The organism is Pedobacter sp. AC464 (genome assembly GCF_979253075.1).
Window position 1 is genome coordinate 346,029 of the sequence record NZ_CEEDBV010000002.1, and the last position, 230,686, is coordinate 576,714.

General features: G+C 40.9%; 208 protein-coding genes, 1 tRNA gene, 1 pseudogene and 1 riboswitch (2 of these 211 only partly in view). Of the genes and pseudogenes, 71 read left to right on the forward strand and 139 right to left on the reverse strand.

Annotated features, from left to right (window positions below; translation table 11 throughout):
* The 26 genes from AC0IWT_RS12150 to AC0IWT_RS12275 form a co-directional block, all read right to left on the reverse strand.
* On the reverse strand, positions 1–325 hold the start of the coding sequence (locus AC0IWT_RS12150; RefSeq protein ID WP_471797402.1) for a DNA adenine methylase. It extends 500 nt beyond the left edge of the window; 325 of the gene's 825 nt are visible here — the first part of the coding sequence; its start codon is at positions 323–325; its stop codon lies beyond the left edge, outside the window.
* 5 nt (positions 326–330) lie between these two features.
* Positions 331–531 (reverse strand): hypothetical protein, encoded by a 201-nt coding sequence (locus AC0IWT_RS12155; protein ID WP_056095008.1) that lies wholly within the window; start codon positions 529–531, stop codon positions 331–333.
* Positions 532–554: 23 nt separating this feature from the next.
* Complete coding sequence (locus tag AC0IWT_RS12160) at positions 555–1,418, reverse strand: hypothetical protein (RefSeq protein ID WP_471797403.1); 864 nt, start codon at positions 1,416–1,418, stop codon at positions 555–557.
* 20 nt (positions 1,419–1,438) lie between these two features.
* Positions 1,439–1,756, reverse strand: coding sequence for a hypothetical protein (locus AC0IWT_RS12165; RefSeq protein ID WP_471797404.1), 318 nt, complete (start codon positions 1,754–1,756; stop codon positions 1,439–1,441).
* 463 nt (positions 1,757–2,219) lie between these two features.
* Positions 2,220–3,020, reverse strand: a complete 801-nt coding sequence (locus AC0IWT_RS12170; RefSeq protein WP_471797405.1) for a DUF4099 domain-containing protein — start codon at positions 3,018–3,020, stop codon at positions 2,220–2,222.
* 9 nt (positions 3,021–3,029) lie between these two features.
* Positions 3,030–4,268, reverse strand: coding sequence for an ArdC family protein (locus tag AC0IWT_RS12175; protein ID WP_471797406.1), 1,239 nt, complete (start codon positions 4,266–4,268; stop codon positions 3,030–3,032).
* Complete coding sequence (locus AC0IWT_RS12180; protein WP_471797407.1) at positions 4,237–4,773, reverse strand: M23 family metallopeptidase; 537 nt, start codon at positions 4,771–4,773, stop codon at positions 4,237–4,239. The genes AC0IWT_RS12175 and AC0IWT_RS12180 overlap by 32 nt, the downstream gene beginning before the upstream one ends.
* A gap of 70 nt (positions 4,774–4,843) precedes the next feature.
* Positions 4,844–5,266, reverse strand: coding sequence for a hypothetical protein (locus tag AC0IWT_RS12185; protein WP_471797408.1), 423 nt, complete (start codon positions 5,264–5,266; stop codon positions 4,844–4,846).
* 37 nt (positions 5,267–5,303) lie between these two features.
* Positions 5,304–7,346, reverse strand: coding sequence for a type IV secretion system DNA-binding domain-containing protein (locus AC0IWT_RS12190; protein WP_471797409.1), 2,043 nt, complete (start codon positions 7,344–7,346; stop codon positions 5,304–5,306).
* Between the two features lie 9 nt (positions 7,347–7,355).
* Positions 7,356–8,195 carry a DUF4138 domain-containing protein gene (locus AC0IWT_RS12195; RefSeq protein WP_056095036.1) on the reverse strand — a complete coding sequence of 280 codons (840 nt, stop codon included), beginning with the start codon at positions 8,193–8,195 and terminating at the stop codon, positions 7,356–7,358.
* A gap of 6 nt (positions 8,196–8,201) precedes the next feature.
* A complete protein-coding gene (gene traM, locus AC0IWT_RS12200; RefSeq protein ID WP_471797410.1) occupies positions 8,202–9,428 on the reverse strand; it encodes a conjugative transposon protein TraM in 1,227 nt (408 codons plus the stop codon).
* Positions 9,429–9,437: 9 nt separating this feature from the next.
* Positions 9,438–9,824, reverse strand: a complete 387-nt coding sequence (locus tag AC0IWT_RS12205; RefSeq protein WP_056095041.1) for a hypothetical protein — start codon at positions 9,822–9,824, stop codon at positions 9,438–9,440.
* Complete coding sequence (traK, locus tag AC0IWT_RS12210) at positions 9,821–10,444, reverse strand: conjugative transposon protein TraK (RefSeq protein WP_471797411.1); 624 nt, start codon at positions 10,442–10,444, stop codon at positions 9,821–9,823. The genes AC0IWT_RS12205 and traK overlap by 4 nt, the downstream gene beginning before the upstream one ends.
* 4 nt (positions 10,445–10,448) lie before the next feature.
* A complete protein-coding gene (locus AC0IWT_RS12215; protein ID WP_056095048.1) occupies positions 10,449–11,576 on the reverse strand; it encodes a TraJ family protein in 1,128 nt (375 codons plus the stop codon).
* Positions 11,577–11,579: 3 nt separating this feature from the next.
* On the reverse strand, positions 11,580–12,353 hold the full coding sequence (locus AC0IWT_RS12220) for a hypothetical protein (protein ID WP_471797412.1): 774 nt from the start codon (positions 12,351–12,353) through the stop codon (positions 11,580–11,582).
* Positions 12,350–13,015, reverse strand: coding sequence for a hypothetical protein (locus AC0IWT_RS12225; protein ID WP_471797413.1), 666 nt, complete (start codon positions 13,013–13,015; stop codon positions 12,350–12,352). Before AC0IWT_RS12225 ends, AC0IWT_RS12220 begins: the two co-directional genes overlap by 4 nt.
* 4 nt (positions 13,016–13,019) lie before the next feature.
* A complete protein-coding gene (locus AC0IWT_RS12230; RefSeq protein ID WP_471797414.1) occupies positions 13,020–13,676 on the reverse strand; it encodes a hypothetical protein in 657 nt (218 codons plus the stop codon).
* Positions 13,673–14,335, reverse strand: coding sequence for a hypothetical protein (locus AC0IWT_RS12235; RefSeq protein ID WP_471797415.1), 663 nt, complete (start codon positions 14,333–14,335; stop codon positions 13,673–13,675). The genes AC0IWT_RS12230 and AC0IWT_RS12235 overlap by 4 nt, the downstream gene beginning before the upstream one ends.
* Positions 14,336–14,346: 11 nt before the next feature.
* Positions 14,347–16,785: a TraG family conjugative transposon ATPase gene (locus AC0IWT_RS12240; RefSeq protein ID WP_471797416.1), complete on the reverse strand. Its 2,439-nt coding sequence runs from the start codon at positions 16,783–16,785 to the stop codon at positions 14,347–14,349.
* A gap of 278 nt (positions 16,786–17,063) precedes the next feature.
* Complete coding sequence (locus tag AC0IWT_RS12245; RefSeq protein ID WP_056095071.1) at positions 17,064–17,375, reverse strand: DUF4134 domain-containing protein; 312 nt, start codon at positions 17,373–17,375, stop codon at positions 17,064–17,066.
* A 33-nt stretch (positions 17,376–17,408) separates the two neighbouring features.
* Entirely contained in the window at positions 17,409–17,720 is a 312-nt protein-coding gene (locus AC0IWT_RS12250; protein ID WP_265857018.1) for a DUF4134 family protein, read from the reverse strand.
* Positions 17,721–17,725: 5 nt separating this feature from the next.
* A complete protein-coding gene (locus tag AC0IWT_RS12255) occupies positions 17,726–18,058 on the reverse strand; it encodes a hypothetical protein (protein WP_471797417.1) in 333 nt (110 codons plus the stop codon).
* The gene (locus tag AC0IWT_RS12260; RefSeq protein ID WP_131538522.1) at positions 18,045–18,425 is read right to left on the reverse strand and encodes a hypothetical protein; all 381 of its coding nucleotides are present in this window, start codon (positions 18,423–18,425) and stop codon (positions 18,045–18,047) included. The genes AC0IWT_RS12255 and AC0IWT_RS12260 overlap by 14 nt, the downstream gene beginning before the upstream one ends.
* Positions 18,422–19,063 carry a ParA family protein gene (locus AC0IWT_RS12265; protein WP_471797418.1) on the reverse strand — a complete coding sequence of 214 codons (642 nt, stop codon included), beginning with the start codon at positions 19,061–19,063 and terminating at the stop codon, positions 18,422–18,424. Before AC0IWT_RS12265 ends, AC0IWT_RS12260 begins: the two co-directional genes overlap by 4 nt.
* 6 nt (positions 19,064–19,069) lie before the next feature.
* Entirely contained in the window at positions 19,070–20,260 is a 1,191-nt protein-coding gene (locus AC0IWT_RS12270; RefSeq protein ID WP_471797419.1) for a relaxase/mobilization nuclease domain-containing protein, read from the reverse strand.
* 3 nt (positions 20,261–20,263) lie between these two features.
* Positions 20,264–20,671, reverse strand: a complete 408-nt coding sequence (locus AC0IWT_RS12275; protein WP_056095082.1) for a plasmid mobilization protein — start codon at positions 20,669–20,671, stop codon at positions 20,264–20,266.
* A 258-nt stretch (positions 20,672–20,929) separates the two neighbouring features.
* Here AC0IWT_RS12275 and AC0IWT_RS12280 point away from each other — a divergent pair, with 258 nt between their 5' ends.
* On the forward strand, positions 20,930–21,136 hold the full coding sequence (locus tag AC0IWT_RS12280; RefSeq protein ID WP_131538525.1) for a DUF6965 family protein: 207 nt from the start codon (positions 20,930–20,932) through the stop codon (positions 21,134–21,136).
* Positions 21,137–21,399: 263 nt separating this feature from the next.
* On the opposite strand, the gene AC0IWT_RS12285 is transcribed toward AC0IWT_RS12280, so the two are convergent.
* Both AC0IWT_RS12285 and AC0IWT_RS12290 read right to left on the reverse strand, forming a co-directional pair.
* On the reverse strand, positions 21,400–22,371 hold the full coding sequence (locus AC0IWT_RS12285) for a toprim domain-containing protein (RefSeq protein ID WP_471793755.1): 972 nt from the start codon (positions 22,369–22,371) through the stop codon (positions 21,400–21,402).
* Positions 22,372–22,943: 572 nt separating this feature from the next.
* Positions 22,944–23,786, reverse strand: a complete 843-nt coding sequence (locus AC0IWT_RS12290) for an RteC domain-containing protein (protein ID WP_471797420.1) — start codon at positions 23,784–23,786, stop codon at positions 22,944–22,946.
* Positions 23,787–24,079: 293 nt separating this feature from the next.
* Between AC0IWT_RS12290 and AC0IWT_RS12295 the strand changes: the two genes are divergently transcribed.
* The 6 genes from AC0IWT_RS12295 to AC0IWT_RS12320 all read left to right on the forward strand — a co-directional run bounded on the left by AC0IWT_RS12295 (position 24,080) and on the right by AC0IWT_RS12320 (position 27,508).
* Entirely contained in the window at positions 24,080–24,658 is a 579-nt protein-coding gene (locus tag AC0IWT_RS12295) for a hypothetical protein (protein WP_471797421.1), read from the forward strand.
* Positions 24,643–25,218: a hypothetical protein gene (locus AC0IWT_RS12300; protein ID WP_471797422.1), complete on the forward strand. Its 576-nt coding sequence runs from the start codon at positions 24,643–24,645 to the stop codon at positions 25,216–25,218. Before AC0IWT_RS12295 ends, AC0IWT_RS12300 begins: the two co-directional genes overlap by 16 nt.
* A 110-nt stretch (positions 25,219–25,328) precedes the next feature.
* Entirely contained in the window at positions 25,329–25,784 is a 456-nt protein-coding gene (locus AC0IWT_RS12305; protein WP_471793758.1) for a cyclic nucleotide-binding domain-containing protein, read from the forward strand.
* A 45-nt stretch (positions 25,785–25,829) separates the two neighbouring features.
* Entirely contained in the window at positions 25,830–26,396 is a 567-nt protein-coding gene (locus AC0IWT_RS12310) for a Crp/Fnr family transcriptional regulator (protein ID WP_471793759.1), read from the forward strand.
* A gap of 157 nt (positions 26,397–26,553) precedes the next feature.
* Positions 26,554–27,030 (forward strand): MauE/DoxX family redox-associated membrane protein, encoded by a 477-nt coding sequence (locus AC0IWT_RS12315; RefSeq protein ID WP_471793760.1) that lies wholly within the window; start codon positions 26,554–26,556, stop codon positions 27,028–27,030.
* A 103-nt stretch (positions 27,031–27,133) separates the two neighbouring features.
* Entirely contained in the window at positions 27,134–27,508 is a 375-nt protein-coding gene (locus AC0IWT_RS12320) for a hypothetical protein (protein WP_471793761.1), read from the forward strand.
* 61 nt (positions 27,509–27,569) lie between these two features.
* On the opposite strand, the gene AC0IWT_RS12325 is transcribed toward AC0IWT_RS12320, so the two are convergent.
* The 3 genes from AC0IWT_RS12325 to AC0IWT_RS12335 all read right to left on the reverse strand — a co-directional run bounded on the left by AC0IWT_RS12325 (position 27,570) and on the right by AC0IWT_RS12335 (position 32,944).
* Positions 27,570–28,892 carry a RagB/SusD family nutrient uptake outer membrane protein gene (locus AC0IWT_RS12325; protein WP_471797423.1) on the reverse strand — a complete coding sequence of 441 codons (1,323 nt, stop codon included), beginning with the start codon at positions 28,890–28,892 and terminating at the stop codon, positions 27,570–27,572.
* Between the two features lie 73 nt (positions 28,893–28,965).
* Positions 28,966–32,193 carry a SusC/RagA family TonB-linked outer membrane protein gene (locus tag AC0IWT_RS12330; protein ID WP_471793763.1) on the reverse strand — a complete coding sequence of 1,076 codons (3,228 nt, stop codon included), beginning with the start codon at positions 32,191–32,193 and terminating at the stop codon, positions 28,966–28,968.
* Position 32,194: 1 nt separating this feature from the next.
* Positions 32,195–32,944 carry a TlpA family protein disulfide reductase gene (locus AC0IWT_RS12335; protein WP_471793764.1) on the reverse strand — a complete coding sequence of 250 codons (750 nt, stop codon included), beginning with the start codon at positions 32,942–32,944 and terminating at the stop codon, positions 32,195–32,197.
* Positions 32,945–33,584: 640 nt separating this feature from the next.
* On the opposite strand from AC0IWT_RS12335, the gene AC0IWT_RS12340 reads away from it, so the two are divergent.
* The 3 genes from AC0IWT_RS12340 (at position 33,585) to AC0IWT_RS12350 (ending at position 36,101) form a co-directional block, all read left to right on the forward strand.
* Positions 33,585–33,959 carry a helix-turn-helix domain-containing protein gene (locus AC0IWT_RS12340; RefSeq protein ID WP_316796387.1) on the forward strand — a complete coding sequence of 125 codons (375 nt, stop codon included), beginning with the start codon at positions 33,585–33,587 and terminating at the stop codon, positions 33,957–33,959.
* Positions 33,960–34,018: 59 nt separating this feature from the next.
* On the forward strand, positions 34,019–34,750 hold the full coding sequence (locus tag AC0IWT_RS12345; protein ID WP_316796386.1) for a LytR/AlgR family response regulator transcription factor: 732 nt from the start codon (positions 34,019–34,021) through the stop codon (positions 34,748–34,750).
* Between the two features lie 262 nt (positions 34,751–35,012).
* A complete protein-coding gene (locus tag AC0IWT_RS12350) occupies positions 35,013–36,101 on the forward strand; it encodes a sensor histidine kinase (protein ID WP_316796385.1) in 1,089 nt (362 codons plus the stop codon).
* 20 nt (positions 36,102–36,121) lie between these two features.
* Here AC0IWT_RS12350 and xth read toward each other — a convergent pair whose 3' ends face one another.
* The 8 genes from xth to AC0IWT_RS12390 form a co-directional block, all read right to left on the reverse strand.
* The gene (gene xth / locus AC0IWT_RS12355; protein WP_471797424.1) at positions 36,122–36,892 is read right to left on the reverse strand and encodes an exodeoxyribonuclease III; all 771 of its coding nucleotides are present in this window, start codon (positions 36,890–36,892) and stop codon (positions 36,122–36,124) included.
* Positions 36,889–37,662: a DNA-formamidopyrimidine glycosylase family protein gene (locus AC0IWT_RS12360; protein ID WP_471797425.1), complete on the reverse strand. Its 774-nt coding sequence runs from the start codon at positions 37,660–37,662 to the stop codon at positions 36,889–36,891. Before AC0IWT_RS12360 ends, xth begins: the two co-directional genes overlap by 4 nt.
* Positions 37,663–37,666: 4 nt before the next feature.
* Positions 37,667–38,023, reverse strand: a complete 357-nt coding sequence (locus tag AC0IWT_RS12365; RefSeq protein ID WP_471797426.1) for a DUF3606 domain-containing protein — start codon at positions 38,021–38,023, stop codon at positions 37,667–37,669.
* Complete coding sequence (locus tag AC0IWT_RS12370) at positions 37,974–38,282, reverse strand: hypothetical protein (protein ID WP_056095133.1); 309 nt, start codon at positions 38,280–38,282, stop codon at positions 37,974–37,976. Before AC0IWT_RS12370 ends, AC0IWT_RS12365 begins: the two co-directional genes overlap by 50 nt.
* A complete protein-coding gene (locus AC0IWT_RS12375) occupies positions 38,269–38,460 on the reverse strand; it encodes a DUF3606 domain-containing protein (RefSeq protein ID WP_056095135.1) in 192 nt (63 codons plus the stop codon). Before AC0IWT_RS12375 ends, AC0IWT_RS12370 begins: the two co-directional genes overlap by 14 nt.
* 98 nt (positions 38,461–38,558) lie before the next feature.
* The gene (locus tag AC0IWT_RS12380; RefSeq protein WP_471797427.1) at positions 38,559–39,380 is read right to left on the reverse strand and encodes an SOS response-associated peptidase; all 822 of its coding nucleotides are present in this window, start codon (positions 39,378–39,380) and stop codon (positions 38,559–38,561) included.
* Between the two features lie 2 nt (positions 39,381–39,382).
* Positions 39,383–39,619 carry a hypothetical protein gene (locus AC0IWT_RS12385; protein ID WP_147273668.1) on the reverse strand — a complete coding sequence of 79 codons (237 nt, stop codon included), beginning with the start codon at positions 39,617–39,619 and terminating at the stop codon, positions 39,383–39,385.
* A gap of 37 nt (positions 39,620–39,656) precedes the next feature.
* Complete coding sequence (locus AC0IWT_RS12390; protein ID WP_471797428.1) at positions 39,657–40,289, reverse strand: hypothetical protein; 633 nt, start codon at positions 40,287–40,289, stop codon at positions 39,657–39,659.
* A gap of 251 nt (positions 40,290–40,540) precedes the next feature.
* Between AC0IWT_RS12390 and AC0IWT_RS12395 the strand changes: the two genes are divergently transcribed.
* The 8 genes from AC0IWT_RS12395 (at position 40,541) to AC0IWT_RS12430 (ending at position 53,582) form a co-directional block, all read left to right on the forward strand.
* Positions 40,541–41,278, forward strand: coding sequence for an ImuA family protein (locus AC0IWT_RS12395; RefSeq protein WP_471797429.1), 738 nt, complete (start codon positions 40,541–40,543; stop codon positions 41,276–41,278).
* A 5-nt stretch (positions 41,279–41,283) separates the two neighbouring features.
* Entirely contained in the window at positions 41,284–42,792 is a 1,509-nt protein-coding gene (locus tag AC0IWT_RS12400) for a Y-family DNA polymerase (RefSeq protein ID WP_471797430.1), read from the forward strand.
* Between the two features lie 12 nt (positions 42,793–42,804).
* Positions 42,805–46,035 carry an error-prone DNA polymerase gene (locus AC0IWT_RS12405; protein WP_471797431.1) on the forward strand — a complete coding sequence of 1,077 codons (3,231 nt, stop codon included), beginning with the start codon at positions 42,805–42,807 and terminating at the stop codon, positions 46,033–46,035.
* A gap of 358 nt (positions 46,036–46,393) precedes the next feature.
* A complete protein-coding gene (locus tag AC0IWT_RS12410) occupies positions 46,394–47,275 on the forward strand; it encodes a DUF4007 family protein (RefSeq protein ID WP_471797432.1) in 882 nt (293 codons plus the stop codon).
* Positions 47,268–50,483 (forward strand): AAA family ATPase, encoded by a 3,216-nt coding sequence (locus AC0IWT_RS12415; RefSeq protein WP_471797433.1) that lies wholly within the window; start codon positions 47,268–47,270, stop codon positions 50,481–50,483. Before AC0IWT_RS12410 ends, AC0IWT_RS12415 begins: the two co-directional genes overlap by 8 nt.
* Positions 50,470–51,582, forward strand: a complete 1,113-nt coding sequence (locus AC0IWT_RS12420; protein WP_471797434.1) for a phosphoadenosine phosphosulfate reductase domain-containing protein — start codon at positions 50,470–50,472, stop codon at positions 51,580–51,582. The genes AC0IWT_RS12415 and AC0IWT_RS12420 overlap by 14 nt, the downstream gene beginning before the upstream one ends.
* 3 nt (positions 51,583–51,585) lie before the next feature.
* Entirely contained in the window at positions 51,586–52,680 is a 1,095-nt protein-coding gene (locus AC0IWT_RS12425) for a DUF262 domain-containing protein (protein WP_471797435.1), read from the forward strand.
* Positions 52,677–53,582 (forward strand): protein kinase family protein, encoded by a 906-nt coding sequence (locus AC0IWT_RS12430; protein ID WP_471797436.1) that lies wholly within the window; start codon positions 52,677–52,679, stop codon positions 53,580–53,582. Before AC0IWT_RS12425 ends, AC0IWT_RS12430 begins: the two co-directional genes overlap by 4 nt.
* Before the next feature lie 8 nt (positions 53,583–53,590).
* Here AC0IWT_RS12430 and AC0IWT_RS12435 read toward each other — a convergent pair whose 3' ends face one another.
* The 3 genes from AC0IWT_RS12435 to AC0IWT_RS12445 are packed head-to-tail and all read right to left on the reverse strand — an operon-like array spanning position 53,591 to position 57,007.
* Positions 53,591–56,008 carry a hypothetical protein gene (locus tag AC0IWT_RS12435; protein WP_471797437.1) on the reverse strand — a complete coding sequence of 806 codons (2,418 nt, stop codon included), beginning with the start codon at positions 56,006–56,008 and terminating at the stop codon, positions 53,591–53,593.
* Between the two features lie 56 nt (positions 56,009–56,064).
* Entirely contained in the window at positions 56,065–56,592 is a 528-nt protein-coding gene (locus AC0IWT_RS12440) for a DNA-deoxyinosine glycosylase (protein WP_471797438.1), read from the reverse strand.
* A 7-nt stretch (positions 56,593–56,599) separates the two neighbouring features.
* Positions 56,600–57,007, reverse strand: coding sequence for a DUF6530 family protein (locus AC0IWT_RS12445; RefSeq protein ID WP_471797439.1), 408 nt, complete (start codon positions 57,005–57,007; stop codon positions 56,600–56,602).
* Between the two features lie 300 nt (positions 57,008–57,307).
* Between AC0IWT_RS12445 and AC0IWT_RS12450 the strand changes: the two genes are divergently transcribed.
* The gene (locus tag AC0IWT_RS12450) at positions 57,308–59,074 is read left to right on the forward strand and encodes a hypothetical protein (RefSeq protein ID WP_471797440.1); all 1,767 of its coding nucleotides are present in this window, start codon (positions 57,308–57,310) and stop codon (positions 59,072–59,074) included.
* A 509-nt stretch (positions 59,075–59,583) separates the two neighbouring features.
* On the opposite strand, the gene AC0IWT_RS12455 is transcribed toward AC0IWT_RS12450, so the two are convergent.
* Positions 59,584–59,994 (reverse strand): response regulator, encoded by a 411-nt coding sequence (locus AC0IWT_RS12455; RefSeq protein WP_471797441.1) that lies wholly within the window; start codon positions 59,992–59,994, stop codon positions 59,584–59,586.
* Between the two features lie 1,036 nt (positions 59,995–61,030).
* Between AC0IWT_RS12455 and AC0IWT_RS12460 the strand changes: the two genes are divergently transcribed.
* From AC0IWT_RS12460 to AC0IWT_RS12470, 3 genes are read left to right on the forward strand one after another with little or no spacing between them, the layout of a single operon-like run.
* The gene (locus AC0IWT_RS12460; RefSeq protein ID WP_471797442.1) at positions 61,031–62,233 is read left to right on the forward strand and encodes a di-heme oxidoredictase family protein; all 1,203 of its coding nucleotides are present in this window, start codon (positions 61,031–61,033) and stop codon (positions 62,231–62,233) included.
* A gap of 2 nt (positions 62,234–62,235) precedes the next feature.
* Complete coding sequence (locus AC0IWT_RS12465) at positions 62,236–62,682, forward strand: QcrA and Rieske domain-containing protein (RefSeq protein ID WP_471797443.1); 447 nt, start codon at positions 62,236–62,238, stop codon at positions 62,680–62,682.
* The gene (locus tag AC0IWT_RS12470; protein WP_131538558.1) at positions 62,679–63,905 is read left to right on the forward strand and encodes a hypothetical protein; all 1,227 of its coding nucleotides are present in this window, start codon (positions 62,679–62,681) and stop codon (positions 63,903–63,905) included. The genes AC0IWT_RS12465 and AC0IWT_RS12470 overlap by 4 nt, the downstream gene beginning before the upstream one ends.
* Before the next feature lie 624 nt (positions 63,906–64,529).
* Here the strand turns inward: AC0IWT_RS12470 and AC0IWT_RS12475 are convergent.
* A complete protein-coding gene (locus tag AC0IWT_RS12475; protein WP_471797444.1) occupies positions 64,530–66,545 on the reverse strand; it encodes a heavy metal translocating P-type ATPase in 2,016 nt (671 codons plus the stop codon).
* 663 nt (positions 66,546–67,208) lie between these two features.
* On the opposite strand from AC0IWT_RS12475, the gene AC0IWT_RS12480 reads away from it, so the two are divergent.
* Complete coding sequence (locus AC0IWT_RS12480; RefSeq protein ID WP_131538560.1) at positions 67,209–67,595, forward strand: hypothetical protein; 387 nt, start codon at positions 67,209–67,211, stop codon at positions 67,593–67,595.
* A 25-nt stretch (positions 67,596–67,620) separates the two neighbouring features.
* A complete protein-coding gene (locus AC0IWT_RS12485; protein WP_131538561.1) occupies positions 67,621–67,815 on the forward strand; it encodes a hypothetical protein in 195 nt (64 codons plus the stop codon).
* A gap of 185 nt (positions 67,816–68,000) precedes the next feature.
* Here the strand turns inward: AC0IWT_RS12485 and AC0IWT_RS12490 are convergent, their stop codons facing one another.
* The 27 genes and pseudogenes from AC0IWT_RS12490 to AC0IWT_RS12620 form a co-directional block, all read right to left on the reverse strand.
* On the reverse strand, positions 68,001–68,549 hold the full coding sequence (locus AC0IWT_RS12490; protein WP_471798500.1) for a bestrophin family protein: 549 nt from the start codon (positions 68,547–68,549) through the stop codon (positions 68,001–68,003).
* A complete protein-coding gene (locus tag AC0IWT_RS12495; protein WP_471797445.1) occupies positions 68,467–68,994 on the reverse strand; it encodes a hypothetical protein in 528 nt (175 codons plus the stop codon). The genes AC0IWT_RS12490 and AC0IWT_RS12495 overlap by 83 nt, the downstream gene beginning before the upstream one ends.
* A 66-nt stretch (positions 68,995–69,060) precedes the next feature.
* Positions 69,061–70,533 (reverse strand): ArnT family glycosyltransferase, encoded by a 1,473-nt coding sequence (locus AC0IWT_RS12500; RefSeq protein ID WP_039474376.1) that lies wholly within the window; start codon positions 70,531–70,533, stop codon positions 69,061–69,063.
* Between the two features lie 115 nt (positions 70,534–70,648).
* Positions 70,649–71,041 carry a hypothetical protein gene (locus tag AC0IWT_RS12505; RefSeq protein WP_131538562.1) on the reverse strand — a complete coding sequence of 131 codons (393 nt, stop codon included), beginning with the start codon at positions 71,039–71,041 and terminating at the stop codon, positions 70,649–70,651.
* Between the two features lie 468 nt (positions 71,042–71,509).
* Positions 71,510–72,154, reverse strand: coding sequence for a phosphatase PAP2 family protein (locus AC0IWT_RS12510; RefSeq protein WP_471797446.1), 645 nt, complete (start codon positions 72,152–72,154; stop codon positions 71,510–71,512).
* A 159-nt stretch (positions 72,155–72,313) separates the two neighbouring features.
* Positions 72,314–72,772: an MgtC/SapB family protein gene (locus AC0IWT_RS12515; RefSeq protein ID WP_231491317.1), complete on the reverse strand. Its 459-nt coding sequence runs from the start codon at positions 72,770–72,772 to the stop codon at positions 72,314–72,316.
* 9 nt (positions 72,773–72,781) lie between these two features.
* On the reverse strand, positions 72,782–73,474 hold the full coding sequence (locus AC0IWT_RS12520; protein WP_131538564.1) for an HD domain-containing protein: 693 nt from the start codon (positions 73,472–73,474) through the stop codon (positions 72,782–72,784).
* 7 nt (positions 73,475–73,481) lie between these two features.
* Positions 73,482–75,434 carry an LTA synthase family protein gene (locus tag AC0IWT_RS12525; protein ID WP_131538565.1) on the reverse strand — a complete coding sequence of 651 codons (1,953 nt, stop codon included), beginning with the start codon at positions 75,432–75,434 and terminating at the stop codon, positions 73,482–73,484.
* A 324-nt stretch (positions 75,435–75,758) separates the two neighbouring features.
* On the reverse strand, positions 75,759–75,935 hold the full coding sequence (locus tag AC0IWT_RS12530; RefSeq protein ID WP_165585840.1) for a DUF2188 domain-containing protein: 177 nt from the start codon (positions 75,933–75,935) through the stop codon (positions 75,759–75,761).
* Positions 75,936–75,959: 24 nt separating this feature from the next.
* Positions 75,960–76,646 carry a DUF1345 domain-containing protein gene (locus AC0IWT_RS12535; RefSeq protein ID WP_052266086.1) on the reverse strand — a complete coding sequence of 229 codons (687 nt, stop codon included), beginning with the start codon at positions 76,644–76,646 and terminating at the stop codon, positions 75,960–75,962.
* Positions 76,647–76,655: 9 nt separating this feature from the next.
* The gene (locus AC0IWT_RS12540; RefSeq protein ID WP_471797447.1) at positions 76,656–77,399 is read right to left on the reverse strand and encodes a ZIP family metal transporter; all 744 of its coding nucleotides are present in this window, start codon (positions 77,397–77,399) and stop codon (positions 76,656–76,658) included.
* Positions 77,389–78,042 carry a phosphatase PAP2 family protein gene (locus tag AC0IWT_RS12545; protein WP_039474392.1) on the reverse strand — a complete coding sequence of 218 codons (654 nt, stop codon included), beginning with the start codon at positions 78,040–78,042 and terminating at the stop codon, positions 77,389–77,391. The genes AC0IWT_RS12540 and AC0IWT_RS12545 overlap by 11 nt, the downstream gene beginning before the upstream one ends.
* Positions 78,043–78,073: 31 nt before the next feature.
* Positions 78,074–79,396 (reverse strand): NRAMP family divalent metal transporter, encoded by a 1,323-nt coding sequence (locus AC0IWT_RS12550; RefSeq protein WP_039474395.1) that lies wholly within the window; start codon positions 79,394–79,396, stop codon positions 78,074–78,076.
* A 3-nt stretch (positions 79,397–79,399) separates the two neighbouring features.
* The gene (locus AC0IWT_RS12555; RefSeq protein ID WP_052266072.1) at positions 79,400–81,592 is read right to left on the reverse strand and encodes a heavy metal translocating P-type ATPase; all 2,193 of its coding nucleotides are present in this window, start codon (positions 81,590–81,592) and stop codon (positions 79,400–79,402) included.
* A gap of 150 nt (positions 81,593–81,742) precedes the next feature.
* Positions 81,743–82,975, reverse strand: coding sequence for an efflux RND transporter periplasmic adaptor subunit (locus tag AC0IWT_RS12560; RefSeq protein ID WP_471797448.1), 1,233 nt, complete (start codon positions 82,973–82,975; stop codon positions 81,743–81,745).
* A 10-nt stretch (positions 82,976–82,985) separates the two neighbouring features.
* The gene (locus tag AC0IWT_RS12565; RefSeq protein WP_471797449.1) at positions 82,986–87,368 is read right to left on the reverse strand and encodes a CusA/CzcA family heavy metal efflux RND transporter; all 4,383 of its coding nucleotides are present in this window, start codon (positions 87,366–87,368) and stop codon (positions 82,986–82,988) included.
* Between the two features lie 104 nt (positions 87,369–87,472).
* Complete coding sequence (locus AC0IWT_RS12570) at positions 87,473–87,793, reverse strand: DUF6660 family protein (protein ID WP_471797450.1); 321 nt, start codon at positions 87,791–87,793, stop codon at positions 87,473–87,475.
* Positions 87,794–88,583: 790 nt separating this feature from the next.
* A pseudogene (locus AC0IWT_RS12575) lies at positions 88,584–89,542 on the reverse strand (DJ-1/PfpI family protein).
* Entirely contained in the window at positions 89,514–91,856 is a 2,343-nt protein-coding gene (locus tag AC0IWT_RS12580) for a TonB-dependent receptor (protein ID WP_471797451.1), read from the reverse strand. Before AC0IWT_RS12580 ends, AC0IWT_RS12575 begins: the two are co-directional and overlap by 29 nt.
* Positions 91,857–92,015: 159 nt before the next feature.
* On the reverse strand, positions 92,016–92,432 hold the full coding sequence (locus AC0IWT_RS12585) for a hypothetical protein (protein WP_471797452.1): 417 nt from the start codon (positions 92,430–92,432) through the stop codon (positions 92,016–92,018).
* 143 nt (positions 92,433–92,575) lie between these two features.
* On the reverse strand, positions 92,576–92,782 hold the full coding sequence (locus tag AC0IWT_RS12590) for a hypothetical protein (protein WP_471797453.1): 207 nt from the start codon (positions 92,780–92,782) through the stop codon (positions 92,576–92,578).
* A 315-nt stretch (positions 92,783–93,097) separates the two neighbouring features.
* A complete protein-coding gene (locus tag AC0IWT_RS12595; RefSeq protein WP_471797454.1) occupies positions 93,098–96,322 on the reverse strand; it encodes a TonB-dependent receptor in 3,225 nt (1,074 codons plus the stop codon).
* A gap of 78 nt (positions 96,323–96,400) precedes the next feature.
* Positions 96,401–97,423, reverse strand: a complete 1,023-nt coding sequence (locus AC0IWT_RS12600; RefSeq protein ID WP_471797455.1) for a FecR family protein — start codon at positions 97,421–97,423, stop codon at positions 96,401–96,403.
* 79 nt (positions 97,424–97,502) lie between these two features.
* On the reverse strand, positions 97,503–98,087 hold the full coding sequence (locus AC0IWT_RS12605; protein ID WP_471797456.1) for an RNA polymerase sigma-70 factor: 585 nt from the start codon (positions 98,085–98,087) through the stop codon (positions 97,503–97,505).
* A gap of 93 nt (positions 98,088–98,180) precedes the next feature.
* Positions 98,181–98,903: a metallophosphoesterase family protein gene (locus AC0IWT_RS12610; protein WP_471797457.1), complete on the reverse strand. Its 723-nt coding sequence runs from the start codon at positions 98,901–98,903 to the stop codon at positions 98,181–98,183.
* Positions 98,904–99,214: 311 nt separating this feature from the next.
* A complete protein-coding gene (locus tag AC0IWT_RS12615; protein ID WP_471797458.1) occupies positions 99,215–100,231 on the reverse strand; it encodes an arsenic resistance protein in 1,017 nt (338 codons plus the stop codon).
* 35 nt (positions 100,232–100,266) lie between these two features.
* Complete coding sequence (locus AC0IWT_RS12620; protein WP_471797459.1) at positions 100,267–102,117, reverse strand: cytochrome c/FTR1 family iron permease; 1,851 nt, start codon at positions 102,115–102,117, stop codon at positions 100,267–100,269.
* 145 nt (positions 102,118–102,262) lie between these two features.
* Here AC0IWT_RS12620 and AC0IWT_RS12625 point away from each other — a divergent pair, with 145 nt between their 5' ends.
* Positions 102,263–103,138 (forward strand): LysR family transcriptional regulator, encoded by an 876-nt coding sequence (locus tag AC0IWT_RS12625; RefSeq protein ID WP_471797460.1) that lies wholly within the window; start codon positions 102,263–102,265, stop codon positions 103,136–103,138.
* 321 nt (positions 103,139–103,459) lie between these two features.
* Here the strand turns inward: AC0IWT_RS12625 and AC0IWT_RS12630 are convergent, their stop codons facing one another.
* From AC0IWT_RS12630 to AC0IWT_RS12695, 14 genes are all read right to left on the reverse strand, one after another.
* Entirely contained in the window at positions 103,460–104,197 is a 738-nt protein-coding gene (locus AC0IWT_RS12630) for a metallophosphoesterase family protein (RefSeq protein ID WP_471797461.1), read from the reverse strand.
* A gap of 27 nt (positions 104,198–104,224) precedes the next feature.
* Positions 104,225–105,304 carry an ACR3 family arsenite efflux transporter gene (arsB, locus tag AC0IWT_RS12635; protein WP_471797462.1) on the reverse strand — a complete coding sequence of 360 codons (1,080 nt, stop codon included), beginning with the start codon at positions 105,302–105,304 and terminating at the stop codon, positions 104,225–104,227.
* Positions 105,305–105,307: 3 nt separating this feature from the next.
* Positions 105,308–105,727 carry an arsenate reductase ArsC gene (locus AC0IWT_RS12640; RefSeq protein WP_471797463.1) on the reverse strand — a complete coding sequence of 140 codons (420 nt, stop codon included), beginning with the start codon at positions 105,725–105,727 and terminating at the stop codon, positions 105,308–105,310.
* A 4-nt stretch (positions 105,728–105,731) separates the two neighbouring features.
* A complete protein-coding gene (locus AC0IWT_RS12645) occupies positions 105,732–106,223 on the reverse strand; it encodes a GNAT family N-acetyltransferase (protein WP_471797464.1) in 492 nt (163 codons plus the stop codon).
* A gap of 7 nt (positions 106,224–106,230) precedes the next feature.
* Positions 106,231–106,785: a DUF6428 family protein gene (locus tag AC0IWT_RS12650; protein WP_471797465.1), complete on the reverse strand. Its 555-nt coding sequence runs from the start codon at positions 106,783–106,785 to the stop codon at positions 106,231–106,233.
* 53 nt (positions 106,786–106,838) lie between these two features.
* Positions 106,839–107,168 (reverse strand): ArsR/SmtB family transcription factor, encoded by a 330-nt coding sequence (locus AC0IWT_RS12655; protein WP_039474421.1) that lies wholly within the window; start codon positions 107,166–107,168, stop codon positions 106,839–106,841.
* Between the two features lie 195 nt (positions 107,169–107,363).
* On the reverse strand, positions 107,364–109,901 hold the full coding sequence (locus tag AC0IWT_RS12660; RefSeq protein WP_471797466.1) for a heavy metal translocating P-type ATPase: 2,538 nt from the start codon (positions 109,899–109,901) through the stop codon (positions 107,364–107,366).
* A 12-nt stretch (positions 109,902–109,913) separates the two neighbouring features.
* The gene (locus tag AC0IWT_RS12665; protein WP_471797467.1) at positions 109,914–112,697 is read right to left on the reverse strand and encodes a multicopper oxidase domain-containing protein; all 2,784 of its coding nucleotides are present in this window, start codon (positions 112,695–112,697) and stop codon (positions 109,914–109,916) included.
* A gap of 12 nt (positions 112,698–112,709) precedes the next feature.
* Entirely contained in the window at positions 112,710–113,186 is a 477-nt protein-coding gene (locus AC0IWT_RS12670) for a heme-binding domain-containing protein (protein WP_056095245.1), read from the reverse strand.
* Positions 113,187–113,193: 7 nt separating this feature from the next.
* Positions 113,194–113,766 (reverse strand): DUF3347 domain-containing protein, encoded by a 573-nt coding sequence (locus AC0IWT_RS12675; protein WP_056095249.1) that lies wholly within the window; start codon positions 113,764–113,766, stop codon positions 113,194–113,196.
* 117 nt (positions 113,767–113,883) lie between these two features.
* Positions 113,884–114,372, reverse strand: coding sequence for a DUF3347 domain-containing protein (locus AC0IWT_RS12680; RefSeq protein WP_471797468.1), 489 nt, complete (start codon positions 114,370–114,372; stop codon positions 113,884–113,886).
* Between the two features lie 108 nt (positions 114,373–114,480).
* A complete protein-coding gene (locus AC0IWT_RS12685; RefSeq protein WP_056095255.1) occupies positions 114,481–114,918 on the reverse strand; it encodes a hypothetical protein in 438 nt (145 codons plus the stop codon).
* A 285-nt stretch (positions 114,919–115,203) separates the two neighbouring features.
* Positions 115,204–116,418 carry an efflux RND transporter periplasmic adaptor subunit gene (locus AC0IWT_RS12690; RefSeq protein ID WP_471797469.1) on the reverse strand — a complete coding sequence of 405 codons (1,215 nt, stop codon included), beginning with the start codon at positions 116,416–116,418 and terminating at the stop codon, positions 115,204–115,206.
* Positions 116,411–117,343, reverse strand: a complete 933-nt coding sequence (locus tag AC0IWT_RS12695) for an efflux RND transporter periplasmic adaptor subunit (protein WP_159435276.1) — start codon at positions 117,341–117,343, stop codon at positions 116,411–116,413. Before AC0IWT_RS12695 ends, AC0IWT_RS12690 begins: the two co-directional genes overlap by 8 nt.
* A 553-nt stretch (positions 117,344–117,896) precedes the next feature.
* Between AC0IWT_RS12695 and AC0IWT_RS12700 the strand changes: the two genes are divergently transcribed.
* The 12 genes from AC0IWT_RS12700 (at position 117,897) to AC0IWT_RS12755 (ending at position 127,229) form a co-directional block, all read left to right on the forward strand.
* Positions 117,897–118,538, forward strand: a complete 642-nt coding sequence (locus tag AC0IWT_RS12700; protein WP_090985886.1) for a Crp/Fnr family transcriptional regulator — start codon at positions 117,897–117,899, stop codon at positions 118,536–118,538.
* A gap of 124 nt (positions 118,539–118,662) precedes the next feature.
* Positions 118,663–119,460: a sulfite exporter TauE/SafE family protein gene (locus tag AC0IWT_RS12705; protein WP_056095265.1), complete on the forward strand. Its 798-nt coding sequence runs from the start codon at positions 118,663–118,665 to the stop codon at positions 119,458–119,460.
* An 85-nt stretch (positions 119,461–119,545) separates the two neighbouring features.
* Complete coding sequence (locus tag AC0IWT_RS12710; RefSeq protein ID WP_440790363.1) at positions 119,546–120,964, forward strand: MBL fold metallo-hydrolase; 1,419 nt, start codon at positions 119,546–119,548, stop codon at positions 120,962–120,964.
* Between the two features lie 100 nt (positions 120,965–121,064).
* Complete coding sequence (locus AC0IWT_RS12715; RefSeq protein WP_471797470.1) at positions 121,065–121,592, forward strand: class I SAM-dependent methyltransferase; 528 nt, start codon at positions 121,065–121,067, stop codon at positions 121,590–121,592.
* Between the two features lie 16 nt (positions 121,593–121,608).
* Positions 121,609–121,947, forward strand: coding sequence for a rhodanese-like domain-containing protein (locus AC0IWT_RS12720; protein ID WP_197413310.1), 339 nt, complete (start codon positions 121,609–121,611; stop codon positions 121,945–121,947).
* 162 nt (positions 121,948–122,109) lie between these two features.
* The gene (locus AC0IWT_RS12725; protein ID WP_056095272.1) at positions 122,110–122,667 is read left to right on the forward strand and encodes a YeeE/YedE family protein; all 558 of its coding nucleotides are present in this window, start codon (positions 122,110–122,112) and stop codon (positions 122,665–122,667) included.
* A gap of 11 nt (positions 122,668–122,678) precedes the next feature.
* Entirely contained in the window at positions 122,679–123,092 is a 414-nt protein-coding gene (locus AC0IWT_RS12730) for a DUF6691 family protein (protein WP_090985890.1), read from the forward strand.
* A gap of 110 nt (positions 123,093–123,202) precedes the next feature.
* The gene (locus AC0IWT_RS12735; RefSeq protein WP_187593152.1) at positions 123,203–123,484 is read left to right on the forward strand and encodes a DUF983 domain-containing protein; all 282 of its coding nucleotides are present in this window, start codon (positions 123,203–123,205) and stop codon (positions 123,482–123,484) included.
* 122 nt (positions 123,485–123,606) lie between these two features.
* Positions 123,607–124,947 carry an MBL fold metallo-hydrolase gene (locus tag AC0IWT_RS12740; RefSeq protein WP_056095282.1) on the forward strand — a complete coding sequence of 447 codons (1,341 nt, stop codon included), beginning with the start codon at positions 123,607–123,609 and terminating at the stop codon, positions 124,945–124,947.
* 12 nt (positions 124,948–124,959) lie between these two features.
* Positions 124,960–126,039, forward strand: a complete 1,080-nt coding sequence (locus tag AC0IWT_RS12745; protein ID WP_199562757.1) for a c-type cytochrome — start codon at positions 124,960–124,962, stop codon at positions 126,037–126,039.
* Positions 126,040–126,079: 40 nt separating this feature from the next.
* Positions 126,080–126,499: a DsrE family protein gene (locus AC0IWT_RS12750; RefSeq protein WP_471797471.1), complete on the forward strand. Its 420-nt coding sequence runs from the start codon at positions 126,080–126,082 to the stop codon at positions 126,497–126,499.
* A 340-nt stretch (positions 126,500–126,839) separates the two neighbouring features.
* Entirely contained in the window at positions 126,840–127,229 is a 390-nt protein-coding gene (locus AC0IWT_RS12755; RefSeq protein WP_056095288.1) for a YidH family protein, read from the forward strand.
* A 73-nt stretch (positions 127,230–127,302) separates the two neighbouring features.
* On the opposite strand, the gene AC0IWT_RS12760 is transcribed toward AC0IWT_RS12755, so the two are convergent.
* The 8 genes from AC0IWT_RS12760 to AC0IWT_RS12795 all read right to left on the reverse strand — a co-directional run bounded on the left by AC0IWT_RS12760 (position 127,303) and on the right by AC0IWT_RS12795 (position 136,418).
* Positions 127,303–127,659: a response regulator gene (locus tag AC0IWT_RS12760; protein WP_056095291.1), complete on the reverse strand. Its 357-nt coding sequence runs from the start codon at positions 127,657–127,659 to the stop codon at positions 127,303–127,305.
* 88 nt (positions 127,660–127,747) lie between these two features.
* Positions 127,748–127,930, reverse strand: a complete 183-nt coding sequence (locus AC0IWT_RS12765) for a hypothetical protein (RefSeq protein ID WP_056095295.1) — start codon at positions 127,928–127,930, stop codon at positions 127,748–127,750.
* A gap of 30 nt (positions 127,931–127,960) precedes the next feature.
* Positions 127,961–128,527 (reverse strand): hypothetical protein, encoded by a 567-nt coding sequence (locus AC0IWT_RS12770; RefSeq protein ID WP_056095298.1) that lies wholly within the window; start codon positions 128,525–128,527, stop codon positions 127,961–127,963.
* The gene (locus AC0IWT_RS12775) at positions 128,524–128,754 is read right to left on the reverse strand and encodes a hypothetical protein (protein WP_056095301.1); all 231 of its coding nucleotides are present in this window, start codon (positions 128,752–128,754) and stop codon (positions 128,524–128,526) included. Before AC0IWT_RS12775 ends, AC0IWT_RS12770 begins: the two co-directional genes overlap by 4 nt.
* A 68-nt stretch (positions 128,755–128,822) precedes the next feature.
* Entirely contained in the window at positions 128,823–129,902 is a 1,080-nt protein-coding gene (locus AC0IWT_RS12780) for an efflux RND transporter periplasmic adaptor subunit (RefSeq protein WP_056095304.1), read from the reverse strand.
* Positions 129,903–129,914: 12 nt separating this feature from the next.
* Positions 129,915–133,136, reverse strand: a complete 3,222-nt coding sequence (locus tag AC0IWT_RS12785) for an efflux RND transporter permease subunit (RefSeq protein ID WP_056095306.1) — start codon at positions 133,134–133,136, stop codon at positions 129,915–129,917.
* A 7-nt stretch (positions 133,137–133,143) separates the two neighbouring features.
* Positions 133,144–134,535, reverse strand: a complete 1,392-nt coding sequence (locus AC0IWT_RS12790; protein ID WP_056095310.1) for a TolC family protein — start codon at positions 134,533–134,535, stop codon at positions 133,144–133,146.
* Between the two features lie 1,544 nt (positions 134,536–136,079).
* Entirely contained in the window at positions 136,080–136,418 is a 339-nt protein-coding gene (locus AC0IWT_RS12795) for a four-helix bundle copper-binding protein (RefSeq protein WP_008245450.1), read from the reverse strand.
* Positions 136,419–136,645: 227 nt separating this feature from the next.
* A riboswitch (Fluoride riboswitch) is annotated at positions 136,646–136,714 on the forward strand.
* Between the two features lie 42 nt (positions 136,715–136,756).
* On the opposite strand from AC0IWT_RS12795, the gene AC0IWT_RS12800 reads away from it, so the two are divergent.
* From AC0IWT_RS12800 to AC0IWT_RS12815, 4 genes are read left to right on the forward strand one after another with little or no spacing between them, the layout of a single operon-like run.
* A complete protein-coding gene (locus AC0IWT_RS12800; RefSeq protein WP_124910972.1) occupies positions 136,757–137,311 on the forward strand; it encodes a phosphatase PAP2 family protein in 555 nt (184 codons plus the stop codon).
* A gap of 4 nt (positions 137,312–137,315) precedes the next feature.
* Positions 137,316–137,729 (forward strand): EamA family transporter, encoded by a 414-nt coding sequence (locus AC0IWT_RS12805; protein WP_008245453.1) that lies wholly within the window; start codon positions 137,316–137,318, stop codon positions 137,727–137,729.
* Between the two features lie 58 nt (positions 137,730–137,787).
* Positions 137,788–139,068: a phosphopyruvate hydratase gene (gene eno, locus AC0IWT_RS12810; RefSeq protein WP_008245454.1), complete on the forward strand. Its 1,281-nt coding sequence runs from the start codon at positions 137,788–137,790 to the stop codon at positions 139,066–139,068.
* Between the two features lie 18 nt (positions 139,069–139,086).
* Entirely contained in the window at positions 139,087–140,379 is a 1,293-nt protein-coding gene (locus AC0IWT_RS12815) for a voltage-gated chloride channel family protein (RefSeq protein WP_008245455.1), read from the forward strand.
* Positions 140,380–140,539: 160 nt separating this feature from the next.
* On the opposite strand, the gene AC0IWT_RS12820 is transcribed toward AC0IWT_RS12815, so the two are convergent.
* Genes AC0IWT_RS12820 through AC0IWT_RS12830 form a run of 3 tightly spaced genes read right to left on the reverse strand, consistent with a single transcriptional unit; the run spans position 140,540 to position 142,368 of the window.
* The gene (locus tag AC0IWT_RS12820; RefSeq protein ID WP_008245456.1) at positions 140,540–140,929 is read right to left on the reverse strand and encodes a YidH family protein; all 390 of its coding nucleotides are present in this window, start codon (positions 140,927–140,929) and stop codon (positions 140,540–140,542) included.
* 40 nt (positions 140,930–140,969) lie between these two features.
* The gene (locus AC0IWT_RS12825) at positions 140,970–141,476 is read right to left on the reverse strand and encodes a hypothetical protein (protein ID WP_056095394.1); all 507 of its coding nucleotides are present in this window, start codon (positions 141,474–141,476) and stop codon (positions 140,970–140,972) included.
* Positions 141,469–142,368, reverse strand: coding sequence for a LysR family transcriptional regulator (locus AC0IWT_RS12830; RefSeq protein WP_056095397.1), 900 nt, complete (start codon positions 142,366–142,368; stop codon positions 141,469–141,471). The genes AC0IWT_RS12825 and AC0IWT_RS12830 overlap by 8 nt, the downstream gene beginning before the upstream one ends.
* Positions 142,369–142,512: 144 nt before the next feature.
* Between AC0IWT_RS12830 and AC0IWT_RS12835 the strand changes: the two genes are divergently transcribed.
* From AC0IWT_RS12835 to AC0IWT_RS12855, 5 genes are all read left to right on the forward strand, one after another.
* Complete coding sequence (locus tag AC0IWT_RS12835; RefSeq protein WP_187593149.1) at positions 142,513–143,598, forward strand: c-type cytochrome; 1,086 nt, start codon at positions 142,513–142,515, stop codon at positions 143,596–143,598.
* 19 nt (positions 143,599–143,617) lie between these two features.
* Positions 143,618–144,073, forward strand: a complete 456-nt coding sequence (locus AC0IWT_RS12840; RefSeq protein WP_008245470.1) for a DsrE family protein — start codon at positions 143,618–143,620, stop codon at positions 144,071–144,073.
* A gap of 19 nt (positions 144,074–144,092) precedes the next feature.
* Complete coding sequence (locus AC0IWT_RS12845) at positions 144,093–145,013, forward strand: molybdate ABC transporter substrate-binding protein (RefSeq protein WP_056870676.1); 921 nt, start codon at positions 144,093–144,095, stop codon at positions 145,011–145,013.
* An 11-nt stretch (positions 145,014–145,024) separates the two neighbouring features.
* A complete protein-coding gene (locus AC0IWT_RS12850) occupies positions 145,025–145,774 on the forward strand; it encodes a substrate-binding domain-containing protein (RefSeq protein WP_008245473.1) in 750 nt (249 codons plus the stop codon).
* Between the two features lie 117 nt (positions 145,775–145,891).
* Positions 145,892–146,878 carry a YeiH family protein gene (locus AC0IWT_RS12855; protein WP_008245480.1) on the forward strand — a complete coding sequence of 329 codons (987 nt, stop codon included), beginning with the start codon at positions 145,892–145,894 and terminating at the stop codon, positions 146,876–146,878.
* 6 nt (positions 146,879–146,884) lie between these two features.
* Here AC0IWT_RS12855 and AC0IWT_RS12860 read toward each other — a convergent pair whose 3' ends face one another.
* The 4 genes from AC0IWT_RS12860 to AC0IWT_RS12875 form a co-directional block, all read right to left on the reverse strand.
* Complete coding sequence (locus tag AC0IWT_RS12860; protein ID WP_056095402.1) at positions 146,885–148,276, reverse strand: beta-propeller fold lactonase family protein; 1,392 nt, start codon at positions 148,274–148,276, stop codon at positions 146,885–146,887.
* 3 nt (positions 148,277–148,279) lie between these two features.
* Complete coding sequence (locus AC0IWT_RS12865) at positions 148,280–148,876, reverse strand: DUF305 domain-containing protein (RefSeq protein WP_082489588.1); 597 nt, start codon at positions 148,874–148,876, stop codon at positions 148,280–148,282.
* A 92-nt stretch (positions 148,877–148,968) separates the two neighbouring features.
* Entirely contained in the window at positions 148,969–150,165 is a 1,197-nt protein-coding gene (locus AC0IWT_RS12870; protein WP_008245487.1) for a sulfite oxidase, read from the reverse strand.
* 739 nt (positions 150,166–150,904) lie between these two features.
* A tRNA-Ala gene (locus AC0IWT_RS12875) sits at positions 150,905–150,978 on the reverse strand.
* Between the two features lie 139 nt (positions 150,979–151,117).
* On the opposite strand from AC0IWT_RS12875, the gene AC0IWT_RS12880 reads away from it, so the two are divergent.
* A complete protein-coding gene (locus tag AC0IWT_RS12880) occupies positions 151,118–151,288 on the forward strand; it encodes a hypothetical protein (RefSeq protein WP_471797472.1) in 171 nt (56 codons plus the stop codon).
* Here AC0IWT_RS12880 and AC0IWT_RS12885 read toward each other — a convergent pair.
* Together AC0IWT_RS12885 and AC0IWT_RS12890 are read right to left on the reverse strand one after the other, a co-directional pair.
* Positions 151,266–151,913: a CatA-like O-acetyltransferase gene (locus AC0IWT_RS12885; RefSeq protein WP_471797473.1), complete on the reverse strand. Its 648-nt coding sequence runs from the start codon at positions 151,911–151,913 to the stop codon at positions 151,266–151,268. The genes AC0IWT_RS12880 and AC0IWT_RS12885 overlap by 23 nt on opposite strands.
* Complete coding sequence (locus AC0IWT_RS12890) at positions 151,913–152,605, reverse strand: HAD family hydrolase (RefSeq protein WP_471797474.1); 693 nt, start codon at positions 152,603–152,605, stop codon at positions 151,913–151,915. The genes AC0IWT_RS12885 and AC0IWT_RS12890 overlap by 1 nt, the downstream gene beginning before the upstream one ends.
* A gap of 76 nt (positions 152,606–152,681) precedes the next feature.
* Here AC0IWT_RS12890 and AC0IWT_RS12895 point away from each other — a divergent pair, with 76 nt between their 5' ends.
* Both AC0IWT_RS12895 and AC0IWT_RS12900 read left to right on the forward strand, forming a co-directional pair.
* Positions 152,682–152,939 carry a cyclic nucleotide-binding domain-containing protein gene (locus AC0IWT_RS12895; RefSeq protein WP_471797475.1) on the forward strand — a complete coding sequence of 86 codons (258 nt, stop codon included), beginning with the start codon at positions 152,682–152,684 and terminating at the stop codon, positions 152,937–152,939.
* A gap of 188 nt (positions 152,940–153,127) precedes the next feature.
* Positions 153,128–153,301, forward strand: coding sequence for a helix-turn-helix domain-containing protein (locus tag AC0IWT_RS12900; protein ID WP_471797476.1), 174 nt, complete (start codon positions 153,128–153,130; stop codon positions 153,299–153,301).
* Between the two features lie 66 nt (positions 153,302–153,367).
* Here AC0IWT_RS12900 and AC0IWT_RS12905 read toward each other — a convergent pair whose 3' ends face one another.
* Entirely contained in the window at positions 153,368–154,969 is a 1,602-nt protein-coding gene (locus tag AC0IWT_RS12905; RefSeq protein ID WP_471797477.1) for a RagB/SusD family nutrient uptake outer membrane protein, read from the reverse strand.
* Between the two features lie 10 nt (positions 154,970–154,979).
* Positions 154,980–158,027: a SusC/RagA family TonB-linked outer membrane protein gene (locus AC0IWT_RS12910; RefSeq protein ID WP_471797478.1), complete on the reverse strand. Its 3,048-nt coding sequence runs from the start codon at positions 158,025–158,027 to the stop codon at positions 154,980–154,982.
* A gap of 508 nt (positions 158,028–158,535) precedes the next feature.
* On the opposite strand from AC0IWT_RS12910, the gene AC0IWT_RS12915 reads away from it, so the two are divergent.
* Entirely contained in the window at positions 158,536–159,162 is a 627-nt protein-coding gene (locus AC0IWT_RS12915) for a carbonic anhydrase (protein WP_471797479.1), read from the forward strand.
* A gap of 167 nt (positions 159,163–159,329) precedes the next feature.
* On the opposite strand, the gene AC0IWT_RS12920 is transcribed toward AC0IWT_RS12915, so the two are convergent.
* Complete coding sequence (locus AC0IWT_RS12920) at positions 159,330–160,094, reverse strand: SDR family NAD(P)-dependent oxidoreductase (RefSeq protein ID WP_056869831.1); 765 nt, start codon at positions 160,092–160,094, stop codon at positions 159,330–159,332.
* A gap of 56 nt (positions 160,095–160,150) precedes the next feature.
* Positions 160,151–160,990: a 5-dehydro-4-deoxy-D-glucuronate isomerase gene (gene kduI, locus AC0IWT_RS12925; protein ID WP_471797480.1), complete on the reverse strand. Its 840-nt coding sequence runs from the start codon at positions 160,988–160,990 to the stop codon at positions 160,151–160,153.
* A 442-nt stretch (positions 160,991–161,432) separates the two neighbouring features.
* On the opposite strand from kduI, the gene AC0IWT_RS12930 reads away from it, so the two are divergent.
* The 3 genes from AC0IWT_RS12930 to AC0IWT_RS12940 are packed head-to-tail and all read left to right on the forward strand — an operon-like array spanning position 161,433 to position 164,579.
* Positions 161,433–162,719, forward strand: coding sequence for a paraquat-inducible protein A (locus tag AC0IWT_RS12930; protein WP_471797481.1), 1,287 nt, complete (start codon positions 161,433–161,435; stop codon positions 162,717–162,719).
* Between the two features lie 40 nt (positions 162,720–162,759).
* On the forward strand, positions 162,760–164,082 hold the full coding sequence (locus tag AC0IWT_RS12935) for a paraquat-inducible protein A (protein ID WP_471797482.1): 1,323 nt from the start codon (positions 162,760–162,762) through the stop codon (positions 164,080–164,082).
* A gap of 47 nt (positions 164,083–164,129) precedes the next feature.
* Positions 164,130–164,579, forward strand: a complete 450-nt coding sequence (locus AC0IWT_RS12940) for a hypothetical protein (RefSeq protein WP_471797483.1) — start codon at positions 164,130–164,132, stop codon at positions 164,577–164,579.
* 86 nt (positions 164,580–164,665) lie between these two features.
* Here AC0IWT_RS12940 and AC0IWT_RS12945 read toward each other — a convergent pair whose 3' ends face one another.
* Complete coding sequence (locus AC0IWT_RS12945; protein ID WP_471797484.1) at positions 164,666–165,067, reverse strand: hypothetical protein; 402 nt, start codon at positions 165,065–165,067, stop codon at positions 164,666–164,668.
* Between the two features lie 265 nt (positions 165,068–165,332).
* Between AC0IWT_RS12945 and AC0IWT_RS12950 the strand changes: the two genes are divergently transcribed.
* A complete protein-coding gene (locus AC0IWT_RS12950) occupies positions 165,333–166,577 on the forward strand; it encodes a peptidoglycan DD-metalloendopeptidase family protein (protein ID WP_471797485.1) in 1,245 nt (414 codons plus the stop codon).
* A 2-nt stretch (positions 166,578–166,579) separates the two neighbouring features.
* Complete coding sequence (locus AC0IWT_RS12955) at positions 166,580–167,002, forward strand: secondary thiamine-phosphate synthase enzyme YjbQ (protein ID WP_471797486.1); 423 nt, start codon at positions 166,580–166,582, stop codon at positions 167,000–167,002.
* 25 nt (positions 167,003–167,027) lie between these two features.
* Here AC0IWT_RS12955 and AC0IWT_RS12960 read toward each other — a convergent pair whose 3' ends face one another.
* From AC0IWT_RS12960 to surE, 17 genes are all read right to left on the reverse strand, one after another.
* On the reverse strand, positions 167,028–167,996 hold the full coding sequence (locus AC0IWT_RS12960; protein WP_056869823.1) for a YihY/virulence factor BrkB family protein: 969 nt from the start codon (positions 167,994–167,996) through the stop codon (positions 167,028–167,030).
* A 251-nt stretch (positions 167,997–168,247) separates the two neighbouring features.
* A complete protein-coding gene (locus AC0IWT_RS12965) occupies positions 168,248–169,567 on the reverse strand; it encodes a DUF3887 domain-containing protein (protein ID WP_471797487.1) in 1,320 nt (439 codons plus the stop codon).
* 411 nt (positions 169,568–169,978) lie between these two features.
* Positions 169,979–170,362 carry a LiaF transmembrane domain-containing protein gene (locus AC0IWT_RS12970; protein ID WP_471797488.1) on the reverse strand — a complete coding sequence of 128 codons (384 nt, stop codon included), beginning with the start codon at positions 170,360–170,362 and terminating at the stop codon, positions 169,979–169,981.
* Between the two features lie 306 nt (positions 170,363–170,668).
* On the reverse strand, positions 170,669–171,358 hold the full coding sequence (gene rpiA / locus AC0IWT_RS12975) for a ribose-5-phosphate isomerase RpiA (protein ID WP_471797489.1): 690 nt from the start codon (positions 171,356–171,358) through the stop codon (positions 170,669–170,671).
* A 269-nt stretch (positions 171,359–171,627) separates the two neighbouring features.
* The gene (locus AC0IWT_RS12980) at positions 171,628–173,616 is read right to left on the reverse strand and encodes a c-type cytochrome (RefSeq protein WP_056869819.1); all 1,989 of its coding nucleotides are present in this window, start codon (positions 173,614–173,616) and stop codon (positions 171,628–171,630) included.
* 11 nt (positions 173,617–173,627) lie between these two features.
* Positions 173,628–175,049 carry a 3-keto-disaccharide hydrolase gene (locus AC0IWT_RS12985; protein ID WP_471797490.1) on the reverse strand — a complete coding sequence of 474 codons (1,422 nt, stop codon included), beginning with the start codon at positions 175,047–175,049 and terminating at the stop codon, positions 173,628–173,630.
* A gap of 120 nt (positions 175,050–175,169) precedes the next feature.
* Positions 175,170–177,455, reverse strand: coding sequence for a GH92 family glycosyl hydrolase (locus AC0IWT_RS12990; RefSeq protein ID WP_471797491.1), 2,286 nt, complete (start codon positions 177,453–177,455; stop codon positions 175,170–175,172).
* A gap of 136 nt (positions 177,456–177,591) precedes the next feature.
* On the reverse strand, positions 177,592–179,832 hold the full coding sequence (locus AC0IWT_RS12995) for a GH92 family glycosyl hydrolase (protein ID WP_471797492.1): 2,241 nt from the start codon (positions 179,830–179,832) through the stop codon (positions 177,592–177,594).
* A gap of 102 nt (positions 179,833–179,934) precedes the next feature.
* Positions 179,935–180,858: an ROK family protein gene (locus tag AC0IWT_RS13000; RefSeq protein WP_471797493.1), complete on the reverse strand. Its 924-nt coding sequence runs from the start codon at positions 180,856–180,858 to the stop codon at positions 179,935–179,937.
* Between the two features lie 66 nt (positions 180,859–180,924).
* Positions 180,925–183,192: a GH92 family glycosyl hydrolase gene (locus AC0IWT_RS13005; RefSeq protein ID WP_471797494.1), complete on the reverse strand. Its 2,268-nt coding sequence runs from the start codon at positions 183,190–183,192 to the stop codon at positions 180,925–180,927.
* Between the two features lie 17 nt (positions 183,193–183,209).
* On the reverse strand, positions 183,210–185,657 hold the full coding sequence (locus tag AC0IWT_RS13010) for a glutaminase family protein (protein ID WP_471797495.1): 2,448 nt from the start codon (positions 185,655–185,657) through the stop codon (positions 183,210–183,212).
* Positions 185,658–185,850: 193 nt separating this feature from the next.
* Entirely contained in the window at positions 185,851–187,491 is a 1,641-nt protein-coding gene (locus AC0IWT_RS13015; RefSeq protein ID WP_056869813.1) for a RagB/SusD family nutrient uptake outer membrane protein, read from the reverse strand.
* A gap of 12 nt (positions 187,492–187,503) precedes the next feature.
* Positions 187,504–190,548 (reverse strand): SusC/RagA family TonB-linked outer membrane protein, encoded by a 3,045-nt coding sequence (locus AC0IWT_RS13020; RefSeq protein ID WP_471797496.1) that lies wholly within the window; start codon positions 190,546–190,548, stop codon positions 187,504–187,506.
* A gap of 369 nt (positions 190,549–190,917) precedes the next feature.
* Positions 190,918–191,922: a LacI family DNA-binding transcriptional regulator gene (locus AC0IWT_RS13025; RefSeq protein ID WP_056869811.1), complete on the reverse strand. Its 1,005-nt coding sequence runs from the start codon at positions 191,920–191,922 to the stop codon at positions 190,918–190,920.
* A gap of 105 nt (positions 191,923–192,027) precedes the next feature.
* The gene (gene lpxB / locus AC0IWT_RS13030) at positions 192,028–193,134 is read right to left on the reverse strand and encodes a lipid-A-disaccharide synthase (RefSeq protein ID WP_471797497.1); all 1,107 of its coding nucleotides are present in this window, start codon (positions 193,132–193,134) and stop codon (positions 192,028–192,030) included.
* Between the two features lie 84 nt (positions 193,135–193,218).
* On the reverse strand, positions 193,219–193,491 hold the full coding sequence (locus tag AC0IWT_RS13035; protein WP_056869809.1) for a hypothetical protein: 273 nt from the start codon (positions 193,489–193,491) through the stop codon (positions 193,219–193,221).
* Positions 193,492–193,498: 7 nt separating this feature from the next.
* Positions 193,499–194,338: a 5'/3'-nucleotidase SurE gene (gene surE, locus AC0IWT_RS13040; RefSeq protein ID WP_056869808.1), complete on the reverse strand. Its 840-nt coding sequence runs from the start codon at positions 194,336–194,338 to the stop codon at positions 193,499–193,501.
* Between the two features lie 209 nt (positions 194,339–194,547).
* Here surE and AC0IWT_RS13045 point away from each other — a divergent pair, with 209 nt between their 5' ends.
* Positions 194,548–197,478 carry a M16 family metallopeptidase gene (locus AC0IWT_RS13045; RefSeq protein ID WP_471797498.1) on the forward strand — a complete coding sequence of 977 codons (2,931 nt, stop codon included), beginning with the start codon at positions 194,548–194,550 and terminating at the stop codon, positions 197,476–197,478.
* Positions 197,479–197,716: 238 nt separating this feature from the next.
* Here the strand turns inward: AC0IWT_RS13045 and AC0IWT_RS13050 are convergent, their stop codons facing one another.
* On the reverse strand, positions 197,717–198,772 hold the full coding sequence (locus AC0IWT_RS13050; RefSeq protein WP_471797499.1) for a glycoside hydrolase family 130 protein: 1,056 nt from the start codon (positions 198,770–198,772) through the stop codon (positions 197,717–197,719).
* A 356-nt stretch (positions 198,773–199,128) separates the two neighbouring features.
* Positions 199,129–199,314, reverse strand: a complete 186-nt coding sequence (locus AC0IWT_RS13055; protein ID WP_056869806.1) for a CsbD family protein — start codon at positions 199,312–199,314, stop codon at positions 199,129–199,131.
* Positions 199,315–199,515: 201 nt separating this feature from the next.
* Here AC0IWT_RS13055 and AC0IWT_RS13060 point away from each other — a divergent pair, with 201 nt between their 5' ends.
* Positions 199,516–202,611 (forward strand): SusC/RagA family TonB-linked outer membrane protein, encoded by a 3,096-nt coding sequence (locus tag AC0IWT_RS13060; RefSeq protein ID WP_471797500.1) that lies wholly within the window; start codon positions 199,516–199,518, stop codon positions 202,609–202,611.
* A gap of 16 nt (positions 202,612–202,627) precedes the next feature.
* Positions 202,628–203,992, forward strand: a complete 1,365-nt coding sequence (locus AC0IWT_RS13065) for a RagB/SusD family nutrient uptake outer membrane protein (RefSeq protein ID WP_471797501.1) — start codon at positions 202,628–202,630, stop codon at positions 203,990–203,992.
* Positions 203,993–204,057: 65 nt separating this feature from the next.
* On the opposite strand, the gene acs is transcribed toward AC0IWT_RS13065, so the two are convergent.
* Positions 204,058–205,953, reverse strand: a complete 1,896-nt coding sequence (gene acs, locus AC0IWT_RS13070; protein WP_471797502.1) for an acetate--CoA ligase — start codon at positions 205,951–205,953, stop codon at positions 204,058–204,060.
* A 134-nt stretch (positions 205,954–206,087) separates the two neighbouring features.
* Between acs and AC0IWT_RS13075 the strand changes: the two genes are divergently transcribed.
* The 6 genes from AC0IWT_RS13075 (at position 206,088) to rimO (ending at position 210,057) form a co-directional block, all read left to right on the forward strand.
* Positions 206,088–206,573, forward strand: a complete 486-nt coding sequence (locus AC0IWT_RS13075) for a hypothetical protein (RefSeq protein ID WP_471797503.1) — start codon at positions 206,088–206,090, stop codon at positions 206,571–206,573.
* A gap of 93 nt (positions 206,574–206,666) precedes the next feature.
* Positions 206,667–206,900 carry a 50S ribosomal protein L28 gene (gene rpmB / locus AC0IWT_RS13080; RefSeq protein ID WP_025145121.1) on the forward strand — a complete coding sequence of 78 codons (234 nt, stop codon included), beginning with the start codon at positions 206,667–206,669 and terminating at the stop codon, positions 206,898–206,900.
* A 44-nt stretch (positions 206,901–206,944) separates the two neighbouring features.
* The gene (gene rpmG / locus AC0IWT_RS13085; protein WP_010599807.1) at positions 206,945–207,127 is read left to right on the forward strand and encodes a 50S ribosomal protein L33; all 183 of its coding nucleotides are present in this window, start codon (positions 206,945–206,947) and stop codon (positions 207,125–207,127) included.
* Positions 207,128–207,208: 81 nt separating this feature from the next.
* On the forward strand, positions 207,209–207,364 hold the full coding sequence (locus tag AC0IWT_RS13090; protein ID WP_082491331.1) for a DUF4295 domain-containing protein: 156 nt from the start codon (positions 207,209–207,211) through the stop codon (positions 207,362–207,364).
* Between the two features lie 84 nt (positions 207,365–207,448).
* Positions 207,449–208,411 (forward strand): signal recognition particle-docking protein FtsY, encoded by a 963-nt coding sequence (gene ftsY / locus AC0IWT_RS13095; protein ID WP_056869801.1) that lies wholly within the window; start codon positions 207,449–207,451, stop codon positions 208,409–208,411.
* A gap of 314 nt (positions 208,412–208,725) precedes the next feature.
* Entirely contained in the window at positions 208,726–210,057 is a 1,332-nt protein-coding gene (rimO, locus tag AC0IWT_RS13100; protein ID WP_471797504.1) for a 30S ribosomal protein S12 methylthiotransferase RimO, read from the forward strand.
* Between the two features lie 48 nt (positions 210,058–210,105).
* On the opposite strand, the gene AC0IWT_RS13105 is transcribed toward rimO, so the two are convergent.
* The 4 genes from AC0IWT_RS13105 to AC0IWT_RS13120 all read right to left on the reverse strand — a co-directional run bounded on the left by AC0IWT_RS13105 (position 210,106) and on the right by AC0IWT_RS13120 (position 214,469).
* On the reverse strand, positions 210,106–210,444 hold the full coding sequence (locus AC0IWT_RS13105; protein ID WP_056869799.1) for a hypothetical protein: 339 nt from the start codon (positions 210,442–210,444) through the stop codon (positions 210,106–210,108).
* Positions 210,445–210,615: 171 nt separating this feature from the next.
* Positions 210,616–211,614 (reverse strand): NAD(P)H-dependent glycerol-3-phosphate dehydrogenase, encoded by a 999-nt coding sequence (locus AC0IWT_RS13110; protein ID WP_471797505.1) that lies wholly within the window; start codon positions 211,612–211,614, stop codon positions 210,616–210,618.
* A gap of 122 nt (positions 211,615–211,736) precedes the next feature.
* Positions 211,737–213,080 (reverse strand): efflux RND transporter periplasmic adaptor subunit, encoded by a 1,344-nt coding sequence (locus tag AC0IWT_RS13115; RefSeq protein ID WP_471797506.1) that lies wholly within the window; start codon positions 213,078–213,080, stop codon positions 211,737–211,739.
* Positions 213,081–213,110: 30 nt separating this feature from the next.
* Complete coding sequence (locus tag AC0IWT_RS13120) at positions 213,111–214,469, reverse strand: TolC family protein (RefSeq protein WP_056870242.1); 1,359 nt, start codon at positions 214,467–214,469, stop codon at positions 213,111–213,113.
* A gap of 71 nt (positions 214,470–214,540) precedes the next feature.
* On the opposite strand from AC0IWT_RS13120, the gene AC0IWT_RS13125 reads away from it, so the two are divergent.
* Both AC0IWT_RS13125 and AC0IWT_RS13130 read left to right on the forward strand, forming a co-directional pair.
* Positions 214,541–215,167, forward strand: a complete 627-nt coding sequence (locus AC0IWT_RS13125) for a polysaccharide deacetylase family protein (RefSeq protein WP_471797507.1) — start codon at positions 214,541–214,543, stop codon at positions 215,165–215,167.
* A 238-nt stretch (positions 215,168–215,405) separates the two neighbouring features.
* Positions 215,406–217,685 (forward strand): aconitate hydratase, encoded by a 2,280-nt coding sequence (locus tag AC0IWT_RS13130; protein ID WP_471797508.1) that lies wholly within the window; start codon positions 215,406–215,408, stop codon positions 217,683–217,685.
* 119 nt (positions 217,686–217,804) lie between these two features.
* On the opposite strand, the gene AC0IWT_RS13135 is transcribed toward AC0IWT_RS13130, so the two are convergent.
* Genes AC0IWT_RS13135 through AC0IWT_RS13145 form a run of 3 tightly spaced genes read right to left on the reverse strand, consistent with a single transcriptional unit; the run spans position 217,805 to position 221,464 of the window.
* Positions 217,805–218,206 (reverse strand): hypothetical protein, encoded by a 402-nt coding sequence (locus AC0IWT_RS13135; RefSeq protein ID WP_471797509.1) that lies wholly within the window; start codon positions 218,204–218,206, stop codon positions 217,805–217,807.
* 45 nt (positions 218,207–218,251) lie between these two features.
* On the reverse strand, positions 218,252–219,589 hold the full coding sequence (locus AC0IWT_RS13140) for a GH1 family beta-glucosidase (RefSeq protein WP_471797510.1): 1,338 nt from the start codon (positions 219,587–219,589) through the stop codon (positions 218,252–218,254).
* A 60-nt stretch (positions 219,590–219,649) separates the two neighbouring features.
* Positions 219,650–221,464, reverse strand: coding sequence for a MutS-related protein (locus AC0IWT_RS13145; protein ID WP_471797511.1), 1,815 nt, complete (start codon positions 221,462–221,464; stop codon positions 219,650–219,652).
* A gap of 109 nt (positions 221,465–221,573) precedes the next feature.
* Between AC0IWT_RS13145 and rlmH the strand changes: the two genes are divergently transcribed.
* Together rlmH and AC0IWT_RS13155 are read left to right on the forward strand one after the other, a co-directional pair.
* A complete protein-coding gene (gene rlmH / locus AC0IWT_RS13150; RefSeq protein WP_471797512.1) occupies positions 221,574–222,047 on the forward strand; it encodes a 23S rRNA (pseudouridine(1915)-N(3))-methyltransferase RlmH in 474 nt (157 codons plus the stop codon).
* Between the two features lie 56 nt (positions 222,048–222,103).
* A complete protein-coding gene (locus tag AC0IWT_RS13155) occupies positions 222,104–222,229 on the forward strand; it encodes a hypothetical protein (RefSeq protein WP_255352773.1) in 126 nt (41 codons plus the stop codon).
* A gap of 67 nt (positions 222,230–222,296) precedes the next feature.
* Here AC0IWT_RS13155 and AC0IWT_RS13160 read toward each other — a convergent pair whose 3' ends face one another.
* Together AC0IWT_RS13160 and AC0IWT_RS13165 are read right to left on the reverse strand one after the other, a co-directional pair.
* The gene (locus tag AC0IWT_RS13160; RefSeq protein ID WP_056869791.1) at positions 222,297–222,848 is read right to left on the reverse strand and encodes a DUF5606 family protein; all 552 of its coding nucleotides are present in this window, start codon (positions 222,846–222,848) and stop codon (positions 222,297–222,299) included.
* 145 nt (positions 222,849–222,993) lie between these two features.
* A complete protein-coding gene (locus AC0IWT_RS13165) occupies positions 222,994–223,452 on the reverse strand; it encodes a peptidylprolyl isomerase (protein ID WP_471797513.1) in 459 nt (152 codons plus the stop codon).
* A gap of 162 nt (positions 223,453–223,614) precedes the next feature.
* Here AC0IWT_RS13165 and AC0IWT_RS13170 point away from each other — a divergent pair, with 162 nt between their 5' ends.
* Both AC0IWT_RS13170 and AC0IWT_RS13175 read left to right on the forward strand, forming a co-directional pair.
* Positions 223,615–224,856, forward strand: a complete 1,242-nt coding sequence (locus AC0IWT_RS13170; protein ID WP_471797514.1) for an asparagine synthetase B — start codon at positions 223,615–223,617, stop codon at positions 224,854–224,856.
* A gap of 274 nt (positions 224,857–225,130) precedes the next feature.
* Complete coding sequence (locus tag AC0IWT_RS13175) at positions 225,131–225,823, forward strand: porin family protein (RefSeq protein WP_056869790.1); 693 nt, start codon at positions 225,131–225,133, stop codon at positions 225,821–225,823.
* Positions 225,824–225,878: 55 nt separating this feature from the next.
* Here AC0IWT_RS13175 and AC0IWT_RS13180 read toward each other — a convergent pair whose 3' ends face one another.
* From AC0IWT_RS13180 to lpxK, 3 genes are read right to left on the reverse strand one after another with little or no spacing between them, the layout of a single operon-like run.
* Entirely contained in the window at positions 225,879–227,903 is a 2,025-nt protein-coding gene (locus AC0IWT_RS13180) for a putative porin (RefSeq protein ID WP_471797515.1), read from the reverse strand.
* Between the two features lies 1 nt (position 227,904).
* Positions 227,905–228,720, reverse strand: a complete 816-nt coding sequence (locus AC0IWT_RS13185) for a purine-nucleoside phosphorylase (protein ID WP_471797516.1) — start codon at positions 228,718–228,720, stop codon at positions 227,905–227,907.
* Positions 228,692–229,753 (reverse strand): tetraacyldisaccharide 4'-kinase, encoded by a 1,062-nt coding sequence (gene lpxK / locus AC0IWT_RS13190; protein WP_471797517.1) that lies wholly within the window; start codon positions 229,751–229,753, stop codon positions 228,692–228,694. The genes AC0IWT_RS13185 and lpxK overlap by 29 nt, the downstream gene beginning before the upstream one ends.
* A gap of 276 nt (positions 229,754–230,029) precedes the next feature.
* On the opposite strand from lpxK, the gene AC0IWT_RS13195 reads away from it, so the two are divergent.
* Positions 230,030–230,686 carry the 5' portion of a sterol desaturase family protein gene (locus tag AC0IWT_RS13195; RefSeq protein ID WP_471797518.1) on the forward strand. The gene runs 483 nt beyond the window's last position, so only the first 657 of its 1,140 coding nucleotides appear in the window; it begins with the start codon at positions 230,030–230,032; its stop codon lies off the right edge, out of view.

Here is a 230,686-nt window from a genome sequence, read left to right on the forward strand (position 1 = left end):
CCCTTTTTATCTCCGAAAACATATCCGGATTGTTATAGATCACCGAAGCCTTTCTGTGCAGATCCCTGGAATGAAGAGAGATCCTGATCTCCTTTTCAAGTGAAGTAAAATCCTCCTTCGCTACCCTATAAAAATTCATCAGTTCTTTATTGGTATCATTAATTACCTCAACCTTTGATTGTTCTTTAGCAAAGAATACCGCCGCGCCACCAATAAAAGGCTCACAATAAAGCACATGTGGCGGAATTACCGAAACAATGCGTTTGGCTAATTTTTGTTTACCCCCATAATAGCTTATGGGGGTTCTTAATTTTAGTTTGGTCATAAATTCTAATACAAGTCGTCAATGCTTAAATCAACTTTTTCACCCTCAATCATTACCGACACCCTGCACTTGATATCGGGCGTGGCCATACTTTCTACCTGAAAGCGCTTGCCGTTTAAGTTATATAGCAGGTGATCTTCCTTAAGATCAAGGGTAACCCATCCGCTTGCGCGGATGCGGTCTATCTTAGCTAAAAGCTTTCTCATTTTTTCTTTGCTGTTACAAAAGATTATCTTCCTATTTCCTCGCTTTGGGAGGTATCACCATCCCGCTGGTTTTCCCATGGAAACCGCTCTTCTGTATTGCTGGCATCGATTTCGCTTTTTTGGGAAGTTCTTTGCTCAGCCGAGGCCGTGCTTTCTTTTTGCTCTTCTTTTTTAGGAAAGATTTCATCCTGGCGGATAATGGCCATGTTCTTATCATAAACATCAAGTCCCTTAAACTGGGGATTCGCGGTTACCATTACAGCAACGGCTTTCTTACCCACCATCATCTCGGCCGGTGCCAGATGGCCACTTCTCAGCATTTTCATCATACCATCCTTTCCAAGTTCAGTAAGACCCTTGAACGGATATTTGTCTATGGCATCAGATAGCTCAAACTTGAATTCGGGGTAGAATTTTTTCAGGGGATGATTCCCGTAGGCATCCTGAACATCAAGGTTGAGCTTAAACCAAACCTTTTTCTTTTCCGAACCCTCACTGTTTTCCAATTTGGTGTAAACATCCCGTTCAAGTGAGTTCCCAGAGAGTAGTTTATAGGCCTGTAGCGCCGTAATCCGGTTGTCCCTTTCCAGATCAAAGATTTGTCTGATAGGCAAGGCACTTCCGGCCTTATTCAGAGTTACCTCATAATCGTTCAGAAAATACATATCGCTCTGCTTGGAGCGGTTGAAATTCAGCATGAACCTGACCTGATCGGAACCAATTGCAGGATTCTTTTTGGCGTTGGCAGATGTGTAGCTTTGCGTAACTCCGAGGGTAAAAGCAGGGAGTTCCCTGGAAATTGCTGATTCAAGAACATCGTTAAGTTTTGTTCCAAAGCCCAGATAATCCAGGCTCTTTTTTAGATAATCCAAATTTTGTTCATTCATAAGAATATATTATTAATTAATCAAAATAGGCTAAGCTGTCGCTCAGGCTGGGGAGGGCTATAGCCATTTTCCCGGGCGAGGTGTTCGCCAAGGGAGATTGCCAGTTCCTCGATGGAGGCATATCCGCAATCCTTTAAAAAAGCAGAAAAGAGAAAATGTGACCGGTAGCCGGTACCGGATATAATATTGGAATCTGAGCGAAACTCCAGGTGTACAACGGTTGGCTCTTTTTCATCATTTCTTTTGCTGGGCCAGTTGTACACATAATTGACATTGACATCGAATCCAAATACCTGGATATCGAGACTTATATCCTGTTTGAAAATTTCTGGAATCATGGGAATGGATTTTACCGGATTTGCAAAGGCCTTAGATTAGTCCTAAATCCGGTGATCTTACAAAACCTATTAAGTGAAAAGAGTGATTCCGCACATGAAAATTCGCATGACTTAAAAGTGAAAATCACATGATGGGATAAAACCAGAAAAGTTGCGTCAAATCCTTTCAGCCATAGCGAAATCTTACAGGTTAATACGATTGCAGGCAGATCATCTCCGAATACAGTCACGAATTTCGCATTGGGAAATACCAAGCTGATGCGTATTATACCTTCCGGAAGAGCAAGAAAACCAAACGTTGCCAGCGCGGCATCCCGAAATTTGACTGAGGTAGCATCCGACAGAACTTTTAGACAATCCCTTTTTTCATAAAAAAGATAAACGCTACGGATACATATCTCTGGCAGCCCGTAAGGAATCAGGTATGCGAAACCATCGCACATAACCCATTCTCTGTCCATATTTATCTAGATATGCCATGACTATAGCCGCGGCTATACTCGTTTTTGAACTCATCGAGTTCTCTCTGCTGCAACATCTCGTCTGAAATTGCGCCATCGTTTTTTTTCAATTCCAGGAATGCTGATTCAAAGCCTAGTGAAAAGGGAGTCTGATGAATACTTGAATCCATTATGGGAGCGAGATCTTTTAATAAAAAACCCGCGGCTTTACCGTCTTTCAAAAAAGTTAAGATAAGTGCTGTACGGCTGGCTACGATCCCCTTGGGCTCACTGGCCCTATGTTGAATCATCGTCCCATCGATTAGCTGCACAATGCGTCCTAGGGCAAAATCCTTACTTTTCTTTACATCTAGTTTCTCTCCGTTGATCTGAAATGGAACCTCTACCCCTTTTGGATCATAGGAAATGAACTCCCTGGTTTCACTATCATATTCAAATACGATAGTCCTATTTGTGCCATCAGGAAAATTAATGGGTTTTGCAATATTCTTAACCTCTCCTGCGACCAGCGCATCAGCTTCAACATCCAATAAATCCGGAGACAGTTTCGGCTCCTTGTAAATAGGATGCAATTTTATCTCGTGGAGACTATCTTCATCCAGGTTTAAGGATAGCTTAGCATCCAGGCTATCAATAGCAAAAGCCTCGCTGACCAGATTCTTTAGGTTCACTAAAGAAGTTCTCCTGCCCGAAAGAAGTGCAGCAATGTCTGTCTCGTCCAATAAGTACCTGGTCCCGTCGTATAGCCCTAGCCTGGATAGCTCTGCAACGGGCAGGGCCTCCTCGATAATTATATTTTTCATAAATTCGTTTTATCTGTTTAAATCAAGATGTGATTGGTTCACAGCTTCGCCAATCTGGTTAGTGTGCTTATCATTTTGAAACTCAGCACCCATTTCGCGTTTGAGATATAAAAGCGCTGCGTAGAGTTTATCTTCCCGGCCCAATGTAAATGCATTGCCGTTCAGGCTTTCATGCATCTTCAGCCTTCCCTGTTTTAAATGGCCTAGAACCTCATAGACCGATCCGTTATATGGAATCTTATCTCCCGTGGTGAGATACCCAGAAGCTTTTCCGGGAGCAGGCTGCATCGCATTCAGGGAAACCTTTTCATTGGTAATCTCCTGCTTTCTTTCTATATCCAGGATATAGCCAAGAATACGCTCGGCATCCATGGAAGCAGAAAAGATCTCAAAAGGATTGTTCTCCAGAATCGATATCCAGCTTTCCACATAGGCATAATGCTGTCCCGGGTCATGGCCTATACCAAGTTCCTGTCCAATAAGCATCGAAGCGATTTCTGCCCTGAGCTCCTCCCTGGCATAGCTCGCATCCCCAAAGCCTTTACCCATTTCTCGGTTCAACCGGTCTGGATGCCCCGTCCAGTGTCCCAGTTCGTGGAGCAGTGTAGCATAATATTTGTGGCTTTCAGAAAACCAGTCCTTGTAGGGAAGCGTAATAGCATCCCTTTTTGGGTCATAAAAGGCATTTGCGGAATATTGGTGAAAAATTACTGCGCCTGAGGAGGCAACGAGATTCTCTGCCCGCTCAACCGGTGCCCACTTGGTGCCTGGCTTTTCTCTTTCCAGTTTGGGCATGCCCTCGATCTGCGCGGCATTAAACACGTAAGCATTGCGAACAATGGCATGGGGAAGTTCCCTTGTTTCCTTTATGGGCTTTCCGAGCTCATCATGCATAACCTTTCCTGAAGCGTCGCGCCTGGTTCGCTCATCACTTGTTTTAACGAACTGGATGAGCATGGATTTCTCTCCCTTTCTCACCTGCATTCCGCTTTCCTCTGCCTGCCTGTAGGTCATCCATCTTGGATCTTCCCTACCTGCCATCAAAAGTGATAGGGCATTGATTCCCTTATATCTATTGCCGCTCTGAAAATTGTAAGGCATTAGAAGAGGCATGCCCGCTGAATCCCATGGAATCTGCCAGGGTGCGGTTCCGGCGCGGAGTGCCTCAATTACTTTCTCGGCAACCTGAACGTGCAGGGGTTTATGAACATCTTTTTTATCCATCTTGCTCTTCCTCCGTATCCGCAAAACCAATTCCGTAAACCCAGGCCTCGTCCTGATTCAGTTCCACTTCCTCTACCATGGCGAGTAGTTCCAGTTTTTGCCTTAGGGTCAAATAGGCTGAATTTTCCATAAAATTTATTTGATTAATTTTGGCTACTTCATAGTAGCGAAGAATAAAGTCTACCGGATCAATGTATACTCCACTGATGCGCAAACTAAAATGCAGGTGTTCGCCAGTCACCCTACCGGTAGATCCCGTAACCGCTATAACTTCCCCAGAACGGACTTCTTCGCCCTTTTGAACCAGAATAACGGAGAGGTGGCCATATATGCTTTCAAGGCCTGAATGATCAATCCTTATAAATTTTCCCAGAATTGGATTAAAGCCTACACCGGATACCTTTCCGGCAAAAAAAGAAAATACAGGCTCATTCCTCGCGTGAAGATCAATGCCACGATGGAAATCCGCAAAATGGGTAATAGGATGTATCCTTTTACCAAAAGCGCTATTTACCTTTATTGAATTCAAAGGCAAGGAGATTTGGGAGTAGCAGGATAGAGAAGAGCAAACAAAAATGAGAAGTACGCCTGCCAAAAGCCTAACGCTCAAAAGAAACCGCTTCGCTGACATTTATATTGTGATTTCGTGAAATATAGTCCTCCAGGGAAATCATGCTCCTTTTCATCACCTCTGGATTTTCGATAGCAATCTTCATCGCAGCAGAAATGTGACCATAATCTGAATACTCCTGTTTCATATTAATATCGAGCAGGTCTTTAAAAGTATCGGCATCCATATCCTTTACCCCTGTCATAATATCCTGATAAAGCTCCCTTTTATCCTTTAGCACAAGGAGGGCATCTGAGGAATACCTGCCAAGTGGACCACCACCAAAGCCGACGCTAATGTTATCTTTTTGAAGATCCGCTATTGCAATTACACCTATCTGACCCTGTCTGGAAACAGGATCTGTTGTCAGCTGAGGATGTACCACCACAAGCCGGCCGGTTAATTCTTCCATAAAAATTGATTTTAAGATTGAAAAAAAAATAGTTTGTTTATCTCTTCATTCCGCCTGCCATGGAGGCTTTGGGACTTTCCCCATTTTTTGGGACGGTAGCCTCGGTTCTGAATTTTTTAACCAATACCTGTATTTCATCATTTATGCGCATGAAGTTTTTACGGAGAATCTCATCCTTTTTTCCTGCGAAATCATAATACAACGGCATATCAGGGTAAGCCTTTTCCTCTGTAGCTATTGCCTCCATATCAAGGTTCACCCTGCAGTTGATCGCCGAGGTATCAAATTTTCCGGTATATTCTTCTACCGCATCCGCTGCAAGCATACCAACGAGCTCTCCGGCTTTCAATGATGCGATCTTACCTGCAGGAATCAGCGATTCTAGTTTTTCCGAGAGCGACACCGATGTCTTGGTTCTATCAATGGACAAGCTCTCTGACTGTTGCTTAACTTTCCCAAAAAGCCGCTCCAGCCATTCCAGCGTTTCCTTGTTCCTTACCGAGCCAGAAAGTACATTCCCTACTACCGAGGTAATGGTGGTTGCGGTATCCTTTCCATATTGCTGCTGAAACTGTGGAAGCTCCTGGAGTCCCATGAGAACCGCTACCTTATTTGATCTGGCAGTGGCAATTAGATTTTCAATGCGGTGCACAAATAAGGTTGGCAGCTCATCGATAATCAAGGCCGAGGGCCGGTTTCCTTTAGAGTTGATAAGCCTGGTCAGCCTGTTGAGCACCACAGAATAGCAGGCGGAATTGATATTCTGTGTATTGGGGTCATTGGCAAGGACTAATATAGAGGGCTCCGCCCGGGATGAAATCTTTAAGTTGAAATCATCCGCGGAAAAAACCCAGAACGTCTCTTTAGTAGCTAAGCGGGAGATGAATACCTTTAGCGTTCCTATCTGCCCCTCTAGCTGGTTGAATGCTTTAGCCTGCCATGCAGTGGCAAATGGAGAAAGTAAGCTCCCAAGCTCAGGATTGGAAAATAGCACCGAAAAAATCTGCTCATAACTGCAGTTCAAAAATGAAAGTACGTGCGGAAAAGTAGAATACTTCCCTCCCTGGTACTGAGAAAAGAAATAAATGCAGGAAGAAAGAAAATTTACCGCACTCTGGGTAAAGAACTGATCGCTACCACCGGATTTATCCCCTTTTTTCAAGGCTTCAACCAGGGCTTCCGCTGTTTCGCCAGCATCGGCGAGCGTTACTATGTAATCTGGTCTTAATACATTTATCCTCCTGCTTCGCTCTACCTGGGTTAAGTTGATGACATGAAAATCAAAGCCTGAGAGCCTGCCCTGCTTTTTACCCAGCAGATAATGGTAATAGGCGATCTGACCCAGGTCGGGAAACTTAAAGTCATAACAGCAGATACAGAATTCCTTAAAGATAAGCTGCCGGATAAAGGGCATAACAATGCCAAAACTCTTGCCCGAGCCCGGGGTTCCGATCAAAAGCGTTCCGCGAAAGATGTTCTCTATGTTAATGAAGCCCGAATGTACTTTCTTGCGGTAATAAAAAAGTGAGGGGATGGTAACTGCAAATGGTCCGTTCACAGGCTTTCTTGCCTGCATAAAGGATTCTTCTTCGGTATTCCACTTATCCTTACCTAAGGAAGAGCTGATAATCTTGGAAACATTATCCATCGCTAGGTGCACCAGGATCGTACCTATCAACAATAAAGAGATATACCCGATATCCTGCCAGCTGGTCAGATAAAAAACCGCAGTCCCCTTTTCACCAAAAAAAAAGATACTGGCCGCCATTAAGACTAATCCCAACACGAGCGGATAAATGATCGCTGTTTTAGCATCAAGATCTTTTTCTTTTTTGCTCAGTGTCCCGATTGAAACCAGCGAGATAAGCAACAACGAGAAAAACCGGCTGTAGAGCGGGTGTTGGTAAATAATAATCCGTGACATGCGCACCAGAAACCTGGCGAGCCCAATTTTCTCTGCACCAGAATCAGTTAACAGCTTAGTTGCATAGACAAACATGAGCACATCTAGCAAAAGGGCTAGATAAATGGCAAACTGAAGGAAGCGGTGCAGGCTCTGTTGTTCCTTGCTTTCTTCCATAATGAAACATTAAAAGGTGTCGGCGTTTAGGATATCGGAGTAACTTAATGAAGCGCGAAGATTTCTTCCGGAAATCTGCTTTTCCGATAATTCAATACTGAATTCCTTGTCACCGGGAAAGGTGGTTTTTTTAATGAAATAAATATTACGATAGGATTTCGAAAATCTTTCAAAGGGATAAAGCTGAAAAACCGGCTTTAATTCTATGGACTGGACATTGGTAGATTTATTGATCTTTCTGTCTGCTATCTTAAACCTGAGCTCGTCGACATCAAAGGTGAGATTTGTCGAGTTATGGAAGCTCAGGTCAAGAAGGATGCAATCGCCAAGGGTATAAACCCGGTTTACCACCAGTGATATCCCGAAAGCTGATTCTTTTTTAATTCGGGAATCCCCTCTGCGCTTTAGCAGGGAAAGCGCATTGCTCTTCATTTCGTTCTGTGATAATCCTATCCCCGAAATATCAATGGATCTCATATAGGTTGGCAGGATATCGATTTGTGTGGAAACCAGCTCGGGACTAGCAGGCGATAAAAAGGAGAGTCTGTATTGTGCAATAAAGGTTTCTCCGACAATGGTAACCAGGCCAGCATCGCCGCTGGAGAAAAGAGCGGCAACAGAGTCTGGAATCGCCTTGATCCTGAGAATGTTCTTTTCCGGAAGGTCACCAATCAGCGAACTGCTGGATAGGTCTACATAGGAAATTTTCTCTGGCGAGATGAAGTGGATTGAAACTGAACCCGATATTCCGATTACCGGAATATCGGCAACGGTAACTGAGTGTGGCACTTGCGCGTAAAGGGCCAGTGAGCTCAGGAAAATTTGAGCTAGGAACAATATTTTTTTCATGAAATTCTAATAAGATTGTTGTTTTCTTTTAAGCTCATTGGGATCAATGAGATAAACCTGGGTATTGTATCTGACCTTGACCTTATTGGACCGGATCAACTTGTTTACCGCTGTTGTTGTAGACTGGAACATCTTGGAAAGCACCCCCATAACGAGTTGATTGTTGTTTTCCGCCATCTGCTGTATGGTAATCCCTTGCGTGCTTGAACTGCTCATGTCCCTGGTAAATTCGCGAAAGGCGGAAGATGGAACATAAATACCGGCCATTCCGTCGTTGTCATAAACCTGAAGATTTACCGGCAGAATTTCCCCGCCATGGAATACCGATGAGATCACCAAGGAAACCCTTTGGGCAGAGAAGCTTGAAATAGTTGCATAGAGGTAGGTGCCTTTAGGGATCATAAACTTGCCGGCCATGATATCATCAGTCAGCCTTATACGCAGGCGCGATCCGGAAAAGCCGGTAACATCCTGATCAATGATCGCAGAAATAGGGCGTTCGACATCTCCGGAAACTATGGTATTGAAGCCAGTCGAAACTCCATGCGATCTTTTGACCGGAATGATCTTCTTGCTTTTGGCTTCTGCTTCGGCCAGTTTCAGAACCCGTTCTTTTTCCATATTCTCCTTTACTGCGGGATCATTAGCTTTCCCCATACTGTCCACAAGAGCCATCTGTGCCCGAAAAAGTTGCATGGGATCGGATGGGTTTTTAGAGTTATCAACCTCCTTATTCACCCTGTTCTCCTCCATTTTTATCTTGGACAATGCCGAGGCGAGTGCGATGTCCTGCTCGGTTCTGGAAGGATTCCGCGACTTTACAAAGCTCTGTCCTGCCGCAGAATATGTATGGTTTACATTTTCCGGTCTGCCTGGCAGACCATATTTTGCCTTCATTACCTGGTCAATGGAATCTAGCATATGCTTTTCCCTCAAATTGTAGGATGAGCTTATCTCTGCCAGCTGTTGGTTTTCTTCACCAATACTACCAACAGCAGTGTATCCATCGGCCTGCTTGAATTTATTTCTAAAGGCATCCAGCTTTCCCGAAAGCTCCTGGTTCCTCACCTGCTCGGAAACATTTGCCACGTTGGTCTGTAGCGAATCTCTTCCCAGGACTATTTTACCTTCTTTTCCAAAACTGCTTTTATAGACATAAAAGAAGAGAAAAAGAAAAGGCAGACAGATTATGGGAAGAGCGTACCTGGGCTTTTTTAAATCTATTTTTTTCATATAATTTAATTAATTCTTCGTGTGGCCGGCACGCTCAAGCTCGGCTACCATACTGACCATGAGCAGGCTGTCCTGGCTATTTAGCGTTTCCTTGGCCAATAAAACTTTCAGCGCTTCCCTAATTTCCAGAGTTCTTTTAAGCTTACTTACAGTTGTTCCTATTTCGCTAAGCCCACTCTCAACTTTTAGCAGTGCTTTTTTTTCTAAAGGGGCTTTTTTTGAATCCATTCTCAGCAGCGTAAAGCACAAGAGAAAGGAACTGCCTAGTAGCAGCACCATAGATGAGAAGATAACCTTCGGATATTTTTTGAAAAAACCTGATATGGAGGCCAGGAGGCGTTCGATCAGATCAGAGAACTCATTTCTGAGTTCTGAAAACACAGTTGTCTTTTTCATTGGAATGCATTTTTATCTATAGTTGAAATATCCCTGTTCTCTAATGTCTTCCATCTGGTAATTAAGACCGCGTGGGGATTATTGTCAGATCTTGTTTCAAGATCGACCAGGCTTCCCTCCGTGATAAGCGAGCGGGTGACGCTTGAACTTCTCCTGTCTATTTTCTGTGTACCATAATACCGGAAATACATTCTTTTTTCATCTAAAAAAATAGAATCGGTTCGGAGCGTGAGTACAGCAGAGGAGGAGAGAATAGAGGTGAAAAAACCTTTTTCCTTCAGATTATTATACTGAAGGGCACCACTTTCATCAATAAGGTACATGGCCTGTTTCATCTGATATTCTATGAACTTATCATCTGGTACCAGCGAAAAGAAAAGAGAATGGAATTTTGCAATATGTGCGCGATATTCTGCTGCTCTGTTTAGCTGCACATTGGTCTGTTTCGCCAGGATTGGTGTTCCCGAGGGGTCAAGAATATAAATACTTTTACGAGAATCCCTAACATATCCATAGGCAAAAAAAGAAACAACAGCGACTACCGATAGACAGAGCAAAAAACTTCCCAGCGAAAGGAATGTGGCTAGACGGATTTTGGATTCGATACTTTTTATCATCATCTCTCTATCCTCCCATTATCTGTCCAGCAACCCTGGTCATGCTTGATGCACCTCTTCCCATAGAACTTGCGGCAGAAGATACACCCGATGTGGATACTATCCATGTTGAAATGCTCGGCACGGTAAGCATGGTTAGTGCACCGATGATAAAGGTTACGATTACCATTCCAAAGGAGAGAACTCCATTGCTGGCAAACCAGCCGAGCTTTTCAAGGCTTGCCCCGCCAGTCCCAACAAGCTCCTGATAACGGGTAATTTCCGCCTCAAGTGCATAATGCTGGAAAAGGGACGCTACATACATCACCAGATATGCAATCCCTGAATAAAGGTTTACCGAGATGAACCTGGCGACCCATGTCGAAAAGGAATCCCTGAAAGCTGGCAGAATAGAGACGGCTACTGAAAAGGGGCCTAAAATAATCAGTATCGTGGAAAAGATGATCTGAATGATAAAAATAATGTAGGTGCAGACCCTGAGTATCCATATAGCGAGTGTTTCCAAAAGAGAGGTAGCCAAAAGTTGCAGACCAACCTCCAGCCGGTTTCTCATTTCCACTATCGGGTTCCAGACTTCGGAAAACCCTTCCTTTACCGAAGACTTAACAGATTCCCATGCATTTTCATACCAGGTATCCGCTTCTGTTTTTGCTGTCTGCGTCTCGGCCTGAATTTTATAGAGCTGATCAGAAACCTCTACCATGAGCTTCGCCCGCTGTAGCCTGAGATCATTGATCTCTGCCTGGCTGCCATCAAACATTGCTGAGGTCTTCTGTTCTACAACATCGGTTGGATACGCAAGGACCCGGGTAAAGATGCTCCACCATAGAATCACCATGGTCAGACCGAAAGGACGGAGCAGCGGCATAATTTCAAGCTGTTTATCCCCGGAGATCATTTCATAGCTTTTGATAGCAAAAAAGATGAGCATAAAAATTGCCGCCAGTGCCTGCGCATCTGCAATAAAGGCATCATAATGAGTCCAGATCGTACTTTTCATCTCATGCAGAAAATGCATCATTCCCTCTTCATACACGCCGTTGCCCTGAAGAAAATTAAAAGTGTCCTTGAACGAATCGGGCACTGCCTGCACAAAAAAACCGGCTGTGCCGGTTATAACATTTAAAATATCCATTGCTTACAGTTTTGATTTTTTAAGAATATCATTGGCAATCTGGATATCGCTCTTTGGGGATGCTGGTCTTTGAACTTCACCGGCCCGTAACTTCTGGACAGATGAGCGGATAGAGAGATAGGTTTTTGCCCTTGATTTCTTGGTTTCCCAGCTTGCCGAGAGTTTTCTGAATTCAGATAGCATCCTGTGGTAGGCCATTATCCTTGATCCCCGGTCTAAGGTAGTCGACCTCGCGATTTCCAGCCTTTCAAGAAGTGCACGGCTTTCCTCCCTGTACCAGTCAAACAGCCCCATAGAGATTATGTATTTCTGTTCTGCAAGCGAAAGGCCTGCAAGCATATCGGCATCTGCCTGATTTAATAATCCTTCAAACTCGTTGCGATAGTACATTAGCCAAAGGGGATCGGCAAAAGAAAGTGTCGAAGAATAATTGGAGGCCTCGCTCAGCGCCGTATTGCGAATGGTATCCGCATGCAGTTTGTAGAGATTATCGGTGTTCTGCATGGCTGCTGCCAACATCAGCCGTTGCGTTTGTGGACCGAGCGGGCCAAGGGGTCTTAGATCCGTTTTGGGATAATTGGGGTGAAGCGCCCAGGTAATCCAGTAATCTGGATTAAGCCCCAAAAAACCTTGTTTGGGCGTAAACTTATCCGCATCCCATTGCTTGAAGACCATTCGTTCCTGCTGGTAGGTAATGTGTTTGTCGGTAATTTTCTTCTGTGCCCAGAGGAGCGTTGAGAGCAAACAGAGGAAAAGAAGCAAAAAAGGTTTTTTCATCGTTTTAAAAGTTTTGATTTGAATAAAATATCACTCCCGAGACGCAGATCCTGATTGATAAAGCCCTGATAGGGATTAAGCGAACGGAAGACTCCATTCATTTTTGCCCAGTACATGGATTTTTTCATGCTGAATACCAGGGCACGGATGACGCGGAGCTCCAGGGCAATTTTCTTAAGCAGCGCATCGCGCTTTTCGAAATCCATGAGGACGTTTTCGCCTTCCTTCAATACAAAAGCAGAGACTTCTGAAAATAGGTTTACCCCCCTATCTTTTACCTGGCGGGAAACCTCTTCTGCAAAAAGCAGCAGATGGGGATCTGATTTGGCGATATCAATCATCCCGGCACTTTCCGATGAAATCTCGGCAACCAGTGAGCCGATCTGTCTGACCGCGATTGCTGTTTTGAGCCCCTGATCAACTTCTCTTAAGGAAGACAGGATTAATGACTGAACCATAACGACCGCGCCCAGATTGAGATTAATATCCGAAAGGCGGTTGTTGATCGTATTTAAATAACTGTTATACGTATTTTCAGCTGCCAGTCGTACTGCTCCATTTTCATTTACGATATTAAAATGCCCGCGGTCAAAAACTAGCCTTTGAGCTTTACAACAATAATGACCAATCAGCATTAAAAAAATTAAAATAAGCAATTTCATAACATCAGTTTTTTAGGATATCTTTTTTTCGCAGGATTTCATCTACCAATTTTTTATCGGTATTGATAAATTCTGAGAAAGGGTTTAGCTGATTGAAGACCTTTTTTCTTGAAGAATATTGAAGGGTTACCGCCAGTCCTCTGGATGCCCCGGCTATCAGGTGGAGTTCAGTGAGCACATGAAAAAAAAGCATTTTGCGGTCGCTCTGCTTCATCTGGTCGATGTCTTGCATAGAAAGAGCAAGTCCGTACAAGAAATTCAGCAGTGCATGTGCCCGATCCCCCATATCCAGCTCTGCCTGTATGGCCAGAACGGAAAGTACAGGATCGTCCTTGCATAAATCAAAAATCATCCCCTGGCTTCTTCTAATATCAGCGATCAATGGATAGGCTTCGATTCCGATCTGCGCCGCATCAATAGCAAGTCCCAAAGTCTTGAACCGGGACTGGATATCCCTGTATTTATTCTTTAATCTTACCATTAGGGTTTTGTTTGCCTCCTCATTTGCAGTGGATCCCGCCTGCCTATCCCTTGCATCAGACTGTTTTCCGTGTTCTGTTTTGCTATTACCCACAAGCTGGTGCAAAAGCCCGACATTCAACTGCGCATGAGCAGCTATTGATATGAAAATCATAGCCGTGATAAATGCTGCGCTTTTCATTGCTTGAGCATCTTGGCATTCCTGATAATATCGTCCGCTATGCGTTTATCAATATTGATATATCCGGCATAAGGGTTTAGGGAATTTAAGATTCCGCGCTGCTTTGCCCAGTACATCGTACGGTACATGCCGTAGGCCACTCCCCGGAGGATGGTAAGTTCTGTGACGATCCTATTGAGAAGCTTTGCCCGTTCACCGGAATCCATCAGCGCCTCCCTCCCGTCTTTTAATACAAAAGAGCTAACCTCGGTAGCAAGGTTGATCGAACGGGTTTTGAACTCCCTAGCACCTCCTTCGGCGAACAGCAGTAATACAGGGTCACTAGAGGCTATATTAATCGCCTTATTCACATCAATGACAATATCCTGAGAAATCTCATAAATATCCTTAACAGAAAGCAGAGACCTCATTACCCCTGAAACCTCAGATAAACCTCTGTAAATAGTGGATTGAAGGTCATTTACAATTCCAAGCTGACCAGTTACCGCGAGCTGTGCCCTTTGCACCAGAGTAAGGTTGTCGCTGGTTCGGGACAGACCGCTGTTCATCACCCCTGCATGGGCGGCCGTGGCCGCAGCGGTTGTTGGGTCAACGTATATTTGTGCGGAGGCCGATTGCACGAAGATTCCAAATAAAAAATAGATGAATATTTTTCGCATAAAAATAGAATTTAACTTGTGATGGATGAATTGACTTTCTTGACAAATTCGGGAAGAGAGATTGCGCTCACTTTCATATCGGCAACGAAATGTTCCAGTCCCAGAGGATAAGAGCCGTAACGCTTGACATAAGATTCAACAGCAGTCTTTTCGGGTTTTTCGGTTGTGAAGGTTAAATACTGAAAAAGCGACACTTCAACGCCATAGACCTCCCCTATACTTCCGCGCTTAATGTAAACCTCCTTGAATTTCCCGCGGCCGGCCTTATTTTCAAGCGCATTGATGGTAAATATCTTTCGCTGCTCTACCTCACTGAGCGCCAGGAGTTTTGCTACCTCTGCATAATTCCCCCTAAACTTGGATTGATCGAGCAGGCAGATGGTGTCGGAACTGGCCAGAATGGAATCCTTTATTACAGCATTTCCGATAATATCGCCCAGTTCCTGCGTCACCACAATTGGCTCTCCCCAGAATTTCCTCATCGTTTTATAGAGGTAAAGAATGTAGTTAGCCATTAGCGGAGAGGCGATTGCCTTCCACGCTTCTTCCAAAATCATCGCTTTTCGCTGGCCTGTACGGTGCCTCATTTTCTGCAGTACCAAATCCATAATCACCAGCGTCACGATTGGAAAAAGAACCCTATTTTCCTTGATTGAATCAATTTCGTAGACAATAAAACGCTCTGTAAAATCTGAAAGATCAGCGCTTTCGTTGAGCAGCCTACCGTACTCTCCGCCAAGACAGAATTTTTTAAGTACATAACGGTACTCATCAAGATCGAAACTGATCTTCTCATTTTCCTTGATCTCCGAAATCTTAACGATCGAATAATGGTAGAAAGAATCAAAACACAGCGCATAATCAGCCTCTCCTAAAAAGAAGTCTGAATAGTAGGCCGAGAGTACATTTGAGAAAACCGTATCCTCAATCTGCGATACGCTTCCCTCTGCACCCTTTAAAAGAAGTCCGATAAGTGTTTTGAGGAAATCCTTCTTTTCGATGTTATATTCTGCTTCAGAAATAAGAAAGGGATTCATCGTGATCGGATTCTCCTCGGTATAGGTGTAATACTTTCCTCCAAAATAATTGCATAGCCCGGAATAGGAATGTCCTACATCAACGATCACGATGTCGTAATTATAAAGCATATACTGTTCAAGCAGGCTGTTCATAAAAAAGGATTTACCAGTACCAGAGCTGCCCAGAACAAATTTTGAACGGTTGGTAATCCTGCCAGATTCCATAGGAAGATCTGCTGGATCTATGCCTACAGGGATTCCTCTCCTATCGGTAAAGCGCATGAGAAACTTGGAGGGCTCATCCCGCATCAGCCGTTCCTTGTAGAACAGGCAAAGGGCCGCATCCGAAGTGGTGAGGAACCAGTCGTATTTTTTCAGTTCCACTGCATTTCCAGGCAAGGCACTCCTAAAGAGTTCCATCTGGTTATAGGCATTCTTGGAGGGGATAATCCCCTGCTGAAATAGGGAAGCTTCAATAAAGTTACAGCTGGTATCCAGAAGTGGAAGTTCGCAGCAGACCAATAAAGAATAGTGCGCATTGACGAGCAACTGGTTTTCCCTTGCCACATCTATGAGCAACTTATCAATATCCTCCACACACATCTGATTGGCTGGATCAGGAACTCCGGAATGCCGCTTGCGTTTCAGCTGCAGTTTGTTCAGGGTAATGCCCTGGGAAGGAATTTCAATTAATTGGTTATAAACAAGACTTTCAATACCCGGAACTGATGACAGGAAAGAAAGGTTGTCCATCGGAAATTCCTGTAGTCCTTTCCCGTCGTTCGCCATTAAATATGGCCCAATGGATTCAGGCATGTCAATGGAATCGATATTGACCAGGCTCATGCAGCGGATCACCTTTTTCCCAATACCTATTTCAGTATCCCCGGCCCTTAAGTTATGGAGCGAAAAATGGTCTGAGGAGAAATCCATGGCAAGCATCTGCGAAATATAGCGTTCTATCTCACCCTGGGGCAGTACTTTTGGTGATACCGATGCTCCTTTCAATAGTTCACAGACCTTGGCAATATTGGATACAAAATCCAAAAGGGCTTTCCTGTCATAAACGTACATTGTCCTTCGTTTGACCTGACGGGTTATAACCAGATAACTAGAGTGCTCAATATATTCCCTCCCTGAAAAATGCTCATCGTATTTTTGCTGAAGGGGTTCACTTTGCACTTTCGCCTGATAAGTTCTTTTAGAGAACACATCCTGTTTCTGAATGATATACCCTTCACTCAATATCTTGATCACATTGAGAAGCAGAAGATGAAAGGCCTGGTAGCCTGCCGGATCAGCGGAATAAATAAGCACCGGATTTTCGATAGAAAGAATTACTGAAAAATCGCCTGACTCACCATAAAGAACGGAAAGTCCGCCTATCTCTTCTATTCCGGCATATGGCAGTTTAAATTCCTGTTTTCCCATAACCTCGCCTTAAATAAATACGATGAATGAATATCTCCCTGGATCTGGTCTTATCATGAAGACCGGATGCCTGCTTGGAATATGTGTAGAGGAGCCCACCGGCTATTGAAAGAATGGTTAAGAGGCCACCGATATACATATTGAGGAGCGCACCGGCTAGGCCTCCGGTGACCAGCCCAAGACCTAAGGAAGAAATGCCATAAGCAATATACTTCCCCTTGAAACCCCGATAAACGAGGGGCTTTTGAAGCCCCTTGTAAACTGGATACATCCTCATGCTATACGCCAAAGAAAGCCTTGATCACTACCGATACCAGAACCAGAAAAAGGCAGGAACCTCCCCAGCCCATAATTTCTTTGTTGATGTCCTGATCTCCGGAATTCCATTTGATGTAGACACGTACCCCGCCGATAATACCTACCACGGCACCAATCGCAAGGGTGAGTGTAGAAACCGGATCTACATAAGAGGTCAGCGAGGAAGTCGCCGCATTAATTCCTGTTGTTCCTCCCCCAGTCTGGGCGGAAACTGCCTGCACTAAACCCAATAGCGCGGCCAATGACAAAAGTCTTTTGCTTTTTCTTGTCATAAAAAAATTGATTTAAATTGAATAAAATTGTATTTACAGTCCGAAAAGACCGCGGAGGAATACACCGATGAGAGATAAAAAGAGGCATGAGAAGAACCATCCCATAACCTGCGCGTCGATGTGGTGCTTGCCCATCTGCCAATTGGCATAAACCCTAAGCCCACCTAGGATTCCTGCGATTGCGCCAATAACCAATACCAGATCCGAGAGCGAAAAATACCAGCCTTTCACCTCTGCAGAGGCGGAATAAAACTCTGAGATTCCTGGTTGAGCATTAGCGGAAAAAGTAAAGAGCAAAAAAAAAGCAACTGACGCTGCCCTTAAAAAGAATAAAGAAAACCTCATGGAGTTTAGTAAGGTATTGCCCGCGTATGTTCGATGAGGTTGTCCTTCGCAAGGGAAAAAAGCTGTTTTAGTCCAATGCCTCCACTTGAGCTAATTGGACCTGTTGGCAAATAAGGGGCTGGTTTTTCCTTTTTTTCTGAATCCGTAGCAACAGCCTCCTCTGCTTTCTCTTCCAGGGTAATCAGCTCAGGGGTAAATGTTTGTGCAAAGAAAAGCTCGTCTACCGCAGTTTCATCTACAGTGCCTCTTTGAGATAGAAAAAGATCAAAAAATAAGTTCAGTAAATAATAAACCAGATATACAATAAAGATTATGGTCAAGAAATTAGTCCAGCTCATGGGTCATTTTTTTTAGGGTTTGTGAAATATATTCATTTAGCCAGGGGTGGCTTTTTAAAAACTGGTGGAGGGAAAAAACAATGACCCGCGTCATATCGATATTGGATGCGGCCTTTAATTGCCTCAGCTTGCTCATTGTACGATTATCAATCCGGATAAGGATTTTCTCCTGCCCATCCATATTAAAGTCCCGCAGGGATGAGAGAAAACTAGCTAGACGCTTGGCGTTCACGGCCGTTTCTTTGGATTCAGTTTTTTTTACACCAATCTTTTCAGCGCCATGACTGGCCTGGGATTTTTCCGGCAATCCCTTTTCTTCTTGGATCCTTGATTTCAATTGATCGGCAAGGGATTTGATTTCGCTCATGTCGATATACCTTTCTTCATAAAGCTGCCATAGATAAAGTCCATTGCCGGCATAAAAACTGGAATTAAAGAGGCCGGGATATGGATGGTTCCTACCCGCTGAAAATCGATGCGGTCAGAAATACCGGGAGAAATCTTTCCAAATCTGGATAGTACCTTGTCTACCTCTTCCCTGGTTTCATACTTTACGGTTGTTTTAATCCTATTTGGCACATACACCATGGGTGATAAATTATTGATCTCCCGACATACAAGCGAAAAGAGCACTGTACTGTCTACAGAAAATTCATCATAATTAAACGGGCAGATAATGAGTTCCGCGGAGCTGATAATGGGAATCAATAGGTCATCGTCCATTTTACCCGGAAGATCAATGAGCACAAACTCATCCTTATTTTGGTTAAGCAGTTCCAGCAGAGCCGGGAAGTACTTAAGATCAGAGGGAATAACCTCGTAGAGGGGATCGTTCTCCAGAATCTTTGCCTTTTCAAACTTGCCTGAAATCGAAGCCTGGTAGTCCATATCTAGAACGGTAACCTTCTTTTTTTTAAGCATTGAGAGGAAATAGGCCAGTAACAGGCAGAGTGTACTTTTACCGGCTCCCCCTTTCTGATTTCCAATTAATATAACCATAAGCATAAAAATTTAACGTGTATTGGTTCTTGCTTTTTTTTGCCTGCGCCTATTCCGTCCGAGGATCTGCTCATCATCAATATCATCAGAGATATCTATATCCAAAGAGAATTCGCCAATGGATATACAATCATGCATTTCAACCTCGTCAGCAGGAAATATTGACTCTGATGGATTTTCAAGGAGCATCTCTTCCTTTGGAGAAAACTGATTTTCATAAATACCCTCCGAAATGGGTATTAACGTTTTTACGTCTTCGGTTTGGCGTAAAGTCTCCATAAACTTAGTTAGAGACATAATATCGCCACCTTTAAAAACTTCCTTGGTGGAATGGTCTAAAATGGTATAGCCATATGGCGGCTTGTCACCTTTAAAATGAAATACAAACTTAAGGCCGAATGAAGAAGATAGTTTTTCGCTTAACTCAGAGGTATAGCCTATTACTTTTCCCTTCTCGCCACCTGGAAGATCTTCCCTGATCGCTTGGATTCTGGAATCGGTAATTGGCCTATATTTTTCAAAAACCTGTTTTAACTGTTCCTTTCTTTTCTGGTCAGGTGAAAACCGGGCAATTTTTTGTTCTATTTTATCTAAGCTTACACTGCCCACTTTTTCACCATATTTTGAGAGATCAAGCGTATCCTCCAGAACTTTTAATGCATATCCCTGTCTTTCAAGCAACATCATAAACTGCGCCTTATTGGAGAAGCTGTATTGAAGTGCCCTCGTCAAAGCTTTTTCAGCAGCATGTTTCTCATCTTTACCGATAAGTTTATTCAGTACCTTATAAGCCCTGATCTTCTCAAAGCTGTCCGAAATCTTTTTCCCTTCCAGGTCTATTCTTGAAGAGACCATGTGGATGTGATTATTCTGCGTGTCCTTGTGGAAAATGAGAAGATACGGCTGATTTCCATAACCCATGCCCTCTAGCCAGCCTTCGGCCAGTGTAACTAGTTCCCCCTTGTCCAAGCTTCTGCCCTTTGAAGATATCATTGCATGAAATTGCGGATATACAACCCTGCGGTTTCTGCTCGCTAGGGAAGAAAGGTAGTTTATATAATCTCCAGGCCTGATCTCAGATAGCCCTTGCAGCGCCCCAAAACCGGATACCTTTACCAGTTCTCCCTTATTTTTTTCAACTTTATTGGTATTATACCTAATTGCCCTAAAAGTCTTTGATTTCCAAAGAATTTTTACAATCATAAATTAAGCCTTTAATAACCTGAGTAATTCCCTGGTTGCTCTCTCCATTCCTCTAAATATTGAAATGTAATCAGTAAAAATCGTGTTGAACTGAAGTACAATTTCAGCAGAGAGCATTCCTCGCTTATTTAAAAAGTTCGCATGCCGGGCAAGCTGGTTAATGTTGTTTCCTGACCTACCGATCTCTGCACCGATCTGGTTCAGGTGTTTTAAAACTTCAACTGCATTGATTTTATTTGAAACCGCAGAGGAGATTAAAAGCCTTTGCCGCAAGAAATCACTTTCTTTCAATCCAAGGGAAAGCCAAAGGTTTCGGAGTAAAGCATATTCTTCCTCGGTAAATCTGGCCTTAATGAACCTGGTTCTTTTACCATCTAATTTTAAAGGCCTCCCATTCTTTTTCTTGGTCATATTCAACAATTAAGGGACATCCTCCGAAGAAGAAAAAACTAGTTGCGACGTTTTTTCCATCCCGCTACGCCCCCAAGGCGAAAAAAAGCGGGCAAGTTATAGGGTTTTTGAGCAACAAAAACACAACTTGCAGGCTAAAAAACCAAAATACACCTACAATAACGAAAGAATAAAAACCAAAAAATTTAAGCGTGGTTTATTAGGATTTTGTTAAAAAGTATTCCGGCAAAACAGAAAGCCTAAAGCTATCTTTGCCAGATGGAGCTGCAGGAATTAGAAGAGTTTTTCAAGAATTGCCAGAGACCGGAGATGCCGGTGTTTTTAAATGAGGCAACAAAAGTAACTGACTTTGATTTATTTCTAGAGAGCCATTTCGGGCCACTTAGAGCTAATCCGGAAAGTAAAATCAATAAGCCACTATTAGTAAGGCTAAAAATGATGAAACTTATCATTGAGTCTAACTAGCTAAATATATATCCACATATTTCTATATAAGAATATATCCACATATACCGATAGAGGCATATTGATATTTAAGCATACAATGATGTAAAGCCGGAAGAGGATTACGTAAAAAGTCAATGTAAACCCTGAACCGGACGAAATAACAATTGTAAAGAATACTTAGTATTAACAGCTCCCAACTGTAAAGACTTTTCCGGACGAGACATATACAGATATAATTATATCTATATAGCTCAATATTTACATAGTTATATATTCATATATCAACGTGTTATACCAAAACCATTCTCTACACTAAAAGGCATAGGCTTAACAATAGATTCTTCAATTTTCCTTAGATCAGCCACAAGCTTTTCATTATAATCCTTAAACCCTGCATATTTGAAAGAACAGTCTATACTTCCATGTACATCTCGGATAAATTCCTGCGCAGCAGATTTTCCTGCTTTATCATGGTCAAAATAAAGTTCAATAGAACCAAACTGGTTTGACCTACCCTTGGCAGCCTGTAGAAAGGAAAGGGAATTCAACACCAATATGGATGCAGGATCCTGCGGATGTTCGACTTTCCAGCTCAGAAAATCAAAGTAACCTTCAAAGACACCTAGCCTGTCAACAGCCCCCTGCAAAAAACTCATTCCCTTGTGCCCCAGGCAACCCTTAAAATATTTGTTGCGTACCTCCCAGCCACCATTCTCATTTGGCCATGCAGAAGCAAAGTAATTCCTGCGCTTATTGCTGCTGTCCATGACCGAATAATAAAGTTCATATAAATAACCACCTGCAACGCTGTGCACTCCCCTGCCTTTAAGATATGAGCTGATGACATCGTTGCCGATTGATTCATTTACGACTTCTACTTCATATCTTGGAACTTTGAAGGATAATGGCCTTCGGGAATTATCAACAGGCACATCCGCGGTTTTCTCAAGGTTTATTTTTGCATACTCTACGATTTTTTTAAGAACCTCAGGAAAGCTTGAGGGATACCAATATGCAAGGCCAAAATCGATTATGCTTCCGCTTTTTATTCCCGACACTCCTGCACCGCCATGGTCAAACCAGACCCCCAGATTATCATTTACACAAAGTGAGGCCGTATATTCTTCACGCAACATACTTAGAAAAAAATACTCTCCCCCCGATACTTTCTGGGGACTGAACCCCAAGTTCTTCAAAAGATCGAGGAGCGACACTTTCTCCTTGATCTCATTAACGTTTAAAAAAGCTGACATACCGATTTAGTTTTAGAATTTTCAGAAACAAAAAAGGGGCTTATCGCCCCTTTAAGATAGAACCCAAAAAGAAGGGCCTCTATATATTGTAACTCGGAACTACTCGCGTCGATTTCTACAAACCGGACATATCGTCTGCCAATGCGCTTTCACCTTTTTGACGTCATCTCAAAGCTTCGCAAAATTCCCTTCAATTTAAAGGGTAATGTTTCATTCCTGAATGTCAAAGACCAACTCTTTTGTTGGCTCAAAATTCAGGAAGTATGTTGCGAGCATTTGACACTTTTCAAAAAGTGGGTACGATTTTTTAATTCTTATACTTAGCTTGATTGCAGTGGTTTTCGGAATAGAAATGTTGTAGCTCACCGATATTACCGTAAAACCCTCACATAGAAGCGTAAATTCTTGACAAAACTTTAGAATTTGCTAAAATCTCTACAAATCCTGGCAATAAGATTTTGACACTTTTTCAAACTTGTGCTATACTTTCACTACCAAACATTTTTAAAAATTTCTTTCCAGACACATAGCTTTACATTGAATTTGTTAGAAAAAATCCCAGAAGAATCATCTTATCTGAAGCGTTGTTTACTGATAATATGATTGTTAATTGCACTTCTCATACCATCTAGATAAACTGTATACCCTTTGCTCTTCCTTCTGGATATATCGATGAATTTTCGGTAGGCCACACCCAGGTCTATATTCAAGCTTCGCTCAAGAATATCCACGACCTGGGAAATGTCAGCTTTTCCATTATTTAAAGAACCCATAAAGTATATGCCATAGGCGAGCTCAACCAGATTAACTTTGTCATCGGTCCATTTCAGCTCCGAATTTTTCGCAAGAAGGTGATAAAGGGAGGAATCGGGATTGTTATAAATCAAACGAATCCTGGTCAGCAAAAATTCGCGTAGCTGCTCGTATGCACGGAACTTTGCAAAGGTATAATCTACATTGGTATCAAATTCGTCGTATTTCAACGCCGGAAAAATCCCCTGCTTGTTTTTTCTGAGAAAATATTCCTGGTCCAGGGCAGTTTGATTGTTAAGGTAATATTGGTAAAGGAATTTATTTTGCTCAAAGTATCTCCTCAGGAAATCTATTTCCAGAACATAATAACTCCTAATTGCCTCGTCCGTATCAATCGGAATATTTGATAGAATATTGAATTGCTCCACAATCAAAATTTTACAGCAATAGAATTTCGGTTTGGTTTCTTTAAAGAATAGTATCTCTTCCATTTCAGAAGAGAAACCCAATTGGTTTACCAACGTGTTCAAACGAGTTATATCCTTTTCGATAATGTCTAGTGAGGATGAAAATCTGGTCAGATCACTGATGGGTTCTTGTTTTACAGCATGCAGTTTTGCGGTCATTTCTAAATAAAGCTGTTCAGAAGTTTGGATTAACATAGAGAAGGATTTAGGTAAAAAGTTGGTTGACTGAACCTGCGATAATCCTACAGGAACTTTCGCAAGTTGTGCCAATTCGCACTCTAAATCAAGTTGACTATCAGTTGCATAATTGATCAACCCCCCTTGAATACATTATTTGCAGATAAATTCTAAAGACAATATTCGTCAAATTTTACTTTTGAGAATATGTTTGTCAGCCTAATCAAACTACTGGTGTAACCACCAAAGGCCTCGGTGTAAAAATCTTTTTGACAGGTAAATTCAGTCATAAATTGTGCTAAAAATCAGCTATGAATTACCAATTTATTTTTTTTGAGGAACATCTCACAAGCCTGCAAACGAAAAAAACTTTTGCAAAAAATTTTGCAATGGAATCAAAAAAAAATCTGGAACGAGAGCATTCCCGACTGACCAGAGCCTTCAGGGATATGGCCGTTGAACTAAATAATCATGAAAAGTCAAAAGCATATTTCAATTTTCACCAACAGAACTTAACCCTTTTAATGGATAAGACTAGCACAGAAAAAAAGCTTAGGGAAAAAGATCCGGACCACAAGATTATAATAAGTACTCTGGAAGCATTGCTGGATATAATGGAAGAATTACTAATCTGGATGAAACAAATCTTTCCGAAGATCTTCGACTATAAAGGCAGGATCCCTATAAAAATGATTGAGTCCGAAATTTCCGAAATCGAGAATGATTTGGATTTAATCGTTGGAGAATTTGAAAAGAAGAAATTTGATCCTAAACTGATGCAGGTCACAAGATCGGTTTTGGATATAAGTCAGATAGTCAGTTTTAAAGATCTTAATTTTGGAAAGAATCCTGCGATAAAATCCATCAAGGTCTTATGTTGCTTGATTTGATTGATGAGTTTAGCATTATAAAAATTTTCATCGGGCTTGGAATAAATCATCCTGACTTATTTTTTTATGCCAAACGGTATATTTCAAAAGAGATTGAGCATAAGACAACTTTAGGGGAAAAAATTTCTGCAGTCTGTTCCTATCGGAAAGAGATAAGAGTGTTATACAGAGAAACCCAAATGCTCCAGTTTACAAGGAAACCCGATATTCAGCGCACTATAAAAAAATTCCTTCGAGAAGAACTCCTTTTACTCCGGGCTATGGAATTTGTGAATCATGAAGTTGAGGAAGCGGGAATTATGAACGCCAACTATAAAGTTTCCTTTTCCGTTAAACAGCTGGCCTTTTTCGTCCATCTTCAGATGGAGACCGGAATAATAATATGGCAAAGGGCAAAATTCGCGCACCAATATATTGCAAGGCACTTTAGCACGGTGGAACGAGATGCAATATCTGAAAAAAGTGCCAGAAACGCCCACTATAATCATGCTAGTGAAGATATTAAGAAAGTGATCGCAAAGCTCAGTGAAATGCTCGCATTAGCTCAGGAAAGATATTGAAATTGTGAGAATACTGCGAATCTTGCAATTTGATGAGGGGTTGCAAGACCATAAAATTTCTGCAACTTGACAAAGTTTTCAAATAGCCGTTCTTTATCCCTCAAAAGATTATGGACGTAGAAAACTATTCACAGAAACTAAATACATTTCACTCACTCTCGCCTGGACTCAAAGCATACATCTCAACCATAGCCAAAGGAACCGCATACAAGGGTGGCCAGACGGTATTCTTGACTAGAGAAGATTATAATTTTTATCCCCTGATTGAAAGCGGGTCATTACGGCTAATGGCAATCGATAAGGATAATGATGAAGAAATTGTTATCCGAACCTATAATGCTGAGGAATTCCTGTATCATTTCCCAAACGTTATGCCAAGATCAAGATTTGAACTTTACGTAGAGTTTTTAGAGGATTCGTATTTGGTAGCGTTTAGCGAAAAGCATTATTCGAACCTTATGAAATTATTCCCTGATGCGTACCTCTTGAACCTATCATATACAGCATGGCATTTAAACATTCAGTTGGAACTTCTTCTCGGCAATAATAAAATTCCTGATAGGTAATAATGTATATGACGAACCTTAAAGTTTACCCTAAATCATATTCAAATGAAACGACTCATCGAAAAACTACAAAGTCTTCAAAATGCAAGCGAAACTCTTGTAAGCCAACTGGCCGAAATTTCTGTTCAGAAAACTTTCAATAAGGGCTTACTTATTAGCACACCAGATCATTCATACCCTGAACTTTATTTTATCGAAGAGGGTCTTGCAAGAGGGTATTTTATTTTCGAGGGGCAGGAAAATACATCATGGATATTACAGCGTGGGTTTATTTTTCCGACCACTTCATTTTTTTCTTTCAGCCATACAAATGAGTACGTCAATTTTTTAAAGGACAGTTCGGGCTATTCAATAAGTCTATCCCAATGGAGTGAACTTGCCCAAGCAAATCCCAAATTTCTAATAATTCTTCTGGAAATCTACGAGGAACATTACCGTGAAATAATGCAAAGAGAACAAATGCTGAGGATCAGGCATGCGGAAACAAGATTTCTTTATTTTCAAGACCGGTATCCAGAATTAATTAATCTTCCCATTCATCAGATTCTGGCGTCCTTACTCGCAATTGAATCAAAATATCTTTTCAAAATAAAAAGGAAATATCGCAGATGACATTTAAGCAATCGCATTATTAGACAAATAGATGTGCCATTATTTCAGATACCAAGGGGTGCAAAAAGAGTAAAAATTGCCGAATTCGGGTAGTAATTATTATTCCTGTTGTTTCGAACTTTAATCTACACTCAGATGGGTTTTTATTAACAAAAACATGGAAAATATTTATTCACACAAACGGACGCATATAAGCTTTAAAAGCTTGGTATCAAATCTAAATACAATTGGAATATTCCTGCTAACATTGCTATGGTCTTATGCAGTTTTTGCAAAGCTCGCTGATCTAAAACTTTACCAGCTCCAGATGAAGGAGCAACCCTTTCCTTATTCAGTACAGCAACTACTGACATATCTTGTCCCAATTCTTGAGCTAACTGCTGCTACACTGCTGATTCTTAATAAACACAAATGGGGGCTTTGGCTGTCTTTAGCACTGATAATGGGATTTACAATATATATCACATTGATACTGACCCATATTTTTCCCAACGCTCCGTGCAGCTGCGGTGGCTTCATCTCTAAGATGAGTTGGGAAAGCCATCTTTACTTCAACATGCTTTTGTTTTTTATAAATATAGGTTGTCTTATCAGAATCATCAGACAAGAAAGGAGGTTAAACGGCAGAGAGTGAAAATAAATTATCAAGAAATTAACTCAATTAACCAGGGCATAGTGCCCAAAACTTAAACTAACTTTTTCGCTTGTTTTTTGATAGTAAAAAGCATCCTTAAATTATGTATACAACAGTAAAAAAATTAAGCAAAGGCCTAATGGCCGCCGCTTTAGGATTAGTATTGGTTTTCGGTGGATCTGCATTTAAAGCAGAAAACAAAAGAGTACAGTATAAATTCCGGTATAACAACCCGAGTGACTACAGTCAAGGGGCAGTTCAAACCGAAAGTAACTGGATTCATGACGAAAGTGCACCAGAGTGTGACGGGGTATTGGAACAGCCCTGTACAATTCTTGTTGATCAGAATTTTGTCAACACAGGAAGCACTCCAACATTAAAAACTTCACTGAATATTACGGCAAGTGCCACCAGTTCTGGATTTGTGACTGGTAGCAGCGATAATACCATGGTAATTGAAAATCGCACAGCCCAATAGTAATTGAGGAATTACCAATTTTAAAATGGCCACTATCCGTAAAGATAGTGGCCATTTCTTTTTAATTCTGAGGCATGCCCGAGGATTCAATCACGTCCGTTGGCAAGGGGAGTGCATAATATTTTGACTCAGGAAGTAACGTATAGGTTTTACCATCTACTATACGTTTGAGGATAATTCCCTCACCCTCTTTATTGTATCTTTTGATATCCGCAAAACGTAATCCACGGAGCAAAAGTTCCTTTCTTCGCTCATCCCTTATTTTCTTTAAAGCATCGTTTTTATCGACAGCTGAAAATGGTACAAAAGCAACGGTACTCTTCCAACGTGTTTTCATCAGGGTATTGAGATCTTCCATGGCACCAGTGATATCTCCTACTGCAGCTTTACTTTCGGCGCTTGTAAGGTAAAGCTCGTCTGTTGCAAAACCCGAGAAACAGACGGTTGCACTTGCCGCATAGCTACCTTTGAACTGCTGATAGGGTGCTGCAATTTTGAAAAAAGCTGTTTTCCTTAAATCATTGGTATTGTAGCTTGAATATAATACTGAATCGACTCTTGATCTGGTCAGATTCGTTATGCCAAAACTTGTATAGAGTTCTGCATACCATATCGTTTCCTTATTAAACTTTTTTACCGGCACGTTACTAGTCAGCGCGAGCAGATCGGAATCCCCGTTAAAGTTCATCAATTTGTTATTAAACTTTAGGGCATCTGTAGCATACTTTAATGCTAGATCGTACTTGCGCATATAAAGGTAACATCTTGAAAGGAGCGCTGCGGCGGCGCCTTTGGATGGCCGCAAAGGGTGCTGAGGGTAGTCCGGCAATAAATCCATTGACTGCAGTGCGTCATTGATAACCTGTTGATAACTTTCCTTTACGGTAGCCCTTTTTGATGGCACATTAAAATCAGAAGTTGTTCTAAGTGCAATACCTAGTTCACTTGCTGAGCTTGCCTCATCATATGCTAAGCCATACTGACTGGTGAGCATCAGAAAATAATATGACCTAAAAAACAGCGCACTTCCCTTTGCATTATCCCAGAGCTGTGCATTAGGACCGATTCTGTCAATGTTGTTCAATAACTCCAGGGACAAGTTGCAATTGTATACCGCAAGGTATCCTGTCTGCCAGTCGTTGCCAAACCTGTAAGGTGTAGGTCTCCAGGTATAGGCTTCCTGCCCTGTGACGCCAATGGCGTTGTATCCAGCAAGGGGTAAAAAGATGTCATCACTTGATGCATCGCCGAAAGATGGGCATGTGCGTAGATTCATCAGGTTAGCATCATCAAGCAACCCCTGCACATCGCTTAATGTTGAGGGAACGACCAATCGAGAATCAGATTTGATCTCAAGATATTTCTTGCACCCAGAGAGGAGCATGCCTAGGCAAATGATCATCATCACTGCCATATGACCTAAAGTTTTCCTTTTCATGTTGTTAAATTATTTTGTGTTAAAATGTACCCCTGATTCCAAAATTTATTTGTCTGGATGGTGGAATCACAGCAAAGTAATCAGGGTCGTAACCAGATTTATTTTCTTTCCATAATATCCCAACGTTCTGAACGCCGGAGAAAACCTCAAGACTCCGGAATGGAAATTTCCATTGAGATGTATTGAAAGAATATCCGAGCCTGATGTAATCCAGTCGGATATGATTTCCGGAAATTATATTTACTTCTGATGCAGAATAGAAAGCATCTCTCAAAGTAGATGCCGGATAAGTGAAAGAGGGAACAGTTGTAAACTCTTCATCTCCAGGCTTCTGCCACCTACTGGTAAAATCTGAGTGGCCGGCTCCATAGGCAATGAGATTAGAATATACAATTGAAGGCTTTCTAACCTTATAACCAAGCTTAAAATTCATGTTAAAGGACAGGCTCAATCCTTTGAAAGAGAATGTATTGATCAATGATCCAAAATAGACCGGACTTGATGGCCCCATATAAACCATGTTATTTCCACTACTTGAAGCCTCGGTAATTATTGCACTATAGTTTGTACTCAACTGCCCGTTAAGATATCCCTGTGGATTGCCATTCGCATCAAGCCCACCCCACTTATAGGCGGCAACAGAATACAGCGGATATCCCTCAAGAGGACTTATCACATTATTACCAGAGAGTAATGCGTATATACTTGAGGAGGCATTTCTGTAATACTTTCTGGTCTTACTCAAATTATAGCTGAAATAAAGATCTGTTCCCCAGCTAAACTTGGTCCCTTTAAAGTTTTTGCTATGCAGATCCAAATCAAAACCCTTTCCATTCATGTCCGCTACATTCATGACGATAACATCCCTGCCTCCCCATGCCGTATAATCAAAGCTTGCTGAACCGTATAGATCGGTTCCGTTTTTAATATACCAGGAAAAGGATCCGGTTAAAGCCTGTTTCCTAAGTTCAAAGTCCAGCTTTACGTTTAGCTGGGAAAGTTGTTCCCATTTCAGGTCGGGGTTATTGATCACATTAATCCTGGTAATAGGAAAGCCTGTAATAGTATTAGTGGCGTAACCTCCGATTGGCAGGGCCGTCTTGGTCAAATCTACGTTGCCACTATAGCCGAATGTTCCTGTCAGTTTCAAGGCCGGCAACCCTTCCAGATTATAAAAGGGTTCTTGCGAGATATTCCATCCCAGGCCAGCGGACCAGAGCGGTTTCCATTTATCATTTGTATTTGCCCCGAAAATATTTGAACCATCTCGTCTTATACTTCCTGAGAAAACATATTTCCCTTTATAGCTATAAGCAAGGTTTGCATAAAGGCTGATAAACCGATATTCAGTCCTTGTCAATGTATTTGCCCCTCCTATCTGACTAGAATTACCAGTTAAATATTCTGGATAATATCCAATTGGGTCTACCAGCGTAGTATAAAGTGGGTCTTCCAGGTAACCCATTCGCCGTGTCGCATTTCCGGAGGTACTTGAGGTGCGCAGTTCAGCACCAGCTATTGCAGTTATACTGTGTACACCATAAATCCTATTATAATTGAGCTGTGTTCTTCCAGTCTGGGAGTTCACGTTAGATTCCTCTGAAGATAGAATCCCACCTAAGGGAACTGGACGGGTAATAATTCCAGTTACCGCATTATACCGGGTAAATGTATTTACCAGGTCCCTGGCAGCAAAACTGTTAACATCGGACAAATGGTCCTGGGTGATTCTCTGGCGCTGGTTTTGGTAGCTAACCGTAAAATTCAGGGCATCAGAAATTTTATATTTCAAGCTTAGGTTTGCGAAAATCTCCTGTGAACTTCTTTTAAAATAGTCGTGTTTATAATCATCAAGTGGATAGTATTTCCAGTCTAGAAGCCTACCTTTCGCTAAAGTATCTGTATACGCCGAACGGTATAAGGTTGCTAAACTCGTTTGGGAACTGAGGTCCAGATAAGTCGGGTAACGTCCCCCTATGGTTAATGAATTATAGCCTGGTCTCCCAGTTTTACTATTGAGGTTTGTAAAATAAATATTTGAACTTAAATCAAGATCTTTCAGCAGTTTGAAATCATTCGACAAGTGAAGGTTAATCTTATCGCTGGTATTGTAGGTCTCTCCTTTTATCCGGTCATATGCTGCTGAAAGGACGTACGTGTTCCTTTCGCTTCCACCTCTAAAACTAAGGTTATATTGCTGGGTGATCGCATGGGTATAGAAATTATCCAGATAGGATTGCTGCGAACTGTTTTTTTGTAGGCTTTGAATCTGGTCGGCGGCATTTGCTTGAGTGATTTGTCCGTTTCGCTGAGCCAGGAACACCTCAACAGCAGGAGTAAGGGCCAGCCATGGAGTTGTAGTGATGCGATCGTTAAAATACCCTAAATCGAAAAGCTGTTTTTCTACAGCAATATAATCATTGTTGTTCATCTCCCGGAGAGATTTGAGATTGGGGATTGACTGGATGATCACCGTGGGATTAATGGAAACCTGCATGGGTTGATTTGGCTTTCCCTTTTTCGTAGTTAAAACAATCACCCCGTTTCCAGCCCTTGAGCCCCATATCGAGGCAGCAGCCGCATCTTTCAAAATTGAAATATTCTCTATGTCGTTGGGATTTATGTTTACAATGTCCCCTTCGTAAATAAAACCATCAAGAATAATTAATGGATCCAGAGGCCCATCAATGGTTCCAAGGCCTCGGATGGTAATGTTGGTACTATTTTGTGGATTGCCGTTATTTTTTCCGGTTTGCAAAAGCAGCCCACTGCTCTGTCCAATGATCCTATCTAGTATATTTGTCCCTGTGCGGGCATTTATTTGCTTTTCATTAATCACTGAAATAGTTCCATTGATTTCATTGGGTTTGGATGTCTGGTAACCAGTCTGAATTACTACTTCGTCCAATTGCTGGATTTCCTCAGTCATTTTTATAGTCATAAAGCCATTTGTTTGCTCATAAATTCTTGTGATACTTTTATAGCCAGTTGAGGTGAATCGAAGGGTATCCCCCAAGTTCAAGTTCTTGATCGAAAAAGTTCCGTCAGCGTTTGCGAGCACAGCGCCTCTTTTTGTCCTAATTGTGACCGTAATGCTTTTACCATCGAGATCGGTGACCTTGCCATGAATTTCTTTAGTTGCTTGTGCCATGGCGGTAAAGGCAGATAGGATAATTAACAATGCTGCCATTGTAAATAGGAAAAAATTCCATCTTGTATGTTCTCTGTCATTATAATTAAATTTCATTTTAATCTTTTTTAGATTGTAGATTTAATGTTAGTCCGGCAATTAAACGTTCAATATTTGGGGCCGTTACCTGATCAGCCCTAGTGATAGCTTTGACCCTTCCATCTGCTCCTATCCAGATATAGTGAGGCATACTTTTTATAGGGAAGATCTCTCTTATTAAGCTATCGCTTTTCACGATCGGCAAAACAAAATTTTTTATGCTAACCCTTTCCTGGATCAAAAAATCCTTCAAGATGTTTTCATCATCTTTAGGGTAAGCATTCATTAAAAAAATCTGAAGGTGTTTGGCATACCTTTTCTGGAATTCGTCCATCTTCGGAAATTCCTTGATGCATGCAGAACAATATGTTGCCCAAAAATCTAAAATGACTGCCTTACCCCTTAACTGAGAGAATTCAATTGCATCAACTTTATAGTTAGAAATTTTAGTGATTGTAATGTCAGGGATCTTATCACCTATCATTGGAGCTTTAGAGATATTCTTTTTCTGGGCAGATAGTGTGAATGGACATAGTAATATTGCGCATACAACACGTAGAATTACCTTTCTTTTAATGAATGCTAAGTTTAATTCCCTCAGCGACAGGGCGGCTAGTGATTTGACCAAATCTGCATGTGATTGAGTGAGCACTATGGTTTCGGAAACTTGGCGATTACCCCTTCTGCTGAACAAAAGATTCGGCAAAACATTTTTCCATAAAAAAATGCATGGCAAAGCCCTAGCGATAAAATTTATCGTTTTTTTCATTGTTGTTAGTTTGGTTAGTTGATCAGGAAATTAAATGAGGATTTCTCAATTATTAGAAAACTAAGGCAGGTCCATTATTAAAAGAACCTATTTTCATCATTAACCATTAAGGTGACCTGCCTTAGCCTGGCATCTTATTCGGGAGAACAGATAACCAGGCTAATTAGGATGATGAATGTCCATCCGAGAGTATAAAAAACAGAGATTTGAGGGCCTAAAAAGTAGGCAAGGAAATAGCACGTGTTGCTGAAATTTAAAGAAATGATGATTTCGAATGCTTTCATGGCTAATCTATGTTAACCGAAAGTTAAACGGAAAAGGGCCGCCTTTACGCTTTATTTGAAGTGAAGGTGTAGGACCACCACCGCCTTTCAGCGGCCGAACTCAAATAAAGCAGGCGACCCAAATCCGTATGCTACACAAAGATAGCATAGGAATTGAGTTTTACCTACCTCTCGTGTTCGAACGTCCTACTTTTCACCACAAGTTCTTTCAGTAATTACTCAATCCAAATTAATGGAAGTTATGTTCTATTGTTTTTCTATATCGTTAATTTTGTTAAAGCTAAGATACAAAAGATTAACCAAATCCACAAGTGGAGTTGACTTAAATCATCAAAATCAGTCACTTGCGGATGTAAATGATATCACCTGAAGATGAGTTAATTTTTATTGAAATCTCGCAGTTAGATTTCCTGTTGATTGAAAGAGTCAGGACTTTAAGAATTGCTAATGGGATGACTCAGCTTCAGCTAACTCAGAAAATGAAATTAGCTGATGGATTTATTTCAAAGGTAGAAACATTTACAGAACGTGCTAAATATAGCATTAGACATATAAACTTGTTAGCGAGCGCTCTCAATTGCACAATACAAGATATCCTCCCCTTAGAGCAGCCAAAGTATGACATGGTCATATTGACTTTAAGGAGGACAAATAAAATTAACAAAGATGGTTCCCTGTCACAAAAGAAAACTACGGATGTGATCAAAATCGAACCGAAAGAGAAAAGTTAATTTTTGGATATGCAGAGTAGTTGAGGGATCATATTTGCGATCACCCTAAACTTTGACATATGGAACAACTTCGTTGCGTCGTTATAGACGATGAAAAACATTCAATCTCAATTCTTTCAGACTACATTGAGACCAACCCAAACCTAGAACTGGTTAAGACCTATCTTGACCCATTAACTGCACTTTCTCAAATCAGTATAAAGGATAAAATAGATTTCATCTTCCTTGATATAGACATGCCCGAAATCACTGGGATTGAGTTGGCGAAAAAGTTGGTAAACAGAGCTCGCTTTATCGTTTTTACAACTGCTTTCACAAAATATGCTATTGAAGCATTCGAGGTAGACGCTTCCCGATATTTGGTAAAACCAATTTCAAAGCCAAAATTCATAAAGACTGTTTGGGATATTTTAGATGGGGAAACCAAAAAGATTGAAAAAGCTAAGCAAGCAGCCAAAAAATATTTTTTCGTCAGTATCGGCGATAGAGGTCAGCGACTGCGAATCAAAATATCTAAGATCTTATTTTTTGAAAGCGAAAAAAACTACATTAAAATCGTAACGGAGGAGACCAAGTACGTGGTATACCTGACCATGAAAGAGGTAGAAAAAGATTTTTGGGGAACACTTTTCTACAGGGTTCATCGATCTTTTTTTGTGAATGCGGAAAAAGTTGAAAAAGTTATTGGAAATACCCTGCGGTTGGGTTCATATGTAGTACCAATGGGAAACAACTATAAGGAAAGCATAAACGAATTTTTAGAAAGAAAAACATTAAGATCCGGCCGGTAGTCTTAAATTTTTTTCAGTTTTTAAAAGGGCATTAACGTGGACTAACTAGGGTCTCATTGGAAATAATGATAATACTTGAATTAGTTGGATCCGTTGACATCTTTTGCATCTTTTGCTGCGATTTAAAAACAAATACTGTTTTTTTAATCAATTTTTTAGGGGTCTGTTTCATCTTTTTTATTTTGAAACTAGGCCCATTTTAAAGCGTAAAAGAAGTTTTTACACCGCGATAAATTGAGGTTACACTAAAAGCAATTATAGCATGACAAAGAAAATTTTTGAATGGGGAAAAACCCAGAAACTGCACCTAATTGGCTGGACTTCATTTATTATTTTAGAAATAGGGTTAGTTGGTTTATCAATTGGTTTTTTTGGTAAGCCCCTCAATTATTTTCTTCACTATACCTTGAACATTATCCTGTTCTACACAAATGCTCACTTGGTGTTAATGGGAAGTTTCAAAAAGAATAATCCTTGGGCAAGAGTATTTTTTTTGATGATCATTCAGATTGGCCTTTATGTCATTGTGAGATCAATACTTAACTATATCCTGGCTGATACGCCAAAAGCCTTTGACCTGGTCACAGTGGTAAATAATTATAAAAGCTTTTTTCAGTCACTTTGGCGTGGCCTTTTCTTCATCGGTCTATCCTGCTTTTACTATCTGTTTTTAGAATATAAAGATGAGCGGGTTCGGCGCGAGCAATCTGAGAAACAAGAATATTTAAACGAACTTAAAACAAAGGAAATCCAGAACGAACTGAATATTGCCAAATATGAATATCTGCGTGCCCAGATCAACCCGCACCTCTTGTTCAATACTCTGAGTTTTTTATATGATAGCATCCGAAAGTTTAACGAAGATGCCGGCGAAGCAGTCCTCAACCTTGCGGAACTTATGCGATTTAGTTTAGACACAAGGGAATCGAGCGAAAACTTTCCAAAGTTAGAGGAAGAGCTTAACCAGATCTATAATTTAATTTCACTGAATAAAATCAGAAAAGACAAGGAACAGTATATCGATCTTTTCTTTCCTGAGGAAGTAAAGAATTTTCACTTTATCCCACTGGTAGTAATTACATTGTTGGAGAATATGCTCAAACATGGAAATTTACAAAAACCAACACAGCCGGGACGGTTAGAGATAAAACTGGGTGAAAAAGAACTTTCGATACATACTACCAATTTAATCAACACAAAAATTCACAATTCCGGATTTAATAAAGGGATGGAAAATATTGAAAAGCGACTTAGCCTTGCATACGGTGATAGATTTTCATTATCATACGGGAAAAGAGATGAAAACTATTTTGATGTCACAATGATTTTAAAAATCGATCCAGCTGTTTAACCTTTTGGATAGAATATATTTTACGGGTTTATTTCAATCCAGACCGGGCAATGATCACTTGTTCCCTGCCAACCGCGAACATGTTTGTCAACACCGCCACCAGTCAGCTTCTCCGACAAAACCGGAGACAGCAGAAAATGATCCAGTCGCAAACCGGCATCTCTTGCGAATGCATTTCGAAGATAATCATAAAAAGTATAGATAATTTCATCAGGATATAGGGTTCTTATTGCATCGGTCCAGCCCAGTGCCAAAAGCTTCTTATATGCTTTTTTAAATTCGGGGAAGAACAGTGCATTATTCCTGAACCTCTCGGGGTTATAGAGGTCGAGATTGGTTGGGATGACATTGTAATCACCAATGAGAACTGTCGGAAGGTTAAGCGAAAGCAGTTTTTTAGAATGAGCCGTCAGCCTCTTGAACCATTTTAGTTTATAGTCAAATTTAGGTCCCGGCGCAGGATTACCGTTGGGAAGGTAAATGCATCCTATAATAACACCATTAATGAAAGCTTCAATGTATCTGCTATGGTCATCATCCGGGTCACCGGGCAGGCCACGCCTTGTTTCTTTGATTTCTGTCCTGGATAGGATTGCCACTCCATTCCAGCTTTTCTGTCCCTGCCATATGGAATGGTAACCAGCATCCATCAATTTTTTAGCAGGAAAATCCTTGTCCTGGCATTTGATTTCCTGTAAACATACAACGTCCGGCGACCGCTCTTTTAACCATTTGAGCAGAATTTCGATTCTGCCATTGACACCATTAATGTTGTAAGTGCTTAGAATCATTCAAAAAGTTCTTGCGATTTGGTATAATAAGCTTTTCGCCCACCGATTTTTTCAGACAAGATCTCCTCACCCTTTGATGTCTTTTTTATTTCGGCACCATGTACCGACATAAAATCACGAAGCTCACCGTTTAGCTCATCACCATTTGCGTCTGCAATTTTCGATATCGCTTCGGTCAATACAGATTGTATGCTTTTGTATAGTTTTTTTGCTGCTTTGTCCGGAATGGCTTTGGCAACTGAAAAAGGAGAAATGCCGGCATGATAGAGTATTTCATCCGAATAGAAATTACCAATTCCACGAATCAAATGCTGATCCATTAACAAAGTTTTTATCGATGTTCTCTTTTTAGCTAGTAAATCAAAAAAATAATCCTCTTCCATCTCAAGCGCGTCTGGAACATCGGTATATTCAGGATTTAAGGTGGGTGTTGCCTGCTTTTGAAGATCGATCAATGCAAATGCATCACCCCCTTCAAAATGAAACCCTAGAATCTGGAAGCGTGGCGGCTCATCCTGATCTATGGAGATCAGTTCGCCCCTGAGCATTAAATGAAGACCGAGAACCTGTGAACCTGAGAAAATAAGTTGAAGCGTTTTTCCGGAACGCTGAACATCCAAAAGTTCTCTTCCTTCCAAAGCTCTTTTTATTTCCTTGGCCGAGACATTAATTTTTTTGGATTCCGTAATTTCCAGCGTTTCCAAAATCTGCCCTTTGAACTTTCGGGTTAGTATCTGAGCAAATACGGTTAAATCTGGTAATTCTGCCATGGCGCTACGCGGATAGATATTTCTTGATTTCGCGAATGGAATTTCCCTGCAATAGCGCTGCGGATTTTAGCTCACCCGTACTAATCTGAAACTGTTCAGCCCAATAGCGGAGTTCCCTAGGATCATCTACATTTAGCTCTCCGTCATTTGTCCCAAACTCCTGTGGTTCCAGGGAATCAAGATCGCTTTCAGTTTCATGTCTGTCGAGGCAATCATCAGAAGTGGCGAATTTTTCTAAATTACTGTCGCTATCGACTCCATTTCCAAACTTTGGCTGACTGTTTTGCTGATTATCCATAACTATATTTAGATTACTGTTTTTTTCTAACCGGGTAAAACTGATCATAAAAGGACTGAACATGATCAGGCGTTGTACTGCTTAGAATTTTTTGAACATAATCCACTACAGGATCCCCGGTGGTACTGTTGCGGAGATGAGCCTTGAGTTTTTCATCCCAGTTGTTTACAGCTTCAGCAACAGAATTCCCTCTTCCAAGTATCGATTCATGGATATCCTGAGGGAGCACACAGAGAAAACCCGGAGATTCACTAAAAATCACTGCTCCAAGTTTTCCGGCAAGCCCATCAAGTGAGACATCTACCGACTTACGCCTTGGCATTTGACTTAATATATTCGGCAATTTTCGCCCTGGAAGAACTTCCCGACGCTTTAGCCAGTTCCTTATATTGAGCAGAAGTTACTCCAGCCTGTTTTGCTGCATAAGCAACTTCGCTTGCATCGTTCAGATCAACTTTTGAATCTTCTCTGCCATCCTGTTTCTGTTTGTTATCGCTCATGATATTAATTTTTATGATATAACCGATCTCAACTGAAAATGGTTTTAAAATCTAAACGACCACCACTAAAAAGTGCTTTATGGAAGCATCCAACCGTGTTAAATCGCGTACTCGATAGCGGGTAGGTCTTCATAAATAAAGGGCGTTGATGGTTCAAGTGTCGACAAAAACTCTTTCGCAATCGTGCATGCATCCATTTGTTTGGCAGGAAACTGACTGGATGCAATCTCGGTGATTCGCTCATCGCTTAAATCTCCGAACATCCATTCATAGGCAAGTTCATCATTTAAAATGGTAGGCATACGTTTTTTGGAATTATGGACCTGTTCCATAAGCGGATTGGCCGGCGCGGTAGTGACAGCGACTGTCTCAACAATTTCCCCGGTTTCCTGATCGGTCCACTCCTGATAAATTGCCGCCATGTAGAAGTATTCCTCGTCCTTAACAGAAATGTAGTAAGGATACTTAACGGCAGTTTTTAAGGGCTCTCCTGTTTTCTTGTTCTTCGGAAATACATGGCGCCACTCATAAAATCCCGTTGAAAGCACGAGGCATCTGCGCTCGCGGGCTGCCTTTGCATAAATTGAAGGACCACCTTTTTCATTTGAAAAAAGATTTTCAGCTTTTGCATTGAGTGTTGTATATCCGATATGCCATTTACCGGCAGCATCTTTATACCCATTGCGAAAATTCTTTGCAGCCTCGCGATTTTTGAGGTAAGGAGGCAAAAAACCCCATTCCATCTGCACGATATCAAAGTTTGTCTGCTCTGCATCTCTTTTTAATACCGCCACGGGTGAATAGGCAAAGCCATTATGAATAGCCCTGTCCAGAAACTGATAATTTTTTACTGCCTTTTCAAGTTGAAGGAGTGATATAAACTCTGCCCTTGAAACGCGTTGACCATTGTAGTAACACATAATTATTTATTTTTCAAATGTTCAGCAATCTTTTTACCAAAAAATTCGGCCTCTATCTGTCTTCCCTGCGGAACAGATGTCCAGAATGGCCTGTAACCATTCGCTTCGGTTACGTTTAGTGGTGGTCTTCCATCCGAGAACTCGATCCTATATATTTCACTGCCTCCGATCAGATGCGAGGTAACGATCATCTTAATATCGGGCAGGACAATCTCAAAAGCCTCTTCTATTTTCATCATCTTAAAAATACAAAATCGTTAACCAAATAAAAAATGGTTAGTTGATGCCTATAATTACAAAATACGGATCACCAGATTTCTTAACCATCAGGTCCAGGTGCTCCTCGAAATCAACGAGGTTTAAGACCTCATCTTTTAAGAACGTAGTGAAGACCTCCATATCTATTTCCTTTGCGAGAATCACCTCAAGGGTTTCACTACTCTTCCACTGGGTAGACTCAATTTCGGGATAGGCCCCTCTTAAAAGTGACGGATATCCCTGTCTGGAAAAAGCCTCTGAGAGCTTGGATGCGATATCCCAGATATGAGGCGCTAGTTCTTCATCAAGTGTGTCCCATTGAAGACCAAGATTTTCATCACGCCACATGCTTCCAAGGTATTTACCATCCAACCTCACCCCGTAGCATTCGCCTGAAGTTTCTACAACAGCCTCTTTTATCCCGCTGTCGGTGGGGATTTCAAAAATATATCTTTCCATATTCAGTCCGATTTCCAATGGTTTTAACTGCTTAGTCAACTTAAAATGTTTTTTTGAGAAAATCAGATAAGCTGCAGTTAAGGAAAATCCGAGAATACCGCCAATTATCAGTTCACTGCGGTGTGCTTTTGCCCAGCTAACCAAATTTTCTTCTATATCACTGAATAAGCTGTTTACTTCTTTTCTGTTCATTTCATAACAACATTTTTTGAGCATTTAGGTTTTGAAAATCAGGAAGATGAAAAAAATTTACCGCCAATAAAAACCCAGCAATCAATAAAACCAAACCGTTGTTTTGATAATAACATTTCATGTACCTAAAAATTAACTTTCCACCAAAACGGTAATGTTTTCCATAATTCATTTTTTACTAACATTTTTAGCTTTATGTTTGTTGTATAATTTTATAATACTAAATATAATAGTATTTAATTCAATAAGTCATGAATGCCAAAAAAGAGTTACTTCAGAAATTGCAACAGGATATCCTGTTATGGCAGGGGCTTAAACCCCAATGCACAGGCAATGCCGAACGCATCGGACTGGGAGAGATTGAAAATTCATTTCCCGGTGGTGTTTTTCCTAAAAAGGCAATTCATGAATTTATCACAATTCAGCCGGAGCATTCGGCGGCCAGTGACGGCTTTATCGCCGGGCTACTTTCCGTCCTTATGGAAAATGGTGCGGCCTGTGTGTGGGTAAGCACGACCCGGAATCTCTTCCCCGCTTCTTTGAGCTTATTTAACGTAGAGCCTGAGCGCATTATTTTTATGGATGTTCAGAGCGAAAAGGATGTGCTATGGATTACAGAGGAGGCCATCAAATGTGAGGGGCTTGCGGCGGTTGTGGCAGAACTGAACAATGTGAGTCTTATAGAATCCCGCAGGCTGCAGCTGGCGGTTGAGACCAGTGGTGTTACGGGATTTATCCTGCGCAAGGACGGAAATAAAAAGGCGAGCACCGTGGCAACAGCAAGATGGAAAGTCAGCCCGCTTCCTTCAGTTACGCAGGACGGCTTGCCCGGGATCGGATTCCCGCGCTGGCAGGTTGAGCTGCTAAAAGTCCGTAATGGAAATCCAGGAAGCTTTATACTGGAATGGGCAGGCGAAAAATTTGAAGAAATTAAGAAAACCGGTAATCAACCGATTTGGTCTGATCTGGAGGGCAGACAAATTGGATAGCTATTATGCAAAGGCGTTTTGTTTCGATATGGTTCCGCCAATTACTGGCTGACTGGCAGCTTATCCGCCGTCCTGAACTAGCCGAGGTGCCTTTTGTTTTCGCTGCGCCCGACCATGGGAGGATGATGATAACTGCTGTAAATCCATTGGCATTGACCTTTGGCGTCGAGGTCGGCATGCGTGCAGCGGATGCGAAGGCCGTATGTCCGGGTCTCGAGGTTCTGGACGATAAACCAGGCCGTGCAAAAAACCTTCTAAGAGGACTGGGCGAATGGTGTGTGCGCTATTCGCCCATTGTTTCCATTGACGAATTTAGGATGGACGGACTGTTACTTGACGTTTCAGGCTGTCCGCATCTTTGGGGTGGAGAGCGGGAATACCTGAAAGAGATTGTCAGCAGGTTGAAAAGCAAGGGCTATACCGTACGCTTAGCGATTGCCGATACACCCGGCGCTGCATGGGCGGTGTCCCGGTTTGGTAAAGTTATGCCATTGATTCCTTCCGGCGAACATGTAGACGCTCTGCTCAGTCTGTCTCCTGAGGCGTTAAGACTGGAAGATACAATTCTTGCGAAACTTCGCAAATTGGGGTTCTACCAGATAAAAAGCTTTATAGGGATGCCCAGATCGGTACTCCGCAGGCGATTTGGTGAAGATTTTTTATTGCGGCTGGCTCAGGCTATTGGAACTGAAGCAGAAGCGCTTATTCCATTAAAGGTTCCCGTAGCATTTAGCGAAAGGCTAGCCTGCATGGAACCGATCAAAACCAAAACTGCAATTGAGATAGCGATTCAAAAGATGCTTGCGAATCTGTGTAACAGGATGCAATCTGAAGGTAAGGGATTGCGAACAGGAATATTGACAGGGTACCGTATCGATGGAAAAATTGTGCAGGTTTCCATCGGAACCAGTGGCGCTTCGCATAGTGTGAGTCATCTATTCAAACTTTTTCAGTTAAAGATCGATCAGATCCGACCAGCCCTGGGAATTGAACTATTTGTTCTTGATGCGCCAAAGGTGGAGGATGTCGATGTGCCCCAGGAAGAAATGTGGTCATCCAAGCCCGGCCTGAATGATACCAGTGTCATCAGGTTTTTGGACCGTGTTGCCGGAAAGGTTGGTGCACAGGCGATCCATCGCTTTTTGCCTGCAACCAGATATTGGCCGGAACGTGCAATATCAAAGGCAGCTTCGGTAACCGAAAAAGCCTCAACTCCATGGCGAACAGATAAGCCCCGGCCGACCGAAATGCTTAAGGTTCCAGCCCCTATTGAGGTAATGGCGCTTATTCCGGATCATCCGCCAAAGTTTTTTATTTATAAAGGCGTCCGCCACCTGGTTTCAAAGGCAGACGGTCCCGAGCGGATTGAGCGCGAATGGTGGATGGATAAGGGAGAGCATAGGGATTATTATCAGGTGGAAGATGAAGAAGGATGCCGCTACTGGCTTTTCCGTTCCGGACACTATGGTGGGGAACAACAATACAAGTGGTTTATTCATGGATTTTTTGCTTAAAGGAGATGGGTTATGGCTTACAGTGAATTACAGATTACCTCAAACTTCAGCTTTTTGCGTGGCGCTTCGCATGCGCACGAACTGGTTGAACAGGCCGAAATCTTCGGTTATAAAAAAATAGCCATAACCGACAGGAATACCCTTGCCGGAATTGTACGTGCGCATGCTGCCTGCCGTGAGAAAAACATAAAACTAATTCCCGCCTGCAGGCTGGATCTGCTGGATGGACCGAGCCTGCTCGCCTATCCGACGGATAGGGAAGCTTATGGGCGCTTATCTGCACTATTGACATTGGGTAATATGAGGGCAGAAAAGGGCAGCTGCCATATTTCCCGTGCCGATGTTTACGCCCATAGCAAAGGGATTCTTTTTGCCCTTGTAATGCCGGGCGCTTTGAACCGCCGCTTTGAATATGAGGCTAGCTTTATCGCCTCAGTTGCAGAATATCGCGACGCTCTAGGTGGTCAGCTTTACCTTGCGGCGACAAGATCTTATCTGGGAAACGATGATAAGCTGATATTTAGAACTTCACAGCTTTCCAAATTTTACGAAATACCGGTAGTCGCAACAGGCGACATCCACTATCACAATCCTTCACGAAGAGAACTTCAGGATGTACTGACCTGTGTTAGGGAGAAATGTACCATTCAGGAAGCAGGATTCCGATTGCATCAAAATGCTGAGCGGTACATGAAAGAGGTGGCAGAGATGGGCAGACTTTTCAGAAAATATCCAAGCGCAATCCACAATTCGATGGTCATTTCCGAAGCTTGCAATTTTTCTCTGGACGAGCTAAGATATGTCTACCCAGAAGAAATCAACCCAAGCGGACGCACCCCAATGGAAGAGCTCGAATTTTTGACGTGGAAAGGCGCTAATGAATTTTATGGCGAAGAGATCCCGGAAAAGGTTGTCAACATGATCCATCATGAAATGGCTTTTGTAAGGCAGATGGATTATGCGAATTATTTCCTTTTTGTTGAGGATATTGTTCGTGAGGCCAGATCCCGTGGGATTCTCTGCCAGGGACGGGGCTCTGCAGCCAACTCTGCAATTTGCTTCGTGCTTGGTATTACCTCTGTCAATCCGATGAAGTTTGATTTGCTATTTGAGCGTTTCATCTCACCGGCCAGAAACGAACCGCCGGATATTGATGTCGACTTCGAGCATGAAAGACGAGAGGAAATCATTCAGTATATCTATACCAAGTATGGACGTGACCGTGCAGCTATAGTTGCGACGGTTACCCAGCAACACCAGAAGGGAGCCATCCGGGATGTAGGAAAGGCTATGGGGCTATCTGTTGATACAATCAACCGACTGTCAACCTCGATCTGGGAATTTACCGATGAATGGTTCGAAGGAAAACGGGTGACTGAGCAGGGACTGAATCCCGATGACCCGCACTTAAAAAAGACGCTGGAGCTTACTTCTCAGATGATGGGCTTTCCCCGCCAGCTTGGGCAGCACACTGGTGGATTTGTGGTCACGCAAGGGAAGCTCACCGACTTATGCCCAATTCTGAACGCTAGAATGGCTGACAGAACCAATATCGAATGGAACAAGGATGATATTGACGCGCTCGGTTTTTTGAAAGTCGATGTGCTTGCTCTTGGGATGCTGACCTGTATCCGCAAGGCTTTTGATCTATGCAGAGATTATTATGGGGTCCAGTATACCCTGGCAAACATACCACAGGATGACCCGGAGGTGTATGACATGATCTGCCTGGCCGACACCCTTGGCGTATTCCAGATCGAAAGCCGGGCACAGATGTCCATGCTTCCAAGGCTTAAGCCAAGAGAATTTTATGATCTGGTGATAGAGGTCGCAATCGTGCGCCCAGGACCTATCCAGGGAGATATGGTTCATCCTTATTTACGCAGACGCAGCGGCGAAGAACCTGTTGTCTATCCTTCACCAGAACTAGAAAAAATTCTTGGACGCACGTTAGGCGTTCCGCTGTTTCAGGAACAGGCGATGAAAATTGCTATAGTAGCGGCAGGCTTTACCCCTGCTGAAGCTGATGGCCTTCGTCGCAGCATGGCAACATTCAAGTTTAAAGGAATGGTGAACCAGTATGAGCAAAAACTCATCGACGGAATGATGAATAAGGGGTATACAGAGGAATTTGCAAAAAGGATATTCAGGCAGCTGGAAGGATTTGGGAGTTATGGATTTCCCGAAAGCCATGCTGCCAGTTTTGCCCTGCTCGTTTATGTATCCTGTTGGCTCAAACATTATTATCCAGACGTATTCGCAGCAGCGTTGCTCAATAGTATGCCGATGGGCTTTTACCAGCCGGCGCAGATTGTAATAGATGCACAGAAACACACTGTCGAGGTTCGAGAAGTTGACGTCAACCATTCCTTTTGGGACAATAAGCTCGAGGAAAAATCAGGAAAATACTTTGCGCTCCGGTTGGGGTTCAGGCAGATCAATGGTATCAGATCGGACGATATGGATATATTGGTCAATGGTCGCGGAAGTGGCTATCAAAGTATTACCGCAATCAGGGATGCAGGAATATCGATTGCCACCCTGGAGCGGCTGGCCGATGCAGATGCATTTCGTTCGATGGGAATGGATAGGCGAAAAGCACTTTGGGAAGTTTCTGCCTTAAAAGATATGCCGGAGGAATTGTTCAAGGGGCAACCTTCTGAAAGCGTATTGGAAACGCAGGTTGAACTTCCGCTAATGGGCAAGGGAGAGCATGTCGTTCAGGATTACGCAACTACGGGACTTTCTCTGAAAGCACATCCGGTAAGTTTTGTTCGCTCGCAGCTCGATATGCTCAACATCAGAACTTGCCATCACATCAACAATGATTCGACTGACGGTCAACTTATAAAGGCAGCCGGGCTGGTATTGGTACGACAGCGTCCCGGAACAGCGGGCGGTGTATGCTTCATTACTATTGAAGACGAAAGCGGATATTGTAATTTAGTAGTATTTGAAAAATTGTTTGAAACTTACCGCAAGGAAATCCTGCATTCAAGACTGCTGATGGTCGAAGGCCGTCTGCAGCGCGAGGGACAAGTCGTACATGTAATCGTGAGCAGATGTTTTGATTTTACAAAAATGCTCGGCAAGCTGGTACAGCGGGAGGTAGAAGAACTTCCATTATTAACCTTAGCTCATGGCGATGAAAAGGCCACACCAAACACTTCCCAAAATATAAGACCCAAAGTTCGTGAGGAAACTCAAGCGAAAGCATTCCATGGCGGCAGGAACTTCAAATAGGCTTTATTCAACGATTACAAACCGTGTAAATGGTTGGGAAACTGAGGCTTGCCACAGGAGTACCGTATAAATTTTTCAAACCCGGTCTATCGAGCCAAGAAGGCTACCTGGCACATAATCAGGAAACATAACGCCCAAGATACAGGTTTTGAAACTTGCATATAACATCGAAACTTACCTAATTTAGCTTAGTGGTATGTCGTGGACAACATATTCCGAAGTGTGTTTATTGGGCTTCAAAAGATGCCCCATTCTGTTGATAATATCATGCTCAATTATCACTTCAATGACAATAAAAATGAAGAACTTTCTTATATTAACGAGTATCTTTGTACCCTTATGTTTAAAAATCTAACAAATGAAAATAGGCTTTAGTGGACACGAAACTTTCGTTTGCAGACAGTTTTGGCTAAAAAAGGGTTTTGATTATATTAAAAATGGGAATTCATTTTCACGAGAGGAGGCTGTCGTAGAATTGGGTGTAGGAAGAAATATGGTTTCAGCAATAAGATTTTGGCTCAAAGGATTTGATATTTTAGACAAAGAACATGAGGGTCTAACTGAGCTTGGAAGTTATTTATTTAAAGATGGAATAGGCAAAGACCCTTTTCTTGAAGATACTGCTTCTCTATGGTTGCTTCATTATTCAATCATAAAAAATGAAAAGGTATTTATATTCAATTCTTTCTTTAACGAATTTTCAAAAGAAAAAGTTGAATTTACCAAAGATCACCTTATCTCTTTTTTAAAACGTAAAACGGAGGAAAGTGATTTACGGCTATTCAGTGCTAAAACTTATGAGTCCGATGCAAATGTTTTTATTCGCACCTATCTAAGATCTATCGACGGGAAGGCTGACATAGAAGATGAAACATCAAACCTCCTTACAGAACTAAATCTGATAACACCGTTTACATTTAGGGATGTGGATAATAAGTTAGTTCAGTGGTATAGATTAAACCAAACAAATAGAGAAGAAGTCCCTTTGCACATAATATTATTTGCAATTATAGATAGGTATGAAAACAGTAATTCTATTGCTTTTAATGAATTATTTGAAGGTTTGAATGCGCCAGGTGTAATATTTTCTATTACAGAGTCTGGTTTGGAGAATAAATTAAAAGAGGCTGTTGAACACTGGCCAACAAATTTAATATATAATAGCACCGCAGGAAATAGGGTATTGCAAATAAGAAAGCCCTTAGATAAGTGGTCAGTTTTAAATGAGTATTATGGTTAAGCAGTTTTCACCATCAACAAATATATTGGATAATAATATTGACTTCACTCAATATATTATCACCTCAAATGTACAGGCAATTTTTGACGAAATAACTTTGAGTTATGCAGGCGGATTCCGGTCTTTTACCCTCGTTGGTGCTTACGGCACAGGTAAATCTACATTTCTGTCAGCTCTTGAAAGTCATTTGCACGGGCAAAAACTATTCTTCGATTTAAGGAAGTGGGCGACATCAGCTGACTTTATTTCGGTTAAAGTAGTTGGCTCATACGATTCAATTCTTGAAAAGATTGCTGAAGCTTTAGATATCCAAGCAAATAATCCTAGTCAGTTGCTAAGCGGCCTAGAGCGCTATGTGAAAACTCGTAACCGTGAAGGAAAGGGTGTCCTGCTTATAATTGATGAATTTGGTAAGTTTCTGGAATATGCCGCCGCGCACAATTCAGAGAAAGAATTATATCTTTTGCAACAACTGGCAGAATATGCAAACACCAAGAGCAATGAATTTTTGATTATAACTACTTTACATCAAGACTTCTCAGCTTATGCAGGAAAGTTAAGTAAAGCTCAAAAAAATGAATGGGTCAAAGTAAAAGGACGCTTTAACGAAATTGTATTTAACGAACCAGTAGAACAACTGCTTTTTTTAGCGGGTAAAAGATTAAATGGATCAATCCCTAAAGGTAAGAAAAAGCAATTCCAAAGTATATATGAAGTAATTAATGAATCGAATGCTTTTCCTTTACGGGATTTTTTCAGTGAAACATTTGCAGAACAATTATACCCGCTTGATATATTGTCAGCAGCTACCTTGGCTTTGTCTTTACAGGAATATGGACAAAATGAACGTTCTCTCTTTACATTTTTGGATAGTGATATTCAGAAAGGGATTAATGGCTTCGACCATCAGAAATATAGTTTCTACTCATTGTCGCATGTCTATGACTATTTAAATCACAGCTTACACTCTGTTATAAAATCTAAGCTTAATCCAGATTATTCGAAATGGGCAGCGATCCGCATAGCTTTAGAGCGGGTAGAGGGAGAATTCACCTTTAAAAAACATAACTTATATTTTAGGATAATCAAAACAATAGGGCTGTTGAATATTTTTTCAAGTTCAGGGGCAAAATTAGATGAAGCATTTCTGAAAACATATGTTTCCAATGCGGATGGGGAGAACGTTGAGGATGCTATTCAAAAATTAAGCGAAAAACAGATTGTTCGATATAATCCATATGCTCACCGTTATAACTTTACTGAGGGAACTAGTGTAGATATAGACGAGGCTATTCAAAAAGCGGCGGCAGATGTCACCAAAAATGCGGATTTAATAGGTTATCTCACCAAGTATTTTTCATTATCGACCGTCTCTGCTAAGAGAGCATATTTTGAGTTTGGAACCCCTAGGATATTTGAATACAGAATTACACAGGAATTGTATAATAAGTATCCGGAAGATGAGATTGATGGCTTTATTAATCTGATATTTAACGATAGCTTGTCTAATGAAGATGTTCAAGCTGAATCTGAAAAGACTGATGCGGCAATTCTCTATGGCAATTTCAAAAATTCAGCAGACATAAAACACCTTGTTGAGGACATACAAAAAGCGGAAATTGTTACATCAAAATATCCTAAAGACCGCGTTGTACAACAAGAAATGGGGCAGATAATAGATTTGCAAAAGAGTTTGCTTACACATTTGGTTTTGGGGAGTTTTTTCAATGAAGATATAGTACAATGGTTCTTTAGGGGAGAGAAAATTACAGTAAATAATAGTCGGGCTTTTAATGCTGAGCTTTCAAATATTTGCCAATCTGTCTATTGGAAAACACCAGTGCTGAAAAGCGAGCTGATTAACAAATCAAAACTTTCTCCAGCAGTTGGTACAGCAAGAAAAGAACTGTTAAAGGTAGTCGTTGAGAATCCTGAAAAGGAATATTTGGGGATTGAGGGTTTTCCGCCAGAAAAAAGTATTTACTTGTCTCTATTAAAGGAAACAAGCATCCATACTTTTAAGGATGGAGAATGGCAATTCGAAGAGAATATAACGGGCAGTTTCAAAAATCTTTTCGATGAATGCAATAGATTTATAGAAGGTTCCAAGGGGGCTGAAAGAGCTATTGATGAATTATATGCTATGTTAAGTAAGCAGCCATTTAAAATGAAAAAAGGTTTTCTTGATTTTTGGATTCCAATATATGTCTTTATTAGAAACGAAAGTTTTGCCTTGTACGGAAAGAATGGTTTTGTCCCAGATATAGATTTTAATGTCTTGGAGCTGCTAATAAAAAACCCAAAAGATTATCATATTAAAGCTTTTGATTCCGATGGTATAAGAGTCCAGTTATTTAATAAATATAGAGAGTTTCTCAGTTTGGAAGAACTAAAACAGACTTCCAACGATAGTTTTATAAAAACTGTTGTTCCATTCATTAAGTTTTATAAAGATCTAAAGGAATATAGTAAACACACAAAAAAAATATCTAAGAAAGCCATAAAGATTAGATCTGCATTGGCTAATTCTGTAGATCCAGAAAAGCTGTTTTTTGAGCAATTTCCTGAAGCATTAGGTTATGATATTGTTCAGTTGAATAAGGAACCTGAACTGCTTAAAGGATTTATCGACGACCTTCAAGGATCAGTTAGGGAGTTGAGAGGTGCTTATGATGGCTTACTGAACAGATTTGAATCAATAATTAATTCATTGTGGGGGGACACCCTTGATTTTAATAGTTATAAATCACAGCTTCGGGCTAGATATAACAGTTCATTAAAACATAATCTATTGTTGCCTTCTCAAAAGACTTTTTATGATAGGCTACTTTCACCGTTGGACGATCGTAACGCATGGTTGTCATCGGTTTCACAATCAGTCATTGGTAAAACCTTAGATAGGATTAACGATGATGAAGAGCATATACTTTATGATAAATTTTTGAATGCAATTCATGAATTGGACAACTTAAACGATATCTATCTTCAAAATGTGGATTTGGACACTGAAGATGTATTTAAGTTAGAGATTACGCAGCCTCAAAACGGGCTAAGAAATAAGATAATCAGGTTGCCAAAACAAAGGACCGAAAGCATTCTAGCTTTTGAAAAAAAACTTGAGGAAATATTTTCTAAAGAACAAGGTTTAACTAAAATCGCTATATTGGCTAATCTTCTAAAAAAAGAATTGGATAATGATGAAAAATAGTGTTGTGAAGCATGTTTTAGGAATTTCGGGGGGCAAAGACAGTGCTGCCCTTGCTATTTATATGCGAAGCCTATATCCTCAAATGGATATTGAGTTTTACACTTGTGATACTGGCAAGGAACTGGAAGAAACCTACCAGCTTATTTCTAACTTGGAAACGTATCTTGGAGTTAAAATTAATACCTTGTATGCCAATACTGCTGACCACGATAACCCATTTGATTTTTATCACCAGCTATTTGGCGGTTATTTGCCATCATCGAATGCTCGTTGGTGTACTAGAAAGTTAAAAATAGAACCGTTCGAAAATTACATAGGAGATACTCCAACCATATCTTATGTCGGTATTAGGGGAGATGAGGATAGAGAAGGCTATATTTCAACAAAGTCAACTGTTCAATCGATATTTCCCTTTCGTAGAAATATGTGGAGCGAGGAAGTTGTTGGGATGGTGCTGAAAAATGAAAACAATGATAGGCTGAACTCCCTATATAAGGACCTACTTACAGCTTCTCTATATAATCGTGCAAAAGATGTTATAGAAACTCCTGTTTCTTCTTCATTCAATCAAAATCAAAAGATGAATGCCTTGATGGGGTTAGGCATTAAAGAATTTAATCATGCGGTGTTCCACTCTTTACAAGGCACAAATTTACCTATTGGCTCGTTAGACTCATTTCCCCTAATTGAAAATGAAGATATCCTAATAAGAGAGGATATATTTAAAATATTACGTGAAAGTGGCGTTGGAGTTCCTGGTTATTATGAGGAAATTCCTTATGAAGTGAATGGGCAGATTGGGAAATATAACCGCAGTCGTTCAGGTTGTTTTTTCTGTTTTTTTCAACGCAAAATCGAATGGGTTTGGTTATACGAACAAAATCCAGCGAAATTCTTTTTGGCAATGGAATATGAAAAAGATGGTTATACTTGGATGCAAAATGAACGTTTGGAAGAACTGATTAATCCAGAACGTATAAAACAAATTAAACAAGAATTTTTAACCAAACAACAAAACGCTGCTCAAAATTTCCGCTCGAACAAACTCATTGATATACTTGATGCAGAAGAAGAAGGATGTGCAGCATGTTTTATATAAATCATGAAATATACCGTAACCAAATGGACCATCCAGAATTTATTGGATGCCTACAATACAGGTAAACTTATACTTAATCCTCCGTATCAAAGAAATTTTATATGGTCGATTACTGACCAGCAAAATCTTGTCGACTCTATAATCAAAAATAATCCTATCCCTAATTTTTTCATACTAAATAAAAAAGATGGTAGTATGGAAATGGTCGATGGACAACAAAGAAGCAGGACAATTCTTTCTTTTATTAAAGGGCAATTTGCTGATAGTAAGAATTTAATTTATTCAAAAGCGACACATCGTACTTTTTTGGCGTATGAATTTCCAGTAACAATTATTACAGATATTGGAAAAGAATCAATTGAAAAATTTTATGCCCTTGTAAACAAAACAGGTATCCATCTTAACAAACCAGAAGTAAGAAAAGCCGAATTCTACAACACCAATCTACTTAAAATGGTAGAGGATATAACATCATCTGCAGATTTTAAGAAATTAAAAATTTTTACTTCCGGATCTCTTAAAAGAATGAATGATATAGAATTTATATCTGAACTCATTGTCTTAATTAAGCTAGGAAATGTAGACAAGAAAAATCATTTGGATGAATATTTCAAGAAAGATTTAACAGTGCAAGAGTGCATTGATACCAAGCTAAGTTTTACAACAATTCTAGCAAAAATAGTTGAGATTAATAAGACATTTGAATTGAGTAAAACAAGGTTTAAACAAAAAAACGATTTCTATACCTTATTTAACTTTATTCTGAACAATGATTCTATTGATAATCTGACATTAAAATATCTTTATCAAATCCTAGTTCTTATATCCAGCGATATCAAACCAACACAAGAGAAGTGTGAACCTTTAAAAGAGTATGCCAGGAATTGTGTCACTCAGTCAAATTCAAAAAATGCCAGAGAAAAGAGGCTCGGCTTCTTTAATGAACTTCTTTTAAATACAAGTAAAACTCCAAATAAGACTCAAAAGCAAATTTTATCATTTTACGGACTGAGTAAAGTTCCGTTGGTAAAAATCGGTATATATTATCAAATTGACAATAAAGCCCTTATCAAAATTAAACCCTTAAATTTTGTATGACAGTCGATCATAATTCTGGTATTATAAATTTATCCAAAATTGAGGAGGAAAATTACATCCAAATTGATAACGAGGATTTTTTACTGAAACAGCTTACAAAAAAGGGTGCTAGTTCTAACTTGTTTATTTTACATGACCCAAATGATGAAACAGAGGATCGGGTTATAAAAATTTGTAAATCTTGGCATTCGGACTATAGATCACGTAATGACACTAGGCTGAGAAGATTTAACAGAGAAATAAGAGCTTTTAACATTGCTAAAAGGGCAAGATGCCGGAATGTTATAAACTTTTATAGGTCGGGTAAATTACCTATTGATGGTAAGTTATATCCATTTATTATTATGGAGAAGGGGAATGGTGATTTAGCAAACCATCTTGAGCAGAATAATTTTGATTTTACTATGAACCAAAAGCTCCTCATATGTGTTGAAATTTTACAAGGTGTGCAACAACTTCATGATTTGAGGATCTATCATAGAGATATTAAGCATGATAATATCTTAAAGGTAGATCAGCAATTTAAAATTGGTGATTTAGGCTTAGTAGATTTTCAAGATGTTGACGCAGATTTAGACTGGATTAATGAAAAAATTGGACCTTATGGCTGGTTATCTCCAGAAGCCATAAATAAAGTATTTACTAAAGATAAAAATATAGGGAATGTATTTGATTGTGAAATCAACTCGACATCTGATATTTTTCAAATGGGAAAATTATTTTGGTATGTATTTCAAGGAAATCTACCGCTAGGACAAATAACATACGCTGATGCAAAATTTGCAGATCAAGAAATATTTAACATAATCTTTTTGATGTTGAAACATAATCAAGCGGAAAGGCCTAATATTGCCCAGATTAATGCTATGCTAGACCCCATTAAAATGAGGCTTGTAGTTTAGTTTTTTTACTATTCATTGAGCGATTGTAAAAGATCGTTCATTCCAAAGTTCAAAAGAAACTCAGAATAGTAATTGTCAAAAATATCTCTAATGTATTCATCAATAGTTACATCTTCATCAATACCATTTTTTTCAAGTTGTAATTTATAATTACGCTTCTTCGTAATCATGTAAATAAAAAGGCTATGAAAGTAAACCGCGCTTAAGTATCGCTTTTCTGACGCCTCAATTTGGCTTTCTGTTTTCAGCTTTGAACGGGTATCTAAGAAAACTTTACTATCCATATTGATATAGATTTTTTCAAGCATATTTCCTTCACCTACTGGATACATAACGGTAAGGTGGGACATCTCGATACCAGCGGTTTGCAAACCCTCCCATTGGTCTTTTTTAATCTTGACCAACTCAGGCAGGCCAATATTTTCAAATTCTTGTTCGTCCTCACTTGGCATTTTGATTTTTGGAGCTTCTTTATCTTTAATTTTTATCCACAGCATTTCCTCAAAGGTCTCACCAGGGCTTGATAAAGAAATCTTTATTTCTAGCTCATCGTTTACATTTAATTCTTTAGTAGGGTTAATTATAATTTTGATATTCCCATCAATTGGACTGCTCTTTGTGACATTCAAGAAAGCGCCAACTTCTAGTGAAGTTCCTTTGTCATCACCACCATTCTTCTCGTTTCTTTTGATGTTTAATAATGAGATTTCCAATTCACCAGGCTCTTCTATGCGATCAAAATATTCATTCTCTACATCTGTTTCGAATCTTATTGCTTTCTCGCCATCCTTTGGTAAGGAAATAGCTGGAGTTTTGCCCCCTCGCAATTTAAAAAAACTAGGAAAACGTTTCGGATTAAATGGTAACTTTTCCTTTATATTATTAGTATCTTTTTTATTGTTTGTTTTTGGGTCAATCCTATTATTCTTATCTTCTAGCTTCAAAGTGCTTTGAAGGAATTTGAAAAGATCAGAGTCTTTATTCAAATTTTTAGCAAACGATTTTAATAACTCACTTGTGTTTTCTCCATCTAGGCCTATGAGGTCTTTTCTTCTTCTATTTATCTCATCAAGCCTACTGTTCCTTAACTTTCTACCTAAGTATTCACGAAGATCTTTGGAATTGCTTCCCCCTTTTAAGCGATCACGACTTGCCATAAACAGTTCTTTTTTAAAACTGTATTTCATTTTTGTACAATCCACATGAACCAGTAGATAGTCTTTTAATAGGTTGAATTTTAATTGTTGAGTGATAAACTCAGTTGTATAATGGCCATGTGTTTGTCCATTGATAGAAAACATAACACTCATATTATTTTTAAAGAATGAACGTCTTATGTTTTCTCGGGTTTTTTTAAGGTCATTTTCTCCCACTTTCGGCTTGAACACATAGCATGTGACCTTTATTTCACCAAACATCTCATCTATATATATTTCGGAAAAAGATTCGTCAATATAGTTGTTATCAAGCTCAAGCCTTCTTTTTAGACCAAAAAGGTCTAGTTGAAGTACATTGTTATTGGGATATCTAATCGGGTTGTCAATGGTGTAAATTGGCAAAAGTGGTTCAAATAAAAATTCGTTCAAGCTTTGATTTAAATCTTGGGCAAAACCTGAATAACCTGTTGGAAATTGATAGGAGTACATTTTTATTATCGAACCAGTCTTGAATTTCCTATTCAATAGGTTCAAATCAAGTTCGCCTTTTAGGTCAAATGATGGAATTTGGCCGTCTATTGATAAATACTCATACCACGTGTTTTTATTTAACTCCGCGTCCTTCTCACTAAATGGGTGTTCTCTAATAAGAGTAAATCCAAAATCTCCAGAATTATCAAATTTCTTGGAAGCGATTAACTGGTATCTTAATTTACCACAGAACACTATGGCTCCAGATCCTCCCATATTGTATTTGCCCTGTACAAACATGACCTTATTCTTATTTCCTTTTACTAAAGAAAGAAATGTGGCAAGAAAGTCTTTTGGATGCTGACCCTCTCCATCATCGTATATAATTACAGAAGTATTTCTAGTTGGGCCATCTGCTATGACTTGTATGTTTTCCGCCTGCTTTTTCCTTTGAGTGGTTAAATCCCAATTTTTATGCTCTGGAAAGAAAAGTTGAACGGCTTCATTCATTGTTTTTGGCGCATTGGCTGACGCTGGGTCAATACCTAGTTCCAAGCACTTTTTTGTTAGAATCGCATCAATAGAGTTTGTCAATTTTTCAACCAACGCGGCAATTGGATTTGATTGTTGGTTTTCAATTATTCCATAATTGCTGGGATTATTATCGATAGGTGCCCAGTTTTCCTGCCTAAAATAATAGTTTTCCTTGATAACGAGCTTCTCGACATCATCTTCCGTTTGACATTCAAAGAGCTTATGGAATAGTTCTTTATACGCGAGAGTGCTTTGATTTGACATTTTATTTATTTAGATATTGTAAATTATTAATTAATAATTGTTTATCCTAACAAAGCTTATGATAGTTGTTTTTTAAAGCAAGTCATCCATTCATCCAGAATTTCAAATGTGTTATTTGGATTCAGAGAGCTTGTTGAATTCAGAGTAATAATTGGGACTTGTAGAAATTTGTGTTGTTTGGATTTTTTCAGAAATTTAAAAGCTAGACCACCGTTACAAATTATTGTGTTTATAGCAAATTTATCAACGAAAGATAGGATATCGTTAAATTCCTCATCCTTTATTTTCTTGTCGTTGCTCCCAACCCTAGTGCAACTTGAAACAATATCCCAAATTGCAATTGAATTTGATGTGATCAGTGAATATCTGTTTTCTCTTGAAATTGACGAATCAAAGACTTTATAATGAGGGTAGTCCGGGACTAGAATTCTGTAAACAAAGTCCCAAAAGTGGTTTTTAGTACTTGCGTAATACATGCTTTCCTCTAAGGATGTAACACTTGGCATTGTGCCCAATATCAATATTTTGGGTTTTAAAGCGACTATAGGCTCAAAGCAAAATATTCTTTGTGTTTTTTTATTCATAAGTGTATTATAAGGTCAAAAACTTATCTAAGATTTGCTTTAGTTCGAGCAATCTTGGCTTTAGCTTTCTCTCATGTAATTTATAATAATCTAAGATTTCCGATACCCGATTTGTGTCGATTATCTCTTCTCTCAAAGATGATTGTGAATAATTTGAGTTAATGTCTGTCATTAATGATGCTAAAAATAGAATACTTAGATCAAGGTTTCTATGTATGGGAAGTTCTTCACTTTGCCTACTCCACTTTCCGCCAACAATTCGAAAAACCTTTAAGGATATTTCGTCTTCATCGTACTGTGCTTGCCCTATTGACAATGCTCTAGCATCTGTCCTATTCGCGTACAGTGCATCTATTTTATCATAGTCGTTTACTGCTATAATTGGCCTATGGCTTAAATGTTTGGGAACGTTCATGCTTTCAATTATTTTGCTTTGAAGCTACTTTATTAATTTTAAATTAATTTAGTTTTGGAGAAAATTAATGCAAAGTCCTTCATCAAACAATAGCCTTTTTTGTTGCAAATTGATTTGCTTAGGTCTTAGCGAGATGCTACTACCAGATTGATTGCCGTCTAATAGCTTTGGTTCTCCAAAATGATTCAGTCAAAGCATTATATCTTGCTAAAGTGGGACTAAAAATGTTTCTTTGGTTAAACAGGCGCTAAGACCGTACTTGGTTCAATTGTTTTATAATAATCATTTAATCCAAATAACATGCCCTCAAGCCTTAATATGTCGCTGTTAATCACAGCATCTCATATCTTTCCTGGAGAAGAAATCAATCCGCGCAACCTTTTGAATCCTTATGGCAAAAAAATGGTACTGAAAATGGTAGCTTTTGTAAATTCCATGATCCAACAAAAAGTCGAAGAGATACCTCGACAGATGGCCATGTGGTTTGGTGTACCAAATGAAATGGGCGATCGGGCAATGAAGGAGATATTTTATGGCTATCGACAACAAATAGCAGATAAAACTAAATTGCATATGGTTAATGCCTACGCTAATCTTCGCCTTAACCTACTTGCATTGGAACTTGAGGAACTTGCTGCGGGTGTAGAGATTGACCAGAACCAGGCGCACTGGGATTTTTTTAAAGCATATTTGAGAATAAATGCGGATTACACCCTGATGCAGGAAAACATTACTGCAACCCTTCCAGAAAATATCACAGGCCTCGAAAAGGCAAATTGGATGGCCACGGCTACAATAATCAGTTACTTTGATTTTGCGTATACCGATAAGGTAGATATGCTCTGTCAGCTGATTAAGGCTTATTATTGCTTTCAGTTTATGGAAGGCTATAACCCTGTATTGTATAATTTATATCTAGATTCGAAAAACGTAACCTCTTTTGTAGGTTATGCAGGGCATATCATGGGACTAGCGAGCTTATGTTTCACCGATGTGGTTGCCTTCGATGGCAGAACGCGGCAGGATCAGGATTTTTTAAATCTTTTCAGTCATTTTGCACCTATTGGCGCATCAGAAGAAAATATTGTTGGAAATGATTTTTTGGAGATCCGGAATAAACCACTTTACCAGGTCGATAACAATGAGTATTTATTTTTAAACCGGGCTATGATCATCAACAAGATTTATAGTTCAGTTTATTGGGACTGTAAAGCGATTCTGGCAACCCACCCAGAACTTAACATCTCTCAGGGCAAGTTCAGAAAAGAATATACTTCCGATTTTTCGGAAGGTTTTTTGGTTTATCAACTGATGAAAAAAGCTTATGGCAATAAAAGTTATAAGCGGTTTTCCGGCACAGAGATGAAAGAATTTATGGGTGATACTGAACCTGACTATTACCTCCGAAACGGAAATAAGGTATTTATTTTTGAAGTCAAAGACAGTTTTATTGCCGGTGTATCTAAACAATCTTTCAATGTAAAGACGATTGCCGATGATATCCGATCGAAATACCATTCTGATGGTCATCATGAGAAGGCTGTCAAGCAGCTCATTACCCGTTTAAGATTTAGTTTGAAAAAAGAATATCCGTTTGACACTAATTATAATGTGCGAAACTTAAAGCTTTTCCCAGTACTTATCGTCTATGATATGAATCTTTCCGTTCCAGGTATTGAATCTTTGCTGCAAGGCTGGTTCGAGGAAGAAAAGACGCTTTTAATTGAAGAAATGACTCACACAGGCATTACTGGTTTCACCATACATAACCTTGTCATTCTGACCGTTGATGATCTTATCCTGCTATCGGAATATATTAGCTCTAATAGAATTTCACTTGAAGACTTGATTTTAGCGTACCAGAAAAAGAGACGACAGTTGCTTAAAATTACTGATGGAATGAGCTTTGAAGAGCTCAGATCAAATGTGTTACAGAGCTATTTGAATTTTCACAACTACATCAGGGATACTCTTGATGCCATACCACCACATAGGAAGTTAATGCCTGCAGAAATCCAGGAAATCCTGAAGAGTTATCGATTGTTTGAGCCTGAAAATATAGCCTAAGTTACACTGAGTGAAATGATGAAGCGGATTGTCGTCCATCGATCTACATTTTTTTACCTTTTAGTCTAAATTGATTTCAACAGGCGTCGACCAATTTTGACGTCATTCTATATTGGATTTCGATCTCAGTTGTTTATTCTGTAAATTAATTGCGTTATCAAGTTGCCAATTTATAAATTGGAAACCTAATTTTTTATTGATTTCTGCTATCCTCTTCGAGAAAACACTCCCGCAAACTATCTAGCATTATTTTTTAAATTCTTCTTTTCTCAGATACTGTCCTTCGACCTTATTTTTCAATATTTTTTTAAAATTAACTATCAGTTCACAAAGCTCAAAAAAGGTCGAACTTCCATGGATTTACTCTAGGGAAAGGGCGGAATTTTCAGTCCAAATTTTGTGCAATAGTTTAGATGATTTGAAATCAACCTACAATCTAAGGGCAATGTAATAGTTTATTTCTGTAATGTATGTGTTTACCCTCTGCCTAAAGGAAATCGGGCCAGGTATTACAAATTCAGTTTCCCGAAGGTCGTCGCTCCAGTTTGGTGAACCGCCAAGAGGGCGTATTTGATATTCTTGTAGTCGATAATTTTATGTAAAAAGCATACAGCGCCAGCCTTCTTTGCCTCCTCTATGTAAAAGTTTTCTATCTCTGAAGTTATTACAATCACTTTCGCGTGGGGCCATTTCTTCAAAATTTCTTTTGTCAACTCAAGACCATTCAATTTGGGCATGCGCAGGTCCGTTAAAAACAAATCAGGCAAAGTCGAGCAATTTTCTGAGAAAGTAAGAAGCTCTCTGCCATCACTAAAAGCGCCAATGACATCAAAGCCACTTTCGACCAACATTTCTACCATTGGTTCCCGAAACCAGCGCTCATCTTCCGCATAGGCGAGAGTTATTTTATTTGCACTCATAACATTATTTTCCTACCACTATATTTCCTCGGAAAGCTTTTCTCAATATACAAAAATAAAATTATAGAGTTGAAAAGAAAGCTTTTATTGGCTCAAGAATATATTTTGGCTAGCGCAAAGCTTCTCTCAGAATATTTTCGTCAAAAGTATTGGTGTTCTCTGCAGTTAGGGAAATACAATTATCGCCTGCGGTCTCTGCGTCTAACCTTTTTACTAAAATCAGGATAAATTATTACCACTTCTGATAAAAATAGCTATTCCAATACCCCCACCTGCCGAGAAAATATTGATGTTACATGCCAATCTTCAACCAGAAGTCTTTAGTTAAGGAAACTTTTAAGAAGCCTGCTTCTAAAGTTTGTAAGTCTCACCTTTTTGATAAGGTTTCAAAGTCGACCAATTAAAAAGTGAGCTAACATTGGTGATGAGGATTTTGATTCCATATAATGGAATGCTATCTTAGCCTTGAGAGCGTTAATTTAGATATCGGGGATATGGACACCGTTCAGTCCCCGTGTCTATTTCTAAACTCATTGCACATCTTGCCTTAGTGAACGCTAGTTTCATTTAGTTCAATTACTATTTTTCTGAAAAATGATAATCCCCACGGTATGGCGGCTATCGTGAATTGTTCACAAGAAAATGACTGGAACTTTTTTCCGTTTTGCACCAGTTACCTTTCTCCCAGATTAAATAAAAAGCCCTCGTTTTCGCTTTCAATTACAAATACTATTTTATCTTTTAGAAATGCCTTTCTCGTATAGCGCTTTCACCCAACACGGTCAGATGGAAATCGGTTTCTAATTTCCAAAACGAAACGATTCGAAGCATTCTGCACCAGGCGTAAAAGTACTGCGAAGATATAATGTTCTTTAATCTGGTTCGGTTGAAATGATCATCGCCTAAACACTTAAGCGTGAGACAGTGACAGAACGAAACAAAAAAAAACGGCAGCCCTAAAATATATTTTAGATAAACCTAAATTTATTTTTAGTCTTTTCTGTTTTTATTATTAGATTTACAAAAATCAGATAACATGCAGAAAAGATTACCCATTGTCCTGCTTTCACTTATGAGCCTGGTTGCTATAATGGTGTCCTGTGAGAAGATAATCTCTTCTTCTCCAAAAGAGGATGAAATTCTTGATGGCCCGGTAGAAGGACTCAGCTATGACCAGCTCAGACGTTTCGCTTTGGGAGATGCGGCCTTTAACAATGAGATATTTACTCCTGCGAATGGCCTTGGTCCTGGCTTTGTTGCAACCAGCTGTGGAAGCTGCCATGCGGGTGACGGCAAAGGCCATCCTTTTACTACGTTGGTCCGTTTCGGGCAGACCGATGAAACAGGCAATAATTTTTTGGACCAGGGAGGCCCACAACTGCAGAACAGGGCTATTCCCGGATACAAACCTGAGCAAATCCCAGCAGGGGCCACCTTTTCAAAATTTACACCGCCTGCCAATACCGGCCTTGGCTTTCTCGAACTGGTAGCTGATGCAGATATACTAGCTATGGCTGACCCCCAGGATCTGGATAATGACGGCATTTCTGGTATCCCGAATTACGCAGTGCTTCCCTCATATGTTCAGGCCCTCAACAATGCTATTGCACTGAAGGGAAAATATATCCATCGTTTTGGGAAAAAGGCGGCAGCATATAACCTGCTCCACCAGACCGTGAATGCCTACAACCAGGATATCGGGATCACTTCAAGCTTTGATCCTGTGGATGCCTATACGCGGATGGTGATTGATCCTGAAATTTCCATGCTTACAGTGAATAACGTGGTGTTTTATCTACAGACTCTAAAAGCGCCCATACAGCGCGATGCGGGGAATGCGGAAGTTGAAACCGGCAGGAAACTGTTCGAAAAGATCAACTGTTCAGGCTGTCACAAGCCTACCCTAAAAACAGGTTTTTCCCCAGTGACTGCTCTATCTAACAAAGAATTTCACCCCTATACCGACCTGTTGCTTCACGATATGGGACCTGGGCTGGACGATGGTTATACGGAAGGATCAGCTAAGACCTCCGAATGGAGAACCCCGCCCCTATGGGGACTGGGACTTTCGATGAATTCACAGGGGGGATCTTATCATCTGCTGCATGACGGAAGGGCAAAAAGTATCGAAGAGGCGGTAACCCTTCATGGAGGAGAGGCATCTGCAAGCCGCAACAGGTTCAACCAGCTGTCTGGGGCAGAAAAAAATGCCATGCTGAGATTTTTAGAATCACTATAGAAATGAAAAGAAAAGATTTTATAAAAGGCTGTGGAATGGCCTGCCTTGGAGGCCTTGGGATCACCACGTTGACCAGTGGATGCAGCAGCCTGGTACCGGCGACGGGCGAGATTGCAGGGGATAACCTGGTTGTAGAAATGAAGGACTTTGAGCTCAGACAGGGAAAAAATGTCCAGTTCAAAAGATACATTGTAGTCAGCAATGACCTGCTCCGATATCCCATCTGTATCTACCGGCATGATGAACTGAATTATTCTGCACTGTGGATGCAGTGCACCCACCAGGGAACCGAGCTCCAGGCTTTCGGAGACAGGCTTCAATGTCCGGCCCATGGAAGTGAATTTGACAATAAGGGCAGAATGACCAATGGTCCGGCAGAAGCAAACTTAAGAACCTTCCCCATCACCATAGAAAAAACCAGGATCAAAATTTCACTGAAGGCAGTATGAAAAAACTCTTTACGCTAATTATATCTATTGGTATCGGTCAGATGGCTTTTGCCCAGATCGACCCGAAACTTTTAAGGGCCAAACCCGGTGATACCGCAAAAAACTCGCTCAATATGGATGCAGTTTATGAACGGCCTTTTATTGCCGTGGGAAAACTTCCGGTGTCGGTGGGCGGATACATGGAAGCCAACTGGCAGTATCAGGGTACAGACGGGATCTCTGAAGGACAGCAGTTCCAGTTCAGAAGGATGACGCTATTTGTAGCCTCAACCATTTCCAAGCGCATCAAGTTCCTTTCCGAGATCGAATTTGAACCTGCTGAAAAAGAAATAGCGGTTGAATTTGCTGCGCTGGATCTGGAACTGCACCCCTTGCTTAATTTAAGGGGTGGAATGATATTGAATCCCATTGGTGCATTCAACCAGAACCATGACGGTCCAAAATGGGAATTCACCGACCGTCCGATCGCCATGACACAGATGCTGCCTGCAACCTGGAGCAGTGCAGGATTCGGGATTTATGGCAAGAACTATAGTGGTGACTGGATGCTGGGCTACGAGTTATATGCCACAAGCAGCTTTGACGATTCCATTATTGCAAACCCTGAAAACAGAACCTCCCTGGCTGCTTCAAAAAGAAATCCGGAAAGGTTTGAAGAAATTGCAAGCGGGCAGCCACTTCTAACTGGAAAAGTTGCGGTACGCAGGAACAATATAGGCGAACTCGGCGTATCCTATATGGGAGGGGTTTACAATAAATGGCAGTCGGACGGAATCGTGATCGATGATAAACGCAGGCTAAATGTTTTTGCCATAGACTTTAATACCACACTGCCAAAGCTTAAGACCTTTATCACAGCTGAGTGGGCATGGATCAGGGTAGATGTTCCCGACACCTATTCCCAGCAGTTCGGGAGCCGTCAGATGGGCGGATATATCGATATTGTTCAACCTGTGATCAAAAAAACGATCCTGGGCTGGCAGCATTCTGTTGTAAGTTTAGCCTGCAGGGTAGAGTATGTGGACTGGAATGTGGGGAAGTTCAGGGAGACCGGTGGGAATATTGGTGATGAGCTTTTCAGCGTAATGCCCGGCATCAGTTTCAGGCCGAGGCAACAGACTGTACTGAGGTTTTCCTACCGAAAACAGTGGCAGAAGGATATTCTTGGAAACCCGGCTGCCAGAACCGGAGCATTCCAGTTAGGTGTATCAACCTATTTTTAATTCTGTCATCTATTTTAGCCGGAATCTAAAGAGGATTTCCCGATGTATATCTGAGAGGCCACAGCAGGCAGCATTTATCAACAAACCCCAGGGAATGGACGGTTTGTGTCCCAAAAACACAATTTCGTGGATGAGTAGCAAAATTGAAAAACCATCCTGCGCCAATAGCGGGTGCAGCCGCTGCCGTGTACCTAGAGACAGGCTAACAAACCGACTGCGAACTTTTCTTATCTTCCTAGGAATTTTTAACCTAAACGAATAAATGGATGCCAATGAGGATGCAATAAAGTAATTTGAGTATTGGGAATGCTCCAATTAGAGCTATATTTCTTGACCCTGCCCACCATTTGTTAGAAGGTCCCAAAGAAACCTATCTACGGATTCCATTTCTGGAGGCGACTGACCTGGCAATTTGTTTCCTTTGATCCGCACTTTGGGAAACTTTTAGATCGACGCAAATTTTTTGGACTGTAAAATCAGTGGCGTACTGTTTGGTATGCATTGGCAGTACTCTCAATCAGGCGCCAAAATAATGTTATCGATGCTCTGTTTGGATTCACAATAGGACTCTGCATGATAATAAGTGCCGCATGAGCTGCTCTACATCGTATGCGTTACAGGTTTTTACTGCCCAATCTCTTTACGCTGTATTCTTACTGCATTGAGAATAGCTAAGAAAGCTACACCCACATCTGCAATTACAGCCTCCCAGAGATTCGCAACACCGAAGGCCCCAAGAGAGAGCACGGCGATCTTCACTGCCATTGCCAAAATAATGTTCTGCCAGACGATGTTACGGGTCAGCTTGCCTATCTTCAAAGCTAAAACAATCTTTGTTATTTGGTCATTTTGTATTACGATATCAGCCGTTTCAATGGCTGCATCACTTCCAAGCCCACCCATGGCAATACCCGCATCGGCCAGGGCTATTACAGGGGCATCATTTACCCCGTCGCCCACAAAAGCAATATGGCGTCCCTCCTTTATCAAAGCCTCCACCTTTTCTACTTTTCCTTCAGGCAAAAGATCGCCAAAAGCATAGTCAATATTAAGTCTGTTTGCAACCTGATCTACTACAGCTTGTTTGTCGCCGGACAACATAACAGTCCTTATATTTAAGGCCTGCATCTGCTTAACACCTTCTCCCGCATCTTCTTTTATTTCATCTGCTATAGTAATATAACCGGCATATTTTTCATCCACCGCGATCACAACAATGGTATCTAAGATCTCCTCAACATCCTTTGGAAAATCCACCTTATATTTTTTCAGTAGCTTAAGGTTCCCTGCGAGCACATGCTTTTCATCTACTACTCCTTTAAGTCCGTGTCCGGATATTTCTTCAATTGAAGTTGCGGTGCCCTCGCTTGCGTCCTTTCCTGCATATTCAATAATTGCCTGTCCAACGGGATGGGTTGAATTCTTTTCCAGAATTGCTGCCAGTCTGATTAAATCTTTTTCGGGAAGCCCTGAGGGCACTATTTTTTGAACTTTGAAAACCCCTTTGGTCAATGTTCCCGTCTTATCCATTACTATGGTATCTATCTTGGTCATTACGTCCAAAAAGTTACCTCCCTTGAATAGAATCCCATTTTTCGATGCCAGGCCAATCCCGCCAAAATATCCTAAAGGAATAGATACGACAAGTGCGCATGGGCAGCTGATCACCAGAAATACCAGCGCGCGATAAAGCCAGTCATTAAAGACATAATTTTCCACTACCAGATACGGAACCAGCGCTAGCGCTAAGGCCAAAAAGAAAACTATGGGCGTATATATCTTTGCAAATTTTGAAATAAAAAGCTGCGTCTGCGACTTTCTTGAGGATGCATCCTGTACCATTTCCAGAATCCTGCTAAGCTTACTGTCCCTGAACAGTGCAGTTACCTTGATCTCTGAGACGGTGTTTATATTGATCATTCCTGCCAGCACAGTTTCACCTTTATATTTACTGTCAGGACGACTCTCTCCAGTTAATGCAGCGGTATTAAAGGATCCTTTTTCTGAGAGTAGCTCGCCGTCCAATCCAACTTTTTCACCAGCTTTCACCTGTATGGTATCTCCGAGCTCTACATCAGCAGAGCCAGCGAGCTCAGCTTTCCCATCTCTGATTACGGTAACCTTATCGGGCCTTATGTCCAGCAAGGCTTTTATGCTTGCTTTCGCACGGTCCACTGCTGCATCCTGGAACCATTCACCAATTGAGTAAAAGACCATTACAGCAACACCTTCGGAATATTCCCCTATAAAGAATGCGCCTAACGTTGCCACACTCATCAGCACAAACTCATTGAAGATATCCCCCCTTATCGCTTTTCTAAAAGCTAAAACAAGTACTCCCCATCCAGCGAGAAGATAGGCGATACTGTTGACGGCTAATGAAACCCATCTAGAAAGTTTAATATTAAATCCATAGTCCATCACCAGAACGCATATTAATATCGCCAGGCCCGATAGCAGTCCAAGATGCTGTTGCCATTGTGGCTTATCACCGGCACCCGTTTTGCGATCATGATCCGCAACGCTATCTTTGTTAATATGAAGCTCTCCGGCTTCCGCCTTATAAGCTGGAGCAGTTTGCCGAATATTATTTTTCGGTGCTTCTGCCTTAATATCATCGTTTTCGCAACAGTCCTTCATAATATGATTTTTTATTGTACTTTTTCAGTGATAAACCTCTCCATGTATCATGCCAAATATTACTCTGATAACAAGGTGCTGTGCATTGTCTATCTTCAGTTTCAACCTATCCGATTCGCAGCCTTGGTGCTGAGAAGCGTACGGCAAAGGTATTGTCAAACAGCGTCTTTGGCCTACAATGGCTTACTTCATTCCAGGAATTGAAAATGTAAGTCTGTGGCGATCTATTTTATCGGAGTTTTTTATTTTACTTCTATCTTTTACCCTGCCCGGAATAACTTTAGTGTAACCAGACAAAAATCAAAATAACTTTCGAACATAGGTTTCAAAATACTGATAAAAGAAACATTCACACAAAAATAAAATAAAAGGCCGGAGAATAATAATCAATATTAACAGAAAGTCTTTACAGCTATACCGATATTATCAAACTTGACGCTCACCATACATAAATAGCTGCCGGCGCTCCTATATAAGTCATGATAAAAGGTGAGTAACAATGCCTCACAGATTGGAAGACACACTTTTTCGTTGCACTATTTTGGTTATAGATTAAGTACCAAGGGTCAGCAGCAGTCTTCCCATTCGCACGAAAATACATCAACATTTTTTAAACTAATTCGCTTCACTGTTGTTTTTATAATAACAAAACATCAGTTTATAATGAAAAATGTGGAAACTGTTATTCCGGCTGCCCTATACCTTCATACTATACGATTTTGCTACAGGGATTATATTAATTTGGCTATAGCCCTGGAAACCGGGCTTTCGGCCTCTGATGTACTACTGGCAAACACAATTCAAAAATTAAAAAGCTGGAAAGGGTTTTCTTTATTCGATGATGACGGTCATCCAACAAACAAAGTCTTCGTGGCTGGCCGATGGAGGTTAGAATTACCAATAAATAAAGGTATACGTAAGCTCAACGCAATAAACTTATCAACAAAAAGCCATCACTTTCCTACCATCCAGTTAGATAGGGTGATGAAAGCATTTGCTGACACTTTTTTTCTCAAAAACACCTCTAAAATCAAGCGCTCTGGTAAATAATTTTTAATCACTAAAATTTAAAGTCATGAACACAGAAAATTCAAAAAAAGAGAGTCAAAAGCATCCGGAACACCATGAACATCAGGAGCATCACCCCCACAAAGAGCATCATGAAGGGCCTGAGCATGCGGATGAAATGGAACATCACAAAGAGAAAGAACACCATTCTGAGGCTGAACACCATAACGATGATGAACATAAGAACACAAAAAAAAGTTAATTATGGCAGTTTGGAAAGGAATGTGCGAGCCGATATTCCTTTCCACTTATTAACTATCAAAGTAATAGGTTTGTAAAGATCAACCTCATCTATTATCAGTATCCCTGTCTGAATAGGGGCCTTGGCAGTTTTGTATCCAATAAAATATACCATCTAATATCTGTAGAAAATTCCTGATATTGCCATTACATAATAAAGTATGTGTTATCAGCTTTTGGCTGCGCCATCGGTGGGTGTTCTATCATCTCCATCAGATTCCGCTCTATGGTCATGCAGATTGCTGTCATCGGCGTATCGGTGGGAACATTTTCGAATGGATCCTGCATAATGATTGCTGTTTTTTCGATCATAATAAAGAGAATCGGAACAAGAAATATCAACATTATTTCTACAACTGGTGTTTCATCTTCCAGTCCAAAAGGCATAATAGTCATTAGGACATAGATCAGAAAATGAATGAGTACACTATATGAGCGTGGAAAGATCGTGTTTTTAATTCGTTCGCATTTTCCCATTGAATCGCACAGGCGGGCAATGGTGGAATCGATTTGTACAACTTTGTTGGGATCCATCTGACCACGTTCACTGGCCGAGGCCAGCGCTGAGCTGTGGCGGATGAGTAATAAATTTGCTTGGTTTTCACTGTTGAGATTATGCTTGATAAAATAATTCTTCACTTTTGTAGAAGGAGCAGTCTTCCTCAGCGACTCTGAGAGCGCAAAACACCAAATCACCTGAACGAGTCGCAAATGATTCAAGTAAATCAGCTCTATCCTTGTGTTTTGGAAGGAATAGGGTCAATTGCCTTATCAGTGTCCTGCTATCGTTCACTATTGCGCCCCAAACCACTCTTGCTTCCCACCAGCGTTCATAAGACTGCGAGGTCCTGAAAGCAAGCAAGAGCGAAAGGGTCGTACCCACAAAGGCAGAAAGCGCCAAAGGGATTTTAATTTGTTCGAAGAAACCATAATGATCGAGCGTTCCAGCAACTATGGCATATATTCCAATTGTTATGATATCCCATTTTATTAACCTAATGAAGTATAGCACTGATATTTTTTTATTTATAAGCATGTTCTTATTTTGTCTATTTAGCATGAAATGCACGTTGTGCAGTGATTGATATTTTGTTATTATCCAAATAAATATATAGTTTCCGCTTTCACTTTGCAAATTCATTTTATGGTTGTTTCGTTTTGCAAAAAGAATTTTAATTGGTGTTTGGCATTTGATCTAGCCGACTCTTCAAGGGATATAATTCTGGCAGAAATAGACCAGAAATTTTCTTACCGGTCTTCCGTTTCTGAAAATTACAATTGGCCGGAGCTGCCTGACACTTGTAAAATGGCCATTTATTGCAGGTGGATCTCCAGCTTTCCTTGCCAGGTTTTTAAACGATGGCTCTGAATCCAGAAATATTGCGTTTTTACCTTTTAGCTTGGAAAGATCCGTTCCAATGTAGCTGAAATGTAGTGCGTGCTCGCCGATCACGTTTTGCCCATATATAAATTCCCGGCTTAAGAGATTGAGTTCAGCTGATGTTTTATAACTGTCAGCAGAAAAGATGAAGTCGGCTTTATATTGTGTTTTAAGGATTTGTGATTTCCTATGGAGTTCTTCCCATCCTACCCATGTATCATCTGAACGAACCGGTACGGGATAGAATACTATCTCCACGAAAAGCCCTGCATGGATAATCAGTGAAATGATAAGCTGAATCTTTATCCAACGGTCCGGGATTATCCCACCTACCAGAATAATGCCTGTGATATAAGCCGGCATCATCCAGTTAATCTTTACCCAGTAAAAAGGCGAGAGCGAGAGAAAAATCATGAAAATGGGCAGAAAGAAAGCGAGCAAAAAGATCTGCCCTGCAGAAAGCTTGAATCTACCTTTTTCTTTCAGGCTGAACATCAGATAAGTAGCGCGAAACAAAAAGGCAAAAGCGACAGGGATAAGCAGCGCGAGTTGATGGCCAAAGAGACCAAAGATAAACCTTGGGCTAAACTGAAGTTCAGAAACAGAATTCATGCGTTTTGTACCCTGAAAAGCGAAAGATGCAAAGTTGTTATTCCAGTTCCATATAATCACCGGTGAAGAAACCATTATCATCAGCAACACTGATAGCCAGGGCCATATGGTCAGAAGTTGTTTCCTGTTTGAGGAGGAAAACAATAAGAAAATGAACATTCCTGCAGGAAGGAAGACGGCTGTATATTTGCTATCAAAAGCGAGTCCCATAAGTATACCGGCATAAATCCAGTCTATTTTTCTTTTTCTGAACACTGCATCATGGATTTTGCAAAGGGCAAGTGCCCAGAAGAAAAGCAGCGGGGTATCCGGGGTGGAAATCAAGGAAAGGATGCTTACCATTAAGGTGGATAAAAATAGCACAATTACTTTTTTTGACTGACCTGAAGGATAGAACCGAAGTGACAGATTGAAAACGGCAATGGAGGTAAGAACGGTGAGTACCGAATCCCCGAGCTTAATGGCAGTTGGATTTTTGCCAAAAATTTCTGTAAAAATCCTGATTAACCAGGAAATGGCCGGAGGGTGGTCAAAATAGGAAAGACTGGGGTGGCTGGCATAAAAAAAGTAATACGCATCCTGCGGCATTGGTCCCATTGAAAACACAGCAATAACACGAATGACCAGGATAGCACATAGCATATAAAAAACAGCTGGAGATAGGCCGGCAGTTAGGTTTTTTCGCATGACATGTAAAAAAGATTTAGACGGCAGGCAACATTAGGCCTGCTGTTCGGGTAAACAGTTATGTAAAAAGTAATATTGGCCAGTAACGCCGCGGCAAGGGGTTTGAAAGTTCTCCTTAAGACATGCTTTGCAAGTCAGAGAGGCTGGCCAAAGTATTATAAACGGATTTCGGTGGTCCTCGAAAACAGGGAGATTTAAGAAAATAAGGACGTATTGAGGAATTTTGGAGAACCGGTTTCGCCTGCAACAGGTGGGAGGTCAGAAAAAAATACGGATGGTTGAGTGTTCTGAAAGTGTCGAAACTAAATTTATCTTTTTCCTGATTAACTTCCTGATGGCTTGAAGATAAAATGATGGCATGCAGGACAGTTTCAAACTCCCCGGCACCGTGTTTAGCATGCTGATTATACTGTGAAATTTTATTGTGTGGATTCTCGAGCACGAGGCACTGATCCAGCAGGAAACTGAATGCAAGTAAAAGAACGGTGTAGACCAGGCGGAAGTTCATAATGAATTTATTTACATTGCTTTCAACCGCGATCGATTTGAACCTGGAACTGACTTACTTTCAATACGACCCTTATGCCCATGTCCTTTAGGGGATATCAAGGCCATGAACCATAAAAGTATTGTAAAGAGTGTCACTGCCGCTATAATCAACACCCTGAGTAGCATTTTTCTTCGGCCAGAGACATGGGGAGGGACTGCTTGGGTATATGGGTTCTTTTTATTTTTTCTCATGAATTCCTTAATCTATTTTTACTGGAAATCTCCTGTGCTTATCACCTTTTTTTGGTAACTTTATAGCCTAACAAGTACTATAAGAAGATGTCCTACTTTTAATTTATTTTGTTTATTGCTTGATGTTTTCAGCATCCTGTGCATTATTGCGATTCTACGTTTGACTTTACGCGCAGCGGTGCAACCTATTTTGAAATTGCAGCGGTAACGAAATTATATTCTAACCGCACTGTTTTTAAAAGTAACTGAACATACCGGCTCCAATTGCTCCGTGACTGTAGCTAGGCATTACTACTGAACGCCCGATTTCCTTTCGTGTAAAGATTTTTTTAATCTTTGGATATAGCCAGTAAGATGCCCGCGTGGAAAGAAAACCTATCCCTGCTCCTGCTACAACATCACTGAGCCAGTGCTTATTATTATACATCCGGTAATATGCGGTTGCCACTGCGGCAGCATAGCCTGAAATGGGGTAAATAACTGATCTTTCCTTATATTCCTGACTGAGCAGTTCTGCCGATGCGAATGCCTCTGCGGTATGCCCTGAAGGAAATGCGTTGCTGGATCCGTCCGGCCTGGTCACCTGGGTGATCCTTTTAAGGGATTGGCAGGTGGCGGTAAGTATGATATTGCTCAGCAGATAGACCCCGGCCTGGTCAATGGTTTTATTTCTTCCTTGTATGCCAGCCGTGCTCAGGCCTAGCGCCAATACCCCGGGGGCGAACTGCAGATAGTCATCTATCCTAAACTTATTGTGCGGATGCTCAAGTGCAAACTCCTGCCTGGCGGCAATATCAAGGTCTGTGAGTTCGTGGCTTCCCAGCTTTACAAATCCGTAAACTATACTTGCTGAGGCTGCAGCTCCCACTATTGGTGACATCCGAATCTTAAAGTCGCCGTGTTCTGTTTTGCCGTCCGCAAGGGTCTGTTTTTTCATCAGCAACGTATCCCCTGGTTTTTGTGAAAAGGATGCAAAGGGATGCAGGAATGTGAACAGCAACCAAAATAATATTCTAAAAAAACTCATCTTATATATATTTTAATCATCAGCGGTATGCGAGTCATTCTCATGTTTAAATTTCTTTTTCCATTTTACGTACCATTTCTGGTGATGAAGACTCAGCAGGAAATAGATTCCCAGGGCAGCAGCTACTGCGATGAGGAACATGTTAAGTCCTACGGCCACACCGATTCCCGCGGTACACCACAGGGTAGCTGCGGTAGTGAGGCCTTGTGAAGTGTTGGTTTGATCATTCTTGTAAATGATTCCTGCACCCAAAAAACCAATGCCCACCAGAACGTTGGCAATGATTCTAGAGGCTGCCGCTGTGTCCCCCATATGCTCGCCAATGGCGGTGAAGAGTGCGGCGCCGAGACACACCGCGGCATAAGTACGTATTCCGGCACTCCTGCCATGTTTTTCACGGTCAAGACCGATGATGCATCCAAGAATGAAAGCTACAAGAAGCCTTAGGATTATATCCCATTCGTTTTCCATTTCCATTTTTTAGTGTTGTTTTTTCTTTATCCGCGCTTTGACCGTTTCAATATTTGCTTGTTTTCCTGTTGCCAGTAAAGACCTGCAGTATGGAGTAAAAAAACGATGTGCAGTTAAGAAGTTGAGTGTTTTATTATCCCATTCTGTCAAATCCATTCCGCTTCTTTTATTGACCTCTCTTGCCACCTTCTCATCAGTTATCAGGAATTCCTCGTTTCCAAGGTTATAGGTGTCCGCATCACAGATGATCTCCTGGATCGTATTCCTGGGATCATGAGGTATTGTAGTTGCCCGAATGCAAGCCGCTATATCGAAAATAACATCTAGTTCAATTCCTCTATCGAGCATAAACTCTTGCATTAAAATCACGCTTCTCTCTTCATGACCAGCGGGGCTGCCCAAAAGCTGCCCGGTGTCGTGAAACCAAGCTGCGGCGAAGAGTACAAACTCACGGAGCTTGTCCAGGCGGTAGTTCGAAGCAATTTCGCGTGTTCGGCTAACTACAAGCTTTGTGTGTTCGAGGTCATGGTATACCAGATCGGTATGCCAGTGCTGTTGAAAGAGTTGACTAACGTAAGCCTCGGTCTCCTCCAAAAGCAGATCAAATACATTTTTCCTTCTTAACTTGAAAAAATAGTTTCCTATTAAGAGCGCCAGTAGCCCTAAAAACAAACCAATTAGCAATAAAAAATAGTTGTTCATATGATTGTTATTGTTTTAATCCACCATTTTTAAAAAGATGATAGGCGCTCTGGTATAGCGAGATGGCTTCCAGACTTATCTTTTTTGGCGTCTTTACGGGCGTTTGTACGTTTGTAGTGAAATCGTACCTATAACTCTGGGGGGCTTTTCGTGGGCTGAGTACCACAAGCGTGTCATTGCGGAGATAGCCAAGTTTTTGATAGGTCCCCAGCATGATCCTTGGGCGATAGGCTACTGAGCGTACATCCATTCCGTAGTTATTGCCCTGGAAATCCCATTTGAGCAATCCAAACAAGGTTGGGTAGAGGTCGATCTGAGAACAGAGGGTTGAAATTGTCAAAGGGACCTGTCCTTTAAGATTATAGATCATAGCGGGAATATGGTACCGGGAGATATCGATTTCATTTTTCCCTGCACTTTCAGCGCAGTGATCAGCAATGAATATAAATATCGTATTGTCGAACCAAGGTTTTTTCCGGGCTTTTTCTAAAAATTCACCGATGGCAAAGTCAGTGTACTTCACGGCCCCCTCCCTCCCCGTTCCCGGGGCGATATCAATTTTTCCTCCGGGATAGGTAAAAGGACGATGGTTGGATGTGGTCATCACAAAATCGTAGAACGGCTTTTTTGTCTGGAAACGTTTGTCCGCATCACGGATCACTGCAGAAAGCAGGTCCCCGTCAGAAATGCCCCAGGCATTTTCAAAGGCAACCTGATCATCCTTTAGGATCGTTCGTTTTACCTTATAGGTATCTCCCACTGTTAGTTTTCGGCCCCTATCGGTTATCTCGTATCCATTGTTACCAAAGAACTGATTCATATTGTCGAAGTAGCCATCCCCACCATAAAAAAAAGAAGTTGAATACCCGCGTTTAGAAAATATACTTCCAATGGTGGTTAGATTTGCATTATTTTCTCTTCTGACAATGCTGTTTCCAGGGGTTGGCGGAAGGGCTAGGGAAAGCGCTTCCATACCGCGTACCGTTCGTGTGCCAGTGGCATACATCCGCTTAAATAAAACGCTTTGTTTTGCGAGGGTATCAAGTGTTGGCGTAAGTCCCTGTGCATTACCAAAGGTTCCCATATAATCCGCACTAAAACTTTCCATTACCACCATGATCACGTTCGATCTGCTTTGGCCATTGCCATTGGAAACGATTCGGCGAATCGAACCTTCCCCTGGCATAAATCTTGCCAATGGAGATGACAGCTCTTTTCTTGTGGTATTAAATGCGACCATCTCTGATGTCATGGGATAAAACTGGTCATAGTTCAGCTCATTTGAGCGGAACGCTGCAATGAATGAATATATCCCCGCTTTGGAAATTTCGCTTACATATCGGTTACTGCTACGCTCGGCCCAGGAATTGTCCACCTTCTGGCCATAAAATATTGCCATCAAAACAATCAGTAGGGTAAATAAAAACCTGTGGAGAACAGGGGTAACTGAACGGAAACTGATCCTGAAGGCTGCACGCATGAGATAGTTCCATAGCAGGGAAATGAGTACAACGCCTGCAATTAAAAGCGGGAGTGGGTAAGACTCATTGATGTTGTGCAGTACCTCGTAAGTGTAGATCAAATAATCTACTGCTATGAAATTGAAGCGGCTTTCAAATTCCAGCCAGAAGGTAAATTCAGCAAAGAAAGAGAATACCGATATCAGTACCATTAGAAACAATAATATCCTGGTAAAGGTGCGGTCAAAAGCTGACCCGTTCCATTTTTGGGGAAGGCAAAGCAGATAAACGGCATAAAATAAGCAAAAATAGATACTCACCCCCAGGTCGAAAACCACGCCCTTTGCAAGTGCAGTAAATATGTCTATGGTTTTGAGCCCTCCCTTGCTGAAGGACATCGCGATTAAAATGATCCTGAAGAAACTGGAGACGACAAGAAAACTTAGCATAAAATAATGCAGGAGGCTGTAGCGACTTTTGATGAAAATAGATCTTATCATTTTTCGGTTTTTTGATTGGGGGAGGCTGATTGGGTTATTGGCTTTTTATCTTTGTTCCAGTGGATCCTGAAAAAATGCCTAGCTTTCGAATAAACGCCAAGCATAAGGAGCAGTGTCATTATCCAATAAAAAACCATTCGATATATGGAAGTCCTTGGGGTTTTCAACTTTTTCTTCCTTGCGGCGTTTCCGCCAGTCCCGGCAGCAGCGGGCCGGGCCTTTATGTTTCTTTTGTTCTGCATTTGATTAAATTCTTTTGAATGGCCCGAAGATTTCTGAACTCCTGACCACTTTTTAAATCATATTGTATTTGATCGGTTATTATTACCCCTCAAGGTTCATGAACCATTGCTGAGCCCTGTCGATGGCGACTTCCACTATATGTAGTTCGCTTACTTCTCTTGTATTTTTAAGTTCATTGGCAATCTCTAGTGCTTTCTCTCTCACCCTTGGGTCGAGGTCTTTCATTTCCATCGGAAAATTCTGTTCTGTCCAGGCCATTTTATATATTTTTTGTTGTTTAAATTATTTTTGAACCATGCCCGAGAGCACATTAATTGTTAGGGCCACAATGACCGTATTGAAAGCAAAAGAAAGTACCCCATGCATCCAGGCAAGTCTGCGGATACGTTTGGCGGAAATTTCTACATCGGATACCTGAAAGGTCATTCCAACCACGAAGGCGAAGTAAACAAAGTCCATGTAATCCGGATCTTGCCCGCCAGGAAAGATGAGTCCGCCCGGCTTTTCTACTTTCCCTTTCTTCTCATGGTCGATGTCACAGTAATAAAAATGTGCATATCGCATCGTAAAGACGGTATGGACAAGCCACCACGAGCTGACCACGCAAAGCAGGGGAACGATGATCTCCGTCAACATGCTCTGATCAGTCTTATCAGAATTCTCCCGCAGCAGCATGATAATGGAAAAAAGACTGGCGAAAGCAGCGGCAACGGCAAATAAAAAAATAAATGTTCTGCTTGAATCCTGGGCATGGGCATCGTGTTTGATCTGACTGGGATGAGCGGAACGAATCGTTATCCAGACAAGGATGATGCTCGTGAGCGCATAACTAAGCCATGCAATCATCCACCTGAGCGAATTCTCCAGTTCCACAGCATAGCATATTCCGAGGGCAGTAATGGCAACGCCAAGCGAGATGTAAAGCTTATGATGGGCATCGAGTTGGCTGATTTTTTTTACGTTTTGCATTGGCATTGATTAAATGATGAGTCCCAGAACCATAAATAATAGAAATCCGGCGAAAAAGGCGGCTGTGAAAAATGGGGAGTCCTTTTCTTCATGGGCTTCCACCAGCAGTTCCTCAGTAACTAAAAACAATAAGGCTGCGCTGCCAAAGGAGAGCACGAGCTCTAACACTTTTTCTCCTGTAAAATGCAGCATGAAAAAACCACCTGCGGTTCCCAATAAAAAAACGAGTCCAAAAATCAAAAGGATGCGCATCAGCCTGCTTTTGGAACTTCCAAGTTTGGTCAGCCTGGTTCCTACCGCAAGGCCAAGCGAAAGGCATTCCATGGCAAGCGCCAGTGCAAGCAGGGTTCCTTCTTTTGATCCTGCTGCCAATCCGATCCCGAGGAGAAGCCCATCCAGCAACAGGTCAATGCCTACTGCAATTAGCATTCCCCATGGCAAAAGCTTTCCATCATTTGATCCGCCCATTTTAAGTTCAAGCCTGGCGGTATACCATTTGATGACTAGCATGGCCGAAATACCCAGGGTAAAGCCTATTATGATTGCGGTGGTATCATGGATCCTGATCATATCAGGCAAAAGTTCCACTGCAACCACAGAAAAGACCACTCCCGCGGCGAAGTGAAGGATCGTACTCTGCAGCGCGACTGTTGGCTTTTTCCAGGTAACAATCATGCCTCCGATCAATAGCAGAATAACCGGAACGACTGCAAACAGCAGTATATTAACTGATATCAGTTGATTAACCTGCATAGCTCTTTTTTAAATAAAGGTTATAGGCATAAAAGGAAAGATATCCAAGGGCGAGGCTAAAGCCTGCACCGAAAATAATTTCGCTGGGATAGTTCCAGCTATTATAGGCCCTGCTATACATGTAAAGCAAAGCCCAAAGTCCAATCACCCCATTTAGAATCAAATGGCGCCTGCCAAAGAACAGGACCATGAGAATCGCGAGACCTGCTGCAATAGAAGGAATCGGAAGACAACCGTAAAGCTCACCCGCACCATTGATACTGATTTTAAGTTCGGTTTTGAAAGATTGGTCGTATAGGGGCCTCAGATGACCAAAAATCCTATTTAAAGCCGTCAGGCTTCCTATTGAAACCAATAAATAAATAAGAATAAAAATGACTTTTCTTAAGAATCTGACCCGGTCATAAGCGAGTAGCATTAGTAAGAGGAAACAATAAAAGGGTATCCAGAACCAAAAGCTAGCTGACTCCTTTAATACCAGGTCCCAGAAACGAGAATGCTTTTCATTGGCCAGAAAAAGCAGAAGCTCATCTTGGTTTTTAAGATAGCTTAAAATATGGGTATCGGCAAACGTAAACATAGCCATCAGACCTAAAAAAACTAAGCCTGTAATTAGAACCGGAAATGGAATCTTATCTTTCATGTTTTTATCGAAGGTTGTGGCTGCCTGTTATTTATGAGGTAAATTGGAGGTAGATCAGGAATATTGCCGATACTGCCATCAGCAGAAATGTTGCCAGGCCAAGGATATTGGAAATTCTGCCGTTGGTAAATTCTCCCATAACCTTTCGGTTATTGGAAATGTGCAACAATATGGCAATGATCACCGGCGAGGTCACACCATAAAGTATAGCCGTGTAGAGCAGTGCATCCACGGGGCTGATTCCAATATAGTTCATTAGTAAGCCCAGAATTACCGATACAATAATAACTGCGTAGAATGGCTTTGCCTGATTGAACTTCCTGTCCAGGTTGCCTTTCCATCCGAATGTCTCAGAGATGATATAGGACAAGCTTCCGCTGAGTACGGGGATTGCAAGAAACCCTGTTCCGATCACCCCGAGGGCAAAAAGAAGGTAAGATGCTTTCCCTGCAACGGGTTCAAGTGCTTTGGCAGCCTGCTCCACGGTATCGATCTGACGAATACCCTGGTTATACAAAGCAGTTCCGGTAGCCAGGATGGTAAAAAACATAATCATGTTGGAAAGCAACATACCCAGGTTCACGTCCAGCGACATCTTGCTGATGAGTAGTCCGAGGAGTTTGTTTTCTTTTTTCTTATGTTCCTCGCCTGTGAGTTTTTCCCCATTGATACTGACCAGTCTTTTATTGACCATCATCTGCCTTTTTACAGACTTTACATCCTCAGCTTCCATTGCAGTCTGCCAGAAAAAAAGATATGGTGATATGGTCGTTCCCAGAATCGCTACCAACATGCCAATAAACTCCTTGTTCCATTTGATAGTTGGAATAAAGGTAGCCTTCATCACGGCTGCCCAATCGGGCTTGGTAAAAAAGGGAACGATAATATAAAGCATTAGTGTCAGGCACAGATACTTTAACACCGAGACGAATGTTGAATAAGGCAGGTAGATGATAAAAAATAGCAGAATCCCGGTAAACAGCACACTGAAAATTATGGCATGGATACCAGGAAATATAAGATGTGCCACTGCGCCCATTCCAGCGATATCAGCGCCTATGTTTAGCACAATAGCGGGAACACTGAATATAATCATCAGGTACAGTACCCATTTGGGATAGTGGTTTTTAAGCGTAGTGGTCAGGCCGACCGTTGTGATCAGCCCGATCCGAGCACAGATCTCCTGAATTGCTGCCATCAGGGGAAATGTGATGATCACTGTCCAAAGTGTTGCAAGGCCATATTTCGCTCCAGCCTGCGAATAGGTGGCAATACCTGATGGGTCATCGTCACTCGCACCGGTAACGATGCCCGGCCCAAGGGCCTTCAGGAATTTTTTAACCTTTTTAAACATGCTTTATTTTTTCTTCCCTTTTGGAGTTTTCTTATTATAGCTATTATTATAAGCGAGAAGCCTTAGCGCATTGAATACAACAACAAGGGTTGAACCCTCGTGGGCAATCACCGCAGGACCGATTGTGGCGATCCCTGCAATAGTCAAGGGAATCAAAGCACCAACAACGCCAAGGGAAATCCATAGGTTCTGCTTAATGATACCTTTAGCTTTGCGACTGAGTCCGATAGCAAAGGGAAGGCTTTCCAGCTTGTCGCCCATCAGGGCGATATCGGCCGTTTCCAGTGCTACATCAGATCCTGCAGCACCCATAGCGATCCCAACTGTGCTTTTGGCCATGGCTGGAGCATCGTTCACGCCATCCCCCACCATGGCGACCATCTTTTCTGATTTGGCAAGCTTCTGTACCGCCTTCACTTTATCCTCGGGCATCAGGTTCCCCCAGGCCTCGGTTACCCCAATCTGCTTGGCTACCGCCTCGGCAACCTGTTGATTATCACCGGTAAGCATGATCATCTTTTTGATCCCTAGCTCGGAAAGCTCTTTAAGCACATTCTTGGCTTCATCCCTGGGAACGTCCATGAGAGAAAGTATACCAATGAAATTCTTTTCCACTCTGACCAGCATCGAAGTATGTCCACCCTTTTCCAGATCTTCAACCTGCTTTCTGATATCGTCCGGAATGCCATCTTTTTCAAAGAGCGCTTTGTTCCCAATGAATACCTTTTTGCCGTCCACCTCTGCCTGAACGCCCCTACCCGTGATCCCTTTCACGTTATGGGCCTGGGGAAGCGTTTTTTTCTTCATTCGCTCACCTGCCCCCTTAACAATAGCTTCGGCGAGCGGGTGATCGCTTAGTTTCTCTACGGCTATGGAGATAGCCATTAAATCCTGCTCATCAACACCGTTGAGCGGAATGACGTTTGTGAGCTGGGGTTTTCCTTCGGTAAGTGTGCCGGTTTTGTCAAATGCAATGGCATTAAGTGCACCCAGATCCTCGAGAGGTCTGCCGCCTTTTATCAGAACGCCACCACGTGCTGCCCGGGCGACGCCACTGAGCACCGCACTAGGCGTAGAGATTGCCAATGCACATGGGCTTGCGGCCACCAATACCGACATTGCCCTGTAAAAGCTTTTGCTAAACGGTTCATCGATCACCAAAAAGGCAAAACATAGTAGTGCTACCAGCACCAATACTGTTGGAACAAAATATTTTTCGAACTTATCGGTAAAAAGCTGGGTAGGTGATTTTTGTTTTTCCGCCTCGTTGACCATTTTCACCAAACGGGAAATGGTGGAGTCCTTAGCCTCGCGAATGACTTTTACTTCAAGAACCGAAGCGCCGTTTATGGTTCCTGCAAAAACGCGGAATTGCGGCTTAATCTTCTTATCGGTGGTGTAGTCGGTATCGGGGTCAGGAACGGGAGATTTATCTACAGGAACACTTTCCCCTGTGATTGGCGCCTGGTTAACGCTACCTTCCCCCTTCACAACAACCCCATCTGCCGGGATCTTGCTGTTTGGTTTAATGATAATGACATCCCCGAGCTCGAGTTCCTCGATTCTCACTTCGGATTCTTTACCACCTCTGACTACCAGAGCTGTAGGTGGTGCGAGGCTGGTCAAAGCTTCGATACTTTTCCTGGCCTTGCCCATAGCATAATGCTCCAGGGCATGTCCCAAGCTAAATAAAAACAGCAGCAGTGCACCTTCAGCCCATGAACCCAAAATAGCCGCGCCTATTGCTGCAACCAGCATTAAAAAATCAATTTCAAACCCACCTTTCAGTATGGTCTCCACAGCTTCCTTGGCCGTAAAGAAACCACCAAAGAAATAGGCCGTTATGTAGAGCACCAGGCTTGCCCATTCTGGCACACCTTCGATGAAGGAAATCCCAAATCCTGTCCCTAAGGCCACCCCACAGATGATGGCAAAGATCATTTCGGTGTTTTTACCGAAAATCCCGCCATGTTCATGATCTTCGCCTTCTTCATTAGTATGGTCTTTATTTGAATCCTTTTTCTTAGTCGTTTCTTTTTTTCTATTAGGTTGCGTTTCCGGAGTGATGCGTTTTGCAGTTTTACTGTCTTGCTGAGTCTCCTCCTTTTTAACTTCTTTGGCATCCGGACCTTTTTCCCGGATTACGGGCTTTTTGCCAGTTGATTTAGTTTCAGATTTTTTATTCTTGTTTTCCATGTCGGGGTAGATTGATTTAATTGGATATTCAGTGCAAGAACTTGAGGTATACTTATCGCCTTTTTGGGATCATATTTTTCTTTAAAAAGATGCCTCCCTAACGAGGCACCTTATTCAACTGTGTGTACTGAAAAATATCTGTCCGGGAAGCTACTCTTCCTCGCTGTTCTTCATTTTGGACAGGAGATCGTAAGTTCCCTTTAATACGACCTTACCCGCGAAATCTCTTCCAGCGGGCATGGTTACTTCAATATAACCACCATCGGATATTCCTGTTGTCACTTCCACCATTTCGAAATGGTGCACTGTTCCACTGCTTGCCGTTGTAGCCCCGTTCTCCGCTTTCGCAGGTTCATTTGCTTTTTTATCTGCTGTATTTTTGACGAAAATGTATTTTTTACCCTCAAAGTCTACAACCGCTGCAGAAGGCAAGGCGGTAACCTGCATGGTACCGGTCTCGATTAAAGCCTTCAGGTAAGTACCAGGTATAAATCCCGTACTTCCCTGGGCAATCGCGTGAACGGTCACTGTTTTATCGGTATTGATCTCACCGCCCACCAGTTGCACGGTTGCAGTCCGTTGGGTTGAATCATTGGTCAGTGTAAAAAGTACCTTTTGACCTTTTTTGACCATCTGTGCATCCTTCTCAAACACATTTAGCTCGACGTGAAGGTTTGAACTGTTGACGATCTCAAACATTACATCGTTGGGTGCTACAAATTTTCCGGTATTCACGTTTACCTTGGTTACATATCCGCTGATTGGGGAATAGATATTCACCTGACTGCGGATGTTATTGGCGGTGAGCGTAGAGGGGCTGATGTTGATAAGCTGGAGGCGTTGTCTCAACGCATTTTCCCTGGCAAGATTCCCTTGATAAGCTGCTTTTGCCTGCTGCAGGGTCTTTTGTGCATTAACGTTCTGCTGAGCAAGAGTCTGCTGTCTTTTGTATTCTGAATCTGACAGCTCCAGTTGGCTCTTACTTTCAAGGTAGTCCTGCTGCATCTGAACAAATTCCTGATTTTGAAGTACAGCGATTACCTGGCCTTTACTCACCTTTGTTCCTTGAAGTAAGGGGGTCGATTTTACAATCCCGCCCATTTGGGTCGTTATGCTGACCAGATTTTGTGGGGGAACGTCTATAAAGCCATTGACCTTAAGCATACCGCTCAGTGCGCGGAGCTCGGGACTTCCAAGCTCTACCCCTACAGCTTCAAATTGTGACTGGCTGAGTTCTACAGAATTGCTTTCTTCAGTTGCCGTACTATCCGCAGCGCCTTCCGTTCCAGCGCCATCTTTTTCCTTGCTACCGCAGGAAGAGAGAAGCACCGCTAGTGCGGCTGCATAAGATAATCGGCTTAGGATTTTAAATAATTTTTTCATTTTAATATTGTTATTGACCTTTTAGGTACTGTAATGTGTATACGGATTGATTGTATTGGTTGATGGCTTCCAGATAGTTGAAACGGATATCTGAGTAAGTTCTAAGGGCCTGAAGATATTCCACATAACCGATCTCCCCTGCCTGGAAGGCAATTTGAGATTGTTTTAAAATCAAGTTGGCATTTGGAAGGGCACTATTCTTATAATAGGCTATACTTCTGGAATTCTTTTGGAGGTCCTGAAAAGCCTGCTCATACCGCCCGCGCAGGTCAGTTTGGGAGAGGACAAAATCACTTTCTGCTACTTGTTTATCAATCTTTGCCGCCTTTATCCTGGAGGCAAAGGGTTTAAAGAAAAGTGGAATGGATATTCCAGCTGAAACACCCTGAAAACGCTTGCCACCATTGAAATAAAGGTCCTGGCCGCCAACGTTCTGGGCACCAATAATGGATTGATTGAAATAACCAACACTAAAATCGGGACCTGAACGCGAACGCTCGAGCCTGATGGCTTTATCGGCGATTTGAATCTGCTGGGCTTGCAGTGCAAGAATTGGATTTTCAGCGGTTACGGTATCGGTTGGATTGATGTTCCAGGATACCTGAGTAAATTCAGCATTCATAATGCTGATTTGTTCCCGGGTATTAAGTAAACGCTTAAGTTCAGCTGTGTAAGCTAAAATATCCGCTTCGTTTTTGCTCATCTGGTTGCGTACCTCATTGTATTGGGTTTCAGCTGTAGTTTTTTCCAGCAGATTGGTTTCCCCTGCCTGAAACCTTAGTGAGGCCGCTTTCAGGAAATTGCTATATACACTGTCCTGACTGTTGTAAAGTTTTCGAAGGGCAATAAAATACTCCAGCTGGGCGTATACAGTTTTTACCTGGTAGGACAGTTCCCTCTGGGTCACCTGCAGGCTGATCTCCGCTCCCCTGATTTGCGCATCATACAGATTACGCTGGCTTTTAAATAGCCCAGGGTAGGGAATGTTCTGGGATGCTGAGAAGTTATTGTCACGTTTAATGGTATTGATCTGTCCGTACTGTAGTTCGACAGTCGTTTTCCCCAGATCCGTTGAAGATCCGCGGAGTGCCTGTTGACGGCCAATCTGCAGGGTAGAGGACTTGACAGCCTGATTATTGTTCAAAGCGGTGTTCAGAGCCTGTTCGAGGCTCATGCCCTGATTGGGAATGGTCTGCGCTTGCGTCTGAGGAGACATTGAAAGCAGTCCGACGAACATTGCAATGGCAACTACAGTTGTTGGAAGGGCAGTTTTCTTGCTTTTCCAACCTTCAAAATAAGTATAAAGCACGGGAAGTACGATTAGGGTTAATATTGTTGAGGTAATCAATCCACCGATCACGACGGTAGCCAGCGGCTTTTGCACCTCCGCACCTGCTGCGCTTGATATCGCCATGGGAAGAAATCCAAGAGAGGCAACTGTTGCAGTCATCAACACTGGTCGCAAACGTATGGAAGTTCCCTCGAGTACAATATCGCGGATACTGTATTTATTCATTTTCTTGAGCCTGTTGAATTCCGTAATCAGAACAATTCCGTTTAGTACCGCCACCCCAAAGAGCGCAATGAAACCTACGCCTGCTGAGATACTAAAAGGCATTCCCCTTAAAAGAAGGCCAAGTATACCACCAATTGCCGCCATGGGAATAGCCGAGAAGATGAGTATGGATTGTTTCACAGACCCGAAAGAGAAATATAGCAACAGTAGGATCAGTAAAAGCGCTACAGGTACTGCGACAGAGAGTCTTGAGGTTGCTTCCTTCAGGTTTTCAAACTGGCCGCCATAAGTGATATAGTATCCTGCCGGAAGCTTGATCTGCTGATTGATCTTGGATTCAATCTCCGTAACCACACTCTGGATATCCCGACCGCGGACGTTAAGGCCTACGATAATCCTTCGCTTGGTATCTTCCCGCTGAATCTGGTTTGGACCGATCTTGAATTCGATTTGTGCCAGCTGATCCAGTGGTACCTGGTTGCCATTCGGTGCGGTTACGTATACGTTTTTAACATCATCTATCCCTTGACGATTTTGCTGGGAAAGACGCACAACGATATCATAACGCTGTTCACCTTCATAGACTAGCCCGGCGGACTGACCTGCGAATGCCGTGTTAAGAGCTTGGTTGACCGTGCCTACACTCAGCCCATATTGGGCGATGCGATCACGGTTGATTTTTACGACGATCTGCGGAAGACCGGTTGCCTGTTCAAGGTACAGATCCTTTGCTCCTTCCACACCTGAAACGATCTTACCTATCTTTTGGGAAATGCTGGTTAGTGCTTCAAGGTCATCGCCAAAGACCTTTATCCCGATATCCTGTCTTACCCCGGAGATCAGTTCATTTGATCGGAGCTGGATCGGCTGAGAGAAACCAAAGCTAACGCCGGGAACTTCTTCAAGTGCCTTGCTCATCATCTCTGCCAGTTCCTCCCTATCGTGGGTTGTTGTCCAATCTTTTTTATCCTTTAATACAATCGTCAGATCGCAGGCTTCCATGGGCATGGGATCTGTGGGAATTTCTGCTGCACCAACCTTTCCGATCACTTCTTTAACCTCAGGAAATTTTTCAACCAGGATCTTGGACGCCTGATTTACTTTGTCAATGGTCTGTGATAGCGAACTACCGGTCAATAACCGGGTCTCTACCGCGAAATCGCCTTCTTCTAAAGTGGGAATAAACTCTCCTCCCATTTTCGTAAATATGAAAACACTGATGGCCAACAGCACAACAGAGAATGCAACGACTAGAAAACGTCTGTTCAGCGCACCCTTGATCATCGGAGAATACTTACGCTGGAAAAAATCCATCATACGGTCTGAAAAATTCCTTTTATGTGCGCCCTTCTTACTCAAGAAAATAGAAGACACCATCGGCACATAGGTAAGTGATAATATAAAGGCACCCATGATGGCGAATGATACCGTTTGTGCCATCGGTCCGAACATCTTACCTTCAATACCTACCAGGGCAAGAATAGGAAGATAAACGATCAGAATAATGATCTGTCCAAATGCAGCAGCGCTCATCATCCTTACGGCAGATTTTTCAACCTGCTCATTCATCTCGGTTTGGGTATATGCCCTGCCCAATTTGTTTTCCGAAAGTATGTGCATGGTAGCTTCCACGATAATTACCGCGCCATCCACAATGAGTCCGAAATCAATCGCACCAAGGCTCATCAGATTACCCGAGACCCCAAAAAGGTTCATCATAGAAATCGCAAATAGCATGGCAAGCGGGATGACCGATGCAACCACCAGTCCGGCTCTGAAATTCCCAAGGAACAAGACCAGAACGAAAATTACAATTAACGCTCCTTCGATCAGGTTTTTGGCAACCGTGCCCATGGCCCGGTCAACAAGTGCACTTCTGTCCAAGAAAGGTTCAATGGTTACGCCCTGAGGGAGGGTTTTGCCGATACGAGCAATTTTTTCCTTTACCTGTTTAACAACATTGTTTGCATTTGCACCTTTCAGCATCATCACAATGCCTCCGACAGCTTCTCCTTCACCTTGTTTAGTCGCCCGGGTCAGAGCGCCATAGCGGATAGAACTTCCGATCTGCACGGTGGCAATATCATGTATGAGCACGGGTATACCATTTGCATTGTTTTTGACAACGATCTTGTTAATGTCATCGAGATTACCGACCAAGCCCTCACTCCTGATAAAATAAGCATTAGGTTTTTTGTCTATATAAGCCCCCCCGGTATTCTGGTTATTTTGTTCAAGCGCAGCAAAAACATCACTGATGCTCAGGTTTAAACTTCTTAGTTTATCGGGATCTAGGGCAATTTCATACTGTTTTAGAAGGCCTCCGAAACTGTTGACCTCGGCAATGCCCGGAGTTCCCAGAAGCTGTCTCCTTACAATCCAGTCCTGTATGCTTCGGAGTTCACGGGCATTGAATTTCTTTTCGAAACCAGGCTTGGCATGGATTACATATTGGTAAATCTCCCCGAGTCCTGTTGATATCGGTGAGATTTCAGGATTGCCAAGTCCTGAGGGAATATTATTTTTGGCTTCAGCTAACTTTTCGTTTACTTGCTGACGGGCCCAATAAATGTCAACATCATCATGGAAAACGATGGTAACTACAGAGAGTCCGAATCTAGAAATGGAACGTACCTGTTCGATCTCAGGTATGGTGGACATGGTCTGTTCTACCGGATAGGAAATGAGTCTTTCTACCTCCTGGGTAGCTAGTGATGGGCTAAGGGTAATGACCTGAACCTGATTATTGGTAATATCGGGTACAGCATCAATAGGAAGTTGTCTTAGGGAATAAATTCCCCATGCGATCAGGCCCAATGTAAACAGTGCTACAACTAGCTTGTTCGCTATGGAAAACTGAATAATTTTTTTCAGCATTATTTGTTTAATTAAGTAAAAAATAAAAAAAACAGATCAACGCAAGAGATTGCCCAGCAAACAATTATGCAGGCAAAAATCAGCATCGAAATGAAAATCGATTTTTAACTTAATTTTGGCGGTTGCCAAACAGATAAAGGCAATGAGATAACGTCTCCCTTGTAAGCCTCATCAAATTCAGTGCTCACAGATGTAGAAATGATGACAAGACTATTGATAAGTAAAACTTCAGATGTTGTATTACAACAAGAACAAACACAGAATGGAGAGCATAAATCGCTGGTTTGATCACTTTTAGAATGTGTGGATACACTCTTTTCAGTAGAAGGAATATTCGACATTTTACCCATAGCAAATATGTCACTGCAAGGCATGCAGCTCATAGATACGATAATGAAGGATAAAAACAGAATATATTTTTTCATTCTGAAAAATTTAAGCAAATATATGCATTTATTTGCAAATACAAATTTTATGTTAAAAAACGAGATAGAAAATTAATGTGCTGTGTCGGGATGCACCCAAAAGGAATTTAAATATTTAATAATTTAATTACTGCGGGCTATCTATGGAGGCAAATAACACGCTTTATCTCTTTATCAACCACCTAAATCAAAACATTTTCTCAAAAAATTGAACTGAAGAAAAACTGATAACTATCAGTTTATTGAAGATAATAGTGAAAATAACCAACTTGTGAGTTTTTTGAGATGGAAAGAAGTAAAAAAAATTTTCGGACAATAAAAGTTAATAAATATAGCGTTAAATATAAAATATCAGATTGCGTTAGTAACGAAGGTCGCTTTTTAAGCTACACGATTAACTTTTGCAATAGGACCCGATAAAACATCAAATATCCAGCCCCTTTACCTATAGGTGTATTATGCGATCTGTGCAAAAAAAATTAAATAATTTATGCGCATCAGTATTTTCATTGCGAGGTTCCGCTCACATTTAAGCTGGTCTATCATTTGCATTGATGGGCTGCGGATTGGCTTGAAAAGGCAAGTGAATAATGTACTTTTTATTTCACTTATTTTAGGATTTAAGACGGAAAACGAGTAAAGCAATTTTCCACCTCTCTAAGTCGAGAGGTGAAAATCTATAATTGTTTTTTGTTAATTTATGCCTTAAGACCTAATAGATATAGAGCGTGATTACAATTTGCAGGTCAAAAGCTAAATTTATTACTGGTTGTAAGCTGCTGGATGTTGCTTAAACCTGGAAGCTGCCCGAGCTAAAGCCGTAGATATTACCCTTATAATGGACTGTATCTCTAACACTAGAAGCCACGGCCATCTGACAAACTGGGTCGGCCTTATTATCAATAGCATAGCCAGTTTTCATTGATTGAGGATGCAGTACAGCTTCCATTCCCCCATCGTACATTTCCTTCATGTCCTTTACAACGAAGGGGTCAGTATTATCCGTTCTTCCACCTTTAACTGGTGGCTGGGGATCATATTCCAGATCTAGCATAACCATCTGCGTATATTTTTCGCCCATGATATCCTTTATCACTGCAAGGCTCATGTCGATTCCGGCAGAAACACCTGCGCTGGTCCAGTACTTACCACTTTTTACGTAACGCTTATTTTGAGAACTAATCCCGAACTCATCTTTTAACAATGATTTCCCGTACCAGTGTGTTGTAGCCTGTTGGTTCTTTAATAGTCCTGTTGCGGCAAGTAACCATGCACCGGTACATACGCTGGTTGTGTATTTCGAGCGTTTGTCGATGTTCCTGATCCAAGTCAGCAAGGTAGTATCCTTTGTCAATGAATAGGATCTGTTAAGCCCCCCGGGATGACCAGAATATCAAGTTGCTTGACCTCATTAATGGAACTATCGCATTGCACGCTCATACCGGAAGTATAGATCATTCCCTTATGACGGCCGACGAAGAACACCTTTGCTCCCATCAGTTCACTAAATATATTATATGGACCCATTGCATACAGCAACGCGTAATTATCATACAGCAGAATACCCACAGTTTTTATCTTTGACTTAGGTGCAGGAAAATCAATCCTTTGCTTTTCTGCACCTTTACCGTCTTGTTTTGTTTCCTTTTTTTTATCTGTGCAAGCTGCCATAATAATTGTCAGCAATGCAGCTAAAATTACTTTCTTCATTTGGATAGAATTAAAATTTTGCGGTAAATGTTGTTCCATAAGTTTTAGGGCTTCCAAGCATGAAGGATCTGAATGAGCCGTAGGCTACATACTTCGCGTTGGATGCGTTTCTCATCCAGCCACTAAGCTCAAATCTCCTAGTCGTAATACCTGTCTTGAAGTTAAAAAGAGTGTATCCTGGCTGGCTCAGGCCGTTAATAAAATCAAAATAAAACCTGCCCAAGTATCGATACTCTCCCCTGCCAAAAACAGATAGCCCTGGTTTACTTCTGGCAAAATTGTAGGTATATTGTGCAGCAAGCATAGAACTAAGGGGTGGAGTATTAATTGGCTGGTTTCCCTTGAAGTTAACCACTGCATTTTGATCTGCACTATAAAGTAACAGCGAGGAATAACGTGCGCGGGAAAAGCTTGCATTCCAGTCGATCTGCAAGCCTTTAACAGGCAACGCAGTAAGTTCCAGTTCCAGACCCTTATTTCGCATCTCACCCACATTTAAGATGAGTGCGTTGATGCCATCCATTGCAGTACTAATCTGCTGATTGTGCTGTTCTAGATAAAATGCAGTCAGGTTAAGCTTTAGCTTGTGATCAAAGAACATATTCTTCCAACCGATCTCAAAGTTGTCTGAATTCTCCGGTGCATAAGGAACCTGAGCCGGATCGGTAGCATTTGTATTCAATCCCCCGGCACGGAAACCTCGTGCATAGCTTCCATATAAGAGCATGTCCTGCTCTAATTTATAGCTCAATACAAATTTTGGTGTAAGGGCATTAAATGCTGCGTTATAGTGCTGATCAGGAGAAACCGTTGTTACAGGATCGGGACCTTTCTGATTGTCGGTACGCTGGTTCAGTCTTCGAATTTCACGGTCATAACGCACGCCCGCGGTAAAGTCCAGTTTATTGCTCAGTGAATAGGTTGCCTGACCGAAAAACGCAAATCCCCTGTTTCGGCCCCTGCTGATACTGCTGGTAGTAAATGGAGCATTTGAACTGGGATCCAAAAGAAGATAATCCGGGCCAAAGAATGTAGGTGCGTTCATCTTTGTGGCTTGGGTAAAGCCATAAGCACCCGCAACCCATTGTAATTTGTTCTGGCCTCGAGAGGGGGAGCTAAAGCGGATTTCCTGGGTAAAAATATGTTGACGCTGATTAGGGGCAGTACTTAATGCATTCAGTGGACTAAAATCGTAGTCAACCCCTGCCCCCTCATAGTAGGCAAGCCAATCGATATAGGATGAAACGGCCGTGAAATTAAAATCCTTTCCATAGTAGTTTGCGGCTATTGATGTATTATAATTCTTCCTGCGCTCCACATTTGTATTGTTGGTATTGACCTCAAAGGGTTTTGCAAGGACCTGCTCGTATGAGCCCACCCAAGGGAAGCTTCCCCGGTCGTTATCGTTCTCTACTTTTACGTTCAGTGCCAGTGACCAGTTCGCTGAGGGCAGATAGCGTAGACTAAAGTTTCCCGAATAATCTTCTCTGCGGTCGAAACCGCTTTGGGTGAATTCATTATAATAAATGGAGCCGCGGTGATTATAGGTAAATGATCCACCGGCAAACAGTTTATTGGCTATGATAGGACTGGAAAGACTTGCCGTATAACGCTGCTGACCATAATTGCCGACAGTAACCTCTGCATAACCAGATGCCTGGTTGCCGGGCTGTTTTGTGGTAATGTTCACCACCCCGCCAAAAGCATTACGCCCATAAAGGGTTCCCTGAGGGCCGCGTAAAATTTCGATGCTCTGGATATCATTAAACTGGATTGGGGCAGAGAAATAATCAAACTGATATACCCCATCGATGTATGTGGCTACTGCCTGTTCATTGGAAAAACCCATAACCCCACGTATGTTCAAAAAATTAGAGCTAGCACTATTTCCATGTTCCACAGTAAAAAGACTTGGTGAAATGGCCGTCAGCCCCGTGATATCCCACAGGCGATATTCCCTGATCTGTTTTGCATCCAATACAGCAACCGCAGCAGCAACTTTCTGTACATCCTGTTGCTTTTTTTCAGCCGTTACCACTACCTGGCCAAGCTGATGATCTGCCGAAAGCAGAACAACATTCAGCTTAGAATTTTCATTATTACCAATCTTAATGGAATTAAACTGGCTGGCGAAACCAACGGCACTAACTGAGAGTTGGTAATTTCCGCCGGAAAGCTTTAGACTGAAATGGCCCAGCGCATCTGTTGCAGTTGCTTTGGTACTGTTAAGAACACTTACTGTTGCGCCTGTAACCGGCTCACCACTTTTAGTTTTTACAGTTCCGATAATAACCTGACTGTACAATACTCCATTCAGCAGTAATAAATAGAGCAAAAAATAAAAAAATTTCATAATAATTCCCAATGAGACAATAAGACTCAATTTTTAAGGCTAAATACCTTGTATACAAAGAACAAATGCTTTGATGGCGCTGTAAAACAGGCACAACAAAAACAATTTATCCATTACCAGAAAAAGACTTGAGAATAATTCTTGTGTATGGTGCTTTGACTATCTCATGCGATAAAGACTATCCAGAAAATGATCTGAATCAATGATTACCTTTTTATACTGATGATCAAGTTTATTGATCTTCTCGAGCTCAGCTTTGAAATACCGAATAGATTCAGCAGTATCTTTACCTGACACATCAGGCTCAAAATGATCCATCCACTCCTCCATTTCATGATTGGCTTTTTCTATGTTTACCATTATGAGTCGAAGCTTAACACTATCTTTAACATTAGTACTGCGGCGAACAGAGTCTAACACTTTATATTGTCCATGAGCGAGATCCGCATCCTGCATGACCTTGTCATGAAGACTAACTACCTGAGTACGGATTTTCCTGTAATCTTCCTGTTGCTTACAGGACGGAACGAAAACTGTCACTGCTAAAAGTGCAGCGCAAATAATCAATGATTTCATTTGAAGAAGTCATAAAAAGCTATACAAAAAATTATTTTGATATCATCCAAAAAAATCAAGCATCATGTTGCTTTAAGCAAAACGAGCACAAAACTATCAGACAATACCTGGATAAGTAAAGTTGAACTATAACTTACCGATATTTAGCTATTGGACTTTGGTGGCTGGAATACAGAAAAGGTAAAGCTCATAGGCTGATCAATTCCAAGTGGCACATAATTAATATTATTTTTTGGAAAAAGAAGAGATAAGGAGAATGGTTCTGTAGGCATAGCCAGTGGAAAGGCTGCACGGTGATTTTCCTGATCCTGTTTTTTTTCTTTCTCCTCAGCCTGTTGAAGCTTTTTCATTAGATAACACTTACCGTTACAGTGCATCCAGGGCCTGTTCTTATTTTCACACATTTTGGCAGCAATCTCTTTCTTATTCATCTCAAATCCAGCGTAAGCAAAATAAACGGCAAAATTTGATCCGATAAGGGCTACCAACAATAATATGACTAAAGACCTCTTGAACATTTTCTGGAACAAAGATAGGAGTAAATTTCAAATAGATATCATGGTTAGTTAAAGATACTTAATCATGACATTCTTCCATTTTCTTTAAGAGAAATTTTAAAAAAAGGAATTACTGAAAGCAGGCCGTTCAAGGCCTGCTTTATAAAATTAAAAACTATATCTTACCCCAAGCTGTCCCCTCCACCGGGAATCAAACGGAGCATTAACGAACGAGCTATTTACAGGAGTGTAGCTATAAGTGGCCCTTGATCTGCCGCCAGATATGGCAGGATTCTCAAATCCTCTGAAGGTTAAAATGGAACCGCTTAGGGTTGCAGGCAACTGGGCGGTGGTGATCGAAGGAAGTTTAATCAATCCCCAATCTTTGTTGAGCAGATTGCCAATATTGAACACATCGAAAGTAAACTGCAGAGTATGTTTTCGACCACCGGCGGAGATATAGAAATCCTGCGCTAAGTGTAGATCAAAGATGTGTGACCAAGGTGTTCTGGCACCATTGCGTTCAGCGTATTCGCCTTTATGTTTGCTTAAGTATGGATCTTGATCGATGAACGCATTTAGCTGTTCATAAATTTGGGCAGGAGTTCTCGTATCTTGTGCATTAGTGGGCAGAAGAACGATGTCCGCAGCCGATTTAGGGATATACATTGCATCATTCTGGGTTTGTCCATCGCTATTGATATCTGAATTTAACCTATATGTGTAGGGTAAACCAGATTGTCCGTTGTAAACAATGCCGATTGTGGTGGCCATGTGCTTCAAATACTGAATGCGATAAGAAGCAGTACCGATTATACGGTGATCGAGGTTCCAATCTGAATACGTCAAAGCGGGGGTATTAGGGTTATTTGCAATGGTGTTGTTTCTAAAATTAGTAGAGGCAATCGTTGAATTCATACTGGAAAGATCTTTCGACTGGGCATAGGTGTAGGCAATAGATCCCGAGATCCCCTTAGCAACATTTCTAGAGAGCTGTGCAGTTAGACTATATTGATACCCTTTGTTTGTATTGGTAAGCAAAAATACATTGGTATATTCAGGGTAGCGTAATCTAGCATTTCCAGAAGGATATAAATCCCTGCCGTCGCCATCTAGTTTTGATGAAGGCTCAACCAAATTCAAATCCTGAATGATTGGGGCATTCAATTCCTTACCATAAATCCCTTCCAAAGTGGCCACGAAACCCAAGCCAAGTTTCTGATCCACTGCCAGATTGGATCTCCAAACCTGTGGCATTTTAAAGTTTTTATCGGTAAGATCAATTTCAGAGGTAGCAACCGTTGAGGTTCGGGGCTGATTGTTAACGTCTCCAGAAAAACGGATCGGAGCGGTAGCGGTTCCTGTTGCATTAATACGGCCAAGATCAACACCTGAATTGTTGTAAGCATTTCCCAACCAGACATACGGAAGTCTACCCGTGAAAATTCCAGTTCCCCCGCGAAGTACGGTCGATCCATCATTGAGCACATCCCAGTTAAAGCCCAGCCTTGGAGAGAAGAGCAGTTGTGATTTTGGCTTCATGTCCGTCACCAATCCCTGGGATGCAAAAGAGCTGGCAAATTGAGTATTGGCCAAAGGTTTATCAAGAAATACCGGGACATCGATTCTTAATCCACCCGTGAGTTTAAGTCCCTCAGCAGCGGTATATTCATCCTGTGCGTAGAAACCAAGCTGCATAGCTCTGAATATCGAAGTTGGAATCTGATCTCCCGGAACTTTTGAATAAGTTAACTGATAAACAGAAGGAGCCTGATTGTTGAGAAAAGATGCCAAACTGCTATAGGTGTAGTTCCCCCAAATATTCTGTATAAACAGGTTATTGAACTTAAAGAACTCGTTTTGGGTACCGAAGGTAAAATGGTGATTATCCTTGATCCAATCCAGATTATCTGTCAACTGAAAAAGATCCTGGGTCTGTTTTGCGGATGGCGAATATCCCTCTGTCCCTGCTGTGATGCTTCCTGAAGCGCCCAGCTGAATGAGTACTTGGGGGAAAGGGCTTCCGGGTATTTCCCTATTGTCTCTTACATTTGAATAGCCGACGATGAGGTTGTTTACCAGACTTGGCGAAATGTAAGTATTTAATTCTGCAACCGTGATATTGGTTTTACTGGTTTGAATGTATTTATTGTTTTCAAACCTTAAGGCATTAATGCCATTGCTGATGTCGTCACGTCTTGCGCCCACATAGTTGTTGCGAAGGGTTAGCCTATTCTTGGAATCGATCAGATAATCAAGCCTGGCGAAGAATTTTTGGCTGTTTGTAGTTTTCGTGATTCCGTCAAAATTTCCAGGTTCATAATTATAGGTGTTGCGTAATACATTTGCCACCTGGTTGGCTATGTCAGCAGAGACCAGTGATTCGGAAGAAGAGCCCGTTCCACGGTTGGCGACATAAAGCAGTGGTTCGCTTCTCCTGCTGATCTCAGCATTTACAAAGTAGAAAAGCTTATTCTTGAGAATCGGCCCGCCGAGTCGGAAACCATATTGATAATCACTGAAATCGTTATACTTTGCCCGGCTTGCATCTGGGCTTTTTCCAACCAGAGACTGGTTTTTGCCGTATGTGTATACCGATCCTGTAGTGAGGTTGCTTCCTCTCCGGGTTACCGCGTTAATACCCGCGCCGGTAAAACTACCCTGTTTCACATCGAAAGGCGCAAGGACCACCTGAATTTCATCTATTGCATCCAGGCTGATAGGCTGAGTACCTGCTTGTCCTCCAGGAGCACCAGTGGTTGTGCCACCACCCACTCCGTAGCCCATGATATCATTATTTTGGGAACCATCAATCTGAATATTATTGAAACGGTTATTTCTCCCGCCAAATGATAATCCGGAAGATTGAGGAGTAAAACGGGTATAATCAGAAAGGGATCTGTTTAAAGAGGGGTAATTGTCAATATCATTGCGGCTGATGTTTTTTGATGCACCAGTCTTTGTAAGGTTTCGGCTTATACCTTTCGATACTTTGACCTCAACGGTATTGAGCTGTTGGTTTTCACCATTCAGAAACACCCTCATTGAATAAACCTGCCCTAATGGAAGCTTGATATTTTCCTCATTATACCTTTGGCTGCCCACGTGGGTGATTTCAATGGTATAAGGTCCTCCCACTGGAAGGTTTTGAAGACTGAAACTTCCTTTTTCTGACACTTTGGTCTGAAACTTCGAATTGGTCGGCCGGTGCACCGCAACCACAGTTGCACCCTCCATTGGTTTATTAGCATTATCAAAAACATATCCTTTAATTCCAGATGAGGTTGTTCCTTGAGCGGACGCAGTGTTGAAATTTATGAGAAGCGTGCAAATTAGCACACAACAAATCATAAATTGGTACATCCGTTTAATCGATGTAGATTTTTTTTTCATATTTTTATTGTTTGATATTAATGCCACACGGGCAACTGTTTGGTAAAGCTCCATGGGTGTTCTCAGCACCCATGGTTGTTATTTTTGGCTAATAATGATCCTATCTTTCGTTATCTCATATTCTAATGGAATTTGGGTTTTGATTTCATTTAATATTTCGTTTAGTGTTTTTCCTTTTGTGCTTAAACTCACGGGCATCTGACCCAATGGATCTTGGTTTTCACTAAAAGTAATCTGGCGATCAAATGCAGTGGATAGCTCTTCAAGCACTGTGTTAAGCGGTGTTTGATTGAAGGCAAGTAATGACTGAGGCAATAGCGTCATTTTCTCCTTTGCTGGTTTTTCGGCCATTGGGAGTTTAACAAGCCCAGTTCCCGATCGAAAAATTGCAGTCTCCTTGGGCAAGAGAAATACAGCAGGTTTGGTTGAATAGATTACCCCTACCTTTCCCGATTTGACCTTTACCAAAATCCGGTTATAGCCAGAATCTGCATTTACCAAAAATGAAGTTCCTAAAACCACGGTGCGAACGCTTCCCGTGAAAACCGTGAAGGGACGCTTCTCCATATGGCGGACGTCGAAGAAGGCTTTCCCGGACAAATGAACCTGCCGGGAAGTATTTAACCTGTTTGAAGTATAAGTTACTCTTGATCCCTGATAAAGTGTTACCAGACTAGAATCCGGCAGGTAAAAATTCTCGGGACGGACGAAATTGTTCTGACGGACGAAAATATTACTGCTTTTTCTAGCAGTAGCGATTCTTTCCACCTGTTGTTCAGTATGAAAATTGTTTCCGACCGACATATATAAAAACACCAGCGGCAATAGTGATGCAGCAATTCCGGTGCCCCATCTCAAAATCTGGAGGCGCATTTTCCTCCGGGCGTTTATGCGATTTTCAACCACTGAAAATTCTGATGTGGAAATACCGCCTTTAAATTCACTAAGCTCCACAAATTCCAGCTGCTTGTCCATAAATGCTTCCAACACATCACTATCCTGGAGAATAAGCCAGTCGAGTATCTGCTGATGCTGCGAATCGTTGAGTGATCCCTCAAAAAAACGGAGGATGGTTTGCTCGGTAAAAGGTGGATTTTTCATATAGTTGTATCCTATACGACTAAAGGGTAGCCAAACCCTACCTAAAAAAGAAAAAATATTTTTATGCGTTTTTGGAACGCTAACTGATGAAGCCTAAAATGGGAAGCAATAAAACAAGGATATCGTAATCTTTTAAGAAACCACGAATAGTCTTCAATGTTCCAGTCATGTGTTTCTCGACAGTCTTTACCGAGATGCTCAATTCTGCAGAAATTTCTGCATTGCTCAGATGACGATCTCGAGACAGTGAGAAAACCTGCCTGTGACGTTCTGGCATGGCAGCTATTACCTTAGTGAGGCACCTGTTATAATCTGATATTATGATACCATCTAAAGTGCCATTATCCTGCTGGATGTTAAGAACCACCTGATGCGCAAATCTTTGCTCCAGTTTAACGCGCTTAATCTGATCGAAAGCAAGGTTCTTGGCGATCGTAAACAGAAAGTTTTTAACGTTCCTGGTTGCATCTATCCCTTTCCGTGAATCCCAAAGTTTTAAGTAGGCATCCTGGACGAGTTCTTCGGCGATCACCTGGTCTTTACAGTAAGGTAAAAGAAAATTGAAAAGTTGGGGCTTATAACAGTTATAGAAATACTCTAGTGCACGCATTTCCCCTTCACGAAGTGAAATTGCTGCCTGGGTATCATTTATGAACAACTGCATAGCTTGATTTTCAGTCCAAAACTATGCAGTCAACCTTGCCTGAATATTTACCCTATGTTATCAAATAGTTAACTACTCCAGATGGTTTCTGTATTAAAGGTTGGTTTGGTTAAGCATTGGAGTTTCACTCGCGTTAATCTGCCTGGTAGAAATTTTATCATCATGACCGACCTCAACAATTCGAAAACCTTTATAGGATGTTCCCCAGCTTCCACCGATGTGGGAATCAAAGAAGTGAGGAAGTTTATCGGTATAAAAAACTGCGTCCAGACTGTGATCGTGGCCATGGAACACGGCCTTGACATTACTGTAACTGTGCAAAAGGGCAATGGTATCCGGAGCTTCGACAAAAGGATTCTGGGGTACCCAGATATGTGGGGGAATATGTAAGATGACAAAGACGGTCTTGAGATCACTGAACTTATCCAATTCCTGTTTGATAAAATCGTTGTTGGGACTCAAATAAGTTCCTTTGACATTTGATGTATTTGCGAGAACGAAACCTACTCCATTTTTCTGAAATGAAAAATTGTCCTCATAGCCAAAAACAGACATCCAGTGCGCTGTATCGGCGTGGTCATGATTTCCCGGAATGGCATAGAAAGGAACTTTAAGTTTATCGTAGTAATCCGTTTTAACTTCCCTGAGTAAATCTGGTCTGTCATGAACAAGATCTCCGTTTATGATAACAAAATCAAAAGGGGATTTATGATGCGCATCGTTTAGCCAACCGATCATATTTTGATGATCTTTTTTATAGTCGGTGCCAGGTTGTCCATAATGTCCATCAGATGCAATAGCGAACCGGAGCCTCACGGGTGCGGGACTATCTTCCGCATTTAACATAATTGCTTCTGCAGAACTTGCTATTCCCGCGAGAAGTAGGCTGGACACTGTGCCCTTAAGAAAATTTCGTCTAGATGAGGACATAATAAATAAGAAATAGACAGGAAAATACCTTCGTTGCTGGCAACATCGCCATTCATTGAAAGGCAAAAATATCAAGCTAAGGTTACTTATTCATTATCCTCCGAAAACTTAACATAAAAATAATATAGCGGTTTGGAAAGTAGCTGACCCCGTAGATTGAAGTACTTCAGGTTTCGCTCAGATCATTTGAATCCTAGTTATTTACTGTTGCTTAAACAACTGTTTCTTACAAGAAGCAATTGATAATACCATATTTTTATTTGTGGATTTTTTCTCTTATCAGCATGGGGATCACTTTTATATAGACCAATTCCGCGAGCAGTTCCACCAGTGTCTGTGACAGCTGCAAGGATCTGATTGGCAGGGGCAGGAATGGCCAGAGCCATAGGCAGGACAACCAGTGAATTCCTCGTACTTACAGAAAATGACACTGTTCGGGAGGCAACGGTGTTTAGCTTAAAAATTTTTGAGGCTAAAAGTCCGACAACCGGAGCAAGGAAATGGAAGGTAAGGTAAATTGGTGCCACAGAGAGAATCGGAGAAGGATTGTTTACCAAAAGCGTGATTTGAGAAGAAATCACAACATATAAGGTCAGGGCCATAAAAGGCACCGGTAGCCAGCCCGAAAAATCGAGGACAGACTTTCCCAAATGATTTCTTTTTGAGTATAGCTGTGTACCAAGCGCCTGCATAAAAGGTATTACGATCAAAAATATGAACGTTTTAATAAAAGGAGTTAAAGCTATAATCGATAACGATTCCCTGCCAACGAAAAGCCACAGATAAACCGGGAGCAACAACATCTGGAGGATGAATAGCAACGGCGTTGCCGCCAGCATAGATTGAGAATTCCCTTTTCCCAAATGGGTAAACACGATTACATAATCAATGCATGGTGTAAGTAAAACCAAAAGCAAGCCAAGGTTGATAACAGGATCATGGATCAGAAATATTGAAAGAAGCCAGACTATTATTGGGATGAAAACGAAATTTCCGATCAAAAGCGCTTTGAAAAAGGCTCTATCCTGAAATACTCGTTTCAGCTCAAGGAATGGTATCTGGCAGAACATACTATATAAGAGTATTGCGATAACAGGCTCAATCAGCAAAGCCAGAGATGCAGCGCCGGACCATAATAACCCCGTCGCTCCAGCCAAAAATATTGTGACTGCATATACCCATATTTGTTTTTGCTCTAATTTTTCTTTATCCATAAAATAATTTTATACTCCAGCATGGGGCCTGTAAGTTATTTGCTTTCCTTGTGTTCTGAATACTTCCATAAACCTAATACTATTAACAGAACAACCATCTGAGCAAGCAATGATTCTACCGTTGGGTAAATACCGAGTGATTCGAGCCTAAAATCTACTTTCAGCATGTTTTCACTAAAGTATCCCGCCTCCTGTAGCGCCCGAAAGCCCTTACCAGTTAGCACTACGGTTAAAACGGCCATCACATAGGCTGAAATCTTGAATATCTGGCGAAGGGGTAAACGCTTTGAATAACGGAGTATTGATATGGAAAACAAAGTGACCAGAACGGCTGCTGTAATAACCGCCCAACCGATTGCGGAACTACCCTCTTCAGGTACGTCAAGCTTGAGTGTTGCCAGAAAAAGCACAACTTCGAACGCCTCCCTGAAAACCACGATGAAAGAAAAGAACATCAACAAATACCATTTGCCCGATTGTGCGACTTTACTGATTTTGAGTTCTACAAACTCTTTCCATTTTTTTATTTCTGATTTGGTGTGAAGCCAGGCGCCCATATAGATCAGAACAATAACCGCTATGATTGAGCCTATCCCTTCCATAAGTTCTCTGCTGCTTCCACTCATTTTGATAAGCGTACCAATAAAAAACCAACTGGCTATACCTACCAAGAGTGCAACAATCCAACCGATATGAATATAGTTAATTGCCTTTTTTATATTGAGGGGCCTAAGAATGCTTAAGACCACAATAATAATGATCAGCGCCTCTAATGCTTCCCGGAGCAAAATCGATAAAGCAGCCCCAAAAGTAAAAGAATATGAATAGGCTTTATTACCCAACAGATCCCCTGCAATGTCTATTTGTTTTTTTGCGACAGCATTTAATTCCTCTACGCGCCTGGCATCATTGCCCGTGAGTGCTGACCTATAATTTATCATAGCCCTTTCCACATTTGCCACAACTTTTGCATCAATGGACTTGATGGACGCTTCGACGAGTTCCACGCCTTCCAGATAAGCGGTCAAGGCGAGATCCTGCGCCAGGGTTTTATCATTTTGTTTAAATGCAGCCAGGGATTCATCAAGATTAAATTTCGCAAACTCCAATGGTTTCAGGACCTTCGGCTGGTAACTTCTGACCTGTGCCAAATTGTATTTAAATTGCTGATTTTTAAGATATTTAGAAAGTTGGTCATCTGTTAACCGGCTTACTGTATCGATGCTTAACTCCGTGGAAACATTACTGGCAACAGTGGAGTTTATATGCCTCAAAGACATGATATAAAACGAAATATCCCATAGTTCTCGCTCTGATAGTTCACTGAAGGACCGCATCGGGGTTCCCTCAAGTCCAAGTTTGATGACGTTGTAAGCTTGAAGCGGAGAAAGACCGGACATCACTTCTTTATCCAAAAAATTTGCAGGCTTAGGGGAAAGGTTGGCAGCGAGCGCTCCATCACCTCCTCCCTTTTCTCCGTGACAGGAAGCGCATTTTTGTTTATAAATCAGAGTTCCAGATTTGAGCGAAGGCCAGCCCTTTGGGCTTAACTTCAATAGGCCCATTGCGAGAATTTTTTCTTTAATGCTGTGGGATTGCAAATCTATTTTTTCGGCGGCTACTTTTTCTCGAATAAATTTCAGAAGATCATCTAAATCCTTCTTAAGCACGCTGAAGGCAGCCTTATTTATTTTTGGATTAAGCTTTGAATGTAATGAGATACATGTTTGGGTGAATTCAGTGATTTCCTGATACTCTGTGTCACTTATTACCTTGCTTTTTTCAACAGCTCCAGGATAATCCTTGGCAACATAATCCAGTAATGTAACCAATGTTCTTACCTCTTTTTCATCGTAACTTTTTTGTGCAAAGCCTGATGAAAACACAGCAAAAAAAAAGCAGTTAAAGCGGATAATCTAAATTTCATTACATAATTGATTTACAAACATTCTAAATAATCGCAAAGATATTTAAAATACTAATCAAGATAAATGTTAGTTTTGACTTTATTAATCCATTTTACTGATTACTGTGAACACCGAATATATCAAAAGCTTCCTGGTCTTGGCAAAGGAACTCCATTTCTGGAATGCGGCTGCGAAATTGAATCTTCCCCAGTCAACGCTGACGCGTCGTATAAAAATACTCGAGGAAGAGCTTAATGTCCAGCTCTTTGAACGGAACAAAAGAAACGTATCCCTTACCTTAGCAGGATCCCTATTATTGGAAAAGTGGAGTGATATTATGGAGCAATTGGATTTACTTCATGCCTATGCATCAAAAATGAATAATAGCGACATAGGCACAATCTCAATTGGCTATCCAGGCTCAGTAACCTATACCCTGTTGCCGGATATCCTGACTTCAATCGCAGTGATGTACCCTTTAGTAAGGATTAAACTTGTTGAAATGATGTATAAAAATACCGAGGAGTACCTCTTAAATTTTAAGGTCGACATTGCCCTTAGCAGGGATATTCCGAATAGTTCCGCCCTGAATTACAGGAGGCTTGGTAGTGACCATTTCGCAGTTGTTGTTCCTGAGAAACATTCTTTTAAAGTAGTCGATGATCTAAAATCTGCAGATTGGTCAAAAGAAAAGTTTATTCTCCCACCATTGGATGACGGTAGTAATCACGTGCAAACACTTCATGAAATACTAAATTTCTATGGAATCACTCCAAATACTTTTTATGAATCCGACTTTGGCAATACCATTATCAGTCTGGTAAGTAAGGGGGTAGGAATATCAATCCTGCCATCCTCCTATTCGAAGAGCATAGTATCGAATGTGCGATTCATTAAGCTCCCTTTTGAGACTACTCTTCATGTCATATGGCGTGAAAGTGATCATTCAAAACAAATCCGCAAGATTGTAAATGGATTGGGAGCTTATTTTCACCTGTGACATTATCACCGTTGGACAACTCTGGCTGGTAGCATCAAAAAGTTTTTACTCAAGGTAACTCTCCACCACGAAAAATAGAAAAGAGCTACTCTTAGCGAAATATAAACGGTATTAGAAATTATTAAGAGACCAGTAAATTACCAGTGACAAAAGATTATTGTAATTCATTATCTTTTATGTAAGCTGTCCAAAAATAATAAATTGCTATTTACACCCTTTTCAAAAACAAATTGACTATACAGGCTTAATACATCCGTTTACCAAGAATTTGCCAATGCCTTCTAATTTTTGCAAAAATAAGGTTCGGTATATCCCTTATGCCTATTTTGCAAGCCTCAAGGCATCAGCGAACTCATCGGGGAGGGGGCTGTTTATGATAGCTAAGGCGGATGCTTCCACATCGTACTCAACACGTCTGAATTCAATTTCGATACTATTTTTATCGGTTGTGGAACTGCCTGCATTTAAGTGAACTATAACGTAACATCCCTTTAGGTCACCGTCTTTAGGCTTTCCGACGGATCCCAGGTTGATCAAATGTTTAAGCCGTCCATCTCGTGTCTCTAAGATTCGGTGATACGGTTTATGGGAGTGCCCGACAAAAAGCAGATCTGCCTCAGCTTCTTTAAGCATTTCCAAAACATAGTCTGCATCTGTGTCTATCAGGATATATTCATCTATGCTCCTGGTACTGCCGTGCGCAAAAACAAGGTTTAGTTTTTCACCGTTCAGTTTATATTCTAACCTGATATGTGCCGGAAGCGTTGTCAGATATTCCCTGTTATCCTCACGAATCAGGTGATAAGCATATTTTTTTTCCGGTTCATTTAAACTTTCAGGAGTGGTAATGATATTTTCAACTTTTTCGTCATGGTTGCCTTTTAAGGTTGCAATCCCTCTTCTGCGGATTTCATCAATGACTTCATTGGGATAGATATGGTAGCCTACAAGATCCCCCAGACAATATACGGCATCGGGCTTTTGGCTGTCCATATCTTGCAGCATGGCTTCAAAAGCGGGGAAATTGGCATGGACGTCAGAAAATAATGCAATTCTCATATCTGAAAAGGTGTTTAGAATTGTTTGTTAGTTAGTAGCCTCTGTTGTGGTATAATATTTTTTCCTGAACCAGAAGGCCAGATTAACCAAGGCAATCAATGCGGGTACTTCCACCAAAGGTCCGATTACTCCGGCAAATGCCTGTCCCGAATTGATTCCAAACACACCAATGGCCACGGCGATCGCCAGTTCAAAATTGTTCCCAGTGGCAGTAAAGGCAATGGAAGTACTTCTAGAATAATCTGCCCCGAAATACCTGCCTGCAAAAAAGCTGACGATGAACATGATAGAGAAATAGATCACCAGCGGTATGGCAATACGAACCACGTCCATTGGTATCTGTACGATCAGGTTACCTTTCAGGCTGAACATAATGACAATGGTAAACAGCAAAGCGATCAGGGTTATAGGAGATATAAATGGGATAAACCTGTTCTGGAACCAGTCTTCACCTTTGAGTTTGATCAGTGCATATCTGCTGATAACACCCATTGCAAATGGCAATCCTAAATAAATGCCCACGCTTTTTGCGATCTCACCGATGGTTATATTTACTTCAAGGCTTTTCAGGCCAAAGAAAGGCGGCAATATGGTAATAAATATATAGGCAAACACGCTGTATAATAATACCTGGAAAATGCTGTTCAATGCGATCAGGCCAGCGGCATATTCGCGGTTACCTTCTGCCAGTTCGTTCCATACCACCACCATGGCGATACAACGGGCAAGACCGATCAGGATCAGGCCAACCATATATTCAGGATAGTCTCTTAAAAAAGTAATGGCCAGAAAGAACATCAACAAAGGGCCGATTACCCAGTTCAGTACCAGGGAAACGCTCAACACTTTGGTATCCTTAAACACTTCGCCCATCTTTTCATATTTTACTTTGGCTAGTGGCGGGTACATCATCAGAATCAGGCCGATGGCCAATGGGATGTTGGTTGTACCGCTGGAAAAGGAATTGATAAAGCTGGAAGATGATGGGATAAAATAGCCAACACCAACCCCGATTGCCATTGCCATAAAGATCCATAGGGTCAGGTAACGGTCAAGAAATCCCAGTTTTTTTCGTTCTGCAACGGGGGCACAATTGTTTGCACTCATGGTTTATCTCTTTATATACTGGTTTACAAAATCTGCTGAATAGGCTTTGATCAGCTCGCGGACCCTTCTGAATTCGTCCATCACTTCTTCGGGGGTTCCTGTTGCCTTTGCAGGGTCAGGGAAATTCTGGTGGAAGCGGTCTACCTTGCCCGGAAAGAAAGGGCAGGCTTCATTCGCATTATCGCAAACGGTGATCACTGCATCAAAATCAATTCCGGCATATTCATCCACATGGTTCGAGGTATGCCCCGAAATATCGATATGATCTTCAGCCATGACTGCGATAGCTTTTGGATTTACGCCATGTGTTTCAATCCCTGCGCTGTAGATCTCTGCATTGTTTCCGGCAAAATGCCTTAAATAACCTTCTGCCAGCTGGCTTCTGCAGCTGTTTCCTGTACAGAGTACTAATATTTTTTTCATGTTTTTATTCTTGTCCTGTTATTTTACTTCTTCGTTCCATCAGCACTGTATCCCGCCATACCCCGTCCATCTTGCCGATCTTTTCGCGATAACCGATTTTTCTAAAACCGAGCTTTTCGTGGAGGGCGATACTGGCCGTATTTTCAGGAAAGATGCCTGATTGCAGCGTCCAGATGTTACTGGCCTCACTTTCGGTGACCAGCTTTTGCAATAGCGCCCTACCTATCCCTTTACTAAGATAGCCTTCATGTATATAGACGCTCACTTCTGTTACCCCTGCATAGACACATCTGCCTGAAACAGGGGTTAAAGCTGCCCAGCCTGCCACGTTGCCATCAATGATAGCGACATAGCGGAGACCAGCCAGGTGGCCATTGTCCCATTCTTCCCATGCCGGGGCATCGGTCTGAAAGGTAGCCTGCTTAGTGGCGATACCTTGTAGATAAATAATTCTAACCTCTTCCCAGTGCAAGGGGAGTAATTCTATAATTTCCATACGCTGATTAGCAGCAGCCCGAACCGGGTTCACAGGTCTGTCCCGCCCCAGCAAGGTTTACCATCTGTAATTTTGGTTTTTCTTCTTTCACCGCTGGTGCACAGCATTCTTCCCCTGTTTCTGTTGTTCCACAACTTCCCCCACGTCCGATTGCTTTGCACTGCGTAAAATCAGGGATCAGGTTAACGATCAGGTTATCGCCATCGATCAAAAATTCGCCGGGATACATCTGTCTGGTATCAAACTGTGAGTTTCCAAACTCTATCTTAACGGTTCCCAGGGGGTTAAGTGGTAAAGATTTTTCTACCAGACTTACAATCGACAACGCTTTGCTAACCTGCATGGCCCTTTCGCTTTCCTGTACGGATGGCTCCCAAAGCTGTACGATAATTTCTGTCCAGGTATTCATTTTTCCTCCGCAATCCACAGATACGATCGGTGCCTGTTTGATTTCGGTAATATGGTATGAAGCGTCTACCCACTTACCTTCCGCATACTGGAATTGAAGGATCAGTTCTGGATGTTGTTCTAATGTGGCTTTGAATGTTTGCCAGTTAGTCAATTCTGCATTGTTCATAATATTGCAATTTAACGATTGATATAAATAAAAAAAGGTTAGCAGCAGCTGGTTTCGCCTTTGTACGAGCCAAAGAATGTACCCAACTGTTCTTCCAATAATTTCCAGGTTTTAGGGTTGATACAATAGCAGACACTCACGCCTTCGATCGTTCCCTGAATGATCCCGGCTGTTTTAAGTTCTTTAAGGTGTTGCGAAATGGTTGCCTGTGCTAAGCCCAATTCCTCTACCAGATCCCCGCAGATACAGGTATTGGATATAAGGATCCTTTGCAGGATGGCGATGCGGGCAGGATGCGCAATTGCTTTCAGCAGTGTGGAAAGCTGGTTCTGCTCGTCGGTGAATATTTCTGATCTTGTAAGTCCCATAATTTTATATCGCAATATTACGATATAAAATCAATAACCCAAAATTAATTTGATTTTTATTTGTGCTGACTAGAAAATCAAAAAGCTGCATTTTACGTTTTCATCCGCTTGAAAAAACCAAAGCCTGCGATCTATTAGGTACTTCAATAACGTCCATCGGTAACAGCATCTACCTTATTTCTTAATTAAAAAATATCAGTCGATTTTGGCATTTCTCAATCTCAGGGAATTTAATATAACTGAAACCGAGCTAAAGCTCATCGCGAGTGCAGCGATCATTGGAGAAAGTAAAATTCCAAAAAACGGATATAAAATACCTGCCGCTATCGGAATGCCCAATATATTGTATCCCAGGGCAAAAAACAGGTTTCCTTTGATATTTGCCATAACGTTATGGCTTAACAACCTTGCTTTTGCGATCCCGTTTAAATCTCCCTTCACCAATGTAATCGCGGCGCTCTGGATCGCTACATCCGTTCCCGTGCCCATCGCAATCCCGATATCAGCCTGGGAAAGTGCAGGGGCATCATTGATGCCGTCACCTGCCATGGCTACCTTTTTGCCTTGGGCCTGTAGTTTTTTTATTTCATTCAGCTTATCTTCCGGTAACATCTGAGCTTTGAAACCATCCAGATTTAAAGTTGAGCTTACTGCCCTCGCTGTATCCTCATTGTCTCCGGTAAACATAATCACCTTGATGCCTTCCTGCTGGAGCTTTAGAATCGCAGCTGCGCTGGAAGGCTTGATCTTATCCGAAATCACGACAAACCCCACTGCCTGATTTTCAACCGCCAAATAAGAAACTGTTTTACCCTGCCTTTGAGCGGCACTAACCTGCTCGGCCAGACTTGGATCAATCACCGCTTTAACATGCTCCATCAGTTTTTGGTTCCCCAAAGCCAGTCTTTCCCCATTCAGACTGCCTGTTACTCCCTTCCCGGTAACGGCCTCAAAGTCAGATATAGCCTTAACGGATATTTCGTTTTCCTCCCCATAACGCAAAGTTGCCTGAGCCAATGGATGTTCGCTGCTGCTGTTCAAAGCCACAATTTTTTCGAGTATATTCTTCTGAGAAAAATCTGGATTTACACTGACCACCTTTTCTACCGAAGGTTTACCTTCTGTAACCGTACCCGTCTTGTCGATGACCACTACATCAATCGCATTCATTTTCTCAAGGGATTCCGCATTTTTGATCAGTATCCCAGACTGGGCGCCCTTCCCTACTCCCACCATTACGGACATTGGGGTAGCCAGGCCCAGCGCACATGGACATGCAATAATCAATACCGCGATTGCATTTACAAAAGCATAAACGTAGGCTGGATCGGGGCCGTATACTGCCCACACCACGAACGTTGCGATGGAAATCAATACCACAACAGGCACGAAATAACCTGAGATTTTATCCGCCATCTTTTGGATGGGCGCTTTTGAGCGGCTGGCGGAATTGACCATTTCGATGATCTGTGACAGCAGTGTTTCTGAGCCCACTTTTTCGGCAAGCATCACAAAAGTCTTATTGCCGTTGATGGTGCCTGAACTTACCTTGTCGCCTATTTTTTTCTCAACAGGAACGGGTTCTCCTGTGATCATTGATTCATCAATTATAGCTTCCCCGGTCTTAATACTACCATCCACCGCAATTTTGTCACCAGGCTTGACCCTCAGCAGATCTCCTTTCTGAATATCATCAATAGATACTGATATTTCCTTGTCCCCAACCACTTTTGTTGCTGAATTAGGGGCCAGCTTCAACAGCTCCTTAATGGCGCTGTTGGTTTTGCCATGCGCCCGGGCTTCCAAAAGCTGACCGAGCAGTACCAGCGTAAGAATCACGGTTGCCGCCTCAAAATAAACGAAAACGGTGCCATGATGTGTTTTAAACTGATCAGGAAAAACTCCGGGGAATAGAAGGGCAACAATACTGAAGCCCCAGGCAACCCCGGCACCAATCCCAATCAGTGTAAACATGTTCAGTTTCCAGGTTATTATAGATTGCCATGCCCGCTGAAAGAACATCCAGGTTGCATAAAAGACCACCGGAATAGAAAGAAAAAACTGAACCCAATTCCAGTATTTAAGTTCCAATAGATCAAACAATGGATTATTTGGAATCATTTCAGTCATGGCTATAACAAAAATGGGTATGGTAAAACCTGCTGCTATCTTGAACTTTTTGAGCAGGGTTTCATAAGTTTTATCTTCTTCTTCAAGGTTTGTCCCAGTAGGCACCAGGTCCATTCCGCAGAGCGGACATGATCCTGATTTGTCCCTGATAATCTCGGGATGCATGGGGCAGGTAAATTGAGATGCCTGTTTCTTGGCAGGCTGTTTTACCAGGTCCATCCCGCATACAGGGCAGTGACCTGGCTTATCATAAGTCTTCTGACTTTCACAGTGCATAGGACAATAAAACAGGCCTCCCTCTTCATTTTTATCATCATTTTGAGCCGCGGGACTTTGCTCATTGGCTGAATGATCCTGATTATGATGTTCTGACGAATTTAGAACATGTTTTCCCTGAACTGCCATTTCAATACCATAATGTCCGGCGGCAGAAAGAGCCTCCTGCAGCTTTTCTATGGGGATATGTTCTTGCATAGTTATGACGGCTTCAGCAGGTTCAAGGGTTACCTGTGCAGAAACGCCATCAATCGCATTCAGCACATTTTCAACTTTGCTCCGACAGCCCTGACAGCTCATTCCGGTTATTTTATAGGTGTGTTCCATGTTTTTGATTTGTTAGTAGCTTAATGTCAATCCGGCGCCATAGCCCATATCACTGTCGTAATGTGTTGAAAGCCCAAAGTACTTCGTAACGATGTACCTGAATCCGGCCATATATTCCTTATCGGTATTGACCATAAACTGGAAGCGCAGTCTTTTGGAAACAGGGATATCTTCCCTCATCAGCTGAAACCTGACATTCCCCTTGTGATCGAGGGAAGCATCTGCAACGATCAACAGCGGTAGGGTATATTGAACTCCCAAATGAAATACCTGCCTGAAATTTTTGGTATTTCCCTGCCCGAAAAGATTGTTTCCCGGCGAAAGTGATTGCCCGAAAACATTCTTGTCCAAGGGATCAACCGTTCTTTTTCTAAAATCCCATCCGACATAGGGCAATAGCCATTGGTTTCGCCCGATATATCTTCCAAAATGACTTTCACTTTCATAGCCCATTTCCTTGTCAAACCCAATCCGCCATTCAGTGGTAAAGCGGTAACGGGTATTGGCGAGCATAAACTCACCATCACTTCCGTTTGTTTCAATCCCAACCCGTGCCATTGGATGAAATGCCCTGTCATCACTGAAAAGTTTTCGCTGTGCCAGCTTGGGGTCCGGGATTTCGGGATTAGGCGGAGAATTCTCATAACTGAATACCCTTCCCATACCGCTCATCATGTGATAGAGAATATGGCAGTGGAAGAACCAGTCGCCTCCTGGCTCTGTTGCTGCAAATTCAAGGGTATCCCGCTCCATGGGCATGATGTCGATAATGTTCTTCATCGGGGCATATTCTCCCTGCCGGTTAATTACCCTGAAGTCATGTCCATGAAGGTGCATAGGATGGCGCATCATACTGTTGTTGTAAAGGATTATCCTAACATTTTCGCCCTTTTTTATCAGTATCTTATCGCTTTCAGAAACGGTTTTGTTATCCAGCGTCCAGACGTAACGGTTCATATTTCCTGTAAGGTCAAACTTAAGTTCCTTCCATGGGCCTTTTGGCAGGGTTGTTTTCTTTGGATCTCGAAGCATATTATAGTTCAGAGTAACGATATCGGCGGTTTCTGCCTCCATATTCATCCCTGCCATGCTCTTGTCACCAGACATCTGCATACCAGGCATCCCCTTCATTTTTTTCTCTGTTTTTGAATTTTCTTCACCGGTTACCTCCGGGTACATCACCGTATTCATATCCATGATCTGGTTCTGCATCTTCATGCCTTCCATCTGTACCATATTGCCGCTCATATCCATCATATCGTTCATCATTTTCATTCCGGCAAAATACTTCAGTTTGGGCATTTTCTCTGCATGGACCTTTTCTCCCTTGCCCAGCCATAGTGATGCTGATCCCGTACGGTCTTCAGGAGTGACCAAAAATTCATAGCTCTTATTTTCCGGAATCGTGACCACTACATCATAGGTTTCGGAAACCGCTATAATCAGCCTGTCGACCTCTACAGGCTCCACATCATTTCCATCGGTAGCGACAACGGTAATCTTGCCCCCTGCATATTTAAGCCAGAAATAATCTGAGGCTCCACCGTTTGCAATACGCAGCCTTACCTTGTCCCCAGCCTTGAACTGCGGCTGTTCGTTCTGATTTTTCCCATGGATGAGAAAGGCTTCATAATAAACATCGCTCACATCCATGGCATTCATGCGCTTCCATTCATTGGCTACCTTTGTTTTAAAATGTCCGGTCCTGATCGCTTCTGCATAACTCTGGGTAGTCCCTTTTTTGATGGCAAACCAGTCGTTGGCATTTTTCAGGCTTCTATGAACCTCCTCGGGCTTCATATCTGTCCATTCGCTAATGACTACTGGAAGGGTTGGAATATCCCACTCCGTACGTTTGTTCATGATAAATGCCCCATACATACCTATCTGTTCCTGAAGGCCGCTGTGGCTGTGGTACCAGTGCGTTCCATGTTGGACGATGGGAAACTTATAGATGTAGGTAGTGTGCGGTTTGATCGGCATTTGGGTCAGAAAAGGAACACCGTCCATCTTGTTCGGAAGAAAAAGTCCGTGCCAGTGCAGCGCGGTTTCCTCGTCGAGATTATTGTGCACGTAGATCAGGGCGGTATCGCCCTGCGTAAAGGTCAGTGTGGGCATGGGGATCTGACCGTTTACCGCAATTGCCCGCTTTGATTTTCTCCCATAATTTACCGTTGTATCGGCTATGTAAAGATCATAACGCACGGTACGTGGTGGAAATTTATTCGCAACGGTCTTAATCGGGCCCAAATTGGCCTTTGCAGTTTTGATATTTTCCATGTCAGAACTGTTATCATCCATTGCCATGCCCGCCATATCCCCCATATCCTCACTCTTTTTGGAACTTTCCTTTGTTCCCCCATTCTGTTCAGGCGCTGACCTGGGCTTTTCCCTGATTAGCTTCATCCCGCATTTGGGACAGTTGCCAGGTTTGGAGTCATGGATCTCAGGGTGCATTGGGCAGGTATAGGTTACTGATTCCTCTTTTGGCTTACTTTCCAATTTTTCTGCCAGCATTTTCATGCCTTCCATAGCTCCCTTTTTTGTACCTTGCTTCTTTTTGCCCGGATCAGCTGTCTTTGCCTTATCCACTTTACCTTTCTGCAGGATAAGCTTCATTCCGCACTTTGGACAGTTACCGGGTTTTTCCGATTGTATTTCCGGGTGCATCACACAGGTATAGATTACCCTGGACTGACCAGCACTGCCGTTCTTGTCCGTTTTCATTCCCTTCATATCCTGGGCGGAAACCACAGAATAAATTATCAATAAAAAGACTGTTAATATATTTTTCATTTCTTTGTTAATTTAAAGAGCAGTGAGATTCTTTCTGTTCAAACTATCCCTTGAATTCTGTACCCACTTTATGAGTATCGACTTTTCCCTTGGATCTAATATTGCATTTCTGTGGATCAGGCTATAAGAGGAAAGCGGCATTGTACCATCTTTTAAGCTATTTTCTATGGCCCGCAGTTTGTTCTGACGCCTCCGCAAGGTATAGCCGGCAAATTCATTAAAGTTCAGCTCCTCTTTTCCCGATCGTATGTGACTGTTAAGGTACCAGTGAAGCGGCTGAACATAGGCATACCATGGATATTCCGTATTGTTGCTGTGACAGTCATAACATGATTTTTTAAGTATCCCCTGCACATCATCAGGCATAGGAACAAGTGTGGATATATCCTGAGGCATAGCCTGCGCGCTTTTATTGCGTGCAGGCTGTAAGATCTGCATAAGCATGAAGATAACTAATAGCCCAAGAAAGGTTTTTTTTATGCCCGTCATTTTTGTGCTATTTCAGTTCTTCTTTGACAGTGCCACAGGTGGGCATCGTTTTTCCAAGGTAAGGGTTTTTGATCTCCTTTATCTCACTCACCCAGATTGCACCCTTGTTATTGTTGTACATGGGACAACGGTCCACATACAGGGGCTTGTCAGTGCCAAGGAGCTTGATCATATCGTACATGTCTTTGCTCAGCATATCGAAATGCTCACGTTGATGGGCAATATTGCCTGCATTGGAACCGATATGCTCTGCGTGCTCTTTGGCATCATCCCGAATATCGCTATATGCCCTGGCCTGCTCCGAAGTCAATGATTTTTCATCAAAACTGGCGAACGCTGCGACCATTTCACTGCCTGCGGCGGCAGCTTGTTTATCATCGTCCGTGGTCAGGGCATTTTTCAGTTTCAGATAGCCGGATAAAAGCGCAGCCGTTTGGGATTTTTTTACATTATTGGTTTCCCTAGAAACATTTTTGGTCGTGGAATCCGCAACAGCGGAATCTTGCTTTTCATTTTTGCCATTTGTACAGGCGGCAAGGAAAAATAGTGGGCCCAGAAGGCTATATATTAATGTTTTCATTGTTTTTGATATATCTTGAATAAATTATTTCGAGCTGTATGTAGAATATATGCATACAGCTATATTGAACGGACCAAAACATCACAATGCTAAATGTCCGCTCAATAACAATATGAATTATTTGATAGTCTCCTTTACTGCACCACAGGTCAGCATCTGCTTACCGAAATAAGGGTTTTTGATACCAGCGTTATCAGAAAGCCAATAGCTCTTTTTCATCGGACAATAGGTATAATAAACAGGCGCTTTGGTGAGTTTAACGGCTTTTGCCAGTTTAAAAAGATTGGCAGAAAAAGTTGCGAAATATTCTCTCTGATGGGCAATATCCTTACTCTCCGATATGTGCTTGGCATCAAAGGCAAGCTTATCCTGTAAACCCATAAATATATTCATATCGGCTTCTGGCATTGACTTCATGTCCATGCTGCCCAGCGCTCTGGAAAACTCAGTGGCTTTTGAGGCGGCGACTGTCGCATCTGCATTTATCAATGCATTTTTGATATCGTAATAAGAAGTTAAAAGTGACTGTGTCTGGCTATTTTGCGCAAGGACGCGGCCAGTGAAAACGATTGCCAATAGGGCAACCAGAAAAAATATTTTTTTCATGATTTTAAGATTAAATGTTTACACTCTTTCCGCAGGAGTTTTGGCCGCGCGAAAGCCAGGCACCATGTCAATGTAACACGGGCTCTATTGGTAATTCTTGGTGAAATCTTATATCTGAAAGCTATTGATGGAAATCCGGATGTCCCTGTTGGGTGGCCGCTCCCGCTGTCCGGCGTAAACGCTCTTTTTGAGAGCCAGTTTGACAGAAGGAATTAAAAAGTTGTAATTATAATCTGGAAGCAATAGAACAGGTAGGATAACCTGGTTTTTAACGCTTTGGGGAACAAGCTTCCCCTGAACCACAAGGTCGTTGACCAGAGTCTTGCAACAGGGATCTTCTTTTGAAAGATTCGGTCCATTTGAAGCACTGTGTTTATGCACATGTGCACCTTTATGCTGATGATCATGTTTGTGATTATTCTTTTTAGAGGAAACATGTACATCACTTTCTCCATGATTATCTCTTTCCATTCCAACTGCACAGGCAAGGCCAACAACAGTGTTGAGCAGAAAAATCACTAAAAGAAAGATGGCTTTGGTTTTCATCAGACTACAAATCTATATAAAGATGCAAAATTAAATTTATATAATTTCCCATATCTTTTATATAATTATATTAGAAAATCACCTCAAATTTCTGACATTGAACTTGTTTCAATATTTTTCGGCCCCTCGAAAAGTAATTTCGTTTCGCAGACTCCGACCTGTCAAATGCTGGATTTGCTTTTCACCAAGGTCCAGACAGTATTAGCGCAATCAAGCTACATACTATGCCAAATTTTACTTACCATGGGTATTTATCCATAAGATATGACGCACCAAATCATAACCTTACCCTCCATTTTTGAATATCGATTCACCCTCCAAGAGGTAGGCTCTACTGGTGACCACTATTTCACCTAGTGAAATGCCAGACAATACCTGCACATAGCCCCCGTTCCCTGCTCCGGTATTGACCTTTCTTCCAGAAAAACTTCCATCACGATTTTTGATCCATACCTTATTGCCTTTACCTCCTGCTAGTATTGAAGATGTGGGCACAGCAACAGCATTCTGTTTTCCATTACCAATGGAAATGTATGCCAACATCCCCGGCCTGATCAGCCCCTGCGTATTTGGAACTGCGATCCGGATGAGCACAACCTTAGATTCATCTGATAGTTCAGGATTTACAAATTCCACCTTGCCTTTAACAACCTGTCCGTTCAGATCTGGAAAAGAGACATTCACCATGTCATTTTCCTTATAGTTTCCGCTTTCGCCGGCATATAACTGCGCCTCTATCCATAGATTGGCTAACCCTTGCGTTTTTAATATAGCCATCCCTTCAGTTACGTAATCACCCTCGTGGATGGCTATGTCGCTTACCGTTCCGTTAACCTTGCTGTATATGGTAACAGTGGCCGAAGTTTTGGACAAAGAAGAAAGATTTATGATCTGGGCGGAGTTCAGGCCCCATAACAATAACTTGTGCTCTACTGTCTTGATCATGGCCTCATAATCGACGTCAGGATTATTTAATACCTTCTGCTGCTGCCTGGCCAAAAGGTATTCTTTTTCGGCTGATAACAGGTCTTCGCTATAAATGGAATACACTGCCTGACCTATTGTTATTTTTTCTCCAACGGACCTAACAAATAAACGCTGTATGCGTCCGGCCACTCTTGCACTGATCTCTTCCGCCTTACTTTCGTCCGTGGCAACTGTTCCGGTCAGAAGTTTTTCGCCCCCTGTATTTTCTTCCCTTACCGTATCAACTGTTATGCCTGCCAACTGAATCTGGCTTGCTGTCAATGTTATTTTTTCCGTGGCAGAATTTCCTGATCCAGTAAGTTCGACCTTGATCAGTTTCATGCCACAGATCGGACAGTTGCCGGGATGGTCTTCATGTATCTGTGGATGCATGGAACAGGTATAGTAAAATTTGCTTTTTGCTTTTGCCGCCGGCTCTGCTTTTTGTTTGCAGCTGTTAAATATACTTACTGAAAGCACAATAATCAGTAAGGCACAGATCCTTTTCAGGTTAATTCTTTTTATGTTATTCATGACCCTTTGTTTTGATGAAACTCTCACTGTCTGTTAAATACCCTGCATCTACTGCCAGGGTATCGGTTGCGGAAAGGCCTCTTGTTATCTGTATTTCGTTCCCTTTGAAAGTCCCAATATTTACACTATGTGCATAGTATAAGCTGCCTTTTTTTAGCCAGATTATTTTTGTCTGCCCAAGATCCTGCAGAGCAGACCTCGGTATCCAAAGCCCTTTGGATTTTCCCGTCTCTATTGAGGCATTGATTAGACTGTTTACCTTCAGCTGATGTTCCATATTGTCCAGATAAACCCTTGCGCTAACCGTTTTGTCACCTTGCTGAAGGGTAGGTTCAATAAAATCTACTTTCCCATATAACGTTTTACCTGGCAGATCCGGCAGGGTAATCTTAACCGGTTGATTTAACTCTAAGCTGGCCAGTGAATTTCTGTCGATCTTGATAATGGCCTGGAACAGGGCAGCCCAGGTGATCAGCTCAGGCATAATCTGGTAAGGGTGCCTTAAAATATGAACCGGCCTATGGTCCGACAGAGAAAGCCTGCGTTTTTTAAGGTAGACGGTAAAAAGAAGAATTGCGCAAAGCAGCAACCCTCCCGGTAAGCTTCCCCTTGGCGAGAGGATGATTTGTCCGGGTTCAGCAGCAAAAGCAGCATAGTTCCCTGCAGCATAAACCAGTTTATACCCGATAAGAAAACCTAAAAATCCATTGGTTATCCATTCCCATAACAAAATCTCCTTCTTAGGCTGTATAATAATCTCAACAGGTGCTATATGTCCTGCAGCCTCCTTTCTTTTAAGCTCAGCAGAAAACAGCAGGTAACCAGAAATAAATGCCAGGGCCACAAAGAAACCGAAAGTCTGAACGGGAAGCGGAATATATATTCCAAATAGGTATTCAATAAGATGGGTCAGGGTTGGGAACATAGGCAGAAACTGAAAAACCGCAACGTAAAAAAATATATTAGCCGCCATCAGGAAATTGCCCCAAGTAGTCCATAAAGTGGGGACCCTTTAAAAAGCAGATCCCCACTGATCCTATTTGGATAACAATAAGTCTTAAGCCAGCAAGCGTTTGAGCCACTTTAATTCAATATATAAAATTAAATGCCCAAAGACTAGTAAGCCACGCCTCAGAAGCTAATTATGACCTCATTGTTACGATTCATAGTTATGGTGGTACCTTTAAAAAGTCGCACTGATCGGGCTATTTCTTTCCGGGTCGATCAAAAAACATAAAGATTAACAAGGGATAAAAAATAAAAAACAATATGTGATTTTTGTCAGCTTTATCCCTGGACGAAGTGTTAGGTTTACTTTGGAAAAAACGCGCTGCATGTTTTAATTAGGGAACCATAGAGAGTTTCTTTGTAAATTTATTATACCCTTTATTCTATATCCAAAAAATGTATTCCAATATTTTAAAGAATTTTGGCGCAGGCCTGCAGTATAGTTATCTTTAAAATCCAAAACAGCTAAAATGAAAGATATGACCATTGCGGAATACATCGAAAGACTTTTTCCCCAGTTTGAACCTGCCCTTAAGACCATCCTTATCGAGAATGCGACGCTTAGGGATTTTCAGGGAGGTGATATGCTCATGCAAACTGGGCAGAATATGCGCTCCACGGTGCTTATCGTAGAAGGCATGGTAAAGCTCTACAGGGAGGGAGAAGATGGACAGGAATTCTTTATGTATTATCTCCAGCCAGGAAATGCGTGTGCACTTTCCATGATATGCGCAACCAAACAGGAAACCAGTCAGGTAATGGCAAAGGCCATTGAACAGACCAAGGTACTCATGATTCCCATTGCCCTGATGGATAAGCTGATGCGGGATTACAGAACATGGTATTACTTTGTCATTGAAACATACCGTATGCGCTTTGAAGAACTCCTCTTTGTCATCGATAATATCGCCTTTAAGGCAATGGATGAGCGGCTGGCCTTTTACCTGAAAAAGCAAGCTGGAGATTTAAACACAAAAGAACTGCACCTTACCCACAGTGAAATTGCATCTGATTTGAACACCTCCCGGGAAGTAATTTCAAGGCTGCTTAAGAAAATGGAGCAGGCAGGAGAAATTAAGATGTACCGTAATTACATCGAATATTTAGCCTAAGCCCATAAAAAGAATAAAGTTATTTTTACTGCGAAAGGCATCACTTCTTGAAAATATAATGAGTGTGACAAAAGTCACCAACATTGGTAGATGATAACTCGATTTTTGTTAAAAAATAACAGAAATGGAAATCATTGCATACGTTGCATCTGCCTTAATTGGAATTTCGCTTGGATTGATCGGCGGTGGCGGTTCTATCCTCACCATGCCGGTACTGGTTTACCTATTTGGGGTTAATCCGCTATTGGCTACTTCTTATTCATTGTTCATCGTTGGCTCTACAAGTTTAGCAGGTACAGTCGGGAATTTTAAGCGTGGGCTGGTGAATATTAAAACAGCTTTGCTGTTTGGTAGTGCATCCATCTCAACTGTATTCTTAACCCGCAAATTCATTATCCCCCTTATACCCAAGATAATAATAAAAATCGGCGATTTTGAGTTAACAGAAAACATGCTCATGATGGTACTCTTTGCAGTTTTGATGGTAGCGGCTGCAACAGCGATGATTAAAGGTGCAAGAGCAGAAAGCAGCACCCGAATAGAAAAACCCCCACTTCACATCGGTAAACTGTTTTTATACGGCATTGCCATCGGCCTCGCTACTGGTTTTTTGGGTGCTGGTGGTGGCTTTCTACTTATTCCTACACTTGTTATTTTAGTGGGCTTACCCATGAAAGAGGCCGTAGGTACTTCACTTTTCATCATAGCGCTTAATTCGCTCATCGGTTTCACCGGCGATCTTGGACATTTCCATATCGACTGGATCTTTCTCGCCAAAATTACTACCGTTGCCATCGCCGGTATCGTGGTAGGTGGAATGATAAACAAAAAAATAGATGGAGGAAAACTGAAGAAAGGTTTCGGGTGGTTTGTACTGGTTATGGGTTGCTACATCATTCTAAAAGAGGTAATATTTAAGTAACCTTCAGAAACAAACTCCTTGTGTGACAAAAGTCACCAACGACCATATCGTTAAGGATTAATTTTGACATACTAATTTAATCATCATGATTATAGAACAAATTTACACCGGATGTCTGGCACAAGGTGCCTATTATATAGAAAGCAACGGAGAGTCGGCCATTATCGATCCGCTTCGAGAGGTTAGTCCGTATATGGAACGTGCACGGAAGAACAACGCAAAAATAAAATACGTGCTCGAAACACATTTCCATGCCGATTTTGTATCCGGACACATTGATCTGGCTAAAGAAAGCGGCGCAGAAATCGTTTACGGGCCGAATGCAAAACCCGACTTTGATTTTTACGGTGCGAAAGACGGAGAAGTGTTGCGACTTGGTGGGGCAAAGATTAAAGTGTTGCACACCCCAGGACATACCATGGAAAGCACCTGTTTCCTGGTTAGCGATGAGCAAGGAAAGGAAATAGCACTGTTCTCCGGCGATACGCTTTTTATAGGCGATGTGGGAAGACCCGATCTGGCACAGAAACCGGTCAGTGAGCTTACAAGTGAGATGCTAGCAGGTTATCTCTTTGATTCTTTACGCAATAAGATCATGCCTTTAAGCGATGATATTATGGTTTATCCTGCACATGGTGCGGGTAGCGCATGCGGAAAAAATATGAGCAAAGAGACCACCGATCTTTTGGGAAATCAAAAGAAGACCAATTATGCGCTAAGGGCAGGCATGTCCAAAGACGAATTCATTAAAGAGGTTACTGATGGTCTTTTACCGCCTCCTGCATATTTTCCTGAAAACGTCATGATGAACATCCATGGATATGATAGTTTTAACAAAGTGATAGAACGAGGCATGCAAGCCCTTAACCCCGATGCTTTTGAGCGGGTTGCAAATGAAACAGGAGCGGTAATTCTCGACACAAGAGCTCCAGAGGATTTTATAAAAGGCTTTCTCCCAAACTCGGTAAATATTGGCATCGATGGAAATTTCGCCCCCTGGGTAGGAACTTTAATCCCGGACATTAAACATCCTATTTTACTTATTACAGATGAGGGTAGAATTGAAGAAGTGCTCACCCGTTTATCAAGAGTAGGATTTGATGGTGCAGTAGGTTACCTAGATGGCGGCGTCGTTGCCTGGAAAAAAGCTGGTCAGGAAACCGACGAGATAAAATCGGTTTGTGTAGCCCGGCTGGCCGAAATCGGCAAAAAAGCGGAGGTAAATATTCTGGACGTCAGAAAAACAAAGGAATACTTAAGCGAGCATGTCGAGGGTGCTGTCAACCTTCCACTGGATTATATCAACGAAAACCTCGGCACCGTCGATAAAACCAAGACCTACTTTGTTCACTGCGCAGGTGGTTACCGTTCTGTTATTTTCAATTCCATCATGCGCTCACGCGGGTACCACAACCTCATCGATGTGGCTGGTGGTTTTAAGGCCATACAGGAAAACGGATGTATTCCGACTACAGCATTTGTATGTCCAAGTACCTTAATATAAAAGGGATATGAAAAATGAGAAAAAATCGCACTGGGAAAAGGTGTATTTAGAAAAAAGTCCTGACCAGGTCAGCTGGACGCAGGTCTACCCCACAGTTTCAATGGAGATGATAACGGGGTTCAATCTGGATAAATCTGCTCCGATAATCGATATTGGCGGGGGAGACAGTCTGCTTGTGGATTTTTTGCTTCAGGAAGGCTACAGCGATATTACCGTAGTGGATATATCTTCCCGGGCATTGGAAAAGGCAAAGGCAAGGCTTGGAGAACTGTCTGGCAGGATACACTGGATCGAGACAGACATCAGGGATTTTGTGCCGCAAAGAAGTTATGCAGTCTGGCATGACCGGGCCACTTTTCATTTCCTTCATTCATCAGAGGAAATCCATAGTTATGCAAACACGGCAGGTCAGTTTACCGGAGAATACTTGGTCATGGCGACTTTTTCGCTCACCGGACCAGAAAAATGCAGTGGCCTGCCCGTTTCAAGATACAGTGAAAGAACGCTGCGCGAGATATTTAGAGAAGGGTTTACCGAAATAGAGTGCAGGCCGCAAGAGCACACTACCCCAATGCAAAGCACGCAGGATTTTCTGTTCTGCAGCTTTAAAAAAAATACAGAGCAATAAGAAACGAATAAATACAATGAATAAACTACTTCAAATGATCAGCAGTTTTTTTTCAAAAGGTGCGTACAACCTCGATGGCTACCACTTCAAAAACGAATTTACAAAAAGCAGTGACGCAGTCCTCTTAGATGTAAGGACAAAGCCTGAATATGCCCCAGGCGCGCTTCCTTCAGCCATATATATCGATTTCCTGGGTTCTGCCTTTTCTTTAGAACTTGCAAAGCTGGATAAGGCCAAGCGGTATTTCCTCTATTGCAGAAGTGGAAAGCGTTCCTCCTCAGCGGTATCGGAGATGAGAAAACTTGGGGTGGAAGCATTCAACCTGGTTGGAGGTATCGGTACCTGGCCAAAATGAAGAAATATATTCAAGAAATATTGATCTATTCAACGCTGCCGGCCGGATTTCTTCGGGATGGCAGTTTGCTAAAATGATTCAGCACTTACTTGCTCAAACCGCCACAGGCATTACCTTTTAACAACAACAAAAACACCCATATTAACATTTCATTTAAAAAACATGATTGATTTTATTAAACAACCCTGGCCTTGGTATTTCTCGGGCAGCATGATCGTACTCATTATGCTCATCCTACTTTTTTTCGGAAAGTCCTTTGGCTTTTCATCAAACCTGCGAACGATGTGCAGCATAGCCGGAGCAGGCAGGAAAGTAAAATTTTTTGATTTTAAATGGAAAGACCAGACCTGGAACCTCATGTTCCTTATCGGCTCGGTAATAGGTGGATTTGTTGCTACAAATTACCTTAGCAGTCCATCTCCCGTAAAATTATCATCCGCCACAATCTCCGATTTAAATCAATTGGGCATTAAGTTCGATGGTGGGTTAAATCCAACCGGCCTGTTTTCACTGGAAGCAATGAAAGATTTAAAAACGCTGGCTATTTTACTCATCGGTGGTTTATTAGTCGGTTTTGGATCTCGTTATGCAGGCGGTTGTACTTCTGGTCACGCCATATCCGGGCTTTCGAATCTGCAAGTACCATCACTAGTAGCCGTAATCGGTTTCTTTGTTGGTGGCCTGATCATGACTTTCCTCATCATGCCTTTTATCTTTTAAATCTAAAAAAAATGAAATTCATAAAATATATTCTTGCAGGAACACTTTTCGGAATCATCATGACCAAGTCTGAGGCTGTTTCCTGGTACAGGATCCAGGAAATGTTCCGTTTCCAGTCTTACCATATGTATGGAATTATTGGTACGGCCGTTGTACTTGGCGTAATTGCAGTATGGCTGATCAAAAAATTCAAAGCCAAGGATCTGGCCGGAAATCCGATTGTCTTCCACGATAAGGACAAGGCCTATATAAAATACCTACTAGGCGGCACCATTTTCGGCCTGGGCTGGGCACTCACCGGCGCCTGTCCCGGCCCCATGTTCGTCAACCTTGGGAGCGGATATGCCGGTATGGCGGTGGTCATCCTTGGTGCGCTCCTGGGCACCTATCTATACGGAGCGATGAAAAGCAAGCTCCCTCATTAATAAAATAGAATCTGATGAGCAAACTAAGGGCTATAATAGACCATAGATGTCCCAGGTGCCGAAAGGGAAAATTATATACCCATTCCATGTTCCATTGGAAATATGATCAGATGAATAAAAAATTTGCCTGCTGCAACCTGAACTATGAGATAGAGCCGGGCTTCTTTATCGGAGCGATGTATGTGAGCTATGTTTTCATTGTCGCAGAACTTGTCAATGCGGGCATTCTGGCATTCATGATCTTTGGCGAAGAAGAGCAGTGGGCAATCATCGCAACCACTATTTCTCCGGTCATCCTACTGTTCACCTTCAACTACCGCTATGCCAGGACCCTTTTGCTCCATATCCTCTCTCCGATCAAATATGATGAAAGTGCAGGCAGAAACTGCTGAGAAGATTTTGGGGCGCTGTGACAAAAGTTACAGTGCGAAGAACCGCTAAAGGGTAAATTTGATGTAAACCTGGCAAAGGCAGGAATCATACCGTTAAACACATTAATCAAAAATAAAAACACATGAAAATAGAACAATTTGAAGACAAGCACCTCTCCCATTACAGCTATGCGGTACTGAGCGAATGCCGGAATGAAATCATATTGATCGATCCCTCCAGGGATCCGTCTGCATATTACCATTTTGCCGAAAAACACCAGGCCAAAATAGTTGGTGTTATCGAGACGCACCCGCATGCGGATTTTGTGAGTGCTCATCTTGAAATCCATCATAAGACCGGCGCAACAATATATTGCAGCAAACTCAATACGCCGTCCTACCTGTTTTCCCCATTTGATGAAGACCAGACGATAACCCTGGGAAAGATCACCTTAAGGGCAATCAACACCCCGGGGCACTCTCCGGATAGTATCAGTATTTTGCTCGAACACGATGGGAAACAAAAAGCGCTATTTTCCGGAGATACCCTTTTTATCGGTGACTGCGGAAGGCCGGATTTAAGGGAAAGCGGAGGTGATTCAATGGCGGAACGCAATTTCCTTGCCGCCCAAATGTACCATTCATTAAGGGACAAACTGATGAAACTCTCAGATGAAGTGATTCTGTATCCGGCACACGGGGCAGGTACGCTCTGCGGAAAAGCGTTGAGCGAGGCCAATAGCAGTACCATTGGTGCTGAAAAAAGAAGTAACTGGTCACTGCAGGAAATGACTGAGGCCGATTTTGTGAGCGCATTAAATGAAAACCAGCCATTCATTCCATTTTACTTCCCTTTTGATGTGGCCTTGAACAAGAAAGGCGCAGCACCGTTTGAAGATTCGGTAAGTGCGGTTCAGATCATGGAATCCGGTGAAAACTTAAAACCAAATGCCCTAATTATCGATACGCGAAGGGAAGATGTTTTTAAGAAGGGACATATAGAAGGCGCTGTAAATATCATGGATGGAAACAAATTTGAAACCTGGCTGGGCAGCATTGTGAAGCCTGAAGAGCCTTATTATCTTATGGCAGAAAATCTTGCTACATTGCATAGTCTTATCGCGAGGACCGCATCCATCGGGTATGAAACGCAGCTTGCCGGCGGTTTTATAAACGCAGTAGAAACTGTCCCGGATGAGATTATCGATATCCAAAATTTTAAAGAGAACCAAAATGGATATACCATTGTGGATGTGAGGAACAAGACAGAGCGTATGGAAAACAGTATTTTTGAGAACAGCATAAATATTCCACTGGGAAATTTAAGGGAAAGGGTAAACGAAATTCCGCTGGAGCAACCCGTAGCAGTACACTGCGCCGGTGGATACAGAAGTGCGGCTGCAAGCTCACTGATTGCATCCGTTATTGATGGCAAGCAAAAGGTGCTTGATATTGGTGAGGCCATTAAGGATTTTCAGAATTAATATTTTAAAAGTGTGAAAACAGAAAGAAACAACGAGGATAAACTGCAGGTATTTGCCCGGTTTGGAAAATATCTCGTATGGACGTCATTTCTATTCGTTGTGATCATGTTTTCTCTTGTTTTAGCACTCAGCGGATTTCATCTTCCAAAAAGTTTCTATGCGGATAAGCCTAATCCATCCATTCAAAAGAATCAAATAAAACCTTTAGAGCGCCGTGTTGCTAAACCCGAATATTGGAAGGCGCCTGATACGATGCAGCTTCAGGGCAAAGCTGATGCGGATCTGATCAGGTATGGCCGGGATTTGATTGTCCGTACGGCATACTATTTAGGGCCGCAGGGTATCGTAGGAAAGCTGACTAATGGTATGAATTGTCAGAACTGCCACTTGGATGCAGGAACCAGGCCCTTTGCGAATAATTTCTCCATCTTTTATGCAGGTTTTCCAAAAATGAGCGCAAGAAGCGGTAGAAAGGAAGAAGCCTTTGAACGGATTAATGAGTGCTTCGAGCGAAGCATGAACGGCAAAGCTCCGGGAAGAAATTCCAGGGAAATGGTCGCCATGTTGGCCTATTTAAAATGGGTTGGAAAAAAACAGGATGCCGCACATTCCATTGCGGATAATTCGGTAAAAAAAATCCCATATCTGGATGTGCCTGCAGATCCCCTGAAGGGGAAAATGGTATATGCCTCCAAATGCAGCAGCTGTCATGGAGAAACGGGCAAAGGCGTTGCCTCACCTGATGGAAAAGGATATATGTACCCTCCCCTTTGGGGCAGGGACAGCTATAACGATGGTGCAGGAATGTTCAGGCTTGGAAATTTTGCAGGATTTGTCAAAAACAACATGCCTTATGGCGCCACCTACAAAGATCCGAACTTAACGGATGCGGAAGCCTGGGACGTAGCTGCATTTGTGAATGCGCAGCCCAGACCGCACCTGGATTCCAAAAACGACTATAAAAACCTGTACACAAAGCCAATAGATTATCCCTTCGGGCCATATGCAGATCACTTTAGCGAAAAGCAGCATAAATATGGTCCCTTTATTGACATGGCTGAACAGCACGCACCTATAAAACAGAAAAAATAGAAACATGAAAAAATTACTGATCTTACTCCAGCTTGTCATCATGATGGTCATCACCACCAATGTATCTGCACAGGAGACAAAAAAACCGTTTACGGGTGCTGTTGCAAAAAAGAAATCATATAAAGCGCTATATGTACTTAACAGTGCCGAGGAAAAACATATTTCGGGAACACTCAGGAACATCAACAATGCTTTGGAGGATCCAAGATTGAAGGGAAAACTGGAGGTTGAGCTTATCGCCTTCGGGGATGGCGTGGCGGTTTATCGCAAGGATGGAAAGTTCCTTGAGCAGCTTAATTTGCTAAAGTCAAAGGGCGTAATTCTGGCGCAGTGCGAGAATACCGTTCGCGAGCGGAAAATCGATAAGTCAGATCTCTTCGATTTCATCAGCTATGTGCCAAGCGGCAACGGAGAGATCATCATCCGTTCGGCGGAAGGATGGGTAATCGTTCATCCCTAATGTAAAAACCAAAACGGCAGTGAATCTTTAAAAGGTGCAAATTGGTATTTCGATACGATGCAAAGATTAGGATCAGTTGTGCCGGATCCATTTCACCCGGGGCCGCAAACGCCGAAAATTATTGTCATGTTTAAATATCAATGGCTTATGCCGGCAACACTAAAATTCAAAAGGTTCGACAAAATTGTCTATCATCGTATGTGCTGTGCGGAGTAACGCATTTAAAAATGCTAGGGAATTTATCGAAAAGCTACATAATTAAAACAGTACTCGCCCAAACAGCATTGATAAAATTTTGTTAATCAGGCATGCGGTGATCCGTCAACCAATATTATCAATAATGGAAAAAGAAGAACAAGCCATTCCTAAATCAAACACTGGTGACCATCTGGCCAACGAACGGACTTTTCTTGCCTGGATAAGAACTAGCATAGGAATTATGGGCTTTGGTTTTGTGGTGGTAAAGTTTTCACTTTTTATCAAGCAGATCACTCTCGCTCTTGGGGCCAAAGCCGTCGTACACCAAACCGGCAACTCACAGAGGATAGGAATACTTCTTGTCGGGGTAGGCGCACTGACCATCATCCTGGCATTTATGCGCTATCAAAAAACTCATACACTTATTAATCAAGGCAGTTATTACCATTCCTCTACACTCATCAAAGTCCTTACCGTGGTTATTTTCATTTCAAGCATGCTTTTGTTGATATATCTTGTAAGAACGACTTAGCGGATCTCTGACATGGAAACACTGATTGTGAGCACGAATACCAAACTTGAGAGAACCCGTACTTTATCACCGGTCAAATATGTTTCGCTACCAAACGCAGCAGGTCGTGAATATCGAAAGGCTTTTTAATAAAATTCTCTGCAGCGCAGCCCCTTCTAATGTCATAACGGTCCGCATGAGCACTCATCATGATAATCGGAACATTCCGGGTTTTCTCTAAGGACTTCAGGTAACTGCAGACTTCAATGCCGTTTCCATCGGGGAGCATAACATCCAGCAGAAAAAGATCTGCAACATGATCACTTAGCCCTGCCATAAACGAGCTTACCGAAGAAAACGCGGAAACCCCGTACCCCTCACTGTTAAAAAGAAGCTGTAATACTTCGGTTATACCCTCATCATTTTCCAAAAGATATATCATCTTTTCCATTTGTCATGCATATTGTGGGTTGCCCCTGGTTATAATAAATCTGATTTGCCATTCCTACGAATGTTTTTTTAAAGGTCTAAAAAGGCCCCTACTTCCTCAATTTTCGCTTCTCATTGAGATGGCCGGTTTCCAGGTTCAACCGCTCCAGCAGGTAACGCAATAAAACCTCTCTATCTTGGTTTGCGGGGTGATATGCGTTATCTCCACCCTTTGCTGAGGATTTATTATGGTCAAAAGTTTCAAATGGTTGTGAAATATTTTTCTCTGTCATAATTTAAATTTTAGTTAAATATTTTGCCTATTATTTTTTAGTTCCTGAAATTGCCAGAGCCAAACGAAGTCCAAAAAAGGAAACCTGCCCTCCGCTGCTTTTCCAACCCTCATAACGAAGGCCGAGATCTGCACTATAATGCTTCGAAATTGGAATGCTGGCACCCAAAGTCGGTCCGTAGGCAAAAGAGGTATTGAGTCGGTCTCCAAGAGTATTTGCTGCACCAAGCTCAAGGGCAGCGTAATAGATACCTTCAAAGTAATATTTTGCTCCGACTTTAATTGGAACAACACCATTCATGCTTGTTGGCTCTCCTAAATAATCGAGACGTTTTTTTACCTCATCCCTGTAGCGGAAAGTCATATAGCCCGCAGATCCGGTTAGGTTGAGGTGCTCCGAAACCTTGAATTCCACCTTTGTTGATGCCCCATATCCGTTGACATAAGTTTTAGCCGTCTTACCGGTCGGAAAGCCCATGACAAAGCCTACCGATATCTTGGGGACGGCAGTTTGATCTTGCGCCTTTACCTTTACAGTCATTAATAACAGGAAACAGATCAGAAAAGGTTGAAATGTCCATCCGGCATAGGCACTCATAGGGAGGTCCTGTAAAAAATGTTTAACTCGGCCGCAATGCTTTCCAGGTAAGGGGCAAGCTTAAAATCTCTTGATACAAAGGATATTACCCCTTGTTTTTTACATTCCCAAACCGTCCCAACCAGCTCTCCCTCGATGTAGACCTGGTTGCATCTTTTCTTTGGGACATCTATGCAAATGTGTTTTCCCCCGATTTCAAACTCATGGTTAAATTCTAAATCTTTCATATTTTCCTTTTTTCTTATCTGACTAATAAAAAGATTTGCCGGGCGGCTAATATCCGCCCGGCAATGTTTTATAGCGTCTGACCGCTTTTGATCTCATCGTTCGCGGGCGAAATAATCTCTGTCCCGGCTTTGATGGAACCAAAAATCTCGGTCATCTCTGTTCCCTTCATCCCTTCCTTAATGTCAACGAGCTTGGCTTTACCATTTGCAATTTCCACTACGTACTTCCGTTCTGTAGAACGCACGATAGCAGAATTAGGCACAAGAAGCGAAGTCGCACCGGATTTAAGCGGGATTTCAACCTCGGCATACATGCCGGCCTTCAACCTGTTATCTTTATTGGCCACGTCAACCTCGACGATTTCCTGGCGCATGTTGCCCAGTGAATTTGCAGACCGGCTGATCTTGGCCTGGCGCTGTTCCCCCGGCAGCGCATTGAAGCGGAACTTGACCATCTGGCTTAGGTCCACTTTGTCTACATAATCCTCAGGTATAGAAACTTCAAGCCTCATGTGGGTCAGGTCCTGCAATACCAGCATGGGTAGGTCCGAAGATTTGCCCGCCGACACCAGTGCTCCCGGTGATACATTCCTGTCAACGATCACCCCGTCAAAAGGCGCATATACTTTCAAGTAGTCCTGCATGGTACGTACGGAGGATACATTTGACCGCTCAGCCTCAGCTATGGCCTTATCTCCTTTCATCCTGGAAAGCGCATTATCAAGTTCTAGCGGAGATACCGAACCTTCCTCTTTTGCTGCTTCTTTCAGACGTCTGTATTTCTCACTGCTCGCCGATGCGGTCTCCCGTGCCTGCAGGTAACGGGAATTTGCCGATTGCAATTGTGATTCGAGTTCCGGTGCTTCCAGGGTCATCAGCAGCTGGCCTTTGGTCACCTTAGAACCCAAATCGACCAGTATTGCTTTCACAAAACCATTGGCCTTGGGAAAAATGTTCACCTGGTTGAAAGGCTTGAGCACCCCGGGAATGCGGGTAAAACTGGAAAGGGCCTCTTCTTCGACCTTTGTGGTTTCATATTTGGCTTCCTTGCCGTTTTTTTCGGGACTGATGTTCACGGGCTTCTGGTTTCCGCCACACGCGGCCAGAGTACTTATAATTATTATGATGGGAATGAATCTGGTTTTCATGTTGTTTATCTTTTAAATTCTTGTTTTTCTAGGCATTAGGTTTGGTTCTTTTAAGCTGCTTTTTTTCTGTACCCAAGCGAAAACCTGCGGAAGGATGAAGAGCGCGGCAAGGGTTGAAAAGAATAGCCCACCAATAACAGCCCTGCCGAGCGGCGCGGTCTGTTCACCGGATTCGCCCAACCCAGAGGCCATCGGGATCATCCCGGCTATCATCGCAAAACTGGTCATCAGGATCGGCCTTAAACGAATCCCGGCACTCACCACTGCCGCCCGGGTAGAATCCTTGTAATCCAGCCTGAGTTTTTCGGCGTTGGTCACGATAAGTATCGCATTGGCCACTGACACCCCGGTGGACATGATCATCCCCATGTAGCTCTGTAGATTGAGGGTCGAGCCTGTAAGCAATAATGCGGTAAGCGACCCAAGGATTACAGCAGGAACGGTCGAAAGAACCGTCAGCGAAAGCTTGAAAGACTGGTAATTGGCCGCAAGCAGCAGGAAGATCACCAATATCGCAAAAGCAAGTCCGCCCTGAAGAGAAGATAGTGTTTCAGTCAACAGGCTCGACATACCTTTCACTTCAGCAGTTAGTCCCTTAGGAGGCGTGCCTACGGACTTTAGTGCCTTTTCTACATCAGCAGTTGCCGTTCCAAGATCCTTTTTATAAATGTTTGCGCTCACGGTCAGAAAGCGTCTTGGCCCGGAGCGGTCATATTCTCCTGGAAGGTAACTGGTATTGAAAGTAGCGATGTCGCCCAGTACCGGACTGCTCTGCCCTTTAACCAAAGGAATTTCTTTGAGCTCATCCATTGTATTCATGACATACTCTGGAACCTGTACCTGTACCTGGTAGGTATAGGCGGTTTTTTCATCGAGCCATTGGTTCTTCTCAGTAAATCGGCTGGATGAGGTACTTGCAGTAACTGACCTTGCGATATCAACCACGTTCAGCCCAAACTGCGCCGCCTTTAATCTATCAAGGGTAATAGAAACCACGGGAATGTGCAGGGGTTGAGCAATCTGGATATCACGGAGGTAATCTATTTTTTTAAGTTTAGAGAGCACCTTATTAGCGTAAGACTCGATCTGGTCCATATCTTTTCCTGCTACTCTGATCTCAATAGGAGTTGCAGCGCCTTGGCTCATAATCTTTTCGGTCATGTCAATCGGCTCAAAGGTGATACGTAGGTCAGGAAGTTTATAAGCGATGTTCTTTCTCAGCGCATCTTTCAGCTCATCCATATTTACCTTATAATCTTCATCAAGGTTCACCTGAAGCACAGCCTCATGGGTACCGGTATTGAAGATATATAAGTTACTTGTTCCGTAACTACTCGGAATAAGCCCAACGTATCCCGAACTAACTGCGATATGGTTATCTACTGTCTGATTGATAATGGAAAGTACCTGCTTAAATTTCTCCTCGGTGCGCTCTAATCTGGTACCGTCCGGCGCTTTGATGCGTATCTGGAACTGTCCGTTATTGAGCTTTGGCATCATATCCTTTCCAATAAAAACAAATCCCAGTCCTGCAAGAGAAATCACCAGAACTAAATAAATCCCGACAATACCTTTTTTCATCGGCATCCACCGCTGGATGATTGCCATAAACCGCACCTTCACCCTTTCAAAGAAATCATTTTTTTCCGGTTCATCCTTTTCATTTTGCAGATGCTTTTCTACCTGCTCTCCTTGCCTCTCGTCCAGGGCCTCTCCTGCATGAGCATGGATCTTACCATGGTCATAGTGCTGGTAACGTTCTTCGTTTATCATCCAGTTGGATAGAATGGGAACTAAGGTCTGGGCCACGATGAAAGAGACAACCATGGTGAAGCCAATCGAAAGGGATAGTGGCAAAAACATCGCCTTTGGTATACCGTTCATCATAAAAGATGGTGCAAATACTGCCAGAATACACAGCAGGATGAGCAGCAGCGGGAATGCGATTTCTTCACAGGCATCGTAAATGGCTTCGCGTTTGGGCTTGCCCATTTCCAGGTGCTGATGGATATTTTCGATCGTCACCGTTGCCTGATCGACCAGGATCCCTATTGCAAGTGCCAGACCGCTCAAGGTCATGATATTTATGGTCTGACCGAACATGCCTAGTAAAAGCACCCCAATTAAAATCGATACCGGAATGGTGATCACCACGATAAGACTGCTTCGCAGATCACGCAGGAATAGCAACACCATTAGGCCCGTTAATAGTGCACCAAGACCACCTTCAGTGATCAGGCTTTTTACCGAGTTGATAACGGCAACAGACTGGTCAAATTCATAAGAGATGTGGACATCGTCCGGCAAGAGGCTCTGCATTTCGGGGATTTTGGCCTTTAAGGACTTTACCACTGACCAAGTCGAGGCGTCTGCTGTTTTGACCACAGGAATATACACAGACCGTTTCCCGTTGATCAATGCATAATCCACGGTAACATCCGCTGCATCGGCAACCCTTGCCACATCCCTTACCAATATTGAAACGCCGTTTTTTGTAGCTATTGGAATGTTGTTGAATTCATCGACCGTTTTAACCAGGGAGTTCATAGAGGTCACCATCATGGTATTGTCCAACCTTAGATTTCCCGAAGGAGACATGACATTGAACTTGGATAAAGCCCCTACCACCTCGTCCGGAGTCAGATTATAACTCCTTAATTTGCTCGGATCTACACTAATGGTAATCGAGCGGGAATTGGCACCGAATGGCGGTGGCGCTGAAAGCCCTGCGACAGAGGAAAACATGGGCCTGATACGCGTTGCCGCCATATCATAGATTTCTTTCAGACTGCGGGATTTGGCCGAGAGTACAAGCTGGCCTACTGGCAGTGAAGAGGCATCAAAGCGGACCACCTGCGGAGGCAAAGCGCCTGGAGGGAAGAACTTCATGGCCCGGTTAACCTGCAAGGCAACCTGGGCAGAAGCCTCTGCCATATTGGTGCTTTCATAAAAACTCAGCTTTAGCATCGTCAAACCCTGAATGTTTTTGGCGGTAATATTCTTAACGCCATTAACATAAAGAAACTGATCCTGTAGACGAGTGGAGAAGAAGCCCTCCATCTGTTGTGGAGACATACCTCCGTAGGATTCAATAACATATATTGTCGGCGAATTAAGCTGGGGGAAAATATCTATTGGGATCTTCAGCGCACTGAGAACTGCAAAGAGCAGTAAACTCGCGGTGATCACCACTGTTGTAATCGGCTTTTTCAGGGCCGAGGTAACCATTGACATATCTTTATTATTTTAATGTGTTTAACAGTGAATCTACTTGGTTGGTGGCGATAGCCTTTTGAAAAAGCGCCCGGATGTACAGATATTTTGCGTTGACAAAATCGGTTTCTGCACGGTAAAGGATGGTCAGGGCTGCATTGAGCTCAATGATGTCGGTCAGCCCGTTCTTATAAAGCGAGAGCTTCTGGCGATACCCTGCGGCCGCTGCCTTTAGCTGGTTTGGTATTTCATCGAGTCTTTTATGCGCGGTACTGATCTCAAGGCCTGCCTGAAGGGCGGCATTTGATAACATTAGCCGCTCCTGCTGTAGTTCCTTTAAGTAAAAATTGCTACTGGCCTTTTGGGTCCTAAGCTTCAACTGACGCCTGCGCAGATCAAATAAGTTATAACTGATCCCTACGCCCACGAGGTAATTTTCCCGTTGCCATTCCAAGCCATTCGAGAGACTGTTGAAATTATCATTGGCATCAATGCTTGATCCCCTTGACCAGGCAGCAGCTTGCAGGCTTACCTTTGGATTATAGGCTTTTTTGACCAGGTTTTCCTTCTCAACGCTGCTTAGATAATTGCTTTTGTAGAAATCAAGCAGCGGATGGCTTGAACTGTCGGTCAACTTTACCGATAGGTTTACCTCAAGCGATTTTAGCCGATCCAGGATCGTACTGTCAGCGACAATACTTTCCGGATTTAGCCCGCTGATTGCTGCAATGTCGAGCTGAACCTGTCTGTAGGTATTGTCCATTTCAATATAGTTCAATCTTGATTTGGAGAGTTCGGCCCCTGCGATACTGGTATCCACACCCGGACGCACACCGCTTCTGGCAAGGGATAAAATCGAACGGTTGATCTGCTCATTGCGACTGATATTGCTTGCTTGAATGGATAGCATGTCCTGAAGCTTTAGTAGACTCAGGTAATCATCAATAGCGATGGCCCTTGTCTGGTATCGGCGCTGGGCAAACTTGGATCGTTCAACGACAAGTTCTGATTTGGCGACTGCATTCTGAGCTTTATAGGCACCAAAATTATAGACCTCCCAATCAAGGGAGACAATACCAAGATTAGTAAGTGTAGCCTTGGTAGTGCTTTCAGTCCTAACACCTCTGGAATTGGAAGGAACAATACCAAAGGCCATGTATGGCCCTGCAACATTATTGTTTGAGCCCAGATCTGCCTGATAATTAAGCTTCAGATTTGGAAGGGCATTCGCCGCGGTCTCTCTTAACTGGGCGGCACGTATATCAACTGTTGCTGAATCAGCGGCCAGTGAAGGTGAAAAAGCGGTCACGTGATCGATCAGATCAACGATCCCGATGGGCTTTGGGGAGGTTTGGGCATGGCTTTCCAGCCCCATATATAAAAGTGGGAACAAACAGAAAATCTGTTTAATACGGATCATGTCTTTAAATTAAAATTTAAGGAAAAAGATTTGACGGACGTCTTGGACAGGAAACACGGTGATTAACCGGCCGTCGTCACTTCATCATTTGAAGGACCTGTCAATAAAAGAAAATTGAGATAAATCTCAGATCCGAAAGACCTGGTTGGAAATATAAATTGGGACTGATCCGGCAATCCTGTATCTGATCTCAAGAAAATACCTGTTTAGGTTAGAGGCTAAAAGCGAAAGCCCCAAAAATAAGATGACGCCGATAAGAAAAGCTTCCAAAACAGGAAGCACGGTTTTCTTGCGTTCATCAAGGATACACTTAAATTGTCTGGTAATTTTTGAATCCTTTCCAAGCGGAGAAAAGCTACCTTTGTACTGCGCAGCTGATTTTATTCCCCGGGCGGACTCTAAAAGGGAGAGGTTGGATAAAAAAAAGATATTGCCCAAAGAGATAATCAGGTACAGCAAGACGACTCCAATTATAGAGCAATTTGGTACCTGCTTAACTTTCAAACCCTTCAAATTTAACAACCTAAATATATAGGCGCTAAAATCTGCATTAATCTAAAAAGATGAGAGGATAAACCGCAACAAAACCGTTACAAAATATCAACAAATATTAGGTTACGATATTTCTCACCCTACTTTCGATTGTCATCGAATAATTTCTTTTTCCTATACTGTCCCTCCATCTTGTTGTTCAAAACTTTATCAAAATTAACCACAGCTTCACAATGCTCAAAAAGGGTCGAACTTCCGCGGGTTGACCCTACTAAGTGGCAATATGAGGCATCTAAAAAGTATGCCTCTTATTTTTTAAACATTAAGAACTTGAAAATAAGTCACTTACAATAGATTAAATTGAATTTTTCGGTTCGAACTTTTTAGAATTTTCCCTAAAATTAAGATATACCGCAACTATTTATAAAACACCAATTGTCTAGACATCAGTGTTGAACTCCATAAACTGCTATCTAATTAGCCAAATAAGCATGTGGATTAGTTTCAATTGCGAACATCGATCAGCTTGAATATTATTCAATTATAGGATAAACGGGGGGAAATCCGTTTGGTCTAAATTTTTTTACAATTATGCGCAAATGCCATGTAGCTTGCATTTAATTTAGAAGGTACATACCCTCGGTTTAACAACGTGATTGATTTAACACCGCCATTGAAATGAAATTTGTATTTTTTGTTTTTTGAAATAATTTGATGAAGCGGGAATTGAAAGTTCATGCATTATTTAATGCATTCCTCAACTCGCATCTAGCCTTCATTTTCATAGAATTCGAATTATCAAGTACTCATCATCAAAAACTGAAATTCTTATTTGAATAATGGAATGAGTTTATGAGAATCATATCCTAAAAAACCCATTTTTTTAAGGCTAGAGAAAGGACATACCAAGAACAACCTCAAACCTTGGTAAATATCAAATAATGAGGGAATAATGAAAATAAAATGAATGGAATAAATTTGCCTATTTATAAAAATGAAAGGGCAACTAGAATGCTGCCCTTAATCAATTAATGCTCACGGTGATTGGCATCTTAAGCAGCTACTCCTGTCATTCTTCTGCATTCTTCCGCACAAGCCTTACAAGCATCTGCACATTCCTGACAATGCTGGGTATGATGATTACTACACTCATCTCCGCATTGCTGGCAAATATCTGCGCAAATACGGCAAATGTCTTGAGCAAAAGAGCTACCCATACTCATCAATTGAGCGGCAGAGTAGCAGATGGCTGCACATTGCATATCAAGCTCAATACACCGCGCCATCATTTTCACGTCTTCTTCCTGAGTGCATGAACTTGCACAATGATTGCAAATTGAAGCACACTTTAAGCATGCATCAATACAGTTTTTCCATTCATGGTATCCCATAACTTTAATTTTTTAGGGTTATAAAAAAAATTCCTATATAGATAACATGGTTATTTCCAGGCGGTTTCATTTTGTTTAAGAAAAGCTTTAATCCCGTGATATGATGCTTGTTTAAACGGTAGAAGAATAAGAAACTGGTTCTCGTATTCAAATAAGGAGGAATAGTGATAAATTAAATTCTCAACACCTACTTTAAGATTTTGCACATCATTTTATTAGTATTATATTTGCAATACGGAAATGGTGTCCTTCCGATTCAACCGCTTTTTTCAAAAGCTGATGGCGCCTACAATAGAAATTCCAGCAGGTAATAAAATCTGCCGGTCAAAGTATTGTAGGTGAAAAAATTAAAAATAAATTCTCAACTCTTATTGCTGGCAGCTATCTTAATTGCGCTTGTCTTACTTTGTCTGTCTGCCAAAGTGAGATCAGTGTTAGCAATGGTCCTGCCGGTTGAAACTGAATGGTTCTTGTGGATAAATCAGCACCATAATGCATTCTGGGATACGATCATGTACTGGGCCAGTGATAAGCGTTTTTGGCTTCCTTTTTATGCCTTCATTATTTATTGCCTCTTCCAGAATTTCTGCAAAAAAATTTGGCAGGTTCTTATTACCATTGCGCTACTAGTTGCTAGTGCAGATCAGATTGCTTCAGGACTGATTAAAAACACCGTTAAGCGTCTACGCCCTTCCCATGAACCGAATCTAACTACGATCATTCATTTAAGTAAAGCAGGTGCGGGTGGGATGTATGGATGGCCATCCGCTCTTTCATCACCTATCTTCAAAAGCATTCTTTCCGCTGGTTCGGCATTTACCGGATCATTGCCGGAGCAACGGTTCTTGTACTCATTTACTTTGGAATTATTCAATAACGGAAAATTAACATAAAACTATGTGGTGGATCTACGCGCTATTATCAGCTTTCTTTGCTTCCCTTACGGCCATCTTTGCAAAAGTCGGCGTAACCAATGTCAATTCTGATTTGGCTACTGCCATACGAACGGTGGTAATACTGATTGTAGCCTGGGGGATCGTAATGGCCAGAGGCGAACTTAAAGGAATTACGGAACTGTCAAAGCATAACCTGCTATTTCTTTTTTTATCTGGCCTTGCCACCGGCTTGTCCTGGATATTCTACTACAAGGCTTTGCAGATCGGGAAAGTGTCCCAGGTCGCCCCTGTTGATAAGTTGAGTGTTGCCCTAACTATTATACTTGCAATGGTGTTCCTGAAAGAAGCTCTTACCCTGAAAGTATTCTTTGGTGCCCTGCTGATCATTGGGGGAACACTGGTTTTGATCTTTTGAGAAACTCAATTATTTGTAAGCAACCGAAATACTAAAAATCAATATAAAACAAAAAACTATGAAATTAACTAAAATTCATGCCCGTGAAATTTTGGATTCCAGGGGCAATCCGACAGTAGAAGTAGAAGTCACTCTTAACGGAACAACAGCAAGGGGTATTTCTCCATCCGGGGCAAGTACGGGTGAAAAAGAAGCCGTAGAGCTTAGAGATGGTGATCCAGAGCGCTATAATGGTAAAGGCGTGGAAAAAGCAGTAAAAGGGATTAACGTCGAAGTCGGCAAATCAGTCACCGGCTTATCCTTTGAGGGTCAGCAGGCCTTCGATGATCATATAATTGGTCTGGATGGAACCGAGAATAAATCAAGGCTCGGCGCAAATGCGATGCTTGCGGCCTCAATCGCCTTCGCCCGGGCTTCGGCCGTTGCAAAAGGGATTCCCTTGTATAGGCAGCTAGTGGAAAGGGAAGGTTACGTAATGCCCGTACCGTGCATGAATGTCATTAATGGGGGAAGGCATTCTGATAACAACATCGATTTTCAGGAATTTATGATTGCCCCTCATAACGCCCCCTCGTTTAAGGAAAGTATCCGTATGGGCGAAGCTGTTTTTCATTCCCTGAGAAGTCTGCTAAAAGCGAAAGGCTATTATACCGGAGTTGGTGACGAAGGTGGGTTTGCGCCAAATCTGAGTTCTAATGAGGAAGCCGTCCAAATCATCATGGAAGCGATACATATTGCCGGTTTTGCTCCAGGCAAGGATATTTCCCTTTGTCTTGACCCAGCGACCAGCGAAATGTGGAATAATGGAAAATATGAATTTTATAAAAGTTCTAAAGAACGGATCACAACAGATGAAATGATTGGCTTTTGGGAAGGATGGTTAAAAGAGTACCCAATTATCCTGTTGGAAGACGGGTTGGGCGAAAACGATTGGGAGGGATGGAAAAAGCTGACCAGCCTTTTGGGAGACAAAGTGGAATTGGTTGGAGATGATATATTCTGCACCAACCCGAGTATTATCCAGCAGGGAATCGACCAGGGCATTGCAAACAGCGTACTGATTAAATTGAACCAGATCGGTACAGTTTCCGAAACGCTAAAGGCCGTAGAACTAGCCCAAAAAAACGGTTACAATTGCTTTATTTCTCACCGCAGTGGTGAAACTGAAGACACGACAATTGCGGATCTGGTTGTCGCTACCGGTGCGGGGCACATCAAAACAGGAAGTGGCTGCCGCTCTGAAAGGGTATCTAAATTTAACCAGTTGCTTCGGATAGAAGAAGAACTTGGTGATAGGGCATCATTTGCAGGAATCAATACTTTTTATAAAAAATTATAAATCAGCCGCTAACCTACAATGAAACATAATAAATTTTTATTTGAACACCTTTCGGTTTTTAAATATGCGGTTCGATGGACGCTGCTTATACTTCCTGTTGCCATTGCAATAGGAAGTATGGTTGCCTTGTTCCTTTGGCTGCTAGGCTGGGCCATTCACTTTCGCTTTCAGCATACCTGTCTCATTTTTCTGCTACCTTTAGCAGGTATTGTGATCCACCTGATTTATCAGTCAGTTGGTAGGTCCTCAGAAAAAGGAAATAACCTGATCATGGATGAAATCCATAGGCCGGGTGGTGGAGTGCCCAGGCAGATGGCGCCAGTAATCTTAATAACTACAGTGATTACCCATTTGTTTGGCGGATCGGCTGGAAGAGAGGGAACCGCGGTACAAATCGGAGGAAGCATCGCAGGAATGTTTAGCCGCTGGTTTAAGCTAAATGAGGTAGACACCAAGATGCTCCTTACCGCGGGAATTGCAGCCGGGTTTGGGGCGGTGTTCGGAACACCGCTCACCGGTGCCATATTTGCAATGGAAGTTCTGGCCATTGGAAGAATAGAGTACAAGGCTTTACTTCCCGCATTAATTGCCAGCGTGCTTGGTGATCTTACTGTCTCTGCCTGGGGCATCCATCATACCGCTTATCACATCGATCTCATAGAGAAAAGTGCCTACTTTCTATCTGAATACCTGCCGGTAAACCTACTCCTGCTTAGTAAGGTTATTCTAGCATCCACATTGTTTGGTCTGGCCAGCTACCTGTTTGCTGTAATGGTGCATGAGATCAAGGCCTTTTTTTCTAAAGTATGTAAGATCCAGTGGCTTATTCCTGTTATCGGTGGTCTGATTATTATAGGCTTGACTTACGCCATCGGGAAACCGGATTACTTAAGTTTGGGCGTGGATAGCGAATACCAAGGAGCCGTTACAATTCCCTCTGCTTTTCAGCCTGGTGGAGCAGATACTTGGAGCTGGTTATGGAAGACCATTTACACAACTTTAACATTAGGAACTGGATTTAAAGGTGGTGAGGTAACGCCTTTGTTTTATATTGGTGCAACATTAGGCAATGCACTTTCGACCTTATTAAATGCTCCAGTTAGTTTGTTTGCTGCCCTTGGATTTATTGCTGTTTTTGCTGGTGCAACGAATACACCCCTTGCCTGTACGATTATGGGTATAGAACTTTTTGGTAGTGAATACACCATGTTTTTTGCGGTAGCCTGTTTTACAGCCTATTTTTTCAGTGGCCATTCAGGTATATATTCTTCACAGCGTATTGCGGTACCCAAAATATTTACGGGAACATAAAATATTGACTTATCCTGTTCCTGTGGATTATCATAAAGAGGTGAAATTTTTATAAGATCCTTGACCAATGCAATCAGCAATTTATATCAAAAAACAACGCTATATCGACCGCTTTCCTTCCTCTCTTTTCTAAAGCATCAAGTACAGATGATTTAACTGCCTATGTTGTTTTAATAAGGTAGAGCAGTAAAAGTATACTAGCTATGAAAACTAAAGCGGTTAAAACTTTAACAAAAAGTGTTGAATGGTAATACACCCCCTGATTCAATTGTTCTTTCGTTGAATTATATCTTAAGTAAGAACAAATGATAGTAATTGCTCCCAGGGCAACTAGAAAAATCCCGATAATGCGGGAATCTCCGGTTTGGTGCAGGGGCACTTTACTCCCCAGTGCGGCACTGATCTGCTTGATAAATAGCGAGAATTTCATCACCACGAAGCCAAATCCCATGATACCAATACTGGTTCTGATCCAGGCCAAAAATGTTCTTTCATTAGCCAAATGGTCTCCTGCATGCTGTTTGGTGTTTTCCTGATCTTGAATTTTCATCTTGTTCTGTATCGGTATATTACAGCAATATATTTGCATGTTATGTCAATATCGATGCCAGTTTGGAGATGATAACCCTGGTATCCCGGATGCAAGTAAGCCTGTTTGATTCAGTGCCGGCAGGATAGCAGGTAACTGCAATTTCTTCGATAAACGATAAGCCTGATAGGTCAATAGATTCTTTAACCTCTTGTTCAATGCTTTTCATTAGGATCATGATTAATCGGGGTTGATATGTTCTGATTTTATGAGCTAATTGCTCTATTCCCCCCTGCCTCTGGTTTTTTCTGATTTTAACTGACGATTTATCAATAGGTGTACAAGTTAGATGTTCCAAAAAGCATCCCGTGCCTTTAAAGAACTGCAAAAAATCTTCTACAGATTTAAAATCGCCAAATACCTCACTAAATGCAAGATAAATTGTTCGAAACAGATTAGTATTTCCCAGGTAAAAATGTTTATCGTCACCTCCAGGAGCTTCAGAAACAAAGAGCAGCAGCACTTTAGCTGGCTGATATTGCCTCGAAATTTCGGTAACACTATACATTATAGTTGTAGCTTTTAGCGAAGCGCATAAATAGTTCCGCCAGAGCGTCCTGCTGACCATGAAGCTGAATGAAATGAAACGGCCTTTCGATAACCATATCCTTGATATCTATGATGCGGCATTCATTATTCTTGAGCTCTTTCAATATGGAGTGGATAGATAAAAAAGCCAGGCATTTGCTGTGAATCAAATAGGATTTAATGCTTTCGGTACTACCTAACTGCATTTCTATATTTAAGTCCCCCACCTTTATCTGGTGTGCTTTTAAAGCATATGCAATAACATCTAGTGTACCAGAACCAGGTTCACGAAGTAATAAATCATAATCCTTCAACTCATTCGGTTTGATCATTTCCTTTTTCATGGCATAATTGTGACCAGAACACACCAGCACCAGCTCGTCTTTTAGATATTGTTCGTATTTAATCTGTGGGTTCCGGGAGATGCCTTCAATGATTCCAAAATCTATTTCCTTAGCAATCAAACGCTGCTCTACATCTTCTGTGTTTCCGGTAACCAGTTGAATTTGTATATCCTTAAACTTATTGTGAAACTGTGCCAATACAGGTGGAATGATATATTGTGCCACAGTACTGCTGGCACCAATCCTCAATATTCCTTTATGCTGTTTAGTAAGTAGATTCATATCATATTCCAGTTCCCGGTAAGTTCCAAAAATCTGTTCTGCGTAATGCAACAATAATTCGCCGGCTGGGGTGAGGCTGATTTTTTTGTTTCCACTGCGTTCAAATAATGACATTTTGAACTCCTGCTCTAATTCTTTAATGTGTTTGGTTACAGCAGGCTGACTGATAAATAACTCTGCCGAGGCCTTTGTAAAATTCAGCCTTTTAGCGACAGCATAAAATACTTGCAAACGGAAATCTATCATACACGGTTTTAGTAGATAACCTAAGATACAAACAATTTGTTTCAACGGGTACTGACATCATAACCTTACGTTATCATCAATAACTTTTTATGCTTTTTCTGATGAGTAGAATAAATGCACATTTGTAACAGAAAAATATTGGTTATGAATAAGGAATCAACAGAAAAAGAAATCAGACAAGCACTTATATATACAGCCAGGACAACGGCTATCATTGCGTTTCTATTTGTTGCTTGTGGAACCATTTTCATCTGCACTTTATTTTTTAATGGGCAGCCAGATGTAGTGACAGCAAAAACCAAACAGGATGTGGAAACCGGTATAGCTGCTGTTAACGTCAAAAGCCAGGTTGTACCTGCTGATGCCTGGAAAGCGCCTGATGAAAATACGATTCCGGCGGACACCAAGTACGGCCAGATGATCAGGTATGGCAAAGAATTAATAGCACATACGAGCAAATATTTTGGGCCAAATGGATCCATAGCCCGTATTACAAATGGTATGAATTGTCAGAATTGTCACCTCGAGGGTGGAACCAAACTGTTCGGAAATAATTATGCTGGTTTTATTTCCAGTTTTCCTAAAATGAGTGGCAGATCAGGAAAGGTTGAACCTGCATCGGCACGTATTGCAGAGTGCTTCAATCGAAGTCTTGCAGGCAAAGTACCAGACGAATCTAGTAAAGAGATACAGGCAATGCTGGCTTATATGAAATGGCTTGGAACAGGTGTAAAAAAAGGGGAGAAAGTGTTTGGAACGGGAACCGAAAAATTAAAATTCCTGGATAGGGCAGCGAATGTCAAACATGGAGCGATTTTATATACCAGTAAATGTCAAAGTTGTCATGGTGCAAATGGTGAGGGAATACTCGATGAAGACAAACTAACTTATGTTTATCCGCCATTATGGGGCAAACACAGCTACAATGATGGCGCAGGGATGTATAGACTCAGTAACTTTGCGGGGTTCGTAAAGAACAATATGCCATATGGTGCCAGATATGGAGATGCGCGGTTAAGTGATGAGGAGGCCTGGGATCTCGCTGCTTTTGTGAACTCACAGCCAAGACCACATAAAGATCAGGGAAAAGATTACCCTGATTTGTTAAAAAAACCTTTTGATGCGCCATACGGACCATATGCCGACAAATTTTCTGAAAATCAACATAAGTATGGTCCATTTGCACCAATTGTAACCTCCGAAAAACAAGTAAAACTAACAACTAAATAAATCATCAAAATCTAAAATCATGAAAAAAATAACCTTAATCTGTACATTATTTTTGCTGATCGCAGCAACCTCGGCCACTTTTGCCCAAGCTACACCTGCTAATTTTACAGGGGCAAAAGCCACCCTGAAAAATTATAAGGCACTGTATGTAATCAATAACGGTGATGAGAAAAAGATTGCAGGAACACTTCGAAACCTAAAAAATGCACTCGACGATCCCAGGTTAAAAGGGAAAATCAATGCAGAACTTATTGCCTTTGGAGATGGCGTAGCTGTTTACCAGAAGAACGGATCTTTTGAAAAAACATTGTTAGAACTGCAATCCAGAGGAGTAATTCTTGCACAATGTGAAAATACCGTCAGAGAAAGGAAAATCGAAAAAAATACCTTATTTGATTTTATCAGTTATGTACCCAGCGGCAATGGTGAAATCATCATCCGTCAATATCAGGGATGGGCAGTTGTACATCCTTAAACCAAATAATTAGAAAATCATGAAATATATAAATCACACCTTTTTAGCCACAGTTGCATTTTTATTGCTTTGTGGAAATGTTAAGGCCCAGGATCATCGCTTTGATCCGCCCTGGAATACTCCACCTGAAAGTAAAGTTCAGTTCACAGTACCTGGAGTAGACAATGTGCCTGATCTTTTTGGAGACATTAATGATCCCCAACTGGTGGTTTTCTTTGCCGGTAACCAGTTTATGTGCATTGACGAATTAATTGCAGCCTTTAAAAAGTCATATCCACATTATCAGCGGGTATTTGCCGAAACGCTTCCCCCAGGCATTTTAGCCCAACAAATAAAAACCGGTAGCATTGTGGTGGGCAACATGAGAATTACCTTAAAGCCGGATGTTTATACAGCTGGTAAGAACCGGATAGACATGACCCCTGAATGGTTTAGCAAAACGACTTTATATGCTAGAAACAGGTTGGCAATCATGGTCCAAAAGGGAAATCCGAAGGCATTGAAGTCACTCAAAGATTTAGCAAATAAAGAGCTGAGGATCAGTATGCCCAATCCAGAGAATGAAGGGATCGGTAAACGTATTGAAGAAGCCTATGTGAAAGCTGGAGGGGAAACATTAAAATCTACCATCATGGAAGATAAAGTTAAAGATAAGACTACTTATCTTACCATGATCCATCATCGCCAATCACCAATGAGGATCCTATACAACGAAAGTGACGCCGCTCCAGTATGGTATACTGAGGCCTACTATCAGAAAATGATTGGCCATCCTGTTGAGCTCATTGAAATTCCTGAAAAAGAGAATATCCATGCGCAATATATAGCGGGACAGTTAAAAGATGCGCCACATCCGGCCGCTGCAAAAGATTTTATGGATTTTTTGATCAGTCCGCAGGCTGCTGCCATCTACAAAAAGTTTGGTTTTGATTTACCTTAAACATAAACACAATGAAAAATATATTTTTAACCATATTGTCAGTCGTTGCTGTAGTGACCATTGGGAATGCACAAATCCCAAACGATACTTTATATGTCTATGGTCCCGGTGGGCCGCTCGGACCGATCAATGAATGTGCGAAGGTTTTTGGAAAGCAGCATGATATCGTAATTAAAGTCACTGCCGGGCCAGATAATGAATGGATGCCGGATGCAATGAAACATGCAGATCTGTTCTTTGGAGGAGCAGAATACATGCTTTCAAAATTCATGTCTGACCACCCAAACATGATAGTGGCGAACTCTCGGACAGAGTTATATAAACGTGCGGCAGCGATCCTGGTACGGCCCGGCAATCCTAAAAACATCAAAAATCTGGGCGATCTCTGTAAACCAGGTGTGAAAATTCTTGATGTGAATGGGGCTGGGCAAATGGGGCTTTGGGAAGATTTGGCAGGTCGACAAGATCTGATTGCAAACATACAGCAGCGTATAGCAGGTACATTTGCAAATTCGGCATTGGGTATTGCTGCATGGAAAAATGATCCTCAATATGATGCCTGGATAACATTTGGCTCCTGGCATAACCGTTTACCAGACCTCACCTCAATGGTTAGGATTCCTGTTACACAAACAGTCTATAGAGGTACACCTGTAGTGAGGGGTAGCACTGGTACGCATAAGTCGGAAACTGAGGATTTTATCAAGTTTATGCAATCCGATAAAGGACATCTCATTTTCAAAAAATGGGGTTGGGAATAAATAATGTCTAAAAACTTATCTTCTATAACATGAAGTTATGGAAGATAAGTTTTAATGATTTGATCGGGGTTTATTAGTTATGGATCTTTGAATTAGAAAATAAAGACAATCAAAATTATGACACAAATCAAAGACAATTCAAATTCTTCTAAAATAAAGGCGGGTAACCTGCTAAACTTAAATTTAAACACCCGTAAAATTATCTTCATCCTGGCAGTTTTGCTGTGCCTCTTTCCATTTATGTCGCCTCCTTTAGCCTTATTGCTAGGATTAGTATTGGCGCAACTAATGGAACATCCCTATCTGCATTTAAATCACAAGGCCACAAACCTGCTGCTAAAAATTTCTGTTGTCGGGCTAGGATTTGGAATGAATGTATTCAGTGCAATGAAAGCAGGAAAAGAAGGCGTACTGTTTACCGTAGTTTCTATTTTCGGAGTGCTTATCATTGGTTTTATCCTGGGAAAAGTATTTAAAATAGAACGTAAAACATCTTTTTTGATATCAGCTGGAACGGCGATCTGTGGTGGAAGTGCTATTGCTGCATTGTCGCCTGTAATGAACGCAGAAGAAAAACAGATCTCCGTTGCAATGGGTACTGTTTTTATACTCAACTCGGTGGCCTTATTTCTTTTCCCCGCTATCGGACATGCGCTTAACTTGTCACAGTCACAATTTGGTATGTGGTGTGCCATTGCTATTCACGATACCAGTTCTGTTGTTGGGGCAGCCAGTAAATATGGTGAACAAGCACTACAGATAGCCACAACTGTTAAGTTAGCCAGAGCACTATGGATTGTTCCCGTAGCGTTTGGTACATCTTTCCTGTTCAAAAGCAACAATAGCAAAGTTAGTATACCCTATTTTATAGGGCTATTTATCCTGGCAATGATCGCCAACACCTACTTACCTTTTATTAAGCCTTTTGCGCCCTACTTTGTAGCATTAGCAAAAGCAGGCTTAACTTTAACCTTGTTCCTGATAGGAAGCGGACTCTCATTTACTATCTTGAAAGCAGTGGGGATAATGCCACTGTTACAAGGCGTAATTTTATGGATAGTAATTTCAAGTGCTGCATTATGGGCAGTTATATCTTTGGTTTAAAATACATTAGTTACTGATCATCACCAGCTTTTTTGAAAGATCATCAATAAGAACCACATGTTTATAATCGGCGCCACCTGTTCCTACACTCTTAATTATCCCCGAGGATTGACCGCTAAAAGCTCCTTTTTCATCGGTCTTAAAAGAATTGATGACATAATCTGCGTTAAACGTATCATTTGAGGAGTTGGTTAACGCTAAAGTATACGAAGTATTTGGCTCGAGTTTTTTAAAGTCCTGTTGGACAAGATCAGTCAAGCCTACGCTTCTTACGTTTAGCATGCCTGATGACATTGAATTATCCTTATTCATCAATTTAATCACCTGACTTTTGTCTGCAAGATTAAGCGGGGTTAAATTTTCTTTTGAGGCATTTGCAGGGCTGGCATTAGCGGCGTACAACAATGCTTGCGGACATTGTCCAATAGCAATGGTTTTTACAACGGCCATTTTTACCAGATCAACCACTTGTACCTGGTCATCATTTTCTAATCCGACATATGCAAATTTACCATCTGCCGAAGTCCAGACGCCATGTGGCAATGATCCTGTCGCAACGCTATCAGTAAGCTTGAAATCTTGTGAAACACTAAATACTTTTAAGCTGTTTTCTCCGCCAATGGTTGCCAGCATCACAGGTGAATCATTAACTAAAGTAAAAGTGACATGGTTGGTAATTGGACCTGTATTTAGTACTGTATGTATCGTATTTGTCTCCGTGCTGATGACAGTGATCTTCCCTACATCCTTATGTGTCAATGCAATCCATTTCCCATCAGGACTACAGAATATATTTGGAGAAAATGGACTAACTACTGGAATACGCTTTACAATAGCATAAGAAGTTGCATTCACTACATCCACTTCTGCAGTAAAGCTGGAACAAATATAAGCCCATTTTCCATCTGGAGTAAAAGCAACCATTCCCGGGCCGTCGGCTACTGGAATTTGCTTGATTTCAATCAGTTTATTTGCATCAATTACGCTGATATACGATTCTCCTCTTACCGATATCCATGCCTGTGATCCTGAAGGGTTAAAGGTTGCCTCATGCGGTGAACGTCCGATATAAACAGTTTTTAAAACTTTATTTTTTGCTGTTGAAATAAAGGTTACTGAATTTGATCCAATGGAAACCGCTGCTAGTAATTGCCTTTTAGGGGAATAACCCAGGCCATGAACCAGGGCCTGTCCCTTATATAGAGGACTTAAGATATCAGGTTGGGGTTTACCAAGAACAATATTTCCTAATAGCGTTTGTGTTGAGGGATCTAAGACAGAAACCGTATTAGATATCTGATTGCCTGTATAAACCCTGTCTTGGGCATAGATTGATTGTGCTTTTGATTGTAGGGCAAAACTGAATATTAATAGCGTAAACAAGGATATCTTTTTCATATGTTAATGGGAGTTTGTAAATGTCTTCATTTGTTGGATTTCTATCTGTTCATCTGAGATAATATTCTCGGCCAGTCTTTTTACATTTTTATTTTTTCCATACCGCAACTCAACTTTAGCCATGTCGATGGCAGCCTGATGGTGAGGAAGCATTATCCTTGCAAAGGACAGATCAGTATCAGACAATTGTTTTTCTTCAGGCATTTGTTCCATCATCACTTTCATCATCTTCTGGTTGGCGTTTTGATGTTGGTTGCCTGTAGCGATAAATCCTTCAGGATGGCTGAGCAGGAGTCGCATTTGCTGAATCTGGGTTTGTTGCTCAGCTTTGATACTTTTAGCTAGCTGAATCATTTCTTTATTTTTTCCGGTCTTAATCTCTTCTTCTGCCATATCAATAGCACCCTGGTGATGTGGGATCATCATTTGTATGAAATCTCTGTCTGCAGATGTGGTAGCTGATATTTCATCCATCTTCATCATCATATGAGCCATTTGCCCAAGGAAGACATTTTTTTTAGTTGCCATTTGCATGTGTTCATGTTGTGCTCGTGCAGAGAAACTAGCAAATAGTAGAAGTATAGACGTGAATCTGATCATGGTTTGATGTAGAATATTAATTGTGATAAACTGTTTATGCCAAACAAGCCTTATGCGATAACCGCAAGATCCTGAAATTTGTTCTTATTGAGCTATATTACATCTACATCAATTGGCGAGATAAAATTAACCATGTAAGTTCTTCTGTCTAAATCATGCTCCATGGGTTGCGTTTTGCCATTTTGATCTGTCGCTCTAGCCATTAAACTATATCTTCCAGTCTTAGCAGGAACCACCCATTCAAATTCAAATAGCTGCCAGGCGAAAGGGATAGCAGGACCAATTAATTTTGCTGGTTGCCATGAATTTCCTTTATCCGTGCTTATTTCTACTTTCGATAGGTTACTATCACCTGACCATCCTGCACCCCTTACTTGATAAGGTTTTCCAGCCGGCACCGCTTCAAACAATACCGGCCTTGATATTTCAGACTTAACCAATGTAGTGGTTACGGGCGTCAAGGTAGGTAGTCCTTCAACACGCTTCCAGTAAGCATATTCAATCGTCTGCCAATAGCCATCAAACGGCTTTTCAGATGCAGTAATTTTCATCAGCCATTTCACAGATGCCATACCATACCATCCTGGAATAATTGCCCTTGCCGGGAAACCATGTTCAGCACTCAATGGTTTTCCATTCATTTCATAGGCGATGATGATGTGATCCTGCATTGCTATATTTAACGGAATGCTTCGGGCGAATTTGATTTTTCCTGGTGATTTCGGCTCTTCTGTAATCATCCCCTCATCATTCCCTTCCAAAATAATGTCTACCGTACCCACCTTTATGCCAGCCTTCTTTAACAATACGGATAAAGGTACTCCTGTCCATTCAGCATTGCTGATCCCACCTTGTTCCCATCCTAAACCCTTCACTTTTGGGGCGAGGTTAGCACGTCCGTTTCCGGCACATTCTATAGTAGCCATTACCTTTTTTGCAGGAAGCTTTTTAAGTTCGCTCAGATTGATCTTTATGACATGATTGGTGTTGCCGCCAATCTCTAATTCCCAATTTGTAGCATCAATATTGGGAATATTAAAATGACTCCTGATGAAGAACTGGTTATTTGGAGTAATCCTGTTTTTTAACGTAGGAAATGGAAACTCCATATTTAATGGCTTTTTCTCTCGCGTAATAAGTCCTGGAAAGTCATTGTCTTCTCTGGTTTGTTGAATCTCCTTCGCCGAAGCCCAGGATGGTATTGTTGCGCCAGCTATCACCGGGATAATTCCAGTAACAAAATTACGTCTGTTTAACGTGTAGTTTTGTGATGTTTTGTCGTTTTTCATTTCAATAAATGTAGGTGATTACAATATAGCCAAAAATCTCTCATAGGATAACTTGTATTCTTCCTTTTTCTTGATGGTTGAAAGGAAACAACTGTAGACTTTACTTCATCGCTGGCCTGCTAGAAAAGACACAATAGTTCTATAACTGTTTATCAAATACTCATCTCAATTTCTATCAAAAAACGGTCGTTTCTTGATAATACAAAAATGGGCGAAACAATTCATTGAAGAGGCTATTGGAATAGATTTCAAAATGATAAATTCCTTGGTAAAACTTATAGTAATTTCTTTTTACGATACTGCCTTTCCACCTTATTGTTTAACAAATTCTCAAAATCAACTATCGCTTCGCAATGCTCATAAAAGTTCGAACTTCCGCGGATTGACTCTACTAAATTGACAAAAGCCCTGAAGCTCGACTTCTTTCTTTGAAAGCGGTCTGAATTCAGGGCTTTTTGTTTGCGCCCTTTTCTTCAAATTGAGTAAGCTTTTGATAGCAGATTGCAATTAGGGGTTTTTAAGTCAATATTTTTTCTACCTACGTGACAGCATAAACGACTTAGGCTGATATCAATGAAAATTTCTTTTGAACTTTTTTAGAATTTAACAACGCCCGAAACAGCAGCTGGCGTGTTTTAGCGTAAGATTTTCAACGCTCAACGCGTTTGATAGGATATTGTTAGCCTTTTCAAACCAAAAAAGCAGAAAATTCTGCTTTTTTGGTTTGAAAGTATACCTGTGGAGAATATCGGATTCGAACCGATCACCTCTTCACTGCCAGCGAAGCGCTCTAGCCAAATGAGCTAATCCCCCTTATGCAGCAAAAATAGCAATAAGTTTTTCTAAACCAAATGATATTTAATCTTTAAATCTAAAAGCGAATAGAAGAATCAGGCAGCAAATCGAAATTGCCGAGAGTAAAGGATAAATTATAAACAAAAACAGCAAAAATGTGGCACCCAAAATCAACACAAAAAATGGTATTGCTTTCTATAAAGAATACATAAAACACATTGCGATAAGCGCCAAAATGTTAATAGAAACTAAAACCACTGCAGAAAACATTGCTGCCAAAATAATCGACAGGCATTACACTAAACTTATGCAGCAGTTAAATCAATAATTCTGTTGTTAAGTAAATCTTGATAAACATCAACAAACTGTGCAACATGAAATCCATCCATCAAAGCATGATTGGCATGTATAGAAACCGGCATTATCTTATTTCCATCTAAATCTTTCAGCTTTCCAAAAGATATTTTCGGACAACTATCTTTATAAGCGTAATTGCGGGCGTGAGACATTGATGTAAAACTTAACCAAGGTAGCGCAGAATAGTGGATTACATTTTCTCCTGAGGAAGCGGGTATTAAGCCCGTGGTGTTCTTTACCCGTTCCATTTCCTGTTGGGCAGCTGCGTAGAAATCCTGAAAGCTGTCTTTGTAATCAAAATAGCCAAAACCAAAAGTTCCATTCGGTCTGTTTACGGTTGCTGCCGCATTTATGTAATCGTATTGCCAAACTTCGCCATTGATAATTCTATATTTAAAATTTTCAATCTGGTTTGCCGCAACCAGCGATTTGTACAAGTAAAGCAAAAAGAATGATGTTTGATTTACTTTCGCTTCTTCGTAAGTTGCCGTGCAGTTTACATCCACCGTTACGCCAAAAAAAGGCTCATCGAAAGCATTGAAAAAGTTAAAATGGTCTTTCCGCAGCCAGGTATTTATATCTATTTTTTCTTTCATTAAATTAATTTTGTTAAAACTTCTGCAAGGCTATCCATCTGATAAAAATTAGGATGATTGATGGTATGGTCGATGTGCTCATGCACCCATGTTGTATGATATGGTATATGAACGGCATGCCCGCCGATAGCCAGTACCGGCAAAACATCAGACTTTAGTGAATTGCCCAACATCAAAAATTCTTCAGGTTTACAATCCAGGTGCTTTAAAAGCTTTCGATAATCTTGCTCTTGCTTATCGCTCATAATTTCAATATGATGAAAATAATGGTCGAGGCCGGATTTGGTGAGCTTTCTTTGTTGATCCAGTAAATCGCCCTTGGTAGCCACAACCAACCGAAACTTTCCGTTTAGCGCTTTCAAAACATCTTCAACACCATCTAATAGCTCAACTGGTTTGCCCAACATCTCCTGCCCAAGTTCAAGTACTTTTTTAAGCACTTCAGGGTTTGCTTTTCCGTTAGTAATTTTCAAAACAGTTTCTATCATGCTAAGCATAAAACCTTTAATGCCATAACCATAAAGCGGCAAATTGGCAACCTCTGTTTTATACAATTCTGAAACGATGCTGTGACGTGGCAAAAAATCTTCCAGTAAACCGGCGAATTGGTCTTCCGCTTCACGAAAGTAGGGTTCGTTTGCCCAAAGTGTATCGTCGGCGTCGAAAGCAATTACACTAATTTTATTATTCATTGTTATGCTTACTTTAGTGTTGCAAAAGTAAATCAACCTTCATCAATAAGAAAGGACATTTGTCTCGACAGAAATTATGTTACGAACAAACCTTAAATTTTTATCCTTTATAGAGGATTTTCACCTTGCAAATGCCGAAGGAAAAAACATCACCTTAAAATATTTTCCTCCAGGATTTAGGTTTATCGAACAGGGTGAAACGATTAGAAATATTTACATTATTAAAGATGGGTTAACTAAATGCTTCATTGCTGAAGAGAACGGAAAAAACTTTATAATCGAATTTTTAGGTAAAGGAGAAGTTGTGGGGGAGCTCGAAGCCATTAAAAAATAGATTGCCTTTGCAATGTTGAAGCCATAAATGCAGTTGCGGCTTATGCTATTCCGGATCATTTCTTTTTAAAACTGGTTGAAGAGAATATCGAGTTCAGCAAACTGTTACTTCAGGAACTTTCAACGCGGATTATCCAAACCAGTTCACGGGCGTCATTTCAGCAATTATACACCTTACAATATGGGTTAATGAAACTTCTAAAGTTTCAAACGGAAGAAAACATTTCTGTGTCTAAGGAAGACATGGCTGCCTATTTAGGTATTTCGGTACGGAGTTTTAACAGAACTTTAAAACAAATGAAGGCGAAAGGTACTTTTGGCGGTGATGAAAATTTTAATAAACTATTGGCAAAACTGGGCTGATGTAAATCATAAAAAAAATGTCTGGCAATGAACTGCCAGACATTTCTTTGAATTCATCGAATGATTTTAATTTTTTACCGGTGCCGCACCTGGTGCCGGAGCATTGAAATCAAGTTCATTAAGTGGAATATCGAAGTAATCCATAAAATTGTAATCGATAAAGCAGCTTCTTATTTGTGAGGCGGTAGTACCAAGTGTAGAGCCTTGAATAAGTACATTTGCCGCCGCACGGCCGCCACCTGAAGCTGCAGATTGTGTTACGCCCCACCGTCTGGCATCATAAAATGCCGTTCCACGCTGAAATAAGGCAACCCTGCGTTCGCGTCTTAAAATTGCTATGGCGGCAGCTTGGGTTAATCCTGTGCCAGCAGTTGCCGCAACTTTTGCGCCCTGGTAAGCACGAACCTGATCAATAATTGCCAGACCAGTTTCTACAGCGCCAGTTCTGATGTTTGCCTCGGCAATGTCTAAACGGGTTTCCTCGTAGGTTGCACCAACCTCCATAAAGCCTTGGTTATCACTAGTTGCAAATTTACCTCCCGATTCAATCGGTACAGCGCCATATCGGGTTCCGAAATTAAAACCCCTGTCGTTGCGTAAGTTTGGCGAAGTAAGCAAATAAAAATTGGCCGCCAACCGGGCATCATTTGCATCAAATTCCTGCACCAACCGTTCACTTACAAATGTAAACTGAGCGCCCAGGCCTAATAAAGAAAATGGATGATAAAACGCACCGGATAAATCATTTGTGCCGTTAGGATCCATACCGATTCGAAAGTTATTGTCTGTTGCCTGCATGCCCGCATTCGCAAGGGTAGAAACTGCCGACCAGTCTGCGGTAGTCATGGTTGCAACTTTCTTGTTAGCCATTAAATTACGGGCTTTGTAGCTGCTTATTTGCCTTTTCCACATGTCGGGCGTTATCCTCGAAGAACGTGCAGCGAAATCAGGCGTTACAGCATCGATTGTAGCATTGTAAGCATCTATATTCGCCGCAGCAACGGTATTAAGTTGCGCAACACATTTATCAAAGTTGCTTGTCGCCTCAGTAATTATCGCATCACGGGTTATAAAATTTCCGTTTGTTGTACCATCAGCATTGTTATTAATTACGCCGGAAATGTACATCGAACCGATGTGAGAGTAGGCATACGCTTTCCACCAATAAGCCCAGGCACGCAAGGTTGCCTTCTTTGTGGCCGCATCACCTGTAAATTTTGTTTCGGGTTTATCAATTGATGCAAGCAAAAGATTACAACTCGCGTTCAATAAATTCATCGACTCCCATTCGTATTTAAATACGTTTAAATCGCCCGCCGTTCTGCTATTTGTACTTTGTAACTGCAGCTTTTGCTCCGGGCCGATCGGGTTTTTTAAAACCGTACCATTTGGCAAAGTTACGGAGGTAACCTGTTCAGCCCATCTCCAGCCCCAGTTGCCATAAGGTGAGTAAAGTTCATCGCCCATAAAGCTGTGTAAAGACCAGGCAATAACGAAATTGGCGCCAAGGCCTTTAACATATAAGCCTTTCGAAAATGCTAATATTCCGTCTTCAACTGTAAGCGATGCATCGGGCGTTGGCGAGTTTGGGTTAATAAGTTCGAGGTCTGTTTTCTGGCAACTGCTCATAAAAACAGCCAAAATAAATATGCTAATAATTTTTTTCATGATTTCAGGTTTAAAAGCCAATGTTAACACCAAATTGATAAGATTTTAAGTTCGGGAAACCAAAGTTGTCTACGCCCCTGTCTAACGTGCCAGTGCTGCTCGATTCCGGATCCAATCCGCTGTATTTGGTGATGGTTAAAATATTTCTGGCCGAAGCGGTTACTGAAACCGTTTTAGCCCATTTGATATTTAAAGCATTACGAAGGTTGTATGATAAGGACAAATCTCTAAGGCGCAGGAACGAACCGCTTTCTGCAAACCAGCTAATTGGGTTTGTTGAGTTGTACAAACTTCCGTAATAGGCGGTAAACGCACCGGTCTGGCCGTTAACGGTAACTTCCTTATCAAAATCTGCAGCAAGCTGATCTCTATATAACCATTGGCGAGTTAAATTGTAAACTTTGTTTCCGTAGTTCCAATCGAACTGAAACGAGAGACTTAAATTTTGATAAATGTTGAAACTGTTTATAAACGACATGGTAAACTTCGGCGTTGGGTCGCCCATATTTTTCTTATCATCGCTACTTGTAACGAGAACTTGCTTTGTCGTTTTATTGGTTACAAACCCATTAACCAACTCATAATCTCCAACATTTGCCGCAGCAATATAGCGTGAACCATCAGGTTTTAACTGATCTACTGATGATAGCGGAACCTGCCCATAAAAAATGCCGAAGCGTTCGCCCGCTTTTAAGGCAAAGTTGCCTGAAACCACATCCTGGCCATTTGCAATTTTATCCACAATGGTTTGAGAATGTGCGAAGCGAATGCCGAAATTCCAGGTTAGGTTCTTTTTTTGAAGCATGGTTGCGTCAGCACTGAATTCGTAGCCACTGGATTTTAGCGTCATTAAGTTATCGTTTATGGCAACATAGCCTGTAGATGGAGATAAATCGGCTGCCTGGATTACATCGCCACTTTCCCGCTTCCAATATGTAGCCGTAACCGCTACCCTACTCACCCAGGCTTTGTTATTGTTTGCGAGCACAAAATCAGTTCCTGCTTCAAACTCTTTAGATGTCTGCACCCGTAAAAAAGGGTTACTTGCCGTACCCGGAAGTGTTAAATAACTGCCATCGCCTAAGGTTCCAGCATCTAAGGTTACCTGACGGGCATATCTTCCCGGTTGAATTCCGGCTTCGCCATAGGCTGCACGGACTTTCCACTGTGGCAACCAGGATAGTTTTAACAAATCTGAAGGGTTAAAATAAGCGGTTCCTCTTGGAAATGTAAAAGCCTTACCACCAGCACCAAATTCTGATGAATAATCGGACCTTACCCCAACGGATACTCCCGCCAAAGTTCCCCAATCGATGCTCTGATTAAACAAAAGGCCATAGCTTAAAAAAGCGTTTGAGTTGCCGGTTGCTGTCTTTGTTGTTGCAACGTTGATGTTGTACGGTGGATAAGAAGGCAAACCCACTCCTCGTCCGTTAAAATAGTTATAACCTTCTTTACGCACGTCGTAAGAAACCTGAGTTGAGGTCGTAACCGGTAATTTCGAGTTGAAATCTTTTACAAAGTCGGTTCTGAAAAATACCGAAGCAATTGAATTGAATTTGGTATTCCTGGTGTTGCTTTGCTCGTAAGAACCTTCCCGTGTTCCAAAATAAAGGTCCTGCCCTGTTGATGTCTGGTTTTTATAATAATCGAGGTTATTTAAGGCATAGTAATCTAAACCAACTTTATAATCTAGCTCAACAAATTTCGGGAACTTGTAATTAAGGTTTAAACTTTGTACAAACCGGGTTGATTTATCTTTTCGTACGTGCCAGTCATTTTCGGCAAGTGAGTTACTTTGGTTTTCTTCTTTTGGCTGTACGATAAGATTTCCCAAGGCATCCCTAAAAGTAAAATCGATAAACTGATAGGAGTTCAAAAGCGGAAAACGATTTCCTGAAATTAAGTTCTCATCTTCAATTATGGCTTGTGAGGTTGACCGTAAGGTAAAGTTTTTAAACAGCTCCACACCCAAATTGATACCGGCAGTATGCCTGGTAAGTTTGTTGTTCATTACGTTTTGCTGATCTAATCTGGATACGTTAATCGAGTAATCAGACTTATCTCCACCGCCCGAAATACTCAGGTTATTATTATAAGTTGAAGCCGTTCTGAATGCTTGTTTGAGGTGATCGTAAACCGGCTCCAGATACGGCTTATTATTTACCGTAGTTGCCCCCGATAAAAGTGCCGGCTCGGTGTATTTGCCGTCAGTACCGCGGGCAATTCTTACGGCGTTGTTGTCTAAAATATAGCCCTGACCATCGGTAACATAATGATGGTATTTAGCCAGGAGGTCGTCTCCCTGTATGATTTGATCGGAACTAAACTTTGAACTGAAATTAATTGCAGGCGCAGTGCCTCTTGTTCCTTTTTTGGTAAAAACCTGGATAACGCCATTTCCACCTTGCGCACCATAAAGCATGCCTGCGGCGGCACCTTTAACTACCTCTACACGTTCTACCAAACTTGGGTCGAGTCCGTTTAAGTCAGAAACTTCTACCCCATCAACCAAAATCATCGGGTACGTGCTACCCAACGTATTAATACCACGGAGAATAATTGAAGCCCCATCGCCTGCCTGCCCGGAACCTGTACGGATAACCGCACCGGCTATCTGGCCCTGGAGTGCTTGTTCTACCGAGCCGGTTACCACACTTTTCGCAAAGTTTTTTGATGATAAAGTTGCCACATCCACGCCGATTTTTCTTTTGTCTGTCGCAGTACCAACACCGGTTACTACCACGTCCGATAGTTGTTTGGAATCTACCGCCATAGACACTTTAAGGTCTGTACCACTAACAGAAACAGTTTGAGTAGAATAGCCAAGAAAGCTGAAAGTTAATTCTGTTGCGCTGGCGGGCAGGGAAAGTTTAAAGGTTCCGCTGGCGCCGGTTGTGGTTATGGCTTTAACGCCTTTTGCAGAAACGGTAACGCCCGGAAGCGGCAATCCGTCATCTTTTCCCACTACAGTACCAGTGATTGTACGATCCTGTGCATAAATACCTTGAGCAAGGTAAAGCACCAGAAAAGAAATTAAGAGTAATTTTCTCTTCATAACAATAGGTTTAGTTGATTTTAGGTTTAATTATCACGAATTTATTACAAAACAGATATTAAAACGAACAAAAAACCGCTAATGGTAATATACTGCTACAATAAGTTAATTAACTATCGAGATTTTCTTATCGAAAATGGAAGAAATATATAAAATATCCACTCTTTAATGGTTTAAAATAGATATTTACACGCTTTAACATTAAAAATTAAACAATAAGACAAATAAAGCTCAACTATTTTCAGATAAATCAGAAAATATACGGTAAAAACAGCAAAAAAAAAAGCCTGAGAAATCGAACGACTTAATTAATATCTAACTATAATTCAAACCAATCCGTTCACAAGTTTGCCATTGAGGAAGCTGGATTGTACCTCAATTTAAAGTGCAAAGCGTCTATTTTAAAAGAGAATTTTAACAGTTAGGAATTAATGGAAAACAGGAAATGTTTCTTTAGTTTTATCGCAGAATAAATCTTAAATTATTACAACCCTATAAAATTAGAAGAATGAAAGTAGAAGATGTATTTAAGAACAACGAAAAATGGATTTCGGATAAATTGTCGATCAATCCAGATTATTTCACAGAATTATCTAAAGGCCAGACACCGGAATTTTTATACATCGGCTGTTCTGATAGCCGCGTTACCGCAGAAGACCTGATGGGCATCCAGCCAGGCCAGGCTTTCGTACATAGAAACGTGGCAAACCTTGTAAACAACGTTGATTTAAACGTTATGACGGTTTTAAACTACTCGGTTCGCCACCTGAAAGTGAATCATATCGTTGTTTGCGGTCACTACAATTGTGGCGGGGTTAAGGCGGCAATGCAACCTGCAGATATGGGGATTTTAAACCCCTGGCTGAGAAACATCAGAGATGTATACCGCATTCATAGAGACGAACTAAACGCAATAGAAGATGAAGGAAAACGGTACGACAGGCTTGTAGAACTCAATGTTCAGGAGCAATGCGTAAACTTATTAAAAACCGCAGCCGTTCAGGAAGCCATTACACAGCGTGGCTTAACAGTTCACGGATGGGTTTTCGACATTAGAACTGGGAAGCTGGTAGATTTAAAAATTGATTTTGAGGCGATATTAAAAGACATCAGAGAAATTTACAACCTCTATTAGTTGCAATAAGTTAAATAATAATACCGTTTAGCTTTCAAAATCTATCGTGGCAACGATGTTACGCCTAATTTTTTTTTTAAAAGCAAATGCCGGAAGTTTGGTTAGACTACTATCTCAAACTTCCGGCATTTTATTTATTTGCAACCTAATAATCGCAGCAGCGGGAACTACCTTCCCATCCAGCCGCCATCTACAGTTAAAATTGTTCCGTGAACATAATCTCCTGCTTTTGAAGCCAGGAAAATGGTAGGCCCTTTAAAATCTTCGGGCGTTCCCCACCTTCCGGCCGGGATGCGAGATAGAATCGAAGTACTTCTCTCCTCATCATCGCGTAAAGCAGAAGTATTATCCGTTGCGATATAACCTGGCGCAATCGCGTTAACATTTACCCCTTTGGATGCCCACTCATTTGCAAAAGCTTTTGTTAAAGATGCAATGGCGCCTTTACTTGCCGCATAACCCGGAACAGTAATCCCGCCTTGAAATGACAAAAGCGAAGCCGTAAAAATGACCTTGCCGCTCCCTCTCGCCACCATATCCCTGCCAATTTCTCTGGTTAAAATAAAAGGCGCATTTTGATTTACCGCAATCACTTCATCCCACATTTCATCAGGATGTTCAGCAATAGGCTTGCGTAAAATTGTTCCGGCATTATTTACCAGAATATCAATAACAGGATGATCTGCTTTCACTTTTGCTGCAAACTCTAAAGTTGCCTCACGTTTACCGAAATCACATTGATAAGCGTAAAATTTCCTGCCGAGCGCTTTCACCTCCTGCTCTACAGCACTACCGTTTAGTTCTAAACTTGCAGAAACGCCAATGATATCTGCTCCGGCTTCTGCCAGCGCCAAAGCCATCGCTTTGCCGATACCTCTTTTACAGCCGGTAACCAGCGCAATTTTACCCGTTAAATCGAATATGTCAGCCATTTTATTCTTCTTGCTAATTAGTATTAAGTTCTGTTAAATTATTTCACATCGAATGGCTACTTCAATTCTGTTATGGCGCAATGATCCATGTCGCCATAATCCAGGTTTTCGCCGGCCATACCCCAGATAAAGGTGTAATTGCTTGTGCCTGCACCAGAATGGATTGACCAGTTTGGAGATATCACTGCCTGGTCATTCTGCATCCAGATGTGGCGTGTTTCCTGTGGCTGACCCATAAAATGACAAACACTCTGTCCCTGTGGAACTTCGAAATAAAAATAAGCTTCCATCCGCCTGTCGTGCGTATGTGCAGGCATAGTATTCCAAACACTTCCCGATTTTAACTCTGTCATACCCATTTGAAGTTGGCATGTTGGCAAAACACTATTTACCAAAAGCTTATTTATCACCCGGTGATTGGCGGTTTCAGGCGTACCTAATTCTACAATTTCTGCATCAGCTTTGCTTACTTTTTTCGTTGGATAAGTGTGGTGTGCCAGTGCTGAATTGATGTATAATTTTGCAGGCTTCCCGCTATCTACCGATTCAAAGGAAACATCTTTTGTGCCTTTACCAATGTATAAAGCCTCCTTATAATCAAGCTCGAATGTTGTGCCGTCTGCCTTTACAACTGCTTTGCCACCAACATTAATTATACCTAATTCTCTCCTTTCCAAAAAAAAGTTTGCTTTCAAATCGTCGGGGTTAGGCAAGTCTAACTTCTCGTTTACAGGCATTGCACCACCAACAATATATCTATCGAAATGCGATAGGGTAAGATTCACCTGATTGGCCTCAAAAACATTTTCAATTAAAAAATTATCACGCAGAGAAGCGGTATCCATTTGTTTAACTTCTTTCGGACTTTGAGCGTAACGGCTTTCGAATTTATTCATTGCTTAAAATTTGGAATGACTGACTTGAAAAATTCAAATCATAATGGCAAATATATTTATACAATAATTAATAAGGGAATGAATAGTCAACTTATTTAAAATAAAGGTACTTCGCTCAATTGTTGTCGTTTAAACCGAAAGTTTCGAGAATTTGACGCACCTTGCTGTAATATTAAATTTAATTTTTTTTAAGCAACGGCTTCAGTTATGCCAGCCTTTAGAATAAAATTTTCAGCAGGGTTTAGATCTTTACGCACGTATGCGGTTTCCATCCATTTGCTTTAAGTTAGCATGGCTTAGTCGAATTTTCAAGCCAAAAATTTTTACACCAGTGGAACAAAACTATTTTCATCAATTGGCGTTTATTGTCAATTGCCTAACCATTATTTGCAGCACTTAGAACTTGACAACAACAGCTAAACCAAACCCACCGAAAAGTTCAGTGGTTTCAAAAATATTGCTCGTACTCGGTTTAACGCTTTTGTTAGCGGTAGAGGGTTATTTCGGTTATCAATTGCATGAGCTCTCCAGCCGGCAGGAAGAAATTAAAAAAGATTACTCGGATTATAACAACATCACTTACGGTTTATTCTCAGTAGACCAATGGAAAGAGGAAGTTTCCGGCATCGTAAATCATCAGGTTCGCCATTTCACAATGACGCCCAAGCAGAAAAAGGAGCTTCAGGTAGAGGTTGAACAGATTATTTTGGCGCTGATAAACAAAGCTGAAGCCATTGTAAACAAACCGCAAAAAACAGTTGGCGGAAAACTAACGAAATTTGCAGTCAGGAATTTTGTAAACACCGACGATATAAAAGCCCAGGTTCCTGGCTTCGCCAAAACTATTATTGCGAAAGTGGATAACCCTGCAAACAAAAAGCAATTAAGTAAAATGGCGATGGGTCAATTCAATGCCATTCAACAAACGGGCGATATCGACAGCTTGCTGACAGAAAAAAACACCATGGTTGATCGCTTATATAAGAAATACCATGTTTCTACTACCGATGAGTTTAATACAAAACTATCCGCTTCTTTAGATAAAATCCGTACAACCACATACACTTACTCATTTGTGATGTTGGTTTGCATCCTTGTTGTATTAACCTTGTGGTGGTTGCTTAGAAAACGCACTGAGTTGCATGCTACACTGTTTATTATGTCGCTACTTTTCGCTTTCATTTTGCTGGCCATTGGCTTAACGGCATCAATGATTGAGGTGGACGCAAGAATTAAAATACTGGATTTTGTGCTCTTGGGCGAACATGTTGTTTTTAAAAACCAGGTTTTGTTTTTCCAAAGCAAAAGCATTTTAGATGTGGTAGAAGTGTTGGTAAAACAGCCTGCAATCGATTCTATTCTTGTGGGTATTTTAATCCTGATTTTTAGCATTCTTTTTCCTGTTATGAAACTTACATCCACAGGCATTCACCTGCTTAGTAAGAAGAAAATTGCCGAAAGTAAATTTATCAGATACTTTGCATTTCAATCTGGCAAATGGAGCATGGCCGATGTAATTGTGATCGCAATACTAATGGTTTACATCGGGTTAAATGGTTTGTTGGAAAGCCAGCTGGCAAACCTGAATATTAAAAGCGATACGCTCACCGTGCTTACCACGAATAATACTGCGCTGCAGCCCGGTTATATCATTTTTATAAGTTTTGTGCTGTATGGCCTTACGCTTTCAACGATATTGAAATTTATTACCCCGCACGATGCACACTAAATGCTGTTTATACCAATTAAACTATTAACCTGTAACTACGTTGACAACGCACCAAGAAACACCGTCCAATAAAAAAAGCGCACTTAATGTATTTCTCATCATTGGGTTATCTGTTTTGCTATGCGGAACCATTTATTTTGGCTACCGACTTAACGAAAATGCCATTGAGCGTGAGCAGATTAAAGAGGATTACAGCATGGTTAATAACATAACTTTTGGCTTGTTTTCTGTTGATCAGTGGCGTGATAAACTTGTAGAGGTTGTTAACCGGCAGGTTACCGATTTTAATATGACCGGCAAACAGAAAAAAGAACTGCAGGCAGAGGTCGAACATCAGCTACATGGACTGGTTACGAAAGCGGTATCAGAAATTAATAAACCTCAGAAAACGCTCAGTGGAAAGCTCACAAAATTTGCGTTTAAACAATTCGTAGATCCGAAAAAAATTCATGCTCAGGTGCCGTCCTTTGCTAAAACCATCATCACGAAAATTAACAGTCCGGCGAGTAAAAAGAGGTTAAAAAATATAGCCACCAGTAAACTGGAACAGCTCGAAAATCAAACCTACGACAGTACAAACGTGGCTAGCGCTTCGGTAATAAAATATATCGCAAAAAAATACCTGGTATCCGATCCGGTTAAGTTTAACAGCCGCATAAACTATAAACTTGCAGTAATTAACAAGGCAACCTACAATTCATCATTCGCAATGCTTGGCTGCGTGCTGGCGGCGCTAGCTTTGTGGCTAATCATGAAAAAGCAGGTTAAATTACACAACACGCTATTTATCATGTCGCTGTTGTTTGCTTTTGTACTTCTTGTTGTTGGAACTACAACACCTATAATTGAGGTTGACGCACGGATACATAGCCTTAACTTTTTAATTCTTGGCGAAAAAATTACATTCGAGAATCAGGTCCTTTTCTTCCAGAGTAAAAGCATTGTTGATATTATCAGCGTTTTAATTTCGCAGCCAAAGCCAGATTCTGTTGTAATCGGCGTCCTGATTTTAATCTTTGTAATTCTATTGCCAATTTTGAGGTTAACGGCAAAAGGTATTCATGTACTTGGCAAAGATCGGTTTGCGGAGAACAAGATTATTAAATACTTAACTTTCGAATCTGGGAAATGGGACATGGCGGATGTAATGGTTGTTGGCATACTGATGACATACATCGGATTGAATGGTATTTTGAAAAGTCAGCTTTCCAACCTCGAAATCCATAACAATGTTCTAACAACAATGACTGAAAACAACACTTCGCTACAGCCCGGTTATTTTGTATTTGCGGGATATGTTATCTATTCAATCATCTTGTCGGTAATTCTTAAACGAATGACGCCAAATGATACGATCATCTAAGAGAAATTTATCGAAACTTTTTTCCGCAAAAGTAACTTGTATTAATTATGAAACTATTACAAGCATTAGTTGGCGGCTTTGCAGGCGCAATAGCCCTAAACTTACTCCATGAAACCGCCAGACGAGTGGATTCGAAAGCGCCAAGAATCGATTTGCTTGGCGAACAGGCCTTAAACAAAACGCTTTCTGCGGTTAAGGCGCCAAAATTAAGCGGCAATAAGCTATATGCGGCAACCTTAGCAGGAGATATTGTTAGTAATGGTTTGTATTATTCGCTGATTGGTTTAGGCGAGCAAAATAACACCTGGACAAAAGCTTTAACTTTAGGCTTAACGGCGGGCATTGGAGCAATTGAAGTTCCAAAAAACATTGGCCTGAATGATGAGCCCGTAACAAAAACTAATAAGACAAAGATTTTAACAGTCGCCTGGTACTTATTTGGTGCAATAGTTACCGCATCCATAACTAACACTTTGCGGAAAAATGATACGGCTTAAATGAAAAATAGCTGCAATTTGCAGCTATTTCCCGTTCATGAACTAAGATTACAACATCATAAAGTAACTTCAGCTTACAATTTGTATTAGATGATGTCGTTCCTGCTTGCTTCGTCATCATCTTCGTCGTCATCGTAAAGCGCATCTTCATCTAAATCCGAAGCGGAACCGACGTTCTGATCCTGGTCAGCGTCGCTTCCATCCAATTGTTCATCCAAATCATCAGTATCATCGTCATCATCAAGAAACTGATCGGTGTCGGCATCACTGGCGTCAATTTCATCACCAAGGTCGTTTGCATCTGCGTTGTCGCCACTCAGGCTTCCGGTTCCAGATTCAGTGCCTGAATTTCCTAACGCACCGCCCCCTTCATTTTGTCCTTGGCCAAAAGAGCCACCTGTGGTTTCGGGCTCAGATCCAGTTCCATTTCCCACGCCCAAATTTTGGTTTTCTTCCAAGTTGCTGTCGTCTAAATTTTGATTTTCCATGGTTAAATTTTTAAATAGGTAGATTGCTGCGTTAAGCTTTTCAACGCTATAAATACAACTCCTTTTCGCAAACTAAAGTTCGCTGTAGAAACACCGGTTCGTTATGTATTAATACGGAAATGCTAATTATTTATCGCTAAAACCTGTACCGTAAATTTTTGTTTATTAACTGTTCTACAACCGATTTTATATGCGATACCGCTTTACCAATCTTATATCACTTTTTCTCCCATTGATAGTTTTAGCTTCCTGTAAAACAGGTACGATGAACTTATTTAAAGCGGGTTCGCCCCACGAACTTTACCAGAGAAAGTTGGTTTCAGCGGGACTGGATAAGACCGCTATCGGAGGTGAGTGGATTAATTTAGCTTCAGGTATTTTACAAAAACCGCTAACCATAAACATTCCTTACAAAGAAACAGGCTACTTCTCGGCAGAAAATGCAAACGCCGCAGCTTATCGCTTTAACGCCATAAAGGGCGAAAAAATTCAGGTTTCCATTATGAAAAAACCAGCTGAAGCCGCCGTGATTTACACAGATATCTGGCTAGAGCCAACTGGTGGAACGATCAAATTACTCGCATCAGCAGATACCCTTGGCAATAACATAGCACTTGATATAGAAGAAACCGGAAATTATATAATCAGGCTACAGCCAGAGCTTTTACGAAGTGCAGAATATACCCTTGAAATTACCTCCGGGCCATCACTGGGTTTCCCGACAAAAACTGGCAGAAACAATATCCAGAGCTTTTGGGGCGACGGCCGGGATGATAATCATCGTAAGCATGAGGGCGTTGATATCTTCGGAAAATTTAGAAGTCCTGTTGTAGCCACGAACGATGGTACCGTAACCCGTGTAAATGAAAATAACCTGGGCGGAAAAGTAGTTTGGTTTAGGCCGAAAGGCAAAGATTATACTTTGTATTATGCCCATCTGGATGAACAGGCAGCAAAAGAAGGTCAGGAAGTTTTGGCCGGCGATACAATTGGTTTTATGGGCAACACCGGAAATGCAAAAACAACACTACCACATCTGCATTTCGGGATATACACCTTCAGCGGAGCGGTAGACCCACTTCCTTTTATAAACCCGGTTATTAAACAAGCGACAAAAATTACAGCGCCGGTCTCAAATCTCAACAAAACATTTAGAACAACATCCAAAGTTACCCTTAGAGCTGCATCGGATAACAAAGCTATCGGAATTGTTCAAATTGCTCCGGGCACAGTTGTTAAAATAAACTCGGCAACGGCAAGCTGGTACAAAGTAGAGCTACCGAACGGAGAGAAGGGTTTTTTAAAAACCACGGAGATAACTCAGGCTTCAAAAGCACTTCGAAAACTTGGAATAACAACATCAAATATTTCCGTTTATGACAAGCCTGACAGCCTGGCCGCTGTAAAATCAAAATTGAGCCCCGGCGATAAGGTTGATTTATTAGGTAACTTTGGAAATTATAGTCTGATCAGTACCAACAGTTCAACATCCGGGTGGATTAAAAATTGACGATGAAAATATTCCAAAAAGCATTTACGTTAAAGGAGAAGAAAAGAGGTTTTCATCTCATAACAGATGAATTAGTTAATTCGTTTCCGGAGTTGAAGAACATTTCAATCGGTTTATGCCAGGTGTTTATACAGCACACCTCGGCGGCGCTTACCATAAACGAAAACGCAGACCCAACGGTTAGGATTGATTTTGAAATGTTCTTTAACAAAAGTGTTCCGGAAAACGATCCGGATTATGAACATGATTACGAAGGCTCGGATGACATGCCTGCCCACTTAAAAGCATCGCTGCTTGGTGCATCGGTTATCATACCAGTTAGAAACGGACGTCTCGCTTTTGGCACCTGGCAGGGAATCTACCTTTGCGAACATCGAAATCGAGGTGGGGCAAGAAATATTTTGGTTACCGCATGGGGCGAGTAAGGTTAAGCAACCTGCTTAAACTAATTTATTTGTCTGGAACCTTTTCCTGCAATTCTTTGTGATTATCCTGAATGGAGTTCCCCTCGGTCTCTACTTCAACCTCTTTTGTTGTAACCGCATAGTGCGACGGGTGAATTTCTGACCCGTAAGCAACAGCGTAAGCTTTTGTAAATTCGGCACCAAAATATAGAATGATGGATGAATAATAAGTCCATAATAACAAAATTACCAGTGAGCCTGCAGCGCCATAAGTGCTGCCAACATTGCTTGAGCCGATATAGAAAGATATGCCGAATTTGCCCACCATGAAAAGCACGCCAGTTACTATCGAACCAAGGATAACATCTCGCCATTTAATTATGGCATCGGGCAGTACCTTGAATATCACCGCGAACATTAATGAAATAACGGCCAGTGTTATCGCCATGTTTAATACGTAAAAAACAACAACCGAAACTTCTTCAAAGCGTGCTTCCAAACGTTTGCTAAAGGCATCAACAACGGTATTTACCACTAAAGAAACCATTAGTACGAAACCTAAACTTACTATTACTGAAAACGATAAGAACCTATTCTGAAGCATTTTCAGCCATCCTCTCTTTGGCTTCGGTTTTAAGCCCCAAATGGTGTTAATTGAATCCTGAATATCGCCAAAAATTGTTGTTGCACCTATAAGTAACGTAACCAAACCGATGATAAAAGCAACAGTACTTTTGCCGTTTAAGTAGGCACTCTTTATAATCTGCTGTAACTGCAACGCAGTATCTTTCCCTAAAAAGCCGGCAAGTTGCGCATAAACCTGGCCTTCTGCAGCCTCTCTTTTTAAGAAAATGCCACAAAGCGAAATAATGATAACGAGTAAGGGCGCCATGGAAAAAACGGTATAATAGGCTAACGAACCACTAAGTTTGGTTACCTTGTGATCTGTAAAACCACCGAATGACGCTTTTAAAACTTCCCATATTCCCTTTAACGTAACTTTCTTCTTATTCATAATGCATCGGAATTGATATACATTAGAACCCGTCGTTTCCTGTTTTTGTTTGTAACGAAATGCATTGAAGTGCTTTGCTGACTAATAATTGAAACATTTCACGGAAAAAGAAATGAAGGAAAAGGTCGTAAAACCCGAATTAGTTTAGGCAAAACTCCTAGAAAAAAAATGCTAACTAAAGTTGTAAATCCAGTTAACTGCAAAAAAAATAGCCCTTTAAAAAGGGCTATTCAATTATGAAGTGAAACAGATTACTTTATCTTTATCCAGGCTACAATATCATTAATAAGCGTTGCGGATACACTTGAGAAAGCCTGATACTGAACCCCGGTTCCTTTCTCTACCTGTTGACTTAAAAGATGATTCAATTCGGGATAAAATTTAAATTCAGCATTTTGATTTCCGGAAAGACCTGCCTTCCATAAGTCGAAATCCTTTTGGCCTACCTGAAAATCGTTACCGCCCTGAATGATGAAAACTCTAGGTTTGATAAGTTTTTTCGCTGCAGCAACCTGGTCGTAATTATTAATATCTACCCAATATGAGGCTGGAATACCTAAAATTGCCGAGTCTGGCTTCATTGTTCCTAATTGAGTGATATTTCCTTTAGCAATTTCTGCTGTAGCCAGGTCGAACTGCGTTTTTGCAAGCTTCGCGGTGTCGGCAACTTTGTCGAAAAGGTATTTGTTTTGCTCGAGCATAAGCTCGCTAAGCTTTCTAGCCGGCGCTGCCGCCAAAATTACGCCGCTTAAATCAGGAACCTGGGCTGCAATGCGAGGCGCAAGCATACCACCTAAACTATGGCCGAAAAGGTATATATTTTTACTATCTGCACCAGGAATGGTCTTTGCCATGGCTAAAGCGGCAACGGCATCGTCCATTACCTCTTCTTTAACCGTAAAGGTTTTCCTAAACTCCTGAGCGTAAACCATAGTGCGTTTAACATAGCGGATGGAACCTATACCCTGCGCTGCCAATCCTGCAGCCAAATCTTTGAAGGGTTTGTTCGGGCCAACCGTCTCATCCATATCAGCCGGACCAGAACCATGAACGAACACAACCATAGGAAAGCTCTTAAGATTTTTTGGTGTTGTTATAACCGCAGCTAATTGATGCCCGGGTGAATTCAGATAAGCTGTCTTCTCCGCATAAAGGGTGGTATCTGCATAAGATGGAGCCAAATATTTAGAAACTACAGGCTTCGGAGCCAAAAATAAGCCGACAATTTTTTGAGTTTTGTTAAAGCCAAGAATAAAGGACTGAGTTCCCCTTTCAAATTCACCCTCTACTGTTACAGCAAAAAAATCGCCCTGAGTTTTACTTTGAACAGCCTCCAACGATTTCGACTTGCCTAAAGCGGTATGGATATCAGTCCACATTTTTTTTAACTGTTCTTCTGATAACTTAGCTTTAACTGTTTCATCAAAATTTCCGTAAGCCTCAGTAAATTTTCCATCTTCTAACAGCTGAAAGAAATTATTAGCGCCATTAAAAAGGCTGATAACATTCTGAGCAAAAGATGCCGTTGTAAAAAATAATAGCGCAAAAACTATTAGTATACTTTTCTTCATGAATAATAATGTATTGTTTAGTTAAACAATCAAAGTTAACAATATTTGATTCCTATTTTGTTAAAATACAACCAATTGCTCAACTTTTTATTGCTAAGCTTTAAGAATAATTTTGATATCATTTCCGGCGCAAGCCCTTTATTTAGCAGAGCAAGAAATCAAATCACAAAAAAAATAAAAAAAAATACCGCTTAATACAATAATTTCATTTATCAGCGTTTATGTATGTGAGAGCGTTAATTTAGATGACGGGGATGCTGCTTCGGCGGAATCCCCGTTTCTTTTTTCAACTTGGCGCCATCCGCCGATTAAATATCCTTTCTCTGTGCCGGTTTCACTTACTAATAATTTCTATGCACAAAAAAGGGACACTTTGAAATGTCCCTTAAGATATATGATGGGTTAAGAATTTTAGTTTTCTTTGGGAAACCCTGAGGCATCCCGGAAGTTATTGTTAAAGGTTTTATATTTTCTGGGTTTCAACAATACCCATAAACCCAATCCAATTAACACAAGAGCTGTTGTAATTTTTGAAAGTTCGAAGTCAAAAACGGTGATGTCTTGAAGCGTGAAAAATCCGCCGATAACTGTGAGCGCCAACCAGCCTCCACCCTGAAAGTTTTTACGATAACCTATCCATAAACCTGCGGCAAGCATAATGGTGTGCCAGCTCAATACCCAGTGTGGCATTGCCCAGCCAATATTTTTGAGTAAGAATATCGAACCAATAACGATAACTAAAATGCCCAAAGCGTTTTGTTTATCTGTGTAGTTTTTTCTGATTAAATTTTCCATGACGTTTGTTTTTATATATCAAATGTACATCGGACAAGCTGTAGAGCGAATGGATTTTCTTTAAACTACTTTAGTTTATCGGTGAGTTAAGCAAAAGCGTCGGCAAAAGAAATGAAAGGCATTTAAGGTATCGAAAAACCTCGGTGAAAAAAGTAGGATCGTAACCATTTGCTGTTTCGAAGCGCCAGGCTGCAGGTGGCCAAATTAACGCTTTGCGGAAATGTTACTTATTCAATATATAGGTGAAAATAGTTTGTAATTGATTAGAAGAAATTCGCTGTTTCGGCCGAAAGCTTAGGAACGCAACTATTCAAAAACCAGGATTTCACCAGCCCTGGCCATGATAACTTTCGATGTTAAGCCGATAAACAATCCATGTGCCAAAACGCCATCGATTTGATTTAAGGTAAAAGCGAGTTTTGCGGGTTCTGCTATTAAACCAAAGTCTGCATCGATAATGTAATTTCCATTATCAGTTACGAAGGTTTTACCCTCATGTTTACGCAAAATGCCGCTGCCACCTGCTTTCTCCAATTTATCAGAAACATATTGAAGGGCGAGGGGAACGACCTCAACGGGTACAGTAAAGGCACCAAGTGTATCTACTTTTTTAGATGAATCGGCAACAATAACTGAAAACTTACTCATCGAAGCAACTATTTTTTCGCGAAAAAGTGCACCGCCGCCACCTTTAATCAAATTCAGCGATTCGGTAAATTCATCAGCTCCATCAATACTGATATCAATCGACCCTAATGTTTCCAGTTTTAAAATCGGAATTCCGTATGAAGATGCAATTTCCTCAGTTTTAAGAGAACTCGCGGCGGCCTTAATCTGCAAACCATTTTTCATTCTTTCGGCAAGTTCTTTAATGGCAAATGTAGCGGTAGAACCCGTGCCCAAGCCAACAACATCATTGTTTTTAACCAAGTTAACTGCCTCTTTTGCTGCCGCCAGCTTTTCTGCATCTTGTTTAACTTTATCAATGGATTCCATTTCGTAAAATTAGCGAATTAACCAGTCATTATCATTTCATTTAACCAGATTCTACAGTGTGATAAAAAAAATTTAAGAAAATTTAACGGCTATGCAATAAATCTTAATTACAGCGTTTATGTATATGAGAGCGTTAATTTAGATGATGGGGATTCTGCCATAAGCGGAATCTCCATTTCTTTTTTTAGCTCTCTTCTGATTGGTTTTAACAAAAAAAACGGTTGATGTTTCCACCAACCGTTTAACCAAATTATTCAAACTAACTATTTTTATTTATCTAGTGAATTAATCCACGCAGCAATTTTTAAAGCTTCAGCTTTTGTTACCTGCGGCATTGGCGGCATTTCTGTAGAATAACCCGGCCAGTTTTGTGGCTGCGGATTATGGATTAATGAATAAATCTTCTCTGGCGAATATTTACGTTTAGCAATTTCTACGAAAGGGGGACCTATCTGTCTTTTCGTTGGATTGTGGCAAGCTAAACAAGTATTCTTCGTTAGTAAACCTTCAACCTCTTTGTAAGTTGGTGTTTTTGCCGATGCGGTTGTAGCGGTAGTTGCTTTAGCAGGCGTGGTATTTGTTGCGCCTTTGGCTTCAGGTTTGTTACCTGTTGAAGCTTTAGGTTTCGCAGACGGTTTAACCGGCGTAGCCGATGCTTTCGGGCCAGCTTCAGAGTTTCTGGTGCTCACCTCGCTCATTGATAACTTATCGCCATCAGCAATTTGATTTAGGGTATAGTAAGCAACCGGATGTACCAAGGAATAAAAACCTTCCTTGTCGCGAACACCATCTAATGTTAAAGTATGAATGTAGTATTGACGAAGATTCGGAATAATTAATCTGGCTTTCAAACCATCTTCGGAAACCTTTACACCTGTAATTTTCAGCGTTTCAACATTTACCGGCGGCGAACCATAAACCGGGTGATACTTATAAATAAAGCTTTCAGCTGCATAAGAAGCTAAATCTTCGGCCGATTTACGGTCAACTGGTTTTGTAAACTCAACTTCAAAACCATCAGGCATTGAGCGCACAGCTTTCATTTCGAAAGGTACTTTATTCGTGTAAACAAGACGTTCTAAACCTTCGTTCGCATCGCCGGCAGAACCCCAACCACGATTGGTTTCGCCAACAAACAATGAACCGTCAGTTCCCCAGGCCAATCTTAATACACCAGAACGGAATCCTTTTCTGAACAGGAAAGCTGCACCTTGCTCTTCGCCCTTCACAGTTTCGAGGAAAATTCTTGAAATGATACTCATTCCCTGGTCGCCAGCTAATATCTGCCCCGCAAAAGGACCAAAAGTATTTTCCGGGATTTTAACTGGCTCTGAAGATGAGATTCCTAAGATTCCGTACGGCAACCAAACTGAAGGCAGCTTTAATTCAGGGAAAACTTTTTTCATATCGAAAAGCGTTTTGAAGGTTTCATTTACCCTGTTTTCAGGCTTGATGTATCTTCCCTGATCGTTTTTGATACGGCGTTCATCAATGTTTGAATAGAAAAAATCTGAAGATAATTTAACTGGCGAATCTGATCTGCCAGTCCACCTTAAGCTTGCCGGGTGACCCATAAAGTCGCCTTTATTAATTTTCCACAAACCACCAGATCCTACCCAGTCGCCCTGATTTTCTGTATAATAAAACTGATTGTCGATCATACCGATACCGGCAGGCGAACGGAAACCAGCTGCATAAGGTGTCATTTTACCATCTTCGGTAATGTTCATAGCCCAGCCACGCATCGGTACACGGCTCTCGCCTCTCCACCATTCTTCATCGCCAAAAGCAACGTTAGCAGTTACCAGGAATGAACCATCGGCAGCAATTTTTGGCCCGAAACTATATTCGTGGTAGTGCCCACTTAAAGGCCAGGCATATACCGTTTCGTAAACATCGGCTTTGCCATCCATGTTTTTATCAACAAGTTTGGTAAGTTCGCCACGCTGTGCTACGTAAAGCGCTCCATTTTTTTGTGCTAATCCTAAAATTTCGTGTAATCCGGTTGCGAATTTGCGAAAATAAGGCTTAATGCTTGTCGGGTTTTCTACTACCCAAACATCGCCTCTACGCGTAGAAATTGCTAAGTCGCCATTTGGCATTGTAACCAAACCGCCAACTTCAAGAATTGGTCCTTCCGGAACGCGTACTCTATTTACTCTGAAAAAATCTTCTTCTTTTGGTGTTTCCTGAGCGAAAAGCGTTGAGAAACTCAAGCTAAGCGCCATTATTGCAAGTGTTTTAAATGTATATCTCATCGTAATTCAGACTAAAATAAAATAGAATAATTTAATTTGCTTCCGATTGCTATAATCAGTTGTTTTTTACCGTTAACATCTCTAACGATAGGTTTTTCCCCATTCGGGAATTGTAGGTAATAGGCTTTGTCATCAACTAAATAAAGGCCTTTAGAAACCTCATTAACATCTGATACCTCAGCCAAAAGCAGGTACAAATCTTTAGCCGGTTGCTCCAGGCTCACTTCTCTCGATAAGCCCTGGCCGTTTTCTAAAATCTTCACAGCATCGGTTACTTTGTTTCCATAAATCATGTACTTAAACTCGGGACGATCCTGATTATCTAAAGTGTAACCTTTGGTACGGAAACCGGTTCCTGTTGTATCTGTAACCCATGCAGCCTCTGCATTGGCCAATTTTGCAATGGCTAAAACAGGTTTTTTGGTGAAACGCGTTACGCTTCCCATCGGGCGAGACGTACCGTTTCCACGACCATCCCACATTGGCGTTGCATCTAAAAAGCCGCCATGCCAGCCGTGTAAAACTGTTCCGTTATCTAAATCGTAACTAAAAGCAGTTTGTTGCGGGCCGCCAACAGAAATTGCATGCACAGAACGAACACCTGGAACCACGTCGATAAAGCTACGAAGCATTGTATTTACAGGCGCTTCTACATAAATTGGATCGCCGCCACCGCCGCCACGACGGAAGCCTTGAGCAGATGAAGCAGGAAGATCTGTAATCGAAATATTTCTGAAAGCAATTGAACCATGATCACCTTGTAAGCGAATTGGAGCCATTGCCTTTTCTGTACCATAACCACCTCTTGTAGCGCCCCAAAGCTCTACATTTTCGTGGATGGTTACGCCATTCAGCTCTACACTTAGTAAACGAGCATTAGCAATTTTTTTCCCGCTTCCGTCGAATTTCGGTGCCTGGAATGCAATTTTTATGTGTTGCCAAAGTCCAGGTGCTTTACTCGCATTCTGGCGGGGAGCAATACCTCCGTAACCTTTCTCGCCTTCCGGCTTATCGTTATCCCAACGTTCGTAAAGGCCACCGTTGTTAGACGAAAGTGGATTTCTCACTGTCCACGAATCTTCCAGTTGTATCTCGTAGTTATTTTGAAGATAGATTCCTGAATTTGTGCCCTTAGCAGTAAGGTAATCCAATTCTAAAATCATATCACCATATTCCTTGATTGTTGTCAGGTCGAAGCCGGCTTTTTTCGGTGCAGAAATGTTTAGCAAAATTCCTGTTCCTTTCGTTCCCTTAATTGCGTTTGCCTCATTTAAATCCACGGCAACATCACCTACCAACGACCAAGAATTTCCTGGTTCTTTAAATGCTGATAAATCTGTGAGTGGAATATTGGGTTGCTGGCCAAAAGCCATGCAGGTACCTAAAAGCCAGACAAAGCCTGTAGAACCTGTTTTTAAGAAGTTAATCTTCATAATATTCGGTTTTGTTAGTAATCGTTTTGGTTTCTACCAATTTATTTAGTCTTATCATGATGGTTTTGAGCTTCCAGCAAGTGTGTGGTACCCGCCGGAAGCTCATCCTTCCAAATTGTTTTATTTTTCTGTTGATAACGAGTAAGGAAAATCTGCCGGATTTGAACCTCTGGTTTTGTTTGGTGTAGCGGTCATGTTAAAATTTAATACTGCACCTTTTTGCAAACCACTGTGGCTAATCCAGTTTTTAGAATATGGTTTTCCATCCAATTGCAATGATTGAACATAACGATTTTCGTCGCTGTTTGCGGCTGCATTTATCACTGCTGTTTTCCCATTATCTAAAGTGAGCGTTATCTTTTTAAACAACGGCGCACCCAAAACATACTGGTCTGTTGCTGGCGTTACGGGATAAAATCCCATGGCCGAGAATACATACCAGGCAGAAGTTTGTCCGTTATCTTCATCTCCACAGTAACCATCGGGCGTTGCTTTGTACATTCTATCCATAGTTTCGCGAACCCAATATTGTGTTTTATACGGAGCACCACCAAAATTGTACAGGTATATCATATGCTGAATTGGCTGATTCCCGTGAGCATACTGGCCCATGTTGGCAATCTGCATTTCGCGAATTTCGTGGATTACGCCGCCATAAGCACTTTCATCAAATATTGGAGGCATAGAGAAAACCGAATCAAGCTTGGTTACAAACTTTTCATGCCCACCCATTAATTTAGCTAAACCATCAATATCCTGAAATACCGACCAGGTGTAATGCCAGCTGTTACCTTCGGTAAAAGCACCACCCCATTTAAACGGACTGAAAGGGCTCTGGAACGTTCCATCCTGATTTTTACCACGCATTAGGCCAGATGCAGGGTCGAAAAGATTTTTGTAATTCATCGCTCTTTTCTTATAGATTTCAATTTCAGAAGCTGGGCGTTTAAGCGCTCTTCCTAACTGATAGATGGCAAAATCATCGTAAGAGTATTCCAAAGTCTTTGCAGCATTTTCATTTATTTTAACATCAAAAGGTACATAGCCTAATTCGTTATAATATTTTACACCATTACGGCCAACTGCGGCCATTGGGCCTTCGTTATTTGCACCGTGTTTAACGGCATCCCACAAAGTATTGATATCGTAACCACGAAGACCTTTTATGTAAGCATCTGAAACAACAGAAGCAGAATTGTTACCCACCATAATGTTGGCAAAACCAGGGCTGCTCCATTCGGGCAGGAAACCACCCTCTTTATAATCGTTTATTAAACCTTCCTGCATTTCCTTATTTATTGATGGATAAACAAGATTTAAAAATGGATATAAAGCTCTGAAAGTATCCCAAAAACCTGTACCCGCAAACATATATCCTGGCTTAATATCGCCCGTGTAAGGACTCCAGTGCACTATTTGATTTTTTGCATCCAGCTCATATAATTTATTCGGGAAGAATAAGGTACGATAAAGGCAAGAGTAGAAAGTGCGCATCTGATCGATGGTACCACCTTCAACAGCAATTTTACTCAGAGTTTTATTCCAAACGGCTTTAGCTTTTGACTTTGTAGCATCAAAACTATCATTTGCCAGTTCTCTTTTCAAATTTAGTTCTGCCTGGTCAAAGCTTATAAATGATGATGCGGTTTTAGCGGTAACTTTTTCACCTTTGGCAGTTTTAAAGCCAATAACTGCACCGGTGTGGTCGCTGGTAAGTTCCAGGTCGTTTCCTAACGTTTTTCCACTCCAGGTTTTCGCCAAAGTAAAGTCCTTATCAAAATATATTACAAAATAATTTTTAAAATTTTTAGGAAGCGGACCGCGTGCATATTTGCTCGTGTAGCCTATAATTTTTCTTTCTTTAGGGAAAATTTTAATGTAAGAACCTTTGTTCTGTGCATCGATTACCACAAAAGAGCTGTCTGTTTTAGGAAAAGTAAATCTAAACTGGGCGGCTCTTTCTGTTGGCGTAAGCTCAGTTGTCACATCAGCATCAGCTAAATAAACGCTGTAGTAGTAAGGTTTTGAAACCTCTGCCTTATGACTAAACCAGCTTGCACGTTCATCATCGGCAAATTTTAACTTGCCGGTAACCGGCATAATTGCAAAAGCACCGTAATCATTCATCCATGGCGATGGCTGGTGTGTTTGTTTAAAGCCGCGAATTTTATCAGCGTCGTAAGTATATGCCCAACCATCACCCATTTTACCGGTTTGTGGTGTCCACATATTCATTCCCCACGGAACGCCAACCGCGGGATAGGTATTGCCGTTAGACAGGCTTGGTTTAGAAGCCGATCCCATCAGCGGATTAATCCATTCTACGGGGTCGTTAACTTTGCCCACTTGTTGTGCGAAAGTTCCTGTAGCCGCAAAACTTAATAAGGCGATGAATAGTTTTTTCATTATTTGTATATCAGTTTATGTGTTTGCTAATTGAGTAAAGTTTTGAATCTCTAAATTTCAGGATTTTAAAGATAAGCGTCCTAAATTGCATCTAAATCTTACCTGTTATTTTCCCCGTTCAATTTAATTTCGGTTTTCATTGTAAAGGATTATAATCAAGTGCTGAAGGAGGCAAATCTTTCACACCCCAGTTTTTATTGGGTACATTCCCCATCACCAAATTCAGCACCCCGCCAGCAGCAAGTTCTTTATGCGTAAACCAAGCCCGGTTTAAAACTTTACCGTTTAACTCGGCACTTTGTACATATTTATTCTCTGCAGAGTTGTTTCGGGCATTTAGCGTGAAATTTTTACCATTATCAAGTTTTATTGAAATCTTGTTAAAAGCCGGGCTTCCAATGCTATAAACAGGCACGCCAGGTGTTATCGGGAAAAAGCCCATCATTGAAAATACGACGAATGCGGTCATACCTCCCCCATCCTCATCTCCGGGAATGCCAAAAAGATTGTCTGTGTACCAGGTATCCATCAGCATACGAATTCTTTTCTGCGTTTTCCATGGCGAGCCAAGGTAATTGTAGATGTATGGAATGTGGAAACTTGGCTCGTTACCCATCACAAACTGACCAACAAGTCCGGTTGCATCTGGGAATGTGTACCAAAGATTATATTTACTTCTGCCAAGGCTCGCTCTAAACAAATCATCGAGTTTTTCCTCTGCTTTTGCCTTTCCGCCCATTAAAGCAAACATGCCGTTTAAGTCGTGTTTTACATCCCAGTTGTAGGTGTAAGCATTGTTTTCGGTAAAATATTCGCGACCTCCCTGTCCGCCAGAAAATTTCGGATCAAATGGTTCAATCCAGTTGCCGTCAGCATCTTTTGGCCAAACAAAGCCCTTATCTACTCTAAAAACATTTTTATAGTTTGCTGCACGCTCTAAAAACAGCTTTCTGTCTATTTCGTTTCCACTGGCATTGGCAAGTTGTGCAATGCACCAGTCATCGAAACTGTTCTCCAGCGTTACAGAAACACTCTGTCTTTTTTCGAAGCCGTGCACTTCTTTCACAGGTTCTTTCTCGCCTGGCTTAAGTGCAGGCATATAGCCGTTTTTAGTGTAAAAACTATCAAGCGAGGTTGCGGGACCATTTTTCCATGGCAACAGGGTTGCTTCTAACGAATTCTTTCTAACCCCTTCGTAAGCTTTTTTCAAATCAAAATTACTAACGCCTTTATTATACGCATCTAAGATCCAGGCGGCGGCGTGGTTACCCGTCATACACGGATCATCACCAAAGGTTAGCGCAAAAGAGGGCATCCAACCGCTTTGTTCATACATTTGTACGTAGGACTGAATTTTTTCGCCTTCCATTTTAGGATTTAAAATGGTTTGCAAAGGTTCCAGCGCAATGTATGTATCCCATAACCAATTATCCACAAAGAATGGTTTATCCGAAGTGTGTATTTGTTTATCATAACCGCTATAGTAACGCCCGTATTCATTAATATCAATCATTCTTTCGTATGAACGATATAATGAGGTGTAAAAAACCCGCTTCTGAGCTTCAGTTCCGCCTTCGATATTAATCTGGCTGAGTGCTTTGTTCCATGCTGATGTGGCTTTTGCATGAACTTTAGCCATATCCCAATCTGGAATTTCGTTGGCTAAATTTTGCTTAGCCTGTTCTACACTTATAAATGAAACTCCGTATCTAAATGAAACGCTCTGAACCTGGTTGCTCACCTTGAAAAAGGCTTTTGTTTTTGTTTGATTATTTTGATAAACAATTTCCAGCGGCGTATTTGTTTCAGCATAGAAATATGCTTTCATGCCTCTAAAATCTTCAACGCCGCTAATACTCGTTTTGCTGTTGAGGTTAATTTCGCCTTTGTTTAGAATATGCATCCTCAAATACTTATCAGCTTTTGAACTGAAGTTTACTTTGAAAAAGCCTGATTTTGCTGCCGGTGTGAAACTGATATTCGTACCTTGGTCTTCAAGCGTAACCTGGTAAAAATCCGGACTTATTTTTTCATTATCTGAAGTAAATTTCTTCGTCCACGCCTGCTCATTTACCGCTCCGGTATACGGCATAAAACCGAACAACCAGTTTTGCCTGTGGGATGAGATGGTTAGCGGGAAATAAGCAATCTGGTCATCAATCTGGTCGGCACGAACAGGAAAAACCCGAACCATGCTATTTGGTAAATGAACAGCCGGCCTTGTTGGCTCCAAAATTAGCCCAACGCTACCAATCTTCGGATCAACGTATTTTATATTAGACGAATTCTGCTGCGCTAAAGTATTCGTTGCATTAAACGAAATACAGCAACATGCAACCCATAAAAAACTATAAAATTTGCTCGTTTTGAGATTCATATTTATCACCAGTTAAAAGGGAGTTACCGGCCCTTTTATCACTTTATTGTATTACTAAATGGTTTTACTATCCTCGCATAAAAAAAAGGCATTACCCTCCTTTCAATGAAATTTCTTTTCAGCAATTATGGCATTTTCGCTTCTGTCTTCGAGCAGAAAATTTAAATCGCAACAGCTTGCAGCACCGATTAATGCAGCATGCTCTTTTAACTTGGTTACCTTAATATCGGTATGAATTCCATTTCCTTTTAAAGTTGCAATTAATTCGGGAGAAAATGCAGCAAAAGCTCTCGATATATTGCCCCCGATAATTACAATGTCTGCCTTGTGCTGCTTAATAACCGGAATTAAAAATTGAGCTAAATTGTGTCCAAACTCCATAAAAACGCGGGTTGCGAGATGATCTGTTGCCGTTAACGCAGTTAATTCTTTAACGCCTGCAACAGTATTATTACTAAGTTGATTGTACCGCTTCACAAACCAACGGGTAGATAAGTAATCTTCTGCAATTCCATTCATAAAGGGAGAATTCCATAAATCGGCATCTTTAGCAATACCACCTTCGCTATAAGAAGAACCCAAACCAGTGCCGAGCGTTAAGCCAATAACGTTAGCATTACCCCGGGCCGCGCCACCAAAAACTTCTCCTTGTAAAAAGCCTGCAGCATCATTAATAAAATGAATGTTCTCGGCCTGAATATCCAAGCGCTTTGATAGTTCTTCTTTGATATTTACGCCATATAGTGCTTTAAATTTATCCTGATCTTTTATCAACGAAATACCTTTCTCATAATCGAAAGGACCCGGCATTGCTATACCAATGAGTTTTGTTTTAGATGTTGTTTTTAAAAAAGCTTTAACTATAACCTCGCACCATGCGGCTAAAATTTCCTCTTTACTTTCCTGGGAATCTACTGCATTGCGCTCTATCGAATCCTGAACAATTGTTCTGGTTTCTAAATCTATTAATGCCGCTGTGATGTGCGAACCGCCTATATCTACACCTAATGCAACAGGTTTTTCCATTGTCTATCTATCTTGTCTTTATAATTATTACCTGTAATTGTTGATGATACACCAGCAATTTTATCTTTATTTGCTCAAAGAAAATGGCTTATCTTCTTCCAGTTTTCCCCTGTTTATATTTGGTTTGTTACTCATATCTAACTTAAAAATCCCACCATTTAAGATGTCGCGATGCGATAAGAAGGTGCGAGTATAGTTATTTCCATTTAAAGTGGCGGCGTTTATGTAAACATTCTCTTTGCTGTTATTTGGAGCGTCTATTACGAATTTTTTCGAATCGCCTAAATTAATAGTTATTTTCTTAAACATCGGGCTTCCAAGAACATATTCTCCACTTCCGGGCGTAACGCTGTAAAAACCCAGTGCACTAAGCACGTACCACGATGACGTTTGACCTTGATCCTCATCTCCCGGGTAACCGTTTTCTGTGGCATTGTAGAGTTTAGTCATTACCTCGCGGGCATGGAACTGGGCTTTCCAGGGCTCGTTAGCATAATTATATAGGTAAACCATGTGCTGTATGGGTTGATTTCCGTGGGCATACTGGCCAAGATTGGCCATTACCATTTCGGTCATTTCATGTATCATGCCGCCATAAGTACCAACTTTAACTTTGTTCGGCTCTGTAAAAACAGCGTCTAACTTATCTACAAAGTTTTGGTTGCCACCCATTAAATTTATCAAGCCTTTTGTATCCTGGAAAACCGACCATTGCCAATGCCAGGCATTTCCTTCGGTAAATGGGCCACCCCACTCTATCGGGTCGAAATTTGGAGACCAATTTCCGTTTAAATCTCTACCACGCATAAATTTAGAACCCGCATCGTAAACATTGCGGTAATTGTACATCTGCCGCTCAAAAATATCCATGTAAAACTTATTGCCTGTCATTTTCGCCAGCTGATAAGCACAATAATCATCATATGCATATTCCAAAGTTTTTGCAGTAGCTTCACGATATTTTGGGTAAGGCACGTAACCCAGCTCAAAGTATTCCTTCCATCCATCGCGTCCATTGGCCGGGCCCCATGGACCTTTATTTGTCGCTTCGTGCAAATAGGCTTCCAAAGCTTCTTTCGGGTCGAAAGTTCTTATTCCCTTAGCCCAGGCATCTGCCAGAAGGGAAATCGCATGGTTCCCAATCATGCTGCCACCTTCACTTGGAAAAGACCATGAAGGCAGCCAGCCACATTGTTTATAAGCATCGAGCAAGGCTTGCATATATTGCCCGTGCATTTCTGGCTGTAGCAAAGTATTTAATGGAAATTGTGCCCGGAAGGTATCCCAAAATCCAGTATCGGTAAACATATAACCAGGATGAACCTGGCCATCGTATGGACTAAAATAATATGGTTTGCCCTCGGCATTAAGCTCATAGAATTTCCGTGAGAAAAGACTTGCCCTAAAAAAGCAGGAGTAAAAAGTTTCCGTATCTTCTTTGGAACCACCTTCGACTAAAATTTTACCTAAGGATTTATTCCATACCGCAGCTGCATTCGCCTTTGTTTGTTCTAATGTTTTATCTGCACCGAGTTCAGTTTCTAAATTTAGTTCGGCCTGCTCCAAACTGATGTAGGAAGAAGCCGTTTTTACCTGGACATTGGAACCGGGTTTAAATTCGATGTAAGCTCCTTTACCCAAGCCTTCTGCCGTTGTTGAATCGGGAGTAATGATATTCTTTTTGTTTTCCCAGGTTCCGAAAGCTTTTATTGGCTGATCGAACTGAATAACAAAATAACTTTTCCACTCTCTTTTAAAACCTTGCCCATTGCTAACATAACCTGTTATTTTATTTTGTTTCGGGTAGATTTTTACCCCACTTGTACGGATGTAACCATCAAGAACAAGATAGCTTTTTTTACCCTTCGGATAAGAAAAACGAAGATGAGCACCGCGTTCGGAGGGTGAAATTTCGGTGGTAATCTGGTTCTCGAACTTTACTTTATAGTAATTTGGTTTAGCGATTTCGTTTGCGTGTTTAAATTTCGATTCACGCTGATTTTCATCGACCACCAAATTGTCTATCATCGGCATTAAAGAAAAGACAGAATAATCGCGGGTCCACGAACTGCATTGGTGTGCCTGTTGAAAACCTCTGATGGTCTCCTTAAAATACTGATATTTCCAGCCGTCGCCATTTTTCCCTGTTTGAGGTGTCCAGGTGTGCATGCCAAAAGGGAGCGCGGTAGTTGGATAGGTATTTCCCCTGGTTAATTCGTGTTTAGAATTTGTACCCTGTAAAGTATTAACATACTGAACTAAATCTGCCTGCTGAGCAAACAAATTCGCATGGAGCATGCTTAAAACAAGAACGATAGGATGTTTAAACTTCATATACAAATTCAGTAATTCTAATTTCTAACGCCCCATTTTTCTGCCAGTAACTTTATGAAATAGCCACCCACAACACTTCTTGCCTGAAACCCGACTTTTGCGCCGGTTGTGGTTTCGTGCCAATCGTTAAGCGGCACTCTACTTTCTGTTTCATGGGCAAACTTATAGATAGGCTTTATAAACTTTTGGAAATCCTCTTGATTATCGGCAAGGGTTGCTGTCCACATTATCCAATCAGATTTGGTGTAGGTTTTACGGCTATCTAAAGGCAAACCAAAAGCATTTTGCTTCGTTAAATAGTAGTTTATTTCTTTTTTATAAACGGCTTCAGGGAAAAGTTTCAATCCTAAAAGCTTATCCCAAACCAAGTTATATTTTTGGCTCCAGGTATTTTTATCATTAAAAGTTAAGGCAAAATGGTCGCCATCATCAGCCATTTGCTGCCACTTACCGGCCATACCTAAAGCAATGTTCCTGTACTTTTCAGCTTCTGCAGTTTTTCCAATCTGCTGAGCCAGTTGTGCATAGGCGCCAAGTGCTACAATCGCTTTAACTGATAAATTTGCATTTCTGGCCAGGTGGCCGGCGAAATCATCGGTGCATAACTGGTTTGCTGGGTCGAAGCCTTCTTTAGAAAGGTACCCGGCCCAGGTAGCCAATGTGTTCCAGTGCTTTTCAGCATATTTTGCATTCCCTTGTGCCCTGGCAATTGCGGCTGTCAAGATTATCATGTTCCCCGCTTCTTCTACAGGCATGTCTTCTCCATAAGTTTGTCCGTTGGCAAAAGGATAAGTACCCAAATCGTGTGCGGGATAAGGTTTTTTCCATTTTCCACTTTCAGCATAATAGAAAATGCCGTTAAGCATACCTGTTAATAATTCGGGATTATAAATTAAATATTCCGGCGCAGATGGGTAAGTAACATCCACCGTATTTATAAAGCCGCCACTAAAGTTCTCTTTTGAGAGGAATAAGATGTCGCCATTCGGTGCGTAAACTATTTTATGCGCCGCAATACTTTGTCGGTAAGCCAGCTCACATAACTCAGCATATTCTTTACCACCTGCTCTTTCAGCATCAGCAAAAAGTTTCGTGCTAAAATCTGCACATTTCTTAATGATTGTACTATAATCTTTAGCTGCGTTTGCAAGCTGCGTCTCGAAGTTTCCGCCAGATTTTTTCCAGATAGGTGATAACTTTGTGCCAAAATATTCAACTGATTTTAAGTCGTCGTAACCCATCATTAAATACTTCTCCACCGCAGTGTTACCAACGGCTCCAAACGGGATGATACTGCTTAAATTTAATTCTTTGCCATTGGCAACCGATGCAGTTGCCGGGTATTTGTTGCCCAAAAAGCTATTTAAACTTTCTTCCTGTTTATTAATGTACTGCGTTGCCTTAAATTTCTGAGGAACTGCTACATACATATAACCCCAGTCAATTCTTAAGTCGTCTCCTTTCTTTTGTAAAACTGGCTGTTCTACGGTACCGGCGCTAAGTATTGAAAGGTTATTAGAAATCGTTTTCTTCGCCGCAACGGGCTGGTTTGGTGTATTTACCGCGATATTTGTTGATGCACTAAAGTACAAATCAACTTTATGTGCTTTGCCATCAGTAGCTTTAGCAGCATAGCTGATATAACTTATAGGTCTGGCGGTAAGCGCAATATCATTTAACAGCAAGGGCGAAGTAAAAGTAATATTCAAATTAACTGCACCACAGGTAAAACTGTACTTCGTAGAAGTTGCATCAACCATTACATTTGTTTGTTTTGCTAAACCAATAGCCGATTTCTGAGGCACTTCTTCTACGATACCTGCGTCAAGAAATCTGCCACCCGCAGAATTTTTAACATGAATTGCAAGTATGTTTTCGCCCGAGGTTAATACGCTTTCTTCAATTGGAATATAGATGTACTCGTGCACCCAACCTTCCTTTTTGTAAATCTGCTTACCGTTAATAAATACTTCAACGTTATCATCATGGTTAAGCTTTAAATATCTTTTTCCCACTGTTGTTTTCGCGGTGGTAAATTTTCTTCTGTAGTATAAATCGTCGCTTTTCCATTTGGTTTTAGCGGCGTCATCATCGCCAAAAGGCGCAGTTCCTTTTTGCCATTTTGCGTCATCAAACGCCGAGGCTATCCAGCCATCTGCTGGTTTATTAAATGTGTAATTTGCCTGATAAGCAGATTCATCTGCTGCAGGAAGTATGGTTTTATATTCTTTGGATTCTGCACCTAAGAAGCGGTAAAATTTACCATCAACTTTTAGTACGCCAGATAACGATTGGTTTTTACCGGTCCAGTGTTTGGTTACAGACTGGTTCAATTCATCGCCGAAAGACCAAATGCTGAAATAGGTATCATGTGTAATTAATGGGTAAGCTGGTGCTTTGTCTTGAGCAACTGATTGGAAAACGAACAATATGCTCAGCAGTAAAAAGGAAAGATGTCTTTTCATAAATATTTGGTTTAGGCAGCACCAGATTGATAAAGCAGATTAGTAAAACGTTTTACCATTGCCAATATTAAGTAAAAATCAAGAATTTTGATGAATCGAAAATTGTAATATATGAGTTACAGAAATGACTTATTAAATTGCAAATCAAAAAAAAGGTGCTCATAATTGAGCACCTTAATTATTGACCTTTTTATTAGTAACCAGGATTTTGAGTTAAGTTTCCGTTAAGGTTTCTTTGAACCTGAGGAATTGGATAAAGCGCTTTAGTAGCTGTTGTTGGCGTGTGATCCCACCAGGTAGCTGTAGCAAATTTTCCAAAGCGAATCAAATCGTCTCTTCTTAATCCTTCGAAGATAAATTCTCTTCCTCTTTCTGCCAACAATTCATCAAGCGTTAAGGTAGCCGGAGTATAAGCTCTGGTTGCCCAATCAGCAGGTGAATATGCACGTTTTTTACAATCGTTAATTAACTGAACGGCTTCTGCATTTGCAACACCACCATTTTTACGCATAATCGCTTCTGCTTTCGCAAAATAAATCATCGTTAAACGATAAATGTTCCAGTCGCCATTATTATAGTTTGCATCAATTGCAGGCACACCACCCGGACCAGCGAACTGGTTACCTAGCTTGTACTTGTTAAAACGAACACCGCTGTTTTCTTCACCTTCACTCATGTTTGAAACTTTCGAGCCAGTTTTATTTTTCTGAATGTTATCAACAAAGGTAAGTTGTAAACCATTGTATTCTTCCGATGCTAAAACCGGTTGCGTAGGCGCAACAAATTTAAACATTGGGCCTTCTAACATCCATTCTCTTTTTCTTAAATCGGCATCTTCATACGTTGTAAACACACCAGGAATTACAACAATACCATCGTTACCATTTCTACCACCGCCGTAAATTTCCTGCTGTTTAAAGTGGTAAAATTCACTTGGCCACGAAGGCTGGAAGTTGGCTACGCTATAGTTATAAGCGATTGAGAAAATAACTTCTTTAGATAAATCGTTTGTTGTTTTAAATTGATCGGTAATGTTTGGATCTAATTGCATAGTTCCATTCTGAGCACCGCCTTCACCTGCAATTAATTTGTTTGCAGCGGCAATACAATCATCCCAACGTGCTGTGCCTGTCCAAACTTCTGCGTTTAAGTAAAGTTCTACCAACATTGCGTAAGCGCCAGCCTGGCTCATACGTCCTAACTGGCCACGAGATAATTTCGGCGCTTTATCGATGTTCGACTTAATTTCCGATTCGATGAAATTAAATACGTCTTTACGCGATTTGGTTTCCGGTTTTGCAGGGATACCAACTTGTGTAACGATTGGAATATTTCCGAACAAATCCATCAATTTTAAGTAGTGGAATGCTCTTAAAAGTTTAAGCTCAGAGATAAATGCATCTTTTTCAACTTGTGTAATACCCATTGCCGATATTTCACGTTTTTCGATGTTCTCGATTGGGTCATTACATAATCCCATTCCCCAGAACATTAAAGACCAGGCATTGTTAATTCCACCTTCGTCTGTAGTCCAGGTGTGATAGTGCAATCTTTTCCACTTACCTCCATCTTCACCATGGCGGCCTTTAGTTGGCCACGCCAATTGGTCGCCAGAAAGTTCGGCTAAACGCCACCAGCCATCCTGACCAGAAGGTGTAACCCAAGCATTTGCATGGGTATATGGCCTTAAAACTGCTGATAAAACTTCAGTTTTATTGTTATAGAAGTTATCTGTTAAAAGCTGATCGTATGCATTTTCATCTAACTTCGTACATGCATTTGTAAGGCATAAAACGCCTGCAAGCACACTGTATATAATTGATTTATTTTTCATTTTTTTTAATCTTTAGAATCCAACATTTAAGCCAAACAAGAACGAACGTGAACTTGGATAAGCACCACTATTATCAACACCCGGGCCAGTACCGTTATCGCTGATGAAATCAGGATCGCTACCAGTATAACCAGTAATTGTTGCCAAGTTTTGTCCGGTTGCGTAAACACGCATGTTTCTAATTAATTTGGTTTTCAATTTGAAATTGTAGCCAATCGTTACCTCATCGAGTTTTACAAAGCTTCCTTTTTCCAAATAGTAATCAGAATACATATAAGTATCATTAATTTGGCTATACTTATCGAAAGTACTTCTTAACAAATTGCCAGACCAGGTTTTGTTAGCATAGGAAAGTGCAGTTCTATTTAAAATATCGTAATCAAATTTACCTCTCAAGAAAACACGTAAATCGAACTGTTTGTACCTGAAATTGTTCGCTAACGACGCATAATACTTTGGAATTGCATTACCAAGCATTTGTAAATCAGTTACATTTTTGTCTCTAGAGTTGTTGATCTGCGCATTTGGTACAGCCTGGCCATTTCTGTTGTAGAACAACCATTTACCATCAGCCGTAAAACCTGCGAATTTTTTACCCCAAAATTCACCTAGTGCGCCACCTTCGTAAGTGGTGATTGCATCACCTAATGCACCAGCACCACCGATTCCACCAAATGTTTTAAACAAAATTTTGTATTCATCATTTGAATAAGAATCTAAAGTATTTCTTAAGGTACTTGCTGTAGCGTCAATATCCCAGGTAAAATCTTTAGTGTTAAATGCTGCATAACTTAATGCAAGTTCGATACCTTTTGATGAAATCGTACCTACGTTTGTATAAATTGAACTTTGAACAAATGGAGGTTGAGGAGAAGTATAGGTATCTAATAAATCTTTAGTGGTACGTTTAAATAAATCTAATGAACCAGATAATCTACTTTTTAACACAGTAAATTCTAACCCAATGTTTGTTTCTCTTTTGGTTTCCCATTTAAGGTTAGGATTTGGATTTCTGTTCGGACCATAAGTTTCAAGGTATTGGCCATCAGGATATAGATATCTACCACCGCCACCAAGCGTTACCCTCGATGCATTGTTTGCAAAACCACTGTTACCAGTTTCACCGTAACCAACTCTTAATTTTAAGTTGTTTACCCAGTTTACGTTTTTCATGAAGTTTTCATCAGAAATGTTCCATGCACCAGAAATAGCCGGGAAATTACCCCACTTGTTGTTGGCACCAAAACGTGATGAACCTTCTCTCCTTAATATTGCAGTTAATAAATATTTCCCAGCAAAGCTATAGTTAACACGACCGAAAAATGCGATTAACGTGTTGTCATTTTTATAACTACCCATTCCAGCTTTACCAACACCTAATGCAGAACCCTGACCTAAGTTATCCTCATGGAATAAATCGTTGATGAAACCACGGTTACTTGCTGATAAGCCTTCACTGATTCCGTAACGATAACTATAACCTAATAAGCCAGTAATTGTATGTTTAGAAGCAATTGTTGTATTGTATTGTAATGTTGGTTCAACAGCGAAGTTCTGATCTAAAAAGTCTGACTTTGCCGCATAACCTCCACCTGGGAAATCGGTATTTTCTAACGAGTTTTCACTTGCTTTAACGCGGTATGCACCATCGTTTCCACTGTTTCTGGTTACAGATCCGAAAATCGAAGCTTTTAAACCTTTGATAATGTCTAAATCAACTTTAACATCTGCAGAACTTGTTTGCTGTTTGCGGTAAGAAGTTTCCTGGAACAAACGTGCATACTCATTATTACTTGTTAAATCGAAACGGTAGCTTCCATCAGGATTGAAGTTAGAAAGTGTTGGATTTTTAGTTTGCTCACTTTCCCAAGTACCACTATTTTCTCTTGCACCACCACTACCTAATAAGTTAGCTTTGTTAAAGTTGGTAACTAAATTGGCCTGAATTTTCAATCTATCATCTAAACCAGTCTGGTTGATGTTAAATCTTAAAGTATATTCTTCACGACCATTTTCTTTTCCGATACCCTGTAAATCACGATAGTTGATACTTGCTCTATAGCTTGTTTTATCTGTACCGCCACTAAAGTTTAAGTTGTGGTTTTGGGATAAGTTATCGTGGTTGATTAACTGATCAACAAAATCAGTTTCACTTCCAAAGTTCTGTTGTTTAATCTCGCCAGAAGCAATTCTTGCTTTATATTCAGACGGAGATAAGAAATCTAACCATTGGTTGTAATACTCTTTTCTTGCATAACCAGAATAATTAAACTGAGGCGGCCCGGCTTTACCTTTTTTAGTAGTAATCAAGATTACACCTGCGTTGGCGCTCGATCCATAAATTGCAGCTGCAGAACCATCTTTTAGCACGTCAATCGCCTCGATATCATCCTGTTGCAACAAATCCGGGTTACCACCTGGAATACCATCAATTACAAATAACGGACTCGTACTACCCGTAACAGATACAACACCACGAAGCTGAACGCTTACACCAGAGTTAGGGTTAGAACCGCTACGCGTGATATTAAGACCCGCAACTTTACCTTGAATAAGATCCAAAGCATTTCTTGAACCACTTTGTCTGAAATCATCGGCACCAACGTGGGCTACTGCCGAAGTTGTCTCCTTTTGTAACTGCGTACCGTATCCAACTGCAACAACCGTTACATCATCTAGTTTTGTTTCAGTAGTTGTAGCTAATTTTACGCTAACTGTTTTGCTTGCGCCAACGGTAACATTCTGTGTTTCGAAACCGATGTAGGTAAAGCGCAAAACCTCGCCCGCATTAGCTTCAATTGTAAATTTACCGTTTGCATCGGTAACTGTTGTTTTTCCAGAAGTTTGATTTCTGATGCCAACACCAGGAACTGCTGAGTTTTTATCATCAACCACCGTTCCGGTAATAACATTTTGCGCCTGAACTTGCTGCCACAGCTTGTTCGTATCCATGAATCCCTTCGCCCCTTCCCACTCTGAATTCATTGAAAACGCAGGGCCATTCAGCAATATAATTGCAGCAGACAGCCCAGTAATTTTTAGTAAATTAATTTTCATTAGCGGTTTTGTTAAATTTTAATTGATTAGTTTATATTATATTTTCTTTTTACTGTGTACGCCCTTTGTCGATATCTGATATATCTTAACTCTCAACACAAGGCATATCGAGCTATACCTTGTATTGTATTCTATCTATTATGAACCGAGAAAAATTTTAGTGTAAAAACAAAACTGTGCCGGGCAGATAAGTTCTTCTGTAGTAAGGAATAGTAGTACTTGCCATACAGTTAGGGTCCTGCGTAAGTCTCATAAATACATTTGGTTATAGTAAATCGTTTTACTACATCAATGATAGAAATTTTTTGTCAATTAATAAAACGATTTAGTTGTAAAAAAAACGTTACAACAGGATTGCTTTACTAATTTTTAATCTCTGAGGATAAGCTTTGCCGGAATAATGATTTGCTGGTTTGGCAATTTCGATTTTGAAGATAACTGACTTAATATGAGCTGAATAACGTTTTCAGCGATTTCCTCTAAAGGTTGCTGAACGGTTGAAATGCCCGGCGTGTGGAGCTCGAAGGCTTCATGATCGTCGTAGGCAATTACTGAAAAATCTGCTCCGATTTGCTTCTTTATTTGTTTAAGCACCTTTAAACCGCTAATGGCTAAGTAGTTGGTTGCGAATAAAACGGCATCTATTTGCTGGTCTTTGAACAAAGACTCCATCTGGCTGATGGTATCCTTTTCATCTTGGTTGAAATGAATTTTTAGCACCAGACTTTCATCGTAAGGAAGGCCGTAGTCGACCAAAGCTTTTTTGTAGCCCTCTAAACGCTCTGTTATCTGCTGCACGTCGATATCGGTGGTAACAAGCGCAATTTTCTTTTTGCCTTGCTCAATAAAATTCTCGATTGATTGGTACGAAGCGCTGAAATGATTTGCGCCTACATAGTTTGTGCTTAAATCCGGAAGATTCCTATCAAAGAGAATAACAGGCTTATCATCATTTAAAAGAATCTGTATATCTTCTTCCAAACCCTTTATCGGCGAGATAATGTAGGCATCTACCTTTCTCGATTTGAACATATTGATGAGTTCCTGCGCTTTTGCTATGCTGTTTTCGGTACTCGAATAAATGATTTTGTATCCGCGTTTGTACGCTTTATCTTCTATTAAACGAGCTATTTTGGCAAAGAAAGAGTTTGAAATATCCTCTACGATGAGGCCGATAATGTTGGAATTTCCGGTACGTAAACTTCTGGCAATCTGGTTTGGCTTATAACCGCTTTCCTCTATAATCTTTTCCACCTTTTCTATAACTGCCTCACTTATGGATTTTTCTTTGGCTTTTCCATTTATGATGAAGGAAACTGTGGTTATAGAAACATTCGCTTTAACGGCGATATCTTTTATGGAGAGGGCTTTCATTTGCTTAGTTAATTCATAGTATACGAATCAAAACTAAATAAAAAAAAGATAATTTAGTATGGAGAACACTTGCAAGGAACTGATTTAACACTTAGCGTGTAAAATTTAACGTTTCAAATAGTTAATAATCAATTTAGCCGTTTTATCTGATGCACCCGGATTCGCCATTAAAGCCAGCAGTTCATCGTAACCCTTAAGCACCGCTGCTCTCCCCTCGCCGCCCACAATTATGCCCACTTCTTTGCTAACCTGCTCTGTAGTGCAGCTTTCTTGTATAAGTTCAGTTACTATCTTTTTGTTTACAATCAAATTTACAAGCGAGATGAACTTGATTTTTACCAGCATTCTTGCAATCGCGATAGAAACTGCGCCGCCCTTGTACACAACAACCTGAGGCACTTTAAACAAAGCTGTTTCTAAAGTTGCAGTACCCGAAGCTACGACTGCAGCATGCGCATTGTACAACAGGTTATACGTATTACCGAACAATAATTTAACTTTTTTATCACCGATAAACGCCTGATAATAAGCTTCGCTGAAAGTTGGTGCCGCTGCAATTGCAAACTGATAATCGGGATAATGGGCTGTAATGCTTAACATAACAGGTAGTAACCTTTCTATCTCCTGTTTACGACTTCCGGGAAGCAGGGCTATAATTTTTGAATCGCCAAGGTCATTTTGCGCTCTGAAATTGGAATCAGGCTTAAACTGTGCCTTTTCATCCAGTAATGGATTGCCAACATAATCGACCTCCATACCCCATGTTTTGTAAAAACCGACCTCAAAAGGCAGAATACAAAACATATGGTCGACAACTTTCTTAATTTTAAGTACCCGTTTTTGGTTCCATGCCCAAACCTTCGGCGAAATGTAATAACAAACCTTTATGCCATTAGCCTTTGCAAACGCAGCTATTTTTAAATTAAAACCTGGGAAATCAATCAAAATTAGCACGTCGGGTTGCCAATCCAGCAGGTCTTTTTTGCATGCACTTAAGTTTTTGTAAATGGTGCGCAGGTTTAACAAGACTTCGGTAAAACCCATAAAAGCCATATCAGCATAATGTTTCACCAACTGGCCGCCTTCTGCCTGCATCTTGTTGCCACCAAAATATCTGAACACAGCTTCGCCATCTTCAGCTTTTAGCGCTTTCATTAAATTTGCACCGTGTAAATCGCCCGATGCTTCGCCGGCGACGAGGTAATATTTCATATTTGCTTCTCTTTCTCCTTCATCATTTACAAACAAAACCTTTTACAAGATAGCTTGCTTTGAACCTGGCAATAACGCATTAACTTAAAAAACTTTATAATAGAAAAAAACAAATGCACATAGAAATGTCGCTGCCAAAATGCCTCTGCCAATATTTTCTTTATAATGTTTGAAAAAATATTGCATAGTATAAGCATTAGCGGCAATACAGCCAATGTATAACAAATCGGCCTTGGCAAGATAGATTATGTGATGAATCAGGTACCAGGCCAAAGTGCAAAGCACAGCAGGCGTAAATAAACCAATGCCCAAACCAATCCAAACCGAATCTTTTAATTTATTTAACTGATGGTTCATTTGCTAACTAACCAAGGTTTAAACCATCCGGTGCTGAAATTTTTGTAGAAGAATTATCTGCTTTCTTGTTTACATCGAAACTCCAGCTGTTTAATAATGGTATGGCATGATGCGCCGTTAAATCAAACTGAACCGGAACAATGGAAACATAGCCGTGTTCCAATGCCCAAACATCAGTATCTTCACCGCGGTCAAAGTTTTCGAAAACACCGGTTAACCAATAATAAGGTCTTTTGTAAGGGTCTGTTCTTTCATCAAACTCTTCCATCCATTTGGCATTGGCCTGACGGCAGATTTTAACGCCCTTAAGTTTATCGCCTTTCGGAAAGTTAACATTTAGTAAAGTTCCTTCAGGCAAGCCATTTGCCAACACCTGTTCGCAAATTTGCTTTATGTACTTTTTGGTGAAACTGAAATCTGCATCGGCGGCAAAATCATCCAGGGAAAAACCAACAGATGGTATTTTTTCTATAGCACCCTCAACCGCGGCAGACATTGTACCCGAATAAAGTACATTTATCGAATTGTTTAATCCGTGATTGATGCCCGAAACACATAAATCCGGTTTTTTTCCCTTAAAAATTTTGTTGACGCCAAGTTTAACGCAATCTACAGGCGTACCGCTGCATTTATACATTTCTACGCCAGGATACAAATCTACCTTATCGAAACGAATCGGTTTGCCAATTGTAATTGCGTGACCCATCCCGCTCTGCGGACTATCTGGCGCAACAACAACTACATTTCCCAGCTCCTGCATAACTTCCATCAGGTTCTTGATCCCGGTTGCAGTTATGCCATCATCATTAACAACTAAAATATTTGGTTTTGTACTTTGCTTCGTCATGATGTAAAAATACAGATTATTAAATTTAAGGCGTAATAAAGCTAAATTTTTAAGTTGCCAAGTTAATTCCTATATCTTTAGTTTGAAGAAAAAATTATTTCTTTCGATGGCTTAAAGCATATATATTTGGATAAATAACTTATTTGCTGCGATCATTCATTCACCCCTAAGTTGATGAACATCAGCAACCACAAACCAAATCCAAATAAATGAAATTCAAACTATTTACTCTTGCCTGTTTTCTGATAACCGGTACGTTTGTTAAAGCGCAAACTTATCAGTGGAAAACCGGCTCATCGGGCGGTTACACATACAAGTATGTAACAAGCGACCCTACATCAACCCGCTTTTACACGCTAAAAAACGGGTTAACTGTTATTCTTTCGCCTAATAATAAAGAACCGAATATCCAGTTTCGAATGAGTGTTAGAGCGGGTAGCAACACCGACCCCAAAGCTGCAACAGGCTTAGCGCATTATTTAGAACATTTGTTATTTAAAGGCACAGATAAATTTGGTACGGCAGATTGGGCAAAAGAAAAGCCTTATCTCGATAAAATTGATGCACTTTACGAAAAGTACAACAAAACTACCGACCCTGTTCAGCGTAAAGAAATTTATAAGGAAATTGATAAAACTTCGGGCGAGGCTTCGAACTTTTCGATAGCGAACGAGTACGACAAAATGATGTCGGGCATTGGTGGCAACTCTTCAAATGCGCACACCTGGTACGAAGAAACGGTTTACAACGAAGATTTTCCATCAAACGCTACTGATAAATTCTTAGCCATTCAGGGCGAGCGTTTCCGTAAACCTATTTTCAGAATCTTCCATACAGAGCTAGAAGCTGTTTACGAAGAGAAAAACCGCGGTTTGGATAACGACCCTAATAAACTGGATGAAGCAATGATGGCTTTGTTGTTCCCTACCCATAATTATGGCCAGCAGACTACCATTGGCACAATAGAGCATTTAAAAAATCCATCTTTGGTAGAAATCAGAAATTATTACAACAAATACTATGTGCCAAATAATATGGCCGCAGTATTTACAGGCGATTTTAATCCTGATGTAATGATTAAAAAAATCGACAATACGTTTGGTTACATGGTTTCAAAACCTGTTTCACTTTACAATCCTGCTCCTGAAAAACCATTAACTAAGATTCAGCAGGTTGATGTTTACGGTCCGAGTGCCGAAATGGTAGAGATTTACTACCGCGGTTTTGCTGAAAACACGCAGAACAGCTTAATGCTTAACCTAATAAAAAGTATCTTATTTAACGGCAAAGCGGGTTTAATCGATATTAATTTAAACAAACAACAAAAAACTCAGCGAGCCAGCGCCAGTTACCAACAAATGAAAGACTATGGTGTGTTTAACCTATCGGCACAACCACGTCAGGGCCAGAGCCTCGAGCAGGCATCTAAGTTATTGTTAGAGCAAATTACAATGTTAAAAGAAGGCAAGTTCGATGATGACTTAATAAAAGCCATTGTTGCGAATCAAAAACTAAGTTTTTTACAGGCCTTTGATAGCAACAACAGCAGAGCTGAATATTTATCTAACGAGTTTATTTTAAACCGCGGTACCAAATGGGACAAAAGCTTAAGCGATATTGAGGAAACGGCAAAAATTACCAAAGCGCAGGTTATCGCATTTGCAAAAACTTATTTTAAAGATGATTACGTAATTGGTTTCAAACATAAAGGTGAGGATAAAAATATTGTAAAAGTAGAAAAGCCAACCATTACGCCAATAAATGCGAACGGAAACCTGACTTCGCCATTTGTAAAAAACATTTTGGAAGCGCCGGTAAAACCGATGGAACCAAAATTTTTAGATTACAAAAAAGACATTGTAACTGGTAAAGTTGGCATTGCAGATGTTTTAACTACAAAAAACAGTGAAAATTCTATTTTTAGAATGACCTATCGATTTAACCATGGAGCAAACAGCTATAAATTATTGCCTTATGCGGCGAGTTATTTGCCTTTTTTAAGCACCGATAAATATAGTGCCGAAGAAATTAGCAAGGCATTCTACAACATAGCCTGTACTTATAGCTTATCCGTTGGAACAGAGAATACAACGATTAATATAAGCGGTTTGCAAGAGAACTTCGACAAGGCAGTTAGCCTGGTTGAACATATTTTTGCAAATGTAAAGCCAAATGAGAAAGCTTTATCTGATTTGAAAAGTACAATATTAAAAAGCAGAGAGAATAACAAATTAAATAAAGGCCAGATTATGGCCGGTTTAACTTCGTATGCGCAGTACGGCAGTGTAAACCCTTATAATAATGTGTTATCGAACGAAGATGTTAAGAATATGAAAGCAGATGATTTAATTTACCTGCTTAAAAACCTTACAAACTATGAGCACGTAATAACTTATTATGGGCCTAAAGATGTAAATGCTTTTACCGCTGATATTCAAAAGCAGCACCTGTTACCGAAAGAATTTACGCCAGCTGCGCCAGCCAAAGTATATGCATATAGCGTGCAAGACAGCAACAGAGTGTATTTTGCAAATTACGACATGGTGCAATCGGAAATTCGCTGGTTTAGAAACACTGGTTTATACAACAAAACCGACAGGGCAAACATTGAAGTGTTTAACAACTATTTCGGTGGCGGTATGGGTTCTATTGTATTCCAAACCATTCGTGAATCGAAAGCATTGGCCTACTCTACCTATGCTACTTACCAAATGCCTGATAAAGCAGACAGACAATACAGCATGTTGGCCTATGTTGGCAGCCAGGCCGATAAGATGACGGATGCGGTGAATGGCATGAATGAATTGTTAAATGTTTTGCCACAAAGTGATAAATCTTTCGATGGAGCTAAATCTAACGTTTTAACTTATTTAGAATCAAACAGAGTTACCAAAGATGGTATTTTTTACTATTATTTTGCGGATAAGAAACTAGGTTATGATTACGATTCGCGAATTGATTTGTACAAAGAATTGAAGCCAATAAATTTCGCAAGCATCAAGACTTTTCACGATGAAAAAGTTGCGAATAAGCCATACACTTACTTAATTGTTGCATCTGATAAAAAGGTGAAATTGGAGGATATGCAAAAGTTTGGTAACGTTAAAACCTTAACATTAGAACAGATTTTCGGGTACTAAGTATTAGGCAACCTGAATTACAAAGGCGATTCTCAGAAATGGGAATCGCCTTTTTTAGTTAGAGAGATTGACACACCTTTTATATCTAGTACAATTCCAGTTGCAAATAATTCAAAGAGCCATTTTGGGCCGTCTCACTGTGAAACGGGCGCCTTTTGGCTTGTGTATAAGTGAATGTGGAGATTTGGGTAAAACCTCAGCAGGCAATAATGCCCGTGTTTACCGCAGCAACTTAGTTTTATACATGGTGATATTTTAGTTGAGATAAAATACTTTGAATCGAAAAGGTAGCTCCACAAACAAACTCGTCTGCTGCGCCATAATAAATAGTTAATTCGTCGCCCTTAATCACATGGCCATTCGTAAAAACAACCTGCCCAAAAAAGCCACATAATTCATATTCCTCAGTCGGTTTCATAATAGGCTCTTCAGTTTGGGCCAAAACCTTCGACGGGTCATTCAAGTCCATCAAAAATGCGCCCAGGCAATATTGGTGTTCATTATTTGCACCGTGGTAAATTTCGAGCCAGCCTTTGTCTGTTTTAATTGGTGCGGCCCCGGCGCCAACGCGTTTACTATCCCAACTATTTTTTCGGGTTTTAATTAAACATTTATGGTTGCCCCAATGGATTCCATCCGGCGATTCCGCAAGCCAAATGTAGTTACCTCCTAAATCCACACTACTTGGCCGGTGTAGTGTGTAAAATTTGCCGTTTATCTTCTCTTCAAAAATTGCACAATCCTTGTTATGAGGTGGAATCACCATGCCGTGCTTTTCAAATGTTTTCCAATCTTTTGTGGTGCGCATACCTACACCTACGCCATGGCCGGAAACAGCTGTAAAAGTCAGGTAATAAACGTCATCAATTAAGGCAACCCTACAGTCTTCGATGCCAAAAGCTTCATCTTCACCCTCACCCTGAAGTAAAGGATAACCTTCTGGCTGGTAAAAATTGATGCCATCGTCGCTACAAACCAACCGCAAATGCGAAAGGGTCGTTAGGTAATCGGCACCCTTGTAGGTAATCACCCTCGGGTCGGTTGCAATCAAATCCGGGTCTTTTTCATTTATGGCGATAATTTCGATTCCATCATGTTTCAAAACCGGGAATGAAATTACACCTTCTATTTGTGTAGGCCTTTCGGCAACGCGAACCAGCAACCATGTTTTATTCTGGAAGGTAAAAACGCCCGGATTTAACAGGCAGGCAATTTCTAAACCATCGCGACTTGGAACTAAATCTTTTGGAGATAAAATTGGGTTTTGTGAAAATCTTTGTGCAAAATCTGTCATGACATTTGGGAAAATAGATTTCCATAGCCAGAATTGCACTGGCATGGTCTGTAAAAAGTGATCAAAAACTTCTCCACCAAAAAAACGATGGCCATGTTTTACAATTAATAACCAGCGTTTTTAGTTATTGTTCGGCCAAATTTATCTATTCCGCCCTTAAGAATCTGGTAAGCTGCCCTCCCATTAACCATTGCGAATAAAACCAAGAAATTAAAGTTTAGGCGCAATGGTTAGCCTGAATTGGCATCCAGCTAATTGGAAGACGAAATAAAACAAGAAATTATGAAGATTTGCCCTAAACGAAAACAGGCAACCAAATATTTTGATTGCCTGATTCTCGTGGTTTCTTTTTGATGTTATAAAGAATTAATCCATTTTACCAATTCGTCACGACCTTTTCCTGTTTTCTGTTGCAGTTTGCCTAACAGTTCATCATCCTGACCATCTTCATGAGCTAAATCATCGTCCGTTAAATCGCCGTAAGCTTGTTTAACTTTGCCTTTAATCTCATTCCATTTTCCTTTTAATTCTAATTTATCCATTTTATTTATCGTTTTGTATCCTTTAATATTTGTTTTTGTTTCTAAGTAACATTTGGCGGTTACATATTGTTTCAGAAGGATTTAAATACTTTTATTTGAAGAAAAACTGGATTTTTAATATTAAATATTCATACTATTTTCGTTACATTTATAGTATCTACACCTACAAACAAACATTTATTAACTAAAACCTCAAATTTGATGAAAAAACTACTACTAAGTTTATTCGTATTTTTCTGTGCGTATTCTTTTGTCTTTGCGCAAGACAAAGTAATCAGCGGAAAGGTTACGAGCCAAAATGCAGAGCCAATTCCTGGCGCAAGTATTTTTGTAAAGGGTTCACCCTCAACAGGCACACAAACAGATGCCGCCGGATTTTACAAACTATCGGTACCTGCCAATACTAAAACCATTGTGGTCAGCTTTGTTGGCTATAAAAGTAAAGAAGTTGCGTTAAGCGGACAAACCGCTAATGTAAGCCTCGACGAAGAAAATACAACTTTAACGGATGTTGTTGTTGTCGGTTACGGAACACAATCAAAACGCGATTTAAAGGGTTCACAATCTTCTGTAAGTTCAAAAGACTTAGAAAATTTACCTGTAACCACCTTCGAACAAGCCTTGCAAGGTAAAGCCGCCGGGGTAAGTATATCTGCTCAAAACGGTAAGTTGGGTCAGGGTATTACCGTTCGTGTCAGGGGTGCCGCTTCGGTAACGGCCGGTAGCGAACCTTTATATGTTGTAGATGGTATTCCAATTACATCTGGTGATTTTTCCAGCACGAGTGCCCCAACAAGTGCTTTAGCAGATATCAATACAAATGATATCGAATCTATTGAGATTTTAAAAGATGCATCTGCCTCTGCTATTTATGGTGCAAGAGCATCTAATGGCGTGGTTTTAATAACCACTAAACAGGGTAAAGTTGGTAAAACGACCATCAATTTTAGTGCTTTAGGTGGTATTAGTTCTCCATCAAACCACCGGGAATTTATGAATGCTCAACAATACGTGCAAATTTTGCGCAGAGCTGGTGATGGTGCGGCAAATCAGGATTTCTTAAATGGTGATTATGCGACACTGGCTGATGCAAAAGCAGATTATGCAACACTGGTTGAGAGCAGATTAAATAGATATTCTGCAGGAAATAACGATTACCAAACCTACAAAGTAAATTCAAACTGGGAGGCCGCAGCTTTTCAGGATAATCCGGTTACGCAGCAATATGATTTAAATTTAACGGGTGGCAATGAAAAAACTAAATTTTACATTGGCGGCCAGGCCTTAGACCAGGATGGAATTATTGTTGGAAATAGCTACAAACGTTACAGCGGTAGGTTAAATTTAACAAACAAAGTAACTGATTTCATTGAAGTTGGTGTTAATATTAATTTTTCAAACAGCATAAACAACAGGCTTTCTAATGATAACGCCTTTTCCAGCCCGCTACAAGCCGTGGCACTTTCTCCAATTACGCCATTTATCGATCCGCGTTCAGGACTTGTAAGTGGTACCTTGCCAGGTGCTGCCTCAAATTTTCCTGTTTATTACAACCCGTTTATTGGCATTGAAAACGCAAGCTACAAGGCCACCGTTTACCGTACAATTGGTAAGGCATTTGCCAATATTAATATTGCGAAAGGATTAAAGTTCAGCACTGACTTTTCAATTGATAACTTAAATCAAAATGAAGAAAGTTATTATGGTGCTTTAACTTTCAGAAATACGGGAACAGCAAATGGCGATGGCCAGAACATTTCTACTTTCGTTATCAATACAAATACAAATAATTTCTTTAGCTACGCTACAAACTTCGGTGAGAAAAGCAAATTCGACGCAGTTTTAGGTACCAGTTATCAAAAATCTACGGCTAAATATAGTACACTCGAAGGTCAGGATTTCCCAAGTGATTCTTACATCAAATTAGGTAGTGCTGCCACAAAAGTTACCGCAACATCCAACGAAAGCGCATTTAGCTTCTTGTCTTATTTCCTGAGAGCGAATTACAAATATAACGATCGTTACTTACTTGGGTTTAGCGTTAGGGCCGATGGTTCGTCCCGTTTTGGCGCAAACCATAAATATGGTTACTTCCCTGCGGGTTCAGTAGCATGGATTGCATCAGAAGAAGATTTCTTAAAAGGCAGTTCATCAATCAGTTTATTAAAAATCCGGGCAAGTTATGGTTTAACAGGTAATGCCGAGATTGGTAACTATTCGGCTCGTGGTTTATTTAGCGGAACGGGCGCATATGGTGGTAGCGCTGGTCAGATTCCAACAAGAATTGCAAACCCTGATTTAACCTGGGAAAAAACCAAACAGCTGGATTTAGGTTTAGACTTCGGTATTCTTAAAAACAGAATCACCGGTGTTTTCGACTTCTATCAAAAAAACACTTCAGATTTGTTGCTGGATGTCCCAATTCCACAAACCACAGGTTTCTCTACTAAAACCCAAAATTTAGGCAAGCTGAAAAATACAGGTTACGAGCTTGGCATAAACACCGAAAATTTCGTCGGTGCTTTCAAATGGTCAACTGCCTTAACAGCCTCAATTAATAATAACAAAATTACCGATTTAGGTGGCCAGGTTTTAAATAGCAATGAAATTAATGCTGCAATTGCTGGTCAGCCGATTGGTGTATTTTATTTGCCAGAGTACGCAGGTGTAAATCCGGCTAATGGTGATGCCATTTACTATAAGAACACGACTGACGGCAACGGAAATTTAAACAGGGAAACAACAAACGACATTAACCAGGCCCAAAGGATATTTGCAGGCAACCCGAACCCGAAATATATTTTCGGAATTAATAATACCTTCTCCTACAAGAACTTCGATTTGGGTGTTTTCTTACAGGGTGTTAGTGGAAATAAAATTTTTAATGCCGGCGGGCAATATATGAGCGCAAATGCATCTAATGGATATGATAACCAAACGGCCGACCAAATGTCGTACTGGAATGCACCTGGCGATATCACCCAAGTTCCTGAACCGCGTTTGTTTTATGCAAATGGCACAGGCAATTCTACCAGATACATCTCAGATGGTAAATACCTTCGGTTAAAAACACTAACGCTTGGTTATAACTTTGCGCCAGAGGTTTTAAGTAAATTAAGATTAAGCCGACTTAGAATTTATGCAACCGCACAAAATTTAGCAACAATTACAGGTTACAAAGGTTGGGATCCGGAAGTGAATGCCGATTATCAATCTACAAACATCAATCAGGGTGTAGATTTTTACTCCGCTCCGCAACCCAGAGTAATATCATTCGGTATAAACATTGGCCTATAATTTAAAGAGACTCATCATGAAAAAAACATATATATACAATTTACTATTTGCCTCGATGCTTTTGGCAGCCGCATCATCCTGCAAAAAGGCGCTCGATATTGATCCGGTTGACACCATTGAGCAAAGCCAGGCTTTATTAACCTCAAAAGATGTTGAAGTTGCGCTCGTTGGGTCCTACTCCGCACTTGGCAACTCGAATTTTTATGGAGGCCGGCCGTTCCTAATGGCCGATTTTTTAGCCAATACCAATGCCATTGAATGGTATGGAACGTACGAAGAGCTTACGCAAACCATCAATAAACAGCTGTTAAAAACAAATACTTTTGTTGATAATGTTTGGGCAGCTGGTTACACCGCAATTAATGACGCAAATAATGTTATTGCTGCAATTAGTAAAGTTGATGCAGCGAAAAAGAATAAAGTTGAAGGCGAGGCCAAATTTATACGAGGTGCCGCTTATTTTGACCTTGTAAGGCTCTTCGGTAAAGCATACAATGATGGAAGCCCAACAACTAATCCTGGGGTGCCTATCGTGTTAACGCCAACAACCACTGTTACCGATGCCAGTTATGTAACCCGGGCTTCAGTTGCAGCTGTTTACAGCCAGGCAATTGCTGATTTAACCGATGCAGAAGCAAAGTTACCTGCTACCAACGGTTTCTTTGCAACTAAGTACGCTGCAGCAGGAATGTTGGCCAGGGTATATCTGCAAATGGGAAACTATGCAGCAGCAGCGGCAGCGGCAAACAGGGTAATTGCATCAGGAAATTATTCACTTACACCGGCATTTATCGATGCATTTCCAGAAATGGGATCAACTCCGGGTGTCAACTCCTCAGAAGATGTTTTTGCAATGCAGGTAACAACACTTACAGGTTTCAACGGTTATAACGAATTCTACGGATCGTCAACCTATGGCGGACGTGGTGATGCAGTAATATCACAGGATTGGATTAACAATACCTATGCAGCCAATGACGATAGAATTAACGCATTTTATGATGATGGCGATATGTACACCTCAAAATATGCAAATCCCTATGGAAATGTTTCTATAATCAGATTATCAGAAATGTATTTAATCAGAGCTGAAGCAAATGTCCGTTTAGCCCCTGCCGCACCAGTTGGTGGCAGAACACCTTTACAGGATTTGGCTGTTGTTAGAAGCAGAGCTGGGTTAACAACAACCACCGCTACTTTAGCCAACATTTTAGCAGAGCGAAAATTAGAACTTGCATTTGAAGGTTTTGCGTTGCATGATGCAAAAAGAACGCAAACAAATATTGGTTCGATACCGTGGAACTCCAATGTATTGGTTTTTCCAATTCCTCAAAGAGAAATGGATGCGAATAAAAATTTAACTCAAAACGCTGGTTATTAAAATTTCGTCGAAACAAAAAAAGCTTCCTGATTTTTTATCAGGAAGCTTTTTTTGTTTAAGAGGTTTTACATTTGCTTAGCGGCTTCGATAATTTCTTCAACAACTGCTGGGTCTAACAATGTGGATGTATCGCCGAGATTAGTCGTTTCGCCCTCGGCAATTTTGCGTAAAATCCTTCGCATAATTTTACCCGAACGAGTTTTAGGGAGGCCGGAAACAAATAAAATTTTATCGGGCTTAGCGATTGCGCCTATTACTCTGGTAACCGTTTGCAGAATGTCTTTTTTGGATAACTCTGCTTCCCCATGCATTTCCGGATAAATTACAAAAGCAAAAATACCCTGCCCTTTAACATCATGAGGATAACCGACAACCGCACTTTCTACTACTCCTGCATGCATATTAATGGCATTTTCAACTTCAGCTGTGCCAATTCTATGACCTGATACATTCAGGACGTCATCAACACGACCGGTAATTCTGTAATACCCATCTTCATCACGAAGGCAACCATCACCAGTAAAATAAAGATTTTCATAGGTTGAAAAATAGGTTTGTTTACAGCGCTCGTGGTCGCCATAAGTTGTGCGCAACATGCCTGGCCAGGGAAATTTAATACAAAGATTTCCGCTTACGCCATTCCCTTCAATTTCGTTACCGTTTTCATCCACCAAAATTGGCTGGACACCAGGAAGTGGCAACGTTGCAAAACTTGGCTTTGTTTGCGTAACTGATGCAATTGGCGAAATCATAATTCCACCCGTTTCCGTTTGCCACCAGGTATCAACAATCGGCGCCTTGCCATGCCCAATCTTCTCATCGAACCAATGCCACGCTTCTTCGTTAATCGGCTCCCCAACCGAGCCGAGAACACGGATTGAGCTTAAATTTTTTCCGTGTAACGGTTCTTCGCCAAAACTCATCAACGAACGAATTGCAGTTGGTGCGGTGTATAAAGTGTTTACCTGATGTTTTTCTACAATGTCCCAGAAACGTGATGGACTTGGATAAGTTGGGATGCCTTCAAAAAGAACGGAAGTTGCACCTTGCGAAAGCGGCCCGTACACGATGTAGGAATGTCCTGTAATCCAACCGATATCTGCGGTGCAAAAATACACTTCGCCCGGCTGGTAGTTAAACACGTTGGAGAATGTATAGCCAGCATAAACCATATAGCCACCGCAGGTATGCACAACGCCCTTTGGCTTGCCAGTTGACCCAGAAGTATAAAGGATAAACAGCATATCTTCAGCGTCCATTTCTTCGGACTCGCAAATATCGTTAACATGCTTAACCTCATCTTCCCACCAAACATCTCTGCCTTTAAGCATTGATACCGGTGTGCGAACATGGGTAAGCACAATACATTTCTCAACGGTTGGGCAACCAATCAGGGCATCATCAATAACATCCTTCAATGGAATCTGTTTGCTGCCGCGATAAGCTCCATCGGCCGTTATGACTAGTTTACATTGCGAATCATTAATTCTATCGGCAATAGATTTGGCAGAAAATCCACCAAAAATTACGGAATGCACAGCACCAATTCTTGCACAGGCCAAAACGGCAATGGCCAATTCCGGAACCATAGGCATGTAGATACAGATACGATCACCTTTTTTTGCGCCATTTCTCTTCAAAACATTCGCGAAACGGCAAACCCTTTCGTGCAGCATTTTGTAGGTAAGCGTTACACTTTCTTCCTCCGGATTATTTGGTTCCCAGATAATTGCCGGCTTATCGCCATTTGTAGCGAGGTGGCGATCCAGGCAGTTTTCCGTAATGTTTAACTTCGCACCCTCGAACCACTTAATTTCAGGATCCTGAAAATTCCATGATAAAACCTTAAACCACGGTTTACGCCACTGAAAGTTTTGGGCAACCTCGCCCCAAAACTGCTCCGGATTTTCTACGCTCTTTTTATAATCTTGTTCGTATTGTTCGAATGAAGTAATTTGCATTGCTCGTGTATGTATTGTTATATCTGCTAATTTATATAAATATTGATGGATTAATCAATGATAGTTTATCAAAAACATTGCCCAGGAAATTTTCTCCATTTGCTTTAACCTAAATATTATCTTATTTTTAAAGTATGAAACCCATCAAATTAATACTCGCTGCCTTACTGTTAATCACTACTCAACAGGCTTTTTCTAAAGTGAATGGCCCTTTATTAAGAACCGATACTTTACAAAAAACAAATCAATACCTGCTGTTTAGCAAAGGTGAAAACATTGATAACGTTCGTTTTACCAGAAATAAGAAATCAAAAGACGAAACTTTGTTCATCAATATTGATTACGCCAAAACAAGTTCGGGTTCCGGCGTTAACCAAACAGGCGTACAAAGTCCTCGTCAGTTTGGGAATGCAGATAACCCAACAATTAGTAATGTTAGAATTATTTTAGGAAAATACACGGATATGAAAGCAGATGCGGTAACCAAAACAGCTACGCTTTACACGCTTTCCGGACTACAATTTCCGCTGCGCTTGCAGGTTTTCGTGATGGGAGAAATCATTGATTTTGAGCTTTCAGAACCAGGGAGATGGAATGTTGATTTAATTTTAAAAAAATAGCTGCTCTCTCTTGCCGTTTACAATTATTATTCAGATATTTGCACACTCTTAAAAAAATTAAGCGGACGATATTAACAACTATATTTACAAGTCATGTCAAGAGTTTGTGATTTAACAGGAAAAAAAGCAATGGTAGGTAACAACGTTTCTCACTCAAACGTTAAAACCAAACGCAAATTTTACCCAAACCTACAACTTCAGAAATTTTATATTCCTGAAGAAAACCGTTGGATTACGTTGAAAGTTTCTACTTCGGCGATTAAAACCATCAACAAAGTGGGTATAAGCGAAGCGATTAACCGTTTCGTAAAAAAAGGATTTTTGTAAAAAACATTAACTGTGGAGATTAACAGTTTACAATTTATAATAAAATGGCAAAAAAAGGTAACAGAGTTCAGGTTATTTTAGAATGTACTGAACATAAAGAAAGTGGCATGCCGGGTATGTCTAGATATATTTCTACCAAAAACCGTAAAAACACTACTGAAAGATTGGAATTGAAAAAATTCAATCCGGTATTGAGAAAAGTAACCGTTCACAAAGAAATAAAATAATTGAATCATAGATTGAATGATTGAGTACATATTCAATCATCCTAAAATCCACTAATTCAATCATAAAAATTTTTAGAAAACATGGCAAAGAAAGTAGTTGCAACCCTTAAAACGGGTACAGGTAAAGAATATTCGAAAGTTATCACAATGATTAAATCACCAAAAACAGGTGCTTATTCATTCAAAGAACTTATCGTACATAACGACCACGTAAAAGATGCTATCGCATCTAAATAGGTTAATATTTTTTAATATTAAAAGATATTAAAGGCCGTTCCGTTTAAACCGGAAGGGCTTTTTTTGTTATATAAAAATTTACATATGGGTTTATTCGATTTTTTCAAAAAGAAAGAAACAGCACCTGAAGCACAGGAAGCATTGGATAAAGGCTTGGAGAAAACTAAAGATGGCTTCTTTAACAAAATAACAAAAGCTGTTGCCGGAAAATCTTCTGTTGATGATGAAGTACTCGATAATCTGGAAGAGGTTTTGGTAACCTCTGATGTGGGCGTAAGCACCACGTTAAAGATTATTAAGCGTATTGAAGAACGCGTATCTAAAGATAAATATTTAAACACCTCTGAATTAAACTACTTACTCCGTGATGAGATTCAGTTGTTATTATCTGAAAACAACAGCAATGATTTCCGCCAGTTTGAATATGGCGATCATAAGCCTTATGTAATTATGGTTGTGGGCGTAAATGGGGTTGGCAAAACGACCACCATTGGCAAACTCGCCCACAAGCTTAAAGAGGCAAATTTGAAAGTTGTTTTAGGTGCCGCAGATACCTTTAGAGCCGCAGCTGTAGATCAGATTAAGTTATGGGGAGAGCGTGTTGGCGTTAGAGTTGTGGCTCAGGCAATGGGTTCAGACCCTGCGTCGGTGGCTTTTGATACCCTGCAATCTGCCGTTGCGAATGGAGAAGATGTGGTGATAATAGACACCGCGGGCCGTTTACACAACAAAGTTGGATTAATGAATGAACTTGGTAAGATAAAGCAGGTGATGCAAAAGGTTGTTCCTAACGCACCACATGAAATTTTATTAGTTCTTGATGCCTCTACCGGGCAAAATGCCTTCGAGCAATGTAAGCAATTTACCGAAGCCACAGATGTTAATGCTTTGGCCATTACAAAACTTGATGGTACGGCAAAAGGCGGCGTTGTTATTGGCATTTCAGACCAGTTTAAAATACCCGTTAAATACATTGGTGTAGGTGAAAAAATAGGCGATTTACAACTTTTTGATAAAAAGGAGTTTGTAAATAGTTTGTTTAAGTAAATTTCATTGGAAAGTTAAACACCGTACACTGCCTGATTGATTTCACAGATTACTCAATTGCACAGATTTGAAGTAATTATAGTGATGGAATAAATCAAAGTGTATTTAATTAACTTTTGCAATTGAAGTTGCGAAGTAAAAGATTTGTAGTTAAACTTAAAATCACTACAAATTTTTATACCAGCGTAATGATTGATTTGAAATTGACGATATAGTTTGTGCAGTCAGTAGAAGTCACCCAATCTTTAAAAAGTTTAAATACCCTTGAAAAAATCTGTGGAATCAAGCTTTAAGGAAAGCGTAACCAGCAAGATATGAATACCAAAACCATAAAAAAAAGTTTAACAATTAAACAACCTAAAATCAATGTGATTACATTAGGCTGTTCCAAAAATATTTACGATTCAGAAGTTTTGATGGGTCAGCTTCGCGGCAATAATTTAAATGTTGTACACGAATCCGACAAAATGGGGAAAGATGACATCGTTGTAATTAATACCTGCGGTTTTATTGATAATGCAAAGCAAGAATCCATTGATACTATTTTACAGTTTAGCGAATTAAAAGAGGCTGGCAAAATTGGCAAAGTGGTGGTTACCGGATGTTTATCTGAGCGCTACAAACCAGAACTGGAATCAGAAATTACCAATGTCGATGCTTTTTTTGGCACTAATGATTTGCAAAACATACTGCATGAGTTAGGTGCAAACTACAAACACGAGCTCATTGGCGAACGCTTGCTTACTACCCCGTCTCATTTTGCCTATTTTAAGATTGCAGAGGGTTGCAACCGTCCATGTTCGTTCTGTGCAATTCCGCTTATGCGTGGGAAACACATGAGCAAGCCAATGGAAGAGTTAGTTAACGAAGCCAAAATTCTTGCCAAAAATGGTACGAAAGAACTGATATTAATCGCACAAGACTTAACCTATTATGGGCTCGACTTATATGGCGTTCGTAAACTGGACGAATTGATGCGCCGTTTATCTGACGTTCAGGGTATTGAGTGGATCCGTTTACAATATGCATATCCTTCAGGTTTCCCAATGGAAATTCTGGATGCGATGAATGAGCGTGATAACATCTGCAAGTACCTTGATATGCCTTTACAACATATTACCGATAACATGCTTAAATCCATGCGCCGTGGTACAACAAAGCAGAAAACGATCGATTTGGTAAATCAGATTAGAGATAGGGTGCCAAATATCGCAATGCGAACTACGTTAATCTGCGGCTATCCTGGAGAAACGGAACACGATTTTGAGGAGATGAAAGCGTGGGTTGCCGAAACAAAGTTCGATCGGCTTGGCTGCTTTACTTATTCGCACGAAGAGAAAACGCATGCGCACACGCTCATTGATAATGTTTCTGATGAAATAAAACAACAACGCGTTGATGAGATAATGGAAATCCAGCAGGGTATCTCGTTTGACATTAACCAGGAAAAAGTTGGCAAAACCTTTAAGGTACTTGTGGATAAGAAAGAGGGTGATTTTTTTGTTGGAAGAACTGAGTTAGATTCGCCTGAGGTTGACAACGAGGTTTTAATTGACGCTGCCACTGGCTACGCTGCAAATGGAAGCTTCGTAAATGTTAAAATAAACCGGGCAGAAGATTTCGATTTATACGGAACGATTGTTTAATAAAAAAGAAATGGCCGATTGTAAACAATCGGCCATTTTTATTAAGTACTATTTTTTCTCTACTCTTGTTTTAATCTGGCTTGGTTTTAACCAGATTTTGGCACCTTTTGAGTTCACATAGTATTTTTCATTCTTTGCGTTAATGTACACATCAGAACCATCTGGTGCCATCTTGCCTTTCCAGGTTTTATCTGCTACTTTAGAGCCACCTTTAACAGCCACCTCGGCCGTTTTGTTACCTACAGATTTAGCGCCTTTACCAATTACTTTACCTGTTTTATCCAAAGCTTTACCAACATCGGTTTTCTTTTCTTGTGCGTTTACGCTCAAACTTAAACCGCCAAATAGTGCGAGTGTTAATAATCCTATTGCAAATTTCTTTTTCATGACCGTCATATTTTATTTGATACTAAACGTTTGGTGTTTCGTTTTTGTTTTAACCGCCGACCTCAATATTAATGTAATAAAAATTGCGGGGACAGATAGCTTTCAAATGCATTAACCTGAACGCTAAACTGCCTGCTACTTAAACATCGCTACGCGAAATCCCCCTACAGATCAATTTAACTGTTCTGCCAAAAGTTTCATCTCAATATGCGGCGATCGGTTTTCGTACAAAATATTATGAACAGCCTTACAAATTGGCATGTCTACATTGTAAGCCTCATTTTTAATGTGCATAGATTTCGCGGCGTAGTAACCCTCTGCCACCATATTCATTTCCAGCTGCGCTGATTTTACAGTGTAGCCCTTCCCTACCATATTCCCAAATGTTCGGTTCCTACTAAACTGAGAGTAGGCGGTTACCAGCAAATCGCCCAAATATGCCGATTCCATAATATCCCGATTGATGGGATGAACAGCATTTACAAAGCTTTTTATTTCACGAATCGCGTTGCTAATCAACACGGCCTGGAAGTTATCTCCGTAACCGATGCCATGACAAATACCACTTGCTACGGCATATATATTTTTTAAAACCGCAGCATACTCTGTTCCATAAATATCATCAGATACATTGGTTTTAATGTACCTCGTGTTTAAAAATGAAGCAAAAGAAGATGCCTTTTCAATATCAGTGCAGGCAATTGTTAAGTACGATAACTTTTCGAAAGCTACCTCTTCTGCATGGCAGGGTCCGCTCACAACCAGAATATCATGATAAGGAATTTGATAAACCTCGTGTAGAAATTCGCCGATAATCAGATTATCTTCTGGAACTATGCCCTTAATGGCCGAGACAATTTTTTTACCCTTTAAATCGTTAGCAGTAATGTTGCTTAAACTAGCTTTTAGAAAGGCAGCAGGCACATTTAAAACAATATAATCTGCCGCCCGTATGATGCAACTTATATCGTCAGAAATATTATCAGGTGAGATTTTTATTTCGACCGAACTAATGTAATGGGGGTTATGTTTAAAGCGTTTTATGTGCTCAATGGCTTCAGCATTTCTCATCCACCAGTAAATTTCCTTTTCAGTTAAATTATCTGATAGCATTTTTACAATTGCAGTAGCCCAGCTTCCGCCGCCAATCATCGCTATTTTTGGTACCATAGTTATAAAAAACAATTTAAGGTAAAAGGTGCAAGGTTTAGGTCTGGCAAACTGCCTTAAAAGCCTAAACCTTACACCTCAAACCACTGCAAGTTACTGTTTTTCTTGCGACTAATTAAACACTACTTCTTAGCGTCTTTGCTAAATAACTGGTCTTTAGATGTTTTTTCTACAACCATTCCGTCTTTAAGCTTATTTTGAATGGCTGAGTAAGGTCCTGTTACAATTTCCTGTCCGGCTTTAACACCACTTTTCACAATAATAAACTGGTCGTTCTGAATTCCTGTGGTAACTTCCGCCTGCTTAACTTTTTTGCTTGCAGCATCATAAATATAAACGAACTGTTTAACGGTTTTATCAGTAAGTTTTGATTTTTGTTTGTCGTTATTTTCCTGGTTATTCGATGATGCGCCAGCATCTGCAGATTTATTCTTGTTATCTGTAAATACAGCTTGAATTGGCACCGCTAAACCTTTTAACGATTCACTTTCAATATCTACAGTTGCAGACATGCCCGGGCGGAAGATAGATTGTTGTTTGCCGGCAAGTTCTTCAGTAATCCTGATTTTTACAGAAAAGTTTGTAACCTGATCTACAGATGTAGAAGTTGTGGTACCCACAGCAGTTGACGAACTTGCGATTTCGGTAACCTCACCTCTAAATTTTTTATCAGAAAACGCATCAACTTCAATTGAAGCCTTGTCGCCAACTTTAACACGCGTAATGTCATTTTCATTTACATCAACATTTACTTCCATTGATGAAAGGTTTGAAATACGCATAATCTCCGTACCAGCCATTTGAGATGTACCCAGAATACGGTCGCCCAGCTCGATGGAAAGTTTTGAAACTACACCATCTACAGGAGCGTAAATTGTTGTCTTTGCAAGGTTTGCACCAGCTTCTTTAACGTTTGCACCGGTTTGTTCGAGCGTAAATTTCGCACCTGTTACATTTTCTTTAGCACTGGCCAAATTTGCTTTTGCGGTTAAGTAAGCTGCTTTCGCGGCATCAAACTCCGAAGCTGAAATCACTTTTTTATTATACAGTTCTACGTTACGCTTATAAGTGGCTTCTGAATTAACAAAATTAGCCTGGTTTTGAATCAGCTGCTGTTGAGCTGCTGCAACACTGGCTTTTTGAGCGTTAAATGATGCTACAGTCCTTTCGTAACCCGATTGCAATACATCTGGTCTCACTTTACAAAGTAATTGCCCGGCTTTTACAATATCACCTTCTTTTACCTTTAGTTCAACCACCTCACCCGATACCTCCGAGCTTAATTTCACTTCTGTTTCGGGTTGTATTTTACCACTGGCAGTTACTGTTTCAACAACAGTCCTATCAGATGCTTTCTCTGTTGTAACCTTTTCAGTTTTGTTACCGCCTATTACACCGGCAAGTCTTAATCCGATTAGAACAACAAGGATAACACCAATGGTAATTAAAATGTGCTTCAGTTTCATAATATTTTATTGTATTTCGTTTGTTGGTTATTAAAATGTAATCTGTTTGCCTAAATAATAGTCAATTACTTTAGCTCTAAATAACAGGTCGTATTTTGCCTGGATAAAATCAATTTCAGCTTTATTTCTGTTGGTTTGTGCCGTACTATAATCAAGCGAGTTCACTAAACCTACGTTATAGCGTTGCTCTACTACATAGAAAGCATCTTTTTGCGCATTAAAAGCATTTTGTGTAGAACCATACCGACTCTGAGCGGCTTTTAAATCTGTAGTTGCCTGAAAGATAACTTTATTTAAATTGTTTTTGGCCAATTGCTCTGTTGTTAAACTGTTTTGGTAAGTTATTTTAGCTCTTCTCACTGTAGAGCGGGCACTGAAGCCATTAAAAATTGGAATTTGCAAACTCATACCGATGCTTTGGCCCAAACGCTGGTTAATTTGGTCGGTGAAAGACGATTGTGGAAATTGCCCGTTATATTTAAACTGATATGAATATGAAGTATTAAGGCCGGCGCCTAAACTTAAGGATGGCGAGTAAGCCCCTTTTGCTACGGCTATCCCTTGTTTTGCCGCCTCCGAACGTAGATTCGCTAATTTTATGTCGGGAAAAATGCTCAGGGCATTATTGTAAATCTCTTCAGGACTTGCAGCTGATGGCGCCGCTTTAACGTTATCAATTAAAGGAGCCTGAACCACAAAACGTTGATTTGGTTGCATTTCCATCAACTGGCCTAGAGTTAGGTAAGAAATTGACAGTGCATTTTGTGCGTTTGTTAAATTCAGCTCTGCTATGGCTACCTGCGATTTGGCTTGCGAAATATCAGCAAGGGTTTTGTTTCCGGCGTCAAGCAAGGCGTTTTCTCTGGTCAGGGTTTTGTTTGCGATTTCCAGCTGCTCTTTCGACGCCCGTTCCAGGTCAGTATTGTACAACACCTGAAGATAGGCAGTAACAACATTCAAAATCAAGTCGTTTTTAACCTTATCAACATTTGTTTGGTCTGCAGCTAAAAGCAACTTATTCTGTCTAATCTGGTTTACTTTTTCAAATCCGCGAAAGAGGTCGACGTTGGTGCTTAAATTTCCGCTTGTAAATAAAGATGTTTGATTGGTAACCTGGAAAGTTGTTTGATCCAAACCACGTCCAAATGTTAAGTTTGGATTGATGCTTGCGTTTAAATTTGGGTAAAGAGCATATTTAGATTGCGTTAAATTTTCGTCGGTTATTGCAGCGCTAAATTGGGCCTGCTTTATGGTAAGATTATTATTTAGGGTATTATCAACAGCCTGTTGTATGGTAATTACTTGCTGGGCGTTAACAATTTGACTACAGCCTAAAGCAATTAACAATGTAGTGCAGGTAAAAAACTTTGTTTGGGTAAACATCTTCATAATTTGTTTCAAATCTATATAAACAACTTCAATAATTTCAATGTGTCCGGGCAATTACTAACTTTGGCGTAATGTACCTGGTAAAATCGCCGCTTCTGCTTAAATGGTATTACCCATCTTTGTTATGGAATAAATCCCGAAACGAAAAAGTTATTTATTTAACCTTTGACGATGGACCCATACCCAATGTTACAGATTTTGTTTTAAAAACTTTAAAAGTCTTCAATGCCAAAGCGACTTTTTTTTGTATTGGCGATAATATTATCAAGCATCCTGATGTCTTCAAGCGACTAACAAAAGACGGTCATGCTATCGGAAACCATACTTTCAACCACCTTAAAGGCTGGATAACCGACAACGAAAGCTACATCCAAAATGCCTTACAGTGCCAGCAGCTTACTAAAACTAATTTATTCAGGCCTCCGTACGGAAGAATAAAAAAGTCGCAAATTAAGCTTCTCAAATCTCATATCCCAAAACTAAATATCGTTATGTGGGATACATTAAGTGGCGATTTCGACCTAACCCTCGCTCCCGAAAAATGTTACCAAAACGTAATCAACAATGCCCGAAATGGTTCAATTGTCGTTTTTCATGATAGCTTGAAAGCTTTCGACCGTTTAAAATACGCTTTGCCCCTCGTTTTAAAATATTTTTCAGAAAAAGGTTTTCAGTTTGCATCATTGGACGAAAGCTAAAGTAATGCCAACTAAGCCCCAAAACCTAATCGGCTAATATACAATTGGTTAACGTTTGCAACCACCCAGCATGTGTTCGTAAATGAACAGGATAGTCCGCAATTGAACAATTGACGAAGCGATCTATTTAGAACAATAATAAATAATACAATGATCCTCCTATGACTGTAACAGGTTCATTTTTTTTGTAAATTCGCACCTATTAGAATAGAAGTATTACCTTTTAACCAATAAATCGATGGCTTTTGATATAGACATGATTAAAAAGGTTTATGCAAACTTCGGCCCTCGTGTAGATGCGGCCCGCAAAATAGTTGGCAGACCTTTAACATTATCTGAAAAAATATTGTATGCTCACCTTTGGGACGGCGATCCTAAAAAAGCATTTTCTCGGGGAACAGATTACGTAGATTTTGCACCAGATCGCGTTGCGATGCAGGATGCGACTGCGCAGATGGCTCTTTTACAATTTATGCAAGCTGGTCGGCCTCAGGTAGCAGTGCCTTCAACAGTTCACTGCGATCACTTAATTACGGCGAAAGAAGGTGCTGCAATAGATTTGCCTCATGCAAGAACAGAAAGTGCTGAAGTATTCGACTTTTTATCTTCTGTATCAAATAAATATGGTATCGGTTTCTGGAAACCAGGCGCTGGAATCATCCACCAGGTTGTATTAGAAAATTATGCTTTCCCTGGTGGAATGATGATTGGAACCGACTCACATACGGTTAATGCAGGCGGTTTAGGTATGGTTGCGATTGGCGTTGGTGGTGCTGATGCTTGTGACGTAATGGCTGGATTGCCTTGGGAACTTAAATTTCCAAAATTAATCGGTGTAAAATTAACTGGTAAACTAAACGGTTGGACCGCTGCGAAGGATGTTATTTTAAAAGTTGCCGGTATCTTAACCGTAAAAGGTGGTACTGGTGCAATTGTAGAATATTTTGGCGATGGTGCTATTAACCTGAGCTGTACTGGTAAAGGAACTATTTGTAACATGGGTGCCGAAATTGGTGCTACTACTTCTACATTTGGTTATGATGAAAGCATGGAACGCTATTTACGTTCTACAGACCGTAACGAAGTTGCCGATGAAGCTAATAAAATCAAAGAATATTTAACAGGTGATGCAGAAGTTTATGCAGATCCTGAAAACTATTTCGATCAGGTTATCGAAATTGATTTAAATACCTTAGAACCATATTTGAACGGTCCTTTTACACCCGATTTGGCTACTCCGGTATCACAAATGAAGGTAGAGGCCGAAAAAAATGGCTGGCCTTTAAAAGTTGAGTGGGGCTTAATTGGTTCTTGTACCAATTCATCATATGAAGATTTATCGAGAGCAGCATCCATTGCTAACCAGGCCATTTCCAAAGGTTTAAAAACTAAAGCGGATTTTGGTATCAATCCTGGTTCTGAACAGGTGCGCTATACCGCCAACCGCGATGGCTATTTGAAAACTTTCGAAGATTTAAATGCGACTATTTTCACCAATGCCTGCGGACCATGTATTGGTATGTGGGACAGAACAGGTGCCGAGAAAGCAGAAAAAAACACCATCGTTCATTCATTTAACAGGAACTTTGCGAAACGTGCAGACGGTAACCCGAACACTTTCGCTTTCGTAGCTTCGCCAGAAATGGTAGCGGCAATTGCGATTGCCGGAGATTTAGGTTTTAATCCGCTAACAGATACTTTAACAAATGACAAAGGTGAGCAGGTTAAATTAGACCCACCAACGGGTGATGAATTGCCTACTAAAGGTTTTGCTGTGGAAGATGCCGGTTTCCAGGCGCCCGCTGCCGATGGTTCATCGGTTCAGGTTTTGGTTTCTCCAACTTCACACCGCTTACAATTGTTAGACCCTTTTACACCTTGGGAAGGCACAGACCTTAAGGGTTTGAAACTGCTAATTAAAGCAAAAGGAAAGTGTACAACGGATCACATCTCTATGGCTGGCCCATGGTTAAAATTCCGTGGCCACTTGGATAACATTTCTAACAACATGTTAATCGGTGCGGTAAACTACTTCAACGATAAAACTGATAATGTTAAAAACGAATTAACCGGCGAATATGGACCAGTTCCAGCAACGCAACGTGATTACAAAGCTGCAGGTATCGGTTCTATTGTAGTTGGCGATGAAAACTACGGTGAAGGTTCATCTCGTGAACACGCAGCTATGGAACCTCGCCATTTGGGTGTTCGTGCTGTTTTGGTTAAATCTTTCGCCCGTATCCATGAAACTAACCTTAAAAAACAAGGTATGTTGGGCTTAACGTTTGCCAATAAAGAAGATTACGATAAGATTTTAGAAGATGATACAATTGATATTTTAGGCCTAACAGAATTTGCACCAGATAAACCATTAACATTGGTATTGCACCATGCAGATGGTACCGAGGAGCAATTCCCGGTTAACCACAGTTACAATGCACAGCAAATTGAATGGTTTGTTGCAGGTGGTGCTCTAAATATCATCAGAAGAGAAGCTGCACTTAAAGCACAAGGCTAAGCGCAAAACTTAATTTGCTTACGAAATCCCGTTTTGATTAATTTCGAAACGGGATTTCTTTTTTACAGCAGCAAAATGTTTTTATCCTTTGCGAAATTCATCGTGCTAATAAGCTTTTTTCAGTAAACCAATGTTGCTTTTTCGGCGATACAAGCAATAGATTTCGGCGGAATAATAGTACTACAATCTGACGAAATTTGATACTTCACATTAAACGCTCTTTGCTTCTCCGTATATTCTGATACTTTTTGAAGAAAGAGCTTTGTATCGATATCAAGGGAATATAAAACGAAATGCGTTGCACCGCCACAAGGTTTTGAACCGATTGGAACGAAACGCCAGTTTGATGGATCATTACAAGATACTTCAGCCGTCAAACTTTCGATTTCATTTAGTAAGGTTTTGAGTTCTTTTTCATCAGCATTTTTAGTTGAGCTGTTTAAGTTGCCGTCTTTGCAGCTTTGAAAGGTTACTATAGCAGAAAAGAAAATCGTAACGATTATAAGGGAATAGTTGTTCATGGTGTGTTTTACTCAAAACGAAAACGTGAAAGCAAACGCTACAGCCTATCGTTTCAAAAATTCCTGCCACCAATATCCGGAATCCTTTATGGTTCGCTCCTGAGTTTTAAAATCATTGTAAATAAGTCCAAACCTTGCGGTAAAACCTTCGGCCCATTCAAAATTATCCATTAATGTCCAGGCCATGTAACCTTTAACAGGCATGCCATCGTTTTTTGCCCTCAGTAAAGCTGCAAGATACAGCTGAAAATACGCTATGCGCTCAACATCATTAACATGTCCATCCATTAATTTATCGTGGTAAGCAGCACCGTTCTCTGTTATAATTATATTCTTAATGCCCTGGTACGATGAAAACTGTTTAATAATGTTGTAAAAACTCTCTGCATTAATTTCCCAGCCCATAGCCGTGTGCGCTTTTTTTCTGCTTTTCGCCTTAACTTCCCAAGCCTGGATTACAGGTATAAAAGCATTGTATTTAACTGTTAGCGGAAAGTAGTTCTGTAAACCGATAAAATCGAAATCAAATTTATAGCGCTCTGTATGTCGCCACGTTCCATATTCAATCTGAAACTTTTCGAGTACGTCCCAATTTTCTGTTGGAAAGCCAAGGCCGAGACTAGGTTCTACAAAAAGTCTGTTCATCAGGCAATCGACTCTTTTCGAAGCCAAAATATCATTGTCGCTTTGCGTGTAAGGCAGAATTTCTGAACAGGAAAAAGTTGTACCAATATTTGCCTGACTAATTTCGGCACGTAAAATTTTGCCCCCTTCTGCTTGCGCCAGGGCTGTGTGGTGTACCGCAGAAAAGAAATTTGTTAAACCAGTTTTACCGGGAGCATGCACACCCAGCATGTAGCCTAAAGAAGTATATCCGAAAGGTTCGTTAATTACAATCCAGTTCTTTACTTTGTCGCCATATGCTGTAGCGCAAATGCTTACAAACGCGTTAAAAGCAGCATTGATGCTAAAGCTTGTCCAGCCGCCCTCCTCTTCTAAAGCTTGTGGCAAATCCCAGTGGTATAAGGTTATGTAGGGTATGATACCATGTTGCAGGCATTCATCAATAACGTTGTGGTAAAACCTGATGCCTTCGGGATTAATCTCTCCTTTTCCAAAAGGTAAAATCCTCGACCAGGCAATTGAAAACCTGAAAACTTTGAAACCAAGAAGCTTTACCAAAGCGATATCTTCACGAAACCGATGGTAAAAATCACAGGCAACATTGGGTTTGTGGCCTTTCTTTATCTTGCCGCTTTTGGTAGAAAATGTATCCCAAATGGATGGACCTTTTCCGTAATAATCTGACGCCCCTTCTATCTGGGCTGCCGCAGTTGCAACGCCCCATAAAAAATCATTACCAAAATCAGTTGATTTGACCATGTCCATGTATTAACGATCCAAGATGCAAACCTAATATTAACACAACATTAATTTTATTGGCTAATCAAGTGCAAGGCCAATCTCTTTCAATAATATTGCGGCATTAAATGTAGCGCAGGGTCCGGTTTTAAGTTTGTAATCAAACTGCATGTTGCCGTCAATAATCGATATATCAAAATGAAAATTACGTAAAGCACCTTCATGTTCCAGCTGCATATCTGCCAACTGCAAATCATGCGTAGCAAACAGTGCCGCTCTTTTTAAATCCAATAGCTTTTCGATAAAAACCTTCGAACCTAAATATTTATCGCGGCTATTTGTTCCCCGCAACATCTCGTCTATAAGAACAAAGGTATTTTCATTTCGTTTTACATTCATTAAAATCATTTTTAAACGATTTAATTCTGCCTTAAAAGTAGATGTACTCTCGTTTAACGAATCCTTAATTCTCATGTAAGTGTTTAACGCGAAAATCGAAAGCTTCATATCTGTGGCGCAAACGGCAGCGCCAGAGTAGGCCAAAACCATATTTATGCCGACTGTGCGAAGAAAAGTGCTTTTACCCGCCATGTTAGAGCCTGTAATGATATCGACTGTTGGAATTTTTTCAAAGCTAAAATCGTTAACCACCCGAAGAGGAAGCTTAATTAAAGGGTGCCCTAACGAAGTTGCAGAAAGCGAAAAGGCCTGCTCAATTTTAGGGAATGTCCATGAAGGCGAATTATAAGTTAATGTTGCCAGGGAAATGATTTCTTCAAAATGACCCAAATTGCTTAGTGATGAGCTTACGTTTTCTGACGAACTTTTAAGCCATTTTTCAAGCTGAATGCAGTATCTGAAATCCCATAAGAACAATGCATTTAACAGACTTCCAATCATTAAATTTAAACGTGAATCAAAATTTTGGATAATTTTTGAAAGGCTATTTATTTCTTTGCTAACCGTTAAATTAATTGACGAAAGTTCTGAAAAAAAGGCACTTTCCCAGCGCTGGCTTTCAGTCCATTTAATTGCTTTTGAATATTCGTTTAACAAGCTAGAGCTGCCACTGAAGCTATAAAAAACAAGATCTATTTTTTTGCTGAAAAAAGAATTCCAACCGATATGTGCAAAAAATGAAAAAGCAAATAATTTCCAGAAAATCCCTCCGTAAATTATTCCGGCCGACAATGAAAAAATTGTTAAGAATGGAACCAGTGAAACATAAAACCTAAAAAAAGTATTATTTGTAAAGGTTAAGAGGCTTGCCAGTTTATTCGAGAGTTGTTCTGTAATTAACTCAATTTTTTCTGCATCATAACCTAACAGATGTGCTCGGAATTCAAAAGTTTTATCTGTTATAGCTGCCATTTCCTTTACCGCATCCTGACGAAGGTTAATTTCATCAACCGTTTTTAACTGAGAAAAAACCGCAGCTAATGTTTCGTTTCCTGTTTTTGTGCTACAACGGTTCGCCAGGGCAAATAAAGAGGAGTTTCCAAAAATATCCAAATCAGAAGAATACGGATGTAAATCTGACTGGAAACGCTGGCCATTATCATAACCATTTTCCAATCCGTTTAAAATGTTGAGTTCGTTTTGGAAAACCCAAAGAAGTTTTTTTTCGAAACTTAGCTTTTTGTCGAGCCTGCTTTGGCGGCGAACAATAAATACAAAACCTAAAACAGGAATAACCAAACATATTTGAATTAAAGTTCTCAGACCATTATCCGGAGAATTTAAGAGCAATACAAAAAGCAAAATTTCAACTAAAAACAAACCGATTCTAACCAGCGACAGTCGGTCGATAAGCGTTTTCGTTTCGCCAATCTGTTTCGTGGCATCATCAACTTTCTGTAGGTAATCTGCTCGTATTTGTTCGTCAGTTTGAGACATCCCGTATATTTTATTTTTGTAAAGATATTAAAGCAGATGATGATTTATTTTGTTCGTACATTTTTATCTAAGTTTGCAACTTCAAGAGAAGGATTATAACCGGTAAATAATGAAGATTACCCTTATCGCCATTGGCAAAACAGAAGATAAATATTTAATTGAAGGAATTGATAAATATATAAGCCGTTTAAAGCACTACATCAATTTTAATTTTCTGGCGATTCCTGATGTGAAAAACGTAAAAAACCTTTCGGAAGCCCAACAAAAAACGAAGGAAGCAGAGCTGTTGCAAAAACAAATTAATAACGGTGATGTTGTTATTTTATTGGATGAGAAAGGTAAAAAGTATAGTTCTGTTGAATTTTCTGCGTACCTTAATAAACAGATGATTGGAAGCGTTCAGCACCTGATATTTATAATTGGTGGCCCTTACGGTTTTGATGATGCTATTTACAAAAGAGCAAATGGTTTAATATCCCTGTCGGACATGACTTTTTCGCATCAAATGATTAGGTTATTTTTTGTTGAACAGTTATACCGGGGTTTCAGTATTTTAAAGGGAGAGCCATATCATCATGCCTAAGAAACATGATTGCTTATGGAAATAAGAATTTCTTTTCATCGTTAAATAAAAAGATTATGATTTTAGATAAATATAAACGGCAGTATAAATTTAAGAGCCGCCAGGGAAATGCAGATAAATACCTTTGGGTGAGTATTATTGGTGCGTTAGTGATCTGTGCAATTATTTATTACTTCTTTTAAGCGTAAGCCTGCAAAAAAAAGTAAAAAAAAACACCGGTTTTCACCGGTGTTTTAAATTTTATTGTCACTAAACTCCTTTTTTACTCGTCATGCTTGCTTTTTTAGCAGGCGCAGACGTTTTTGTAGTTGCTTTAGCACTTGCTGATGCCTTTGAACCTGTAGCTTTCTGCTTTTTATCAGCTGCAGCCTTTTCCTCAGCTAGTTTAACTTCAGCAGGCGAGCCTTGTGTATCAGGCGTATCTTCCGTAAACAGAGGCAAATCCTTAATAATGTTATACCAGCCGATAATTTTCTTCATATCAGAAGCGTAAACTTTATCTTCATCATGGCCCGGCGCTACCTCATTAAAGTAAGCACGTAAAGTTGCGGTATCAGCTTTGGTATCAGGAGTTGTTCCTTTTGCCGAAATTTTGGTAAAAACATCTACTAGCTTAATTTCTTCATCTTCGCCGTAAACCGTAATATCTTCCAGCGAAGCCAGTTTTGTATTTGTAATGTTGGCTACAACTTTAAGTTTTTGAGCGTCTAAACCTTCTAAAATGTAACCTACTTTATTTTGTCCAACAAGTTTAAATAAACCTGGTCTGCCGGAAACGGCAACTATTCCTCTTAAATTCATATATTTTGAGATGTGAGATTTGAACACAAAGCATGCGTAAACACCACCCTGAATTTCAAATCTATTGTCTATTTATTTAAATGAGAAAGAGATTCAAATCGGCACTAAACTATGCTGATTTGAAATCCCACATCTCGGGTTTGTACTAATCTTCGATTATTTCTACTCCTAAAATTTTATCGCCCTGGCGGATATCATCAACAAGTTCAACATTTTCAACCGCTTTACCAAATACAGTATGGTTACGATCTAAATGTGCCGTGTTTGTTCTGCTGTGGCAGATAAAAAACTGAGAACCACCAGTGTTACGACCAGCATGTGCCATTGATAACACACCACGATCATGGTATTGGTTTTCGCCATCTAATTCGCAATCGATTTTATAACCCGGACCACCTGTACCAGGCATTCCTGTTGCGCCATCCTTAGAATTCGGGCAACCCGTTTGAACCATAAAATCAGGAATTACACGGTGAAAAGTTACGCCGTCGTAAAAGCCTTCGTTCGCCAATTTTTTGAAGTTTGCAACTGCTTTAGGAGCATCTTTTTCAAAGAACTCAACAGTCATATTACCTTTTTCAGTTTTTATTATTGCTTTACTCATATCAATATATTTTTTTACAGCCATTAAAAGTTTTCAAATTTTTTAATGAACCGCAAAAATAACAAAATTACATTACTTATAACACGATTAAATTTTTGTAAACAGACTAAATCAGGTATTTTAGTGTTTTATGTAATTATGGCGATTCGAAAAAAATATTGCATGTTGATTTTTTGTCTGCTTTTGAGCATTTGCGCCAAGGCATCATCTATTTTAGTTTTTATGGATGAAGACCAGAAAAATCACTTAAAAGCCTATGGAATTGCCTATTGGACAATAAGTAAACAACTTGAGGTAGACTGGTTGTTAAACTACCGCGGCGGGAGTTTTCTTATCAAATATAATAAAAGCGTTGAGGATGAACTGAAAATCAGAGGTGTATCATACGAGGTTTTAGCAGATGGAAAAGTAGTAAATCTGTTGAATGAGATAAGCGACCCATCGGTAAACATGGAGATGGTAAAGCTCGAAAAAACGCCTAAAATCGCTGTTTATTCCCCAAAAAGCAAATTGCCCTGGGATGACGCAGTAACCCTTGTTTTAACTTATGCCGAAATACCTTACGACGTAATTTACGACGACGATATTCTGCAGGACAAACTAAGCAAATACGACTGGCTACACCTGCACCATGAAGATTTTACAGGGCAGTATGGGCGTTTTTACGCTTCTTTCAGGTACGCAAACTGGTATCAGGATGACGTTAAAAATCAGGAAGCCTTAGCCAGGCGCATGGGTTATAAAAAAGTTTCGGAAATGAAACTGGCTGTGGCCAAACACATAAAAGAATATTGCGCAGGTGGCGGATTTTTATTTGCCATGTGCTCGGGAACCGACAGTTTCGATATTGCACTTGCAGCCGATGGTGTAGACATCTGTGCCACCATGTTTGACGGAGACCCCGCAGACCCGAACGCACAATCTAAGCTTGATTTTAATAAAACGATGGCTTTCCAAAACTTTAAGCTCGATAACAACCCGATGAATTATGAATTTTCGGATATCGACGTAACAAACAGCAGGGGTTTGAACCAATCGAATGATTACTTCACCCTTTTTGATTTTTCTGCCAAATGGGATTTAGTTCCAACCATGCTTACTCAAAACCATGATAAGGTAATTAAAGGTTTTATGGGGCAAACTACTGCCTTTAAAAAAGGGCTGGTTAAAACCAGCGTAACGGTTTTGGGGGAAAATAAAGGCGCCGCAGAGGTTAGGTATTTGCATGGTGAGATTGGAAAAGGCCAGTTTACATTTTACGGTGGGCACGATCCTGAGGATTATCAACATGCCGTTGGCGATCCGCCAACTGATTTAAATCTTCACCCGAACTCGCCGGGCTACCGTTTAATACTGAATAATGTGCTGTTTCCTGCAGCTAAGAAAAAGCCTCAGAAAACATAGTTTGCTCTCTTTGATTAAGAAAACCTGTTAAAATCATTCCTGAAAACGCTACTATCCTTTAATCTATACAGCTAAAGAGATTTGATGTGGCCTACGTCTGCCGGGGCTTTATACCCGAAATCAATAAAAAACACCGCTGTATATCAACGATTTAGAAAACACCAATGTAACGTAAACAATACTTTGGCACAGCTTTTGGAAAGAGGCTTGTAATTAACAAATGGCCATTGGCCGATAATTATAAACTAGATTCTTTACTTAAAAGAAAAATATTATGAAAAAGTTACTAATTGGTGCGAGCGTTCTATTATTATCAACAGGTGCATTTGCACAAACTACAATGAGCGGTTCTTCTGCAAGGTTTGGATTGAAAGCTGGTGTAAACTTATCAACTTATAGTGGAACAGGTGTAGCAGATTTAGACTACAAAAATAACGTTGGTTATAACGTTACCGCTTTCGGCGATTTTGGCATCGGAAACAATTTCTTCATTCAGCCAGGTGTTTCCTTGCAAAACAAAGGTGCTAAGTTAGAAAGCTCGGGTACCATTGCCGGAACAACAACTACCGGAACATTTAAACAAGATGTAATGGCTATTGAAGTTCCAGTTAATGCCGTGGTAAGAATCCCTACAGGTGATGCTGGTGCAATTCAGGTTAGTGCAGGACCATATGTTGGCTTCAACATTTCTGGAAAAAACAAATACTCAGGAAGTTATACTAATGCAGGAACTGCATCCTCAACTTTTACTGATAGAGATTTAAATTTCGGTAGCGAAACTTCTGATGATTTAAGCAGTATAGACTTTGGTGCAAACTTTGGTTTAGCTTACCGTACAAACTCAGGAATTTTAGTGGGCGCAAACTATGGCTTGGGTTTATCTAATTTAATTCCTTCGGATTCTAGAACAAACGACGTGAAATTAAGAAACCGTGTATTAGGTTTCTCAGTTGGATATTCATTCTAGAAAATCCCTCTAATAAAAAAAGGCGTGCTGAATTGAATTTCAGAACGCCTTTTTTTTAATCATAAAAGTTCCAGGTAACGCCAAATTTCAGAAGTGCATCTGGCATTGGGTATCTGTTAACGGTAAAATAGCCCGGCGAGAGCAAACCCTGATTCAGGTAATCGTATTTAACAAAAATGTTAGCCCGCTTTAAGTTTGCTTTCAAAAAGAAATCCACCACAGGAGTTGATTTCAAGACACTTTCCTCGCCTACATAAAATTGCGATAAAGCCGGCGAATAAGAATAATTTGCATAAGCGGTGTTGTACCTTACATCAAAACCGATGTTCGTTTTCAATACCTTAAAAAAAGTTATATCAAAATACACACTATTGTAGGTGTAAAACTCTGGCGTTCTTAAAACACTGCCATTATCCGTTTTTTGATATGCAAGGTAATTTTCAAGGGCAAATTTTCCGAAACGCCACTTTTTGGAAACATCCAGCCTTATTAAATTGATATCCGAACTTTCCTGAAGAGGCTTTATTCCAACATCGTTAATTCCTTTAATTGTAGTGCCAAAGTAAAGGTAGTTGCTGGTTAAAAAGTAGCTTGCGCCAGCCTGGAGCATTAGTTTATCATTAATGTAACCGAATGATAAATTGGCTACTTTAACATTTTTCAAACCTTGATCATTCCACGAGAAATGGTTGCCATTGTAGGCACCGAAGATTGCCGATGGCGATTGGTTTTGAAGGTAAGCACCAAGCTCAATTCTTCCGATGGTTTTACCTAAAGCAATTTTACTTTTGGCTTCGTAGAGAAAATCGCCTGCATTTCTTCCCTGAAATATCTGCTGCACATCTAGATTTAAATCGATATTAGTTGTAAAGCGATAACCCAAGTTTCCTAGCAAACTGATGTTTTGAAAACTCGATGAGGCATCCTCATACCTTGCTCCGCTTGATCGAAGACCAATTGTGTGGTAGTTGTAATAGTCGTGCTTAATTCCTGCATCTAACTTCAACTCATTTTTAATAACAGATGAGTTTTTCGGCCTTAAAAAGAAACTATATAGAAACTCATTTTTTATATGCTGAACATGTGATGAATCATTGGTGAACGATGCATCTACGATATTATCACTTTTTCGTAATGCCCTCGGAATTACGGTGTTGTCGTCAGATTCCTCTTTACTAAAGTCATAACTATCATTGTTGTATTCTATTGTGTAAGATATTTTGTTAGTTGGCACAACAGAGCCATTAACTGTATTGGAACTATCTATTCGCCCCACATAATATGTTTGCTTTAAGAATATGGTATTTTTACGGAAAAGGTTTCTGGCAGACCTTAGTCTGACAGCCTCGGCATCTCTGGAAATTTTATCGTAACCAGAATTAAATATAGTGGAATCTGTAGTTACCGAACCATTTTCGTATGCCCTCAACGTGTTAAAAATGGCAGAGGCCCACATGTTATACCGCTTGCTTGGCGATTGATACCAGCTAAAAACTGCGATGTTTAAATTGTCACCACGTTGCCGGCTGTAAAAACCACGTGAATCCATTCGGTTAAAATTAAAGCCTGCATTCCAGTTCTTCTTAATATTCTGACTATGGATGCCGCGAAAAAGTTGCTCTTTTTGTCCGGCGCTAATTAAATACAGGCTTGTAAAAGGCGAACGTGCCTGATAATAGATGATGTCTTCAGGCGTTAAGGCATAGTAATCGAGCGAATGAAAACCTACATCAAAACCAATCCTTTTGGAGGGTTCGTATAAAAGTGGCCTCGCAACCTGCCCCATATTACCCGTTGTAATCGTTGGGTGTTTAGGCTGCATCAGCGGACTATAATTTTGGATATTTACCGTCGAGGTATCAAGCGGCAACAGAACAATACTGTCTTTACTAAGCGAAAGTTTTGTAAACCGGATATATTTTGCATTATAGACAATGGAGTCTTTTGCGCCTTCTTCTTTTTTTCTTAAAGAATCGAGTTCCTTGTTATTACCAACAGTGGTTTTTAAATCTTGCCCAAAGGCTTTATCAACACCAGAAAGTATTAAGATTAAAAGACAGATTTGAACAACTTTACCCATCTTACAGCTCAGCGATTAAGCGGATTAAAATTTCAGTCATTTTTGGTTCAGCTTTAGCGGCAGCTTCTAAAATTTCGTCTAAACTAAATGGCTGTAAGTCTTCAGGAAAACCCTCATCTGTTAAAACTGATATTGCAAAAACTGGTAACCCGGCGTGATTGGCAACAATTACTTCAGGCACGGTACTCATCCCGACAGCATCGGCACCTATCAATCTTAAATATTTGTACTCGGCTTTTGTTTCTAAATTAGGCCCTGAAACGGCTACGTAAACACCTTTATGACATTTAACATCAACCTCGTTTGCAATTTGCAATGCTTTATCAATGATAGAACGTTTGTACGGCTGGCTCATATCCGGGAAACGCGGACCCAGAGAACTTTCAATTAAACCGCGTAAAGGATTATCAGGTTGCAAATTTATGTGGTCTTCAATAATCATTAAATCACCTTTTTTAAATTCGGGATTTAAAGACCCTGCAGCATTAGAAACTATCAAATTCTCGATACCCAAACCTTTCATTACCCTTACCGGGAAGGTGATTTGTTGCATGCTGTAACCTTCGTAGTAATGTAAACGACCCTGCATGGCAATAATTTTCTTTCCGTTTAATGTTCCGAAAATTAACTTACCACTATGAAATTCTAAAGTAGATATTGGGAAATTAGGAATGTTTGAGTACATCAATTGATGTTCTACCTTAATCTCCTTAACCAGGCCGCCTAGTCCAGTGCCTAAAATGATGCCTATTTCTGGTTTAAAGTTTTCGGTTTTGCGTTTAATGTACTCAACGGTTTCTTCTATTGCTCTTAACATAGTTTAAAATAAGTTCATCAAAGGTAATCTTATCTTCTTCAAATAAATCAACCTCGATAGGTAAAAAATATACTGGTAAATTTACCAGTAAATCTTTAAAACCCGCAGCATTTAAACGCTTACTATCCTTTTCTGTTGTGATGATGATTTTTTCTTTTTTTGTACCAGAAACAAACGCTGATTTAAACTTTTCAATATCGGCAATTTTAAATTGATAATGATCTGGAAATTCTTCGTGTTTTATTGTTTTTGTGTATTTCTCGAGCGCTTCAATAAGCGGCGCTGGATTAGCAATTCCGGTAAGCAAAAAAACCTCATAATCCTTAATGGAATCGAGTGTGCGGGTTTCATTGGCGTATAAATGCTTTAATTCGCCATACTTAATGTACGAATGAAGCACTTTTTGATTGCTATCTGGCTGTAATTCATTTATTGAAGCCTGTTGCGCCACATGCAACAGTGGCACGGGAGCTTTAGTTACCAATAAGATATCAGCTCGTTTTCTGGATGAAAAAACATCGCGTAAATTTCCTGCCGGAAGTAAAAATTGCAGCGTTCCGAGTTTTCTGAATTCGAAAAGTAAAATATTAAACCCAGCTCGCACCGCCCTGTGCTGATACGCATCGTCCAGGATAATTAAATCGTGACTATCTTTCAATTTTTCAATTCCTGCTACCCTATCTTCGCAAACCGCTACAGTTATGTTTTTAAACTTATCGTAATATTGAAGTGGTTCGTCTCCGATGGTTTCGGCTGTGGCGTTATTGTCGGCCAAAATAAAACCTTTGGTTTTACGTCCATATCCTCTGCTCAAAACGGCAATTTTATAATCGCTTAGAAGCCTTACCAAATACTCGGTAGTTGGTGTTTTACCAGAACCACCAACGGCTAAATTACCCACACAAATTACAGGAAGATCAAATTTAACTGAAGCCATAATCCCCCAATCGTACAGTTTTTTGCGGAGGGTGATGGCCATACCGTAAATTAATGAGAATGGAAGAAGTAAAAGGCGTAAATAATTAATTAGCATACCGTCGTGTTTTCAAAAATAAGGATAATTTAAAAAATTCGGGCATCGCAGTTTTCTTGCCCAATAAAGCAACGTGAGAAAGATGGAAAGGTTTGTCAGAATTTTATTGTAATAATTATTTTAATTTCCTAGCTTGGCGGGTAAGCGTTACATTCAACATCAAAACACCCTAATTGTTGTCGCCATCCTTAGTTTGTACAGCCCCATTGGCTTCGAATTAATTTAGTTTAAATAGTAGCTACTATTTATGAACCTTAAAAACCACCAAATAATTTAATGTCTCCAAGGCAACGTTTAGTAATCGGTCAGGGCCAGATAAGTGGCTACATTTCTATTTTCTTAGCAGTTTTAGCTTTATTAGGAATTCTTTGTTTCCATTACCCGGAAAAATTAACGACTCCGGAATTCCGTGAGATTTACACCAAAGACAGCATGGAGGCGATGATGATTGGCGGAGTTATCGCCTCGCTCTTCTTTTCTGCATTAAGCATTGTTTTAAGCAAAAAGCTAAACTATGGCTGGCCTGGTTTTGCACTGGCGGCTTTGGCAGTAATATTGGGCGCCTTAAGTGTTGAGGGAAGAGATGTAGCCAAATCCAGCTGGCATTTTGGTTTAGATTGGATGATTTTGGATCTGCTTTTAATGGTAGCGATTTTTGTTCCGCTCGAATTGTTTTTTCCAAAGAACGATAAGCAAACAAAATTTCATGAAGAATGGCGGACAGATTTAACCTACTTCGTAATTAGCCATCTGTTTATTCAGTTTTTTGGAATTGTAACGCAAAAACCTGCAGTGCTTTTTTTCGGGTGGATTGGATTAGATAAGTTGCACACCTGGGTGCAGGGCTTGCCATTTATTGTGGCATTATTTTTAGCTTTTTTCAGCACCGATTTATTTCAATATTGGGCGCATCGGTTTTTCCATACCCGAGTT

Excerpts from the sequence above, each read along its gene's own strand:
- AC0IWT_RS12155 (WP_056095008.1), bottom strand. The coding sequence starts at position 531 with ATGAGAAAGCTTTTAGCTAAGATAGACCGCATCCGCGCAAGCGGATGG.
- AC0IWT_RS12160 (WP_471797403.1), bottom strand. The coding sequence starts at position 1,418 with ATGAATGAACAAAATTTGGATTATCTAAAAAAGAGCCTGGATTATCTG.
- AC0IWT_RS12165 (WP_471797404.1), bottom strand. The coding sequence starts at position 1,756 with ATGATTCCAGAAATTTTCAAACAGGATATAAGTCTCGATATCCAGGTA.
- AC0IWT_RS12170 (WP_471797405.1), bottom strand. The coding sequence starts at position 3,020 with ATGAAAAATATAATTATCGAGGAGGCCCTGCCCGTTGCAGAGCTATCC.
- AC0IWT_RS12185 (WP_471797408.1), bottom strand. The coding sequence starts at position 5,266 with ATGGAAGAATTAACCGGCCGGCTTGTGGTGGTACATCCTCAGCTGACA.
- AC0IWT_RS12190 (WP_471797409.1), bottom strand. The coding sequence starts at position 7,346 with ATGGAAGAAAGCAAGGAACAACAGAGCCTGCACCGCTTCCTTCAGTTT.
- AC0IWT_RS12195 (WP_056095036.1), bottom strand. The coding sequence starts at position 8,195 with ATGAAAAAAATATTGTTCCTAGCTCAAATTTTCCTGAGCTCACTGGCC.
- traM (WP_471797410.1), bottom strand. The coding sequence starts at position 9,428 with ATGAAAAAAATAGATTTAAAAAAGCCCAGGTACGCTCTTCCCATAATC.
- AC0IWT_RS12205 (WP_056095041.1), bottom strand. The coding sequence starts at position 9,824 with ATGAAAAAGACAACTGTGTTTTCAGAACTCAGAAATGAGTTCTCTGAT.
- traK (WP_471797411.1), bottom strand. The coding sequence starts at position 10,444 with ATGATGATAAAAAGTATCGAATCCAAAATCCGTCTAGCCACATTCCTT.
- AC0IWT_RS12215 (WP_056095048.1), bottom strand. The coding sequence starts at position 11,576 with ATGGATATTTTAAATGTTATAACCGGCACAGCCGGTTTTTTTGTGCAG.
- AC0IWT_RS12220 (WP_471797412.1), bottom strand. The coding sequence starts at position 12,353 with ATGAAAAAACCTTTTTTGCTTCTTTTCCTCTGTTTGCTCTCAACGCTC.
- AC0IWT_RS12225 (WP_471797413.1), bottom strand. The coding sequence starts at position 13,015 with ATGAAATTGCTTATTTTAATTTTTTTAATGCTGATTGGTCATTATTGT.
- AC0IWT_RS12230 (WP_471797414.1), bottom strand. The coding sequence starts at position 13,676 with ATGAAAAGCGCAGCATTTATCACGGCTATGATTTTCATATCAATAGCT.
- AC0IWT_RS12235 (WP_471797415.1), bottom strand. The coding sequence starts at position 14,335 with ATGCGAAAAATATTCATCTATTTTTTATTTGGAATCTTCGTGCAATCG.
- AC0IWT_RS12240 (WP_471797416.1), bottom strand. The coding sequence starts at position 16,785 with ATGGGAAAACAGGAATTTAAACTGCCATATGCCGGAATAGAAGAGATA.
- AC0IWT_RS12245 (WP_056095071.1), bottom strand. The coding sequence starts at position 17,375 with ATGACAAGAAAAAGCAAAAGACTTTTGTCATTGGCCGCGCTATTGGGT.
- AC0IWT_RS12250 (WP_265857018.1), bottom strand. The coding sequence starts at position 17,720 with ATGAGGTTTTCTTTATTCTTTTTAAGGGCAGCGTCAGTTGCTTTTTTT.
- AC0IWT_RS12255 (WP_471797417.1), bottom strand. The coding sequence starts at position 18,058 with ATGAGCTGGACTAATTTCTTGACCATAATCTTTATTGTATATCTGGTT.
- AC0IWT_RS12260 (WP_131538522.1), bottom strand. The coding sequence starts at position 18,425 with ATGAGCGAAATCAAATCCCTTGCCGATCAATTGAAATCAAGGATCCAA.
- AC0IWT_RS12265 (WP_471797418.1), bottom strand. The coding sequence starts at position 19,063 with ATGCTTATGGTTATATTAATTGGAAATCAGAAAGGGGGAGCCGGTAAA.
- AC0IWT_RS12270 (WP_471797419.1), bottom strand. The coding sequence starts at position 20,260 with ATGATTGTAAAAATTCTTTGGAAATCAAAGACTTTTAGGGCAATTAGG.
- AC0IWT_RS12275 (WP_056095082.1), bottom strand. The coding sequence starts at position 20,671 with ATGACCAAGAAAAAGAATGGGAGGCCTTTAAAATTAGATGGTAAAAGA.
- AC0IWT_RS12280 (WP_131538525.1), top strand. The coding sequence starts at position 20,930 with ATGGAGCTGCAGGAATTAGAAGAGTTTTTCAAGAATTGCCAGAGACCG.
- AC0IWT_RS12285 (WP_471793755.1), bottom strand. The coding sequence starts at position 22,371 with ATGTCAGCTTTTTTAAACGTTAATGAGATCAAGGAGAAAGTGTCGCTC.
- AC0IWT_RS12290 (WP_471797420.1), bottom strand. The coding sequence starts at position 23,786 with ATGTTAATCCAAACTTCTGAACAGCTTTATTTAGAAATGACCGCAAAA.
- AC0IWT_RS12295 (WP_471797421.1), top strand. The coding sequence starts at position 24,080 with ATGAATTACCAATTTATTTTTTTTGAGGAACATCTCACAAGCCTGCAA.
- AC0IWT_RS12300 (WP_471797422.1), top strand. The coding sequence starts at position 24,643 with ATGTTGCTTGATTTGATTGATGAGTTTAGCATTATAAAAATTTTCATC.
- AC0IWT_RS12305 (WP_471793758.1), top strand. The coding sequence starts at position 25,329 with ATGGACGTAGAAAACTATTCACAGAAACTAAATACATTTCACTCACTC.
- AC0IWT_RS12310 (WP_471793759.1), top strand. The coding sequence starts at position 25,830 with ATGAAACGACTCATCGAAAAACTACAAAGTCTTCAAAATGCAAGCGAA.
- AC0IWT_RS12315 (WP_471793760.1), top strand. The coding sequence starts at position 26,554 with ATGGAAAATATTTATTCACACAAACGGACGCATATAAGCTTTAAAAGC.
- AC0IWT_RS12320 (WP_471793761.1), top strand. The coding sequence starts at position 27,134 with ATGTATACAACAGTAAAAAAATTAAGCAAAGGCCTAATGGCCGCCGCT.
- AC0IWT_RS12325 (WP_471797423.1), bottom strand. The coding sequence starts at position 28,892 with ATGCTCCTCTCTGGGTGCAAGAAATATCTTGAGATCAAATCTGATTCT.
- AC0IWT_RS12330 (WP_471793763.1), bottom strand. The coding sequence starts at position 32,193 with ATGAAATTTAATTATAATGACAGAGAACATACAAGATGGAATTTTTTC.
- AC0IWT_RS12335 (WP_471793764.1), bottom strand. The coding sequence starts at position 32,944 with ATGAAAAAAACGATAAATTTTATCGCTAGGGCTTTGCCATGCATTTTT.
- AC0IWT_RS12340 (WP_316796387.1), top strand. The coding sequence starts at position 33,585 with ATGATATCACCTGAAGATGAGTTAATTTTTATTGAAATCTCGCAGTTA.
- AC0IWT_RS12345 (WP_316796386.1), top strand. The coding sequence starts at position 34,019 with ATGGAACAACTTCGTTGCGTCGTTATAGACGATGAAAAACATTCAATC.
- AC0IWT_RS12350 (WP_316796385.1), top strand. The coding sequence starts at position 35,013 with ATGACAAAGAAAATTTTTGAATGGGGAAAAACCCAGAAACTGCACCTA.
- xth (WP_471797424.1), bottom strand. The coding sequence starts at position 36,892 with ATGATTCTAAGCACTTACAACATTAATGGTGTCAATGGCAGAATCGAA.
- AC0IWT_RS12360 (WP_471797425.1), bottom strand. The coding sequence starts at position 37,662 with ATGGCAGAATTACCAGATTTAACCGTATTTGCTCAGATACTAACCCGA.
- AC0IWT_RS12365 (WP_471797426.1), bottom strand. The coding sequence starts at position 38,023 with ATGTTCAGTCCTTTTATGATCAGTTTTACCCGGTTAGAAAAAAACAGT.
- AC0IWT_RS12370 (WP_056095133.1), bottom strand. The coding sequence starts at position 38,282 with ATGCCAAGGCGTAAGTCGGTAGATGTCTCACTTGATGGGCTTGCCGGA.
- AC0IWT_RS12375 (WP_056095135.1), bottom strand. The coding sequence starts at position 38,460 with ATGAGCGATAACAAACAGAAACAGGATGGCAGAGAAGATTCAAAAGTT.
- AC0IWT_RS12380 (WP_471797427.1), bottom strand. The coding sequence starts at position 39,380 with ATGTGTTACTACAATGGTCAACGCGTTTCAAGGGCAGAGTTTATATCA.
- AC0IWT_RS12385 (WP_147273668.1), bottom strand. The coding sequence starts at position 39,619 with ATGATGAAAATAGAAGAGGCTTTTGAGATTGTCCTGCCCGATATTAAG.
- AC0IWT_RS12390 (WP_471797428.1), bottom strand. The coding sequence starts at position 40,289 with ATGAACAGAAAAGAAGTAAACAGCTTATTCAGTGATATAGAAGAAAAT.
- AC0IWT_RS12395 (WP_471797429.1), top strand. The coding sequence starts at position 40,541 with ATGAATGCCAAAAAAGAGTTACTTCAGAAATTGCAACAGGATATCCTG.
- AC0IWT_RS12400 (WP_471797430.1), top strand. The coding sequence starts at position 41,284 with ATGCAAAGGCGTTTTGTTTCGATATGGTTCCGCCAATTACTGGCTGAC.
- AC0IWT_RS12405 (WP_471797431.1), top strand. The coding sequence starts at position 42,805 with ATGGCTTACAGTGAATTACAGATTACCTCAAACTTCAGCTTTTTGCGT.
- AC0IWT_RS12410 (WP_471797432.1), top strand. The coding sequence starts at position 46,394 with ATGAAAATAGGCTTTAGTGGACACGAAACTTTCGTTTGCAGACAGTTT.
- AC0IWT_RS12415 (WP_471797433.1), top strand. The coding sequence starts at position 47,268 with ATGGTTAAGCAGTTTTCACCATCAACAAATATATTGGATAATAATATT.
- AC0IWT_RS12420 (WP_471797434.1), top strand. The coding sequence starts at position 50,470 with ATGATGAAAAATAGTGTTGTGAAGCATGTTTTAGGAATTTCGGGGGGC.
- AC0IWT_RS12425 (WP_471797435.1), top strand. The coding sequence starts at position 51,586 with ATGAAATATACCGTAACCAAATGGACCATCCAGAATTTATTGGATGCC.
- AC0IWT_RS12430 (WP_471797436.1), top strand. The coding sequence starts at position 52,677 with ATGACAGTCGATCATAATTCTGGTATTATAAATTTATCCAAAATTGAG.
- AC0IWT_RS12435 (WP_471797437.1), bottom strand. The coding sequence starts at position 56,008 with ATGTCAAATCAAAGCACTCTCGCGTATAAAGAACTATTCCATAAGCTC.
- AC0IWT_RS12440 (WP_471797438.1), bottom strand. The coding sequence starts at position 56,592 with ATGAATAAAAAAACACAAAGAATATTTTGCTTTGAGCCTATAGTCGCT.
- AC0IWT_RS12445 (WP_471797439.1), bottom strand. The coding sequence starts at position 57,007 with ATGAACGTTCCCAAACATTTAAGCCATAGGCCAATTATAGCAGTAAAC.
- AC0IWT_RS12450 (WP_471797440.1), top strand. The coding sequence starts at position 57,308 with ATGCCCTCAAGCCTTAATATGTCGCTGTTAATCACAGCATCTCATATC.
- AC0IWT_RS12455 (WP_471797441.1), bottom strand. The coding sequence starts at position 59,994 with ATGAGTGCAAATAAAATAACTCTCGCCTATGCGGAAGATGAGCGCTGG.
- AC0IWT_RS12460 (WP_471797442.1), top strand. The coding sequence starts at position 61,031 with ATGCAGAAAAGATTACCCATTGTCCTGCTTTCACTTATGAGCCTGGTT.
- AC0IWT_RS12465 (WP_471797443.1), top strand. The coding sequence starts at position 62,236 with ATGAAAAGAAAAGATTTTATAAAAGGCTGTGGAATGGCCTGCCTTGGA.
- AC0IWT_RS12470 (WP_131538558.1), top strand. The coding sequence starts at position 62,679 with ATGAAAAAACTCTTTACGCTAATTATATCTATTGGTATCGGTCAGATG.
- AC0IWT_RS12475 (WP_471797444.1), bottom strand. The coding sequence starts at position 66,545 with ATGAAGGACTGTTGCGAAAACGATGATATTAAGGCAGAAGCACCGAAA.
- AC0IWT_RS12480 (WP_131538560.1), top strand. The coding sequence starts at position 67,209 with ATGAAAAATGTGGAAACTGTTATTCCGGCTGCCCTATACCTTCATACT.
- AC0IWT_RS12485 (WP_131538561.1), top strand. The coding sequence starts at position 67,621 with ATGAACACAGAAAATTCAAAAAAAGAGAGTCAAAAGCATCCGGAACAC.
- AC0IWT_RS12495 (WP_471797445.1), bottom strand. The coding sequence starts at position 68,994 with ATGAATTTGCAAAGTGAAAGCGGAAACTATATATTTATTTGGATAATA.
- AC0IWT_RS12500 (WP_039474376.1), bottom strand. The coding sequence starts at position 70,533 with ATGCGAAAAAACCTAACTGCCGGCCTATCTCCAGCTGTTTTTTATATG.
- AC0IWT_RS12505 (WP_131538562.1), bottom strand. The coding sequence starts at position 71,041 with ATGAACTTCCGCCTGGTCTACACCGTTCTTTTACTTGCATTCAGTTTC.
- AC0IWT_RS12510 (WP_471797446.1), bottom strand. The coding sequence starts at position 72,154 with ATGTCACCAATAGTGGGAGCTGCAGCCTCAGCAAGTATAGTTTACGGA.
- AC0IWT_RS12515 (WP_231491317.1), bottom strand. The coding sequence starts at position 72,772 with ATGGAAAACGAATGGGATATAATCCTAAGGCTTCTTGTAGCTTTCATT.
- AC0IWT_RS12520 (WP_131538564.1), bottom strand. The coding sequence starts at position 73,474 with ATGAACAACTATTTTTTATTGCTAATTGGTTTGTTTTTAGGGCTACTG.
- AC0IWT_RS12525 (WP_131538565.1), bottom strand. The coding sequence starts at position 75,434 with ATGATAAGATCTATTTTCATCAAAAGTCGCTACAGCCTCCTGCATTAT.
- AC0IWT_RS12530 (WP_165585840.1), bottom strand. The coding sequence starts at position 75,935 with ATGGCCTGGACAGAACAGAATTTTCCGATGGAAATGAAAGACCTCGAC.
- AC0IWT_RS12535 (WP_052266086.1), bottom strand. The coding sequence starts at position 76,646 with ATGCAAAACGTAAAAAAAATCAGCCAACTCGATGCCCATCATAAGCTT.
- AC0IWT_RS12540 (WP_471797447.1), bottom strand. The coding sequence starts at position 77,399 with ATGCAGGTTAATCAACTGATATCAGTTAATATACTGCTGTTTGCAGTC.
- AC0IWT_RS12545 (WP_039474392.1), bottom strand. The coding sequence starts at position 78,042 with ATGAAAGATAAGATTCCATTTCCGGTTCTAATTACAGGCTTAGTTTTT.
- AC0IWT_RS12550 (WP_039474395.1), bottom strand. The coding sequence starts at position 79,396 with ATGTTTAAAAAGGTTAAAAAATTCCTGAAGGCCCTTGGGCCGGGCATC.
- AC0IWT_RS12555 (WP_052266072.1), bottom strand. The coding sequence starts at position 81,592 with ATGGAAAACAAGAATAAAAAATCTGAAACTAAATCAACTGGCAAAAAG.
- AC0IWT_RS12560 (WP_471797448.1), bottom strand. The coding sequence starts at position 82,975 with ATGAAAAAATTATTTAAAATCCTAAGCCGATTATCTTATGCAGCCGCA.
- AC0IWT_RS12565 (WP_471797449.1), bottom strand. The coding sequence starts at position 87,368 with ATGCTGAAAAAAATTATTCAGTTTTCCATAGCGAACAAGCTAGTTGTA.
- AC0IWT_RS12570 (WP_471797450.1), bottom strand. The coding sequence starts at position 87,793 with ATGAAAAAATATATTCTGTTTTTATCCTTCATTATCGTATCTATGAGC.
- AC0IWT_RS12580 (WP_471797451.1), bottom strand. The coding sequence starts at position 91,856 with ATGAAATTTTTTTATTTTTTGCTCTATTTATTACTGCTGAATGGAGTA.
- AC0IWT_RS12585 (WP_471797452.1), bottom strand. The coding sequence starts at position 92,432 with ATGAAATCATTGATTATTTGCGCTGCACTTTTAGCAGTGACAGTTTTC.
- AC0IWT_RS12590 (WP_471797453.1), bottom strand. The coding sequence starts at position 92,782 with ATGAAAAAGCTTCAACAGGCTGAGGAGAAAGAAAAAAAACAGGATCAG.
- AC0IWT_RS12595 (WP_471797454.1), bottom strand. The coding sequence starts at position 96,322 with ATGAAAAAAAAATCTACATCGATTAAACGGATGTACCAATTTATGATT.
- AC0IWT_RS12600 (WP_471797455.1), bottom strand. The coding sequence starts at position 97,423 with ATGAAAAATCCACCTTTTACCGAGCAAACCATCCTCCGTTTTTTTGAG.
- AC0IWT_RS12605 (WP_471797456.1), bottom strand. The coding sequence starts at position 98,087 with ATGCAGTTGTTCATAAATGATACCCAGGCAGCAATTTCACTTCGTGAA.
- AC0IWT_RS12615 (WP_471797458.1), bottom strand. The coding sequence starts at position 100,231 with ATGGATAAAGAAAAATTAGAGCAAAAACAAATATGGGTATATGCAGTC.
- AC0IWT_RS12630 (WP_471797461.1), bottom strand. The coding sequence starts at position 104,197 with ATGAGAATTGCATTATTTTCTGACGTCCATGCCAATTTCCCCGCTTTT.
- arsB (WP_471797462.1), bottom strand. The coding sequence starts at position 105,304 with ATGAGTGCAAACAATTGTGCCCCCGTTGCAGAACGAAAAAAACTGGGA.
- AC0IWT_RS12640 (WP_471797463.1), bottom strand. The coding sequence starts at position 105,727 with ATGAAAAAAATATTAGTACTCTGTACAGGAAACAGCTGCAGAAGCCAG.
- AC0IWT_RS12645 (WP_471797464.1), bottom strand. The coding sequence starts at position 106,223 with ATGGAAATTATAGAATTACTCCCCTTGCACTGGGAAGAGGTTAGAATT.
- AC0IWT_RS12655 (WP_039474421.1), bottom strand. The coding sequence starts at position 107,168 with ATGGGACTTACAAGATCAGAAATATTCACCGACGAGCAGAACCAGCTT.
- AC0IWT_RS12660 (WP_471797466.1), bottom strand. The coding sequence starts at position 109,901 with ATGGAACACACCTATAAAATAACCGGAATGAGCTGTCAGGGCTGTCGG.
- AC0IWT_RS12665 (WP_471797467.1), bottom strand. The coding sequence starts at position 112,697 with ATGAAAAATATATTAACAGTCTTTTTATTGATAATTTATTCTGTGGTT.
- AC0IWT_RS12670 (WP_056095245.1), bottom strand. The coding sequence starts at position 113,186 with ATGACGGGCATAAAAAAAACCTTTCTTGGGCTATTAGTTATCTTCATG.
- AC0IWT_RS12675 (WP_056095249.1), bottom strand. The coding sequence starts at position 113,766 with ATGAAAACATTAATATATAGCCTTCTGGGCCCACTATTTTTCCTTGCC.
- AC0IWT_RS12680 (WP_471797468.1), bottom strand. The coding sequence starts at position 114,372 with ATGAAAAAAATATTTTTTCTGGTTGCCCTATTGGCAATCGTTTTCACT.
- AC0IWT_RS12685 (WP_056095255.1), bottom strand. The coding sequence starts at position 114,918 with ATGAAAACCAAAGCCATCTTTCTTTTAGTGATTTTTCTGCTCAACACT.
- AC0IWT_RS12690 (WP_471797469.1), bottom strand. The coding sequence starts at position 116,418 with ATGAATAACATAAAAAGAATTAACCTGAAAAGGATCTGTGCCTTACTG.
- AC0IWT_RS12695 (WP_159435276.1), bottom strand. The coding sequence starts at position 117,343 with ATGTTCCCAACCCTGACCCATCTTATTGAATACCTATTTGGAATATAT.
- AC0IWT_RS12700 (WP_090985886.1), top strand. The coding sequence starts at position 117,897 with ATGAAAGATATGACCATTGCGGAATACATCGAAAGACTTTTTCCCCAG.
- AC0IWT_RS12705 (WP_056095265.1), top strand. The coding sequence starts at position 118,663 with ATGGAAATCATTGCATACGTTGCATCTGCCTTAATTGGAATTTCGCTT.
- AC0IWT_RS12710 (WP_440790363.1), top strand. The coding sequence starts at position 119,546 with ATGATTATAGAACAAATTTACACCGGATGTCTGGCACAAGGTGCCTAT.
- AC0IWT_RS12715 (WP_471797470.1), top strand. The coding sequence starts at position 121,065 with ATGGAGATGATAACGGGGTTCAATCTGGATAAATCTGCTCCGATAATC.
- AC0IWT_RS12720 (WP_197413310.1), top strand. The coding sequence starts at position 121,609 with ATGAATAAACTACTTCAAATGATCAGCAGTTTTTTTTCAAAAGGTGCG.
- AC0IWT_RS12725 (WP_056095272.1), top strand. The coding sequence starts at position 122,110 with ATGATTGATTTTATTAAACAACCCTGGCCTTGGTATTTCTCGGGCAGC.
- AC0IWT_RS12730 (WP_090985890.1), top strand. The coding sequence starts at position 122,679 with ATGAAATTCATAAAATATATTCTTGCAGGAACACTTTTCGGAATCATC.
- AC0IWT_RS12735 (WP_187593152.1), top strand. The coding sequence starts at position 123,203 with ATGAATAAAAAATTTGCCTGCTGCAACCTGAACTATGAGATAGAGCCG.
- AC0IWT_RS12740 (WP_056095282.1), top strand. The coding sequence starts at position 123,607 with ATGAAAATAGAACAATTTGAAGACAAGCACCTCTCCCATTACAGCTAT.
- AC0IWT_RS12750 (WP_471797471.1), top strand. The coding sequence starts at position 126,080 with ATGATGGTCATCACCACCAATGTATCTGCACAGGAGACAAAAAAACCG.
- AC0IWT_RS12755 (WP_056095288.1), top strand. The coding sequence starts at position 126,840 with ATGGAAAAAGAAGAACAAGCCATTCCTAAATCAAACACTGGTGACCAT.
- AC0IWT_RS12760 (WP_056095291.1), bottom strand. The coding sequence starts at position 127,659 with ATGGAAAAGATGATATATCTTTTGGAAAATGATGAGGGTATAACCGAA.
- AC0IWT_RS12765 (WP_056095295.1), bottom strand. The coding sequence starts at position 127,930 with ATGACAGAGAAAAATATTTCACAACCATTTGAAACTTTTGACCATAAT.
- AC0IWT_RS12770 (WP_056095298.1), bottom strand. The coding sequence starts at position 128,527 with ATGAGTGCCTATGCCGGATGGACATTTCAACCTTTTCTGATCTGTTTC.
- AC0IWT_RS12775 (WP_056095301.1), bottom strand. The coding sequence starts at position 128,754 with ATGAAAGATTTAGAATTTAACCATGAGTTTGAAATCGGGGGAAAACAC.
- AC0IWT_RS12780 (WP_056095304.1), bottom strand. The coding sequence starts at position 129,902 with ATGAAAACCAGATTCATTCCCATCATAATAATTATAAGTACTCTGGCC.
- AC0IWT_RS12785 (WP_056095306.1), bottom strand. The coding sequence starts at position 133,136 with ATGTCAATGGTTACCTCGGCCCTGAAAAAGCCGATTACAACAGTGGTG.
- AC0IWT_RS12790 (WP_056095310.1), bottom strand. The coding sequence starts at position 134,535 with ATGATCCGTATTAAACAGATTTTCTGTTTGTTCCCACTTTTATATATG.
- AC0IWT_RS12795 (WP_008245450.1), bottom strand. The coding sequence starts at position 136,418 with ATGGGATACCATGAATGGAAAAACTGTATTGATGCATGCTTAAAGTGT.
- AC0IWT_RS12805 (WP_008245453.1), top strand. The coding sequence starts at position 137,316 with ATGTGGTGGATCTACGCGCTATTATCAGCTTTCTTTGCTTCCCTTACG.
- eno (WP_008245454.1), top strand. The coding sequence starts at position 137,788 with ATGAAATTAACTAAAATTCATGCCCGTGAAATTTTGGATTCCAGGGGC.
- AC0IWT_RS12815 (WP_008245455.1), top strand. The coding sequence starts at position 139,087 with ATGAAACATAATAAATTTTTATTTGAACACCTTTCGGTTTTTAAATAT.
- AC0IWT_RS12820 (WP_008245456.1), bottom strand. The coding sequence starts at position 140,929 with ATGAAAATTCAAGATCAGGAAAACACCAAACAGCATGCAGGAGACCAT.
- AC0IWT_RS12825 (WP_056095394.1), bottom strand. The coding sequence starts at position 141,476 with ATGTATAGTGTTACCGAAATTTCGAGGCAATATCAGCCAGCTAAAGTG.
- AC0IWT_RS12830 (WP_056095397.1), bottom strand. The coding sequence starts at position 142,368 with ATGATAGATTTCCGTTTGCAAGTATTTTATGCTGTCGCTAAAAGGCTG.
- AC0IWT_RS12835 (WP_187593149.1), top strand. The coding sequence starts at position 142,513 with ATGAATAAGGAATCAACAGAAAAAGAAATCAGACAAGCACTTATATAT.
- AC0IWT_RS12840 (WP_008245470.1), top strand. The coding sequence starts at position 143,618 with ATGAAAAAAATAACCTTAATCTGTACATTATTTTTGCTGATCGCAGCA.
- AC0IWT_RS12845 (WP_056870676.1), top strand. The coding sequence starts at position 144,093 with ATGAAATATATAAATCACACCTTTTTAGCCACAGTTGCATTTTTATTG.
- AC0IWT_RS12850 (WP_008245473.1), top strand. The coding sequence starts at position 145,025 with ATGAAAAATATATTTTTAACCATATTGTCAGTCGTTGCTGTAGTGACC.
- AC0IWT_RS12855 (WP_008245480.1), top strand. The coding sequence starts at position 145,892 with ATGACACAAATCAAAGACAATTCAAATTCTTCTAAAATAAAGGCGGGT.
- AC0IWT_RS12860 (WP_056095402.1), bottom strand. The coding sequence starts at position 148,276 with ATGAAAAAGATATCCTTGTTTACGCTATTAATATTCAGTTTTGCCCTA.
- AC0IWT_RS12865 (WP_082489588.1), bottom strand. The coding sequence starts at position 148,876 with ATGATCAGATTCACGTCTATACTTCTACTATTTGCTAGTTTCTCTGCA.
- AC0IWT_RS12870 (WP_008245487.1), bottom strand. The coding sequence starts at position 150,165 with ATGAAAAACGACAAAACATCACAAAACTACACGTTAAACAGACGTAAT.
- AC0IWT_RS12885 (WP_471797473.1), bottom strand. The coding sequence starts at position 151,913 with ATGAAAGAAAAAATAGATATAAATACCTGGCTGCGGAAAGACCATTTT.
- AC0IWT_RS12890 (WP_471797474.1), bottom strand. The coding sequence starts at position 152,605 with ATGAATAATAAAATTAGTGTAATTGCTTTCGACGCCGACGATACACTT.
- AC0IWT_RS12895 (WP_471797475.1), top strand. The coding sequence starts at position 152,682 with ATGTTACGAACAAACCTTAAATTTTTATCCTTTATAGAGGATTTTCAC.
- AC0IWT_RS12900 (WP_471797476.1), top strand. The coding sequence starts at position 153,128 with ATGAAACTTCTAAAGTTTCAAACGGAAGAAAACATTTCTGTGTCTAAG.
- AC0IWT_RS12905 (WP_471797477.1), bottom strand. The coding sequence starts at position 154,969 with ATGAAAAAAATTATTAGCATATTTATTTTGGCTGTTTTTATGAGCAGT.
- AC0IWT_RS12910 (WP_471797478.1), bottom strand. The coding sequence starts at position 158,027 with ATGAAGAGAAAATTACTCTTAATTTCTTTTCTGGTGCTTTACCTTGCT.
- AC0IWT_RS12915 (WP_471797479.1), top strand. The coding sequence starts at position 158,536 with ATGAAAGTAGAAGATGTATTTAAGAACAACGAAAAATGGATTTCGGAT.
- AC0IWT_RS12920 (WP_056869831.1), bottom strand. The coding sequence starts at position 160,094 with ATGGCTGACATATTCGATTTAACGGGTAAAATTGCGCTGGTTACCGGC.
- kduI (WP_471797480.1), bottom strand. The coding sequence starts at position 160,990 with ATGAATAAATTCGAAAGCCGTTACGCTCAAAGTCCGAAAGAAGTTAAA.
- AC0IWT_RS12940 (WP_471797483.1), top strand. The coding sequence starts at position 164,130 with ATGAAACTATTACAAGCATTAGTTGGCGGCTTTGCAGGCGCAATAGCC.
- AC0IWT_RS12945 (WP_471797484.1), bottom strand. The coding sequence starts at position 165,067 with ATGGAAAATCAAAATTTAGACGACAGCAACTTGGAAGAAAACCAAAAT.
- AC0IWT_RS12950 (WP_471797485.1), top strand. The coding sequence starts at position 165,333 with ATGAACTTATTTAAAGCGGGTTCGCCCCACGAACTTTACCAGAGAAAG.
- AC0IWT_RS12955 (WP_471797486.1), top strand. The coding sequence starts at position 166,580 with ATGAAAATATTCCAAAAAGCATTTACGTTAAAGGAGAAGAAAAGAGGT.
- AC0IWT_RS12960 (WP_056869823.1), bottom strand. The coding sequence starts at position 167,996 with ATGAATAAGAAGAAAGTTACGTTAAAGGGAATATGGGAAGTTTTAAAA.
- AC0IWT_RS12965 (WP_471797487.1), bottom strand. The coding sequence starts at position 169,567 with ATGAAGAAAAGTATACTAATAGTTTTTGCGCTATTATTTTTTACAACG.
- AC0IWT_RS12970 (WP_471797488.1), bottom strand. The coding sequence starts at position 170,362 with ATGGAAAATTTAATCAGAAAAAACTACACAGATAAACAAAACGCTTTG.
- rpiA (WP_471797489.1), bottom strand. The coding sequence starts at position 171,358 with ATGGAATCCATTGATAAAGTTAAACAAGATGCAGAAAAGCTGGCGGCA.
- AC0IWT_RS12980 (WP_056869819.1), bottom strand. The coding sequence starts at position 173,616 with ATGAGATATACATTTAAAACACTTGCAATAATGGCGCTTAGCTTGAGT.
- AC0IWT_RS12985 (WP_471797490.1), bottom strand. The coding sequence starts at position 175,049 with ATGAAGATTAACTTCTTAAAAACAGGTTCTACAGGCTTTGTCTGGCTT.
- AC0IWT_RS12990 (WP_471797491.1), bottom strand. The coding sequence starts at position 177,455 with ATGAAAAAACTATTCATCGCCTTATTAAGTTTTGCGGCTACAGGAACT.
- AC0IWT_RS12995 (WP_471797492.1), bottom strand. The coding sequence starts at position 179,832 with ATGAATCTCAAAACGAGCAAATTTTATAGTTTTTTATGGGTTGCATGT.
- AC0IWT_RS13000 (WP_471797493.1), bottom strand. The coding sequence starts at position 180,858 with ATGGAAAAACCTGTTGCATTAGGTGTAGATATAGGCGGTTCGCACATC.
- AC0IWT_RS13005 (WP_471797494.1), bottom strand. The coding sequence starts at position 183,192 with ATGAAGTTTAAACATCCTATCGTTCTTGTTTTAAGCATGCTCCATGCG.
- AC0IWT_RS13010 (WP_471797495.1), bottom strand. The coding sequence starts at position 185,657 with ATGAAAAGACATCTTTCCTTTTTACTGCTGAGCATATTGTTCGTTTTC.
- AC0IWT_RS13015 (WP_056869813.1), bottom strand. The coding sequence starts at position 187,491 with ATGAAAAATAAATCAATTATATACAGTGTGCTTGCAGGCGTTTTATGC.
- AC0IWT_RS13020 (WP_471797496.1), bottom strand. The coding sequence starts at position 190,548 with ATGAAAATTAATTTACTAAAAATTACTGGGCTGTCTGCTGCAATTATA.
- AC0IWT_RS13025 (WP_056869811.1), bottom strand. The coding sequence starts at position 191,922 with ATGAAAGCCCTCTCCATAAAAGATATCGCCGTTAAAGCGAATGTTTCT.
- lpxB (WP_471797497.1), bottom strand. The coding sequence starts at position 193,134 with ATGAAATATTACCTCGTCGCCGGCGAAGCATCGGGCGATTTACACGGT.
- AC0IWT_RS13035 (WP_056869809.1), bottom strand. The coding sequence starts at position 193,491 with ATGAACCATCAGTTAAATAAATTAAAAGATTCGGTTTGGATTGGTTTG.
- surE (WP_056869808.1), bottom strand. The coding sequence starts at position 194,338 with ATGACGAAGCAAAGTACAAAACCAAATATTTTAGTTGTTAATGATGAT.
- AC0IWT_RS13045 (WP_471797498.1), top strand. The coding sequence starts at position 194,548 with ATGAAATTCAAACTATTTACTCTTGCCTGTTTTCTGATAACCGGTACG.
- AC0IWT_RS13050 (WP_471797499.1), bottom strand. The coding sequence starts at position 198,772 with ATGACAGATTTTGCACAAAGATTTTCACAAAACCCAATTTTATCTCCA.
- AC0IWT_RS13055 (WP_056869806.1), bottom strand. The coding sequence starts at position 199,314 with ATGGATAAATTAGAATTAAAAGGAAAATGGAATGAGATTAAAGGCAAA.
- AC0IWT_RS13060 (WP_471797500.1), top strand. The coding sequence starts at position 199,516 with ATGAAAAAACTACTACTAAGTTTATTCGTATTTTTCTGTGCGTATTCT.
- AC0IWT_RS13065 (WP_471797501.1), top strand. The coding sequence starts at position 202,628 with ATGAAAAAAACATATATATACAATTTACTATTTGCCTCGATGCTTTTG.
- acs (WP_471797502.1), bottom strand. The coding sequence starts at position 205,953 with ATGCAAATTACTTCATTCGAACAATACGAACAAGATTATAAAAAGAGC.
- AC0IWT_RS13075 (WP_471797503.1), top strand. The coding sequence starts at position 206,088 with ATGAAACCCATCAAATTAATACTCGCTGCCTTACTGTTAATCACTACT.
- rpmB (WP_025145121.1), top strand. The coding sequence starts at position 206,667 with ATGTCAAGAGTTTGTGATTTAACAGGAAAAAAAGCAATGGTAGGTAAC.
- rpmG (WP_010599807.1), top strand. The coding sequence starts at position 206,945 with ATGGCAAAAAAAGGTAACAGAGTTCAGGTTATTTTAGAATGTACTGAA.
- AC0IWT_RS13090 (WP_082491331.1), top strand. The coding sequence starts at position 207,209 with ATGGCAAAGAAAGTAGTTGCAACCCTTAAAACGGGTACAGGTAAAGAA.
- ftsY (WP_056869801.1), top strand. The coding sequence starts at position 207,449 with ATGGGTTTATTCGATTTTTTCAAAAAGAAAGAAACAGCACCTGAAGCA.
- rimO (WP_471797504.1), top strand. The coding sequence starts at position 208,726 with ATGAATACCAAAACCATAAAAAAAAGTTTAACAATTAAACAACCTAAA.
- AC0IWT_RS13105 (WP_056869799.1), bottom strand. The coding sequence starts at position 210,444 with ATGAAAAAGAAATTTGCAATAGGATTATTAACACTCGCACTATTTGGC.
- AC0IWT_RS13110 (WP_471797505.1), bottom strand. The coding sequence starts at position 211,614 with ATGGTACCAAAAATAGCGATGATTGGCGGCGGAAGCTGGGCTACTGCA.
- AC0IWT_RS13115 (WP_471797506.1), bottom strand. The coding sequence starts at position 213,080 with ATGAAACTGAAGCACATTTTAATTACCATTGGTGTTATCCTTGTTGTT.
- AC0IWT_RS13120 (WP_056870242.1), bottom strand. The coding sequence starts at position 214,469 with ATGAAGATGTTTACCCAAACAAAGTTTTTTACCTGCACTACATTGTTA.
- AC0IWT_RS13125 (WP_471797507.1), top strand. The coding sequence starts at position 214,541 with ATGTACCTGGTAAAATCGCCGCTTCTGCTTAAATGGTATTACCCATCT.
- AC0IWT_RS13130 (WP_471797508.1), top strand. The coding sequence starts at position 215,406 with ATGGCTTTTGATATAGACATGATTAAAAAGGTTTATGCAAACTTCGGC.
- AC0IWT_RS13135 (WP_471797509.1), bottom strand. The coding sequence starts at position 218,206 with ATGAACAACTATTCCCTTATAATCGTTACGATTTTCTTTTCTGCTATA.
- AC0IWT_RS13140 (WP_471797510.1), bottom strand. The coding sequence starts at position 219,589 with ATGGTCAAATCAACTGATTTTGGTAATGATTTTTTATGGGGCGTTGCA.
- AC0IWT_RS13145 (WP_471797511.1), bottom strand. The coding sequence starts at position 221,464 with ATGTCTCAAACTGACGAACAAATACGAGCAGATTACCTACAGAAAGTT.
- rlmH (WP_471797512.1), top strand. The coding sequence starts at position 221,574 with ATGAAGATTACCCTTATCGCCATTGGCAAAACAGAAGATAAATATTTA.
- AC0IWT_RS13155 (WP_255352773.1), top strand. The coding sequence starts at position 222,104 with ATGATTTTAGATAAATATAAACGGCAGTATAAATTTAAGAGCCGCCAG.
- AC0IWT_RS13160 (WP_056869791.1), bottom strand. The coding sequence starts at position 222,848 with ATGAATTTAAGAGGAATAGTTGCCGTTTCCGGCAGACCAGGTTTATTT.
- AC0IWT_RS13165 (WP_471797513.1), bottom strand. The coding sequence starts at position 223,452 with ATGAGTAAAGCAATAATAAAAACTGAAAAAGGTAATATGACTGTTGAG.
- AC0IWT_RS13170 (WP_471797514.1), top strand. The coding sequence starts at position 223,615 with ATGTTGATTTTTTGTCTGCTTTTGAGCATTTGCGCCAAGGCATCATCT.
- AC0IWT_RS13175 (WP_056869790.1), top strand. The coding sequence starts at position 225,131 with ATGAAAAAGTTACTAATTGGTGCGAGCGTTCTATTATTATCAACAGGT.
- AC0IWT_RS13180 (WP_471797515.1), bottom strand. The coding sequence starts at position 227,903 with ATGGGTAAAGTTGTTCAAATCTGTCTTTTAATCTTAATACTTTCTGGT.
- AC0IWT_RS13185 (WP_471797516.1), bottom strand. The coding sequence starts at position 228,720 with ATGTTAAGAGCAATAGAAGAAACCGTTGAGTACATTAAACGCAAAACC.
- lpxK (WP_471797517.1), bottom strand. The coding sequence starts at position 229,753 with ATGCTAATTAATTATTTACGCCTTTTACTTCTTCCATTCTCATTAATT.